The sequence below is a fragment of the Citricoccus zhacaiensis genome, assembly GCF_014645315.1.
GTDB lineage: Bacteria > Actinomycetota > Actinomycetes > Actinomycetales > Micrococcaceae > Citricoccus > Citricoccus zhacaiensis.
Genome location: NZ_BMLQ01000001.1, coordinates 461364 through 692049, shown reverse-complemented (window position 1 = coordinate 692049; position 230686 = coordinate 461364). Strand labels below are relative to the sequence as shown.

General features: G+C 69.4%; 187 protein-coding genes, 2 tRNA genes and 4 pseudogenes (2 of these 193 only partly in view). 117 read left to right on the top strand and 76 right to left on the bottom strand.

Annotated elements, in window-relative coordinates; translation table 11 throughout:
• A protein-coding gene (gene hrpB / locus IEX49_RS03010) for an ATP-dependent helicase HrpB (protein ID WP_188803958.1) crosses the window boundary here: on the top strand, nucleotides 1–683 show its final stretch. Its footprint begins 2062 nt before the window's first position; the window shows 683 of its 2745 coding nt (coding positions 2063–2745); its start codon lies beyond the left edge, outside the window; the stop codon is at nucleotides 681–683.
• 259 nt (nucleotides 684–942) lie between these two features.
• Here hrpB and IEX49_RS03005 read toward each other — a convergent pair.
• Nucleotides 943–1476, bottom strand: a pseudogene (locus IEX49_RS03005) (DUF2332 family protein); the annotation flags it as partial.
• Nucleotides 1477–1580: 104 nt separating this feature from the next.
• On the opposite strand from IEX49_RS03005, the gene IEX49_RS03000 reads away from it, so the two are divergent.
• From IEX49_RS03000 to IEX49_RS02990, 3 genes are read left to right on the top strand one after another with little or no spacing between them, the layout of a single operon-like run.
• On the top strand, nucleotides 1581–1847 hold the full coding sequence (locus tag IEX49_RS03000; RefSeq protein ID WP_188803956.1) for a hypothetical protein: 267 nt from the start codon (nucleotides 1581–1583) through the stop codon (nucleotides 1845–1847).
• On the top strand, nucleotides 1844–2311 hold the full coding sequence (locus tag IEX49_RS02995; protein ID WP_188803954.1) for a hypothetical protein: 468 nt from the start codon (nucleotides 1844–1846) through the stop codon (nucleotides 2309–2311). Before IEX49_RS03000 ends, IEX49_RS02995 begins: the two co-directional genes overlap by 4 nt.
• A complete protein-coding gene (locus IEX49_RS02990; RefSeq protein WP_188803952.1) occupies nucleotides 2308–2607 on the top strand; it encodes a winged helix-turn-helix domain-containing protein in 300 nt (99 codons plus the stop codon). The genes IEX49_RS02995 and IEX49_RS02990 overlap by 4 nt, the downstream gene beginning before the upstream one ends.
• Before the next feature lie 28 nt (nucleotides 2608–2635).
• On the opposite strand, the gene IEX49_RS02985 is transcribed toward IEX49_RS02990, so the two are convergent.
• A complete protein-coding gene (locus IEX49_RS02985) occupies nucleotides 2636–4138 on the bottom strand; it encodes a glutamate-cysteine ligase family protein (RefSeq protein WP_188803950.1) in 1503 nt (500 codons plus the stop codon).
• 185 nt (nucleotides 4139–4323) lie between these two features.
• On the opposite strand from IEX49_RS02985, the gene IEX49_RS02980 reads away from it, so the two are divergent.
• The 4 genes from IEX49_RS02980 to IEX49_RS02965 all read left to right on the top strand — a co-directional run bounded on the left by IEX49_RS02980 (nucleotide 4324) and on the right by IEX49_RS02965 (nucleotide 8995).
• Nucleotides 4324–5634, top strand: coding sequence for an extracellular solute-binding protein (locus IEX49_RS02980; protein WP_188803948.1), 1311 nt, complete (start codon nucleotides 4324–4326; stop codon nucleotides 5632–5634).
• Nucleotides 5631–6641, top strand: coding sequence for a carbohydrate ABC transporter permease (locus tag IEX49_RS02975; RefSeq protein ID WP_373286661.1), 1011 nt, complete (start codon nucleotides 5631–5633; stop codon nucleotides 6639–6641). Before IEX49_RS02980 ends, IEX49_RS02975 begins: the two co-directional genes overlap by 4 nt.
• Nucleotides 6638–7567, top strand: a complete 930-nt coding sequence (locus IEX49_RS02970) for a carbohydrate ABC transporter permease (RefSeq protein ID WP_229672112.1) — start codon at nucleotides 6638–6640, stop codon at nucleotides 7565–7567. The genes IEX49_RS02975 and IEX49_RS02970 overlap by 4 nt, the downstream gene beginning before the upstream one ends.
• Before the next feature lie 63 nt (nucleotides 7568–7630).
• Nucleotides 7631–8995 (top strand): ABC transporter ATP-binding protein, encoded by a 1365-nt coding sequence (locus IEX49_RS02965; protein ID WP_188803946.1) that lies wholly within the window; start codon nucleotides 7631–7633, stop codon nucleotides 8993–8995.
• A 6-nt stretch (nucleotides 8996–9001) separates the two neighbouring features.
• On the opposite strand, the gene IEX49_RS02960 is transcribed toward IEX49_RS02965, so the two are convergent.
• Complete coding sequence (locus IEX49_RS02960; protein WP_188803944.1) at nucleotides 9002–9523, bottom strand: gamma carbonic anhydrase family protein; 522 nt, start codon at nucleotides 9521–9523, stop codon at nucleotides 9002–9004.
• 37 nt (nucleotides 9524–9560) lie between these two features.
• Nucleotides 9561–10409: a formyltetrahydrofolate deformylase gene (gene purU / locus IEX49_RS02955; RefSeq protein ID WP_229672178.1), complete on the bottom strand. Its 849-nt coding sequence runs from the start codon at nucleotides 10407–10409 to the stop codon at nucleotides 9561–9563.
• Between the two features lie 258 nt (nucleotides 10410–10667).
• Between purU and IEX49_RS02950 the strand changes: the two genes are divergently transcribed.
• Nucleotides 10668–11120 (top strand): hypothetical protein, encoded by a 453-nt coding sequence (locus IEX49_RS02950; RefSeq protein WP_188803940.1) that lies wholly within the window; start codon nucleotides 10668–10670, stop codon nucleotides 11118–11120.
• A gap of 31 nt (nucleotides 11121–11151) precedes the next feature.
• Here IEX49_RS02950 and IEX49_RS02945 read toward each other — a convergent pair whose 3' ends face one another.
• From IEX49_RS02945 to IEX49_RS02935, 3 genes are read right to left on the bottom strand one after another with little or no spacing between them, the layout of a single operon-like run.
• Nucleotides 11152–12654: a catalase gene (locus IEX49_RS02945; RefSeq protein ID WP_188803938.1), complete on the bottom strand. Its 1503-nt coding sequence runs from the start codon at nucleotides 12652–12654 to the stop codon at nucleotides 11152–11154.
• Nucleotides 12655–12702: 48 nt separating this feature from the next.
• Nucleotides 12703–13251: a Fur family transcriptional regulator gene (locus IEX49_RS02940; RefSeq protein ID WP_308421902.1), complete on the bottom strand. Its 549-nt coding sequence runs from the start codon at nucleotides 13249–13251 to the stop codon at nucleotides 12703–12705.
• Between the two features lie 34 nt (nucleotides 13252–13285).
• Nucleotides 13286–14584, bottom strand: coding sequence for a flavin-containing monooxygenase (locus IEX49_RS02935; protein ID WP_229672111.1), 1299 nt, complete (start codon nucleotides 14582–14584; stop codon nucleotides 13286–13288).
• Between the two features lie 297 nt (nucleotides 14585–14881).
• Here IEX49_RS02935 and glyA point away from each other — a divergent pair, with 297 nt between their 5' ends.
• The 4 genes from glyA (at nucleotide 14882) to IEX49_RS02915 (ending at nucleotide 20214) form a co-directional block, all read left to right on the top strand.
• Nucleotides 14882–16156 carry a serine hydroxymethyltransferase gene (gene glyA / locus IEX49_RS02930; protein WP_308421906.1) on the top strand — a complete coding sequence of 425 codons (1275 nt, stop codon included), beginning with the start codon at nucleotides 14882–14884 and terminating at the stop codon, nucleotides 16154–16156.
• Nucleotides 16157–16294: 138 nt separating this feature from the next.
• Complete coding sequence (locus tag IEX49_RS02925) at nucleotides 16295–17182, top strand: bifunctional methylenetetrahydrofolate dehydrogenase/methenyltetrahydrofolate cyclohydrolase (protein WP_188803936.1); 888 nt, start codon at nucleotides 16295–16297, stop codon at nucleotides 17180–17182.
• Nucleotides 17183–17369: 187 nt separating this feature from the next.
• Entirely contained in the window at nucleotides 17370–18344 is a 975-nt protein-coding gene (locus IEX49_RS02920) for an ABC transporter ATP-binding protein (protein ID WP_373286670.1), read from the top strand.
• Nucleotides 18337–20214: an ABC transporter permease gene (locus IEX49_RS02915; protein WP_229672110.1), complete on the top strand. Its 1878-nt coding sequence runs from the start codon at nucleotides 18337–18339 to the stop codon at nucleotides 20212–20214. The genes IEX49_RS02920 and IEX49_RS02915 overlap by 8 nt, the downstream gene beginning before the upstream one ends.
• Before the next feature lie 15 nt (nucleotides 20215–20229).
• Here IEX49_RS02915 and IEX49_RS02910 read toward each other — a convergent pair whose 3' ends face one another.
• Entirely contained in the window at nucleotides 20230–21762 is a 1533-nt protein-coding gene (locus tag IEX49_RS02910; protein WP_188803934.1) for an MFS transporter, read from the bottom strand.
• Nucleotides 21759–23090, bottom strand: a complete 1332-nt coding sequence (locus tag IEX49_RS02905) for an MFS transporter (RefSeq protein ID WP_188803932.1) — start codon at nucleotides 23088–23090, stop codon at nucleotides 21759–21761. The genes IEX49_RS02910 and IEX49_RS02905 overlap by 4 nt, the downstream gene beginning before the upstream one ends.
• A gap of 77 nt (nucleotides 23091–23167) precedes the next feature.
• Here IEX49_RS02905 and IEX49_RS02900 point away from each other — a divergent pair, with 77 nt between their 5' ends.
• The 6 genes from IEX49_RS02900 to IEX49_RS02875 all read left to right on the top strand — a co-directional run bounded on the left by IEX49_RS02900 (nucleotide 23168) and on the right by IEX49_RS02875 (nucleotide 28882).
• Nucleotides 23168–23785, top strand: coding sequence for a hypothetical protein (locus IEX49_RS02900; RefSeq protein ID WP_188803930.1), 618 nt, complete (start codon nucleotides 23168–23170; stop codon nucleotides 23783–23785).
• Between the two features lie 154 nt (nucleotides 23786–23939).
• Nucleotides 23940–24788, top strand: coding sequence for an exodeoxyribonuclease III (locus tag IEX49_RS02895; protein ID WP_229672176.1), 849 nt, complete (start codon nucleotides 23940–23942; stop codon nucleotides 24786–24788).
• A 10-nt stretch (nucleotides 24789–24798) separates the two neighbouring features.
• Nucleotides 24799–25878, top strand: coding sequence for a tryptophan--tRNA ligase (gene trpS, locus IEX49_RS02890; RefSeq protein ID WP_188803927.1), 1080 nt, complete (start codon nucleotides 24799–24801; stop codon nucleotides 25876–25878).
• 157 nt (nucleotides 25879–26035) lie between these two features.
• A complete protein-coding gene (locus tag IEX49_RS02885) occupies nucleotides 26036–26887 on the top strand; it encodes an ABC transporter ATP-binding protein (RefSeq protein WP_188803925.1) in 852 nt (283 codons plus the stop codon).
• A complete protein-coding gene (locus tag IEX49_RS02880; protein ID WP_188803924.1) occupies nucleotides 26884–28167 on the top strand; it encodes an ABC transporter permease in 1284 nt (427 codons plus the stop codon). Before IEX49_RS02885 ends, IEX49_RS02880 begins: the two co-directional genes overlap by 4 nt.
• A gap of 43 nt (nucleotides 28168–28210) precedes the next feature.
• Complete coding sequence (locus IEX49_RS02875; protein ID WP_188803922.1) at nucleotides 28211–28882, top strand: hypothetical protein; 672 nt, start codon at nucleotides 28211–28213, stop codon at nucleotides 28880–28882.
• 259 nt (nucleotides 28883–29141) lie between these two features.
• On the opposite strand, the gene IEX49_RS02870 is transcribed toward IEX49_RS02875, so the two are convergent.
• The 4 genes from IEX49_RS02870 to sdhC form a co-directional block, all read right to left on the bottom strand.
• Nucleotides 29142–29933: a succinate dehydrogenase iron-sulfur subunit gene (locus IEX49_RS02870; protein ID WP_188803920.1), complete on the bottom strand. Its 792-nt coding sequence runs from the start codon at nucleotides 29931–29933 to the stop codon at nucleotides 29142–29144.
• Entirely contained in the window at nucleotides 29933–31720 is a 1788-nt protein-coding gene (sdhA, locus tag IEX49_RS02865; RefSeq protein WP_188803918.1) for a succinate dehydrogenase flavoprotein subunit, read from the bottom strand. Before sdhA ends, IEX49_RS02870 begins: the two co-directional genes overlap by 1 nt.
• 66 nt (nucleotides 31721–31786) lie before the next feature.
• Entirely contained in the window at nucleotides 31787–32272 is a 486-nt protein-coding gene (locus tag IEX49_RS02860) for a succinate dehydrogenase hydrophobic membrane anchor subunit (protein ID WP_188803917.1), read from the bottom strand.
• A 3-nt stretch (nucleotides 32273–32275) separates the two neighbouring features.
• Entirely contained in the window at nucleotides 32276–32683 is a 408-nt protein-coding gene (gene sdhC, locus IEX49_RS02855; protein ID WP_188803915.1) for a succinate dehydrogenase, cytochrome b556 subunit, read from the bottom strand.
• A 209-nt stretch (nucleotides 32684–32892) separates the two neighbouring features.
• Between sdhC and IEX49_RS02850 the strand changes: the two genes are divergently transcribed.
• The 21 genes from IEX49_RS02850 (at nucleotide 32893) to ilvA (ending at nucleotide 58846) form a co-directional block, all read left to right on the top strand.
• Nucleotides 32893–34050, top strand: coding sequence for a mannose-1-phosphate guanylyltransferase (locus IEX49_RS02850; protein ID WP_373286660.1), 1158 nt, complete (start codon nucleotides 32893–32895; stop codon nucleotides 34048–34050).
• A 30-nt stretch (nucleotides 34051–34080) separates the two neighbouring features.
• Nucleotides 34081–35355 (top strand): amidohydrolase, encoded by a 1275-nt coding sequence (locus IEX49_RS02845; protein ID WP_188803914.1) that lies wholly within the window; start codon nucleotides 34081–34083, stop codon nucleotides 35353–35355.
• Between the two features lie 219 nt (nucleotides 35356–35574).
• Nucleotides 35575–36705, top strand: coding sequence for a BMP family lipoprotein (locus IEX49_RS02840; protein WP_188803912.1), 1131 nt, complete (start codon nucleotides 35575–35577; stop codon nucleotides 36703–36705).
• A 185-nt stretch (nucleotides 36706–36890) separates the two neighbouring features.
• A complete protein-coding gene (locus IEX49_RS02835) occupies nucleotides 36891–38438 on the top strand; it encodes an ABC transporter ATP-binding protein (RefSeq protein WP_188803910.1) in 1548 nt (515 codons plus the stop codon).
• Nucleotides 38435–39835 (top strand): ABC transporter permease, encoded by a 1401-nt coding sequence (locus tag IEX49_RS02830; RefSeq protein ID WP_188803908.1) that lies wholly within the window; start codon nucleotides 38435–38437, stop codon nucleotides 39833–39835. The genes IEX49_RS02835 and IEX49_RS02830 overlap by 4 nt, the downstream gene beginning before the upstream one ends.
• Nucleotides 39832–41151: an ABC transporter permease gene (locus IEX49_RS02825; RefSeq protein WP_188803906.1), complete on the top strand. Its 1320-nt coding sequence runs from the start codon at nucleotides 39832–39834 to the stop codon at nucleotides 41149–41151. Before IEX49_RS02830 ends, IEX49_RS02825 begins: the two co-directional genes overlap by 4 nt.
• A gap of 202 nt (nucleotides 41152–41353) precedes the next feature.
• A complete protein-coding gene (locus IEX49_RS02820; RefSeq protein ID WP_229672172.1) occupies nucleotides 41354–41743 on the top strand; it encodes a cytidine deaminase in 390 nt (129 codons plus the stop codon).
• On the top strand, nucleotides 41740–43140 hold the full coding sequence (locus IEX49_RS02815) for a thymidine phosphorylase (RefSeq protein WP_188803904.1): 1401 nt from the start codon (nucleotides 41740–41742) through the stop codon (nucleotides 43138–43140). The genes IEX49_RS02820 and IEX49_RS02815 overlap by 4 nt, the downstream gene beginning before the upstream one ends.
• A 119-nt stretch (nucleotides 43141–43259) precedes the next feature.
• Nucleotides 43260–43916: a DedA family protein gene (locus IEX49_RS02810; protein WP_229672171.1), complete on the top strand. Its 657-nt coding sequence runs from the start codon at nucleotides 43260–43262 to the stop codon at nucleotides 43914–43916.
• On the top strand, nucleotides 43909–45138 hold the full coding sequence (locus IEX49_RS02805) for an adenosine deaminase (protein ID WP_188803900.1): 1230 nt from the start codon (nucleotides 43909–43911) through the stop codon (nucleotides 45136–45138). The genes IEX49_RS02810 and IEX49_RS02805 overlap by 8 nt, the downstream gene beginning before the upstream one ends.
• Nucleotides 45135–45866 carry a MazG nucleotide pyrophosphohydrolase domain-containing protein gene (locus IEX49_RS02800; RefSeq protein ID WP_188803898.1) on the top strand — a complete coding sequence of 244 codons (732 nt, stop codon included), beginning with the start codon at nucleotides 45135–45137 and terminating at the stop codon, nucleotides 45864–45866. The genes IEX49_RS02805 and IEX49_RS02800 overlap by 4 nt, the downstream gene beginning before the upstream one ends.
• 116 nt (nucleotides 45867–45982) lie before the next feature.
• On the top strand, nucleotides 45983–47269 hold the full coding sequence (eno, locus tag IEX49_RS02795) for a phosphopyruvate hydratase (RefSeq protein ID WP_188803896.1): 1287 nt from the start codon (nucleotides 45983–45985) through the stop codon (nucleotides 47267–47269).
• A 225-nt stretch (nucleotides 47270–47494) separates the two neighbouring features.
• Nucleotides 47495–48529, top strand: a complete 1035-nt coding sequence (locus IEX49_RS16720) for a septum formation initiator family protein (RefSeq protein ID WP_229672109.1) — start codon at nucleotides 47495–47497, stop codon at nucleotides 48527–48529.
• Between the two features lie 53 nt (nucleotides 48530–48582).
• Nucleotides 48583–50214 (top strand): DUF501 domain-containing protein, encoded by a 1632-nt coding sequence (locus IEX49_RS16995; RefSeq protein ID WP_188803894.1) that lies wholly within the window; start codon nucleotides 48583–48585, stop codon nucleotides 50212–50214.
• Nucleotides 50215–50291: 77 nt separating this feature from the next.
• Entirely contained in the window at nucleotides 50292–51770 is a 1479-nt protein-coding gene (locus tag IEX49_RS02780; protein WP_229672108.1) for a S8 family peptidase, read from the top strand.
• A 112-nt stretch (nucleotides 51771–51882) separates the two neighbouring features.
• A complete protein-coding gene (locus IEX49_RS02775; RefSeq protein ID WP_188803890.1) occupies nucleotides 51883–53298 on the top strand; it encodes an NAD(P)/FAD-dependent oxidoreductase in 1416 nt (471 codons plus the stop codon).
• 108 nt (nucleotides 53299–53406) lie between these two features.
• Nucleotides 53407–53480, top strand: a tRNA-Leu gene (locus tag IEX49_RS02770).
• A 191-nt stretch (nucleotides 53481–53671) separates the two neighbouring features.
• Nucleotides 53672–54577, top strand: coding sequence for a Bax inhibitor-1/YccA family protein (locus IEX49_RS02765; protein WP_229672107.1), 906 nt, complete (start codon nucleotides 53672–53674; stop codon nucleotides 54575–54577).
• Nucleotides 54578–54666: 89 nt separating this feature from the next.
• On the top strand, nucleotides 54667–55785 hold the full coding sequence (locus IEX49_RS02760; protein WP_188803888.1) for an aldose epimerase family protein: 1119 nt from the start codon (nucleotides 54667–54669) through the stop codon (nucleotides 55783–55785).
• Nucleotides 55786–55865: 80 nt separating this feature from the next.
• Nucleotides 55866–57545: an AI-2E family transporter gene (locus IEX49_RS02755; RefSeq protein WP_229672106.1), complete on the top strand. Its 1680-nt coding sequence runs from the start codon at nucleotides 55866–55868 to the stop codon at nucleotides 57543–57545.
• A gap of 80 nt (nucleotides 57546–57625) precedes the next feature.
• Nucleotides 57626–58846, top strand: coding sequence for a threonine ammonia-lyase (ilvA, locus tag IEX49_RS02750; protein WP_229672168.1), 1221 nt, complete (start codon nucleotides 57626–57628; stop codon nucleotides 58844–58846).
• Nucleotides 58847–58894: 48 nt separating this feature from the next.
• Here the strand turns inward: ilvA and IEX49_RS02745 are convergent, their stop codons facing one another.
• From IEX49_RS02745 to IEX49_RS02730, 4 genes are all read right to left on the bottom strand, one after another.
• Nucleotides 58895–60406, bottom strand: a complete 1512-nt coding sequence (locus IEX49_RS02745) for an HNH endonuclease (protein WP_188803884.1) — start codon at nucleotides 60404–60406, stop codon at nucleotides 58895–58897.
• 880 nt (nucleotides 60407–61286) lie between these two features.
• Nucleotides 61287–61931, bottom strand: a complete 645-nt coding sequence (locus IEX49_RS02740; protein WP_188803882.1) for a GOLPH3/VPS74 family protein — start codon at nucleotides 61929–61931, stop codon at nucleotides 61287–61289.
• A 175-nt stretch (nucleotides 61932–62106) separates the two neighbouring features.
• Nucleotides 62107–62598 carry a transcription elongation factor GreA gene (gene greA, locus IEX49_RS02735; RefSeq protein WP_188803879.1) on the bottom strand — a complete coding sequence of 164 codons (492 nt, stop codon included), beginning with the start codon at nucleotides 62596–62598 and terminating at the stop codon, nucleotides 62107–62109.
• Between the two features lie 244 nt (nucleotides 62599–62842).
• Entirely contained in the window at nucleotides 62843–63310 is a 468-nt protein-coding gene (locus tag IEX49_RS02730; protein WP_188803878.1) for a DUF4307 domain-containing protein, read from the bottom strand.
• 306 nt (nucleotides 63311–63616) lie between these two features.
• On the opposite strand from IEX49_RS02730, the gene mca reads away from it, so the two are divergent.
• Together mca and IEX49_RS02720 are read left to right on the top strand one after the other, a co-directional pair.
• Nucleotides 63617–64537: a mycothiol conjugate amidase Mca gene (gene mca, locus IEX49_RS02725; RefSeq protein ID WP_188804252.1), complete on the top strand. Its 921-nt coding sequence runs from the start codon at nucleotides 63617–63619 to the stop codon at nucleotides 64535–64537.
• A gap of 141 nt (nucleotides 64538–64678) precedes the next feature.
• On the top strand, nucleotides 64679–65119 hold the full coding sequence (locus IEX49_RS02720) for a hypothetical protein (protein ID WP_229672105.1): 441 nt from the start codon (nucleotides 64679–64681) through the stop codon (nucleotides 65117–65119).
• Nucleotides 65120–65150: 31 nt separating this feature from the next.
• Here IEX49_RS02720 and IEX49_RS02715 read toward each other — a convergent pair whose 3' ends face one another.
• From IEX49_RS02715 to trhA, 3 genes are all read right to left on the bottom strand, one after another.
• Nucleotides 65151–65816 (bottom strand): NADPH-dependent F420 reductase, encoded by a 666-nt coding sequence (locus tag IEX49_RS02715; protein WP_188803874.1) that lies wholly within the window; start codon nucleotides 65814–65816, stop codon nucleotides 65151–65153.
• A 211-nt stretch (nucleotides 65817–66027) separates the two neighbouring features.
• A complete protein-coding gene (locus IEX49_RS02710) occupies nucleotides 66028–66780 on the bottom strand; it encodes an MOSC domain-containing protein (RefSeq protein WP_188803872.1) in 753 nt (250 codons plus the stop codon).
• Between the two features lie 56 nt (nucleotides 66781–66836).
• On the bottom strand, nucleotides 66837–67583 hold the full coding sequence (trhA, locus tag IEX49_RS02705; RefSeq protein ID WP_188803869.1) for a PAQR family membrane homeostasis protein TrhA: 747 nt from the start codon (nucleotides 67581–67583) through the stop codon (nucleotides 66837–66839).
• A 193-nt stretch (nucleotides 67584–67776) separates the two neighbouring features.
• Here trhA and IEX49_RS02700 point away from each other — a divergent pair, with 193 nt between their 5' ends.
• Both IEX49_RS02700 and phoH2 read left to right on the top strand, forming a co-directional pair.
• Nucleotides 67777–68550, top strand: a complete 774-nt coding sequence (locus tag IEX49_RS02700) for an isoprenyl transferase (protein WP_188803868.1) — start codon at nucleotides 67777–67779, stop codon at nucleotides 68548–68550.
• Between the two features lie 362 nt (nucleotides 68551–68912).
• Nucleotides 68913–70211 (top strand): RNA 5'-3' helicase PhoH2, encoded by a 1299-nt coding sequence (phoH2, locus tag IEX49_RS02695; protein WP_229672166.1) that lies wholly within the window; start codon nucleotides 68913–68915, stop codon nucleotides 70209–70211.
• 371 nt (nucleotides 70212–70582) lie between these two features.
• On the opposite strand, the gene IEX49_RS02690 is transcribed toward phoH2, so the two are convergent.
• On the bottom strand, nucleotides 70583–71230 hold the full coding sequence (locus IEX49_RS02690; RefSeq protein WP_188803866.1) for a rhomboid family intramembrane serine protease: 648 nt from the start codon (nucleotides 71228–71230) through the stop codon (nucleotides 70583–70585).
• 58 nt (nucleotides 71231–71288) lie between these two features.
• Here IEX49_RS02690 and IEX49_RS02685 point away from each other — a divergent pair, with 58 nt between their 5' ends.
• Entirely contained in the window at nucleotides 71289–71795 is a 507-nt protein-coding gene (locus tag IEX49_RS02685; RefSeq protein WP_188803864.1) for a prepilin peptidase, read from the top strand.
• A gap of 164 nt (nucleotides 71796–71959) precedes the next feature.
• On the opposite strand, the gene IEX49_RS02680 is transcribed toward IEX49_RS02685, so the two are convergent.
• From IEX49_RS02680 to IEX49_RS02670, 3 genes are read right to left on the bottom strand one after another with little or no spacing between them, the layout of a single operon-like run.
• Nucleotides 71960–73396 (bottom strand): class II fumarate hydratase, encoded by a 1437-nt coding sequence (locus IEX49_RS02680; protein WP_188803862.1) that lies wholly within the window; start codon nucleotides 73394–73396, stop codon nucleotides 71960–71962.
• Nucleotides 73397–73407: 11 nt separating this feature from the next.
• Nucleotides 73408–74088, bottom strand: coding sequence for an ABC transporter ATP-binding protein (locus tag IEX49_RS02675; protein WP_188803860.1), 681 nt, complete (start codon nucleotides 74086–74088; stop codon nucleotides 73408–73410).
• A gap of 46 nt (nucleotides 74089–74134) precedes the next feature.
• Nucleotides 74135–75301 (bottom strand): ABC transporter permease, encoded by a 1167-nt coding sequence (locus IEX49_RS02670; RefSeq protein WP_188803859.1) that lies wholly within the window; start codon nucleotides 75299–75301, stop codon nucleotides 74135–74137.
• A gap of 166 nt (nucleotides 75302–75467) precedes the next feature.
• Here IEX49_RS02670 and IEX49_RS02665 point away from each other — a divergent pair, with 166 nt between their 5' ends.
• Both IEX49_RS02665 and IEX49_RS02660 read left to right on the top strand, forming a co-directional pair.
• Entirely contained in the window at nucleotides 75468–76874 is a 1407-nt protein-coding gene (locus tag IEX49_RS02665; RefSeq protein ID WP_188803857.1) for a sensor histidine kinase, read from the top strand.
• Between the two features lie 5 nt (nucleotides 76875–76879).
• The gene (locus tag IEX49_RS02660) at nucleotides 76880–77566 is read left to right on the top strand and encodes a response regulator transcription factor (protein WP_229672104.1); all 687 of its coding nucleotides are present in this window, start codon (nucleotides 76880–76882) and stop codon (nucleotides 77564–77566) included.
• A 58-nt stretch (nucleotides 77567–77624) separates the two neighbouring features.
• On the opposite strand, the gene IEX49_RS02655 is transcribed toward IEX49_RS02660, so the two are convergent.
• The gene (locus IEX49_RS02655; RefSeq protein ID WP_188803855.1) at nucleotides 77625–78296 is read right to left on the bottom strand and encodes a carbonic anhydrase; all 672 of its coding nucleotides are present in this window, start codon (nucleotides 78294–78296) and stop codon (nucleotides 77625–77627) included.
• Between the two features lie 30 nt (nucleotides 78297–78326).
• A complete protein-coding gene (locus IEX49_RS02650) occupies nucleotides 78327–78953 on the bottom strand; it encodes a DUF4245 domain-containing protein (protein WP_188803853.1) in 627 nt (208 codons plus the stop codon).
• A gap of 212 nt (nucleotides 78954–79165) precedes the next feature.
• Between IEX49_RS02650 and glpX the strand changes: the two genes are divergently transcribed.
• Nucleotides 79166–80131, top strand: a complete 966-nt coding sequence (gene glpX, locus IEX49_RS02645) for a class II fructose-bisphosphatase (protein WP_229672164.1) — start codon at nucleotides 79166–79168, stop codon at nucleotides 80129–80131.
• A 98-nt stretch (nucleotides 80132–80229) separates the two neighbouring features.
• On the opposite strand, the gene manA is transcribed toward glpX, so the two are convergent.
• The 4 genes from manA to IEX49_RS02625 all read right to left on the bottom strand — a co-directional run bounded on the left by manA (nucleotide 80230) and on the right by IEX49_RS02625 (nucleotide 85138).
• Nucleotides 80230–81573 (bottom strand): mannose-6-phosphate isomerase, class I, encoded by a 1344-nt coding sequence (manA, locus tag IEX49_RS02640; RefSeq protein WP_188803851.1) that lies wholly within the window; start codon nucleotides 81571–81573, stop codon nucleotides 80230–80232.
• A 117-nt stretch (nucleotides 81574–81690) separates the two neighbouring features.
• Entirely contained in the window at nucleotides 81691–83325 is a 1635-nt protein-coding gene (locus IEX49_RS02635) for an LCP family protein (RefSeq protein WP_188804244.1), read from the bottom strand.
• Entirely contained in the window at nucleotides 83325–83828 is a 504-nt protein-coding gene (purE, locus tag IEX49_RS02630) for a 5-(carboxyamino)imidazole ribonucleotide mutase (protein WP_373286669.1), read from the bottom strand. The genes IEX49_RS02635 and purE overlap by 1 nt, the downstream gene beginning before the upstream one ends.
• Before the next feature lie 80 nt (nucleotides 83829–83908).
• The gene (locus IEX49_RS02625) at nucleotides 83909–85138 is read right to left on the bottom strand and encodes a 5-(carboxyamino)imidazole ribonucleotide synthase (protein WP_188803847.1); all 1230 of its coding nucleotides are present in this window, start codon (nucleotides 85136–85138) and stop codon (nucleotides 83909–83911) included.
• Between the two features lie 157 nt (nucleotides 85139–85295).
• Between IEX49_RS02625 and IEX49_RS02620 the strand changes: the two genes are divergently transcribed.
• Nucleotides 85296–85934, top strand: coding sequence for a GtrA family protein (locus IEX49_RS02620; RefSeq protein ID WP_188803845.1), 639 nt, complete (start codon nucleotides 85296–85298; stop codon nucleotides 85932–85934).
• 4 nt (nucleotides 85935–85938) lie between these two features.
• Here IEX49_RS02620 and IEX49_RS02615 read toward each other — a convergent pair whose 3' ends face one another.
• A complete protein-coding gene (locus IEX49_RS02615; RefSeq protein WP_188803843.1) occupies nucleotides 85939–86790 on the bottom strand; it encodes a TIGR03089 family protein in 852 nt (283 codons plus the stop codon).
• 340 nt (nucleotides 86791–87130) lie between these two features.
• Here IEX49_RS02615 and IEX49_RS16705 point away from each other — a divergent pair, with 340 nt between their 5' ends.
• From IEX49_RS16705 to IEX49_RS02600, 3 genes are all read left to right on the top strand, one after another.
• A complete protein-coding gene (locus IEX49_RS16705; protein WP_229672103.1) occupies nucleotides 87131–87763 on the top strand; it encodes a WhiB family transcriptional regulator in 633 nt (210 codons plus the stop codon).
• A 71-nt stretch (nucleotides 87764–87834) separates the two neighbouring features.
• Nucleotides 87835–91281 (top strand): glycosyltransferase, encoded by a 3447-nt coding sequence (locus tag IEX49_RS02605; RefSeq protein ID WP_188803841.1) that lies wholly within the window; start codon nucleotides 87835–87837, stop codon nucleotides 91279–91281.
• Nucleotides 91278–93098, top strand: coding sequence for a DUF5719 family protein (locus IEX49_RS02600; protein WP_188803839.1), 1821 nt, complete (start codon nucleotides 91278–91280; stop codon nucleotides 93096–93098). The genes IEX49_RS02605 and IEX49_RS02600 overlap by 4 nt, the downstream gene beginning before the upstream one ends.
• A 62-nt stretch (nucleotides 93099–93160) precedes the next feature.
• Here IEX49_RS02600 and IEX49_RS02595 read toward each other — a convergent pair whose 3' ends face one another.
• Nucleotides 93161–93715, bottom strand: a complete 555-nt coding sequence (locus IEX49_RS02595) for a metallopeptidase family protein (RefSeq protein ID WP_188803837.1) — start codon at nucleotides 93713–93715, stop codon at nucleotides 93161–93163.
• 153 nt (nucleotides 93716–93868) lie between these two features.
• Here IEX49_RS02595 and IEX49_RS02590 point away from each other — a divergent pair, with 153 nt between their 5' ends.
• Together IEX49_RS02590 and ahcY are read left to right on the top strand one after the other, a co-directional pair.
• On the top strand, nucleotides 93869–94300 hold the full coding sequence (locus IEX49_RS02590; protein ID WP_373286668.1) for a DUF3499 domain-containing protein: 432 nt from the start codon (nucleotides 93869–93871) through the stop codon (nucleotides 94298–94300).
• Nucleotides 94301–94385: 85 nt separating this feature from the next.
• Entirely contained in the window at nucleotides 94386–95939 is a 1554-nt protein-coding gene (ahcY, locus tag IEX49_RS02585; RefSeq protein WP_188803833.1) for an adenosylhomocysteinase, read from the top strand.
• A gap of 3 nt (nucleotides 95940–95942) precedes the next feature.
• Here ahcY and IEX49_RS02580 read toward each other — a convergent pair whose 3' ends face one another.
• Nucleotides 95943–96791 (bottom strand): RDD family protein, encoded by an 849-nt coding sequence (locus IEX49_RS02580; RefSeq protein ID WP_229672102.1) that lies wholly within the window; start codon nucleotides 96789–96791, stop codon nucleotides 95943–95945.
• 49 nt (nucleotides 96792–96840) lie between these two features.
• Between IEX49_RS02580 and IEX49_RS02575 the strand changes: the two genes are divergently transcribed.
• Nucleotides 96841–97833 carry a stage II sporulation protein M gene (locus IEX49_RS02575; RefSeq protein ID WP_159549397.1) on the top strand — a complete coding sequence of 331 codons (993 nt, stop codon included), beginning with the start codon at nucleotides 96841–96843 and terminating at the stop codon, nucleotides 97831–97833.
• A 111-nt stretch (nucleotides 97834–97944) separates the two neighbouring features.
• Entirely contained in the window at nucleotides 97945–99375 is a 1431-nt protein-coding gene (locus tag IEX49_RS16700) for a TIGR01906 family membrane protein (RefSeq protein ID WP_229672101.1), read from the top strand.
• 89 nt (nucleotides 99376–99464) lie between these two features.
• Here the strand turns inward: IEX49_RS16700 and IEX49_RS02565 are convergent, their stop codons facing one another.
• Together IEX49_RS02565 and IEX49_RS02560 are read right to left on the bottom strand one after the other, a co-directional pair.
• Nucleotides 99465–101279 (bottom strand): AMP-dependent synthetase/ligase, encoded by a 1815-nt coding sequence (locus IEX49_RS02565; protein WP_188804236.1) that lies wholly within the window; start codon nucleotides 101277–101279, stop codon nucleotides 99465–99467.
• 32 nt (nucleotides 101280–101311) lie between these two features.
• Nucleotides 101312–102892: a dolichyl-phosphate-mannose--protein mannosyltransferase gene (locus IEX49_RS02560; protein WP_229672100.1), complete on the bottom strand. Its 1581-nt coding sequence runs from the start codon at nucleotides 102890–102892 to the stop codon at nucleotides 101312–101314.
• Between the two features lie 361 nt (nucleotides 102893–103253).
• Here IEX49_RS02560 and IEX49_RS02555 point away from each other — a divergent pair, with 361 nt between their 5' ends.
• The 8 genes from IEX49_RS02555 to IEX49_RS02520 all read left to right on the top strand — a co-directional run bounded on the left by IEX49_RS02555 (nucleotide 103254) and on the right by IEX49_RS02520 (nucleotide 110568).
• Nucleotides 103254–104600 (top strand): hemolysin family protein, encoded by a 1347-nt coding sequence (locus IEX49_RS02555; RefSeq protein WP_188803831.1) that lies wholly within the window; start codon nucleotides 103254–103256, stop codon nucleotides 104598–104600.
• Nucleotides 104600–105637, top strand: a complete 1038-nt coding sequence (locus IEX49_RS02550; RefSeq protein WP_188803829.1) for a hemolysin family protein — start codon at nucleotides 104600–104602, stop codon at nucleotides 105635–105637. Before IEX49_RS02555 ends, IEX49_RS02550 begins: the two co-directional genes overlap by 1 nt.
• A 108-nt stretch (nucleotides 105638–105745) precedes the next feature.
• On the top strand, nucleotides 105746–106141 hold the full coding sequence (locus IEX49_RS02545) for a hypothetical protein (RefSeq protein WP_188803827.1): 396 nt from the start codon (nucleotides 105746–105748) through the stop codon (nucleotides 106139–106141).
• Between the two features lie 85 nt (nucleotides 106142–106226).
• A complete protein-coding gene (locus tag IEX49_RS02540) occupies nucleotides 106227–107387 on the top strand; it encodes a GTP-binding protein (RefSeq protein ID WP_188803825.1) in 1161 nt (386 codons plus the stop codon).
• On the top strand, nucleotides 107384–107506 hold the full coding sequence (ykgO, locus tag IEX49_RS02535) for a type B 50S ribosomal protein L36 (protein ID WP_026544400.1): 123 nt from the start codon (nucleotides 107384–107386) through the stop codon (nucleotides 107504–107506). The genes IEX49_RS02540 and ykgO overlap by 4 nt, the downstream gene beginning before the upstream one ends.
• 55 nt (nucleotides 107507–107561) lie before the next feature.
• Nucleotides 107562–108437, top strand: coding sequence for a 16S rRNA (cytidine(1402)-2'-O)-methyltransferase (rsmI, locus tag IEX49_RS02530; protein ID WP_188803823.1), 876 nt, complete (start codon nucleotides 107562–107564; stop codon nucleotides 108435–108437).
• Nucleotides 108438–108477: 40 nt separating this feature from the next.
• Nucleotides 108478–108879 (top strand): VOC family protein, encoded by a 402-nt coding sequence (locus IEX49_RS02525; protein ID WP_188803821.1) that lies wholly within the window; start codon nucleotides 108478–108480, stop codon nucleotides 108877–108879.
• A 195-nt stretch (nucleotides 108880–109074) separates the two neighbouring features.
• Entirely contained in the window at nucleotides 109075–110568 is a 1494-nt protein-coding gene (locus IEX49_RS02520; protein ID WP_188803819.1) for an NAD-dependent succinate-semialdehyde dehydrogenase, read from the top strand.
• A 146-nt stretch (nucleotides 110569–110714) separates the two neighbouring features.
• On the opposite strand, the gene IEX49_RS02515 is transcribed toward IEX49_RS02520, so the two are convergent.
• Genes IEX49_RS02515 through IEX49_RS02505 form a run of 3 tightly spaced genes read right to left on the bottom strand, consistent with a single transcriptional unit; the run spans nucleotide 110715 to nucleotide 115499 of the window.
• Nucleotides 110715–113357, bottom strand: a complete 2643-nt coding sequence (locus tag IEX49_RS02515; protein ID WP_188803817.1) for a transglutaminase-like domain-containing protein — start codon at nucleotides 113355–113357, stop codon at nucleotides 110715–110717.
• Entirely contained in the window at nucleotides 113354–114520 is a 1167-nt protein-coding gene (locus IEX49_RS02510) for a DUF58 domain-containing protein (protein WP_188803815.1), read from the bottom strand. Before IEX49_RS02510 ends, IEX49_RS02515 begins: the two co-directional genes overlap by 4 nt.
• A gap of 34 nt (nucleotides 114521–114554) precedes the next feature.
• A complete protein-coding gene (locus IEX49_RS02505; protein WP_229672162.1) occupies nucleotides 114555–115499 on the bottom strand; it encodes an AAA family ATPase in 945 nt (314 codons plus the stop codon).
• Between the two features lie 301 nt (nucleotides 115500–115800).
• On the opposite strand from IEX49_RS02505, the gene IEX49_RS02500 reads away from it, so the two are divergent.
• Entirely contained in the window at nucleotides 115801–116406 is a 606-nt protein-coding gene (locus tag IEX49_RS02500; RefSeq protein ID WP_188803814.1) for a 50S ribosomal protein L25/general stress protein Ctc, read from the top strand.
• Nucleotides 116407–116486: 80 nt separating this feature from the next.
• Nucleotides 116487–117059 carry an aminoacyl-tRNA hydrolase gene (pth, locus tag IEX49_RS02495; RefSeq protein ID WP_229672160.1) on the top strand — a complete coding sequence of 191 codons (573 nt, stop codon included), beginning with the start codon at nucleotides 116487–116489 and terminating at the stop codon, nucleotides 117057–117059.
• Between the two features lie 13 nt (nucleotides 117060–117072).
• Here pth and IEX49_RS02490 read toward each other — a convergent pair whose 3' ends face one another.
• Nucleotides 117073–117690 (bottom strand): arsenate-mycothiol transferase ArsC, encoded by a 618-nt coding sequence (locus IEX49_RS02490; protein WP_188803810.1) that lies wholly within the window; start codon nucleotides 117688–117690, stop codon nucleotides 117073–117075.
• A 315-nt stretch (nucleotides 117691–118005) separates the two neighbouring features.
• Between IEX49_RS02490 and IEX49_RS02485 the strand changes: the two are divergent.
• Nucleotides 118006–119237 (top strand): annotated as a pseudogene (locus IEX49_RS02485) (IS256 family transposase).
• A gap of 32 nt (nucleotides 119238–119269) precedes the next feature.
• On the opposite strand, the gene IEX49_RS02480 reads toward IEX49_RS02485, so the two are convergent.
• Complete coding sequence (locus tag IEX49_RS02480) at nucleotides 119270–119851, bottom strand: hypothetical protein (RefSeq protein ID WP_188803808.1); 582 nt, start codon at nucleotides 119849–119851, stop codon at nucleotides 119270–119272.
• A 55-nt stretch (nucleotides 119852–119906) separates the two neighbouring features.
• Between IEX49_RS02480 and IEX49_RS02475 the strand changes: the two genes are divergently transcribed.
• The 3 genes from IEX49_RS02475 to IEX49_RS17050 all read left to right on the top strand — a co-directional run bounded on the left by IEX49_RS02475 (nucleotide 119907) and on the right by IEX49_RS17050 (nucleotide 122803).
• Nucleotides 119907–120569, top strand: a complete 663-nt coding sequence (locus IEX49_RS02475) for a TetR/AcrR family transcriptional regulator (RefSeq protein ID WP_188803806.1) — start codon at nucleotides 119907–119909, stop codon at nucleotides 120567–120569.
• A 50-nt stretch (nucleotides 120570–120619) separates the two neighbouring features.
• Entirely contained in the window at nucleotides 120620–121627 is a 1008-nt protein-coding gene (locus IEX49_RS02470) for a TatD family hydrolase (protein ID WP_188803803.1), read from the top strand.
• 195 nt (nucleotides 121628–121822) lie between these two features.
• Nucleotides 121823–122803: a resuscitation-promoting factor gene (locus tag IEX49_RS17050; protein WP_308421900.1), complete on the top strand. Its 981-nt coding sequence runs from the start codon at nucleotides 121823–121825 to the stop codon at nucleotides 122801–122803.
• Between the two features lie 13 nt (nucleotides 122804–122816).
• On the opposite strand, the gene IEX49_RS02460 is transcribed toward IEX49_RS17050, so the two are convergent.
• The 3 genes and pseudogenes from IEX49_RS02460 to IEX49_RS02450 all read right to left on the bottom strand — a co-directional run bounded on the left by IEX49_RS02460 (nucleotide 122817) and on the right by IEX49_RS02450 (nucleotide 125713).
• The gene (locus tag IEX49_RS02460; RefSeq protein WP_188803802.1) at nucleotides 122817–123776 is read right to left on the bottom strand and encodes an IS481 family transposase; all 960 of its coding nucleotides are present in this window, start codon (nucleotides 123774–123776) and stop codon (nucleotides 122817–122819) included.
• A gap of 60 nt (nucleotides 123777–123836) precedes the next feature.
• The gene (locus tag IEX49_RS02455) at nucleotides 123837–124139 is read right to left on the bottom strand and encodes a hypothetical protein (protein WP_188803800.1); all 303 of its coding nucleotides are present in this window, start codon (nucleotides 124137–124139) and stop codon (nucleotides 123837–123839) included.
• A gap of 253 nt (nucleotides 124140–124392) precedes the next feature.
• A pseudogene (locus IEX49_RS02450) lies at nucleotides 124393–125713 on the bottom strand (IS1380 family transposase).
• Nucleotides 125714–125940: 227 nt separating this feature from the next.
• On the opposite strand from IEX49_RS02450, the gene IEX49_RS02445 reads away from it, so the two are divergent.
• The 4 genes from IEX49_RS02445 to IEX49_RS02430 all read left to right on the top strand — a co-directional run bounded on the left by IEX49_RS02445 (nucleotide 125941) and on the right by IEX49_RS02430 (nucleotide 129250).
• Complete coding sequence (locus IEX49_RS02445; RefSeq protein WP_188803798.1) at nucleotides 125941–127107, top strand: glutathione-independent formaldehyde dehydrogenase; 1167 nt, start codon at nucleotides 125941–125943, stop codon at nucleotides 127105–127107.
• Between the two features lies 1 nt (nucleotide 127108).
• The gene (locus IEX49_RS02440) at nucleotides 127109–127678 is read left to right on the top strand and encodes a type 1 glutamine amidotransferase domain-containing protein (RefSeq protein WP_075871118.1); all 570 of its coding nucleotides are present in this window, start codon (nucleotides 127109–127111) and stop codon (nucleotides 127676–127678) included.
• On the top strand, nucleotides 127675–127977 hold the full coding sequence (locus IEX49_RS02435; protein WP_188803796.1) for a putative quinol monooxygenase: 303 nt from the start codon (nucleotides 127675–127677) through the stop codon (nucleotides 127975–127977). The genes IEX49_RS02440 and IEX49_RS02435 overlap by 4 nt, the downstream gene beginning before the upstream one ends.
• Before the next feature lie 142 nt (nucleotides 127978–128119).
• Nucleotides 128120–129250, top strand: a complete 1131-nt coding sequence (locus tag IEX49_RS02430) for an NAD(P)/FAD-dependent oxidoreductase (RefSeq protein WP_188803794.1) — start codon at nucleotides 128120–128122, stop codon at nucleotides 129248–129250.
• Here IEX49_RS02430 and IEX49_RS02425 read toward each other — a convergent pair.
• Nucleotides 129213–130229 (bottom strand): annotated as a pseudogene (locus tag IEX49_RS02425) (IS481 family transposase). The gene IEX49_RS02430 and the pseudogene IEX49_RS02425 sit on opposite strands and share 38 nt — an antisense overlap.
• 223 nt (nucleotides 130230–130452) lie before the next feature.
• Between IEX49_RS02425 and rsmA the strand changes: the two are divergent.
• The 3 genes from rsmA to IEX49_RS02410 are packed head-to-tail and all read left to right on the top strand — an operon-like array spanning nucleotide 130453 to nucleotide 134219.
• Nucleotides 130453–131382, top strand: a complete 930-nt coding sequence (gene rsmA / locus IEX49_RS02420; RefSeq protein WP_188803792.1) for a 16S rRNA (adenine(1518)-N(6)/adenine(1519)-N(6))-dimethyltransferase RsmA — start codon at nucleotides 130453–130455, stop codon at nucleotides 131380–131382.
• Complete coding sequence (locus IEX49_RS02415) at nucleotides 131379–132347, top strand: 4-(cytidine 5'-diphospho)-2-C-methyl-D-erythritol kinase (protein ID WP_188803790.1); 969 nt, start codon at nucleotides 131379–131381, stop codon at nucleotides 132345–132347. The genes rsmA and IEX49_RS02415 overlap by 4 nt, the downstream gene beginning before the upstream one ends.
• The gene (locus IEX49_RS02410; protein ID WP_188803789.1) at nucleotides 132348–134219 is read left to right on the top strand and encodes an ABC-F family ATP-binding cassette domain-containing protein; all 1872 of its coding nucleotides are present in this window, start codon (nucleotides 132348–132350) and stop codon (nucleotides 134217–134219) included.
• A 4-nt stretch (nucleotides 134220–134223) separates the two neighbouring features.
• Here IEX49_RS02410 and IEX49_RS02405 read toward each other — a convergent pair whose 3' ends face one another.
• From IEX49_RS02405 to IEX49_RS02365, 9 genes are all read right to left on the bottom strand, one after another.
• Nucleotides 134224–135825, bottom strand: a complete 1602-nt coding sequence (locus IEX49_RS02405; protein ID WP_188803787.1) for an ABC transporter substrate-binding protein — start codon at nucleotides 135823–135825, stop codon at nucleotides 134224–134226.
• Between the two features lie 78 nt (nucleotides 135826–135903).
• A complete protein-coding gene (locus IEX49_RS02400) occupies nucleotides 135904–136680 on the bottom strand; it encodes an ATP-binding cassette domain-containing protein (protein WP_188803785.1) in 777 nt (258 codons plus the stop codon).
• Entirely contained in the window at nucleotides 136670–137587 is a 918-nt protein-coding gene (locus tag IEX49_RS02395) for an ABC transporter ATP-binding protein (protein WP_188803783.1), read from the bottom strand. Before IEX49_RS02395 ends, IEX49_RS02400 begins: the two co-directional genes overlap by 11 nt.
• A complete protein-coding gene (locus IEX49_RS02390; protein ID WP_188803781.1) occupies nucleotides 137584–138609 on the bottom strand; it encodes an ABC transporter permease in 1026 nt (341 codons plus the stop codon). Before IEX49_RS02390 ends, IEX49_RS02395 begins: the two co-directional genes overlap by 4 nt.
• Nucleotides 138606–139628, bottom strand: coding sequence for an ABC transporter permease (locus IEX49_RS02385; protein WP_188803779.1), 1023 nt, complete (start codon nucleotides 139626–139628; stop codon nucleotides 138606–138608). The genes IEX49_RS02390 and IEX49_RS02385 overlap by 4 nt, the downstream gene beginning before the upstream one ends.
• Nucleotides 139629–139836: 208 nt before the next feature.
• The gene (locus tag IEX49_RS02380) at nucleotides 139837–140697 is read right to left on the bottom strand and encodes an IclR family transcriptional regulator (protein WP_188803778.1); all 861 of its coding nucleotides are present in this window, start codon (nucleotides 140695–140697) and stop codon (nucleotides 139837–139839) included.
• Nucleotides 140698–140973: 276 nt separating this feature from the next.
• Nucleotides 140974–141861: an SDR family NAD(P)-dependent oxidoreductase gene (locus IEX49_RS02375; protein ID WP_188803776.1), complete on the bottom strand. Its 888-nt coding sequence runs from the start codon at nucleotides 141859–141861 to the stop codon at nucleotides 140974–140976.
• Nucleotides 141862–141964: 103 nt separating this feature from the next.
• Complete coding sequence (locus IEX49_RS02370; RefSeq protein ID WP_229672096.1) at nucleotides 141965–143038, bottom strand: hypothetical protein; 1074 nt, start codon at nucleotides 143036–143038, stop codon at nucleotides 141965–141967.
• Entirely contained in the window at nucleotides 143035–143598 is a 564-nt protein-coding gene (locus IEX49_RS02365; RefSeq protein ID WP_188803774.1) for a UGSC family (seleno)protein, read from the bottom strand. Before IEX49_RS02365 ends, IEX49_RS02370 begins: the two co-directional genes overlap by 4 nt.
• Before the next feature lie 183 nt (nucleotides 143599–143781).
• On the opposite strand from IEX49_RS02365, the gene IEX49_RS02360 reads away from it, so the two are divergent.
• The 18 genes from IEX49_RS02360 to IEX49_RS02275 all read left to right on the top strand — a co-directional run bounded on the left by IEX49_RS02360 (nucleotide 143782) and on the right by IEX49_RS02275 (nucleotide 167746).
• Nucleotides 143782–143856, top strand: a tRNA-Gln gene (locus IEX49_RS02360).
• Between the two features lie 279 nt (nucleotides 143857–144135).
• Nucleotides 144136–146850 (top strand): helix-turn-helix transcriptional regulator, encoded by a 2715-nt coding sequence (locus IEX49_RS02355; protein WP_188803772.1) that lies wholly within the window; start codon nucleotides 144136–144138, stop codon nucleotides 146848–146850.
• On the top strand, nucleotides 146847–149507 hold the full coding sequence (locus IEX49_RS16990) for a helix-turn-helix transcriptional regulator (RefSeq protein WP_188803770.1): 2661 nt from the start codon (nucleotides 146847–146849) through the stop codon (nucleotides 149505–149507). The genes IEX49_RS02355 and IEX49_RS16990 overlap by 4 nt, the downstream gene beginning before the upstream one ends.
• A 375-nt stretch (nucleotides 149508–149882) precedes the next feature.
• Nucleotides 149883–151514, top strand: coding sequence for a sugar transferase (locus IEX49_RS02345; protein ID WP_188803768.1), 1632 nt, complete (start codon nucleotides 149883–149885; stop codon nucleotides 151512–151514).
• Nucleotides 151514–152632, top strand: a complete 1119-nt coding sequence (locus IEX49_RS02340) for a Gfo/Idh/MocA family protein (RefSeq protein ID WP_188803767.1) — start codon at nucleotides 151514–151516, stop codon at nucleotides 152630–152632. Before IEX49_RS02345 ends, IEX49_RS02340 begins: the two co-directional genes overlap by 1 nt.
• Nucleotides 152629–153681, top strand: coding sequence for a dTDP-glucose 4,6-dehydratase (locus IEX49_RS02335; protein WP_188803765.1), 1053 nt, complete (start codon nucleotides 152629–152631; stop codon nucleotides 153679–153681). The genes IEX49_RS02340 and IEX49_RS02335 overlap by 4 nt, the downstream gene beginning before the upstream one ends.
• A gap of 17 nt (nucleotides 153682–153698) precedes the next feature.
• Complete coding sequence (locus tag IEX49_RS02330; RefSeq protein ID WP_188804226.1) at nucleotides 153699–154862, top strand: DegT/DnrJ/EryC1/StrS family aminotransferase; 1164 nt, start codon at nucleotides 153699–153701, stop codon at nucleotides 154860–154862.
• Nucleotides 154863–154864: 2 nt separating this feature from the next.
• A complete protein-coding gene (locus tag IEX49_RS02325) occupies nucleotides 154865–155569 on the top strand; it encodes an acetyltransferase (protein ID WP_188803763.1) in 705 nt (234 codons plus the stop codon).
• Nucleotides 155566–156762, top strand: a complete 1197-nt coding sequence (locus IEX49_RS02320) for a glycosyltransferase family protein (protein ID WP_188803761.1) — start codon at nucleotides 155566–155568, stop codon at nucleotides 156760–156762. The genes IEX49_RS02325 and IEX49_RS02320 overlap by 4 nt, the downstream gene beginning before the upstream one ends.
• Complete coding sequence (locus IEX49_RS02315) at nucleotides 156759–158003, top strand: DegT/DnrJ/EryC1/StrS family aminotransferase (RefSeq protein ID WP_188803759.1); 1245 nt, start codon at nucleotides 156759–156761, stop codon at nucleotides 158001–158003. The genes IEX49_RS02320 and IEX49_RS02315 overlap by 4 nt, the downstream gene beginning before the upstream one ends.
• Nucleotides 158000–159169 (top strand): glycosyltransferase, encoded by a 1170-nt coding sequence (locus IEX49_RS02310; RefSeq protein WP_188803757.1) that lies wholly within the window; start codon nucleotides 158000–158002, stop codon nucleotides 159167–159169. The genes IEX49_RS02315 and IEX49_RS02310 overlap by 4 nt, the downstream gene beginning before the upstream one ends.
• A complete protein-coding gene (locus IEX49_RS02305; protein ID WP_188803754.1) occupies nucleotides 159166–160815 on the top strand; it encodes a lipopolysaccharide biosynthesis protein in 1650 nt (549 codons plus the stop codon). Before IEX49_RS02310 ends, IEX49_RS02305 begins: the two co-directional genes overlap by 4 nt.
• On the top strand, nucleotides 160812–161966 hold the full coding sequence (locus tag IEX49_RS02300; protein ID WP_268237691.1) for a glycosyltransferase family 2 protein: 1155 nt from the start codon (nucleotides 160812–160814) through the stop codon (nucleotides 161964–161966). The genes IEX49_RS02305 and IEX49_RS02300 overlap by 4 nt, the downstream gene beginning before the upstream one ends.
• A complete protein-coding gene (locus IEX49_RS02295) occupies nucleotides 161963–163273 on the top strand; it encodes a CgeB family protein (RefSeq protein WP_188803752.1) in 1311 nt (436 codons plus the stop codon). The genes IEX49_RS02300 and IEX49_RS02295 overlap by 4 nt, the downstream gene beginning before the upstream one ends.
• A complete protein-coding gene (locus IEX49_RS02290; RefSeq protein ID WP_188803750.1) occupies nucleotides 163270–164190 on the top strand; it encodes a DUF6492 family protein in 921 nt (306 codons plus the stop codon). Before IEX49_RS02295 ends, IEX49_RS02290 begins: the two co-directional genes overlap by 4 nt.
• Nucleotides 164187–165587, top strand: a complete 1401-nt coding sequence (locus tag IEX49_RS02285; protein ID WP_188803748.1) for an O-antigen ligase family protein — start codon at nucleotides 164187–164189, stop codon at nucleotides 165585–165587. Before IEX49_RS02290 ends, IEX49_RS02285 begins: the two co-directional genes overlap by 4 nt.
• Entirely contained in the window at nucleotides 165575–166360 is a 786-nt protein-coding gene (locus IEX49_RS02280) for a YveK family protein (protein WP_188803746.1), read from the top strand. The genes IEX49_RS02285 and IEX49_RS02280 overlap by 13 nt, the downstream gene beginning before the upstream one ends.
• 63 nt (nucleotides 166361–166423) lie before the next feature.
• Nucleotides 166424–167746 carry a hypothetical protein gene (locus tag IEX49_RS02275; RefSeq protein WP_229672095.1) on the top strand — a complete coding sequence of 441 codons (1323 nt, stop codon included), beginning with the start codon at nucleotides 166424–166426 and terminating at the stop codon, nucleotides 167744–167746.
• A 22-nt stretch (nucleotides 167747–167768) separates the two neighbouring features.
• Here the strand turns inward: IEX49_RS02275 and IEX49_RS02270 are convergent, their stop codons facing one another.
• From IEX49_RS02270 to IEX49_RS02260, 3 genes are read right to left on the bottom strand one after another with little or no spacing between them, the layout of a single operon-like run.
• A complete protein-coding gene (locus IEX49_RS02270; protein WP_188803744.1) occupies nucleotides 167769–170618 on the bottom strand; it encodes a WecB/TagA/CpsF family glycosyltransferase in 2850 nt (949 codons plus the stop codon).
• On the bottom strand, nucleotides 170615–171172 hold the full coding sequence (locus tag IEX49_RS02265) for a VanZ family protein (RefSeq protein ID WP_188803742.1): 558 nt from the start codon (nucleotides 171170–171172) through the stop codon (nucleotides 170615–170617). Before IEX49_RS02265 ends, IEX49_RS02270 begins: the two co-directional genes overlap by 4 nt.
• A complete protein-coding gene (locus tag IEX49_RS02260) occupies nucleotides 171169–171840 on the bottom strand; it encodes an acyltransferase (protein WP_188803740.1) in 672 nt (223 codons plus the stop codon). The genes IEX49_RS02265 and IEX49_RS02260 overlap by 4 nt, the downstream gene beginning before the upstream one ends.
• 405 nt (nucleotides 171841–172245) lie before the next feature.
• On the opposite strand from IEX49_RS02260, the gene IEX49_RS02255 reads away from it, so the two are divergent.
• A complete protein-coding gene (locus tag IEX49_RS02255; RefSeq protein WP_188803738.1) occupies nucleotides 172246–173655 on the top strand; it encodes an MFS transporter in 1410 nt (469 codons plus the stop codon).
• The gene (locus IEX49_RS02250) at nucleotides 173652–174731 is read left to right on the top strand and encodes a TolB-like translocation protein (RefSeq protein WP_229672094.1); all 1080 of its coding nucleotides are present in this window, start codon (nucleotides 173652–173654) and stop codon (nucleotides 174729–174731) included. The genes IEX49_RS02255 and IEX49_RS02250 overlap by 4 nt, the downstream gene beginning before the upstream one ends.
• Before the next feature lie 51 nt (nucleotides 174732–174782).
• Here the strand turns inward: IEX49_RS02250 and IEX49_RS02245 are convergent, their stop codons facing one another.
• From IEX49_RS02245 to IEX49_RS02225, 5 genes are all read right to left on the bottom strand, one after another.
• Complete coding sequence (locus tag IEX49_RS02245; protein WP_188803736.1) at nucleotides 174783–175073, bottom strand: type II toxin-antitoxin system RelE/ParE family toxin; 291 nt, start codon at nucleotides 175071–175073, stop codon at nucleotides 174783–174785.
• On the bottom strand, nucleotides 175070–175303 hold the full coding sequence (locus IEX49_RS02240; RefSeq protein ID WP_188803734.1) for a type II toxin-antitoxin system ParD family antitoxin: 234 nt from the start codon (nucleotides 175301–175303) through the stop codon (nucleotides 175070–175072). The genes IEX49_RS02245 and IEX49_RS02240 overlap by 4 nt, the downstream gene beginning before the upstream one ends.
• Nucleotides 175304–175522: 219 nt before the next feature.
• Entirely contained in the window at nucleotides 175523–175687 is a 165-nt protein-coding gene (locus IEX49_RS02235) for a hypothetical protein (protein ID WP_188803732.1), read from the bottom strand.
• A gap of 28 nt (nucleotides 175688–175715) precedes the next feature.
• Nucleotides 175716–176186 carry a hypothetical protein gene (locus tag IEX49_RS02230; RefSeq protein WP_188803730.1) on the bottom strand — a complete coding sequence of 157 codons (471 nt, stop codon included), beginning with the start codon at nucleotides 176184–176186 and terminating at the stop codon, nucleotides 175716–175718.
• A gap of 32 nt (nucleotides 176187–176218) precedes the next feature.
• Complete coding sequence (locus IEX49_RS02225; RefSeq protein WP_188803728.1) at nucleotides 176219–176773, bottom strand: TetR/AcrR family transcriptional regulator; 555 nt, start codon at nucleotides 176771–176773, stop codon at nucleotides 176219–176221.
• 191 nt (nucleotides 176774–176964) lie between these two features.
• On the opposite strand from IEX49_RS02225, the gene IEX49_RS02220 reads away from it, so the two are divergent.
• Together IEX49_RS02220 and IEX49_RS02215 are read left to right on the top strand one after the other, a co-directional pair.
• Complete coding sequence (locus tag IEX49_RS02220) at nucleotides 176965–178425, top strand: MDR family MFS transporter (RefSeq protein WP_188803726.1); 1461 nt, start codon at nucleotides 176965–176967, stop codon at nucleotides 178423–178425.
• A gap of 340 nt (nucleotides 178426–178765) precedes the next feature.
• The gene (locus IEX49_RS02215) at nucleotides 178766–179500 is read left to right on the top strand and encodes a hypothetical protein (RefSeq protein ID WP_188803724.1); all 735 of its coding nucleotides are present in this window, start codon (nucleotides 178766–178768) and stop codon (nucleotides 179498–179500) included.
• Nucleotides 179501–180245: 745 nt separating this feature from the next.
• Here the strand turns inward: IEX49_RS02215 and IEX49_RS16675 are convergent.
• Both IEX49_RS16675 and IEX49_RS16670 read right to left on the bottom strand, forming a co-directional pair.
• Entirely contained in the window at nucleotides 180246–182171 is a 1926-nt protein-coding gene (locus IEX49_RS16675; protein ID WP_229672093.1) for a DUF4082 domain-containing protein, read from the bottom strand.
• Nucleotides 182138–184195, bottom strand: a complete 2058-nt coding sequence (locus IEX49_RS16670) for a N,N-dimethylformamidase beta subunit family domain-containing protein (protein ID WP_229672092.1) — start codon at nucleotides 184193–184195, stop codon at nucleotides 182138–182140. The genes IEX49_RS16675 and IEX49_RS16670 overlap by 34 nt, the downstream gene beginning before the upstream one ends.
• Before the next feature lie 216 nt (nucleotides 184196–184411).
• Here IEX49_RS16670 and glmU point away from each other — a divergent pair, with 216 nt between their 5' ends.
• Both glmU and IEX49_RS02195 read left to right on the top strand, forming a co-directional pair.
• Nucleotides 184412–185920 (top strand): bifunctional UDP-N-acetylglucosamine diphosphorylase/glucosamine-1-phosphate N-acetyltransferase GlmU, encoded by a 1509-nt coding sequence (gene glmU, locus IEX49_RS02200; protein ID WP_268237690.1) that lies wholly within the window; start codon nucleotides 184412–184414, stop codon nucleotides 185918–185920.
• Nucleotides 185921–185977: 57 nt separating this feature from the next.
• On the top strand, nucleotides 185978–186958 hold the full coding sequence (locus IEX49_RS02195) for a ribose-phosphate diphosphokinase (RefSeq protein WP_188803722.1): 981 nt from the start codon (nucleotides 185978–185980) through the stop codon (nucleotides 186956–186958).
• Between the two features lie 80 nt (nucleotides 186959–187038).
• On the opposite strand, the gene IEX49_RS02190 is transcribed toward IEX49_RS02195, so the two are convergent.
• Nucleotides 187039–187545 (bottom strand): DUF2505 domain-containing protein, encoded by a 507-nt coding sequence (locus IEX49_RS02190; protein ID WP_188803720.1) that lies wholly within the window; start codon nucleotides 187543–187545, stop codon nucleotides 187039–187041.
• Between the two features lie 92 nt (nucleotides 187546–187637).
• Here IEX49_RS02190 and mfd point away from each other — a divergent pair, with 92 nt between their 5' ends.
• On the top strand, nucleotides 187638–191369 hold the full coding sequence (gene mfd / locus IEX49_RS02185) for a transcription-repair coupling factor (protein ID WP_188803718.1): 3732 nt from the start codon (nucleotides 187638–187640) through the stop codon (nucleotides 191367–191369).
• On the opposite strand, the gene IEX49_RS02180 is transcribed toward mfd, so the two are convergent.
• The 5 genes from IEX49_RS02180 to IEX49_RS02160 all read right to left on the bottom strand — a co-directional run bounded on the left by IEX49_RS02180 (nucleotide 191332) and on the right by IEX49_RS02160 (nucleotide 196260).
• Nucleotides 191332–192315 carry an acyltransferase family protein gene (locus tag IEX49_RS02180; protein WP_188803716.1) on the bottom strand — a complete coding sequence of 328 codons (984 nt, stop codon included), beginning with the start codon at nucleotides 192313–192315 and terminating at the stop codon, nucleotides 191332–191334. The genes mfd and IEX49_RS02180 overlap by 38 nt on opposite strands.
• Before the next feature lie 76 nt (nucleotides 192316–192391).
• Nucleotides 192392–192664 (bottom strand): hypothetical protein, encoded by a 273-nt coding sequence (locus IEX49_RS02175; RefSeq protein WP_188803714.1) that lies wholly within the window; start codon nucleotides 192662–192664, stop codon nucleotides 192392–192394.
• A 61-nt stretch (nucleotides 192665–192725) separates the two neighbouring features.
• On the bottom strand, nucleotides 192726–193433 hold the full coding sequence (gene deoC / locus IEX49_RS02170; RefSeq protein ID WP_188803712.1) for a deoxyribose-phosphate aldolase: 708 nt from the start codon (nucleotides 193431–193433) through the stop codon (nucleotides 192726–192728).
• Nucleotides 193434–193462: 29 nt separating this feature from the next.
• The gene (locus IEX49_RS02165; RefSeq protein WP_188803710.1) at nucleotides 193463–195265 is read right to left on the bottom strand and encodes a phospho-sugar mutase; all 1803 of its coding nucleotides are present in this window, start codon (nucleotides 195263–195265) and stop codon (nucleotides 193463–193465) included.
• A 92-nt stretch (nucleotides 195266–195357) separates the two neighbouring features.
• Nucleotides 195358–196260 carry a purine-nucleoside phosphorylase gene (locus tag IEX49_RS02160; RefSeq protein ID WP_373286658.1) on the bottom strand — a complete coding sequence of 301 codons (903 nt, stop codon included), beginning with the start codon at nucleotides 196258–196260 and terminating at the stop codon, nucleotides 195358–195360.
• Nucleotides 196261–196344: 84 nt separating this feature from the next.
• Here IEX49_RS02160 and IEX49_RS02155 point away from each other — a divergent pair, with 84 nt between their 5' ends.
• Nucleotides 196345–197757, top strand: a complete 1413-nt coding sequence (locus IEX49_RS02155; RefSeq protein WP_188803708.1) for an NAD(P)H-quinone dehydrogenase — start codon at nucleotides 196345–196347, stop codon at nucleotides 197755–197757.
• A 134-nt stretch (nucleotides 197758–197891) separates the two neighbouring features.
• Here IEX49_RS02155 and IEX49_RS02150 read toward each other — a convergent pair whose 3' ends face one another.
• The 5 genes from IEX49_RS02150 to IEX49_RS02130 all read right to left on the bottom strand — a co-directional run bounded on the left by IEX49_RS02150 (nucleotide 197892) and on the right by IEX49_RS02130 (nucleotide 205464).
• Complete coding sequence (locus IEX49_RS02150) at nucleotides 197892–199331, bottom strand: MFS transporter (protein WP_188803706.1); 1440 nt, start codon at nucleotides 199329–199331, stop codon at nucleotides 197892–197894.
• A gap of 232 nt (nucleotides 199332–199563) precedes the next feature.
• Nucleotides 199564–201387, bottom strand: coding sequence for an acetyl/propionyl/methylcrotonyl-CoA carboxylase subunit alpha (locus IEX49_RS02145; RefSeq protein WP_188803704.1), 1824 nt, complete (start codon nucleotides 201385–201387; stop codon nucleotides 199564–199566).
• A gap of 181 nt (nucleotides 201388–201568) precedes the next feature.
• Entirely contained in the window at nucleotides 201569–202864 is a 1296-nt protein-coding gene (locus tag IEX49_RS02140) for an MFS transporter (RefSeq protein WP_188803702.1), read from the bottom strand.
• 168 nt (nucleotides 202865–203032) lie between these two features.
• Nucleotides 203033–203773 carry a Maf family protein gene (locus IEX49_RS02135; RefSeq protein ID WP_188803700.1) on the bottom strand — a complete coding sequence of 247 codons (741 nt, stop codon included), beginning with the start codon at nucleotides 203771–203773 and terminating at the stop codon, nucleotides 203033–203035.
• Nucleotides 203770–205464 (bottom strand): DUF885 domain-containing protein, encoded by a 1695-nt coding sequence (locus IEX49_RS02130; RefSeq protein WP_188803698.1) that lies wholly within the window; start codon nucleotides 205462–205464, stop codon nucleotides 203770–203772. Before IEX49_RS02130 ends, IEX49_RS02135 begins: the two co-directional genes overlap by 4 nt.
• A 280-nt stretch (nucleotides 205465–205744) precedes the next feature.
• Here IEX49_RS02130 and IEX49_RS02125 point away from each other — a divergent pair, with 280 nt between their 5' ends.
• Genes IEX49_RS02125 through IEX49_RS02115 form a run of 3 tightly spaced genes read left to right on the top strand, consistent with a single transcriptional unit; the run spans nucleotide 205745 to nucleotide 208895 of the window.
• Nucleotides 205745–206962, top strand: coding sequence for a heparan-alpha-glucosaminide N-acetyltransferase domain-containing protein (locus IEX49_RS02125; protein ID WP_188803696.1), 1218 nt, complete (start codon nucleotides 205745–205747; stop codon nucleotides 206960–206962).
• A gap of 11 nt (nucleotides 206963–206973) precedes the next feature.
• A complete protein-coding gene (locus IEX49_RS02120; protein ID WP_188803694.1) occupies nucleotides 206974–207699 on the top strand; it encodes a response regulator transcription factor in 726 nt (241 codons plus the stop codon).
• Nucleotides 207696–208895: a sensor histidine kinase gene (locus IEX49_RS02115; protein WP_229672091.1), complete on the top strand. Its 1200-nt coding sequence runs from the start codon at nucleotides 207696–207698 to the stop codon at nucleotides 208893–208895. The genes IEX49_RS02120 and IEX49_RS02115 overlap by 4 nt, the downstream gene beginning before the upstream one ends.
• 65 nt (nucleotides 208896–208960) lie before the next feature.
• Here the strand turns inward: IEX49_RS02115 and IEX49_RS02110 are convergent, their stop codons facing one another.
• Entirely contained in the window at nucleotides 208961–209215 is a 255-nt protein-coding gene (locus IEX49_RS02110) for an acyl-CoA carboxylase epsilon subunit (protein WP_229672090.1), read from the bottom strand.
• Nucleotides 209216–209286: 71 nt separating this feature from the next.
• The gene (locus IEX49_RS02105) at nucleotides 209287–210900 is read right to left on the bottom strand and encodes an acyl-CoA carboxylase subunit beta (RefSeq protein ID WP_188803690.1); all 1614 of its coding nucleotides are present in this window, start codon (nucleotides 210898–210900) and stop codon (nucleotides 209287–209289) included.
• Nucleotides 210901–211068: 168 nt separating this feature from the next.
• Here IEX49_RS02105 and IEX49_RS02100 point away from each other — a divergent pair, with 168 nt between their 5' ends.
• The 11 genes from IEX49_RS02100 to IEX49_RS02050 all read left to right on the top strand — a co-directional run.
• Nucleotides 211069–211875, top strand: a complete 807-nt coding sequence (locus IEX49_RS02100; RefSeq protein ID WP_188803688.1) for a biotin--[acetyl-CoA-carboxylase] ligase — start codon at nucleotides 211069–211071, stop codon at nucleotides 211873–211875.
• Nucleotides 211876–211975: 100 nt separating this feature from the next.
• Nucleotides 211976–212563, top strand: a complete 588-nt coding sequence (locus IEX49_RS02095; RefSeq protein ID WP_188803686.1) for a PH domain-containing protein — start codon at nucleotides 211976–211978, stop codon at nucleotides 212561–212563.
• Between the two features lie 175 nt (nucleotides 212564–212738).
• Nucleotides 212739–213881 (top strand): adenylate/guanylate cyclase domain-containing protein, encoded by a 1143-nt coding sequence (locus tag IEX49_RS02090; RefSeq protein ID WP_188804211.1) that lies wholly within the window; start codon nucleotides 212739–212741, stop codon nucleotides 213879–213881.
• 196 nt (nucleotides 213882–214077) lie between these two features.
• Nucleotides 214078–220239: an Ig-like domain-containing protein gene (locus IEX49_RS02085; RefSeq protein ID WP_229672088.1), complete on the top strand. Its 6162-nt coding sequence runs from the start codon at nucleotides 214078–214080 to the stop codon at nucleotides 220237–220239.
• Nucleotides 220240–220332: 93 nt separating this feature from the next.
• Nucleotides 220333–221409, top strand: coding sequence for an AAA family ATPase (locus tag IEX49_RS02080; RefSeq protein WP_188803684.1), 1077 nt, complete (start codon nucleotides 220333–220335; stop codon nucleotides 221407–221409).
• A gap of 16 nt (nucleotides 221410–221425) precedes the next feature.
• A complete protein-coding gene (locus IEX49_RS02075; RefSeq protein WP_229672087.1) occupies nucleotides 221426–222862 on the top strand; it encodes a DUF58 domain-containing protein in 1437 nt (478 codons plus the stop codon).
• 23 nt (nucleotides 222863–222885) lie between these two features.
• Nucleotides 222886–225420 carry a transglutaminase domain-containing protein gene (locus IEX49_RS02070; protein ID WP_188803682.1) on the top strand — a complete coding sequence of 845 codons (2535 nt, stop codon included), beginning with the start codon at nucleotides 222886–222888 and terminating at the stop codon, nucleotides 225418–225420.
• Nucleotides 225421–225428: 8 nt separating this feature from the next.
• Nucleotides 225429–226745, top strand: a complete 1317-nt coding sequence (locus IEX49_RS02065; protein ID WP_188803680.1) for an RDD family protein — start codon at nucleotides 225429–225431, stop codon at nucleotides 226743–226745.
• Nucleotides 226742–227641, top strand: a complete 900-nt coding sequence (locus tag IEX49_RS02060; RefSeq protein ID WP_188803679.1) for a PP2C family protein-serine/threonine phosphatase — start codon at nucleotides 226742–226744, stop codon at nucleotides 227639–227641. The genes IEX49_RS02065 and IEX49_RS02060 overlap by 4 nt, the downstream gene beginning before the upstream one ends.
• A gap of 2 nt (nucleotides 227642–227643) precedes the next feature.
• Complete coding sequence (locus IEX49_RS02055) at nucleotides 227644–229674, top strand: FHA domain-containing protein (protein WP_188803677.1); 2031 nt, start codon at nucleotides 227644–227646, stop codon at nucleotides 229672–229674.
• Nucleotides 229671–230686: the 5' portion of a serine/threonine protein kinase gene (locus tag IEX49_RS02050; RefSeq protein ID WP_188803675.1), read on the top strand. Its footprint extends 670 nt past the window's final position; 1016 of the gene's 1686 nt are visible here — the first part of the coding sequence; its start codon is at nucleotides 229671–229673; its stop codon lies off the right edge, out of view. The genes IEX49_RS02055 and IEX49_RS02050 overlap by 4 nt, the downstream gene beginning before the upstream one ends.

Genomic DNA, 230686 nt, shown 5'->3' with positions numbered 1-230686 from the left:
GGTTGCTGGCCGAGCAGGGACCCGAGGCGATCGGCCTGACCCCCGACTCCAGCCCCGGGGCCGACGCACTGCGCCGCCGGCTGGACCTGCTGCACCGGACGCTGGGGGAACCGTGGCCAGCCATGTCCTCGGCGGCGCTCGCGGCCGGCTGGGAGGACTGGCTCGCGCCCGAGGTGGAGAAGTTGGCTGGCGGAGTCAAGAGGGGTTCCCTGGATCTGGCCTCGGCCCTGCGCCGGCTGCTGCCGTGGCCGGAGGCGGTGCGGTTGGACGAGCTGGTCCCCGAACGCCTGCCGGTGCCCAGCGGCCGCACCGCGCGAATCGACTACCCGGCCGTGGATTCGGCGGCCACCACTGCCCCTGGTGCCGCTGGTCCCGGCGCTGCTGATCTCGACGATTCGCGTCCCGACGCCGGAACGCCGGTGGTGGCGGTCAAGCTCCAGGAGTGCTTCGGACTGGCCGAGACCCCGCGACTGGTGGACGGCCGGGTGCCGGTCGTCTTTCACCTGCTCTCCCCGGCGGGCCGGCCACTGGCCGTCACCGGTGACCTGGCCTCGTTCTGGTCCGGACCGTACGCCCAGGTCCGCGCGGAGATGCGGGGACGCTACCCCAAGCACCCATGGCCCGAGGACCCCTGGACCGCGCCGGCCACGGCGAGGACGAAGAGGACTCAGCACCGGACGTAGCGGGGGCGCCGGCGGTGAGGGCAGGCTTCCAACTCACCCGCAGTGCTCCACCCCCGTGACCGAGCGGCCGTGTGGATCGGCCGTGGCCCGGGGAATGCCATCGACGGCGATCACGAACTCGCCCGGGGCAACAGACTGTGGAAGCGGGCGGAGTCGCGGGAGGACACCGGGCCCCTCGTTGCTGATCCAGTGACCCCGTCTCCAGCCACGTGCAGTCCTCGGCGTTCTCGACGTCCACGGGGGAGAGGTCGATCCCCGCCCGCCACACGACCTTCGGCAGGGCCCGCGGAGGGGCGGCCCCCGGGCCGAGGCGGCAGTCGATGACCACCTCGGACGGTCCGTCGGCGGGGTCGAGGCGTGTGCCGTCGCTGTACCGGTAGGAGTAGTGGTCCGGCAGGAGGCAGAGCCCGGCGGAGGAGCCCACCTCGATCAGGGCCACGGGCTGCGGCAGTTCGGCCAGGAACGGCAGCAGCACCGCACAGCGGGCGGCCTCGTTCGTCTGGGTGGACCGCGCCAGGACCGTCTCCCGGATGGTGCCCCAGCGCTCCACCAGGGTGGCGCGGAACGAAGCGTACGTCCCGGCGGCGCCGTGGAGCCGGGCCGCAGCGAACACGAGGTTGGGCTGGCGCTTCGGGCGGGGCAGTCCTGCCACCAGGTCGAGCACCTCCGGGTCCTCGGCGACGTTCCCGGCCCAGTCCTCATAGACCGCGGAGCTGCCGTGCGCCTCGATCCGGGCGAAACGACCGTAGACCTCTGACGGGGGAAGTTCCCCGCGGTGGATGGCGGTGTCCATGCGGCCATCCTGCCGCATCAATCCAAGAAAGTACTTTCCATCTCGGAAAGTATATGCAAGGCTGGTGATCCAGCTACCGCATCGACGACACCCTGGAGTGCGCCATGACCATCACTGCCTCATCCTCATCCTCATCGCCTTCCGCCTCGACCGCAGGCGCGGCGGCGGCAACCGCGGCCCATCGAGGCCGTTATGCCCGCATCATCCTCGCCGTCTCCATGGTGGCGGTTGCCCTGATCGGCATCACGATGGTCACCATCGGGCTGGTGACCGGGCAACCCGGATTGACCGTCGTTGCGGCGGCGTCGATGGCCGCGGCCGGAGCCGCCCTGGCCACGTCCTATGCCACCCTGCGCAGGGCTGCCCGATGACGGAGTCGAGTTCAGAACATGGCGTCGAGGCTGCTCCACCGGGGAGGCCGCTGACTCCGGCCGAGCAGCTCGCCCTGCTCGAAGGATCCCACGCCAAGCTGGCGGCCGTCCGAACACGGGCCCACCGACGCCTGGCCTGGTTCGCCACGGTGCTGGGCCTCCTGATCGGTGCCGCCCACGTGGTCCCCTCGGTCTTCCGGCCCGATGAATCATTGCCGGCGTTCCTGACCGCCATGGGCGTCTACGTGGTCGCCGTCCTGGTCGTCACGGTCTGGTACCTGCGCACGCGGACGGCCACCACACTCGGTGGCGGGCGCCGTTACCTGCTCGGCCTGGCGATCACGATGGTCCTGTATGCCGGAGCCCTGACCCTGCTGGGGCGGGAGACGTGGCCGGTGGCACTGGTGGTCGGACTGGTCATCGCCGCTCCGCTGGTGATCGCCGGGTGGTGGCGGCGAGCATGAGCACCCATCCGCGCCTCGGCCTCAACGACCACTTCACGAACCCCGTCCGGCTCTCGCTGATGGCGGCCCTCGCCGGTGTGGACGAGATCGACTTCAAGAGCCTGAGGGAGGCCCTGGACATCAGCGACTCCGCCCTGTCCAAGCACTCCGGATCGCTGGAGCAGGCGGGCTACGTCACCATCCGCAAGGGTTTCGTCGGCAAGCGCCCCCGAACCTGGCTGTCCATCTCGGCGGACGGCAAGGCGGCCTTCACCGCTCACGTGGCCTCGCTGCGGGAGCTGACCGCAGGACTCTGACGCCGAACAGCCCCGGGCTGCCCGATCGTCACGGCAGCGGCCACGTGTGCACGGGATTCCCACCGCGCATGTGCTTGCCATACTCCGCCACCATGCTCGCCAGTGCCTGGCTGCGCGCCTGGCCGGATTCCTCGTACCGGCCCAGGGCCCGCGTCATCCAGGTGGCCCCGTTCTGGCCGGTCCGGGTGCGGCCGGTGAGCACCGCGAGGTAGTGATCCGCCACGTCGTCCTCCACCTCGAGCAGCTCGAGTCCGTGACGGGCGGCCGGCAGCAGGTGCCGGTCCAGCAGCTCCGTGACGGGGACGTCCCCGTAGCCGGGCCAGTACACCGAGGCGTTCAGTCCGTGCCGGGCGCACTCGTAGAAGTTAGTCCTCGCCACGGCGAAGGACATCCGCTGCCACGGGTTCTCCTCCGTGGACACCAGGTACTTGACCAGGCCGAAGAAGAAGGCGGCGTTGGCGACCATGTCCGCGACCGTGGGGCCGGCCGGGAGCAACCGGTTCTCCACGCGGAGGTTCGCTGGAAGCGCCGGCGAGGTGCCGGCGTCGTCCGTCTTCTCGTCCTTGCCGGGATCATAGATGGGCCGGTTCCAGCGGTAGACCGTGCCATTGTGCAGCAGCAGTTCATCCAGTCTCGGGGCCCCGGCCACCGTGGTGCCCGGCTCTCCGGACATCTCCGGCAGCAGCGCCGGGAAGAACGCGATGTTCTCCTCGAACAGATCCTCGATGCCTTCGATCCAGCGTTCGCCGAACCAGACACGGGGCCGCACCCCCTGCCGGGCCAGCTCCGGCCCCCGGGTGTCCGCGGCCTGCTGGAACACGGGGATGCGGGACTCGGCCCACAGCAGGCTGCCCAGGAACAGCGGGGAATTCGCGGCCAGGGCCACCTGTGGTCCAGCGATCGCCTGCGCCGCGTTCCACACCGGACCGAACTGCTCGCGGGACACCTCGAGGTGCAGTTGCATGGAGGTGCAGGTGGACTCCGGCGCGATGTCCCGGGCGTAGTAGGACAGGTGCTCGGGCCCATCGATGTCGATGAGGATGTCCTCGCCGCGGGCCTCCAGGATCGCCGCGTTCAGGGCCGAGTAGCGGTTGCCCTCGCTGATCCAACCCTCACCGGCCAGGTCCTCCCCGTCCAGGGTGGGGAGGATTCCGATCGCATACAGGTGCGCCCCGGCGCGGATGGCCCGCTCGTCCGCCCGGTTCAGTTCTGCCTTCAGGGACTCCTCGAGATCGCGCAGTCCGCGCTCGCGAATGGTCAGGGACGGGTGGTTGAGCTCGATGTTGTACCGGCCCAGTTCCGTCTGGAACGCCGGATCGTCGATCGCGTCCAAGACCTCGCGATTCAGGGGCGCCGGCTGGGACGACTCGTCCACCAGGTTCAGTTCCAGCTCCAGCCCGATCCGCCCCGCGCCGGAGAAGTCGCTGCCGGCGAGGTAGTCCTTCAACTCCTGCAGTGAATCTTCCAGCCGCTCGCGGTATCGCGTCCGCTCGGAACGGGAATAGGTGCTTGATTCGACCTCGGTGCCCATGGGGTGAAGCGTAAGGCACCGGAACCCTTGGGAAACACCCGCTGCGGGCATATGCTCACGTCACAGTGACCTACTTCACAGGTGCGAGGCGAGTCCTCCGTCCGGGACGCAGGTCACGGTGGACACGGATCATCGGCCCTGGCCGCAGCACCGTGGTACGGAACCTGACCGGAGGTACGCGACTGATGAGGCAATCCCGACCGAGTGGCAGGCACACCCGCCGGCTGGCGAGCGCCGCAGTGGTGGCCACGGCAGCCCTGGTGCTGTCGGGCTGCGGGCCCGCGGAGGATACCCCGGTCCTCACCTGGTACACCAACCCGGACGACGGCGGCCAGGCCACCATCGCGCAGCAGTGCACCGAGGCTGCCGACGGGGCCTACCGGATCGAGACGTCCATCCTCCCCAACGATGCCGCCTCCCAGCGCGAGCAGCTCACCCGGCGGCTGGCCGCCGGGGACACCTCGATGGACATCATGTCCCTGGACCCGCCCTTCATCCCCGAGCTGGCCGAGCCCGGATTCCTCGCGCCGGTCCCCGAGGACGTGGCCTCCTCGACGACCGAGGACACCCTCGAGGGGGCGCTGGCCGGTGCGACCTGGAAGGACAATCTCGTCACCGTTCCGTTCTGGGCCAACACCCAGCTGCTCTGGTACCGCGAATCCGTGGCCGAGGAGGCCGGGCTGAACATGGACGAACCGGTCACCTGGGATCAGCTGATCGAGGTCGCCCGGGACCAGGAGAAGGAGCTCGGAGTCCAGGGGGCCCGGGCCGAGTCCATGACCGTGTGGCTCAACGCGCTGGTCGAGTCCGCCGGCGGGCACATCCTCGAGAACCCGGAGGCCTCAGCCGCGGACGTCCAGACAGGACTCGACACGGAGGCCGGCCGGCAGGCGGCGCAGATCATCTCGACCATCGGTCAGGAGGACCTCGGCGGGCCCGGCCTGGCCACCCAGCAGGAGAACGAGGCCATGCTGCTCTTCCAGGGGGACAACGGCTCCTTCATGGTGAATTGGCCGTTCGTCTGGCCCGCCACCAACGCTGCCGTGGAGGAGGGCGCGCTGCCGGAGGAGCTGCCGGAGGACATCGGCTGGACCCTGTACCCCCGGGTGGTGGAGGGCCAGGAACCGGCCCCGCCGCTGGGCGGCATCAACCTGGGAGTGGGGGCTGAATCCGAGCACCCGGAGCTGGCCTGGCAGGCGATCGAGTGCATCGTCACCCCGGAACACCAGACCGAGTACTTCATCACCAACGGCAACCCGCCCTCCAGCGCGAGCGCGTTCGACGACCCCGCCGTGGAGGAGGCGTTCCCCATGGCTCCGACCATCCGTGAATCGCTGTCCCTGGCGGCGCCCCGCCCGCAGACGCCCTATTACAACGAGGTCTCCACGGCCATCCAGCAGCGGTTCACCCCGCCACGGGCCGTCGACCCCGAATCCACCCCGGCCGAGACCGGCCAGTTCATCATGGAAGTCCTGCGAGGGGAGTCCCTGCTGTGAGTGCCGTTCCCACGAATGTCCCCGCGGTCGACCCGGTGGATCCGGCGGATCCCCACCGAGGCTCCGCGCCGCCGGGCGGTTCCCGCGGCCGTCGCAAGGCGCCGACCTCCGAACGCGCGAAGGCCGAGGCCCGCCTGGGCTGGTGGCTCGCCGGGCCCGCCTTTGTCATCATGGTGGCCGTCATCTTCTATCCCGTGGCGCAGGCCGTCTGGGACTCGCTGTTCAGCTATCGCCTGACGGCCCCGGCAGACCGGGAGTTCATCGGCCTGAGGAACTACGCGACGATCCTCACGGACGGAGTGTTCTGGAGCGCTCTGGGGGTCACGGCCCTGATCACCGTGGTCACGGTCTTCGTGGAGCTCATCCTCGGATTCATCCTCGCAATGATCATGCACAAGGCCATCAAGTCCACCCGCGGGCTGGTCCGGACGGTGATCCTGGTGCCCTACGGCATCATCACCGTGGTCTCGGCCTACTCCTGGTACTACATGTTCAGCATCGATTCCGGGTACGTGAACAACTGGCTCAGCTGGCTGCCCGGGTTCAGCGACGAGCTCAACTGGTTCGCGCAGGGCGGCACGTCGCTCGTGGTGATCATGTTCTCGGAGATCTGGAAGACCACGCCCTTCATCTCCCTGCTCCTCCTGGCCGGGCTGGCGCAGGTCCCGGACGACCTCTCCGAGGCCGCCGCCGTGGACGGTGCCAACTGGTGGCAGCGGCTGAGCCGGGTGGTGCTGCCGAACATGAAGGCGGCCATCATGGTGGCCGTGCTGTTCCGGGCCCTGGACGCGTTCCGGGTGTTCGACTCGATCTTCATCATGACCAACGGCGCGTACGGCACCGAGGTGCTCTCCCTGCTGGCCTATCGCACCTCGATCGGCCGCCTCGAGATCGGGCTCGGCTCGGCCATCTCCGTGGTGCTGTTCCTGTGCGTGGCCCTGATCGCCTTCGTCGCCATCAAGGTCTTCAATGTTGATCTGGCCGGATCCAAGGGAGGCCGCAAATGAGCGTCGAAGCAACCCGAGTCCCGGCTGGCCGCGCCGCCCGCGAGCCGGACCCGACCGCGGAGGAGCTGGAGGGTCAGAAGACGGCCCGCCGTGCCAAGCGGAACACGACCATCGGCTGGTGGGTGCTCACCGTGATCGTGGCCGTGTGGTGCCTGTTCCCCGTGGCCTCCATCCTGGCCACGAGCTTCAAGGTCCCCGGGGACCTGTCCAACGGACAGTTCCTGCCGACCACACCCTCCACGGTGAACTACGAGGAAATCCTGGTGGGCGACTCCCGCCAACTGTTCCTCACCGCCCTGTGGAACTCGATCGGCATCTCCGTGATCGCCACGGCCATTGCCGTGGTGCTGGCGACCCTGTGCGCCTACGCGATCGCCCGCTTGGACTTCCCGGGCAAGAAGGTGGTGCTGACCGTCTCCCTGATGGTCTCCATGTTCCCGGTGATCTCCCTGGTCACGCCGCTGTTCAACATGTGGCGGACGCTCGGCCTGTATGACACCTGGCCCGGTTTGATCATCCCGTACCTGTCCCTGACGCTGCCGATCTCCATCTGGACGCTCACCGCGTTCTTCCAGCAGATCCCGTGGGAGCTCGAACAGGCCGCCCAGGTGGACGGCGCCACCCCGCTGCAGGCGTTCCGCAAGGCGATCGTCCCGCTGGCCCTGCCCGGGGTCTTCACCACCGCCATCATCGCCTTCTTCATCGCCTGGAACGACTTCGTGTACGGCATCTCGCTGACGTCCACCGAGGCGGCCAGACCCGTGCCGGCCGCCCTGGCGTTCTTCACCGGCGCCTCCCAGTTCGAATCGCCCACCGGCGCCATCTCCGCGGCGGCGATCATCGTCACCATCCCGGTGGTGCTGCTGGTCATGCTCTTCCAGAAGCAGATCGTCGCCGGCCTGACCTCAGGCGCGGTGAAGGGCTGAGCCGCGAACACAGGCACGCAAAGCACACCAAGCACGTAAGACCAGCAGAGAAAGGGAGCGTCGATGGCCTCCATCACCCTGAACAACATCGTCAAGAAGTACGACGACGGCTTCCCGGCCGTGAACAATGTGTCCCTGGACATCGCCGACGGTGAGTTCGTCATCCTGGTGGGCCCGTCGGGTTGTGGCAAGTCCACCCTGTTGCGGATGATCGTGGGGCTGGAGGACATCACGTCCGGGGAGCTGCAGATCGACGGGACGCGGATGAACGAGGCCGCGCCGAAGGACCGGAACCTGGCCATGGTGTTCCAGAACTACGCCCTCTACCCGCACCTGACGGTGTACGAGAACATTGCCTTCCCGCTGCGTCTGGCCAAATCAAAGTCCGGTGACTCCACCGGGGGAGCGAACGGCGGATCCAACGGGGGATCCCGCGGAAGAAGCCTCGGCGGGGCCGGCGGCGGATCGGTGGACGACCGGGTGCGCAAGGCGGCCGAGATGCTCGAACTGACCGAGCATCTGGAGCGCAAGCCCGCGAACCTCTCCGGCGGTCAGCGGCAACGTGTGGCGATGGGGCGGGCGATCGTCCGCCAGGCGGATGCGTTCCTGTTCGACGAGCCGCTCTCCAACCTGGACGCCAAGCTGCGGGGGCAGATGCGCTCCGAGATCGCCCAGCTGCAGCGCCGGCTCGGCGTCACCAGTGTGTACGTCACACACGACCAGACCGAGGCGATGACCCTGGGGGACCGGGTGGCGGTGCTGAAGAAGGGTGAACTCCAGCAGGTGGCCAGCCCCCGCGAACTCTACGAGCAGCCCGTGAACCTGTTCGTGGCCGGCTTCATCGGCTCCCCGTCCATGAACTTCCTGCCCGCCACTCTCAAGGCGAGCGCCGAGGGCACTGGGGGCGCCGGCGGAGCAGGGGGATCGGGTGGCGCCGTCCTCTCCTCGCCGATCGGTGACATCCCCATCTCCGCGGAGAAGGCCGCCGTGGCGAAGGGCCATGAACTGCTCATGATCGGTCTGCGGCCGGAGTTCTTCGAGGACGCGCAACTCGTGGACGAGGCCAAGAAGGGCAAGGGCGCGGTCTTCACGGCGGAACTGTCCCACCTGGAATGGCTGGGGCACGAGCAGTACGGCTACATCGAGTTCGAACCGGACGAGAAGGTCCGGCGCCTGCTGGCCGACCTCGCCGCGGAGATGGACGCGGACGAGCTGCGCCCGCAGGTGGTCACCACCCTGTCCGCGGAGTCACGGGTGCGCCCCGGTCAGCCTACGGACCTCTGGGTGGACACGTCCCGCATCCACATCTTCGACCCGGAAACCGGGGAGAACCTGACCCGGGACGCGGAGGCTGGCGCCGAACTGACACGGATGGCCGCCGAAGAGCGCGAGCGCGAGATCGAGGTGGCCGCCGCCAAGGACGGCTAGCAGGGACTACTCGGAGGTGGCTGACCGGTGCGCCGCGGCCAAGCGCACGTAGGTGGCCGAGTTCCTGCCGAGGGAGGCGAGCTCCTCCTCGGTGAGTTCGCGGCGGACCTTGGCAGGGACGCCGGCCACGAGGGACCGCGGCGGGACCACGGTGCCCTCGAGGACCAGGGCGCCGGCGGCCACGAGGGACTGGGCCCCGATCACGGCCCCGTTCATCACCGTGGCGGACATGCCGATCAGGCAGCCGTCCTCCACGGTGGCGCCGTGGACCACGGCGGCGTGGCCCACCGAGATGTCGTGGCCCAGGGTGCAAGGGAAGCCCGCGTCCGCGTGGAGGACCACGTTGTCCTGCAGGTTCGTGCGCTCGCCGACCCGGATGGGTGCGCTGTCCCCGCGCGCCGAGACGCCATAGAAGGCAGAGGACTCGGCGGCGAGGGCCACGTCACCGGACAGGGTGGCAGTGGGGGCGAGGAAGCAGGACTCGTGGGCGACCGGCGTCGAACCGGAAACGGTGATCAGGTGTGCCATGGCAACAGCGTACGTGCCATGGCTCCCCTGATCACCGTCAGTCGAAGACGACGGTGCGTTTGCCGTCGAGGAGGACCCGGTGCTCTGCGTGCCACTTGACGGCGCGGGAGAGGGTGGATCCTTCGACCTCGCGGCCGCGGATGACGAATTCGCGGGCGGACTGGGCGTGGGTGACGCGTTGGACCTGCTGTTCGATGATCGGGCCCTCGTCGAGGTCGGCGGTCACGTAGTGGGCGGTGGCCCCGATGAGCTTGACGCCGCGGTCGTGGGCCTGGTGGTAGGGGCGGGCGCCCTTGAAGGAGGGCAGGAAGGAATGGTGGATGTTGATGGCCTTGCCCTCGAGCTTGCGGCAGAGGTCGTCCGAGAGGATCTGCATGTAGCGGGCCAGGACCACGAGCTCGATGTCGTATTCGGCGACCAGGTCCAGGAGCTTGGCCTCGGCCTCGGCCTTGTTGGAGTTGCCTTCGGCGTCCTTGGCCACGGGGATGTGGATGAAGGGAATGCCATAGAAGAAGGCCATGGGCTGGAGTTCGAGGTGGTTGGAGACGATGACCGGGATCTCGACGGAGAGGGTGCCGGCACGTTGCTGGAAGAGCAGGTCGTTGAGGGTGCGGCCGTCCTTGGAACACATCACCAGGGTGCGGGTCTTGCGGGAGGCTTCCCACAGGCCGAGGTCCATGGCGAACTCCTCGCGGACCGGTTCCAGGGCTGCCTCGACCGCCTCGCGGCTCTCGGGGGTGGTGAACTCCACGCGCATGAAGAAGGTGCCGGTGTCCGGGGAGTCGAACTGCTTGGAGTCGGTGATGTCACCCTGGACCGAGAGGAGGGCGCCGGAGACGGCATGCACGATGCCGCGGCTGTTCTTGCAGGACAGGGACAACACCATGGGGTGGCCCGTGATCTCGGCCGAACCGGCCAGGGTGGCGTGGGACGCGGTGGCAGGGGTAGATGCGTTCATGGGGAAAGCATACCTATCTCCATAGTGATTTGGGTCACCGGGCATGAAATTGTTGTCGGGGAAGCACGGTTCCTCACGAGGCTTCTGGATGGTGCTTCTGGGTGGCTTGGGGGCCCAGGCCTCGGCCCTCAGGCCACCCTATGGCACAGTGGGCGGCACACCGTCAGCTACAGCAAAGGACAGGTCATGGACAGCCAGCAGATCCTGTGGTTGGTCATCGGCGTGGTGGTGGCCCTCATCATCATCGCCGTGGCCATCGTGTGGGCGAAGCGGAGTCGGGAACGGCGACGGGAGGCGGCCCACCGGGCGGCCGAAGACCTCCGCGGTGATGCAGCTCGGCAGCAGGGCCGCACTCTCGCCGAGGAGAAACGGGCCTCCGCCGTCCGCCAGGATGCCGATGCTGCGGAGGACGAGGCCCAGCAATTGCGGGCTGAGGCCGAAGAGCGCGAGCGCAACGCGGGATCCTCACGCAGTGCATTGGATGCCCAGATGCGGGAGGCGGACCGGCTGGACCCGGAGGTGCGGACTGATCGGGAGGGTCGGCGGATCGACGGTGCCGAACCAGTCGGCGAGTCCGGGTCCGGGAAGCACGCCGCAGACGCTCCCCTCGACGGCGACGCGCAAGGGCCCCGCTCCTGAAGCAGGAGCGGGGCCCAAGGGCTGGTGGACCTTAGCTGTCGCTGTCGACGCCCATGCCCGGGACGGTCGTGCCGTCCAGATTGGCGCGCACGGCGTCCTCGATCCGCTGGCCGATGGTGGCGTCCACGTTCTTCCAGTACTGGAAGGCGTTGGACAGCACCGGCTCCTGTACACCGTCCAGGGCGCCGGAGACGGTCTGCACGAACTGGTCGCGCTGGGCGTCCGAGAACACCTCGCGCAGCAGGGTGCCGGGCTGGCCGAAGTCGTCGTCCTCGGCGTGCAGGTTGTAGGAGCTGCGGACCAGTTCGCCATCGGCCTCCCAGCCGTTGTCCACCGGACCGGTCTCGTCCGACCAGGAGTCACCGAACGAGTTCGGGGCGTACACGGAGCGGGCACCGGAGTGCTCGTACCACATGTTGCCCTCGAAGTTGTAGGTGTGCACCGGGTTGATCGGCTTGTTGACCGGCAGCTGCTGGAAGTTGGTGCCGATGCGGTAGCGCTGGGCGTCCGCGTAGGCGAAGTTGCGGCCCAGCAGCATCTTGTCCGGGGAGTTGCCGGTGCCCGGGACCATGTTGGCCGGCGAGAAGGCGGACTGCTCGATCTCGCCGAAGAAGTTCTCCGGGTTGCGGTTCAAGGTCATGGTGCCGACCTTGATGCGCGGGTAGTCCTTCTTCGGCCAGACCTTGGTCAGGTCGAAGGGGTTGAAGCGGTAGGTCTTGGCGTCCTCGTAGGGCATGATCTGCACGTACAGGTCCCAGGACGGGAACTCGCCGCGCTTGACGGCCTCGAACAGGTCCTGGCGGTGGATGTCTGCGTTCGCGCCGGCCAGCCGCTCGGCCTCCTCGTTGCTCAGGTTCTCCACGCCCTGCTTGGACTCGAAGGCCCACTTGGTCCAGAAGCGCTCGCCCTGGGCGTTGACGAAGGAGTAGGTGTGCGAGGAGTAGCCGTTCATATGGCGCCACGTCTTGGGCAGGCCGCGCTCGCCCATGAGGTAGGTGACCTGGTGGGCGGACTCGGGGTTCTGGGTCCAGAAGTCCCACTGCATGGTGCCGTCACGCAGGCCGGAGTCCGGCATGCGCTTCTGGGAGCGGATGAAGTGCGGGAACTTCATCGGGTCGCGCACGAAGAAGACCGGCGTGTTGTTGCCGACCATGTCGAAGTTGCCCTCTTCGGTGTAGAACTTCAGGGCGAAGCCGCGCACGTCACGCCAGGTGTCCGGGGACCCGAGCTCGCCGGCCACGGTGGAGAAGCGGGCCAGCAGCTCGGTCTTCTTGCCCGGCTGGAGGAAATCGGCCTTGGTGTACTGGGAGATGTCCTCGGTGACTTCGAAGGTGCCGAAGGCGCCGGCGCCCTTGGCGTGCGGACGGCGCTCGGGGACGTTCATCCGGTTGAAGTGCTGCAGGGTCTCCACCAGGTGGTGGTCGTGCAGGACGATGGGGCCGTTGGCGCCCACGGTCAGCGAGTTGCGGTCGCTGACGGCGGGGATGCCGGCCTGAGTGGTGGAACCGGTGCCGTGCGGGGTCGTTTCCGTCATCAGTACTCCTTCAAGGGGTGGTGTCGGGGTGGGTGGATGGGATACCGGTCAGCCCTGGCGGGCTTCCCGGGGATTGGTGGGGATCTCGAGGTTCCCGGTGGGCCGCGCGGGTTGCGCCGGCTGGGCGGATGCGCAGTCCGCGCACAGGCCCTGATAGACGACGTCGGCGATCCGGATGGTCATGCCGTGCGTCTCGGAGGGCTGCAGGCAGGGGGCATGGCCGACGGCGCAGGCGACGTCCTCGATTCGCCCGCACTCGGTGCAGACGGCGTGATGGTGATTGTCCGCCACGCGGGTCTCGTACCGTGCCGGCGAGTTGGCCAGGTCCAGCTGGCGGAGCAGGCCGGCGCCGGTCAGGGAGTGCAGCACGGTGTAGATGGACTGCACCGTGATCTCCGGCAGGCTCTGGCGCACATGGTCCAAGACCGTGTCCGCCGTGGCGTGTGGGGAGGTGTGCAGGGCGTCCAGGACCGCGAGCCGCTGCTTGGTGACCCGCAGCCCCGCCGACCGCATGCGGGCGGCCCAGGCCAGGGGGGCGGCTCCGGTGACGGCTCGCCCTTCCCGGTCAGGGGTCTCGGCGGGGGTGCTCTGGGTCATGGCTCCAGTATTGCATATTCTGAGTTACTCATAATTACTTCACGGCCCTGACTGCCTCCACAGCGGCCCGTCGCCCCGCCCGGGTGGCGCCGATCGTCGAGGCGGAGGCGCCGTAGCCCACTAGGAAGAGTCCGGGGCTCTTCACCACGGACACCCCGTCCGCCGCCATCACCACCCCGCCGCCGCGCTCGCGGATGTGCACGGGGGACAAGTGGTCCAGGGAGGCGCGGAACCCGGTCGCCCAGAGGATGATGTCCACCGGGGTCTCCCAGGTGGTCAGTGGGTCCTCGGTCGTCAGGGTGGTGCAGGCGCGGCCCGGCAGGGCGGGCACGTGACGCAGCCCGCCGGCTGCTGCGCCGCCGGAGGCGAGCAGTCGATCGGCGACGGGCCCCTGGGAGGGGGCCGGGCCGCCGTCGGGCCCCGGGCCGTCCAGGACCACCCCGGTGGGGGTGATCCGGCGCAGCGGGCCCCGGCTGATGAGCACCCCGGAGGCGAGGCCGGCGAGGTACTGGTCCGTGACGGGCAGGCCCGTGGCGGCCACCACGGACAGCGGCGGCAGGCCCATGGTGGTGCGGGCCGAGACGGAGGTCTCCACGTTCACGCCCCAGGAAGAGTCGAAGAAGCGGTCCGTCCAGTCCGGTGCGCGGCGGGTGCTCCACACGGTGTGGGCCCCGGCCGCGTCCAATTGGAGGAGGAACTGCAGGGCGGAGGTGCCGCCTCCGACCACGAGGACCCGTTGTCCCGTGAAGTCCTCGGCCGCGGTGAATCCCCGGGTGTGCAGCTGACGGCCGGTGAACTCGGCGATCCCCGGATAGTAGGGGATGTACGGGCTGTCCCAGGTGCCGGTCGCGTTGATGACCGTGCGGGCCCGCCAGGTGCGCCCGTCCGAGGCGGTGACGGTGAAGGTGCCGTGTTCACTCGGAGCCGCGTTGGGAGCCGCCTTCGGGGTGGATTCCGGGATCGGGGTGTCCTGCTCCACGTGGTGCACCACCGACTCGACCTTGGCGGGGCGGAGCACCGGCAGGCCGAGGTCTTGCTCGTAGGTGCCGTAGTAGCGGGACACCACCCGGCTGGCCGGCTCGGCCGGGTCCGGGGTCCCCAGCGGCAGGCCGGGCAGGTCGTGGATCCCGTGCGCGGCGTCGAAGGTCAGGGAGTCCCAGCGGTGGCGCCAGGCCCCGCCAGGACCGTCGTTGGCATCGAGGACCACGAAGTCCACCCAGGGCTCCAGGCCCTTGCGCAGGAGTTGACCGGCGGCGCTCAGCCCCGCCTGCCCGGCCCCGATCACGACGACGGCCAGCAGCTCGGGCGCGGAGGAACTCTGAGAGGTGCTCACCTCCAATGCAGCGCCACGGCAGCTGTGCGTATTCCGATGGAGTGTCCCGCCACGGTGCCGACACGTGCAGATGCCCGCGCTACGATGGGGACGCAGGCCGCGACTGGCGAAGGTGGACCACCACCGGGAAGCGGCGAACACGGACACCGGCGGTCGTCAGACGCGGCCGGACCGTGCAGGCCTCCGGACCGCCCGCCTGGGTCCGGCGGCGGCCAACGAACGTGACTACGCCAGCAGGAGCCCTCCGTGACAGAGCCGAACACCGCGCCCTCCCAGTCCGCCACCACTACCACCACCATCGGTGCCGGGCTGAACACCCAGCCCTTGGCCGAGGTCGATCCTGAGATCGCCGCCGTCCTGGGCCAGGAACTCGGCCGCCAGCGGGACACTCTGGAGATGATCGCCTCCGAGAACTTCGTCCCGCGGGCGATCCTCGAGACCCAGGGGTCGGTCCTGACCAACAAGTACGCCGAGGGCTACCCCGGCCGCCGCTACTACGGTGGTTGTGAGTACGTGGACGTGGCGGAGAACCTGGCGATCGATCGGGCCAAGTCCCTGTTCGGCGCGGAGCACGTCAACGTCCAGCCGCATGCCGGCGCGCAGGCCAACGTGGCCCTGATGACCGCCCTGATGCAGCCCGGTGACACCCTCATGGGCCTGTCCCTGGCGCACGGCGGTCACCTGACCCACGGCATGAAGCTCAACTTCTCCGGCAAGACCTATGACATCGCCGCCTACGAGGTGGATCCGGACACCTACCGGATCGACATGGACAAGGTGCGCGAGAAGGCGCTGGAAGCCAAGCCGACCATGATCGTGGCCGGCTGGTCCGCCTACCCCCGCCAGCTCGACTTCGAGGCCTTCCGCTCCATCGCCGATGAGGTCGGAGCCAAGCTCTGGGTGGACATGGCCCACTTCGCCGGCCTGGTGGCCGCAGGGCTGCACCCGAACCCGGTGCCGCACGCCGACGTCGTGACCTCCACCGCGCACAAGACGCTGGCCGGTCCGCGCTCGGGGTTCATCCTCTCCAAGGAGGAGTACAAGAAGAAGATCGACTCCGCCGTCTTCCCGGGCCAGCAGGGCGGGCCGTTGATGCACGCGATCGCCGGCAAGGCCGTGGCCTTCAAGATCGCGGCCTCCGAAGAGTTCGCCGAGCGCCAGCGCCGCACCATCGAGGGTGCCCAGATCCTCGCCGAGCGCCTGACCGCCGCCGACGTGACCGAGCATGGCGTCTCCATCCTGACCGGGGGCACTGATGTGCACCTGATCCTCGTGGACCTGCGCCACGCCGAACTGGACGGTCGTCAGGCCGAGGATCTGCTGCACGAGGTCGGCATCACCGTGAACCGCAACTCGGTCCCGTTCGATCCGCGCCCGCCGATGACCACCTCCGGGCTGCGCATCGGCACGCCGGCGCTGGCCACCCGCGGCTTCGGCGCCACGGAGTTCACCGAGGTCGCGGACATCATCGCCCAGACCCTCAAGCCGTCCCCGGACGTGCCGGCCCTGCGCGCCCGCGTGCAGAAGCTGGCCGAGGACTTCCCGCTGTACGAGGGCCTCGAAGGCTGGTGATCGCCTCGGCTCCCCAGCCGGAGCCGTAGCACCCCACAGTGAATCGGAGTGGCGCCGTCCTGGTGACAGGCGCCACTCCAATCACTATGGTGATAGGTATTCATTCTGGTCGACCCCCGCAAGGAAGCGTGAACCGCCGTGACCGCACAGAAGCTCGATGGCCGTGCCACTGCCGCCGCCATCAAGAAGGATCTCACCGAACGAGTCGAGGTACTCCGTGGCCAGGGTGTGGTGCCCGGGTTGGGGACCGTCCTGGTGGGGGCGGATCCCGGTTCGCAGTCCTACGTGGCCGGCAAGCACCGTGACTGCGCCGAGGTGGGGATCACCTCCATCCGCCGTGACCTGCCCGATTCCACCACGGAAGAAGAACTCCTCGCGGTGGTGGAGGAGCTGAATGCCAATGACGAGTGCACCGGGTACATCGTGCAGCTTCCGCTGCCGAAGCACATCGACACGGACCGGATCCTGGAGGCCATCGACCCGGACAAGGATGCCGATGGCCTGCACCCGATGAACCTGGGCCGGCTGGTCGCGTCCGTGGGCGGCGAGCTGACATCTCCGCTGCCGTGCACGCCGAAGGGCTGTGTGGAGTTGTTGAAGCACTATGGGATCGAGTTGGCCGGCAAGCTCGTGCTGGTCATCGGCCGTGGCGTGACGATCGGCCGTCCGGCCGGCCTGGTGCTGACCCGCCGGGACGTCAACGCCACCGTGGTCCTGGCCCACACCGGGACGAAGGACCTCCAGGCCGAGCTGGCCCGGGCGGATGTCATCATCGCGGCTGCGGGCGTGGCCCACATGGTCAAGCCCGAGGACGTCAAGGAGGGCGTGATCGTGCTGGACGTGGGCGTCTCCCGCGTGGAGGGTGAGGACGGCAAGGCCAGGATCACCGGGGACGTGGACCCGGCCGTGGCCGAGAAGGCCTCCTGGATGGCGCCCAACCCCGGCGGCGTGGGACCGATGACCCGCGTGGAGCTGCTGGCGAACGTGGTGGAGGCGGCCGAGCGGGCCGTCGCCGCACGGACCTGACCGGAACGGATTTTCTGCTCCGCGGGGCATTTCACCCCGTATGACTCCCTGAAATGTCCGTGTGGTGATGAAAACCCGGCCGTGCCCCGGAAATCCAACGCAGTGACACTGCCGGGATGCTCGAGGCCCGACTACACTCGCCCAGGTGAGACCTGAAAGAAGTGATGCGGATCTCAGTGATCCCGCTGTGTCGGCCGCGACCGCCGTGCCTGCCCCGGACGCGGCGCCTGGACCGCCGGTCATCGAGGCCCGCACCCTGACGAAGCGCTACGGCGCCGTCACGGCCGTGGATGGGATCGACTTCGCCGTGAGGCCGGGGGAGTCCTTCGGACTGCTCGGCCCCAACGGGGCGGGCAAGTCCACCACCATGCGCATGATCGGCGGGGTCTCCCAGCGCACGGACGGCAGCCTGACCATCATGGGGTTGGACCCGGAGCGTCACGGCCCGGAGGTCCGCGCCCACCTCGGGGTGGTCCCGCAGCAGGACAACCTGGACGAGGAGCTCACCGTCCGGGACAACCTCATCGTCTACGGCCGGTACTTTGGCCTGCCCTACTCCTACCTGCGGCCCAAGGCCGCCGAACTGCTGGAGTTCGCCCAGCTCACCGAGAAGGCGGACGTGCGGGTGGACGACCTCTCCGGGGGCATGAAGCGCCGACTGGTGATCGCCCGCGGGCTCGTCAACGAACCGCGGATCCTGCTGCTGGACGAGCCCACCACCGGGCTGGACCCCCAGGCCCGGCACATCCTGTGGGACCGGCTGTTCCGGCTCAAGGAAACCGGCACCACGCTCGTGCTGACCACCCACTACATGGATGAGGCCGAGCAGCTGTGCGACCGGCTGATCGTGGTGGACCACGGCCGCATCATGGCCGAAGGCTCCCCGGCCGCCCTGATCAGGGAGCACTCCAGTCGCGAGGTCCTGGAGGTGCGGTTCGGTGCCGCCCGCAATGCCGAGGTGGCCGCGCAGCTTCAGCGGGAGCTACCCCGCGTGGACCGGATCGAGTCCCTGCCGGACCGGGTGCTGGTCTACGCCCACGACGGCGAGTCCGCGCTGGAGGCGGTGACGGGCCTGGGCCTGGAACCGGTCACCTCGCTCGTGCGCCGGTCCTCGCTGGAGGACGTGTTCCTCACCCTGACCGGGCGGAGCCTCATTGACTGAGTCCCCGCCCGCCCCGCCCGCGCCGCTGGCCCCGCCCGCGCCGCTGGCCCCGCCCGCGCCGCTGGGCCCGGCCGCCTCCGCCGCCAGGGTCCGCCGGTTCGGTGCCTGGTACTACGCCGAGCACTACCTGAAGACCATGCGCAGCTACGGCGGGGTCATCCTCGTCTCCGCCATCGGGGAGCCGCTGGTCTACCTGCTGGCCATGGGCATGGGGCTGGCGAGCCTGATCGGTGGTGACGTCTCCGCCTCCATCGACGTCGGCAGCGCGGGCGGGGACGGCGGCGTCGGATACCTGGCGTTCATCGCCCCGGCCCTGCTGGCCGCCGGCACCCTGATGGCGGCCGCCACGGAGTTCACCTATCCCGTGATGGACGGGTTCAAGTGGCATCGGCTCTACTTCGGACCGCAGGCCAGCCCGATTGCCCCGCACCAGATCGCCGCCGGCCACGTCACCGCCGTGCTGCTGCGGTACCTGGTCCAGTCCACGCTGTTCTTCCTCATCATGCTCGCCTTCGGGGCGGTCTCCAGCCCCTGGGGATGGCTGCAGGTGCTCTCCGCCTGCCTCGGCGGACTGGCGGTGGGGCTGCCGCTCATGGCCTACGCCGCCTCGCTGCGGCGCGACGCCGGCCAATTCTCCCTGGTGCAGCGCTTCGTCATCATGCCGCTGTTCCTGTTCTCCGCCACCTTCTACCCATTGGAGGTCCTTCCGCTCGGCCTGCGATGGATCGGCTGGATCTCCCCGCAGTGGCACGCCGCCCAGCTCGGCCGGATCGCGTCCTACGGGATGGAGAACCCGGGTTGGCTGACCGCCGTGCACGTGGGGTACCTGCTGGTGCTCGCCGCCCTCGGCTGGGTCCTCGTCCGGCGGATCTACACCCGCCGGCTGGGCTGGCTCCCCGGGTCGGCGGACCGGGACGCGGTGGTGCGCCGGGTCAGGGCACCGGCCACGGCACGACGCCGGCCCGCGCCCGCCGCGACCACCGCACCCGGCGCGGTGGGCGCCGGAAGCCGACCGGCCGACGTCGTGCCCTCGGTGCCGGTGCCCCCGGAGCCGGTGCCCCCGGTGCCGCAACCGACCGTGCGGACCGGTCCGGGGGCCGGAATGTACGCGGGGCGCGTGCGGGTGGTGGTGGAGCGCGGACTGCGGGCCCTGAGGACCTCGAACTGGGCGATCTTCGTCTCCGGGTTCGTGGAACCGGTGCTGTACCTGCTGAGCCTGGGGATCGGGCTGGGGGCGCTCGTGGGGGACGTCGAGGGCCCGGCGGGACCGGTGAGCTACGGGGAGTACATCGCCCCGGCGCTGCTGGCGGTATCCGCCATGAACGGTGCCATCTACGACTCCACCTGGAACGTGTTCTTCAAGATGAAGATGTCCAGGCTCTACGAGACCATGCTCAACACCTCGCTGGGGCCGGTGGACATCGCGCTGGGGGAGATCACGCTGGCTCTGATGCGCGGCGGCCTGTACTCGGTGGCGTTCCTGGTGGTGATGTCCGCGCTGGGACTCGTGACCAGCTGGTGGGCCCTGCTGCTGGTGCCCGCGGCCCTGGTGATCGCGTTCGCCTTCGCCGCCGTGGGGATGGCCGTGACCAGCTACATGACGAAGTTCCAGCAGATGGACTGGATCATGGTGGTGCTGATGCCGATGTTCCTGTTCTCCGCCACGTTCTTCCCGCTGTCCGTGTATCCGGAGCACATCCAGTGGCTCATCCAGGCGCTGCCACTGTGGCACGGCGTCGAGCTGCTGCGCCAGCTGGGGGCCGGTGTCTTCACCGTCTGGACGGGCGTGCACGTGCTGTACTTCGCGGTGATGATCTGCGGAGGGCTGGTCTTCACCTCTCACCGGCTCAAGGCGCTGTTCCTGCGCTAGCGGTGCGCCAGTGCCTCAGTCCTCCAGGACCAGGGTGCCGCCGCGGTACCGGCGGATGTAGTCGAGCACTCCTGCGACCAGGGTCACCGCGAGGAGCCCCATGACCACCAGCAGAGCCGTGTCAGCGGCGTCCCCATAGGAGACGGCCACGGCGGCTGCATCGGCGGCCGCACCGCCAGCACCCCCCGTGGCGTCACCGGTGCGGCCCCCGGTGCCGGACGCGGCCAGGGACGCATAGAACGCGCCCGTGACAGCGGCCAGCCCGGTGGCGGTCAACACGCGTTGGGCCGTCTGCGAGACGCCGCCGGCGGCCCCGGCGGCACGGGGCGGGACCTCGTGCATGGTCAGGACCTGGGAGCTGGTCATCAGCAGCGCCTGGGCCGGCCCGAAGGGGAAGAGGCAGAGCGCGAGGGTCCAGAAGGGCCAGTCCCCGAGGGCGATCTGGTGGAACGCGACCATGCCCAGGGCCACCGCGCCCAGGGCCAGCACGGCGCCCGCCACCACGAACTGGGGCCCTCGGCGGTGGACATGGCTGCCGATCCACGGTGAGAGGACCATGACCGCCAGCGCCGTGGGCAGTGAGGTCATCCCAGCGGCCAGGGCCGAGTATCCGAGCCCCTGCTGCGTCACGATGGCCTGGACGGCCCACAGCCCGGGCATGGCCCCCAGCAGGAAGGCCGTGGCCACCGTGCTGTAGCTGAAGGACGGGATGCGGAACAGGGCCGGGTCCACCATGGGCGCGCGTCCGGTGGCCGGGAACCGCGCCTTCATGCGCTGTTCCCACCACCACCAGGCCGCGAGCAGCACCGCGGCCGCGGCCAGGAGGAGCCACGTGCCGGGCAGGATGAACGGGACCATCAGGCAGACGACGGCGGCAGCCAGGAGCACAGCTCCGACCGGGTCCAGGGCTCCCAGGCTGCGCCGGGCCTCCTCGGAACGGACGCGTGCCGGTGGGCGGAGCCAGGCAGCGGCCAGGACGGCGGAGAGCACGCCGAAGGGAACATTGATCAGGAAGGTGGTGCGCCATCCCCACTCGGGTCCGAGGGCGCCGAGGATCACTCCGCCCAGGGTCGGCCCGATGGCCACGCCCAACCCCACCACGGTGCCGAACAGTCCGTAGGCGCGGCCGCGGGCCCGGCCGTGGAAGACGTTCTGGATGATGCCGATGATCTGGGGATTGAGCAGTCCGGACCCCAGGCCCGTCACCACGCGGGACAGGTTGAGCATGAGGGGGTCCACGGCCAGGCCGGAGGCCAGTGATCCCACGGTGAACAGCAGGATGCCGGCAATGAAGATCGGCTTGCGCCCCCAGAGGTCGCCGGCTCGGCCCGCCGCCACGAGGACCACGCCGAAGGACAGGGCGTAGCCGGCCAGGACCCATTGGAGATCGGCGGAGCTGGCATTCAGGCCGCCCTCGATCGCCGGCAGGGCCACGTTGACCACGCTGACGCTCATGAGGGACATGAACAGGGGCACCAGGAGCACCACGAGGATCTTGTTCCCGCCGGAGGGCTGGGCCGGGCGCGGCGCGGGGTGCTGTGCCGTCATGACCGCCCCCGTTGAAGGTGGCGTCCCTGGACCAGCCAGTAGACCGGGACCAGAGCCACCAGGAACCCGGCCAGGACCCAGTACAGGCCGACGGTGCCCCACCACTGGACCAACGCCCCGGCGAGCAGCGGGCCCAGGCCCATGCCGGCGTCGATCCCCAGGAAGTACGTGGAGGCGCCCATACCGGCCCGCTCGCGGGGCACCTGGGTCACGCAGATGACCTGTCCAGCGGACTGCAGCTGACCGTAGCCGAGGCCCACCAGGACCGCCGCGGCCATGAGGGCCACCACGGTGCCGGCCACGGCGATGGTCGCCAACCCGGCCGCGAAGAGCAGGAACGCCGGCAGCATCACGATGTTGGCGCCCTTGCGGTCCATCAGTCGCCCCGTGAAGAGCCTGGAGACCAGGACGGTGACGGCGTAGACCGCGAAGAACAGGCTCGCCACGGTGCCGAAGTCGCGTTCCGAGACCAAGGTGGCCAGGAAGGTCACGATGCCCGCGTAACCCAGCGAGTACAGGGCCCCGATGGCGGCGGTCGGGACCGCGCCGGGCTCCACGTAGCGGGCCCACCACGGTCGGGCGGTCTCGGGAGGAGCGCTGGCTGACTCGGCGGCCTCCTCAGTCACCACCGCGGCGGCACCATCGGCCTCCACCACCGCCGGAACCCCGGGAGCCTCGGGCGCCTGGAGGGCAGGCTCCGACTCCCGGGGGCGCACGTCCATGAACAGGGCGATGACGAGACCGGCCAGGGAGACGGCCGAGGCGATGACGGCCACGGTGCCGAAGCCCGTGCCGCCCAGGGCCAGGCCCACCATCGGTCCGGCGGCCACGCCGATCAGCGTGGAGGACGAGTAGTGGCTGGTGCCCTCGGACATCCGGGTCCCGGGAACCCGGTTCACGGCGGCCGCGGCGATGACGGAGGAGGAGAACCCGAAGGTCAGCCCGTGCACGGCGCGCACGAGCAACAGCGCCCAGACCGCACCGGAGGCCCAGTAGAGCAGGGGAGCCACGATGAAGGCGATGAATCCCACCAGCAACAGGGGGCGGGAGCCGAAGCGCTCGATCAGGGGGCCGGCCAGCAGCCGGGAGATGAGGGTGCCCACGATGAAGACGGACGCCACGGCACCCCCGACGGAGTCGCCCACCGCGAATCGGGCCACCGTGTAGGCCGCCACGGTGGACAGCAGGAAGTGCACGTTGAAGAACATCATGATGTTCGCCAGGCAGGCGAGGACGAAGCCCCGGTTCCAGAGCCCGCCAGGGATGGAGGGCCCGCCCCGAGACGAGGGAGGGCCCCCGTTGGCGAGGCGGCGCGGCGACTGGGACATGAGATCCAGAGTAAGCCGGTGGCGATCAGAAGCCCGCCGGGACACCACGCGCCGTCACATGCGGGATAATCGACCCCATGGATGCAGTGGAGAGTGGAACCGACCGTCAGCCCGGCCGTCCCGGTGCCGCCAAGGGCAGGGGCTGGGGATCGAAGGGCAGTGGCATCACGTTCGCCGTCATGGTGGTCGTGCTGCTCGTGGCGCTGCTCTTCGCCGCCAATCAGAATGACGTGATCGGATGGCTGCTGGTGGTCATCTCCGCCGGCTGGCTCGCGCTGGCCGCCCTGGTGGTCCTCGGCGTGCGCCGCGGTGCGCGATCGGTGGACCGCCGGATGAAGGACCTCTCCGCCTCCCTCGCTCCGCGCGTCGGGGCGGTGGACACCCCGCCCGCCCCCACCTCCGGCCCAGCCCGAGCCTCTGACGGCGGCGCGTCCGACCCGATGCGGGACACCAAGCTGGACCACTCCTTCAAGATCGTCCAGGTGCAGACCCGCGTGGTCACCGAGGAGTTGTCCAAGGGTGCCGAGTCGGACACGGACATGATCGCGCGCGCCCTGGAGACGATCTATATCACCTCCGCCAACGCCCGGGAGATGATCAAGGAGTCCTCCGCGCCTTCGGGCGATGAAGGCAAGCCTGGGACAGCGAAGGCAGCGGGGACCGAGGGGCCGATCACCGGGGAAGTCATCAACTGATCTCCCCCTGACTCGTCCAACGCGTCCTGCCTGCAGCAGAAGCTGCTCTGCCGCAGAAACCCCTGCGGGGCGGATCGGCGATAGGCTGGAACGCGTGACTTCTGCCGATACCGCACCCCAGCCCGACCGTCAGACCGAGAACCAGCCCGCACCCGTGGTCCACGCGAACGCGAACGCCCCCAAGGCGGAGGGCGCCCTGCGACTGGCGACCGTGAACGTCAACGGCATCCGCGCCGCCCACCGCAAGGGCATGGGCGTCTGGTTCGCCGGACGCGGCATCGACATCCTGACCCTGCAGGAGGTCCGCGCGCCGAAGGAGATCGTGGAGAACCTCCTCGAGGAGATCACCGGTCAGGACTGGCACGTGGTGGAGACTGCCGCCGCCGCCAAGGGCCGGGCCGGCGTCGCGATCGCCACCCTGCTGGAACCGCAGGAGGCCCGGGTGGGCATCGGGGACCCGTACTTCGATGACTCCGGTCGGTGGATCGAGACCGACCTGGTGGCTCCGGACGGCAAGATCCTCACCGTGGTCTCCGCCTACGTCCACTCCGGGGTCGTCGACACCCCCAAGCAGGTGGACAAGTACCGGTTCCTTGACGAGATGATCCGGTACCTGCCCGAGCTCAAGGCCACCAAGGACTATGCCGTGGTCACCGGAGACCTCAACGTGGGTCACACCACCCGGGACATCAAGAACTGGAAGGGCAACACCAAGAAGGCCGGCTTCCTGCCGGAGGAGCGTGCCTATTTCGACCGGTTCTTCGGTGAGGAGATCGGCTTCGTGGACGTGCACCGTGAGCTGGCGGGAGACGTGGACGGACCGTACACGTGGTGGTCCCAGCGCGGCCAGGCCTTCGACAATGACACGGGCTGGCGGATCGACTACCAGGCCGCCACCCCGGAGCTGGCCGCCAAGGCCACGGCCGCCGTGGTGGACCGTGCCCCGAGCTACGACACCCGCTTCTCCGACCATGCGCCCCTCGTGGTCGACTACCAGTTCTGAGGATCACCCGATGACCGCAATATCCACGCCGGCTGATGTCCTGGCCCAGGACACCGCGAAGACGGCCCACCTGCCCGGCGCCGGCACCCGCCACCGCGTGCTGTCCGGCATGCAGCCCTCCGCGGACTCGCTGCACCTGGGCAACTACCTCGGGGCGCTCGTCAACTGGGTCACGGTCCAGGACGACTTCGACGCCTACTTCTTCATCCCGGACCTGCACGCCATCACGGTGCCCCAGGACCCGGAGGCCATGGTGAAGCGCACCCGCGTGGCGGCCGCCCAATTCATCGCCGGGGGCATCGACCCGGAGCGCTCCACCCTGTTCGTGCAGTCCCAGGTGCCCGAGCACGCCCAGCTCGCGTGGGTCCTGATGTGCATGACCGGGATGGGCGAGGCCCAGCGGATGACGCAATTCAAGGACAAGGCGGCGCGGCAGGGCGCGGAGGCGGCCGGCGTCGGGCTCCTGGCCTATCCCATGCTGATGGCCGCGGACATCCTGCTGTACCAGCCGCATGGCGTGCCCGTGGGCGATGACCAGCGCCAGCACGTGGAGCTGACCCGGGACCTCGCCCAGCGGTTCAACGCCCGCTTTGGCGAGACCTTCGTGGTGCCCACCGGGTTCTACCCGGAGAACGGGGCCCGCATCTACGATCTGCAGAACCCGACGTCCAAGATGTCCAAGTCGGCCGAGTCCCCGAACGGACTGATCAACCTCCTCGACGATCCCAAGGTCATCGCCAAGCGCATCAAGTCCGCCGTGACGGACGACGGCACCGAGGTCCGTTTCGACCGCGAGGCCAAGCCCGGGGTCTCCAACCTGCTCTCGATCTTCGCCGCCTTCAGCGAGCGGACGATCCCGGAGCTCGAGGAGGCCTATGTCGGCAAGATGTACGGGCACCTCAAGGTGGACCTGGCCGAGGTCGTCGTCGAGCGGCTGGCACCGATCCGAACCCGCGCCCTCGAGCTGCTGGACGATCCGGCCGAGCTGGATCGACTGCTGTCCCAGGGAGCCCTCAAGGCCCGCGAAGTGGCGGGGCCGGTGCTGGCCGACGTGTACGCGAAGATGGGCTTCCAGCCGCCCAGTCGCTGAAGACGCGTGCCGGTCGCGTGCTGAGACGTGTCACGGGCACCCGTGACACGTGTCATCAGTTCGGTCGAGCGCCCGTTGCGGCACCGCCCGGGCGGGAAGGACCTGACATACTGGCGTGGAAACCCACCGCGACGACAGTCATCACGAAAGGTCCCCCATGTCAGCACCCGTTCTCGAGACTGAGAACCTGGTCAAGGTCTACGGTCGGGGCCAATCGCGCTTCGACGCCCTCAAAGGCCTGACCTTCGAAATCCACGAGGGCGAATCGGTGGCGATCGTCGGTAAGTCGGGCTCCGGCAAGTCCACCCTGATGCACCTGCTGGCGCTGCTCGATGAGCCGACCTCCGGTGTGGTCGCCATGGACGGCCGCCCCGTCAGCCAACTGAAGCCGGCCCAGGTCTCCGCCCTGCGCAATGACACCTTCGGCTTCGTGTTCCAGCAGTTCTTCCTCAACGCCAACCAGACGGTGCTGGAGAACGTCATCCTGCCGCTGAAAATCGCCGGAGTCTCTGCCTCCGAGCGCAAGCGCCGCGGCATGGAGGTCCTGGAGCAGCTGGAGATGGCGGACAAGGCCAAGAACAAGGCCAATGACCTCTCGGGTGGACAGAAGCAGCGCGTCTGCATCGCCCGCGCCCTCATCAATCAGCCGACCGTGCTGTTCGCCGATGAGCCGACCGGCAACCTGGACACCGCGACCGGCGAGGTCGTGGAGGACATCCTCTTCGGGCTGCACCGCGACCGCGGCATCACCTTGGTCGTCGTCACGCACGACGACGACCTGGCCTCCCGCTGCGATCGCCGCCTGCTGATGCAGGACGGTCTCATCGTCGTCGACGACCGGGGCGAGACGGCCAAGGCCGCCGGGGCCGGCGTCGGGCAGGCCTCCCGTGAGGGCTCCCGCCAGGTGGGCGGACACGGCAAGCACGCCGCGCCCGCGCCGCTGGACGGGCAGCCGGCCACCGGTCGGGACGCCGGGACCGGCACCGAGACCGGGGAGGGCCAGGCATGAGGAACGTAGACGTCGTCCGGACCGCGCTGGGCAACACCATGCGGTCCAAGACCAGGACCTTCCTGACGGTCATCGCGATCGTCATCGGTGCCTTCACCCTGACCCTCACCTCGGGCCTGGGCGCCGGCATCAACAAGTACGTCGACTCCATGGTCGCCGGATTCGGCCAGACCAACCAGATCTATGTCATGCCGGGGATGGACCCGTCCCAGCAGATGCCGACCAACGGCGAACCCCAGGAGTACGACCCCGAGGAGGCCGCTGCCACCGGCGAGTTCGGCATGCAGATGCTGACCGAGGATGACATCGCCACGATCGAGGGCATCGACGGCATCACCGACGTGGAACCCATCGTCTTCGTCACCGCCGACTACCTGGGGACGGCGGACGGGGACCAGTTCGTGCTGCAGTCCCTGGGCTTCCCCTCGGACGCCGCCGGCATGGAGATGGAAGCCGGGACCACACCAGACCCACAGGCCATGGAGCTCACGGTTCCCGAGACCTGGCTCTCGGCCTTCGGCACCGAGGACCCGAACGAGGTCCTCGGCGAGACCGTCACAATCGGGCTCAAGGACATGGCCCAGCAGGAGCAGACGGTCGAGGCTGAGATCGTCGGTGTCTCCCAGCAGGCCATCTCCGGAGTCGGCGGCAGCCCCATGCCGTCCAGCGCCCTGAACGAGGAGCTGAACGACGTGCAGACCTCCGGGCTGGACGTGGAGCAGCCGAAGAACTACGTGCAGGCCGTGGCCACCGTGGAGAACCTCGAGGCCAATGAGACGGCCATCAAGCAGGCCCTGAGCGACGAGGGTCTGATGGGCCTGACGCTGGAGGACCAGCTGGGCGTCCTCACCGGGATCATTGACACGGTCACCTGGGTCCTCAACGGCTTCGCGCTGATCGCCCTGCTGGCCGCCAGCTTCGGCATCGTGAACACCCTGCTGATGTCCGTCCAGGAGCGGACGCGGGAGATCGGCCTGATGAAGGCCCTGGGCATGGGCCGCGGGAAGGTCTTCGGGCTCTTCTCCACCGAGGCCGTCATGCTCGGCGTGATGGGTTCCGTGATCGGCGTGGGGCTCGGCGTGCTCGTCGGTGTGATCGGGAACGCCGCGCTGGTCAACGGCCCGCTGAGCGGTGTGGCCGGGCTGAGCCTGTACGCCGTGGACCCGGTGTCCATCCTGCTGATCGTCGCGTTGATCCTGGCGATCGCCTTCCTGGCCGGCACCATGCCGGCTGCCCGTGCCGCGAAGAAGGACCCGATCGAGGCCCTGCGGTACGAGTAATCGACTGATCCCAGCACAGACCACCACAAGGAGAGGGAATCACATGACCGACAACCCGCAACAACCTCAGGGCAACCCAGCCTCCCAGCAACCCGGCCAGCAGCCGCCGGCCGCGCCGGGCCCGCTGCCCTATGGGACCCCGGCCCAGCAGCCCTACGCCGCTCCCGATCAGCAGGGTTCCAAGTACGGCACCGGCGCCTACAACCCCGGTGAGGTCGGCCAGCCCATGGGTGAGCCCAAGAGCTGGGGCCGGCTGAAGATGCTGACCCTGCTGTCCCTGGCAATCTACGTCGTCTCCTCCATCGTCAGCTTCCTCACCGCCGGGAACGAGGCCATTCTCGAAGAGCAGCTGGACGCCCAGGCGGGCATGGGCATCCCGCGGGATGAACTCGAGGACATCGTCGAGATGAGCATGGGATTCGTCATGGTCACCGCCGTGGTTGCCCTGGTCATCGCCGTCGTCGTCTACCTGTTGGTGTACTTCGGCTTGCGCAAGGGCAAGAACTGGGCCCGCATCCTCGGCACGGTCTTCGCCGCCCTGGGCACCCTGTTCACGCTCTACGGCCTGACCGGCATCGGGACCATGATGTCCGCGGCCCCGGGCCTGGGCATCGTCACCCTGGTGATCACCGTGGTGTTCCTGCTCGTGAACATCTGGTGGCTGGTCACCGCGTTCTCCAAGGACAGCAACGCCTACGTGAACTCCCGCCGCTGACCCACGGTTCCACGCGCTCTGCGGGCCATCCCCCTCAGTGGGGATGGCCCGCACCGTCGTTTAAGGGCTGAGGTCGGTCAACGGCGCACCCGAAAGCGCAGGTGCAGCACCCGGTCGCCCTGGATCACCACGTCGGGATCCTCCAACATCGAACGAAGGGCCACTCCGGCGGGTACGCGAAAGCCCCCCGGGAATCATCCCGGAGGGCTTTCGCGTGGGTGGGGGAGTGGTTATCCCCGGTGCGGCGCGACTGGCAGGATCAGAAGGATCCGGCCAGCACGGCCTGCTTGACCTCGGCGATGGCCTTGGTCACCTGGATGCCGCGCGGGCAGGCCTCGCTACAGTTGAAGGTGGTGCGGCAGCGCCACACACCTTCCTTGTCATTGAGGATCTCCAGACGCATGTCACCGGCATCGTCGCGCGAGTCGAAGATGAAGCGGTGGGCGTTGACGATCGCGGCCGGACCGAAGTACTGGCCATCGGTCCAGAACACCGGGCAGGACGAGGTGCAGGCGGCGCAGAGGATGCACTTGGTGGTGTCATCGAACCGCTCGCGCTCCTCGGCGGACTGCAGGCGCTCCTTGGTGGGCTCCGGGCCCTTGTTGATCAGGAACGGCATGATCTCCCGGTAGGACTGGAAGAACGGATCCATGTCCACGATCAGGTCCTTCTCCACCGGCAGGCCCTTGATGGGCTCCACCAGGATGGGCTTGGACAGGTCGAGGTCCTTCAGCAGGGTCTTGCAGGCCAGGCGGTTGCGGCCGTTGATGCGCATGGCATCGGAGCCGCACACGCCGTGGGCGCAGGACCGGCGGAAGGACAGGGTGCCGTCGATGTCCCACTTGACCTTGTGCAGGGCGTCCAGCACGCGGTCGGTGCCGTACATGGTGACGGTCCATTCGTCCCAGTAGGCGTCCTCAGACGTCTCCGGCAGGTAGCGGCGGACCTTGAGGGTGACGTCGAAGCTCGGGATCTCACCGGTTCCGCCGCCCTGGGCGCCGAGATCGACCTTCGAGGGTCCTTCTGCGGGTTCGGTTGCAGTGGTGCTCATCAGTACTTACGCTCCATCGGCTGGTAACGGGTGACGACGACCGGCTTGGTCTCGGAACGGATGCCCTTGACGCCCTCCATCTCGGAGTCGGGGTCGCGGTAGAGCATGGAATGCGCCATCCAGTTCGCGTCGTCACGGTCGGGGTAGTCTTCGCGGTAGTGGCCGCCGCGGGATTCCTTGCGGTGCAGGGCGGCCACGGTCATGGCCTCGGCCATGTCCAGCAGGTAGCCCAGCTCCAGGCCCTCCAGGAGGTCCAGGTTGAACCGCTTGCCCTTGTCCTGCACGGAGACGTTCTCGTAGCGCTCGCGCAGGGACTCGATCTCGGCTAGGGCGCGGCGGATGGACTCGTCGGTGCGGAAGACCTGCATGTCCGCGTCCATGACGTCCTGCAGGCGGGCCCGCAGCTCGGCCACGCGCTCGGTGCCGGTGGCGGAGCGCAGGTTCTCGATGTGCTCGACCGTCGGTGCCTCGCCGTTCTCCGGCAGATCGACGAAGTCCGCGGTGGCGGCGTACTCCGCGGCGTAGATGCCCGCACGGCGGCCGAAGACGTTGATGTCCAGCAGCGAGTTGGTACCGAGGCGGTTGGAGCCGTGCACAGAGACACAAGCGACCTCGCCGGCGGCGTACAGGCCCGGGACCACGGTGTCGTTGTCCTGCAGCACCTCGGCCTTGATGTTGGTCGGGATGCCGCCCATCACGTAGTGGCAGGTCGGGAAGACCGGGACCGGCTCGGTGTACGGCTCCACACCGAGGTAGGTGCGCGCGAACTCGGTGATGTCCGGGAGCTTGGCGTCGATGTGGGCCGGTTCCAGGTGCGTCAGGTCGAGCAGGACGTAGTCCTTGTTCGGACCGCAGCCGCGGCCCTGGCGGACCTCCTCGGCCATGGACCGGGCCACGATGTCACGCGGTGCGAGGTCCTTGATCGTGGGGGCGTAGCGCTCCATGAAGCGCTCACCGTCCGCGTTGCGCAGGATGCCGCCCTCGCCGCGGGCCGCCTCGGACAGCAGGATGCCCAGACCGGCCAGGCCGGTCGGGTGGAACTGGATGAACTCCATGTCCTCCAGCGGCAGGCCATTGCGGTAGGCGATCGCCATGCCGTCACCGGTCAGGGTGTGGGCGTTGGAGGTGGTCTTGAAGACCTTGCCCGCGCCGCCGGTGGCGAAGACCACGGACTTGGCCTGGAAGACGTGCAGTTCGCCGGTGGCCAGCTCGTAGGAGACGACGCCGGCCACGCGCTTCTGTGTGAAGGGCGTCCCGTCCGGGCGGGTGCCCGGCTCGTCCACCATCAGCAGGTCGAGCACGTAGAACTCGTTGTAGAACTCGACGTCGTGCTTGACGCAGTTCTGGTAGAGCGTCTGGAGGATCATGTGGCCGGTGCGGTCGGCTGCATAGCAGGCGCGGCGGACCGGGGCCTTGCCGTGGTCGCGCGTGTGGCCGCCGAAGCGACGCTGGTCGATCCGTCCCTCCGGGGTGCGGTTGAAGGGCAGGCCCATCTTCTCCAGGTCGAGCACCGCGTCGATGGCCTCCTTGGCCATGACCTCGGCGGCATCCTGGTCCACCAGGTAGTCGCCGCCCTTGACGGTGTCAAAGGTGTGCCACTCCCAGTTGTCCTCTTCGACATTGGCCAGGGCGGCACACATGCCGCCCTGGGCCGCGCCCGTGTGCGAACGGGTGGGGTAGAGCTTGGTCAGCACCGCTGTGCGGGCGCGCTGACCGGATTCGATCGCCGCGCGCATGCCGGCGCCGCCGGCACCGACAATCACGACGTCGTACTTGTGTACCTGCATTCGTTGAGTTCCTTCTGCTCGAGTACTCGAGAAAATTCAGTGGTTCAGTGGGGGTGCGTCAGTGCGTCAGAGGGTCTCGCAGAACGCGGGAGTGGACTCCAGCAGCATTCCGTCGGCGCCGACGAGGCACGGTTCGAAGGTGAAGATCACCAGGGTGCCGAGCACGATGATGACGGTGGTGGCCGCATAGAGGACCATCTTCAACCAGAAGCGCACGCCGTCACGCTCGGCGTAGTCGTTGATGATGGTCCGGACGCCGTTGGTGCCGTGCAGCATGGACAGCCACAGCAGGGCCAGGTCCCAGAACTGCCAGAACGGATCGGCCCACTTGCCGGCGACGAAGCCGAAGTCCAGGCCGTTGATGCCGTCCCCGACCATGAGGTTGGAGAACAGGTGGACGAAGATCAGGACCACCAGGGCCACACCGGACAGACGCATGAACAGCCAGGCCAGCATCTCGAAGTTGCCGCTCTTGGTCTTGTCCCGGGTGTACTTCGGGTCGATACGCCCCGTGCGGGGGGCTGCGATCGTGGATTCAACGGTGGCGCTCATGGCTCAGTGACCTCCGAGGGCAAGCATCAGGTGGCGGATGGCAAAGGCGCCAACGGTGACGACGGAAAGGGCCACCACGGCCCACAGCATCTTCTTGTGGTGCTTGGTCCCGCCCTTCCAGAAGTCGACGAGGATGATCCGCAGGCCGTTGAAGGCGTGGTACACGATGGCGGCCACGAGGCCGACCTCTCCGACGGCCATCAGCGGGTTCTTGTAGGTGCCGAGCACCGCGTTGTACGCCTCCGGCGAGACCCTCACCAGCGAGGTGTCCAGCACGTGGACCAGCAGGAAGAAGAAGATGGCGACGCCGGTGATCCGGTGGATGACCCACGACCACTGACCTTCGTTGCCGCGATAGAGGGTCCCACGGCCGGACTTCGCCGGGGCCTGCGCTGATGTCGCAGTAGACACTGTTTTACCTCCCAGGGATTGCAAGGGCGCCTGTGCCACGTCCGATGGGCACAAAGGGAACGCCGGTGCGAGTGCATTCCTCCACGACAGACTAGTCCTTCTTGACGTTATGTTCCCTATTGTTGACCCACCTGGTTCCCGGTGTGGCACGGGTCACGGAGGTGGGGCGGACCCGGGCCGCGGCACTGCCGTCACCTATGCTGTCCGGTGTGACGACTGACCCTGAACTGGATGGCCTCGCCGCCGTGGACCTCTCTGATACCCCGGGACTCGACCGCTTCTACGGAGTGATTCCCGCCGGGGGCGTGGGGACAAGGCTGTGGCCGCTCTCGCGGGCCGCCGCGCCGAAGTTCCTGCATGATCTGACCGGCTCGGGGCAGACCCTGATCCGGGCGACCTATGATCGCCTGGCCGTGCTGGCCGGGGACCGGGTGATGGTGGTCACCGGTGAGGCCCACGAAGGCGCCGTGCGGGAGCAGTTGCCGGATCTGGCATCCGAGGACACCGTGCTCGAGCCGGAGCCGAAGGACTCGGCGGCGGCGATCGGGCTGGCCGCGGCCATCCTGTTCGAGCGGGATCCGGAGACCATCATGGGTTCCTTCGCCGCGGACCAGGTGATCGGTCCGGTGGAGGAGTTTCAGGAGGCTGTGGCGGAGGCGGTCGCGACCGCGACCACGGGCAAGATTGTGACCATCGGCATCAAGCCGACGCATCCGGCCACCGGATTCGGGTACATCCGGCAGGGCGAGGCCCTGGCCGTGAAGGGCGCACCTCACGCCAAGGGCGTGGCCGCGTTCGTGGAGAAGCCGGCCGAGGCCGTGGCGCAGGAGTACGTCGCCTCGGGGGAGTACCTGTGGAATGCGGGCATGTTCGTGGCCCCGGTGTCCTTGATGCTGCATCACCTGGCGGCCAACGAGCCGGAGCTGCATGCCGGCGTCGTGCAGATCGCGAAGGCCTGGGGCACGGACGCCCAGGCGGAGACGATGGCCCGGGTCTGGCCCGGGCTGAAGAAGACCGCGGTGGACTACGCGGTGGCTGAGCCCGCTGCTGCGGCGGGGGACGTGGCGGTGATCCCGGGTGGGTTCACGTGGGACGATGTGGGCGATTTCGCCGCGATCGCCCGGCTGAACCCGGCCAAGCGGGCCTCCGGGATCACCGTGATCGGTGAGACGCCGCGCGTGTACTCGTCCAAGGCCTCCGGTGTGGTGGTCACGGACACGGCGCGGGTGATCGCCCTGATCGGTGTCGAGGACATCGTGGTCGTGGACACCCCGGATGCCCTGCTGGTCACGACGACGGAGCACGCCCAGTCCGTCAAGCAGGCCGTCGAGTCCCTCAAGGCCCACGGCGACGACGACGTCCTCTGAGCCCTTCAGGGCCCCGGTAGCATCACTGGGATGAGTGACAGCCAGCGTTCCACCGGCGACCGTCCCGTCCTCGACGATCCCGGCCTGCCGCGGGTGACCCCGCTGGTCCAGCGGCTCGAGCCCTCGGTCGTGGAGTTCCGCCGGGACATCCACGCGCATCCGGAACTGTCCTATGACGAACACCGGACCACGGAACGGATCCTGCAGACCCTGAGCGACGCCGGGCTCTCGCCGGTCAAGCTCGACGACACCGGGGCCTACGTGGACATCGGCGAGGGACCGATCGTGCTGGGCCTGCGTGCGGACATCGATGCCCTTCCCCTCTCCGAACTGACCGGGCTGGACTACGCTTCCCGGAACCCGGGCGTGGCGCATGCGTGCGGCCATGACGTCCACACGTCCGTCATGGTCGGCACCGCGCTCGCCCTGCACCGGGTGGTCACGCGCACGGCCGGTGAACTCGGCCAGCCGGAGCTCGACTCCCTGGGGGGTCGCCAGGGCCTGAACGGCCGCATCCGCGTGATCTTCCAGCCCGCCGAGGAGCGGTTACCCGGTGGCTCCCTCTCCGTGATCCGGCAGGGCACCCTGGAGGGGATCCCCCGGATCCTGGCGGCACACTGCGAGCCCCGGTTCGACGTCGGCACGATCGGCACGCGGATCGGCGCCATCACCTCGGCGGCCGACACCATCAAGATCAGCCTGTCCGGCCGCGGCGGGCACACCTCCCGGCCGCACCTGACGGAGGACCTCGTCTACGCGTTGTCCACGATCGCCGTCCAGGTCCCGGCGGTGCTGAACCGGCGGATCGACGTCCGCTCGGCCGTCTCCGTGGTGTGGGGCCAGATCAACGCGGGGGCGGCGCCCAACGCCATCCCCGGGTCCGGGTACCTCGCCGGAACCATGCGCTGCCTGGATGCCGAGGTGTGGGAATCGGCCGGGGACCTGCTGGACGAGGTGGTCCAGCAGATCGCCCAGCCCTTCGGGGTGAAGGTCCACCTGGAACACATCCGCGGGGTGCCGCCGGTGGTCAACACGGAGGCCGAGACCGACCTCATCGAGGACGCGGCCCGCTATGAGCTCGGGTCCCGGGCCATCCAGCTGACGCCCCAGTCCATGGGCGGGGAGGACTTCGCCTGGATGACCCAGCTGGTCCCCGGGGCCATGCTGCGCTTGGGGACCCGGACTCCGGGCGGTCCGGTCTATGACCTGCACATGGGCGACTACGCGCCGGACGAGCGCGCCATCGGCGTCGGCATGCGCATCTTCACGGCCGCGGCACTGCGGGCCCTGTCCGGCGTTCAGTAGGGCCCGACGGCACAGGCGGTGCAGACGTTGCAGAAACGTAGCGCACTTCTGAAGCGGTTCTTGCCAACTTTGGGTAAACTCCCGGGTAACTGTCCGTCTGAAGGGCGCGGACATCCGTGGAACGGATCGACCCCGACCCGTCCGGACCTGGGCCGACAGCACCGGCTCGCGGCCGGATCTCCACGCTCCAGCCCCACACCCTCGCACCTAAGGATCACCATGGGCATTGCATCCCCCCTGTCTCGTAAGGCACTCCTGCCGGTCGCCATGCTCGGCATGTCCGGCCTGCTGCTGGCCGGCTGTGGCGCCGCACCCGAGGAGGCCGCCGACGGAACCGCCTCGGCGTCCGACGCCCCGGCCGTGGGCACCGACAACTCCGACTACACCGGTTGCATCGTTTCCGACCAGGGCGGCTTCGACGACCGCTCCTTCAACCAGTCCTCCCACGACGGCCTGATGGCCGCCGAGGAGGAGTTCGGCATCTCCACCAACGAGGCGGAGTCCACCTCCCCGTCCGACTTCACCCCGAACATCACGTCGATGCTGCAGGCCAACTGCGACATGATCATCGGCGTCGGGTTCCTGCTCGGCGACACGATGAAGCCGATCGCCAACGACAACCCCGAGACCCACTTCATGGGCGTGGACGTCACCGATCCTGAGTTCCCGGACAACGTCAAGCGTCTGATCTATGACACGGCGCAGGGCTCCTTCATGGCCGGCTACCTCGCCGCCGGCACGTCCGAGACCGGTAAGGTCGCCACCTACGGCGGCGCGGAGATCCCGACCGTGACCATCTTCATGGACGGCTTCGCCGCCGGCGTCGAGTACTACAACGAGCAGAAGGACGCCGAGGTCGAGGTGCTGGGCTGGAACCGCGAGGCCAAGACCGGCTCCTTCACCGGCGACTTCGAGAACCAGGCCGCCGGCAAGACCAACACCACCAACTTCATCAACGAGGGCGCGGACATCATCATGCCCGTGGCCGGGCCGGTGGGCCTGGGCACCCTCGATGCTGTGACCGAGGCGAATGCCGGCGGCAAGGAGGCCAAGGTCATCTGGGTCGACTCCGACGGCTACGAGACCACCGACCAGGGCGAGGTCATCCTCACCTCCGTGGTGAAGCTGATGGGCCAGGCCGTGCAGGACGTCATCGAGGCCGACCTGGCCGACGAGTTCGACGGTGAACCCTACGTGGGCACGCTGGAGAACGGCGGCGTGGCCCTGGCTCCGTTCCATGACTTCGACGCCGAGGTCTCCGATGAGATGAAGGCCGAGCTCGAGGAGATCAAGGCCGGCATCATCGACGGCTCCATCGAGGTCAACTCGGACTACTCGCCCGAGGTCTGATCACCACGGTGGCCCATGATGGTGGGGCGGCCTGCGGGCCGCCCCACCGTCATGTCCGCCGGGAATACCCTGAGATGAAGACCCTGAGATGATGTCCTCGAGATCCCGTTGGGACCGAGCATCATGGATGGAACGACAACGATCCGAAGCAATGGCCTGTCAGGGGCCAGAATGGCTGGAGCACGGTGAAACTCGAATTACGCGGCATCACCAAGAAATTCGGGGCCTTCACGGCCAATGACTCGATCGACCTGACGGTGGAGTCCGGCCAGGTCCATTCCCTGCTGGGGGAGAACGGTGCGGGCAAGTCCACCCTGATGAACGTCCTGTTCGGTCTCTACGAGCCGACCGCCGGCGAGATCCTGGTGGACGGCCGGCCCGTGCGGTTCAGTGGCCCCGGTGAGGCCATGCGGGCCGGCATCGGCATGGTGCACCAGCACTTCATGCTGATCCCCGTGTTCACGGTGGCGGAGAACGTGGCGCTGGGCGATGAGCACACGCGTGCCGCCGGCATCCTGGACCTCGAGTCCACCCGGCGGAAGATCCGCGAGATCTCCGATGAGTACGGCTTCCACGTGGACCCGGACGCCCTCGTCGAGGACCTACCCGTGGGCGTCCAGCAGCGCGTGGAGATCATCAAGGCGCTCGTGCGCGAGGCCCGCGTGCTGATCCTGGACGAGCCCACCGCCGTGCTCACGCCCCAGGAGACCGACGAGTTGCTGGACATCATCCGCCGGCTGCGGGACAACGGCACCGCCGTGGTGTTCATCTCCCACAAACTGCGCGAGGTCAAGGCGATCTCCACCGTGATCAGCGTGCTGCGCCGCGGCAGGATGGTCGGCACCGCGGACCCGGACGCGGACCAGTCCGAACTGGCCGCCCTCATGGTGGGCCGCGCCGTGGGGCTGAACACCACGAAGTCCGCCCCGCAGCTGGGGGAGGAGACCTTCTCGGTGTCCGACCTGACCGTGCTGAGCCCGGAGGGCGTCCGGCTGGTGGACCGTGTCTCCTTCGGTATCCGCCAGGGCGAGATCCTGGCCGTGGCCGGTGTCCAGGGCAATGGGCAGACGGAGCTCACCGAGGCCATCATGGGCCTGCAGAAAGCCCAGGGGTCCATCCGCCTGGATGGCGAGGAGATCCTCGGCCGCACCACCAGGCAGGTCATCCGGGCCGGCGTCGGGTATGTGCCGGAGGACCGTTCCACCGACGGTCTGGTGGGGTCCTTCTCCGTGGCCGAGAACCTCGTCCTGAACCGCTTCGACCGGGCCCCCGTCGGCAACCGCTTCCAGCTGAGCCCGGCGGCCATCCGGTCCCTGGCGGAGCAGCGCGTCACCGAATTCGATGTCCGCACGCAGGGCGTGGACCTGCCCGTCGGCACCCTGTCCGGCGGCAACCAGCAGAAGGTCGTCATGGCCCGGGAACTGGTGGACGACCTCAAGCTCTTCATCGCCTCCCAGCCCACCCGAGGGGTCGACGTCGGCTCCATCGAGTTCCTGCACGACCGCATCATCCGCGAACGGGACTCGGGCACCCCGGTGATGATCGTCTCCACCGAACTCGACGAGGTCCTCGACCTGGCCGACCGCATCGCGGTGATGTACCACGGCCGGATCATCGGGATCGTGCCGGGGGACACCTCGCGTGACGACCTGGGTCTCATGATGGCCGGCATCACCCCGGGTACCGAACCGGACACCACCCCGGACACCACCCCGAAGGGAGCAACGGCATGAGCGCCGTGACCAGCGAGAGCACCCCGGCGTCCACGCCCGGCCCCCAGGGCGGAGGAGCCGGCGGATCGGGCCGGAAGGGCGGTGCCCCGAACGGGTTCTCATTCCGGGACGTCCTGTCCGGCAACGGCACCGTCACCGTCCTGGCGATCCTCCTGTCCCTGGTCATCAGTGCCGTGCTGATCATCCTGACGGACGAGGATGTCCTCGAGGCGGCCGGATACTTCTTCAGCCGCCCCATGGACACCCTGGCCGCCGCCTGGTCGGCCGTGGCCGCCGCCTACGCCGCCCTGTTCCGCGGCGCGATCTTCAACTACCGCGGGGACACCTTCAGCGAGGGCATCTACCCGCTGATGGAATCGCTGACCGTGGCCACGCCGCTGATCATCATCTCGCTCGGCATCGCCATCTCGTTCCGCTCCGGACTGTTCAACATCGGCGGCCAGGGCCAGATGATCTTCGGGGCCATGTTCGCCACCTGGTTCGGTGTCCACCTGCAGCTGCCCGCAGGCTTGCACCTGTTGCTGGTCCTGATCATGGGCATCCTCGGCGGTGCCCTGTGGGGGGCCGTGGTCGGCTTCCTGAAGGCGCTCACCGGTGCCCACGAGGTCATCCTGACCATCATGCTCAACTACGTGGCCATCCATCTCGTCACGTACTTCCTGTACACCCCCGTCCTCCAGCGAGAGGGCTCCACCAACCCGGTCTCCGACTTCCTGCCGTCGACGGCGGTCTTCCCCCTCCTGTTCGGTGACAGCTTCCGCCTGAACTGGGGCTTCGTCGTGGCCCTGGTGGCCACCGTGTTCGCCTGGTGGCTCATGAAGCGTTCGTCCGTCGGCTTCCAGCTGCGTGCCGTGGGTGCCAATCCCGACGCCGCCCGGACCGCTGGCGTGTCCGTGAAGCGCATGTACGTGGTCGCCATGGCGATCTCCGGCGGCCTGGCCGGCCTGGCCGGTATGAGCCAGGTGTCCGGCACGGAGAAGATGCTCAACACGGACGTCGCCGGGTCCTTCGGCTTCGACGCCATCACCGTGGCCCTGCTCGGCCGCTCCAGCCCCTGGGGAGTGTTCGCGGCCGGACTGCTGTTCGGCGCGCTGCGCGCCGGTGGCGTGACGATGCAGACCGAGACCGGGGTGCCGATCGACATCGTGCTCATCATCCAGTCGCTGATCGTGCTGTTCATCGCCGCACCGCCGCTGGTGCGGATGATCTTCCGCCTGCCGGCACCGGGCTCCCTGCAGGCCCGCGCGACGGCAGATCCAGTCACCCAGCCGACCCTCGCCGGAGCCGTCGCGGCGACCACCGCGTCCGCCGACGGCCACGTCGCCCCGGCCGACTCCGCCACCATCGGCGACGCAGACTCCAGTACCACCACCCCGGCGGAAGGCGACCAGCGATGAGCACCACCGCGACCGTTCCCCACGGCCCTGCCGGCCCCGCTCCAGCCGCCCCGACGACGGAGAGGCCCACCACGGACATCGTCCGGCACTGGACCACGCCGATCGCGCTCGCGGTGCTGGCGGCGGTCTCCCTGGCCGTCTTCGCCCTGACCGCCTCGGGCAAGTCGGCCACGTTCCGCATCTCCACCGATGCCGATGCCATCCACATCCCGGACATCGTGGTCCCCACCATTGCCGCCGGCTGGACGATCACCCTCCTGCTCGCCGCCCTCGCCGTGTGGGGCTTCCTGCAGGTCCGCCGCTCCGGCACGGTCAGCGGTTGGGTCTCCGCCGTCTTCGCCGCCCTGTTCGTGGCGGGGTTCCTGGTGTGGGTGGTCGGCGCGGCCAACACCACCACGGTGTTCCTCACCGGCCTCATCGCCGGCTCCGTGACCCTGGCGATCCCGCTGATCTTCGGCTCCATGGCCGGTGTGCTCTCCGAACGGGCCGGCGTCGTGAACATCGCCATCGAGGGTCAGCTGCTGGCGGGCGCCTTCACGGCAGCCGTCACCGGCTCGGTGACCGGTTCGGTCTGGGCGGGCCTCGTGGCCGCCGTCGTGGCCGGTGTGCTGGTGTCCGTGCTGCTGGCGGTGTTCGCCATCCGCTACCTGGTCAACCAGATCATCGTCGGCGTGGTGCTCAATGTCCTGGTGGCCGGGCTGACCAGCTTCCTGTTCAGCACCGTGCTGTCCTCGAACTCCTCGGCGTTGAACTCCCCGCCGCACTTCCCGAGCATCCGGATCCCGTTCCTGGCGGACATCCCGATCATCGGCCCCATCCTCTTCGACCAGACGATCCTGGGCTACGGCATGTACCTGATCGTCATCGCCCTGTACATCGGCCTGTTCCACACCAAGTGGGGCCTGCGCGTGCGGGCCGTCGGCGAGCACCCCAAGGCCGCGGACACCGTGGGCATCAACGTGATCCGCACCCGGTACATCAACGTGCTGCTCGGCGGCGCCGTGGCCGGCATGGGCGGTGCCTTCTTCACGCTCGTGTCCTCGTCCTCCTTCTCGAAGGAGATGACCGCCGGCCAGGGGTTCATCGCCCTCGCCGCCGTGATCTTCGGCCGCTGGAACCCGATCGGAGCCTTCTTCGCGGCGCTCCTGTTCGGGTTCACCACCAACATGCAGTACGTCCTGGCCATCCTGGGCACCCCGGTCCCCAGCCAGTTCATGGCGATGCTGCCCTACCTCGTCACCGTCCTGGTGGTGGCCGGCCTGGTCGGCAGGTCCCGGGGCCCGGCCGCCGCCGGGTCACCCTATGTGAAGGAGTGAAGGAGTGAAGGAGTGAAGGACCAGCCTGGAACAGCCAAGGAAGAATGAAGGAGTGAGCGTGGAACACCACGACTACGGGTCCAGCGGTGCGTTCAGCGACCCGTTCGAGGACGACATCCCGCTGACGGCATCCCTGCCGCGCATCACCGGCACCGGATCGGGCATCGACTGGCAGCGTCTGGAATCCACCGCCCGCGCCGCGATGACCCGCGCCTACGTGCCGTACTCCCGGTTCCCGGTGGGCGCCGCCGCCCTGGTGGACGATGGCCGCGTGGTGGCCGGCTGCAACATCGAGAACGCCTCGCTGGGCCTCACGCTCTGCGCTGAGTGCTCCCTGGTGTCCAGCCTGCAGATGAGCGGGGGCGGCAGGATCGTGGCGTTCTACTGCGTCGACGGCAACGGTGACGTCCTCATGCCGTGCGGCCGCTGCCGCCAGCTGCTCTACGAATTCCACGCCCCCGGCATGCGCCTCATGGGCCCGGACGGCGAACTGACCATGGACGAGGTCCTGCCACAGGCCTTCGGCCCGGCTGACATGACGCACCTGAGTGACCGTGCGGCCTCGACCGACAACCCGGGAGGGACCCGATGACCCCGCAGCCCACCTCTACTTCTGCCTCTACCTCCACCTCCACCGCCCCCTCGACCTCCGCACCCCGGGCCGGCCACCGCGCCGAGCCGTTCGACGCGATCGAGGTGATCCGGGCCAAGCGGGATCGCCAGCAGCTCTCCGACGGGCAGATCGACTGGGTCGTGGAGGCCTACACCCGCGGTGTGGTGGCGGACGAGCAGATGTCCGCGCTGGCCATGGCCATCCTGCTCAACGGCATGGACCGGCCGGAGATCGCCCGCTGGACGAACGCGATGATCGCCTCGGGTGAACGGATGGACTTCTCGCAGTTGCGCGGGCCCGACGGCGGCGTCAAGCCGACCGCGGACAAGCACAGCACCGGTGGCGTGGGGGACAAGATCACGCTTCCGCTGGCACCGCTCGTGGCGGTGTACGGCGTGGCCGTACCCCAGTTGTCCGGCCGCGGCCTCGGCCACACCGGCGGCACCCTGGACAAGCTCGAGGCCATTCCCGGCTGGCAGGCCAACCTGTCCAACGAGGCCATGATGGACCAGCTCTCATCCCTGGGCGCCGTCATCTGCGCCGCCGGTTCGGGACTGGCTCCGGCGGACAAGAAGCTCTACGCGTTGCGGGACGTCACCGGCACCGTGGAGGCGATCCCGCTGATCGCCTCCTCCATCATGTCCAAGAAGATCGCCGAGGGCACGGGCACCTTGGTGCTGGACGTCAAGTGCGGCTCCGGCGCCTTCATGAAGACCGAGTCCGACGCCCTCGAACTCGCCCGGACCATGGTGGACCTGGGCCGGGACGCCGGCGTGAACACCTCCGCCCTGCTGACGGACATGGACACCCCGCTGGGCCTGACCGCCGGCAACGCCATCGAGGTCGCCGAATCGGTGGAGGTCCTCGCCGGCGGGGGACCGGCCGACGTCGTGGAACTGACCGTGGAGCTGGCCCGCCGCATGCTGGCCGGGGCCGGGATCACCGGGGTGGACCCGGCCGAGGCCCTGGCCGACGGGCGAGCCATGGACGTGTGGCGCCGGATGATCGCCGCCCAGGGCGGGGACCCCGATGCCCCGATGGCGACCGCACGGGAGTCCCATGTGGTCACCGCCGGCGAGTCCGGCGTGTTGACCCGCCTGGACGCCATGGCCGTGGGCCTGGCCGCGTGGCGTCTCGGCGCCGGCCGGGCCCGCAAGGAGGACCCGGTCCAGGACGCGGCCGGGGTGCGCCTGCACGCCAAGCCGGGGGACACCGTGCAGGCCGGACAACCGCTGCTCACCCTGTTGACGGACACCCCGGAGCAGTTCGACCGTGCATTGTCCGCGCTGGAGGGCGGCTATTCCATCGCCCCGGCGGGATCGGCGGAGGCCGGAACGTTCGTGCGGCGCCCGCTCATCATCGACCGGATCGACTGACCGCGCCGGCCCCGGCCCGACCTGAAGACGACCCTGAGCAGACCCTGAGAAGGCCCGGAACCGTCGAGAAAAGTGCGGTCCCGGGCCTTCCGTTCGCCTAGGCTGAACGGGTGCTCCAGATGATCGAAGACGTGGTCCTCCATGCCGCCGGGCAGTGGTGGATCCTGCTCGCGGTCTACCTGCTGTGCACGATCGACGGGTTCTTCCCCGTGGTGCCCTCGGAGTCCGTGCTGGTGGCACTGGCCTCCATCTCCGGCACCCAGGACACCGTCTCCCTGTGGTGGGTCTGGCTGATCGGCGCCCTCGGGGCGATCACCGGGGACCAGATCGCCTATGCCCTCGGCCGGGGGATCGGCATCACCCGGTTCCGTTGGATGCGCAGCCGCAGCGTCGTCCGGGCCGTCGCCACCGCCCGCACCGCCCTGGACGGACACGGCGCGCTGGTGATCTGCACGGCCCGGTACATCCCAGGCGGACGGGTGGCGGTGAACTACACCGCCGGGGCCACCGGGTACCCGCGGCTGAGGTTCACCCTGCTGGACATCTTCGCCGCGTTCCTCTGGTCGGCCTACTCGATCGGGATCGCCCGGGCCACCGCCGGCTGGCTGGACAACACGCTGCTGCAGATCATCGTGGCGCTGGTGGCCGCCGCCGTCGTCGGCTGGGTGGTGGACCTCATCCTGAAGAGGATCCTGCTCCGGCTGGCGGAACGGAAACGGGCGGCCGGCGGGGGACTGCGGGCCGAGGCCGCTACCGTAGACTCGCCACGTGACTGACGCGATCGAATTCTCCGCCCCCTCGCCCCTCGACGTCGATCTGGCAGCGTTGCCCAAGATCAGCCTCCACGACCACCTTGATGGGGGCCTGCGACCGGCCACCATCCTCGACCTGGCCGGCCAGATCGGCCACGATCTGCCCGCTGACACCGCCGACGCGCTGGCGGAGTGGTTCGCCGAGTCCGCGAACTCCGGCACCCTCGAGCGCTACCTCGAGACCTTCGACCACACGATCGCGGTCATGCAGACGGCCGAGGGGCTGCAGCGGGTGGCCCGTGAGTTCGTGGAGGACCTCGTGGAAGACGGCATCGTCTATGCCGAGGTCCGCTGGGCCCCCGAACAGCACACCGCCGGCGGGCTGACCCTGGACCAGGCCGTCGAGGCGGTCCGGGCCGGACTCGACGAGGGCGTGGAGAACGCCGAGACCGGGGGAACCCCGATCCGCGTCGGCCAGCTCATCACGGCCATGCGCCAGAACGACCGTTCGCAGGAGATCGCCGAGCTGGCCGTGCGCCACCGTGGCGCCGGTGGCTCCGCTGGCTCCACAGCGGTCGGATTCGACATTGCGGGGCCGGAGACCGGATTCCCGCCCTCGCGCTTCACCGAGGCCTTCACCTGGTTGGCCGGCCAGCATTTCCCGGCCACCGTCCACGCCGGTGAGTCGGACGGCCTCGAGTCCATCAATGACGCCCTCGTCAACGGCCGCGCCCTGCGTCTCGGCCACGGTGTGCGGATCGCCGACGACATCACGGTGGAGTTCAACGCCGTGGACGAGAACGGTGAGCAGGTCGGCGAGGACAACGCCCTCGTGGACCTCGGTGCCACTGCCGCCTGGGTCCGTGACCGCGGCATCGCCCTGGAGATCTGCCCGTCCTCGAACCTGCAGACCGGCGCCGTGGCGGCCTACGGCGGCACGGTCTCCACCCACCCGATCGACATGCTGGCCCAGCTGGGCTTCCGCGTGACCATCAATCCGGACAACCGCCTGATGAGCGGGGTCTCCCTCACCGACGAGCTGTACCTGATCGCGGAGGTCTTCAGCTACTCGCTCGAGGAGCTGCTGGACTTCCAGCTCAACGCCGCCGAGGCCGCCTTCCTGCCCCTCGAGGACCGCGAGGCCCTGGCCGAACTGCTCGTCGAGGCCTGGGGTGAGGTCATCTCCAGCGGCGGGACCGGGGACGGCCCGGTGCGTCTGGAGGCCCTCGACGACGAGGACGCGTGAGCGTCGCCGTCGACCGGCTCGTCTGGGTGGTCGCCCAGCTGCGGGAACACTGCCCGTGGACGCGGCGGCTCACCCATGCCGTGCTGACCGAGTACCTGATCGAGGAGGCGTACGAGGCCGTCGAGGTGATCGAGTCCGCGCCACCGGCCAGTTGGCCTGAAGGGGCACTGGCCGACGGCACGTATGAGGAGCTGCGGCTCGAGATGGGGGACGTGCTCTTCCAGGTCGTCCTGCACGCGGCGATCGCGCAGGGGGCCGGTGGCTTCACCTTCGACGGCACGGCCCAGGCCATCACGGACAAGATGATCCGCCGGAACCCCCACGTCTTCCATGCCGACGGGTCCCTGCGCGAGCCGCAGGACCTGGCGGCCGCGAGACTGGAGGACCTCGAGAAGAATTGGGAGCGCATCAAGAAGACGGAGCGCGCAGCCGGGGCAGCTGAGGCGGAATCCGCCTTCACCGAGGTCCCCGCCCACCTGCCCGCCCTGGCGGCCGCCGCGAAGGTGGTGGACCGGGCCGCCCGGCAGCCGGTGGACCCGCTGCCGGATCCAGGCCCGCCGCCGTCGGGCCTGGATCCGCTGGTGCTGCAGGACGAGGGGGAGCTGGGCGCCGAGCTGTTCCGGCTGGTCCAGCGCTCCCGAGCCGCGGGACTCGACCCGGAGCGTGCGCTGCGGCAACACCTGGCCGCGCTCCGTCACGACCTCTCGGGGACGGATCCGACGGGCTAGGCTGAACCCGCATCGCCCCCGCGGTACCGCAACCTGCGCCACGGCGCCCACCCGGACCGTCAAGCCACACCGGCCCTGACGCCCTACCCACTGACAGTCTTCAAAGGAGACCTCACATGGCCCTGATCGACGCCATCCATGCCCGTGAAATCCTCGATTCCCGCGGTAACCCCACCGTTGAGGTGGAGGTGCTGCTGACCGATGGCTCGCTCGGTCGCGCCGCTGTGCCCTCCGGTGCCTCCACGGGAGAGTTCGAGGCCGTCGAGCGCCGCGATGGTGACCAGGGCCGTTACCTCGGCAAGGGTGTGCTGGGTGCCGTCAACGCCGTCATCGAGAACATCGCGGATGAGCTGGAGGGGGAGGACGCCACGGACCAGCGTCTCATCGACACCCTGATGATCGACCTGGACGGAACGGAGAACAAGGGCACCCTGGGCGCCAACGCCATCCTCGGCGTCTCGCTGGCCGTGGCCAACGCGGCGGCCGCCTCCTCGGATCTCTCCCTGTTCAAGTACCTGGGCGGCCCGAACGCCCACGTGCTGCCCGTGCCGATGATGAACATCCTCAACGGCGGCGCCCACGCCGACTCCAACGTGGACATCCAGGAGTTCATGATCGCCCCGATCGGTGCTCCGAGCTTCTCGGAGGCCCTGCGCTGGGGCGCCGAGGTCTACCACACGCTCAAGAAGGTCCTGCAGGAGCGCGGGCTCGGCACCGGCCTGGGAGACGAGGGCGGCTTCGCCCCGTCCCTGCCGTCCAACCGCGCCGCCCTGGACCTCATCACCGAGGCCATCACGCAGGCCGGCTACACGCCGGGCGAGGACATCGCCCTGGCCCTGGACGTGGCCTCCTCCGAGTTCTGCTCGAACGCCACCTACACCTTCGAGGGCGAGCAGAAGAGTGCTGCGGACATGATCGCGTACTACGAGGAGCTGGCCGCGAACTACCCGCTGATCTCCATCGAGGACCCGCTGGACGAGAACGACTGGGCGGGCTGGCAGCAGCTCACCACCTCCCTGGGGGCCTCGGTCCAGCTCGTGGGCGACGACCTGTTCGTCACCAACCCGGAGCGCCTGCAGCGGGGCATCGACGAGCAGTCGGGCAACGCCCTGCTGGTCAAGGTCAACCAGATCGGCTCCCTGACCGAGACCTTCGACGCGATCTCCCTGGCCCAGCGCCACCAGTTCCACTGCATGATCTCCCACCGCTCCGGCGAGACCGAGGACACCTTCATCGCCGACCTGTCCGTGGCCACCAACGCCGGCCAGATCAAGACCGGTGCCCCAGCCCGCTCGGACCGGGTGGCCAAGTACAACCAGCTGCTGCGCATCGAGGAGGAGCTGGGCGACTCCGCGATCTACGCGGGTGCCTCGGCATTCCCGCGGTTCACCGCCCGCGCCTGACCGCCGGCGCCGGACCGGTTGCCCCGCAATCCCGTCACCGCGACTCCGCCACCGCACCCCATTCCCGGGTCTTCGGGGGCGGGGTTGCGGTGGTTAACGGCGAAAGCCCCGGGAAACCGCTCGGCGCGCTGTCCCGACGCCGGGCTGCTCAGCCGTTATCGTCAGAGGGACCGGGTAGATGGCCCGGTCTCACAAGTCTCGTTCAGGAAGGGCACGGAGGTACTGGTGGCAACTCGTCGTCCGCGCGTCCCCAAAACCTCCCAGCGTCAGCTGGCCGAGGTGGGGGCCGGCGCCGCCCAGCGCACGGGCACCGCCGGGCCCGGCTCGACGCCGCACCTGGTGGGCGGCCACTCCGCCAAGGTCATCCCCCTCGACGCGGCACCGTCGCGCCAATCCGCCGAATCCATCGAATCTCCCGCACCCCCTGAGTCAGTGGACCGGGCGTCCGCCGGCGGGCAGTCCATCGACGGGCGGCCCGCCGGACGGGCGCTGGGCGGCTCTCCGGCATCTGCTGACGCGGAGGCCGCGGACGGACCCGAAGCCGTCCTGGACGACGCGACAGATCCGGACGACACCCCGGCCGGCCCGTCACCGGAACCGACTCCCGGGCAGCGCCGTGCCGACGAACGCCGCAATCTGTTGCGCCGGTCCGTGCCCCGTGCCCGTGCGGGGAGCTCCGCCAGAACTCCGTCCAGAACTCCGGCCCAGACCCCAGGCCGTGCTCCGGGCCGCGCCTCCAGCGGGGCCGCGACGGCGCCGTCGTCGACACGGTCCTCGGGCGCCTCGTCAAGTACTGCTTCCTCTGCGTCCGCAGCAACGTCTGCGTCGGCAGCAACGTCGACGCCGGGCCCGGCCCTGGTCCCGATCGAACCCGTTCCGGCCCGCAACCTCACCGGCCGCTCCGTGGCCTTCCTGGTGGTGCTCTTTGTGGCCGCGGTGCTGTTGGCCCCGACCCTGCGGGTGTTCCTGGACCAGCAGGCCGAGCTCCGCGCCGTCCAGGAGGAGATCGCAGCCGAGCAACAGTTGCAGCAGGATCTCACGAGCGAGATCGCCCGCTGGGAGGACCCGGCCTACATCCAGCAGCAGGCGCGCGAACGCTTCAACCTCGTCATGCCCGGTGAGCAGACCTACATGGTCATCGGCGGCGATGAGGCCGTGGAGGACCCTGTGCCACCGCCGGCCAGTCCGAGCGAGGTCAACCAGGACATGCCGTGGGCGGATGCCCTGCTGGACTCCGTGGTGCGTGCCGGGACCGACTAGGCTGGAGCACTTGTCACCGGCATCAACGCACCGACTGAGGCAAGATCATCACCATGACGCAGAACCTGGACCGCACCCCCACGCAGCAGGACCTGGACACCATCAGCCTGCAACTGAACCGGCCGGCCCGTGATGTGGTCGAGATCGGGGCCCGGTGCGTGTGCGGCAATCCGCTGGTGGCCACCACCGCTCCACGGCTGTCCAACGGCATCCCCTTTCCCACCACGTTCTACCTGACCCACCCCGTGTTGACGGCCGCCGTCTCCCGGCTGGAGGCGTCCGGTGTGATGGCCGAGATGTCCGAACGGCTGCAGCAGGATGACGAGCTGTCCGCTCGCTACCGGAGCGCGCACGAGGCCTACCTGGCCGAGCGTGACCGGGTGGGCCGGGTGGCCGGCACCGACGAGGTCCCTGAGATCTCCGGCATCTCCGCCGGCGGCATGCCCGAACGGGTCAAGTGCCTGCACGTCCTGGTGGGTCACTCACTGGCCGCTGGGTCCGGCGTGAACCCCCTCGGGGACGAGGCGCTCGGACGCATGCGGGAGGACTGGACCGCCGAGACCTGCTGGTGCGCCGGCGCCTGGGACCCCGGGGCACCCGTGCCGAGCAAGGACCTCAGCCGCCACGTCAAGCGGCTCGCGGGGGAGCAGAACCCCGTGCAGGGTGCGGTGCCACGCCAGCCGGGCAGGACCGTCGCGGCGATCGACTGCGGGACCAACTCCATCAGACTGCTCGTGGCACGCCTCGAAGCTCCGACAGATCAGCCGACAGATCAGCCCGGAACCGGCAGCACGGCTTCCCCGCGACTCGTGGACCTGCACCGTGAGATGCGCGTGGTCCGGCTGGGCGAAGGAGTGGACGCCACCGGACGGTTGTCCGAGGCTGCCATGCAGCGCACCTTCGCCGCCACGGAGGACTACGCCGCGATCATCCGCGACCTCGGGGCCACCTCTGTCCGGTTCGTCGCCACCTCTGCCAGCCGTGACGCCGCCAACGCGGCCGACTTCACCGCTGGGATCCGCGAACGCCTGGGCGTGGAACCCGAGATCATCACGGGGGACGAGGAGGCGGCCCTGTCCTTTGCCGGCGCGGCCTCCAGCCATGCGGCCGCCGGGCCGGTGCTGGTCGTGGACCTGGGCGGCGGATCCACCGAATTCGTCCTCGGAACACTGGCCGGCCCCGGAGGTACAGGGCCGCAGGTCACCCACGCCCTCAGTGTCAAGATGGGCTGCGTCCGATTCACCGAGCGCCATCTGCGGACCGATCCACCGACCGATGCCGAGATCCAGGGTGCCGTGCAGGACATCGAGGCCGTCCTGGACGAGGTCGAGGAGAGCATCCCACTGGGGGAGGTGGCCGCCGTCGTCGGTGTGGCCGGGACCGTGACCACCGTGACCGCCGCCGCGCTGGGCCTGACCGCCTACGATCCCGAGGCCATCCACGCCACGGAGCTGGACGTGGACGTCATCGGTGACACCGCCGGGCGACTGCTGGCCGCGACGCGGGAGGAGCGGGCCGCCCTGCCCTACATGCACCCGGGCCGCGTCGATGTCATCGGGGCAGGGGCCCTCATCTGGTCGATGATCCTGCGCCGGGTGGCGCAGGCCGGACATGGCGCGGTCACCACGGCCACCACGTCCGAGCACGACATCCTGGACGGGATCGCCCTGTCCCAAAAGGCATGAGCGGCCACCGGGCCGGCTTGCGAGGGAGGACTCGGAGTCACGGGATCCGCCCGTCTCGCCCCACCCGCCTGACCGCTGTGCCCCTGGCCACCGTGCTGACCGTCCCCGTGCTCACCGCGGTCCTCGTCGCCGGGCCGGTGCTGTTGCCGCCTCCGGGCGGAAGCTGGACCGAGTCCGGCGCGTCCGGTGCGCCCGGTGCGGCAAGCTGGTCCGCACTGCCCGCCGCCTCCGCGGATGAATGGCGGGACCGGCAGTACTGGTTGGACGAGTACGGATTCCGTGACGCGTGGGGGACCAGCCAGGGCGAGGGCGTCACGGTCGCGGTGATCGACACCGGCATCGACGCGGATCACCCCGACCTGAGGGGCCAGGTGGTCGGCGGCATCGACGTCTCCGGTGCGGGCAACGACTCCGGCACCGAACCGGTCGGGGAGATGGCCGAACACGGCACCCTGGTGGCCTCGGTCCTGGCCGGCCGCGGGAACAACGATGCCGCGTTGCGCCGGGCCGAGGAGGAACGCCGCTCCGCGAAGGCCACGCCGACGCCCTCAACGCTGCCGTCCGGTGAGACCACACCCAGCCCGAGCCCCTCCGTCACCTCCAGCACGCCGACTCCGGACGAGGCCACCGGTGCCTGGCCGGACGGGATCGTGGGGGTCGCTCCCCGGGCCGAACTGCTGTCCATCTCGGTCCATCTCGGTGCCAGCAACCCCGGCGGCCCGTCCCCGGAGGACCAGATCGCCGAGGCCGTCACCTGGGCCGTGGACCACGGAGCCGACGTCATCAACATGTCCCTCGGCTCCACCCGTCAGGACTGGCCGGAGAGCTGGGACCGGGCCTTCCTGCACGCCGAGCAGAACGACGTGGTGGTGGTGGCCGCTGCCGGCAACCGCGCCTCCGGAACCCTGACCGCGGGGGCCCCGGCGACCATTCCCGGTGTGCTGACCGTGGCGGGTCTCAACCCGGATGGCACGGCCAGCTGGGACTCCTCCACGGAGGGAATCTCCATCGGGGTGGCCGCGCCGGCCGACCCACTGGTCGGCGCCGTGCCGGGCGGTGACCGGAAGGAGTGGGCGGGCACCTCGGGTGCCGCCCCGCTCGTGGCGGGCCTGGCCGCCCTGATCCGGTCTGAATACCCGGAGATGCCCGCCCATCAGGTCATTCACCGCATCCTGGCCACGGCCGAGGATGCCGGGGTGCCCGGTGAGGACCCGGTCTACGGTCACGGCATCATCGACGCCGCCGCGGCCGTGTCGGCGGACGTCGGCGCCGTGGACCGCAATCCCATGGACACCATCGCCGATTGGATCCGCGTGCACCGTCGTGCTGAGCCCTCCGGTGCCCCCACGCCCACCGCGAGCCCGAGCGGGGAACCGGCCGAGCCGACGTCGGCCCCGGATCCGCTGTCCACAGAGTTGCCGCAGGCGACCACCCCGGCCGATCCTGCCCCGGGACTCCAGCCGGCGCTCGTGATCGGCACGGGACTCGTGGTCGCCGGGCTGGCGGGCACCGCCGTGGTCCTGTACCTGCGTCAGCGCAGATCACCGGAGCGTTGAGCCACGTCAGCGGCTCACGCCAGCTCACTCCGGCACGCCCTTCGGTGGGCGAGACTTTGTGACTTTGTGAAAAATTTCACGAAGTGTGGTGAGCGGGTCTAGGCTGGGTGTCATGGCAATCACTCCGCAGCTGTCCCCGAAGCCCCGTGTCCTCATCGTCGGCGGCGGTTACGCCGGCCTGTACGTCGCCAAGAACCTGGAGAAGAAGGTCAAGGAGCGTGGCGGCGTCGTCACCCTCGTGGACCCGAACCCGTACATGACGTACCAGCCGTTCCTGCCTGAGGTCGTCGGCGGGAACATCGAGCCCCGGCACATCGTGGTGGACCACCGCACCCACCTGAAGAACTCCGAGATCGTCCAGGGCAAGGTCATCAAGGTCGAGCACGCCCGCAAGACCGCCACCGTCCAGACCCAGGACGGCTCCGAGTTCGAGATCCCCTACCAGGACGTCGTCATGACCGCCGGGGCCACCACCCGCGTGTTCCCGATCCCGGGCCTGGGCGAGGCCGGCATCGGCATGAAGACCGTACAGGAGGCCGTCCAGCTGCGGAACCAGATCCTGGACCGCCTCGAGGCCGCCTCCACCATGACCGACGCCGCGGCCCGCAGCCGCGCCCTGACCTTCGCCGTCGTCGGCGGCGGCTTCAACGGCGTCGAGACCATCTCCGAGATGGAGGACCTGATCCGGTCCGTCATCAAGAAGAACCCGCGCCTGGCCCAGTCCGATGCGCGCATCGTCCTGATCGAGGCCATGGGCAAGATCATGCCGGAGGTCGGCGAGGACCAGGCCGTCGAGGTCGTCGAGCACCTGAAGTCCCGCGGCATCGAGGTCCTGCTCAACACCTCGCTCGCCGGCGCCGAGGGCGGAGTCCTCAAACTCATCAACATGCAGGACAAGTCCGACGCCGGCTCCTTCGAGACCGACACCCTCGTCTGGACCGCCGGCGTGGCCGCCAACGCCGTGGCCAAGCAGACCGATTTCCCGGTGGAACAGCGTGGCCGGATCGAGGTCACCCCGACCCTGCAGATCTCCGACGGAGACGGCGGGGTCCTCGAGGGCGCCTGGGGCGCCGGCGACGTGTGCGCCGTGCCGGACCTGACCGGCGACGGCCCCGGAGGCCACTGCGTTCCCAACGCCCAGCACGCCGTGCGCCAGGCCAAGCGCCTCGCCGCCAACCTGCTGGCCGTGCGCTTCGGCGAGGGTGCCGTGGAGGAATACGTCCACAAGTCCCTCGGTGCCGTGGCCGGCCTCGGCTTCGGCAAGGGCGTCGGCAACCCGATGGGCCTCAAGCTCAGCGGCGTCCCCGCATGGCTGGCCCACCGCGGCTACCACGGCCTGGCCATGCCCACGTTCGAGCGCAAGGCCCGCGTGGTCTCCGACTGGGTCCTGGGTGTCGTGTTCGGCCGCGACACCACGCCGATCGAGGGCCTCGAGAACCCGCACAACCCCTTCCTCGAGGCAGCCGGCGGCGAGCTCAAGCCGGGTCGCTTCGACAACCCGAAGGTGCTGGAGTCCGCGGGGAAGTGACGTCTTAAACGAGCTGGGTCCCCAGACCCCACACCACGACGCCGGCCCGGTACCCTTGAGAGGTGCCGGGCCGGCGTCGTGTGTGGTTCAGCGTGCTGGGTCCGTTGCGCCCCCATAGCCCAATTGGCAGAGGCGGGAGACTTAAAATCTCTGTGTTGTGGGTTCGAGTCCCACTGGGGGTACTGCCGGCGGTACCGCCGGCCCCTGCTACGGATTCAGCCGAGCGCGGATCGTCGGGGCCGGGTGACCGTTCCGGGTTGATTCTCAGCCAGGCCCGATAGACTATCCCCAGCCCCCACTGCAGGTCCAGGCCGGATTTCCGGGCAGGACCGACGCGAAGTGGACTGCACGCCACCAACAGAGGAGATGGCCCGTGGCCAACCCCGTCTTCAACAGCAAGAACTTCCAGGAACAGATGCACTCCGGTGACGGCCGGGGTGGCGCTGCCACGCAGCAGGCGCCGGGCTGGTACCAGGGCGGTTCCCGGGGCCAGGCTCCGCAGGACCAGACCCAGCAGCCGCAGTTCGGCCAGCGGGTGACGCAGGACCAGCCGAGCCAGCAGTACACCCCGGAGCAGCTGGAGCAGATGTACGCCCAGCCCGCCGCGGGTCCGGCTGACACGGGCCGGATGAGCTACAACGATGTCATCGCCAAGACCGTCATCACCCTGCTGCTCGTCGTGGCCGGTGCCGCCGTCGGGTGGAACATGCCGGCCCTCATGCTGCCCGGTGCGATCGTCGGCCTGGTCCTGGGACTCGTCAACGCATTCAAGCGTGAGCCCTCGCCCGTGCTCATCCTGATCTACGCCGCCGCGCAGGGACTGTTCCTCGGTGGCATCTCCGGTGTCTTCGAGCAGATGTGGCCGGGCATCGCGGTCCAGGCCGTGCTGGCCACGCTCTGCGTGTTCGCCGTGACCCTGGCGCTCTTCGCCTCCGGCAAATGGCGCGTCTCGAAGAAGTCTGTGAAGATCTTCATGGTCGCGATGATCGGCTACGCGCTGTTCTCCGTGGTCAACCTCTTCCTGATGCTCTTCGGTGTCACCGACGCCATGTTCGGCCTGCGCGGCGAGTTCCCGCTGCTGGGCCTGGGCATCGGCCTCCTCGCCGTGTTCCTGGCCGCGTTCTCGCTCATCATGGACTTCACCGCCATCACCCAGGGCGTTCAGGCCGGGGCCCCGCAGAAGTACTCCTGGTCCGCAGCCTTCGGCCTCACCGTGACGTTGATCTGGCTCTACGTCGAGATCCTGCGCATCCTGGCGATCCTGCGCGGCAACGACTGACCACGCACTGAACCGTCCACAGCCGTCGGCTGGCCCCGTCCGGGAGGAACAATCCGGACGGGGCCAGCCGATTCTGGGTTAATGGAGCCATGAACGAGTCCGAGAACCGTCCCGCCGGCCTGTCTTCCGGTGAGCCGTCCCACCAGCCCTCCGGTGAGCCGTCCCACCAGCCCTCTGGTGAGCGCTCCGACCGGGCTGTCGAGCAGCCTGCCGACCAGCCTGCCGGGGTGGGGTTCGGAGGGCCTGCCGCGACGGGCACCCAGTATGTGCTCCGCCACGGGGGTGCCGAGGCCACCGTCACCTCTCTGGCCGGTGCCCTGCGGCGTTATGAGGTGGACGGAACGGCGTTGGTGGAGACCTACGGCGCGGACGAGATCCCGCCCTCGGCCTGTGGCATCCAGCTGTCCCCGTGGCCCAACCGCGTGCGGGACGGTCGCTGGACGCTGGACGGCGCGACCCAGCAGCTCGACCTCTCGGAACCATCCCGCTCCAACGCCAGTCACGGACTGCTGCGCAACACCGCCTTCGTCCCGGCGGAGCAGACGGCCCGCCGGGTGGTCCTGCTTGGTGAGATCCACCCCCAGCACGGCTACCCGTTCCGCCTCACCCACCAGGTCACCTACACCCTGGACGACGACGGCGCCCTCACCGTCCACCAGCAGCTCACCAACCATTCCGGCCGGCCGGCCCCGGTCGCCTTCGGCGCCCACCCCTTCCTGCGGATCGGAGACGTTCCCAGCGAACAGCTGGTCCTGACGCTGCGGGCGGCAACCCGGGTGCTGTCCGACGATCGGCTCATCCCCACCGGGACGGTCGCGGTCCAGGAAACGCCCGAGGACTTTCGTGAGGGCCGGCAGGTGGGTACCGGCCTGCTCGATGCCGCCTTCACCGATCTGGATCCCGGTGAAGACAGCCGCCACCACCACACGCTGTCCGCGCCGGATGGGCGTAGCGTGGAACTCTGGGCTGACCCGGCCTTCGGCTATGTCCACGTCTTCTTCACGGACCAATTTCCCGGCCGTCGCCGGGCGGTGGCGGTGGAACCGATGACGGCTCCGGCCAACGCCCTGAACAGCGGCGACGGACTGGTGTGGATCGGTCCGGGGGAGCACCTGAGCGCCGCATGGGGCATCACTCATCACCATCCGCCGAACCGTTCCTCTCACCAAGCACACGATCGTCCACACGCTGAGGAGGCAGTCCGTTGAGCACTCGCCCAGAGCCCGGGGCTCCGGACGCTCCGGTTTCCGGTGTGCCCGCAGTCCCGGGTCCCCAGCCTGAGACCCGGGTGCCGGACCCCCTTCTGACCGCGCCCGACCAGGCCAACCGGGTGGCCGCCGACGTCCCCTACGGGCTGACGGTGGCCGCCGCCTGGTCCTGGCGGATACTGCTGGTGCTGGCGATGGCCGGAGCCGGCATCTGGCTGCTGAGCCATGTCTCCCTCCTGGTCATCCCGCTGATCGTGGCGGCCCTGCTGTCCACCCTCCTCGCGCCGGTCCACCAGCGGTTCGTGGGGTGGGGGCTCCCGCGGGGACTGTCCGTGACCGGTGTCATCCTCGGATTCATCGTCGTCGTCCTGGGCCTGCTCACCCTCGTCGGCCAGCAACTCGCCGTGGGATTCACGGACATGCGGGACCAGATCGTGGTGGGCGTCCAGGGCATCGTCGCCTGGCTGGAGACCTTCGGCGTCACCACCGCTCAGTGGAACGACATCCTCTCGGACCTCGGCGAGGCGGTCCGGGCCAACAGCCAGACCATCCTCTCGGGTGCCCTGGGCTTCGGCTCCACCGCCGGCAACATCGCCGCCGGCACGGTGCTGGCCGTCTTCGCACTGATCTTCTTCCTCTATGACGGCAGGAGGATCTGGCGGTTCTGCCTGAACTTCGTTCCCGCCCGCCATCGGATCGCCATCGACGGCGCCGGAGATGTGGGCTGGACCTCCCTCGGCAGCTACGTCCGGGTCCAGATCTTCGTGGCGTTCGTGGATGCCCTGGGCATCGGACTGGGCGCCTTGCTCCTCGGCGTGCCGCTGGCACTGCCCCTCGGTGTGCTGGTGTTCTTCGGCTCGTTCATCCCACTCGTGGGTGCCTTCCTGACCGGCGCGGTGGCCGTGTTGCTGGCGCTCGTGGCCAACGGTTGGGTGAACGCCCTGTTCATGCTCGGCGTGGTGCTCCTGGTCCAGCAGATCGAAGGCAACGTTCTGCAGCCGTTGGTCATGGGGCGTGCGGTCAGTCTGCACCCGTTGGCCGTGTTCCTGGCCGTAGCCGGGGGCACCGCGGTGATGGGCCTGGTCGGCGCGATCTTCGCCGTCCCGCTGATGGCCTTCCTGAACGCCACCATCAAGTACCTCCACGCCAAGCCGTGGCTCGAGGACGAACCTGAACCCGCGGCGGCCTCTGACTACCGCGATACCCGGCTCAAGGACCGGGCCGCTGAGCTCAAGGACCGGGCCGCCGGACTGGAGGGGCCGTGGGGCCGGGCCTATGTGACCATCGACGGCGTGGTCCGCCGGGCCACGGGCGGCACAAGCAGCACGAGCGGCACAGGCGCCACTGCCAGATCCGGCGGCGCCGGCGACGGCGGCGCACCTGGCGGCGCACCCGGTGCCGCTGAAGGCGTTCCCAGCACTGCCGAACGTACCCTGTCAGCCAAGCAGCGGCGTCAGGCCCGCCGGCAGCTCGCGCGGTCACAGTCCCGCTCGCGCTTCCTGCCCCGACGCTTCCGGAAGGACCGTGCCGCAGGTGCCCGCACCGACCCTGATGCCGGCCACGATGCGGGCCACTATGCCGGCCCCGAAGCCAGTCTCGATGCTGGACTCGGTGTTGGCCCAGAGCCCGATAGCGGCGCCCATGCCGACCCCGGAACCGGCACCCCGGGCAATCTTCGCGGCACAGGGTCCGCGGGGGAGGACAATACGGGGATGGACCACTCCGGCCGCCGGCCGGACCGAAACGGAGGACCACAGTGACCACCACCCCCCAGAGCAGTGCAGATACCGCGACGGGTACGGCCGCCGACCGCGCGGTACTCCCGGACCTTCCCGTCACCCTGGCGGATATCGAGGAGGCCCGGCGACTGCTGGACGGGGTCATCGTCCCCACGCCGCTGGACCACTCGCGGGCCCTGGGCCGGCTCACCGGCTCCGTGGTTCACCTCAAGTGCGAGAACCTGCAGCGTGCCGGCTCCTTCAAGGTGCGCGGCGCCTACGTCCGGATGGCCAAGCTCTCCGCGGACGAGCGGGCCCGCGGGGTCGTGGCGGCCTCCGCCGGCAACCACGCCCAAGGGGTGGCCCTGGCAGCCTCCAAGCTGGGGATCAAGGCAACCATCTTCATGCCCCGCGGCGTCGCGCTGCCGAAGTTGCAGGCCACGAAGGACCACGGTGCCGAGGTGATGCTGCACGGCAACAACGTGGACGAGGCCCTGTCCGAGGCGCAGCGGTATGCGGACGAGTCCGGTTCCGTCTTCATCCACCCCTTCGACAATGCCGACGTGGTGGCCGGCCAGGGCACGATCGGCCTGGAGATCCTCGAACAGGATCCGGAGGTGGACACGCTGGTCATGGGCATCGGTGGCGGCGGTCTGCTCGCCGGCGTGGCCGTGGCCGTCAAGGAGATGGCCCGCCGTCAGGGCCGGCATATCAACATCATCGGCGTCCAGGCGGAGAACGCCGCGGCCTACCCGCCATCCCTGGCCGCAGACGCCGTGGTGCCGCTCTCCCACGTCTCGACCATCGCCGACGGGATCGCCGTGGGCAAGCCCGGCCAGATTCCCTTCCAGATCATCAAGGAACTCGTGGACGGAGTGGTCACCGTGTCCGAGGACGCGATCGCCAACGCCCTGGTGTTCTTGCTGGAGCGGTCCAAGATGGTCGTCGAGCCCGCCGGTGTGGTGGGCGTGGCCGCACTGCTGGAGGGCAAGCTGGCCGAGCTCGGGATCGAGTCCAAGCACACCGTGGCCCTGCTTTCCGGCGGCAACGTGGACCCGATGCTGATGCTCAAGGTCATCCAGTCCGGCCTGGCCGCGGGCGGCCGCTACCTGACCGTCAAGATCTCCCTGCGGGACCGTCCCGGCGAGCTGTCCAACATCTCCCGGATCATCTCCGAGACCGACGCCAACGTCACCCGCGTGGACCACAGCCGCATCGGTGGCTCACTCAGCATGGGGGACGTGACGATCACGATCGACATGGAGACCCGCGGGCACGAACACTCCGAGCAGGTCCTGGGCCGGTTGCGGTCCTCTGGTTACCAACCGATCGTGCAGCATTAGCCGGGATCTCTTGAGGGGCTCTGGCAACCTGATCCCTGGATACCTCACCTAAGCCGCCAGACCAGGGCGCCAATAGAAGTTGCGTCGAGGCCGCCGTTGGGGGTCGAGGTACCGGGCCGGGATGAACCAGGGGATGCCCTGACGGACGGAGATCTTCCAGGCCCCGGCGTGTACGGCGTGGTGGTGGTGTGAGCACAGCAGTGCCCCGTTCTCCACCGACGTCGGCCCGCCGTCCTCCCAGTGGCGGATGTGGTGGGCCTCGCACCACGGTGCCGGAATCGAGCAACCGGGTGCCGTGCAACCGCCGTCCCGGGCGGTGATGGCGCGCCTGAGCTGAGGCGTGAACAACCGCTTGGAGCGGCCCACGTCCAGGATCTCGCCGCTGCCGCCCAGTACGACCGGGATCAGATCGGCCTCGCACGCGAGTTGTCGGATCGTCTGTGGATTGATGTCTCCCACGTAGGACGTGGTCGAGACCATCTGATTCTGGCGTCCAGCTGATCCGCCTGAACCGATTGGTCCGGCTGATCCAACTGGACCGGCTGATCCAACTGGACCGGCTGATCCAACTGGTCCGGGCGAATTGGGCGGCCCGGATGCATTGGGCGGACCGGGTAGTCCGAATGATCCGGTGGGGCCGCTTCGCGGCGGCCGTTCTCCGGAGTGCCCGTCATCCGCAGCGCCGAATCGGGCGAACAGGGTTTCGTAATCGATGACCGCCATGATCTGGGGGCGGGCCCGGCCCCTGGGCCCAGGCTGTGCATTGCCGGTCGGGTTGGTGTTCTCGATGTTGCGGCCGTCTGCGCCCATGCCCGTCTCAGGTTTGAAGCCGACCAGGGCCAGCGCGCCCGTCAACGCGCTGACGAGACCGTCGAGTTCTCGCTGGGCCCGGCTGCGTCCGTCGAGGGCTTCACTCGCGGCCAGTTCGGTTGCACGGTCTGCATCGTCGGTATCGGTATCGGTATCGGTGTCGGTGTTGGTGCCCGTGCCAGTGCCGGTGCGATCATGGTTCCGACCCTTCGGGCCCATCCCGCCGTCTGAGCGAGTCGTCCGGGGACTGGACGCAGCGGAGACCACCGTCTTGAGGACTTCATGCTGGACGTCGTTGGCCAGCAGTGTCCACTGATGCAGCCCCTTGCCTGGACCGCGGTAGAACAGGCCCTGCATGGCCTTGAGCTGGGCGTCGGTCGGTTCTGAACCGTCTGGATTGACCACGGCTTCGAAACGCTGCCGCCAGTGCGCGCAGACCTTTCTCAGCGTGTCCGGATTCAGGTCCCGGGCCTGGGCGACGAGCAGCCGTTCACCGTCCGCGAGAAGGCCGTCTACCGTTCCGGGTGCCGTATTCGCCAGGACGGCCTCGCGTTGGGCAGAGGCGATCGTTCCCACGATCATGTCCACCGCTGCTTCACCCAACTCGGCTGCCTGCACCGCCTCGGCCAGGACCGGCATGTCGGCGGGTATCACGGTGGTTCGGTCCAGTGTCAGCGACGCCATGGTGTGGGCGGCCCGGGCCAGTCGGGACTTCGCCTCGCGGCGGTCGATGCGCAAGAGGTCGCGCAAGTATTCTGCGCCGTTCCTGAAGGCACACTTTCCGGGCGGGATGCCCAACACTTCCTCCCGAAGTTGGTGAGCCTCGAAAATCCGGTCAGTGTGCCCGGCCAAGGCTGTCCGGGCGGAGTCGATGGCGCGGGCCAGTGCCTCCACACCCACATGCAACTCCGGCAAGGACCCGGCCACGTTTTCGCTGCGGTCGGAGTCCGCATCATCATGATTGCCCGATTCATGGTCGATGACCGATGCGTCCTTGGAGCCTGAACCTCTTCCCAGGGGCATGTCCCCGCCACTCGACCAGGTTCTGCCGGAACCATCCGAGTCTCCGAAGCCGTCAACCCCAGGAGCGGGGCGGTCCGCATGGGCGTAGAGGCCCCAGTCATCGCTACGGTCCTCTCCGTGTCCTGACGGAGGCGGGGCAATCGGTCCGCCAGCCTTGGGTCAGCTAAGCGGGAGGAGAGTTCGGCAGCCAAGGCGCGGGATTGCGCCAATAGCTCAGGCAGGGGCAGCTCAGCCAGCTCATCACTATCTGCCATGGACCCTCCCGTCCTGTGCCCTTGAACCGATTTCCACCATTCGCGATGGACTAGTACTGGTATTCGAACACGAGTGGCGGACGAGTTAAGCGCTGAGGGCCCGAGATGTGGTCGGCGCGCCTCAAGCTGGGCGGTGTGGAGGAAGGAGTGGAGGATGGAGCCAACCAAGGGATGCGTACTCGGTTGCTCAGGAAGAGGGCGATGGCTGGGCCCAGGACTGTAAGAGGGCTGGGGTCAGTACTGGGGCGAGGTTGGGGTCAGGGCTGAATGAGGGCTGGGTTCAGGACTGGGGCGAGGCCTGAGGTCTGGACTGAATGAGGACCGAGGCAGGCTGTGCTCGGGCCCGTGGATTCTCAGCCAGCGTCAGTAACGACCGTGGCCATGGTGGACGCGGTGAAGGGGTCCACCCGGCGCTTGACGGCCTCCACGACCGGAATCCCGTGGGCGATCTCCTCGATGCGCCGGGACAACTCGCGCCGGTCCAGCTGGCCGCGGGCCGGGCCCAAAAGACCGTGGGCCACGTTGAGGGCCTTGAGGAGGCCGAGTTCCGTCGCCTCGGCGAGGGTGGCCTGACGGTCGCCGGTGAGCACCTGACCCAGCCGCTCACGCAGGGCGATCTCTGAGGCGGGACTGGTGGTCACGAAGTGAGGCCCGCCGAGGAGGCGGGACTCCTCGGTGACGATGCCCTGCCGAGCCAGGCTCCGACCCACGGCCGTGTCCGGGCTGAGCTGGGAACGGCCCACCAGGGTGGAGATCTTCTGCCCCGACATCGAGTCCAGGGCCGGCAGGACGGCATCCAGCGGGGCGTGGCCGGTCATGCCGGCCCGCACCACTGTGACCTGCGGGTCCTTGCCCTCCCGGGCGATCTCGATCATCCCGAGTTCGGCAAGGTCGGCGAGGGCGGCCGCCGCGAGCCCATAGCGGCGGTATCCCCGCGCTCGGCCGGCCGTGCCGTGGTCCTTGGTCAGCAGCAGGAACATCTCTTCGACGATGAGCATGCCACCAACCTAACAAGGTGCCGGGCTGGCCGTCGCCTCCCGCTGGCCGCCGCCTCACCCACGAGAACGGCGGCGCACCGGGGAACCGGTGCGCCGCCGTCGGGAAAGCGGTGTGCAGGGAACGAGTCCTGCCGAGCGTGCCGGGCTGTCAGCGCCGGGTCCGCCCGCGTGAGGATCAGGGCTTGTACGGTTTGGCGGAGACGATCTCCACCGTGATGTCCTTGCCGTTCGGGGCAGCATAGGTCAGCTTGTCGCCGACCTTGGACCCCTGGATGGCGGCACCCAGCGGGGAGCGCTCGGAGTAGACGGTGATGGAGTCCTTGTCATCGGCGATCTCTCGGTTGCCGAAGAGGAAGGCCTCCAGGTCGCCGGCGATCTTGGCCTCCACGACCATGCCGGGCTCCACCACGCCGTTGTCCTCCGGAGAAGCGCCCACCTGGGCGGTCTCGAGCAGTCGCTTGAGCTCGATGATGCGGCCCTCGTTCTTGGACTGCTCCTCGCGAGCGGCGTGGTAACCGCCGTTCTCCTTGAGGTCACCCTCTTCGCGTGCCTGCTCGATGCGGTCGATGATCTCCTGACGGCCGGGTCCGGAGATCTGATCCAGTTCCTGCTTCAGGCGGTCGTAAGCCTCCTGGGTCAGCCAGGGAGCGCTATCAGTGTTGCTCATGGACGCGTGTCTCCTTCGAATTGCTCGTCAGCGGCCATCCGGTATGCCGCTGAGGGACTGCCGGTGCTGCCGCGCGCATGATGCTGAGCCGCCGATTGCGGCCCGGGGGGCGATCATGCAAGAACCCCGCCGGCGGAGCCGCCCGACGTGATGCGGGAAGCCCCTGACAGGCGGGGTTGAAACGTACTGCACCTGATTCTAACGGATGTGTTTCAGAAACGTCATATTCGAGGTGATGTGCGTCTCACGAGTCCTCGGGGAGCCAGCATGCGTTCACGCCGCCATTGACGCCGAGCGCATCGGTGCGCAGATCGACGTCGTAGTACGTCGGGGTGCCCGCTGGTCTGGAGTCCTCGGACGCCGGCTCCGGACCGATGGTGACGGTACGCCAGCCGACCACGGCCTTCTCCTCCGAGAGCACCTGGATGGCGCACTGGACCGTGTCCTCGGGGTCCTTGGTGAGCTGGAACCGCACCGAGGCCTGCGTGGGGGACTCGATCGTGAAACCGACGTCCTTCCAACCCAACGTCTGGGCGCTGGCTGAGGCAGTGAACCAGACGGTGACCCCCACGGCCAGGGCGAGGGCCGCGGCGGCGATCCATTTTCCCCAGCGCTGAGCGAACGAGGGGCGGTTCCTTTGGGGGCGCCCATACCGGTTCGCTAGGCTGTCCATCGGAGCAGGCTCCGCCGAGGTCTGGGGTGTAGAAGTCATATCACTCCATGGTATCCCGGCGCGCCACCGTCCACCGCAGTTCATTCCCCGGACCGACCGGTCCCCGAACATGCCGTCCCGAGCCCCCGCAGACACCGGCGGCGACCCCCGGGATGGGAAAGCAGCCGAGGCCACGTGAGCAGTACGAACCCGACCAACCTGGATGACCTGGAACACCGGGACGGCACTGGTGCGCCGGAATTCGGGGTGTCCGTGGGGCAGACCTCGTACGGTTCGGTCGAGCCGGAAGAACACCATGCCGTCCCCGAGGCCGGGGGAGTGCCGGCGTCCCAGGGGCTGCGGCTGATGGCCGTCCACGCCCACCCGGATGACGAATCCTCCAAGGGCGCAGCCATGATGGCTGCCTATGAGGCCGCCGGAGCCGAGGTCATGGTCGTGACCTGTACCGGGGGAGAGCGGGGGGACCTGCTCAACCCGGGCTACGGGGACACGGTGCGCCTGGACCGGGACATCACCGGCGTGCGGCGGACCGAGATGCAGGAGGCCGGGGCCGCTCTCGGCATCGAGCACCGGTGGCTCGGCTTCATGGACTCCGGGCTGCCCGAGGGTGACCCGATGCCTCCGTTGCCCTTCGGCAGCTTCGGCACCCTTCCCCTGGAACAGGCGGCGGCCCCGTTGGTCAGGGTGATCCGTGAGTTCCGTCCGCACGTGTTGATCAGCTACGACGAGATCGGTGGCTACCCGCACCCGGACCACATCAAGTCCCACGAGGTCACGGTGGAGGCCTACCGGGCCGCCGGGGACCCGGAACGGTATCCCGGGACCGGGGAAGCCTGGACCCCCTCCAAGCTCTACTACGACCGTGCCTTCAACCCGGACAAGTACCGGGCCCTGCACGAGGCGTACCTGGAGGCCGGCGAGGAGTCTCCGTACACGGAGCGGCTCGAGTGGTTCCGCAAGCTCCTGGAGGAGCAGGAGCAGGCGGAGGCCCAGGCGGCCGAGCAGGACGTGCCGTCCGCCACCGCCCCAGCCCGATTCCGGCTGACGCGCCACCAGGTCACCACCCAGATCCATGTGGCCGACTACTTCGAGCAGCGGGACAACGCCCTGCGCGCCCACCGGACCCAGATCGATCCGCACGGGCAGTTCTTCGCCACGCCGAACGCACTGATGCGGCGGACCTGGCCGTGGGAGGACTACGTCCTGATCGATTCGCGCGTGGAGACCACGCTGCCGGAGACGGACCTCTTCACCGGACTGCGCTGACCCGACGCCGGCCGCGCGCCATGATCGTTCCGGTCGCGTGCCGCGCGCGTGCTGGCCGCACGGTCGACGAACGGTTGCCGCAGGGCAGCCGCCCGTTGCCGCGGGCCGGTCCGTCGTGTGGGGACGGTAGACTGGGTGACCGTGATCGCCTTCCTTCCCCTTGCCGTATCCCCTTCTGCCGCCCCCGCGTCCAGCAGTGGTGGCGAGGCCTCGGAACAGCCGGCGCCCGGGGTGCAGGAACCGACGTTGCGTCCGGGACTCGACCAGACCGAGGTCACGCCCGGCATTGAGGGATTCCTGTTCACGGCGCTGATGGTGGCCATGGCCATTGTGGTCATCCGCCTCATGGTCCGGTCGGTCCGGCGGGTGCAGTACCGGTCCTCGCAGGCCGAGGACATGCTCGTCGAGCGCTACCAGGGGCATCTGCCGGAAGATGTGCGCCACCCCCACGACGAGGTGGACCCGGACATGCGAGCGGCCTCCGACGTCGATCTCCAACGGGCCCGGCTCCAGAAGAAGTACCCGGGCTACCTCGACAGCCCCGCACCGGAGCCCAAGGCTCCGGACTCCGGCCGCGACTGATCGTGGACTGAAATCGGGCTGGACGTGTCGGTCAGACGCGGGCGCCCGCGCAGGCCTCGGCCAGCAGGCCACGCAACTGCACCGCGGAATGGCTGCCGTTGAAGATCTCCGTTCCCGGCTGGAAGACACGGCCGGCGGCGAGCGGGCCGGCGTCGACGGCATCGAAGCCGATCCGGTCGATGAAGGCGGCCACCAGGGCGCGCGACTGCTCATGATCGCTGGCGACGGCCAGGGCACGTCGGTCCGCGGCGCCGGAGGTCCGATGGTCGGCCTCCAGATCGTGGTAGCCGATGTGGTTCAGTGACTTGACCAGCAGGGCGCCGGGCAGGTGATCCTGGATCACCTCGCTGGTGGAGCGGGCGTCCCGCTCGAAATCCGGCAGCTCGCCGTCCGTGGGGGCCCAGTAATTCATGACGTCGACGACGGTCCGCCCGGCGAAGTGCGCCGGGTCCAGGTCCCGGTACCTCCGCAAGGGGATCGCGATGACGGTCAGGTCCGTCTCCGCCAGCTCCGGCGCATCGACGGCGATGGCACCCGGCGTGACGATCTCGGCCAGCAGCGCGATCTCCTCGGCGGGTTTGGCGGTGGCGATGCGGACCTCGTATCCCGATTCGACCGCACGGCGGGCCACAGCTGCCCCGACTCTGCCTACGCCGAGGATGCCGATGCTGCCGGGGGTGACTGCCGTGGTCGTCATGGATTCCTTTGCCGTGGTGGATCTACTGCGGTGGCTCACGCCCGTGCCGGAGCGTGGCGCACGAGACCGTTGGTTCTCGAGTTGGGTCTCGAATCAGAGTTCACTGAGGAAACACAAGCTGGCGGCGCGGGTATTCCTGCCGTGGCTGACGTCACATCCGGCGGTTGTTGGGTTGTTGGGTCGTTCAGCCGTACGGGACACCGGGCGGCGATCATCCTCGCAACCGGTCTGCGTCCTCCTCGTCCGTGATCCGGCCCTCCGAGTCGCTCGTTCGTGCCTGGTGCACGTCCAGGCGCCGCTGCAGGGTGGACCGCCACCGCCCCGGCACGCCGGGGGAAGCCAGGATCCGCTCGATGGCGGAGGTATCGCCCTTGTCCACGTTCATCACGCGGGACAGTTCGGCCAGGTCCACCGCGCCCGGGTTGCGCTCGACCAGCCTCATCACCTGCCCGGCCTGCAGGGTCCCCGGTGTCAGCACCCGGAGGTACCATCCGGTGCGGCCGGTGGATTGCACGCGGCGGGCCAGGTCGGGGATGCCCCACCGGGACGACAGCTTCCAGCAGGGCCGCCGTGACTGCGTCACCTGCAGCCGGACTCCCTCCACATCCCAGACGTCCTCCAGGCAGACCTCGGATTCCGTCAGGCCGTCCACGGTGAGGTTCTCGAAGAGGGCGCCCTCCGGCAGGTCGAGCCCTTCGGCCCGCCAAGCGGCGTAGTGGGCCCGTCCGTAGCACATCAGGGCCTTCTCGGGGCCGCCGTGGTGGACCACATCGCCCTGTTCATCGCCCGCCAGGCCGGTGGGTCCCAGGGCCACCGGTCCCTCCACGGGTTCCTTGAAGGCGCCCGTGGGCACCGCCTCGTCACGCCACCGCACCGTGCGGACGCGGCCCACCCGCACGGCGGTGATCGTTCCACTGGGGGCGGCGGCTCCCGTGCCGGTGGGGGTGGTGGAGGTGGCGGGCATGCCCCCATCCAATCACCACCGTGCGTCTCGTGGTGGAACAAGCCGATGCGTGGACGTCAGACCTCCAGGACCGCCAGCACGATCGCGATGTAGTGACAGACGAAGCCGCCGATGGTGAAGGCGTGGAACAGTTCGTGGAAGCCGAACCACTCGCGGTGGAGGTTGGGCTTCTTGAGCGCGTAGAACACGGCGCCGATGATGTAGCAGGCGCCGCCCGCGCAGACCAGGACGGCGGCAGCGGCCTGGGCCGCGAAGAAGTCGCCGATGTACAGCAGAGCCGCCAGTCCCAGCAGGATGTAGACCGGGGTGTACAGCCAGCGCGGAGCCGAGGTCCAGAAGACACGGAACGCGACGCCGGCCAGCGCGCCGATCCAGACGCCGGCCAGCAGGAGCGTGGCCTTGTCCTCCGGAAGGAGGGCCAGGGCCAGGGGCGTGTAGGTGCCGGCGATGACCAGCATGATGTTCGTGTGGTCGATGCGCTTCAGCACGAGGGCGACCTGCGGTGACCACTGCACGAGGTGGTAGACGGCCGAGACGGAGAACAGCAGGAGGCCGGTCAGCGCATAGATCGCGCTGGCCCACTTCAGGCCCGCCGTGGGGGCCAGGACCACCAGGACGATCCCGGCGGCCAGGGTGAGCGGCGCCATGACGGCGTGGCTCATGCCTCGGAGCCGGGGCTTGAACTCGGGATGCCCGGGATCCGTGATCCGGTCCAGCCGCCACGTCCGTGCGGTTCTGGCGTGATGCTGGGGCGCGGCAGCCGCGAGGCCTGCGGACGGTTTGCCCGAGGGGGAGTGGACCATGGCTCCCAGAGTACTCCCGGAAACTGGGGGTTACCCGTGGGTAGATCTGGACGGTGCGCCGGGAGGACAGCGCCGGTGGTGCGCCGCAGGGCTGGCGGTTCGCTACCGTAGGAACGGACGAACCACCCACACCACGACGTTTCAGGTGCCGCTCGGATCCGCGGCACGTCCATCGGCCAGACAGGGGACGACCATGAACCTCCCGAACGTCCTCTACAGCTTCTATGAGCGCCGCCTGGCCTCCAGCCTCGACCGCGAGAAGCTGCCCCGGCACATCGGGGTGGTACTGGACGGCAATCGCCGCTGGGCCAAGGCCTCCGGGGCGACGACGGCGGACGGTCATCAGGCCGGCGCGGAGAAGATCCATGAGTTCCTCGGCTGGTGTGACGAGTTCGGCATCAAGGTCGTCACCCTGTACATGCTGTCCACAGACAACATGGGCCGCCCCCCGGAGGAGCTGTCCCAGCTGGTGGGGATCATCGGCAACACCCTGAAGCGACTCGGGGACGGGCTGGCCAACGGGCACCGGGTCCGCGTCCAGGCCGTCGGAGCCCCGGACCTGCTGCCGGCCGGACTGGCCGAGACCCTGGCCGATCTCCAGGCGCGGACCGCCGATGCCGAGGGCGTCCACGTGAACGTGGCCGTGGGTTATGGAGGGCGCCGGGAAATTGTCGATGCCGTCAAGGAGCTCCTGCTGGAGGCGGACGCCGCGGGGCGTTCCGCCTCCGAGGTGGCCGGAGAACTCAGCGACGAACAGATCTCCGGCCGCCTCTATACCCGCGGCCAACCGGATCCGGACCTCGTGATCCGCACCTCGGGGGAGCAACGGCTGTCCGGGTTCCTGATGTGGCAGTCCGCCTACTCCGAGTTCTACTTCTGCGAGGCGCTCTGGCCCGACTTCCGCCGCGTGGACTTCGTCCGCGCCCTGCGGGACTTCGCCTCCCGCCAGCGGCGCTTCGGTTCCTGACGCACGACGCCGGCCCGGCGGTCTCTGCAACGGTCTCTCCCGATTCATCCAGAGTTAATCCGCCACCCGAGAATCCTGACGACATTTCCGCGGCCGGAGGCCTACGGTGGTGGTATCAGTCACCGGCGGGAGCGAACGGGCCACTTGGTTCCACATCCGCATCCCGTGGATTGATCGGAAAGGCCAGGCCGTATGCCGTCACTCCAGACAGCACGCAGCGGGGGTCGTTCCGGCCCCGGGCCGGACCGTCCCATCCCACCCTCGATCATCGGGGCGTGTGCCCCGGTCTGGAGTCCACCGTGGAGAATCTGATCGCCGCCCCGGCCACCGTCACCCCGGCCACCACGCAGCCTGCCGAGCGGATGAGCGTGGGTGAGAAGTCCTATCTGCTGGACACGTCCGTGCTGTTGTCCGATCCGCGGGCGGTTCTGCGCTTCGCCGAACACGAGGTCATCCTGCCGATCGTGGTCATCTCCGAGCTGGAGAAGAAGAGGGACGATCCGGACCTGGGGTTCTACGCCCGGAAAGCACTGCGACTGCTGGACGAACTGCGGATCGAGCATGGCTCCCTGAACACGCCGATCCCCCTCGGCACGGAGGGCGGCTGCCTGCGGGTGGAACTCAACCACATCTCCGTGGACGTGCTGCCCCACGGTTTCCGGAGCGCGGACAACGATTCCCGGATCCTCGCCGTCGCCAAGAACTTTGCGGACGAGGGCCGGGACGTCACGGTGGTCTCCAAGGACCTGCCGATGCGCGTGAAGGCCTCCGCCATGGGCCTGCAGGCCGATGAGTACCGCAATGAACTCGTGAAGGACTCCGGCTGGTCCGGCACGGCGGAGGTCATGGCGACCGAGCAGGAGATCAGCGCCCTGTATGACCATGAGTCGGTGGCCCTGGCGGAGACCGAGGGCTTGCCCGTCAACACCGGCCTGGTAATCACCTCCCCGCGGGGGTCGGCGCTGGGGCGCGTGGACCGGCACGGCAAGACCCAGGTGGTACGCGGGGATCGGGACGTGTTCGGGCTGCACGGACGTTCGGCCGAGCAGCGGCTGGCCATCGACCTGTTGCTGGACCCCTCCGTCGGGATCGTCTCCCTCGGTGGAAGGGCCGGCACCGGCAAATCGGCTCTGGCCCTGTGCGCCGGGCTGGAGGCCGTGATGGAACGCCGGGAACACCGCAAGGTCGTGGTGTTCCGCCCACTGTATGCCGTCGGCGGCCAGGAACTCGGCTACCTGCCCGGCTCCGAGAACGAGAAGATGAACCCCTGGGGCCAGGCCGTGTATGACACCCTCGGCGCGCTGGTCTCCACGGAGGTCCTGGACGAGGTGGTGGACCGCGGCATGCTCGAGGTCCTGCCGCTGACCCACATCCGCGGCCGTTCCCTGCACGATTCCTGGGTGATCGTCGACGAGGCCCAGTCCCTGGAGAAGAACGTTTTGCTCACGGTGATGAGCCGTATGGGGCAGAACTCCAAAATCATCCTCACCCATGACGTCGCCCAGCGGGACAACCTCCGGGTCGGCCGTCATGATGGGATCGCCGCCGTGGTCGAGACCCTGAAGGGGCAGCCGCTGTTCGGACATGTCACGCTGAACCGCTCGGAGCGCTCGCCGATCGCCGCGCTCGTGACGGAGTTGCTGGAGGACGCCAGTATCTGAGCCTGAGAGACGTCTGAGTCAAAGACAGTCGAAGGCAGTTAAAGAAACAGGGGCCGCTGCACGGATGCAGCGGCCCCTGAGGGTGAATCCGTCCGGGTCCCCGCGGAGGGGGGGATGAGGGGACCGGGGATGATCCACCGCAGCCATGGCCCCTTGAAACGGGATGGAGGCCATGGAGTTTATAGCGCTTCCACAACGGTTCACGAGTGATGAGTCGGTGTCGCACGGATGGAAGCGGTTCCAGCATACCGAGGTTTGGCTTGGTTGCCTACCACTTTCGTTAAAGTCACACCATCGACTTCTGGCCAGTCTTGACCGGGACTATCGGACAGGTCCTTGACCCCTTGGGTTCCCGCTCGCCAGCGCTCTGTCTACCTCATCAGCTCCCCGTCGCGGCGCTCGCGCAGGTCACGGCGCGCCTGCCGGGTGTCGGCGAACGCCACCACCACACCGGCAGCAGCACCGGCGAGATGTCCTTGCCAGGAGACGCGCGGGTTGATCGGCAGGAAGCCCCAGACGATCCCTCCGTAGAGCAGCACCACCACGACGGCGGCCGCAATCGCTGTGAACCGCCGGGACAGGACCCCGTAGGTCACCAGGAAGGCCGCATAGCCGTAGACGATGACGGAGGCGCCGATGTGGTTGGTCCCCAGGCCGCCGATCAGCCACGTGCCGAAACCACCCAGGAGCCAGATGCCGGCCGTAAGCAACCACCACTTGCGGGTCAGCCAGGCGATCATGGCCCCCATCACCAGGAACGGCAGCGTGTTGGAGAGCAGGTGGCCGAAGCCAGAGTGCAGCAGCGGTGCGAACAGGATGCCGGGCAGTCCCGCAGGGTCGAGGGGCTGGATTCCGAACTGGTTGAGCCAGCCGCCGAGGAACAGGTCGACGATCTCCAGTGCCCACATGACCACCACGAGCCCGAGCACGGGCAGGGCACGCTGGATCCACACGGGATAGGACCGCAGCTGGTCGATGACCTGGCGGCGTGACGAGGGGCGCTTCACGGGTTCGGACATGTCCACAGCCTAGTGAGCCGAACGCCACGGTGGGCGTATGCCGTTCTAGTCTGGGAGGATGCCGACGATCCTGGCCGAGGCGGCCCATGACGGGAACTGGCTGCTGCTGGCAGCCGTCCTGGCGTCCCTGGCCGTCTTCAGCGTGTGCGCGGTCATCCTGACCGTCACCGATCTGCGCGAACATCGCCTGCCCAATCGGTGGACCGGGGCCTTGGCCGCCGGGGGCGCCGTCACGCTCGGGTTGGCCTGTCTCGTGAACGACGCCGGCTGGTCGCGTTTCTGGTCCATGCTCGGCGGAGGCGTGGCATACCTCGGGCTGATCCTGCTCCTGCACCTGATCAGCCGGACCGGCATGGGCCTGGGGGACGTCAAGCTGGCCGGCGGTCTGGGTCTGTATGCCGGGTGGCTCGGCTGGGACCATCTCTTCGGGGCCATCGTCCTGGGCTTCGTGGCCGGGGGAGTGGTGGCCCTGGCCCTGGTGCTGACCCGGCGGGCCACGGGCTCCACGCACCTGCCCTTCGGGCCGGCGATGCTGCTGGGCACGGCGGCTGCCCTGCTCTTCTGACCGCTTGGTCTCAACACCCGTCCTCAACGCACTGTGGGGGCAAAGACGACTCGTCGTCCTTGCCCCCACAATGGGCTGCGTCACCAGGCCGGTCCGGCGTCAGGACGCCGGCGGCGGAGGCCAGGGTGCCCCGGGTGCAGGGACCGGAGCCTTCTGGTCCAGGGTCAGGCGGGGTGGGTCATGGACATGGTGTCCAGGGCCGCGTCCAGCTGCTCCTCGGTGACCTCGCCGCGCTCCACGTAACCGAGGTCGACGACGGCCTCGCGGACGGTCATCTTCTGGACCACGGAGTGCTTGGCGATCTTGGCGGCCGCCTCGTAGCCGATGACCTTGTTCAGCGGGGTGACGATCGAGGGGGAGGCACCGGCGAGGAACGAGCAGCGCTCCACGTTGGCCTCGATGCCGTCGATCATCTTGTCCGCCATGACGCGCGCGGTGTTGGCCAGCAGACGGATGGACTCGAGCAGGTTCGCGGCCATCACCGGGATGCCCACGTTCAGCTCGAAGGCGCCGTTGGTGGAGGACAGCGAGATGGTGGTGTCGTTGCCGATCACCTGGGCGGAGACCATGATGGCGGCCTCGCAGATCACGGGGTTGACCTTGCCCGGCATGATCGAGGAGCCCGGCTGCAGGTCCGGGATGGCGATCTCGCCGAGTCCGGTGTTCGGGCCGGAGCCCATCCAGCGCAGGTCGTTGTTGATCTTCATGAACGAGTAGGCGATGTTGCGCAGCTGGCCGGAGGCCTCCACGAGACCGTCGCGGTTGGCCTGGGCCTCGAAGTGGTTGCGGGCTTCGGTCAGCGGCAGCCCGGTCTCCTCGGCGAGCAGCTCGATGACGCGGGCGGAGAAGCCCTTCGGGGTGTTGATGCCCGTGCCCACGGCGGTGCCGCCCAGGGGGACCTCGGCCACGCGCGGCAGGGACGCGTCGATGCGCTCGATGCCGTAGCGGACCTGTGCGGCGTAGCCGCCGAACTCCTGGCCCAGGGTCACCGGGGTGGCGTCCATGAGGTGGGTGCGGCCGGACTTGACGACGTTCTCGAAGGCCTTGGCCTTCTTCTCCAGGGACACGGCGAGGTGGTCCAGAGCCGGCTTCAGATCGTTGATCAGAGCGCCGGTCACGGCGACGTGCACGGAGGTCGGGAAGACGTCGTTGGAGGACTGCGAGGCGTTGACATGGTCGTTCGGGTGGACCTCGGCGTCCGAGCCGGCGGCCTTCAGGGCCTGGGTGGCCAGGTTGGCGAGGACCTCGTTGGTATTCATGTTCGAGGAGGTGCCGGAACCGGTCTGGAACACGTCGATCGGGTACTGGTCGTCATGCTGGCCGGAGATGACCTCGTCCGCGGCGGCGACGATCGCATCGCGGCGCTCCTCGTCGATCACGCCGAGCTCGGCATTGGCCTGGGCTGCGGCCTTCTTGACCTGGGCCAAGGCGTGGACGTGAGCCGGCTCCAGGGTCTTGCCGGAGATCGGGAAGTTCTCCACGGCACGCTGGGTCTGGGCGCGGTACAGGGCGTCAACCGGGACCTTGACCTCACCCATGGTGTCGTGCTCGATGCGGAACTGCTGTTCGGACAATTGCTGCGAAGAAGTCAGATCGGTCATGGTTCCCCACTTTAGACGGTCGCGTGCGCGGTCAATCGCCCATCACGCAGGGTGACCGCCCGGTCCGCCACCTCCACGAACTCCAGATCGTGGGTGACCACCACGGTGGCGGTGCCCCGGTCCCTCGTCAGGGTGGCGAGCAGCTCCATGACCTCAGCGGAACGGTGCTGGTCCAGGGCCGAGGTCGGCTCATCCACCAACAGCACCGAGGGCTCGCCCATGAGCGCCCGGGCGATGTTCACCCGCTGCCGCTGGCCGCCGGAGAGCTGGTGGGGCCGCCGTCGGGCTGCCGCGGACATCCCGACGGCGGCCAGAGACTCCAGCGCTGCGTCCTGGACCGCACGGGGCCGGTGACCGCGCAACACCCCGACCAGCTGCAGTTGCTCGACGGCCGTCAGCGAGGGCATCAATTGGGGCTGCTGGAAGATCAGGCCGATCTCGTTGAGCCGCATCCGGGCACGCTCGGCCTGGCTGGCCCCGGTGATCTCGGTCGAGCCGATGTGGACGGTGCCGGAGGTGGGGGAGACCAGCGCTCCGGCCACGGCCAGCAGGGACGACTTGCCGGAGCCGGAGGGGCCCACGAGGGCGAGCATCTGGCCGGCCGGGACGGTGAGGTCCACGGAGTCGAGCGCGTTGAGGGTGCCGTTCTCGCCATCGGGGTAGGTCAGGGTGACGTTGGACAGGTGCAGCATGGGAGGTTCCTTCGAAGTGGGCTTGGGTAGGGGTCTCGGGCGGTGCTCAGCTGCCGCCGAGGGCGACGAGTGGGTCCACCCGGCACGTGCGCCAGACGGCTGCCACGGAGGCCACCATCCCGAGCGCCACGGTGACCAGCACCGGGATGGCGACGGCGGCCGCATCCACCTGGACGGGGACCGCGCCGGAGGCCAGCGAGATCCCGCCCAGGCCCAGGGCGCCGCCGAGAACGGCCCCGGCCAGCAGCACGATCCCGGCTTGGGTAAGAGCGTCCATGACGACCCACCCGGTGGTGGCGCCCAACGCCTTGAGCACGGCGATGTCCCGGGTGCGCTGGAGGGTGAACACGGCCATGAAGGCGGCGATCACCAGGGCGGAGATGCCGTAAAGGAACGCCTGCATCATGACGAGCGAACCGTTCTCCGAGGAGAAGGCCGGCAGGGCGCCCAGGGCGCCGTCCACGTCCGTGGCCACGGTGGTGGTCTCGGCGGCCGCGGCCGGCTGGTGGCCGGCGTCGGGCTCCGTTCCGGCGACCAGCACCGAGGCGGTCCCCTCGGGGGCATGCGTCAGGTCCGCCCACGTCTCCAGGGGCAGATAGAGCACCGGGGTGTGGGAGTACCAGCTGTCCTCGATGGTCTGGGCGATCAGCACGGCCTGTCCGTTGATGGACACCTCGTCCCCGGCGGAGACGCCGAGCTGCTCGGCGGCGGTCCTGCTGATGAGGGCGCCGTCCTCCAGCGAACCGCTGGTGTTGCCGGTGCTGTTCGGGCTGGCGGTGCCGGTTGCGGCGCCCGAGGACCCCGGGACCAGACGGGAGCCGGGCTCCAGCCCCATCAGGGTCACGGCGGTCACGGCACTGCCGGAATCGGCACGGGCCTGGCCCACGCCCACCGGCTCGGCCCACTCGACCTGGGCGTCCTGGCGCCAGCCCTCGAGTTGACCGGTGGTGACGGAGGAGGCCGTGAAGTCCGTCTCCACATCGTCCTTGTCCGAGGCATGGGCAGCACCGAAGACCACCGTGACCTCGGTGGAATCGGTGGCGGCGTCATCCCACGCCGAGACGGCGGAGATGTTCTGGTGGGCCAGCCCGTTGGTCAGCGCGGTGAGGAAGACCAGCAACAGGCTGATCAGGCCCACCACGGCACCCATCAGGGTGAAGCGGCCGGCGGAGAAGCGGACGTCCCTCAGGGACAGGAACGTTGGAGAGGACACGGCGGGGGCTCCTTGGTGTGGAACGGTGGATGGATGGCCGGTGTGGCTGATATCCAGCCTTCCGTCCCGGGCCGCAGCGCACATCGACCACCCGGCCACCGATGGGTCAACCCTTCGGTTGATTCGGGGGCATCCGCCGCCGCCGGGACCGGGCTACCCTGCACCCATGGGTTCCGAGCGCATGACACCACCGGCCAGGACACGTGTCCGGCCCCTGTCGGGCTCCTCGGAGGAGACCCGCATCCCGGCCCTGCTCGGAGCCATGCGAGTCATCCTGCACGTCACCGTGGCGGGACTGCTGGTCATCGGCCTGGTCCGCTCACTGATTCCCTCGGTCCGTGCGGGTGAGCACGACCTGGTGTGGCAGATCGTCTCCCTCGCCGCGGTGTTCGCGCTCATCTACCTCGCCGGGACCGTGGTGGAGAAGCGGCGCAGTGACCGCAGCCCTCTGGGAGACCGCAGTGATCCGGCCGGGGGACGCGCCGGCGCGCAGGCCGGGGGACAGTCTGCACTGCGGGCGGAGGGACAGATCGTCGTGCGGGCCCAGCTGGCCTGGCTGACCGCCGTCACCCTCACCTGGCTGGGCCTGATGGCGGTGCACGTGGACTTCGCCTGGCTCGCGTTCCCGCTGTTCTTCCTGCACCTGCACGTGGTGGGGCCCAGGTCCGTACCGATGGCGATCGCCTTGGTGGTCCTGCTGACGGTGACGGTGATCCTGGGGTTCTGGTGGCATGAGGGCAGGCTCGGCATCGGGGCGGTGGTGGGGCCCGTCATCGGGGCCGTGGTGGCGGTGGCCATGTCCGCGGCCTACTCGCTGTTCTATGCCGAGGCCCGCACTCAGCGGCGCATCGCGGCCGAGCTGCAGGCCACCCGCGACCACCTGGCCCGTTCCGAACGCCATGCCGGGGCCCTGCGGGAACGGGAACGGTGGGCGCAAGACCTGCATGACACCCTGGCGCAGGGCCTGGCCTCCGTGGTGCTGCTGTCCCGCGCCGCCCAGGAGCAGCATCCCGCCGAACCCCTGGCCGGGCAACTACAGCAGATCGAACGCTCCGCCGTGGACAACCTGGCCCAGGCCCGTGCCCTCGTGGAGCAACGCGGCCCCGGCGCGGGCCTGACCGCCGAACTGGTGGCCGCCTGCCGGACCACCCAGGACACGGCGCGTTCGGCCGGCTCGGATCTTGCGGTCGAGTTCCATGGGCCCGACGCCGGCCGGGGCGGCGAGGTCGGCGAGGTCGGCGAGGCCGGCGATCCGCCCATGGGTGCCGAGGCGGCGACCGCCGTGCTGCGGGTGACCCAGTCCGCGCTGGCCAATGTGCTGCAGCATGCGCGGGCGAGTCGCTGCGTGGTCACCTTCGCGGTGCACCGGGACGAGGTGACCCTGGACGTGTTCGACGACGGCGCGGGTCGCGGCGATCGGCCCGAGGGCTTCGGGATCACCACCATGCGGCAGCGAGCGAACACGGCCGCGGGCACCTTGACGGTCGAAGACGCCTTCGAGCCCCGCAGCGGGGGCGGGGCCACCGGAACGGTGGTGGCCCTCAGTGTGCCGCGGTGGGGCGGAAGGGCGTGACAGGCATGACGGGCAAGACGGGCATGACAGGCCACGGAAGGCAGCGGGACGAACCGATCCGCATCCTGCTCGTGGACGACCACCCGGTGGTGAGGGCCGGATTGCGCGCCGTGCTGGAATCGGCGGACCACCTGAAGGTGATGGCGGAGGCGTCCACGGCCGCAGAGGCGCTGGCCGCCGTGGACCGGTTGAACTCCCACGACGACGGTCCGGATGTGGTGGTGATGGACATCGAGCTGGGAGAGGGGTCCACCGGGATCGAGGCCACCGAGAGCCTGGGACGCAGCCATCCGAAGCTTCCCGTGCTGATCGTCTCCACCTACGGCGCGGTCTCCGATGTCCAGGCCGCGCTGGCCGCCGGGGCGCTGGGCTACCTCCTGAAGGATGCCTCTCCCGATCAACTGCGCGACGCCGTGGTGAAGGCCGCCGCGGGGACCTGGATCCTCCCCGCGGACCTGGCCCGTCGTGCCCTGGGCAGCGGGGGCGGGCAGGAGCCGGCACTGAGCCCGCGGGAGATCGACATCCTCGAACAGCTGGCGCTCGGCCGGACCAACCAGCAGATCGCGGCGGGGCTGTTCATCTCCCAGGCCACCGTCAAGACCCACCTGAACCACATCTTCGGCAAGCTCGGGGTGGGCAATCGCACCGAGGCGGTCACGGCGGCCCGGGCCCGGCGCCTCATCCGCGGTTGATTCGCCAGGCTCTGCCGGACGCTGTTCCGGCCGCGGCCGGTCTCGTTCCAGGGCTCGGTCAGCCGACCTCGTCCGGATCCAGGTCCCCGATGATCTTGACCGGCTTGGCGGTGCCGTTGTCCAGGGAGTAGGTCACGCCGATGATGGCCGTGCGGCCCTCGTTGACGGCCTTGGACACGGACATCGAGGACTCCATCAGGCGGGAGCTGATCTGACGCACGTTCTCCGCCACCGTGCCGTTGACGTCCTTGACCCCGGCACGCCGGGCGGAGATCACGGAGGGGATGATGCGTTCCACGAGGGAGCGGATGAATCCGGGAGGCATCTCCCCGGAGACGTAGGAGTCCACGGCGGCGGTCACCGCACCGCAGCTGTCATGGCCGAGGACGACGATCAGCGGGATGTCGAGGACATCCACGGAGTACTCGAGGGAACCGAGGACGGCGTCGTCGATCACCTGACCGGCCGTGCGGACCACGAAGACGTCGCCCAACCCCACGTCGAAGATGATCTCTGCCGCGAGCCGGGAATCCGAGCAACCGAAGATCACGGCCACCGGATGCTGCTCGTGTGTCAGGGAGGCGCGGCGCGCGGCGTCCTGGTTGGGGTGGTTGGAGGTATCAGCCACGAAGCGTTCGTTGCCGGCTCGCAGCAAGTCCCACACGGCAGAGGGCGTCAGGGGGGCGGCGGACGGAGAGGTGGCGGTCTTCAAGTCGGCACTGTCGGTCATCGGCTCTGCTTCCTAGTGGTTGAACTGCTGTCAGTGGTCCTCGGCGGAATCGTGGATGGAGTCCTGGATGGCGGCCGCCAGGGTGTCCAGCGCGGCCAGGTCACCGGAGCCACTGATGAGGAGGGTGGTCCCGTCCAGTTCTGTCACCATATGCCGATCACCGTCGGCCGGCTCGTACAAGTCCCACGTGGTCCCGTCCACGGAGCGCGTCCCGGTCTGGGGCGCGTTGTCCATCTGCTGGGACAGCCACGTGGGATTGGCCTGGACGGTCTGCTTGAACCCGGCGAAGTCGTCCCCGGCGGTGACGTACCCGGCCTCCCAGAACTCCACCTGGTCCACGCCCGCGCCGTTCCACCGGGCGAAGTTGGCGTTCCAGTCCGCCGGGACGCGCGGGGCGACGGCGGAGAAGCCGGCGGTGGCCGAGGCCTGTTCGGCGGTGGCCGTCACGTCCACGGTGCGCTCGTAGGTCTCCTCGGTGCTGCTGGGATTCATCAGCACCACCAGCAGGGCGATGGCCAGGGTCGCCAGCACGGAGATGACCATGGCCTGCGCGGACTGTCCGGCCCGCTTGGCCTGCTTCTGCGTCAGTCGTGGCTTGGGGGCCGGGGTGGTGGCCGAGCTGGCGGCCGGATCGGCCTCGGGCTGAGGGGAAGTCACCGGTCCATTCTGCCACCAGCCGGGACACTAGGATGGATTCCGAGACGTTCCCCCACAGACGGAGTATTTCGGTGACCACTGACCAGCCCGAGAACAATGGCGTTCGGACCGACAAGGCACAGTCGCGCACCGCGGAGCCGCATCACACTGATCGCAGCATCCTCAGCCCGAGCCTGGCCGTGTCCGGGACCAAGCCGGACCGCAACCTGGCCATGGAGCTGGTCCGGGTGACCGAGGCCGCCGCCATCGCCGCAGGTCACTGGGTGGGCTACGGGGACAAGAACACTGCCGATGGCGCCGCCGTGGACGCGATGCGCGCCTTCATGGACACCGTGGCGATGAACGGTGTGGTGGTCATCGGCGAGGGCGAGAAGGACGAGGCGCCCATGCTCTACAACGGCGAAAACGTCGGAGACGGCACCGGCCCCGAGGTGGACGTCGCCGTGGATCCGATCGACGGCACCCGCCTGACCGCCATGGGCTACCCCAACGCACTGTCCGTGTTCGCCGTCGCCGAGCGCGGTGCCATGTTCGACCCCTCGGCGGTGTTCTACATGGACAAGCTCGTCGTGGGACCGGAGGCAGCTGACTTCGTCGATCTCCGCCTGCCCATCAAGCAGAACATCCACCTGGTCGCCAAGGCCCTGGGCAAGCCCATCAGCCAGCTGAACGTCTGCGTGCTGGACCGTCCGCGCCACGAGAAACTGGTCGCCGAGATCCGCGCCGCCGGTGCCCGCGTGAAGTTCATCATGGACGGTGACGTGGCCGGGGGCATCGCCGCAGCCCGCCATGACACCGATGTGGACATGCTGCTCGGGATCGGTGGCACGCCCGAGGGCATCATCACCGCCTGCGCCATCAAGGCGATCGGCGGTGTGATCCAGGGCCGTCTGGCCCCGATCGACGACGCCGAACGCCAGCGGGCCATCGACGCCGGCCATGACCTGGACGCGGTCCTCACCACCGACGACCTGGTCAAGACTGACAACGCCTACTTCGCCGCCACCGGCATCACCGACGGTGACCTGCTGCGCGGCGTGCGCTACTACAACGACCGCGTGACCACGCAGTCCATGGTCATGCGCTCCAAGTCCGGCACCGTGCGCGTCATCGAGGCCGAGCACCAGGCCCGCAAGTGGGAGCCCTGGATCGGTCCGGACGCCCTGCCGGTGCGCTGAGCTGCCACCACACCTTCGCAACTGGCGGTCGAGATCGCACCATCTACTGACGGGTAACCCGCCGGAATGGGGCGAGTTCGACCGCCAGTTCGAAGTTGTCAGGGGAGGGTGACCGAGAAGAGGGTGGCCGGATCCTCGCCGGCGCCGTGAACGATCGCGGCGGCATCGGCCGCCGTCAGGAACACCGACTCCCCGGCGGCGAGCACGGCAGCCTCGGCCCCGGCCTCGACCCGGACCCGTCCGGCGGTGCACACCGCCAGGACCGGCCCTCGGGCGGTCAGGGTGGTGCCGTCGGCGGCGGGTAGATCCAACCGGTCGACCTGGAACTCCTCGAACGGGGGACGGAACACCAGATGGCCTTCCCCCTCCGAGAGGGGGGCGCAGTACGGCACTGGCACGGACTCGAAGGCGACGACCCGGCGCAGCTCGGGGACGTCCACATGCTTGGGTGTCAGCCCGCCGCGCAGCACGTTGTCCGAGGCGGCCATGACCTCCACACCCAGTCCATGCAGGTAGGCGTGGACATTGCCGGCCGGCAGGTGGATCGCCTGGCCCGGGGCCAGGTCCACGCGGTGGAGCAGGATCGAGACCAGCACACCCGGATCGGCCGGATAGTGCTCGGCGATCCCCACCGCCGTGGCCAGGTTCAGATCCTCGTCCAGGGCCCGAGGAGCCTTCTTCAGAGCGGCGACGACGGCCGTCACCCAGGAGCCCGAGGACCAGTCCCCGGCGGGGTCGAGCAGGTCCGCGAAGACGCGCTCGAGCGCCGGGCCGCCGCCATCATCGTCGCCATCGCCGTCAGGTTCTCCTGCGCCATGCAGGAGGAGGTCGGCGTAGCCGGCCGCTGTCTGGGCCACGGATGCTTCGGATGTTGGCGCGTCGAACGCGGCGGGTGCGGCGTCGGCGAGACCGGCCGGGCCGGCGTCGTGATCCTCCATGTTCTCAGCCAGCACCTGGGCCAGCCGGGAGAACGAGGTGCCGGCATCCCGGGCCGAGCGGAATCCGCACAGGGCGGCGAATGGGGTCAGGGCCACGAGCATCTCCGGCTTGTGGTTGTCATCCCGGTAGTTGCGGTGGGGCGCCGAGTCCGGGACGCCTGCGGCCTCCTCGGCGGCGAACCCGGTGCGGGCCTGCTCGTGGGTCGGATGGGCCTGGATCGACAGCGGGCGCCCCGCGGCCAGCAGTTTCACGAGGAAGGGCAGGCGGCCGTAGCGCACGGCCTCGCCCAGCAACGCCTCCGGATCAGAGGCCAGCAGCTCATCGAGGGGCACCGGCGCCGACCCGGGATCGCTCGCCGGGACCGCTCCAGCGGGAGCGCTGGGGTGTGCGCCCATCCACATCTCCGCCTCCGGCCGGCCGGTGGGAGTCCGGTCCTGTAGCTCGGCCAGCAGGGTGGCGGAGCCCCACGCATAGTCACGGATGGGGGTGTGCAGCAGGTACATGCTCCCAGCCTATCGACCCGCCCGAGACAACCGTACACAGGGGGCGCTGCCGGCAAGGACGTGAGTCACCCGACCGGGAACCGGTCCCTGCGTCCTTGTCGGCCGCCCAGCGGTTGACTAGCCCGCCGCGCAGAGGTGGTTGGTGGATGCGGCGTCCTCCAGCAGGCCGGTCTGGCCAGTGTCCTCGAGGTGCTGCAGATACTCGTGCGTGATCTCGGATCCGTCCGGCTGGGTCGGCGGTGCCGGCCAGTCAGCGGGATCGTCGCTGGTGCCGGCCTCCTGCGAGGCGGAAGCCATCAGGGAGGCGGTGGCGTCCACGAAGAGCAGCGGGGCCGCGGACGTGCCGGCGGCGTTCGGGGTGCCGTCCTCGGCGAGCATGGCGTCCACCCGGGTGCGGATCTCGTCGAAGTCCGGGTAGGTGGTGAACCGGCCGTCCTCGCCCTCGAAGTCCGGGGGACCGATGGTCAGCCGCCCCATGCCCTGGGACTGCCCCTTCGCGGCCAGCGAGACGAACGTGCCCAGCTGCTGCCCCGGCAGATCGGTCTCCACGATCTGCTCGCCGGCATCCAGGATGCCCTGGAAGCGGGTCACCAGGGTCTGGGGATTGAACTGGGCCAGCATGGCGGACTGGATGCACTGCTGGCGGCGGATGCGCGAGTAGTCCGTGGAGAAGTGGCGGGAGCGGGCGAAGGCCAGGGCCTCTTCGCCGCTGAAGTCATAGGTTCCCGGGCCCCACCACGCGTTGCCCCATTCGCCGTCCGGGCGGGGTCCTCGGTAGGTCGTCCAACCGCCGGACGTGACCGTGACTCCGCCCATGGAGTCGATGAGCTGGGAGAACCCGCCCATGTCCACCATCGCGTAGGCCTGGATGTCCAGTCCGAGGATGCCGCCGGCAGCGTCCATCATGGCCTCAGCGCCGGGATCCTCGGCACCGGGATAGAGGTCCTGGTGGTTCTCCATGACGTCCACGTACAGGGCGTTGATGATGCACTCGTCGCCGCAGTTGAAGCCCTCCGGGTAGGCGCCCCACAGGGGGGAGTCCTCGGAGAACGGGGCGTTCTGGAAGTTGCGGGGGATCGAGAACAGGATCGTACTGCCGGTGTCGGCGTTCACGGAGGCCACATGGATGGAGTCCGGCCGCAGCCCGATCCGGCCCTCACCGGCGTCGCCACCCATGAGCAGGAAGTTGTAGCGGCCGGCCACCGGCTCGATGGCGGGGCCGGGCGCGAAGATCTCGTTCAGGGCGTTGCGCCCGGCGTTCACGGCGAAGGAGCCGTAGCCGAGCACGCCGGACGTGGCCACCAGCAGCAGCACCGTGGAGAAGGCCAGCAGCGGCTTCATCCCGGGGGCCACCAGCCTGAGCCGCAACAGCCGGAAGGTGTCGATCCAGAGCACCACCCACCCGATGGCCAGGGCTGCCAGGACCACGACGGCCGCCAGCTGGACCCACGTGTTGGCGAAGGCCTGGACCAGCAGGTCGCGATTGACCACCAGCAGCACGAGCGCGACGGCGACCAGGAGCCAGACCGTCAGGGTCACCCGCAGTGCGGCGCGGCCGAGGGCACGATTCCCGGCGACCACCTGGGCGCCGCCGGGGACGAAGAGGGTGAGCAGCAGCAGGATCCAGGCCCGCTTGGTGCGTTGGGGGGCCGCGGCGCTCTGCGGGTCGCGGACCGGGTCAGGCCCTCCTGCGCCCGCGGCCTGGGGGCCGTGCAGGAGGGACGGGTCTCTCTGGGGAACCTGGCCTGCCATCACGGGCGGAATCCGGGCCGTCCGGCCAGCGACTCCTGCAACCGTTCACCCTTGGCGCTGGCCGTGTTCCGCAGCTCGGCGGCGAACTCGACCATCTTCTCGCGCAGCTGCGACGCCTCCGGGTCGGTTCCCGCGGCGAGGATCCGCACGGCCAGCAGCCCGGCGTTGCGGGCGCCGCCGATGGACACGGTGGCCACCGGGACGCCGGCGGGCATCTGCACGATGGACAGCAGGGAGTCCATGCCGTCGAGGGTCTTCAGCGGCACGGGCACGCCGATGACCGGCAGGGGAGTGGTGGAGGCGATCATGCCCGGCAGGTGCGCGGCACCGCCGGCGCCGGCGATGATCACCCGGATCCCGCGTTCGTGCGCCTCGGTGCCGAAGGCCACCATCTCGTGCGGCATGCGGTGGGCGGACACGACCCCGGCCTCGTAGGGAATCCCGAATTCCTCCAGGGCCGCTGCGGCGGCCTCCATCACGGGCCAGTCCGAGTCGGAGCCCATGATCACGGCCACCCGGGCGGGGGCCGCGCCGGCCTGGTCAGTGGTCGCGGAGCCAGTGGTCGCGGGTGCTTCGCTGGGGGTCATGACTGCTCCTGCTGGTCGGCGTCCTGCGATCCGGTCTGTGTGTCGGTACCTGGACCGGAGTCGGGACCGGCGTGCAGTCCCTCGCTGATGATCGCGGCGGCTCCCTCGGCGGCCGCGCGGGCGGAGGCCAGGTCCTCGGGGGTGGCCGCGGTGACGTTGACGTGCCCGATCTTGCGGCCGGGGCGCACGGACTTGCCGTAGGCATGGATCTTGGCCTCGGGGAAGGCCGTCATGGCCGTGGGGAAGGCCGCGTAGAGGTCCTCGTTGGCTCCGCCGAGGTAGTTCTTCATCACGGTGTAGGCACCGAGGGGGGCCGTGGAACCCAGTGGCAGGTCGAGCACCGCGCGGACGTGCTGCTCGAACTGGCCGGTGACGGCGCCGTCCATGGACCAGTGGCCCGAGTTGTGAGGGCGCATGGCCAGTTCGTTGACCATGAAGCCGGGGCCGACGCCGGGGGTCTCGAACAGTTCCACGGCGAGCATGCCGGTCACGCCGAGTCCCTCGGCCAGGGCCACGGCGGCCTCCTCGGCCGCGCGCGCCGTCCCGGGGTCCAGGCCGGGCGCCGGGGCGGTGACCACGTCACACACCCCGTCCGTCTGGACAGATTCGGCCACCGGGTAGGAGGCGGTCGCCCCCGAGGGATTGCGGGCCACCTGAGAGGAGAGCTCCCGGGAGAAGTCCACCATCTCCTCAACCAGCAGCGCCTCGAATCCCAACTCGAACCAGTCGCCGCAGGATTCGGCGGCCTCGGGCGAGCGCAGGACCCGCACGCCCTTGCCGTCGTAGCCGCCGCGCGGGGTCTTGAGGACCACGGGCCAACCGGTCCGGTCGCCGAAGTCGAGCAGGTCAGCGACGGAGGTCACGGCGGCCCACGCCGGGTTCGGCAGTCCGAGGCGGTCACAGGCCTGGCGCATGAGCAGCTTGTCCTGGGCGTACTGCAGGGCATCCGGTCCGGGCTGCAGGTTCACGCCGGCCTCCTTCAGCGCCCGCAGGTGCTCCGGAGGCACGTGCTCATGGTCGAACGTCACCACGTCCACCCCGGCCACGAAGGCCTTCAGCGCCTCGAGGTCCCGGTAGTCTCCCACCGTGGAGGGGGCCGCCGTGGTGGCCGAGACGTCCGGGCCCTCGGCCAGGACTCTCAGCCGCACGCCCAGGGCCGTTGCTGCCGGGGCCATCATGCGCGCCAATTGGCCGCCGCCCACTACTCCGATCACAGGAAAACTCACGGACCTAGGGTAACCAGCGGATCAGTCCCAGCCCGGCAGAACCGCCCGGCGGCCTCCAGTTGTCAGGAAACGGGGAGGAACCCGGTCTAAGGTATGCTTAGACATTTTCCGGTTCTCGGCCCGTCTTCTGCACGCAACAAGGAGTCCACCCACCCCCATGTTCAGCAACCTGTGGCAACGTCTCGTGGCCCTGGTCGCCATGCTCTGGCGCGAGGTCGCCAAGTTCGGGGCGGTCGGGGCGGCAGCCTTCGTGGTGGACTCGGCGATCTTCCTGTGGCTCATGCACGGCCCGATGGAGGGCAGTAACGTCAAGTCCAAGATCGTGGCCAGCGTGGTCGCCACGATCTTCTCCTATGTGGCCAACCGCCTCTGGACCTTCCGCCACCGCCGGCAGAACAACCTCATGCGCGAGTTCGTGTTGTTCGCGGTGATGAACGTCATCGGCATGGGCATCCAGGCCGGTTGCGTGTTCGTGGCGCAGTACTGGCTGGGCGTCACCTCGACCGCCGGCATCTTCATCGCCGGAAGCGTGGTCGGGCTGGTCCTGGGCACCATCTTCCGCTTCTTCGCCTACCGGTTCTGGGTGTTCACCGAGGAACTGGACGCGGACCCCAAGTTCAAGGACGACCGCGAACGGCTCACCGGCGAACTGCCGGTCATTCGCACCGCCGACACCCCGCGCCGGCACCGCAGGGGCTCCACCTCGCCGGCTCCCGGCCCGGTGGCGCCACCGGCCCGCACTGCGCTGCAGGGCCCGTCCGCGCCGTCAGCCCGCACGCCCGCCGAGCCTCGGTAACCACTCACCGGGAGGCGCTGCCCAGCCGCTCGGCCTCCACGAGCCGGGCCGAGGCCCCGCCGAGGTCCGTGTCCCGTTCCGGCACCAGCACCACCGGGTGCCCCCGGTCCCAGGTCCCGACGACGGCGCGCGCGGTCCCGCGGTCCAGCCGCCCGCCCGCGGCCGCCACCACCAGCCCCCGCTCGCGGTGAGACCACCGGGACAGGGGTGCGCCGGCGTCGTACTCGGGGCCTGTGGCAGCCAGATCCTCCCAGGCTTCGACGAGCGACGGCAGGCTGGTCCCCGGCAGGGGGAGGTGGCACTGGTCCGCCTGCATCTGCACCTCGGCGGCATAGTCCAGGGCGTGGGACGGCACCTGCGCGTCCGGTGACGGCAACGCCTCCAACGGCTCCGAGGTCTCAGAGACCTCAGACGCCCCTGATGACCTCAGGGTCCCCTGGGACACCGACCAGAGATCGGCGGGATGTTCTGACCAGGCCCCGGGCGTCCCGGACACCACCAGGTCCACCGAACCGGCCCCGCCCGGGGCGGATGAGGAGACGGAGGCGAACCGCACCTCCACGCCGGCACGTGCGGCCCCCAGCAGCAGGGCCAGCGATTTCCATCCCAGGGGCAGGTCCATCAGGACCGTGGAACCAGGCCCGTGGCCCTCGATGTCCAACAGGTTGGCGGTCTTGGCAGCCCAGTTGGCCAGGACCCGGCCGGAGAGCTCGACGCGGTCGCCGTCGGCCGCGTGATCCACCACGGCCGGCCGGGGTGAGGCAGCGATGGCCTCGAACCAGGTCAGACGTCGGCCGGACGGATCGTTTCCGCCTCCTGCCGCTCCACCGGGTAGATTCGTTCCGAGCTTGACCATGGATGTCCTTTCGCCGTGGGGCAACACGCCCACATCCGCGCGTCGGTGCGGCGGCGTGTCGGTAGGCCAGGGGCCGTTCCCCTCCTCACATTGTGCCGCCTCCGCTTGACTAAAGCAGAGTTACACCGGTGTAATTCACCCTGGAACGGTCATGGTGACCACGGCGCTTCCCACCGCCCACCACTGGTTCCCCGCTGCCGTCGGTACAGACGGAATCGGTCCGGGCGCGCCCGGCGCCGCGGGGGACGTGGTCGGAAGGCGTGTCAGGAGCCCTGCCCGATCCGCAGACACCGGAACCTCCGGTGACGGGATGACCAGCGTGAGAACGGGGAGGAATCACATGGAGAACGCCCAGCGCCTCGACGAGATCCACGAGTCCGAAGCCAACCGGACCGGACTGTCCGGCCGACCCTTGACCGACGGCCCCTACCCGGGCCGTAGCGTACCCGCCGACTGGTTCCTCGACCCGGCCGACCCGGACGCAGCCCGCCGCCTCGAGACCGGCACCTCCCTGGGATCACTCGAGGACCAGGCCACCGCCTTCCTGGCGGATCACGACGTAGACGACGCCGAAGCCGATTCCCCGGCCGCTTCCGGCACCGACGTCACCGCCACCGTCACTGCCCTGCACCCCGGCACGGCTGCCCCGTTGGAGACCCCCGGCCAGGCGCCCGGCACGGGCTCCACCACCAGCGCCCAGCCTTCCGTGTGGCTGGGACTGCCCGGCTTGGCCGATCCCCTCGACGTGGACGGGGAGCTCGCCTGGCAGGTCGACGCCCTGTGCGCGCAGACGGACCCCGAGGCCTTCTTCCCCGAGAAGGGCGGGTCCACCCGCGACGCCAAGAAGGTCTGCTCCGCCTGCACCGTTCGCAGTGAATGCCTCGAGTACGCCCTCGGCAACGACGAGCGTTTCGGCATCTGGGGCGGCCTGTCCGAGCGTGAGCGGCGCCGCCTGCGGAAACGGTCAGTCTGATTTCAGCTCCGGCCACCCTGCCTGCGTCCGCCGTCACCGGCGATCCCACGGCCCAGCACGTCACCGCCGTCGTGGTCGTCGACCGGCGGCCCGACCTGACCGCTGACGCCGTCCAGGCAGTGCTCGATCAGCAGCGGCGCCCGGACCGCATCGTCGCCGTCTTCACGGGGGCCGCCGAGAACCCGGCGGACACCGGGACCGGCACAGCCGGGGAACTCCGGCAGCACCTCGCCGGCCTCGTGGACGACGCCGGCCTCACCTTCGGCTCCTTCGACTCGTTGAGCTCGTTCGAGGGCGGCGCCGATCCAGACGCCACCGGCGGCACGGGGGACGTGCGCTGGCTGTGGTGGATCCATGACGATTCGCGTCCCGCCCCGGATGCGCTTCAGCGGTTGATGACGGTCGTGGAGACCTCCCCCTCCGTGACCATCGCCGGTTGCAAGCAGATCGAGCTCGGCCGCCCCCGCCACCTGCTGGACGTGGGTCTGACCGTGACCGCCGCCGCCGAGCCCATCAGCCTCGTCGAGCCCGGCGAACTGGACCAGGGCCAGTACAACGCCCGTACGGACACCTTCGCCGTGTCCGCCCCCGGCATGCTCATCCGCCAGGATGTCTGGGCCGAGCTGGGCGGGTTCGACCCTTCCGGACCGCCCACGGCCGCCGTCGTGGATCTGTGCTGGCGCAACCGGCTGGCCGGGCATCGCGTCGTGGTGGTCCCCGAGGCTGTCATCGGCCACGACGGCCGCGGTGAGGGCCTGGACGCCGGTACCTCGGCGCTCCGCGAGGCCTCCCTCTGGCTGCGTCTCAAGCACGCCCGGCCGTGGGCGGTCCCCCTGCTGTGGATCTGGGGTCTGATCACGGGGCTGGGCGGATTCGCCGCCTCGCTGCTGGCCAAGGAACCCGGCCGCGGCGCCTCCCACCTGGCCGGCACCATGCGGACCCTCGTGCGGGTCGGACCCCTGGCCGCTGCCCGACGCCGAGCCCGCACGACCCGGCGGGCGCCCCGGTCGATCGTGGGCCCGCTCAAGGCCTCCCGCGCCGAGGTGCGCACCTACCGGCGCAGCGTCCTGGACCTCGAATCGCCGGAGGAGATCATCGGCGACGGCACCGGATCCACGATGATCTCCAGCGAGGCGACCGGCGGTCACGACGACTTCGCGGCCCTGGCCACCCCAGCACGCAACTGGGTGGGCACCGGCCTGGTGCTGGCCCTGCTGCTGCTCGGCGGGCTCTCCCTGGTGGGCCTGCGCGACCTGCTGGCTGCCCCGGCCCTGACCGGTGGTTCGCTGTTGCCGCTGTCCGCCTCGGCCGCCGAACTCTGGCACTACGCCACCGGCAGCTGGGCACCCGCCGGAGTCGGTGCCCCCGTCCAGCCCGGCCCCTTCGGGCTGGCGCTGACGGTCCTCGGCGTCACCGGCCAGGGATCGCTGGCGCTGGTGTGGCTGACCATCCTGGCCATGCCCCTGGCGTCCATCGGAGCCTGGATGGCGGCCGGCGCCGTGGCCCGCAGCCGAGGTGTGCGCCTGCTGGCGGCCCTGATCTGGGGGCTGTCCCCGGCGCTGCTGACCGCCGCCGGCGAGGGCCGTCCCGGAGCCCTCCTGGTACACCTCGGCCTGCCCTGGCTGGCCCTGGCCGTCATCCGCGCCACCGGCTCGGCCGCGTTGCGGCGGCCCGACCCCGAAGGCGTCACCGAGGACACCCTGGGCGCCCTGCAACGCCCGGGCCACCGCGGGGTGATCTCCTGGACCGCCTCGGGCTGGACCGCCCTGCTCCTCGCCGCCCTGGGGACCGCCGCGCCCCTGCTGCTGCCGTTCCTCGTGGTGGGCGTGCTGCTCCTCGCGGGGCTGATCGGCCAGCGCGGGCGCGCCCTGTGGTGGACGCCCCTGCCCGGCCTGGCCCTGTTCCTCCCCACCGTCCTGACGCATTGGACGGACCTGCGTGCGGTCCTCGGCGATCCCGGGGTGCCGCAGGCCTACGATCCGGCTCCGCTGTGGCAGCAGATCCTCGGCTTCCCGGAGGCCTTCGCCGCGGACTCGGGCCTGCTGGCCCTGCCGTGGCTGGACACGGCTGTGCCGGGTGGGGCCGGGTACCCCTGGGCCCTGGTCGCGGCGCTCGTCATCGGGCTCCCCGTCCTGGCAGCCGCCGCCGTGGGCGCCTTCATGACCGGGCGGATCGGCACGCAGGCCCGCATCGCCCTCGCGGCCACGGTGCTGGGACTGGCCGGCGCCGCCGTCGCGCCCCTGATCGCCACCTCGGTGGACGCCAACGGTGACCTGGTCACGGTGTTCACCGGCCCCTTCACCTCCACCGCGCTGCTGGGCGTGCTGATCGCCGCCGTCGCCGGGTTCAACGGGGTCCTCGGCCCGCGCCGGGTCCCCGGGGTGTCACGCCTGGGGCTGCGCGCCGGCATCGGCCCCGCGCGGCGGACCGCCGTGGTGGTGCTGGCGGTCCTGGCCAGCTGTTCCGTGGGCCTGACCGCGACCCTCTGGGTGATCCCGCGCACCGTCCCCGGTACGACCCTGGACCCCGCTGCCGGCGAGGCCCTGGCCGCCCGCACCGCGGACGGCGAGGCCGAGGCTGTGCTGTCCACGTTGGGCACCGGCAGCGTCATTGAGTCCAGCCCCGTCCGGCTGCTCCCGGCCACCGCGGCGGACCAGGGTGCCAGTGCCCTGGCGACCCGGACCGTGGTCCTGGAACGCCGTGCCGACGAGCTGCAGGTCAGCCTCGCCAGTGGTGCGGGCCCCGCCCTGGACCGGCTCAGCGCCGGATGGACCGCACGCTCCCTGACCGGCCCCCTGTCCAGCCCGACGGCGGCCGCCCCCGACCGTGCCGACGAACAATTGCGCAGCCTGGGCGCCCAGCTGGTCTCCGGGGCCAACGCGGACCCGCGGCCGGCCCTCGAGGACTTTGGGGCCGGATTCGTGGTGCTGCGGGATCCGAACGGGGGAGAGCTCGGCACCGCTGCCTCCATCGACGCAGTCCCGGGTCTTGCCCCCGTCGGCCTCACCGATTCGGGCTGGCTCTGGCGCGTGCTTCCCGAGGAGTCCGGGGGCATCCCCGTGGCCGGAACCCACGACCTCGAGGACCGGATGGGCTTCTCGACGGCCCGCGCCCGGATCGTCGACGGCACCGGCGAGACCACCCACCTGGTGTCCCGGCCCGGCACCACCGTGGACACCCCCATTCCGGCCGCCGAGGCCGAGGCGGAGGGCGAGAGCCGCCAGCTGGTCCTGGCCGAACGGGCCGACGCCGGCTGGCACGCCACCCTCGACGGCGAGCCGCTCGAGGCTCACACCGATGACGGCACCGGCTGGGCCCAGGCTTTCGAACTTCCCGATGACGGTGGTCAGCTCAGGGTCTGGCACTCATCCCCGGCTGCGGCCTGGGCCTGGTGGATCCCCGGACTCCTGCTCGTGCTCGCCGCCCTGCTGGCCATCCCCTCGCCCACCCGGCGCACGGACGGCCGGCCGCGGGCTGGCGACGCCGGTGAGGACAAAGCGCGGACGGAGCAACGATGAGCGGCCAGGACCACGACCAGCAGCCGGACGCCTCCAGCACCCCGGATGCCTCCAGTACCCCGGAAGCGCCCGGGACGCCGGGCCAGGACTCGCTGCAGGACCCGCCCGCCTCGCGGGGGCAGCTCAAGGGACAGCGGGCGGCAGCCGCCCGTGACCTCAAGCGTCAGGCCGCCCTCGAGGCGCACCAACGGGGCGTCGTCCGCAGGGCGCCCATGACCGCGGGCCTGGCGGGGGCCGGCGTCGTGGTCCTGGTGGCCGCCGCGGTCACCGCCGGGACGCTCGTCCCGCCCGCCACGCCGGAGGTGGACGGCCGTGCCGCGCCCGCCGCGCTGAATGCCGTGCCGGTGCGGTCCGTCTGCGCCGGACCGCCGCGACTGCCCGCCGGCGCCGAGGAGGGGACGGACACCCAGTTCAGCCCCGTCTCCACCTCCGCCGTCTCCCGGGTCACCTCGGTGCTGCTCTCCGATCTGGCCGGTCGTTTCCCCGGCAGCTCGATCAGCACCCTGCAGTCGGCCGAGAACGGCAACTCCGGCGAGGGGGCCGAACCGGTGGACCTGACCGAGTCCCAGCCTGAAGAGGTCCAGCAGGGGGACCCGGCCACGGCCGGAGCGGACGGTGTACCGGTCCGGGAGTCCGCTGTGGACCACGTGCAGTCCCCGGGTGGCGAAGCGGGCGAGGCCACGGCCGTCACGGTCGAGCCGATCGGCGGGCAGGCGATGCCCTCGGACGCCGTGTCCCTGTACTCCGCCACGGATGGAGACCTCGCCGGCACGGACGCCAGCTCCTGCCTCGCCCCGGCCCACGAACACTGGCTCACCGGCATGACCACCACGGTGGGCTCGACCTCGATCCTGGTGCTCTCGAACCCCTCGGCCTCAGCCAGCACCGTGGACCTGACCCTCTACGGGGCCGACGGGCCGGTCGAGGCACCGGGCACCGCCGGCATCGTCCTGGCGCCAGGACAGACCCGGTCCATCGTGCTGGGCGGCATGGCCCCGGACGAGGAGCACCTGGCCGTCCACGTCCGCGCTCAGGGCGGCGCGGTCGGTGCCACGGCCCAGCAGCACCGGCTCTTCGGCATCACGCCGGGCGGTGTGGAGATTATCCAGCCGACCTCGAACCCGTCCCTGAGAGCGGTCATGCCCGGGCTCGTGGTGCCGAACAGGGCGGTCACCGAGGAGATCACCGGCCAGGACGGATACGAGCAGGCCGGCCCGGCCCTCTCACTCGCGGCGCCGACCAGCGCGGCCACCGCCGAGATCACCGTGAGCGGCCCGGACGGCCCCGTGGAACTGCCGGAGGGCGGCCTGGTGGACATCGGCGCCGGTTCCACCGTGCGCTTCCCCCTCGACGGGTTGGACCATGGCGTCTACACCGTCACCGTGAGTGCTGATGCTCCCGTCGCGGCCAGCGCCCGGGGCCTGTCCGGCCAGGCCGGCGAACCGATCGACTTCTCCAGCGTGTCCGCGGTCGACCCGCTGGGCCTGGAACGGCTGGTCGCCCGGCCCGAGAACACCACCGCGAACCTGGTGCTGCATTCGGCCGACGGCGGGGCCGTGGAGATCACCCCCGTCTCGGAGGACGGCAGTCTGGGGGAGTCCCGGGTGCAGGAACTCGGCCCGGAATCCACCCGCGCGCTCTCCTTCGCGGACCTGGCCGGCGGAGAAGGCGCCGTCCCCAGTGGGGCTCTGCTGGAGACCGTGGAGGGGCAGGTGTACGCCGCCGTCGATGTGCGCGGCGAGCAGGGGATCTCCGCGTACCCGGTGGTGCCGCAGCAGCAACAGGTCTCCGGCGTCCCGGTGCGCGTGGGCTACTGAGCCAGCCGCAGGACGGTACGGGCCGGCAGTGGCCCGCACCGAGTACCGGCCATCGAGGCCGTCTACCAGTGGAAGTCCGGGTCCACGGCCTCGGGTGCCAGGCCGGTCAGCTCGGCCCACTGCTCCACGACCGCCCCGTAGACGAGGTCGGGCAGCAGGGCCGGAGCCGGGCAGCGGGCCTCGAGTGGGCGCCGGTGGATGGTGATGACAGCCGTGCCCTGGGCATCGCGGCGAGTGGAGCCGGTGGGATCGTCCACGAGTTCTGCACCCCAGACCCGCACCAACTCCAGGCGGTTCTCCAGGTCCTCGGGGACCATCGTCATGCGGAAGCGGGCCTGTTCCACGGCGGGGCCGCAGACCTCGGCCAGCCGGGACACCGCGGCAGCCAGATGGTCGGAGAAGGCCTCGTTGCGGCTGCGGGCGCCGGGCAGCCCCGGCGGCAACAGCGGTCCGCGCAGGCCCCGTCCACGGCGGTCCCGGCGGGGCGACCGGGAGACGGTTCCTGACGTGGTTCCTGACGTGGATCCTGACGAGCGGGGTGTGCGGGCTTCGCCCGAATCCTGCCCCATGCCCCGTGCCACGCCGTGTTCCACGGCAACGGGTTCGAAGGAAGTCATGACTCGATGCTAGACCCCGCAGGGGTGGGCCGGTACCGGACAGAGGCAGGCCTTAGGCCGTGGGCGAGCCGGGACGCCGCCGGACACGCGTCCCGGCCGTGCAGTGCACGGCTTCCGGGGCCCAGCGCGGTAGGGTGGTCTGCCGTGGGATCGATGCGACAGTGCTCCAAGACCAGCTGCCAATCTGCGGCTCTGGCAACGCTGACGTACAACTATGCCGATTCCACCGTGGTCCTGGGCCCCATGTCCCGGTTGGCCGAACCCCACACCTATGACCTGTGCGAGAAGCACGCCCGCAGCATGACCGCGCCGAAGGGCTGGGAGCTGCTGCGCATCCAGCCGCCCGAGGGTTCCGAACGCCCGGCTCCGGAGGAGCCGGACGACCTGTTGGCCCTGGCCCACGCGGTCCGTGAGCCGGCCGTCCGCAGCGAGCCGGCCCGTCCGGCGTCGTCCTCGGCGCCCTCGGTGGGACGCCGCGGCACCACTCCCGACGCCGGCCCCCGCCCGGAGATGACCGGTTCCGTCAACGGTGACGCCCCCGCCCGCCCGGGCCGGCCCACGTTGCGCCTGCTGCGCGATTCCTGATTTCCCTTCCGGCGAGCCCGGGAACAGCGCCATCCGGGGAAACCTCCGTGCTGGTGGGGACGTGGTCTGCCTTAGGCTGGGGTCCATGACTGAGAACCCTGCCGACAGCGCTCCAAGCCCTGCCACCGACCCGGGTTACGCCAATCGCGTCACCGTTCCCGGGGCCACCTTCGACTTCGCCGTCCGGGATCTCTCCCTGGCCGAGGCCGGCCGCCACCAGATCCGCCTGGCCGAGCACGAGATGCCCGGCCTGATGTCCCTGCGCCGGGAGTTCGGTGAGGCCCAGCCGCTCAAGGGTGCCCGGATCGCCGGCTCCCTCCACATGACGGTGCAGACCGCCGTTCTGATCGAGACGCTGGTGGCCCTCGGCGCTCAGGTTCGTTGGGCGTCCTGCAATATCTTCTCCACCCAGGACGAGGCGGCCGCCGCGATCGTGGTCGGCACTGGCACCCCGGAGAAGCCCCAGGGCGTCCCGGTCTTCGCCTGGAAGAACGAGACCCTCACCGACTACTGGTGGACCGCCTCCCAGATCCTCCTCTGGCCCGGAGCGGACCAGGATCCGGAGCTGGGCCCGAACATGATCCTCGACGACGGCGGGGATGCCACCCTGTTGCTCCACAAGGGCGTCGAGTTCGAGGCCGCTGGCGCCGTGCCGAGTCCCACGGCGGACGATCCCGAGGAGTACCAGGTCATCCTCGAGACCCTGAGGGCGTCGCTCGCCACGGACGGCCAGCGCTTCACGCGGATCGCCCAGGGCATCCGCGGTGTCACCGAGGAGACCACCACCGGGGTGCTCCGCCTCTACCAGCTGGCCGAGACGGGTCAGCTGATGTTCCCGGCCATCAACGTGAACGACTCGGTCACCAAGTCGAAGTTCGACAACAAGTACGGCATCCGCCACTCCCTGCCGGACGGCATCATGCGCGGCACGGACGTGCTGATCGGCGGCAAGACGGCGGTCGTCTGCGGCTACGGTGACGTCGGCAAGGGCGCCGCCGAGGCATTCCGCGGCCAGGGGGCCCGCGTGGTCGTCACCGAGGTGGACCCGATCAACGCCCTGCAGGCCGCCATGGACGGGTTCCAGGTGGTCCGCCTGGACGAGGTGGTCTCCTCCGGGGACATCTTCATCACGACCACGGGCGGCAAGGACATCATCATGGCCGAGGACATGGCCCGGATGAAGGACAAGGCGATCGTCGGCAACGTCGGCCACTTCGACAACGAACTGGACATGGCCGGCCTGGCCAAGACCCCCGGCATCACCAAGACCGAGATCAAGCCGCAGGTCCACGAGTGGACGTTCGACTCCGGCACCGCGGACGAGCGCTCGATCATCGTGCTGTCCGAGGGGCGCCTGCTGAACCTGGGGAACGCCACCGGCCATCCGTCCTTCGTGATGAGTGCCTCCTTCACCAACCAGGTGATGGCCCAGATGGAGCTCTTCGCCCGCCACGGGTCCATCACCGGCGTGGAGTACGAGAAGCAGGTGTACGTGCTGCCGAAGGTCCTGGACGAGAAGGTCGCCCGCCTCCACCTGGACGCCCTCGGCGCCCACCTGACCGAGCTGTCCAAGAGCCAGGCCGAGTACCTCGGGGTGGACGTGGCCGGCCCGTACAAGGCGGACCACTACCGCTACTGACGGTCAGGAGAACGGCAGGGAGTGCAGGCGCTCGGCGGCGGCGTCCGCCCTCTCCTGCTGGCGGCTCAGCATCCGGAAGTCGCGGTTGCGCCGCTCGGCCACCACGGCCAGCAGGAAGTCCTCCATGAGCACGCCGGCTGGCGGACCGGGGGCCACGAAAGGGGCCACCTGGGCCGCCAGGCGGCCTGCGGTCTGGTGACGGACCGCCGGCGGGACGGAGCGGGCATTGCGCAGGAACTGCGTCACGGAGGCGACCAGGGCGTCCGGGAGGCGGCCGACGTCGGCCACCTCGGCCCACGGCCGCATCGATTCGGGAACGCCGGGCAACGGCGGAGGGACGGCGCGCTGGCGCTCGACGACGACCTGGCTACCGGCGACCATGTCCGCCAGGCGCTTGCCGCGTTCGTTCAGCATGGACGCGATGAGCGCCACGGAACCGAACGTCATCCACAACTCCATGATCCCGACCAGGACGCGGACCAGACTGTGCCGCAGACGGATGGCGCCGCCGTCGTCCCGTACCACGCGGGTGCCGAAGACGAGCTTGCCCAGTGAACGGCCCCGGCTGAGGGCCTCGACGGCCAGCGGGACGCCCACGAGCATGCCGACGACGAGGGCCAGCACCGTGGCCTGGGCCGCGGCCGGGTCCAGTTCCTCGAGGATCGTCTGGGCCAGGACCCAGACCACCCCGAGGAAGACCAGCACGAGGGCGATGGCGTCGATGAGGGCGCCGGCGGCGCGGACCACGAAGGACGCGGGCCGCAATTGCAGCACCACCGCCTCGCCGGTGACCACCGTCGTGCTCATGAACAACCCCCTGATCCGGTCCCGCAACTGTGCCGAACGGGTCATGCGGCCCGTCGTGTGCCCCGCCCAGCGTAGCGGCCGGTAGCCTGAAGTCGTGGATCTGGACGCCTACACCTCGGTACATCGCCCCACGTGGGAGCGGTTGGACTCGTTGGCGCGCACCCGCCGCCTCGACGCCGGGCAGGCCGACGAGCTGCTCGAGCTCTACGGCCGGGCCTCCACCCACCTGTCCGTGGTGCAGGCCCATGACCCGGACGGACCGCAGGCCGCCGGGCTGTCCATGGTGCTGGCCCGGGCCCGCAACCGGATCACGGGGGCGCCCTCCAACGCCTCCGCCGGCTTCTCCCGCTTCTTCCTCGAACAGCTGCCCGCCGCGTTCTACCGGATCCGCTGGCTCACGGTGCTCCTGGGGGCGGCCTTCTGCCTCGTAGCGGTCTGGTTCGGATTCTGGGTGAACGGCGAACCCGAGGTGCTCGCCTCCCTGGGCACCGAGGAGCAGATGCGCGAGTACGCCGAGGAGCAGTTCACCGGCTACTACTCCGAGAACCCGGCCGCGTCCTTCGCCGGGCAGGTGTGGACCAACAACGCCTGGATCGCCGCGCAGGAGGTGGCCTTCGGCATCACCGGCTACTTCGTGCCCTACGTGCTCTTCGTCAATGCGCAGGGCGTCGGGATCTCCGGCGGGGTCATGGCCGCCCACGGCGAGCTGGACACGTTCTTCCTGTACATCCTCCCGCACGGGTTCATGGAGCTCACGGCGATCTTCATCGCGGGTGCCGCAGGGCTGCGGATCTTCTGGGCCTGGGTGGCTCCGGGGCAGCGGACCCGGCTCGATTCGCTGGCCTCGGAGGGCCGCTCGCTGTTCACGGTGGCCGCCGGGCTGGTCCTCGTGCTGGCCGTGTCCGGTGTGGTGGAGGGCTTCGTCACCCCGTCCGGGCTGCCGCATTGGCTGCGCCTGGGCATCGGCCTGCTCGTACTGGCCGGCTACTGGGCCTACACGCTGATCCTCGGCCGCCGGGCCGTCGCCGCCGGCGCCACCGGGGACCTCGAGGCGCACGACGCCGGCGCCCGCCAACTGACTGCGTGAGCCCGCCTGAGTGCGCCGAGGGCGCGCGGGCGTGGCCGAAACCGTCACGGGCCGCAGCGGCACTAGTCTCTGAAGGAAACGTCTCATCACGCGCGAACAGAAGGCAGGACGATGGCTGGCAAGGACAGGTCACAGGACGGCACGAACGCCTCCTCCGGCATGAACGGGGACCGGGACGGGCGTGCAGCGGAACACGCGGATAGCCATGAGTTCGAGAGCGGTCTGGACTACGCGGCGTTCATGGAGGACGACGACGTGGACACCTCTGATCCAACCGCCGAGGTGAGTCCTGAGACCGCACCGGTGACCTCGGACGCCCTGGACTCCGGAGACGGCGGCTCGCACCGTGCGTATCCGGGCGCCCAGGCGACCGAGGCCATCGACCGCGCCGAACACCGTGCGGATCCGGGAACCCAGTCGACACAGTCGATCGACCGGGCCGAGCTGGATGCCTGGGCCGCCGGTGACACCGCGGCGCGGGACCGCCCGGCCGCCCGAGCCCGTGGTGAGAGGGGCGGACTCCCGCCGGAGTCCGTGACCGCCACCGCCACGCCGGAGCCCGAAGCCGGCTCCGGCCGGGCCGGAACGGGCACCCTGTGGGACGATGGCGCCGTGGCCGGCTCGCCCGCCGCCGGCTCGTCCGCCGCTCGCACGGGAGCGGCCGCGGGGACGCCCGTCACGGCGGCCCAGTCCGCCCAAGACGACTACCGGGGCTTCGCCAGCGGAGCACACGCAGCGGACGCCGAGGACCGGCGTCGGGACCTGCGTGGTGCCGAGGCGCGTGCCGCGGCCCGGGACGAGGCGCTGGAAGGCCCCTCGACCGCACCCAAGGTGCTGCAGGTGCTGTTGGCGATCTTCTTCCCGATCGTCGTGCTGATCGCCGCCGTCCGCGCCGTGGCCTCCCCACTCTTCCTGTGGATCGAGTACCACCGTCCCGGCTTCCCGGCCGACGAGTTGGGCTTCACCACCGAGGACCGGTTGACCTACGGTTCCGCCGGCATGGACTTCCTCTTCAACGCCGCACCGCCCCGGTACCTGGGCGATCTGACACATCAAGGCAACCAGCTGTTCACGGACACCGAGGTCTCCCACATGGCGGACGTCAAGCTCGTCATGCTCATCAGCATGGCTGTCGGCGCCGTCCTGGGACTGCTGTGCATCGTCTTCATGATCGTTCTGGCCCGCACCGCCAAGGGGGGCATCCGCCGCTCGCTGTTCGCCGGATCCGTCTGGATGCTCGTGGTGCTGATCGCCCTGGCCGTGCTGGCAGTGCTTGGCTGGGAGCAGTTCTTCGCGACCTTCCACAGCCTGTTCTTCGCGGATGGCACCTGGACCTTCCAGGCCACGGACGCCCTGATCCGGCTCTATCCGAACCAGTTCTGGATGGACGCCGGGATCGGCATCGCCGCTCTGGTGTTGGTCACCCTCATCGTGACCCTGATCTGCACGTGGCCCACCCGCCGCCGCCGGCACGAGTCCCGCCTGGCGCAGATGGACCTGATCCAGCGCCGCAACGACTGGTACGACGCCCAGGAGGCCTGACCCCGAGAACACGAGAGCGGTAACTGTCGACTCCACCGGGGAGTCTCGACAGTTACCGCTCTCGTGATGGAGGGGATGAAGGCGAGGGGTTACTTGCGGTACAGCTCCTCGATGGCGCCCGCGTAGTCGGTGATGACCACGTTGCGCTGCAACTTCAGGGACGGGGTGAGGTGGCCGGACTCCTCGGTCAGCTCGGTGTCCAGGATGGTGAACTTCCGGATGGACTCGGCCTGGGAGACCGATTCGTTGGCCAAGTCCACGGCCTTCTGCACCTCGGCCCGCAGCCCCTCGTGGGCGCTGGCCTCGGCCAGGGAGAGGGGTGAAAGGCCTTGGGCCTTGGCCCACTGGGCCAGCCCGTCCGCGTCCAGGGTGACGAGGGCGCCCACGAAGGGACGGCCGTCGCCCACCACGACCACCTGGGAGACCACACCGGCAGAGCGGATGGTCTCCTCGAGAGGAGTCGGGTAGACGTTCTTGCCGCCGGCGGTGACGATGATCTCCTTCTTGCGGCCGGTGACATAGAGGTAGCCGTCCGCGTCCAGGCGGCCGATGTCCCCGGTCCGGAAGAAGCCGTCCTCATCCAGCGCCGCGGCGGACGCTTCGGGCTGACCGTGATAGCCGTCGAAGACGATGGTGCCCCGGATGAGGATCTCCTGGTCCTCGGCGATGCGGACGGTGGTCCCCGGCACCGGCAGTCCCACGGAGCCGATGCGCGTGTGGCCGGGGATGTTGAGGGTGGCGGGGGCGGTGGTCTCGGTCAGGCCGTACCCTTCCTGCATCCCCAGTCCGGCGCCGCGGAAGAAGTGGGCCAGCTCGGGGTTCAGGGCGCTCGCCCCGGAAACGGTGTACTTCGTCGAGCCGCCGAGGATCCGGCGGATCTTCGGGTAGACGAGCTTGTCGAACAGTGCGTGCCGGGCCCTCAGCAGGGCACCGGGCCCGTTGCCCTCACCCCGGGCCTCGGCGTCCTGGGCCTCCGAGTACTGGATCGCGGTGGCGCGGGCGGCCGCGAAGATCTTCGCGGTGCCGCCCTCGTGTGCGGCGGCGGCAGCGCCGGCGTCGAGCTTCTCGAACACGCGCGGCACGGCCAGCAGCCACGTGGGGTGGAAGGAGGAGAGGTCCGTGGTCAGGGTCTTCAGGTCCGAGGCGTGGGCGATCTGGATCCCGCCGACCAGGCAGATGTACTGCACGGCATGGGCCAGCACGTGCGCCAGCGGCAGGAACATCAGGGTGCGCTGCTCGCCGCCGCCCACGATCCCCTGGGCGAAGGGGAGGATGTTGGCGGCCCCCACAGCGAAGTTCGCGTGCGTGATCCGGGCGCCCTTGGGCTTGCCGGTGGTGCCGGAGGTGTAGACGAGGGAGGCGATGTCGGCCAGGCAGTTCGCGGACCGGGCCGCCTCGAGCGCCTCGTCCGTCACGTCCCGGCCCGCGCGGCCCAGCTCGGCCAGCCCGGCGGCGTCGAGTGGGACCACGGAGACCTCGAAGCCGCCCTGTGCCGCGGCGCGCTCCACGGCGGTGCGGTGCCGGGCGGCGGCGGTGAAGACCAGCCGGGCCCCGGAGTCGGCGAGAATGTGCTGCACCTGCATCGGTGAGGACGTCTCGTAGACGGGGACGGACACGGCACCGGCGAACCAGATCGCCTGGTCGATCACGGCCCACTCATAGGAGGTGGGCGCCATGATGCCCACCATGGATTTCGGCTCCACGCCGAGGGCGATGAGGCCCTTGGCGGCAGCCCTCACCTGGTCGAGGAAGGAGGCGTATGAGACGTCCAGCCATCCGCCGGCCCCATTGCGCACGGCGTAGGCCGGGGCGTGGGGTCGTTCGGCCGCCACGGCCAGGAACCGGTCCGTCACGTTGGTCTCGGCGGGGAGGTCGGCGACCTGGTCCGTCTGGGCTTCCTGCATCATGGGACTCAGCCTATCCGTTGAGGTCGGACTCAGATCCAGCTGCTCATCCACATCCGCAGCCGCCACTGCTCATAGGGGATCATCTCGCCGGTCCAGACCGGCATGAAGAATGCGCTGGCGGCCACGGCCACCGCCACGAACGCCAGGACCAGCACCGTGTTCCGGCGGCGGTTGGCGTGGCCGCCGAAGCGCATCAGGGCCCCGAGGCACAGGGTGAGCGCGAGGATGAGGAAGGGCGTGTAGGCGATCGTGTAGAAGAAGAACATGGTCCTCTCCGGCCAGAGGAACCAGACGAGCTGGCCGGCCGCGTAGACCCCGAGGAAGGCTCCGGCCCGCCAGTCGCGGCGGCCCAGCCACAGGAACACCAGGGCCAGCACGGCCAGGGTTCCCGCCCACCAGATGACGGGGTTCGCCAGATCGGTGATGGCAGCGGAACAGGTGTCCACCGGGCAGCCGTTCGCGCCGTCGTCGTAGCCCTCGTAGTAGAAGGAGGTGGGACGGCCCATGAACGGCCACGTCCAAGGGTTAGAGGCGTAGTCATGTCCGGAGGACAGGCCCCCGTGGAACTGGGTGGACTGCCGGTGGTAGTCGCCCAGCGAGCGCAGCGGGCCGGGGACGAGATGCTCCCACCAGGACTGCGGGGGATGGGTGGTGTGCCATTGCCGGTTGTAGCCGTTGCCGGTCACGAGCCAGCCGGTCCAGGTGGCCAGATAGGTCGCCGCGCCCACGCCGACGACGGCGACGAAGGCGTAGAGCCCGTCATGCGTGACGCCGGCGCGGACCCAGTGGCGGATGCCCGCCACGCGCCGGGCGTTCATGTCCCACAGCACGGTCATCAGCCCGAAGACGGCCATGAAGGCCAGGCCGGAGAGCTTCACCCCGCAGGCCGCACCCAGGAGGACCCCGGCCACCAGGCGCCACGGGCGCCATCCCAGCCACGGCCCGTACTTCAACAGGGACGACGGCGGCGCCCCACCCTGGCGTGCAGCCGCGGCCGCGAGCCGCTCGGCCAGACGGCGCCTGCCGTCCGCGCGGTCCAGCAGCAGCGCGCCGAAGGCGGCCAGGACGAAGAAGGAGAGGAAGATGTCCAGCAGCCCGGTGCGGGACATCACGAGGTGGTGTCCCTCCACGGCCAGCAGCAGGCCGGCGATGCCGCCGAGGAAGACCGAACGGAAGAGCCGTTGGGCGATCAGGGCGGTCAGCAGCACGGACAGGGTGCCGGCCACCGCCGCGGAGAAGCGCCAGCCGGTGCCGTTGTCCGCACCGAACACGGCCATGCCGAGGGCGATCAGCCACTTGCCCAGCGGGGGGTGCACCACGTACTCGGGAGTGTTCTCCGGTTGCGGGTTTCCGGCTGCGAACTGCTCGTTGTGGTCCTCCGGCCAGTTCATCTCCACGCCGGACTGCAGCAGGGTGAAGGCGTCCTTGACGTAGTAGGTCTCGTCGAAGATCAGCTGGTGGGGATGGTCCAAGCGGATCAGGCGCAGGACGCCGGCCAGGACGGTGACGGCCAGCGGGACGATCCAGCCCCAGTGGCCCGGGTGGAAGCGCTCGCCGAGCAGCCGAAGCCGCAGGGCGGCGTCCGTGTAGGCGTCCGCGGGGGTGCTCAACCATCGGGGTGAGGACGTGGCAGGCGCTGGAGGCGCCGGCTGCACCGACTGCGCTGTGGGGGTGGACTGAAGCACCCTGCCATCGTACGTGCAGGCGGGGGCGGTGTCGGGGGCCTTCGGGGTCCGATCCGCCGGCCCCTGAAGGTCGCTCTTATGGGCCGCTCCTGTCCGCCGCCTCGTCCATTTGCGCTGGAACCGCCACGCTGACATGATTTTGTCATTCCGCGGCCGACGGCCGTGGATTTTTCTGACTTCTTGAGAGGAAACTGATGTCTACTCCCGGTGACAGTCCGGGGCACAGTCCTTGCCTCCCGCTGACACGAGCGCATGCGCTCACAACGTGCGGTGGGGGGTGTAGTCATTGGAAATAGTCTCGATCCTGATCGGCCTCGTGCTGATCATCGCCTGCGGCCTCTTCGTGGCTGCGGAGTTCGCCCTGATCACGGTCAACAAGAACGACGTCCGTGAAGCCGTCGCCCGAGGGGATCAGAAGGCCGCGGGTGTGCTGAAGGGCATGAACACCCTGTCCACGCAGCTCTCCGGAGCTCAGTTGGGCATCACCCTGACCAACCTGGGCATCGGGTTCCTGGCCGAACCGGCCATCGCCGCCCTGGTGGTCGGCCCCCTGACGGACGCCGGCCTGGCCGAACCACTGGCACGCTCGGTCTCCGTGGCCCTCGCCCTGGTCCTGGCCACCGTCCTGACCATGGTGTTCGGCGAGCTGGTGCCCAAGAACCTGGCCATCGCCCGTCCGCTGGCGACCGCACGGGCCGTCGTCGGCTTCCAGCGGGGTTTCAGTACCGTCACCAAGCCCCTGCTGACGTTCTTCAACGGCACAGCCAACCGGATCGTGCGACTGCTCGGCATCGAGCCCCAGGAGGAACTCGCCTCGGCCCGTTCTCCGGAGGAACTCACGGTGCTGGTGCGGCACTCGGCCCGGCAGGGCGTACTTCCGGCGGACACCGCCGAGCTCATCCAGCGGTCCTTCGCCTTCGGCACCCGCCGCGCCCACGACTCGATGACCCCGAGCACCCGGATGACCACCCTGGCACCGGGCAGCAGTGTCCAGGACCTGCTGCAGGTGGCTGCCACGACCGGCCACTCGCGGTTCCCCGTGATGGAGCCGGGCTCATCGGCCGTCGAGGGCCTGGTCCACATTCGCCGTGGTCTGGCTGTTCCCTTCGCGGACCGGGCCTCCACGCCGGTCTCGGACGTGATGGAGACGCCCACCCTGATGCCGGACACGATCGAGCTGGACAACCTGATGGACACCCTGCGTGCCGGTGGCCTGCAGATGGCCGTCCTGATGGACGAGACCGGGGACGTGGCCGGCCTGATCACCCTCGAGGACCTCGTGGAGGAACTCGTGGGGGAGGTGGTCGATGAACACGATCCTGACGACCTCACCAGTGTGCGGCTGCCACATGGTGCCTGGGCGCTCGACGGCGCACTGCGCCCGGACGAGGTCAGCGAACTGCTGGGACACCTCATCGCAGAGGACGCCGAGTATGACACCATCGCCGGCCTGCTCACCCTGCACCTCGGCCGCATCGCCACCGTGGGAGACAGCGTCGAGCTGGAAACCGAGTCCGCCCACGGCTATCCGGCCGCCCGGGTGACCTTCTCGGTGGAGGCCATGGACGGGGCGCGCATCGCCCGCATCCAGGCCACCGCAACGCCCCTCGAGTCCCAGGAGGATGATCGCTAGTGGATACCGTCGGAATTGCCCTGACCGTCGTGCTGCTCGCCGCGAACTTCTTCTTCGTGGGTGCCGAGTTCTCCCTCATCGCGGCGCGCCGCAGCATCGTGGAGCCGAAGGCCGAGGAGGGCGGACGCGGAGCCAAGATGACCCTGTGGGCCATCGAGAACGTCTCGCTGATGATGGCCGGGGCACAGTTGGGGATCACGGTGTGCTCCCTGGCCCTGGGCTACGTCACCAAGCCCATGATCGTCTACGCCCTGCAGGGGCCCTTTGAGGCCTGGGGGATACCGGCGACGATGATCGACACCATCGCGTACATCATCGCGTACGCCCTGGTGACCTACCTCCACGTGGTGCTCGGCGAGATGGTGCCCAAGAACATCGCCCTGGCCGGGCCCGAGCGCATGGCCTTCATCCTGGGCCCGGCGCTGGTCGTCGTCGTGCGTGCTCTGCAGCCGCTGCTGTGGACCATGAACGCGATGGGCAACGGCATCCTGCGCCTGTTCAAGGTGGAGCCCAAGAACGAGGTCGCGAGCACCTTCACCCGGGACGAGGTGGCCGGGTTGGTGGGCGAGTCCCGCGAGGGCGGGCTGCTGGACCACCAGGACGAGCGGCTGCTGCTCGGTGCCCTCACCTTCGAGGAACGCTCGGTTCAGAGCATCGTGATTCCGTTGCACGAGGTCGTCACCCTGCCAGCCGGGTGCACGCCGGAGCAGATCGAGAAGGTCGCGGCGAACGGCTACTCACGGTTCCCCGTCCAGGCGGAGGACGGGAGCCTGAACGGGTACATCCACGTCAAGGACCTGCTGGGACTGGACCCGGCGGCGCGTACCGTGCCGGTGCCGGACCGTCTGGTGCGGCAGCTGCCGCGTCTGCACGTGGAGGACCACCTGCAATCGTCCCTGCGCCGCATGCAGCGCGACGGGGCGCACCTCGCCCTGGCCGTGGACGAGTCCGGGCACCCTTACGGCGTCGTGACCCTCGAGGACATGCTGGAGGAACTCGTCGGTCAGATCCGTGATGACAGCCGTGCCACCCGGTAGATCCCGGGTGGCCAGACCCGTCGGCGCGGACTCCTGGTTGCGCTGTGCCACGACCCGTGCGGACCGCTCCTTCCAGAGTGGTCCGCGCGGGCGGGCAGGAACCGCTCCGTGAACGGTCTCGAAGGAGCCGGGGTGGCGGGGGACCTGATCTCCTGGATCGGGCTGATCCTCGGACTGCCCGTCCTGCTCGTGGGAATGCTGCTGCGCGCGGGTGAGAAGGGCCTGGTCCCCACCGAGGTCGTCCTCGTGGCGGACGGCGGAACGCGGTGGGCGCGCTGGTTCTCCGCCGGCGAGTTCCATGAGCGTCCCCTGAGCGGCGCAGAACGCGCGCGCCTGGCCGGCCAGGACGTGTGCCGGGGCTATGTGGGCCGCCGTGACCCCTCCGCGATGCGGTTCGAGCGCCGCACAGCGTCGACCAGCGTGTGCCTGGCCCTGGGCTCCACCTTCGTGGTGCTGGGTGTGTGCGGGTTCGCGCTGTCCCTTCTGCTGATGGTGTTCGACTGAGTACCGAGGGCGGTGAGTGCAGGACTGGAAGAGGAAGATGAACCCGCACTGATGTTGAGAATGATTCTCATGTAGCCTGTTGGTCATGCACCTCACCGTCGTCAGCTCCCTCGATGCCCTATGCCGTCAACAGGCCTGCGACATGTTGGCCGCTGCCTATCCCGAAGCCGTGCTGATGCTGCATGACCTCTTGGAGGACGGCCTCCTGGTGCGCCGAACCATCCGGCCCGGGGCGCCCCCACAGCGGGGAGAGACTCGACTGGAACATCCCTGCCCCAGCTGCGCCATCCGGTTGGACATCGAGCCCTCCGTGCGGCGCTCGAAGGTAGCCGGCGTGGAGCACCTCATTCTCGGTCTGCCTCCCGCGCTGCCGGCGGCCGCCGTGGTGCGGGCACTGAACAGCGGCGTGCGCCGGTCACTGGTGCTCAACGCCGTGGTGCTGGCCTGCTCGCCGGGTGCGGTCGAGGACCAGATCTGGGACCGCCATACGCTCTTCGAGTCCGGCTACCTCGCCCTGCCTGACGATGAGAGAACCCCCGGTGAGTTCCTCATGGCGGAACTGGCCTCTGTTGACTCTGTGCTGCTGGCGGACCCCGACGTGGTCCCGGCCGACCCGCCTGCCAGTGCTCGCGGCCTGCAGCTGCTCCGGGAGCTGGCCCCGCATGCGCGGATCACCGAACGGGCAACCGACATCAGTCCTGCCCACTCAGGCGGTCCTGTCCACCCAGGAGTGACTGCGTCGGAACGGAGCACCGATGTGAGTGGGCCGCCATCCTGCGCCGGGATCGCGACGGATTCTCCGTTCACCACCGTCGTCCACCGGTTCCACCGCCCGTTGCACCCAGAGCGCTTCCATCACGCACTGCGATCTCTCGCCCAGGGATGCTGCCGTCTGCATGGCCAACTCTGGATGGCGCCGGCACCGGAGTGCCGGATCCTGCTGCGGGGAGCCGGTCCCCGCGTATGGCTGGAGAATGCGGGCCCCTGGCCCGCCTATCTGCACGGTCACCCGCAGGATCCATCAGGCCTTGAAGACCCGGTCACCACCGTCCGCGCCGGGGCGGAGGCAGGCCACCCCAGCACCGTGATCTCCGCAACCGGGGAAGGCCTCGACGCTGCCGAGATCATCCGACTTCTCACCGACTGTCAGCTGACAGAGGCCGAGATGAAGGGCGGTTTCACCGCATTGGCCGACCCGTTCGGCCTGGACACCACCCATGACATCGATTCCCGGAGGACATCATGAAAGTACGGAATTCACTGCGGGCACTGAAGAAGGTCCCCGGCGCACAGGTGGTCCGCCGGCGCGGGCGCACGTTCGTCATCAACAAGAAGAACCCTCGGATGAAGGCCCGTCAGGGCTGAGGCGAGTCAGCCCTGACGGGGACTCAGTCCTCGGGCAGACCTCTAGCATGAGGGGATGGCGCCTACACAGACCCCCGAGGACCGGCTCGGCGACACCACCGGTCAGATCGTGCTGGCAGCCACGCCGATCGGGAACCTGGCTGACGCATCCCAGCGGCTCAAGGATCTGCTGGCGACCGCGGACATCGTGGCTGCCGAGGACACCCGCCGGGCCCATCACCTGGCCCAGGGGCTGGGCGTGCGGATCACCGGGAAGGTGGTCAGCCACCACGAGCACAACGAACGGGAATCCACCCCGGAACTGTTGGCGGCCGCCCGGGGAGGTGCCGTCGTCGCCGTCGTCACCGATGCGGGGATGCCGTTGGTGTCCGATCCCGGTTACCGGCTGGTGTCCACCGCCGCGGCCGAGGGCGTGGACGTCACCTGTGCTCCGGGGCCCAGCGCCGTCACCACGGCGCTCGCGCTGTCCGGGCTGCCGACGGACCGCTTCGCCTTCGAAGGGTTTCTGCCTCGCAAGGAGGGGGAGCGGGCCCGCCTGCTGACCGAACTGGCGAGGGACGCCCGCACCCTGGTGTTCTTCGAGTCACCGCATCGGCTGGCCGCCTCCCTGGCCTCACTGCGGGACGCCTTCGGCGCCGACCGGCCCGCCTGCGTGGCCCGGGAGCTGAGCAAGCTCCATGAGGAGGTGGCCCGGGGATCGCTGGACCACCTCGTGCAGTGGGCGAACTCCAAGGAGATCCGCGGTGAGATCGTCATCGTCACCGGCGGGACCGAGGCAGAACCGGACACGGACACGGCCGGCCAGGTGGCCGACGTCGAGGTCCTGGTGGCCTCCGGAACACGGTTGAAGGAGGCGGTGAACACCGTTGCCGCCGCCCGCGGCGTCCCGAAGCGGGACCTCTACGAGGCAGTGCTGGCCGCCCGCGCCTGAGGCCTCGGCCTGCCGATTCCGGCGGAGTACGGTGGCGCCCATGGCTATTGCACGCTTTCCCACGTTCGTGATCGACTGTCCGGATCCAGCGGCCCTGGCCGGGTTCTATGGCACCCTGCTCGGCTGGGAGGTCCAGGACCAGGCCGACGGTGACGACCACTGGCTCGACCTCCGTCCCGCCGACGGCAGCAACTGCATCTCCTTCCAGCGGGCCCAGGACTACCGCGCACCGGACTGGCCGGGGCAGGACTCCCCACAGCAGATGCACCTCGACGTGATGGTGGAGGACCTCGACGCCGGGGAGAAAGCCGTCCTCGAGCTGGGGGCCACCAAGACGGAACACCAGCCGGGCGAGAGCTTCCGCGTCTTCCTCGACCCGGCGGGGCACCCGTTCTGTCTGTGCCGAGCCGAGGAGTCGGCCCGGCTCCCCATGGGCGGTTGACACCACGGCTGACACGGCGGCTGACACGGCAGTGATATCCCGGGCAGCATCCGCGGCCGCACCGGCGCAGTCGTAAAGTGACCTGCTCGCGTCACGGGGCTTCATCGCCCAGTAGGGTGGGATCGAAGGTACCCAGCTGCGCGGTCTCACCGGCGCTGGTCCGACCGAGCCGACTGACCGGAAAAGAGGTTCCCCATGACTGTCACCACTGTCACTGCCGAACGCGAGCAGGAACTGCTGCAGTCCGTCCCCACCGGCGTGCTGATCGACGGGGCGTGGCGTGACGCCAGCTCCGGCAAGACCCTGGATGTCCATGACCCGGCCACGGGCAAGGTCCTGCTGTCCATCCAGGACGGCAACTCCGATGACGCCCTGGCCGCCCTGGACGCTGCTGCGGCCGCCCAGCACGACTGGGCACTGACCGCCCCGCGCGAGCGCGCCGAGATCCTGCGCCGCGCCTTCGACCTCGTCACCGAGCGGGCCGAGGACTTCGCCCTGCTGATGACCCTGGAGATGGGCAAGCCGCTGGCCGAGGCCCGCGGTGAGGTCGCCTACGGCGCCGAGTTCCTGCGCTGGTTCTCCGAGGAGACGGTGCGCCACTACGGCCGTTACTTCACCTCGCCCGAGGGTAAGAACAAGATGATCGTGACCCACAAGCCGGTGGGTCCGTCCCTGCTGATCACCCCGTGGAACTTCCCGCTGGCGATGGCCACCCGCAAGGTGGCTCCCGCCGTGGCCGCCGGTTGCACCATGGTGCTCAAGCCCGCCAAGCTCACCCCGCTGACCTCCATGCTGTTCGCAGAGGTCATGCAGGAGGCCGGACTGCCGAAGGGCGTGCTGAACGTGGTGGCCGGCTCCTCGGCCTCCGCCATCTCCGGCCCGCTGATGAAGGACTCGCGCCTGCGCAAGGTCTCCTTCACCGGCTCCACCCCGGTGGGCGTGAAGCTGATGCAGGACGCCGCCAACAACGTGCTGCGCACCTCCATGGAACTCGGCGGCAACGCCCCGTTCCTGGTGTTCGCGGACGCGGACCTGGATGCCGCCGTCGAAGGTGCCATGGCCGCCAAGATGCGCAACATGGGCGAGGCCTGCACCGCGGCCAACCGCTTCCTGGTCCACGAGGACGTGGCCGTGGAGTTCAAGGCGAAGTTCGCCGCCGCGCTCAAGGCCCTGAACCCGGCCCGTGGCACCGAGCCGGAATCCACCGTGGGCCCGATCATCGACGGCGGCGCCCGCGATGACATCCACCAGCTGGTCACGGACTCCGTGGCTGCCGGCGGCGAGGTCGTCACCGGCGGACAGCCGAAGGACGGCGACGGTTACTTCTACCTCCCGACCCTGCTCTCCGTGGGCAATGACAACCCGATCCTCTCCGAGGAGATCTTCGGCCCAGTGGCCCCCGTGACCACCTTCGCCACCGAGGAGGAGGCCATCGAGCTGGCGAACGCCTCGCAGTACGGGTTGGCCTCGTACATCTACACGAAGGATGTCAACACGATGTTCCGGGTCTCGGAGCAGATCGAGTTCGGCCTGGTCGGCTTCAACGCCGGTGTCATCTCCAACGCCTCCGCCCCGTTCGGCGGCGTGAAGCAGTCCGGCCTGGGGCGCGAGGGCGGCGCCGAGGGCATCGAGGAGTACACGACGGTGCAGTACATCGGCATGGCCGACCCGTACGCGGCCAAGAGGTAGTCCCTGACGTAGCCCATCCGGTCACAGCCTCGCGCTCGTGACCCACCTTTGACCCACTGATCGTGACGATTCCCCGTGATTATCACCGGGAATCGTCACGATCGGTGGGTTTTGTGACCTGGTAGTCCGTCACCGGTCGCGTTGGATCAGCGGCGGAGGGACTCTGGCACCAGCGACCGCGGGAACCACCGGGCACGACGCCGGCCGGCCGGATCCGCGGCGTGCTCCAGTCCCGCGATGATCATCCGGGCGGCGGCAGCCACGTCCTCGGCCCCTGCCGGGGGCGGCGTTCCCTCCGGGGCGTAGCGGTGCCAGGTGATCGCCTCGACCAGGGTGTCTGCGGCGGCCTCAAGACACGGCGGACCCTCGGCCACCCCGGCGGCATCGAGGTCCGGCGGACCCTCGGCCACCCCGGCGGCTTCGAGGTCCGGTGGATCCCCGGCCACTCCGGCCATCCCAGCCATCCCAGCCATCACAGCCACCGCGGACGCACCGCTCAGCTCAGCCACCGCTGTCACTCTCGCGATGAACGCCTGCTCGGACTCATGCGGCTTCCGGCCCAGGTCGAGGTCCACGGCGGTGTCCTCCACCTCCGCCCAGGCCTGGGGCGCCGATCCGGCGGACAGTCGTGTCTGCCGCCGACGCTGCCGCAGCCCGCGGGGGAGGACCAGCAGCAGCGTTACCGCGAAAATTGTCCCGGCCAGGGCGAGCAGCACCCCGACCGAAACTCCGGGGGCACCGGGGGTACCGGGCCCGTCCGCGGCGTCCGGGCCGGCGTCGTCACCGGGGGACTCCGGCTCCTCGGAGGCGGACGGGGACGGGGAGGCTCCCTGACCCTCCACTGAGGGATCGGGCGAGGCGGTGGGCTCCGCGGTGTCCTCGGACTGGGCGTAGGACGGCACGCGGCCGACGCTCTGGGTGGGTTCGAAGGGCACCCAGCCGACCTGGTCGATATAGAGCTCCGGCCAGGCGTGGGCACGGTCCGCTGTCACCCGGTGGCGCCCGTCCACCGCGCCGACCGGGGCGTACCCCACCACCACCCGGGCCGGGATGTCCACGGACTGAGCCATCATCACCATGGCCGAGGCGAAGTGGATGCAGTATCCGGCGCCGGCCTCCAGGAACTGCTCCGTCAACTCGAGGCCAGACCCGTCATAGCCCTGCTCCACCGGAGCCGTCTCCGAATAGGTGAACTCGTCGGAGAGCAGATGGTCCTGGAGTGCCACGGCCTGTTCCACCGGATTGTCCGTGCCCGCGGTGAGGTCCTCGGCGAGTTCCTGGACGGCGGAGCCCTCCAGTGCCGGGTCCGCACCCCACCGGTTGTACACGCCCTGCGGAGCGATCGCGCCGGCCCGGTCGGCCAGCTCCTCGAACGTCAGGTCCAGGGGCAGCACGGCCGTCTGATAGGAGATGTCCACCGGGCTCGCCTCCTGGCGGTAGGCGCTGAAGGTGGTGGGGTCGACCTGCCAGCCCCACTCGCCGACGGTCGGCTCGATCGCCACGGTCTGGTCCGGCAGCGGGGCCCAGTTCCCGGCCCACCCGTCGAGGGTCAGGGACACCAGGTCCCAGCTCGGCGGGGCACTGCCCTCCCCGGTGTCCGCGGTGCCTTCGGTGCCGTCGGTGCCGGCAGCGTCGCCGGCATTGACACCATCGCTGACATCGCTGACATCGCTGACATCGTTGACATCGCTTGCATCGCCACCGTCGCCGCCCTCGATCTCAGCGAGGTGGGCCGCGGCCGGGTAGAACGAGGTGTTGGTCGGATCGCCGGCGTACTGCGGTGGGTTCGCATCCCAGGGGGAGGCCATCACGTCGTCCACCACGGCGGTGCGCAGATAGACGCCCAGACCGTCGTCCGTCTCATAGGTGATACCCGCGTACCCCTGACCGCTGCGCAGCTCCTGGCTCAGGTCCGCCGCCGGGTTCACCGGTCCGGTGCCCTGCCCGAGGATGAAGCGCTGACCTTCGGGTGCCAGCCCAGCGGACAGGAAGGGCAGCGTCAGCTGCGCCACGATCAGCGCCCCCACCGCGACGCCGGCCGCGGCCACCGTGCCCCAGCCCGCCGCCCAGCGCCCTCCCGCCGTCCAGCCCCAACCCGCCGCGCGACGGCCTCCCGCCGTCCGACGCCCTTCCGCGTCCGCCGTCCCTCCAGTGCTCGCCGACTCAACCCCGACCGCGCCGGCCGACGGACTGCTCGCACGCGAACCGGTATCCGCCGCCAGAAGCCCCAGCCAGGCCGCGGCGGCGAGCGCCAGGGCCGGCCACGGGGTGGACCCCGCCGTGATCGCGGCCGCCCCGGCGATCAGGGCCAACGGGGGTAGGCCGGCGATGGCGGGGCAGCGCAGGCCCACGGCGATGGCATCGGTCACGAGGGCTGTCAGGGCCAGGACGGCGCCGACGCCGGCCAGCAGCGGCGCGCTGGTCTCCACCGGGATGGTGCCCGTCCAGATAGTCTCCCGCAGCTCGGCGGTGGAGGTGGCGATCGAGGCGAGGGTCTCCGGTTGTGGCACCAGCCCGACCATCAGGGTCTCGGGCCACCACTGCCGGGACCAGAACCACCCGGCGGCCAGCAGCCCCGCCAGCAGCGGGCGCAGCATCCGAGGGCCCAGGCTGCGCACCACGGCCGCCGCGCCCAGCCCCACCACGGCAGGTCCGGCGGCCGGCCCCAGCCACGCGGCCACCGGTGCCCGGAAGGCGGCATCCACGGCCACTGCGGCGGACAACACCAGCACCGCGACCAGCACCGCCGGCAGCCACACGGTCCTGAGCAACTGACGAGCCGCGGTCATGAGCCGCCCTCCGCCACGAGCCAGCCGCCGGCCTCCAACCGCTCGGCGGCATCCCGGCGGCCCTCCGTCCCGAACAGCACGGCCACCCGCTGCAGGTGGTGCGGCACGGTGGCCAGCACGGGGAGGTCCTGCCCCACAGCGGTCCCGAGCAGGGCGACGACGGCGGCTGCCTCGCCCGGCAGTGCGGCCGGCCACGTGGCCTCCCGGAAGGACGGTTCGAGGACGGCCGGTGCCAGGGACGGGTCCAGGGCGTGGCCGTCCTGGTCCATCAGCAGCACCTGGTGGCCGGCGTCCTGCAGCCGCAGGATGAGGGCTGCCGCTGCCTGCAGGGCCCGCTCGAACCCGGGGGAACTCTGCCAGTGGCGGCCGGCACCGCCGTCCACATCGAACCGCTCGGCGGCGAAGGAGACCGCGCGGCAGTCCAGGACCACCACCGCCCAGGGGTCGTGAGCCCACTCCTCCTGACGCACCATGAGCCGGCCGGTCCGGGCGGTCGCGCCCCAGTGGACGCGGGTCAGCGCGTCTCCGTCCCGGTGCTCGCGCACCAGCAGGTCGTCCGGGGCGGCCTGGCTGCCCAGCAGGTCGGCGGCGTCGTGCTCACCGACGCCGGCCCGCAGGACCCGGTCGAGCTCGTCGTCCTCCAGTGGCAGGGGCTCCACCTGGACCCTGCTGGTCCCGGCGACCTGGGCTCGGGCCGACCACAGGCCGAAGGGGCCGGACAGGCGGGCCAGGGCCGGGCCGACGTCGTACACCCCGCGCTCGCGGGCCCGCCACCGGTAGCCGCCCTGCGGGACGGGAACCGGCCGGCCGCCGGGGAGCGCATCCGCCAGGCCGGGCACCGTGCCGTCGAAGGTGATCTGCGTGCTGCCGCCCACTGTCAGCGCGCCGGGTACCACGGACCGCGTCAGCCGGATGCGCCGGGCCAGCACGGTCCGCACGGCCAGCACCGCACAGGACACCGCGACGACGACGGCCAGGAAGAGTCCCAGCGCGACGGCCTCACGCCGGCCCAGGGCGAGCCCCACCACCACGAGCAGGGCCGCCGCCACGGTCAGGGCCAGCCCGCGTGGCGTCGGCCGGGGTGCGGTCGGGGAGGAGGCGCCCGCGGCGGATCGACGGGTGGTACGGGCGGAGGTGCGCCGGGAGGGGGGAGCGGAGGCCATGGCGGAGGGGATCGTCTCGGAGCGGCTCAGGACATCACGGGCCGGCCGGCACCGGGACCGAGTGCAGGATCCGCTGCGTGGTCGCGTCGGCCTGTGCGGCCTCCTGCGTGGAGCGACGCCGGAGCATCAGCCGGTGCGGGAACACCACGGGCACGACGCCGGCCACGTCCTGGGGCGTGGTGAAGGACCGGCCGCTGATCGCGGCCTCGGCCTTGGCCGCCCGGAGCAGCTGCAGCAAAGACCGGGGGCTCGCGCCGACGAGGACATCCGGGTGCTCACGGCTGGCACGGCCCAGATCGATCACGTACCGGGCGACGGCCTCGGAGACGTGCACGCGGGACACCGCCTCGATCATCTGCAGGACCTCCTGCGTGGTGGTCACGGGGGCCAAGCGGTTCACGGGGGCGGAGGAGGGCAGCGGTTCCTGGTGCGTGCGGAGCATCTGCAGCTCGGCCTCTGGGTCCGGATAGCCCATGGTGATGCGGGCCATGAACCGGTCCCGCTGAGCCTCTGGCAGGGGATAGGTCCCCTCGGACTCCACCGGATTCTGGGTGGCCACCACCATGAACGGTTCCTCGAGCCGGTGGGTGGTCCCGTCCACGGTGACCTGGTGCTCCTCCATGCACTCGAGCAGGGCGGACTGGGTCTTGGCCGAGGCGCGGTTGATCTCGTCCCCGATGACGATGTTGGCGAACACCGCTCCCGGGCGGAACTCGAAGGTGTGGCGGTCCTGGTTGAACACCGAGACGCCGGTGACGTCCCCGGGCAGCAGGTCCGGGGTGAACTGGATGCGATTGACCTTCCCGCCCACGGTCCGGGCCAGGGCCCGGGCCAGCAGGGTCTTGCCCACGCCCGGGACGTCCTCTACGAGCAGGTGGCCACCGGCCAGCAGGACCAGCAGGGCGGTGCGGACCGCCTGATGCTTGCCGTCCACCACGGAGTCCATGGCGTGCAGCATCGCCGCCGTGGCGGCCGTCAGCCGCTCACCGCCTGCCGCCCACGAGTCGCCCTGCCGCGAGCCGCTTCCGGGACCGTCCTCGTGCCGTTGGCCGGCTCCGTCCTCGTGCTCCTGCCTGGCGGTTGACACGTCCACGGATCCTCCTGCGCTGGTGCGGGTCCCTCGGGAACCCAGCCTACTGGTAGGATGGTCGGCGTTGCCCAGGCGAGGGAGCTTTCCGCTCCGTGATCGACGAGGCTGCCGTACTGCACGGCTGTTTTCCTGCCTGGAAGGCCCGCCGCCACCACCGTGGCCGCGGATGAAGAAGTACAGGAGGAACACCATGAGCGACAACACCAAGATCCAGGTCACCCTGCGCGAGGACTTCGGCAAGGGCGCATCCCGCCAGGCCCGCCGCGACGGGCTGATCCCCGCCGTGGTCTACGGCCACGGCGGCGACCCCGTGCACCTGCTGATGCCGGCCCAGCAGACCTCCCTGGCCGTCCGTAACCCCAACGCCCTGCTGACCGTGGTCCGCGACGGCGAGGAGCACCTGGTGCTGCCGAAGGCCATCCAGCGCAACTTCATCAAGCAGACCATCGATCACCTGGACCTCATCGTCGTCCAGCGCGGCGAGAAGGTCGTCGTGGACGTGTGGGTGCACGTCGAGGGTGAAGCCGCTCCGGGCACCACCTTCAACCTCGAAGAGGCCTCCGTGCCGGTGCTGGCCGATGCCACGCAGCTGCCGGAGAGCGTCACCATCAACATCGAGGGCCGCACCGCGGGCGAGCACGTCTTCGGTGCCGACGTCCAGCTGCCCGCCGGCACCACACTGGAGCTGGCCGACGACTACGTCATCGCCACCATCTCCGAGCTCACCGTCCAGGACCTGGGCGAGACCGAGGGTGAAGGCGAAGAGACCGCGGCCGCCGAGTCCACCGAGGGCTGATTCCTCTCGTGACAACGCAGGATACGGCGCGGGGGGCCGGTGCTCCGGCCTCCCCGTCAGCCTCAGGTGCCTCCACCTGGCTGGTGGTCGGGCTCGGCAACCCCGGGCCCGACTACGCCCGTACCCGGCACAACGTCGGCCAGATGGTCATCGACGAACTGGCCGACCGCTTCGGGACGCGCCTGACCGCACACAAGGCGGGCGCCGCCGTCGGGACCGCCCATGTCCGTCCCGGCGGACCCAAGCTGCTGCTGGCCAAACCGGCCAGCTACATGAACGTGTCAGGGCGCCCCGTGGGCGCCCTGGCGCGGTTCTACTCCGTGGCCCCGGCGAACATCATCGTGGTGCATGACGAGCTCGACATCCCCTTCGACGCGCTGAAGCTGAAGATCGGCGGCAGCGAGGGCGGCCACAACGGGCTGAAGTCTATCTCCCAGGTGCTCGGCACCAAGGACTACCTCCGCGTCCGCGTCGGCGTCGGCCGACCGCCGGGACGCCAGCCCGCCGCCGACTTCGTCCTGCGGCCCTTCAGCGCCGCCGAACGCGAGCTGCTGCCCCTCCACCTGGACCGCGCCGCCGACGCCGTGGTCGAACTGGCCACCGCGTCCCTGGAGCAGGCCCAGCAGAAGTTCCACCCCGCGCCGACGCGCTGAGCCGGCTCGACCGTCAGCGGGCGAGGTCCGCCAGCAATTGAGCCATGTGCCCGACCGCCGGCTCCAGCACCTCGGCCATGGCCGGGTAGGCGGCATCCTCACGGCCATAGGGATCCGGCAGGTCGATCGAGTCCAGCGAGCCGCGGACCACCGGGCGGTGCCGGGCCAGGTGGCGCGCCAGGGAGCGGACCCGCTCGGGCAGGGATTCGAAAGATCCAGTGCTCGACGACGGCCCGCCCCAGGCCGGCAGAGTCCCGTTCTGCAGGGCCTCGGCGGCCGCACCGAACTCGGTCATGGTGAAGGTCCGGTTCAGCGCGCCCGGAGTGTCCCGCAGGACCCGGGCGATGTGGTCCTCGGTGGCCGCGAGGATGAGGTCCGCCTGCTGCACCGTGCGCGGATTGAGCGCTGTGGGAGAGTGGGTGCCCAGCGTCTGCAGGCCGGCGGCGCCCGGAAGCCCGTGGATCTGCTGCGGGACCGTGAGGTGTGGATTGACCTGGGTGCCCGCGGAGACGACCCGGAAGCGGCCCGGGGCCTCCTGCTCCAGGCGCTGGGCGAGCAGGTGATGCCCGTAGGCGGAGCGGCAGATGTTGCCCGTGCACACGAAGAGCACCGTGGCTTGCTGGTCGGTCATTCTGAGGAGGGCCTTTCGCAGGGGGAGGGGCGCCGTGGAGGGTCGGGCTCCGACTGTCCATGGTAGTGAATCGGGTAGCGACCGCTCGCGCGCAGCTGTCCGGCGGTCTGAAGCCCGAGGTCCATCTCATCAGCCGATGGTGATACCGCTGCGGCGGGGAGTTCGGTCAGGGCGTCTGGTTGAGAATGAAGAGCATGACAGGAGGGTGTTTCATTAGCTGTGTAAGGGTCCGGTCTCGAACCGAGGTGTGACCTGCGGGTTTCACCTCTTGGAAGGACCGATCGTATGACCGAAATAGCTGATGCCCAGAACCCCTTGGCCGCGGTGCTGAGCGCCGACCAGATCGACGCGCTGGTGACCGCCGCCGAAGACCTCGGACAGGGCCGCCACAGGGTCGAGGAGCTGCTCTCGCAGATGACCAAGGCCGTACTGGAGCGGGCCATGGAGACCGAGCTCAGTGACCACCTCGGATACGAGGCCGGAGACCCCGCCGGCCACGGGACCGGCAACTCCCGCAACGGCAAGACCACCAAATCCGTCCAGACCCTGCAGGGTCCCGTCCAGATCACCGTCCCTCGGGATCGGAACGGCTCCTTCGAGCCGGTCATCGTCCCGAAACGCGCCCGCCGGCTGGGCAAGGTCGAGGACATGATCCTCTCGCTCTACGCCCGAGGGATGACCACCAGGGACATCGGCTCCCACCTTCAGGAAATCTACGGGTCCAAGGTCTCGGCGGCGACGATCTCGCGGGTCACGGACGTGGTGGCCGATGAGGTCGCCCAATGGCAGTCCCGGCCCCTGGAATCGGTGTATCCGATCGTCTACATCGACGCGATCTGGCTCAAGATCAGGGACGGCGGGGTCGTGGCCAACAAGGCCTGCCACGTGGCCGTCGGCGTGGACCTGGAGGGCCGCAAGCAGGTGCTGGGCCTGTGGCTGGGAGCCACGGAGGGTGCTAAGTTCTGGGCCAACGTGCTGACCGAGATCCGCAACCGTGGCGTGCGGGACATCTTGATCCTGTGTTGCGACGGACTGACCGGGCTGCCGGCCGCGGTCAACAGCATCTACCCCGAGACCGTGGTGCAGACCTGCGTGGTGCACCTGCTGCGATCAGCGATGAAGTACGCCTCCTACAGCGACCGCAAGACGATGGCCAAGGACATGCGTCCGATCTACACGGCGGCCACCGTGCAGGCCGCTGAGCTGGCGATGGAGGCCTTCTCCGAGACCTGGAACGCGAAGGCCCCGGGGGCGGTGTTGGCGTGGCGGAATGCATGGGAGGACTTCACCCCGTTCCTGGCGTTCACCCCGGAGATCCGCAAGGTCATCTACACGACGAATCAGATCGAATCGATCAACTACCAGCTCCGGAAGATCACCAAGACCCGGGGCTCATTTCCCTCGGATGAGGCGGCGATCAAGCTGGTCTACTTGGGCATCCGGAACATCGAGACCACCGCGGTGGTGAGCTCGGTACCGGCACCCAGGGATGGCACCAAGCCCTGAACGCGTTCGCCGTGCAATTCCCCAACCGACTCCCGCTCTGACCACCCGGCAGAGCGGATAACCGACCGGATCCTTACACAGAAAACTTGACACCCCCCATGACAGCGCCGAACACCACAGATCCCATGACCAACCCATACACCCGGGAGTCCGTGTCGTTGTCACCCATCGTGACGTAGGGAAGCCGGAAGATCACCTCCTCCGTGAACGCGTTCATCGCCGCGAAGGGGATGACCAGCGCGATGTAGGCCCAGTGGAAGGTGAACCCACCCGAAAAGAACTGGAAGAAGGTCACCATCCCGACGACCATGACCATGATGAGACCCAGATACCACCCGTCGGACTCCCACCTCCCGCCCCCGGGCTGTGCGAAGTAGGGGCGAAGCGCACCCCTGCGCTTCAGATTGAGGTAACTGAGCCGAAACCTCCCGGCGAACCCGAACGTCAGCGACAAGGCCAGACCGGCCACGAGCACGGCACTGAGCTGGTAGTTCAGCACACCGTTCACCACGGGGCTTTCGAATGGACTGAGCTGAAACAGGGGCGTGTCCGCGACCAACCACAGCAGTCCGGTGGTGAACACCATGGCCACCGAGAACGCGCTCAGCTTCACGGCTCGCATACCCCGGCGGTCGACATCCCGGGTTCCGCCCACGTCGTCCTCCCGACGCGCACCGCATCATCTAGTCCGATCGTACTGAAATCGATACATGCGGACGAATGGTGAGGCGGCAGGCGAGAGGCGAGGCACCGTCGGTGGTCGTGCCCGGCGTGAGCAGATTGAGCGTGCCGCTGCCGAGGTACTGGCTGATGTCGGCTACGCGGCCGCGTCCGTCGCTCGCATCGCGCTACAGGCTGGGGTCAGCAAAGGGGTCATCACCTATCACTTCAGGAGTAAGGATGAGATTCTGCGTCGGGTCGCACTACGGCTTTTCCGGGAATGCGCGGACCACATCGTCGCCCAGACCTCTGCTGCGGCAGGTCCTGCCGCACGTCTACGCGCAGGCATCAGCGCGGAGCTGGACTTCTTCTCTTCGGGCCGCCTCGAGTTCCGTGCAATGGCTGAAGTCATGGCCAACCACCGCGACGCCAGCTTCACCCGGGCGTTCGATGATGTCGCCGGTGTGGAAGCCGTGGCGCTTGCGGAGCTGCTGAGACAGGGGCAGGCTCTGGGCCAGTTCCGGGCATTCGATGCAGACGAAGTCGCCCACTTGATCGGTGCCGCCAAGAATGGGGTCCTTGACCGATGGGCGTCCGACGAGGCGCTCGATCTTGCATCAGCGTCAGCGACCTTGCTCGACTTCGTCGAGTCCGCAGTATCCGTCCGCTCGGCGATGCGGATATCGGACCCGTTCGACGAGCTCGGCCGGTGACCGGCACCCCGCGGGGTATCGGCCGCGTCGGATGTGCCAGCATGGGGGACATGGCCTCTGAAGCATCCGCATCGACCGCCGCTCCCGAGCCTGTCGTCCCCGAGGCCTACCGGCCGGTGCCCGCCGTCGAGCAGCCCGCCGACCCGGCCACCGCTGCGGGCGGGCCGGACGGCCCGGGGGGTGCCCGTCGTCGGGAACCGACGGAGGAGAAGTCCCAGCGCAAGCGGCGCCTGGAGTACCCGCCGGCCCCCGAGCCGCTGGGCGTGCCCGTGGTGGACAACCACACGCACCTGGACTTCCGGGACGGACTGGTGGCGGTCAATGTGCACCAGGCCATGGACGCCGCCGCTGCGGTGGGCGTGGCCGGCGCCATCCAGGTGGGCTGCGACGTGGAGTCGGCCCGGTTCACCATCGAGGCGATCGAGGCCGAGCCCCGGCTGCTGGGCGCCGTGGCCATCCACCCCAACGACGCCGCCCGGCTGGCCGAGCGCGGACACCTGGATGCCGCGCTGGCCGAGATCGAGACCCTGGCCGCGCATCCGCGCGTGCGCGCCGTGGGCGAGACGGGCCTGGACTACTACCGGACCGGGCCCGAGGGGGTGGACGACCAGCAGGAGGCCTTCCGCTGGCACCTCCAGCTGGCCCACCGGCTCGGCAAGGCCGTGCAGATCCATGACCGCGACGCCCACGAGGACGTGGTGCGCATCCTGCTCGACACCCCGGGCCTGCCGGACCGCGTGGTCTTCCACTGCTTCTCCGGGGACGCCGCCCTGGCCCGGATCTGTAACGAGCACGGCTGGTACATGTCCTTCGCCGGCCCCGTGACGTTCAAGGCGAACGAGGCGCTGCGCGGCGCACTGGCGGAGGCCCGCGAGGAGCTGCTCCTGGTGGAGACCGACGCCCCGTTCCTCACCCCGCATCCCTGGCGCGGCCGGCCCAACGCCCCCTACCTGGTGCCGCTGACCCTGCGCGGCATGGCCGAGACCCGCAGGGTGGAGGCCGACGCCCTTGCCGCCGCTGTGGCGAACAACACGCGCCGGGTCTACGGCGACTTCTGACCAGCGCGTTCTCTCCGGAGGGAAAGTCTGGTTGCGGGAATCCGACGCGCCGAACCGTGATCAATTTGAGATCTTCGTTATCCAGCCGTTACAGTTGACCCTCAACTGGCCGGATCGGGCCACTCAGTGCGCCTGTGCCATCGGCCCTGAACCCCCGTGCCCGGAGATGACGACGTCTGGAACACCATGGCACGAGTGAAGAAGAACCGTCTGGCCCGGGGGATCGCCCAGGTCCTGGCGCTGGCCCTCGTCCTCGGCGGGCTGGTGGCCTTCGTGGTCACCCAGCGCGGGGCCGAGGCCACCGCCTCCGCACAGCGAGCCGGCGACGTCGCCACCGGCGAGACCGCCGGTCCGGGCTCCGACCTCGAGAGCTCCGTCCTCCAGCTGGAGCGGGCCTCCCGGGTGACCGTGGACCTGCCGAAGGTCGTCACCGTGACCTCCGGTCCGTACACCCGGTCCTTCGCCACCCAGGCCGTGAACATCGAGCAGGCGCTGCGCGAGGGCGGGGTGCAGTTCGACGACGACGACACGATCACCCCGGCCCGCGACACCCCGATCACCGAGGACGTGGACGTGACCGTCCAGCGCGTGGACACCACCACCGAGACCACCACGGAGTCCCTGCCGTTCGAGACCGTCGAGGTGGAGGACGAGGACCTGGCCGAGGGCAGGACCACCGTCCTGGCCGAGGGCCGGGCCGGCGAGCAGGTCACCACCTGGACCGTCACCACCGTGGACGGCGAGGAGACCGATCGCGAGGCCACCGCCACCGAGACCGTACGCGAGCCGGTGCAGCGCCGCCTCGCCGTGGGCACCCAGGAGCCCGAGCCGGCCCCGGCGCCCGCGCCGAGCCGCAGCACCACCGAGTCCAGCTCGGAGTCCTCCTCCTCTGCGTCGGCCTCCCCCGCATCCCAGGCGACCGCCCCCACCTCCGGCGCGTGGCAGGCCCTGGCGCAGTGCGAGTCCGGCGGGAACTGGTCCATCAACACCGGCAACGGCTACTACGGCGGCCTGCAGTTCTCGGCCTCCTCCTGGGCCGGCGCCGGCGGCACCCAATACGCGCCGCTGCCGCACCAGGCCACCCCGGCCGAGCAGATCGCCACCGCCGAGGTGCTGCGCGCCAACGGCGGCTGGGGCCACTGGCCCGCCTGCTCCGCGCAACTCGGCCTGCGCTAGGTGTACTCAGCCATTACGTTGGTGACAGTCGGTTGGTCGGTGGGTGTCCGCCGAGTGCGCTGTGGCTGCGTTCAGTGTTGTAGTACTTGAGCCAGGGGGCAAGGGCGGCTTGGCGTTCGTCGTTGGAGGTGTAGACCTGGCGGTAGGCCCATTCGGTGGCCAGGGTGCGGTTGAAGCGCTCGACCTTGCCGTTCTGCCAGGGGCAGTGTGCCTTGATGAACTTCTGCACTGCGCCGAGTTTCACGCAGGCCTGGTGGAACGCCGTTGATTTTCGGTAGGCGAACGCGTTGTCGGTGATCACTCGCTCGATCCGGGTGATGCCCTGGTCCGCGAAGTAGGCCGCGGCCCGGATGAGAAACCCGGCGCAGGTGCCACCTTGCTCGTCGGGCAGGACCTCCGAATAGGCCAGCCGTGAGTGGTCGTCGACCATCGAGTGGACGTAGTCGTAGCCGATGCCCCGGCCCCGGACTTGTTCGCTTCGCCCGTGGGCCCGCCAGCCCCCTCCGTCCGGAATCTTGCCGAGCTTCTTGACGTCCACGTGCACCAGTTCCCCGGGGCGGGCCCGTTCATAGCGCACGGCGGTGACCTTCGAGGAGCGGATCACGTCTCCGGTCAGCGGGTCGCACCGGTCCAGGGGCGGGATCTGGTGGCGGGTGAGGATCCGGGAGATCGTCCGGGCTGGTACCCCGGTCAGCGGGGCCAGCACGGCTGGGCCGGCTCGGTGCTGTCTGCGAGCGGCCACGACCCGTTCTTCGGCCCAGGCGGTGGTCTTGGTCGGCATCGTGTGCGGGCGCGATGACCGGTCGGCCAGCCCGGTCTCGCCCTCGGCGGCGTATCGGCCGATCCACTTGTAGACACACTGGCGGGAGACTCCCATCGCCGCGGCGATATGCGGGGGTCTCATCCTGTCCTGGTGGCGCTGGACGATCAATCGGCGGCCATGAACGGTCAGCCGGGCATTACGGTGGGACACGGGAGCCTCCTGTGTGTTGGTGCAGCCTTCGACAAGCCACACCTCACCGGGAGGCTCCCCTCACGTCAACCCCGAACTGTCACCAACCTCATGGCCGGGTACACCTAGCCCCTGCTTCTTGATCACTTTCGTCGTGATGAGGTAGTCCGCGATGTCGTCGTCGCTGAGATCGGGTGGCAGGGTGTGCATGCCGAAGTCTTCCAGGGTCTCGACCGTCTCTCGGAGCTGATGTCCGGGTACGCCGCGGATGAGCGCGGCCTCCACGGCGGTGCGAGTGGGAAGCACGACGAGTTGTTCGACCATTCCTGCAAGGACTCCGACTGCTGGATCTTCGTGTCCTGGCTTGTCATTGTCGACGATCACTCGGACGTGGAATCCGAGTTCAAGGGCGATCTCGGCAATGGCTGGGAGCCGGGTAACTCCTCCGTCTGACCCTGGCGGGGCGACCACGCGGATGCCGTTAGCCCCGGTCTTTCATGACGGCTGTCGGGATCGTGTCGGAGCCGTGTGGTCGAGTGCGCCCGTGTGCGGAGTGACTGCGGGTACGACGACGGGCCGGCTGGCGCTGCCGGGCTGCGGTTCTCCGGGTGGTGATGTCGGGGGCGGACGGGCCAGGTCAGGCCGGTTGCGGGATGGCGGCGATGTTCCCGAAGACCGCGACGATCGCGGCTGCCCAGGGCCACGACTCCGGGATCTTGAGGCGACGTCGGCGTGCGCTGTGAGCGAGTCGGGCGGGCACGTGGAGGAATCGGTAGCGCAGCGCCTTCGGCTCGCAGGTTGCCAACGTGGCGGCGTCGCCGATGCAGCCGAGCAGGCGGGTCCACGCGGTCAGGTCGGCCGCGATCTGGGTGATCATCAGCCAGGTCTGGTTGATATTGAACTCCCGCGACGGAAACCGTCCCAGGCCGCTGTCCTTGGCGTGGCGGATGCGGTCCTCGACCCGTGCATGGGCCCGGTGCCGGGCCTCGAGAAAGGCGAGCTGGCCGGCCGTGGTGTTGGTGACGAAGGCTTCGTAGCGCCAGCCGTCGCGTTCCTCGAACAGAGACAGTTGCGCGCCGGGGTGGGGGCATTCACGGCGCACGATCACCCGCATCCCGGCTGGCCACTTGGCGAGAACCTTCGGGTCGATGAGGCCGGTCAGCTCGGCGACGTCGCCGCCCTCACGAACGCCGCCGTCGGCATCGAGTGCTGGGGTCCAGATCTTCTTCGGGACCAGATCGATGACATCGCGGAGCTTCCCGGTGATCGCGAATCCCACGCTGTACTCGACGCTGCGGCCGCGGACCGTGCCCTGTTCGGTGAGCCAGTCCAGTAGCCCGTGGGACGAACCGGCGCCGTCGGAGCGGATGAGCAGCTTCTTGCGGTGGGTGCCGGGGACCTGGGCGATCGCCTCGGTCAGCACTTCGATGTGGTCGACAGTGGTGTTCGAGCCGGCGTTGCCTGCCCGCAGCTTGGCGGCGAGGAACTCACTGGTGTTGTCGCACCAAACCCCGATCGGGCGGTAGCCGAAGGACCGCTTGAACGTGGCGGCCGCGTTCTCCTTCTCGCTGTGCGCGATCACGATCGTGGCGTCGATGTCTAGCACGATGACGTCGGCGAGGTCGGTTCCGGCGACCTTGGACGCCGGGATGCCGCCGGGCAGTTGGGCCCACACGTGGCGCCGGACCCGAGCACGGGCGGCCGCGATCTTATTCCGTCGACCAGGCGTCATCGACTTCAGCGTGCGCCACACCGTCGGGGCCGATGCGACCGGGCCCAGGACACCGGCCTGGTGGCGCAGCAGGGACGAAGTTGCGGCGGGTCATCGCCTTGGACAGCTCGTCGGCCAGGCCGGTCCGGCCGGCCAGGAGCCTGGTCATGATGCTGCCCGTGTGAGCCACCACGCCGACACCGTTGACCGTCACGGACAGACCCGTCGACCACGAAGTACGCTTCACCTACGGAGTGCATTCCAACTCGGAGAACTTGGGACATCGCAATCACAAGTTTCCCCTGCTGTGCAGGCGCTTCCGTGCCTCTACGCGCCGATCACTCCGCGGCGTCGTGAACGATCCGGGTTAGCCCCCGGGTTCGGCCTGCCTTACCTACGACCCCCTCCCCTCGTTGTTGGTGGCGGTGTAGGGTCTGGAAAGTCAGATCACCACACAACGATTGGAGTTTCACCATGAAGGCTGTGGTCTATCAGGGACCGCGCGATGTCGCAGTCACGGATGTTCCGGACGCGAAGATTGAGCGGCCCACCGATGTGCTGGTCAGGATCACGACGACCAACATCTGCGGCTCGGACCTGCACATGTACGAGGGGCGGACCTCCTTCGAGAAGGGCCGGACGTTCGGTCACGAAAACATGGGTGAGGTGGTGGAGATCGGCAAGGGAGTAGAGAAGGTCAAGGTGGGCGACCGGGTCGTGATGCCCTTCAACATCTCGTGCGGGTTCTGCAAGAACTGCGAGCGCGGGCTCACGAACTACTGCCTGACGACGCAACCTGACCCGTCGGCCGCCGGTGCGGCCTACGGCTTCGCCGAAATGGGCCCGTACGGCGGCGGGCAGGCAGAACTGCTCCGGGTGCCGTTCGGCGACCACAACGCGCTGCGCCTGGGTGAAGATGCGCAGGACAAGGAGAACGACTACGTCATGCTCTCCGACATCTTCCCCACCGGCTACCACGCCACCGAGATGGCCGGCGTGATCCCGGGCGACAGCGTCGTGATCGCCGGGGCCGGCCCCGTGGGACTGATGGCCGCCCTGTCCGCGACGATCAAGGGCGCCGCAAAGGTGATGGTGGTCGATCGTCATCCCGACCGGCTCGCACTGGCCGAGCAGATCGGAGCGATCGCCATCGACGACTCCAAGGTCGACCCCGTGCAGGCTGTGCTGGACGAGACGATGGGGCTCGGAGCCGACCGCGGCTGCGAGTGCGTCGGATACCAGGCCCACGATCCTGAGGGCAACGAAGATCCGGCTGCCACCTTGAACATGCTCATCAACTCGGTCCGGTTCACCGGCGGGATCGGCACCGTCGGCGTGTTCGTGCCCCAGGACCCGGGGGCCAAGGACGAATTGGCCAAGCAGGGCAAGGTGGCCATCGACTACGGCACCCACTGGTTCAAGGGACAGACCATGGGTAACGGTCAGGCCCCGGTCAAGCGGTACAACCGTCGGCTGCGAGACCTCATCGCGGCTGACAAGGCGAAGCCGTCCTGGATCGTCTCCCACGAGATCTCGCTGGATCAGGCTGCCGACGCCTACAGGAACTTCGACTCCAGGTCCGAGGGTTGGACGAAGGTTCTCATCAAGCCCGGCATGTCCGAAGGAAAGGCGGCAAGCTGAGATGGCAGCAGATCTTCAGGGCAAGAGGGTCGCAATCCTCGCCGCCGACGGAGTCGAACGCGTTGAGCTCGAGCAACCCCGCGAAGCACTGGACCGCGCGGGCGCTCAGACCGAGGTCCTCTCGATCCACGACGGCGAGATCAAGGCCCGTAAGAACGACCTGGATGAAGCGGGCACGTTCACCGTCGACGGGCTGGTCGCCGACGCCTCGGTGGGCGACTACGACGCCCTGCTGCTCCCCGGCGGCACGGTGAACCCCGACCAGCTCCGGGTCGACAAGGACGCCGTTTCCTTCGTCCGCGACTTCGTCGAGAGCGGCAAGCCAGTGGCGGCGATCTGTCACGGGCCGTGGACGTTGATCGAGGCTGGCGTGGCCGCCGGTCGCACCCTGACGTCGTTCCCGAGCATTCGCACCGACCTGCGCAACGCCGGCGCCGACGTCGTCGACCAGGACGTGGTGGTCGACAAGAATCTCATCACCAGCCGGTCGCCGGAGGACCTGCCGGCGTTCTCCGAGGCGATAGTGTCCCAACTCGCGGGCACCCCGACAAAAGAAGAGGAGAAGTCATGAGTGTGACCAAGGGATTGCTGGTCAGGTTTGACGCGTTGCCCGGCAAGGAGGACGACGTGAAGGAGTTCCTTGACAGCGGCCGTGCGCTTGTTGAGGACGAGCAGGCGACCACCGCGTGGTTCGCGATCCGCCTCGGGCCGACCTCGTTCGGGATCTTCGACGTGTTCCCCGATGACGCCGGACGTGACGCCCACCTGTCCGGCCCTGTTGCGGTGGCTCTCGGCGAGCAGACCGGCGCGTTGTTCTCCGAACCGACGATCGAGAAGCTCGACGTACTGGGCTCCAAACTCCCCGCCTGACACCACAGACCGGGAGTCCTGGCCCAGAGAGGAGGGGGTCGCTGCGCGCGGTGACTTCGGGCTTACACAGCCCGCTGACGTCGTGGCAGCGGCCCCTTCTCTTGCGGCCTATCGCTCATCACCAACAGATCGAGGAACCGCGATGACAGGTACTGACGACGGCGTTGCCACGACGCGTTCACCCGAGGTAGCAGTGATCGGGGGCGGGATCGTCGGTCTGTCGACAGCGTACGCGCTGCGGGAGCAGGGCGTGCCGGTGCGCTTGTACGAGGCTGGTCTGCCCGGGACGGGTCAGTCCGCAGGCGAGGCGCGGATCTTCCGGCATGCCCACGACGACCCGCGACTCGTCGCTTTTGCGCGCGAAAGCCGGGGCGTATGGGATGAGTGGGCCGAACACTTCGACGTCGAGCTGGTCTCATCAGACGGTGTCCTGGCGATCGGAGACAGCGCCCTGGCGCGGCTGCGGGTGCTCGACCAGGTCGGCGGCGTGGAAGCGCGCGAGATCGACGCGGCCGAGGTCGCCCAACGGATGCCGCTGCTCGCTGGGTACTCGGGGCCAGCGGTGCTCGACGAGTCGGGCGGCGCGATCCGCACTCGCGCCGCGATCACGGCACTCACGGGTGCCCTCGCAGATGCGGTCACCACCGGTGAGGTCATCTCCATCGATCCCCGCGCCGACGGGACGGTCGAGGTGCGCAGCGTCACCGACCGGGCTGTCTACTCCAAGGTGGTGGTGTGCGCCGGCCGCGAAACCGCCCGCCTGGCACGCAGCGTCGGCCTGTCGCTGCCGGTTCGCCTTGCCGCACACGTCCGGCTGACCTTCGACGTGAAAGCCGCCGCCCCGGCACGAGTTGCGTGCTTGCAGGACAGCAGCGGCGTCTTCGGCGAAGTCGGCGTCTACGCGACGCCGCTACCGGGCAACAGCAGCTATTCGGTCGGACTCAGCGACACCGTCGGCGTCCGCGAGGACGGAACTTTCATCGACCCGGCAGCGATTCGATCGCTGGACGAACGCGCACGCGAATACGTGACACGGGCGCTGCCCGGTCTCCACCCAGAGCCGCGCGACTTCCTTCACTGCTGGGTGACCGACCTCCCGTGGAGTGAGGACGGCGTGGCCGTGTGGGAGGCAGACTCTGTCTTTTTTGTGGCCGGTCACAATTTGTTCAAGCAGGCACCTGCGCTGGGTCGCGCTCTTGCCCGGGCTGCGACCGGCGGCGGTCTCCGCGCCGAGCTCACGCCCGAAGCGCGCCTCGGCGAGGCCCAGGGCTAGGGCTAGGTGTACTCAGCCATTTCGTTGGTGACAGTCGGTTGGTCGGTGGGTGTCCGCCGAGTGCGCTGTGGCTGCGTTCAGTGTTGTAGTACTTGAGCCAGGGGGCAAGGGCGGCTTGGCGTTCGTTGTTGTTGGTGAAGACCTGGCGGTAGGCCCATTCGGTGGCCAGGGTGCGGTTGAAGCGCTCGACCTTGCCGTTCTGCCAGGGGCAGTGTGGCTTGATGAACTTCTGCACTGCGCCGAGTTTCACGCAGGCCTGGTGGAACGCCGTTGATTTCCGGTAGGCGAACGCGTTGTCGGTGATCACTCGCTCGATGCGGGTGATGCCCTGGTCCGCGAAGTAGGCCGCGGCCCGGATGAGAAACCCGGCGCAGGTGCTACCTTGCTCGTTGGGCAGGACCTCCGAATAGGCCAGCCGTGAGTGGTCGTCGACCATCGAGTGGACGTAGTCGTAGCCGATGCCTCGGCCCCGGACTTGTTCGCTTCGCCTGTGGGCCCGCCAGCCCCCTCCGTCCGGGATCTTGCCGAGCTTCTTGACGTCGACGTGCACCAGTTCCCCGGGGCGGGCCCGTTCATAGCGCACGGCGGTGACCTTCGAGGAGCGGATCACGTCTCCGGTCAGCGGGTCGCACCGGTCCAGGGGCGGGATCTGGTGGCGGGTGAGGATCCGGGAGATCGTCCGGGCTGGTACCCCGGTCAGCGGGGCCAGCACGGCTGGGCCGGCTCGGTGCTGTCTGCGAGCGGCCACGACCCGTTCTTCGGCCCAGGCGGTGGTCTTGGTCGGCATCGTGTGCGGGCGCGATGACCGGTCGGCCAGCCCGGTCTCGCCCTCGGCGGCGTATCGGCCGATCCACTTGTAGACACACTGGCGGGAGACTCCCATCGCCGCGGCGATATGCGGGGGTCTCATCCTGTCCTGGTGGCGCTAGACGATCAATCGGCGGCCATGAACGGTCAGCCGGGTATTGCGGTGGGACACGGGAGCCTCCTGTGTGTTGGTGCAGCCTTCGACAAGCCACACCTCACCGGGAGGCTCTCCTCACGTCAACCCCGAACTGTCACCAACCTCATGGCCGGGTACACCTAGGCCCCGCCCCCAGGCTTGACGCCGGGAGCACGCCGCCGGCACGCAGGACGGAACCGCAGCGCTTATCCCCAAGGGCCTGCCTTGGCGGGCCCTTGGCATCTCTTCCCCACGTAGGATGGAATGCGTGACCGCACCCGACGCCCCCCTGCTTTCCGCCGCCGACATCCGGCGCCTGGCCTCGGAACTGGACTTGCGGCCCACCAAGACCCTGGGGCAGAACTTCGTGATCGACCCCAACACCATCCGGCGGATCACGGCCGTCTCCGGCACGGGCGCCGGCGAGCATGCCCTCGAGGTCGGCCCCGGCCTGGGATCGCTGACCCTCGGGCTGCTGGACGCCGCCGAGGCCGTCACCGCCGTGGAGATCGACCCGGTACCCGCCGGCCGGCTGGCCCGCACCGCCGAGGAATTCCGGCCCGGGGCCGGTCAACGCCTGGCCGTGGTGCTGGCCGACGCCATGCACGTCTCCGCCGCGGAGCTCGAGGCAGCCCGCCCCGCCGCGGCCTCCGGCTCGCCCACCGCCCTGGTCGCCAACCTGCCGTACAACGTGGCCGTGCCCGTGCTGCTGCATCTGTTGGCCGAGTTGCCCTCGCTGGAGCACGGACTGGTCATGGTCCAGGAGGAGGTCGCGGACCGGCTCGCCGCCGGACCGGGGTCCAAGACGTACGGGGTGCCGTCCGCCAAGGCCGCCTGGTATGCCTCTGTCCGCAAGGCCGGCACCATCGGGAAGAACGTGTTCTGGCCGGCCCCCAAGATCCAGTCCGGGCTCGTGGCCTTCACCCGGCGCCAGCCGCCCGAGACCACGGCCAGCCGCCAGGAGGTCTTCGCCGTGGTGGACGCCGCCTTCGCCCAGCGCCGCAAGACCCTGCGGGCTGCCCTGTCCGGCTGGGCAGGTTCGCCCACCGCGGCCGAGGCCACCCTGCGGGCCGCGGAAGTCGACCCCCGGGCCCGCGGTGAGGTGCTCGGCATCGAGGACTTCGCCCGCATCGCCGCCCACCGGGTGGACGGCGCCGCCGAGACCCCCACTGAAGGAGCCGGCCTGTGAGCCTTCCTGCCCCCTCGACCACCCGGCTCTTCAGCCACGCGACGGCGCAGGCCCCCGGCAAGGTCAACCTCTCCCTGCGCGTGGGCACCCCCCGCGCGGACGGCTACCACCCGGTGGCGAGCGTCTACCTCGCGGTCTCGATGCTGGAGGAGGTGACGGCCACCCCGCGCCAGGACGGCGAGATCACGGTGACCCTCTCCGAGCAGTCCAGTGCCTTCGTGGACCCGGATGCCATCCCCGTGGACTCCACGAACCTGGTCGCCCGGGCCGCGCTGCGCCTGCGGGAGCACCTGGGCCGGGATCCGCAGACCCACGGCGTGCACCTGGAGATCACCAAGCAGGTCCCGGTGGCCGGGGGCATGGGCGGTGGATCCGCGGACGCCGCCGCCGCCCTGCTGGCCTGCGCCGCCCTGTGGGATGCCGGCCTGTCCCGGCAGGTCCTGGCCGAGATCGCCGCGCCGTTGGGCGCGGACGTGCCCTTCGCCGTGATGGGCGGGGCCGCCGTCGGGCTCGGGGTGGGCGACGAGCTCACGCCCCTGCTGGCCCGCCACCCGGTGTACCTGGTCCTGGTGCCCGCCACCACCGGACTCTCCACCCCGCAGGTCTACGGACTGCTGGATCAGCTGCGCGAGGAGGGCGGCCTGCCGATGCCGGAGGCGGAGCCCGAGGTGGACCCTGAGCTCGTCCAGGCGCTGACCTCCGGTGACGCCGAGGAACTGGCCCTGCTGCTGGCCAACGACCTGCAGGTCCCCGCCGCCACCCTGGTGCCCGAGCTCTCCGAGATGCTGGACGTCGGCCTCGAGGAGGGGGCCCTGGCCGGCCAGGTCTCCGGCTCGGGGCCGACCGTGATGTTCCTGGCCCGCAGCGCCGAGGAGAGCTTCCAGCTGGCCGCCCGCATCGAAGACCGCACCGGGGTGGCTGCCGTGGCCGTCCACGGGCCGGTCCACGGGGCTAGAGTGCTGTAAATGGCTCATCTGCTCGGCGCCGAGAACATCGGCATCTCCTTTGGCACGCGTACCGTCCTCGACTCCGTCTCGATCGGTGTGGACGAGGGGGACCGGATCGGCCTCGTCGGCCGCAACGGTGACGGCAAGTCCACCCTGATGCGGATCCTGGCGGGACAGCAGACGCCCGACGACGGCCGCGTCACCCGCCGCGGCGGCACCACCCTGGGCGTGCTGGACCAGCGGGACGACCTGGACCCCGAGGACACCGTCCAGCGGGCCGTGGTCGGGGACGCGGAGGACCATGAATGGGCCTCGGACCCCAAGATCCGCGACGTCATGGGCGGCCTGCTCGGCGGACTGGACTGGGGCCGCACCGTCGGCACGCTCTCCGGCGGCCAGCGCCGCCGTACCGCCCTGGCCCGGCTGCTGGCCGGCAGCGACGACCTGATCTTCCTGGACGAGCCCACCAACCACCTGGACGTGGAGGGCGTGGCCTGGCTGGCCGAACACCTCAAGACCCGCTGGCGCGCCACGGACGGCGGCCTGCTCGTGGTCACCCACGACCGCTGGTTCCTCGACGAGGTCTGCACGCGCACGTGGGAGGTCCATGACGCCACGGTGGAGCCCTTCGACGGCGGCTACGCGGCCTGGATGCTCGCCCGCGCCGAGCGGGACCGCGCCGCCGCCGTGATCGAGAACAAGCGCCAGCAGCTGGTCAAGAAGGAGCTGGCCTGGCTGCGCCGCGGTGCCCCGGCCCGGACCTCCAAGCCCAAGTTCCGCATCGAGGCGGCCAACGCCGTCATCGCGGACGTCCCCGAACCCCGGGACTCCGTCTCCCTCTCCAAGATGGCCACCGCCCGGTTGGGCAAGGACGTGTTGGATCTGGAGGACGTCACCTACTCCGTCCCGGTGCCCGACGGCGGCGGGAGCCGCACGCTGTTCGACGACGTCACGCTGCGGCTGGCCCCCGGCGAGCGGGTGGGGATCGTGGGCGTCAACGGCGCCGGCAAGTCCACCCTCATGCGCCTGCTCGACGGCCAGCTCACCCCGGACTCCGGCCGGATCCGCCGCGGCAAGACCGTGCAGACGGCCATCCTCACCCAGGACGTCACGGAACTCGACGAGGTGCGGCACCTCCGGGTGGCCGAGGTCATGGCCCAGGAGGGCAACTCCTTCCAGGTGGGCGGCAAGGACCTGTCCCCGGGGCAGCTGCTGGAGCAGCTCGGCTTCGGCACCTCCCGCCAGTGGACGCCGGTGGCCGATCTCTCCGGCGGCGAGCGCCGCCGGCTGCAGCTGCTGCGCCTGATGGTCGGCTCCCCGAACGTGCTCATGCTGGACGAGCCGACCAACGACCTGGACACGGACACCCTGGCCGCGGTGGAGGACATGCTGGACGGCTGGCCCGGCACCCTGGTGGTGGTGTCCCACGACCGCTATCTGCTCGAACGCGTCACCGACCACCAACTGGCCCTGCTCGGCGACGGGCGGATCCGTGACCTGCCCGGGGGCGTCGACCAGTACCTGCAGCTACGCGCGGCCCAGGAGGCCGGCGGGACCGGTTTCGGTGGGACCGGCACGGGCACGGGCGGTACAGGCGCTGGCGGGGCCGGCGTCGGGAAGTCCGGGGTGGCCGGGGAAGGAACCGCCGGGCAGGGTGGCGTCAGCGAGGCCGAGAAGCGGGCCGCTCGCAAGGAGGCCGCCAAGCTGGAGAAGCAGCTGGCCAGGATGACCCAGGAGGAGGCCGCTCTGCACGAGCGGATGGCGGCCCTGTCCGCGGCCGGCGACTTCGGCGCCCTGGCCGAGGCCAATGCCCAGCTGCAGGACCTGCACGAGCGCAAGGACGAGGCCGAGATGGCCTGGCTCGAGGCCGGCGAGGTCGCCGAGGGCTAGGCGCCTACCCCTCCATCGTCATGGTGGTCCACGGCATCCGGTTGGTCATCGGCGTGGGTTCGTCCTGACCCTGCCAGCGCGTGGTGTTGATGGTGGGGAAAGCGCCGTTGAACCAGGCCAGCGGAGCGTAGTACATCATCTCGGCGGCGCGGTCCTGCAGGGCCGTCAACGCCACACCTCGGTCGGCCTGGACGGAGGTCGCCAGGGCCTCGGCGGCGGCGGCGTCGATCTCGGGATCACACAGGCCGGAGGGGTTGGCGGCGGCCGCCTTCTGGTCGTTGCACTCGTACCAGCGCACGATCCCGATGCTGGGGTCCGCCCCGACGGTCGAGCGCAGGAACGCCAGGTCGAACTCACTCTCCGTGTAGACCTTCTCGGTGAACACCGCACCCGAGGTGCCCTGCATCTCGATGCCGATGCCGACCTCCTCCAGCATGGACTGGGCCATCTCCACGGTGGCGGCCACGTCCGAGAGTTCGTTGATGTACCGGACGTTCAGGGTGAACCGCATCCCATCCGCCCCGCGCTCGAAGCCGGCCTCGTCCAGGGCCTCGTTGATGGCGTCCACGTCCCGGGGGAAGTCCTGCGAGAAATCGACGTTCGGGCTCACGGCCCACTCCAGGGCTTCAGGGAAGAAGCCGTTGGCCGGCGTGCCGATGCCGCTCAGGGCGGTGTCCACGATCGCCTCCCGGTCCAGCGCGGCGAAGACGGCGGCCCGCACTGCCGGATCCTCCAGGTACTCGCTCTGCGCGTTGAACATGACGGTCACGAGCTGCGGGAAGTTGCTCTCCTCCAACAGCAGCGTGTTGGGGTCATCAGACACTCGGTCCTGCTGGGAGACGTCCACAGAGGCCTGGTCCACCTCACCGGCGAACAGGGCCTCGGCCCGGGCATTCGGGTCCGTCATGATCGGGTAGACGGCCCGGTCCACCTGGACCTCGCCGCCCCAGTAGTCCGGGTTGGCGGCCAGGGTCACCTGTTCCCCAGAACTGTAGGAGTCGAACACCATGGGCCCGGTGCCGATCGGCTCCATGTTCGCCTGGTTCGTCACGTAGTCCGTGCCCTCGTAGATGTGCTTCGGGACCATGAACTGGGAGGCCACGGTCTCCAGGAGGGGACCGAACGGCTCGGTCAGGTGCAGGACCACGGTGTGCTCGTCCACCACCTCCGCCGAGTCCAGCCGCTCGCCGATCTGGGCGCCGAAGGACTGCAGGGGCACGATCTCCTCGAAGTTGAAGGCCACGTCCTCTGCGGTGAAGGGCTCGCCGTCATGCCAGGTGACGCCCTCGCGCAGGACCAGGGTCAGGTCGAGGCCGTCGTCGCTGAGCTCCCAGGACTCGGCCAGTCCGGGCGTCATCTCGTAGTCCTGGGAGAGGAAGATCAGCGGGTCCAGGATCTGGGCGCTGAACATGGAGGGGGTGGCACCGCTGATCAGCTGGGCGTTCAGGCCCATCGGATCGTCGGCGATGGCCTGGACGTAGACGCGTTCCCCGCCCTCGGCCCCGTTGCCGCCGCCGGCGGTGCCTCCGGTGCAGGCGGTCAGGGCCAGGGCCCCGGCGGCGAGCACGGCCAGCAGGCCGGTGGTTCGCTTCTGTGGTGTGCGCATGTGTGGTGCCTTTCAACGGTGATGTACAGGGTTGGGTGCAGGTACGGGTACAGGTGCAGGTTCGATGGAGGCCGAGCCTCAGGGCAGGGCCGGAGCCGCCGCGAGCAGTTCGCGGGTGTAGGGGTGGGAGGGGTCCGCGAAGATCGCGTCCTTCGGGCCGTGCTCCAGGATGCGGCCGTGGCGCATGACGTACACGTGGTCGGCGACCTTCTGCACCACCGGCAGGTCGTGGGTGATGAACACGTAGCCGACCCCGAGCCGGTCCTTGAGGTCCGCCATCACGGCCAGCACGCCGGCCTTCACGGAGGCGTCGAGGGCGGACACGGCCTCGTCGGCCACGATGATGCGGGGATCCAAGGCGATGGCGCGCGCGATCAGCACGCGTTGCCGCTGACCGCCCGAGAGCTCGTGGGGGAAGCGGTCCATGAAGGCCGCCGCCGGCTCCATGCCCACGAGCTCGAGGACCTCGGTGACCCGTTGACGGATCTCGGCAGGCCCCCGGGCCATCCCGTGGAGCCGGATGACCTCGCCGATCGCCTGCACCACCCGCTTGCGGGGGTTCAGGGACCCGGCGGGGTCCTGCAGCACCGCCTGGACGCTGCGGCGGTACGCCCGGCGCTCGGTGCGGTCCATGGAGCCGACCTCGCGTCCGTCCAGCCGGATCGAGCCCTCGGTGGGATCGAGCAGGTCCAGCAGGAGACGGGCCAGGGTGGACTTGCCGGAGCCGGACTCACCCACGATCGCCACGAACTCGCCCGGCCTGGCCTGCAGGGTGGCGTTCTGCACCGCATGGACCGGCGCCGATGAGCGCCGGGAACGGAACGTCTTGGAGACGTCGATGGCCTCAAGCAACATGGGTCGGCTCCTCCGCGAACCGCTGGCGCAGGGCCAGGGGAATGGAATACAGGTCGGTGTCCCGGTCGGTGAGGCTGCGGACACTGCGCAGCAGGGCCTGGGTGTACTCGTGGCGGGGCTCGGCGAGCACCCGGGCGGTGGGACCTTCCTCCACGATCCGACCCGCGTACATGACGTAGACCCGGTCGGTCATCCCCGCCACCACCGCGAGATCGTGGGAGATGAGCATGAGGGAGGTCCCCAGCTCGGTCACGGTCTCGTCCAGGGTGCGCAGCACGTGTTGCTGCACGGTGGCGTCCAGGGCCGTGGTCGGCTCATCGGCCAGGACCAGGGACGGCTCCTTGGCGATGGCGATGGCAATCAGCACCCGCTGGCGCATGCCGCCGGAGAGCTCGTGGGGGAAGGACGCGGCGACCTGCTCGGCGTCCGGCAACCCGGCCTGCCGCAGGAATCGGAACACGGCCCGGTCCCTCGCCGTGCGGTCGCCGCCCGCCCCGGAGCGCACTGGCCGCCGGTCGGGAATCGACTCGGCCACCTGCCGCCCCACCCGCATTGTCGGGTTCAGGAACGTCAGTGGGTCCTGGAAGATCATGCCCACGGTCTTGCGCCGGACGTCATCCCAGGTCCGGGCCGGGGCGCCGACCATCTCCTGGCCACGGATGCGGATGGAGCCGCTCACGCGCACCCGGGGGGAGGTGGGCAGCAGGCCTGCGATGGACCGGCCGGTGACGGACTTGCCGGAGCCGGACTCGCCGACCAGGCCGACGCGTTCGCCGTCGTGGACCACCAGGTCCACCGACTTCACCGCCTCCACCTCGCTGCGTTCCCCGGTCGGCAGCACCACGTTCAGGCCGGTGAGCTCGATCAGCGGGGCGCCCGCGGCCGGTTGGTTCTCTGCGATGGTCATTTCACCCTCCCGACCGTGGGGTTGTAGGCGTCGTTGAGGGCGTCGCCGAGCATGTTGACGGCGAGCACCACCAGGAAGATGCACAGGCCCGGTGCCACGGCCAGCCACCAGCCGTCCCGCATATAGGCCTGGGCGGAGTTCAGCAGGGCACCCCACGAGGGGTGGGACGGGTCGCCGATGCCCAGGTAGGCCAGGCCCGACTCGATGAGGATGGCCCGGCCCACCGTCATGGACGTGGCCACCAGCACGGGCGGCAGGGCGTTGGGCAGCACATCGGACCAGATGATGCGCCCGGACCGGAATCCGGCGGCGCGGGCGGACTCCACATAGCCCAGTTGGGAGATGCGCATGGCCTCGGCCCGCACGATCCTGGCCACCGCCGGCCACATGGTGATGGAGAGGATGGCCACGATGATGAAGACGTTGGCCCCCAACAGGGCCGCCGCCACCAGGGCCAGCACGATCCCTGGCAGCACCTGGAAGAACTCCGCCAGCTTGACCATCAGGGTGTCCATCCAGCCGCCGTGGTAACCGGCGAGTCCGCCGACGACCAGGCCGATGGTCATGCAGAGCACCGCCACCGTGAAGCCCACCAGGAGGGATATCTGGCCGCCGTTGACCACCCGGGCCAGGTAGTCCCGTCCCAGGTGGTCGGTGCCCAGCGGGTGGGCGGCGCTGGGCGCGAGCAGTTCGGCGTTCCCGGTCGCGGAGGGATCGCCCACCAGGAGCGGACCGAGGGCCGCGATGAGGACGAACAGCCCCAGCAGCGGCAGGAACACCATGGTGCTGGGCTTGCGCAGGAACACGCGCCAGGGGGACCGTTCGGTGCCCGGGGGACGACGCCGGCCGGCGGCTCCGGCGGGGGTGTCCGGCTGTGCCGGTGGCGGGGTACCGGCACCGTCGGGGGGCGCCGTGGTGCCGGCTGCGCCGGCGAGGCCGGGGCGGTTGGCCGCCTCCGTGACGGCGTTCGCCGTCGGGCCGGTCTCCGGTGGGGGGACCATGTGGGTTTCCTGCTGGGTCATGCCGCTACCTCGTCACTCTGCCGGTCCTGCCGGCCCTCGGGCGGCAGGGTGCGTTGGGGGGAGAACTGGGCTCGCAACCGTGGATCGACCAGCCCGTACACCACGTCCGTGAGGATGTTGACGAGGATGATCACGACGGTCAGGACGATCACCACGCCCAGGATGACCATGTTGTTCTGGCGGTTGATGGCGTCGATGAACAGCAGGCCCATCCCGGGCCAACCGAACACCCGCTCCACCAGCACGGACCCGGCCAGGATGTAACCGAGGCTGTAACCGGAGACCGTGACCATGGGCAACAGGGCGTTGGGCAGGGCATGGCGCCAGAGCACGTGGGAGGAGGAGAGACCCTTGGAGCGGGCCGTGTCCACGAAGTCCTGGCCCAGGGACTCGATCATGGACGAGCGCATGATGCGGGTCTTGTACGCCAGCTCGCTGGTGGCCATGGTGATCACGGGCAGGACCAGGTACTCGAGCCCGATGCCCGGCTGCCCGTAGGGGCTCTTGCCCTGGGTGGGGAACCATCCCAGCCAGATCGAGAACACCATGATCAGCAGCATGCCGAACCAGAAGTTGGGGACCGAGAAGAGGGCCACGGCGCCGCCGGAGATACCGCCGTCCAGCCACCGCCTGCGGGTCCGGGCCGCGATCGAACCGAGGATGATGCCGCCGATGGTGGAGATCAGGAAGGCGGGGACTGCCAGGGCCAGGGTGTTCCCGGCCCGGCTGAGGATCAGGTCCAGCACCGGTTCATTGTTCGTGCCGAAGGAGAACCCGAGGTTTCCGGTGAAGACGTTGCCGAGGTAGAGCACATACCGCTCCCAGACCGGCTTGTCCAAGCCATATGCGGCGGTGATCTGCGCCCGGAAGGCTTCGGAGAGGGGAACGTCCCCGACCAGTGTCTGGATGGGATCCCCCGGGGCCAACTCCAGCAGGAAGAACAGCACCGTGATCACGGCGATGAACAGGATGAGGGACGACAACAACAATCTGCCGTAGTGAATCAATCGGGCCTTCACCGGCACCTCCTCGGCGGTGGGGGATCCGGCCTGGGAGGCGGGTGCGAGTGCACCGGGGTCCGTTGCCCCGGCGGCGAGGCCGGGGAGGTGGACCGGGACCGTCCGGACCGGGTTTCCCCACAGTCTGCGGTGGCTGTGATATGGGCCACAGGCGGCCTTCCACGCGTTGGAAGGCGCGCCGGAAAGTGGAGCGACTCGGCCGGCGTCGTCAGCCCAGGCCGGCCTGGCTCCGGTTGAAGGCGATGGTGCGGGGGTCCAGGACGGGACGCTCGGAGCGTGCCCGGGCGATCCGGCGGGCGGTGGCGAGGACCAGGTCCGGTAACCCGTGGGGTTCCGGGTTCCGGTGTGCGTAGATGGCGCCCACGGCCACATCGACCTGACCCAGGGCATCGGGCACCGGCGCCGCGATGGAACCGGCCCCGGCGGCCACGGCGCCGTCCAGCCGGAGGATGCCCTCGCGCCGGGTGTTGTCCATGGTCTCGTGCAACTCGTCGGGCCGGGTCTTGGTGAACCGGGTGTACCGCTTGAGGGGGGTGGCCAGATACTCCTCCTGGTCCTGCCGGCTGGAGAACGCCAGCAGGACCAGTCCGGTGGCCGTGACGTGGAGGGGGAGCCGGCCGCCCATGCGATTCTGACCCGTGTAATTGGGATGGGCGCGCAGGGCCTCCAAGTACATGACGTCATCGCCCTCGCGCACGGAGAGGTTGACGGTGATTCCGGTCCGGCGATGCAGGTCCACCAGGTGCGGCAGGGCCAGCTCGCGGATTCGCAGCTCCTCCGTGGAGGCGCTCGCCAATTCCAGGATCTTGCGGCTGAGGCAGTACCGGCCCTCATCGTCCAGGTCCAGGCCACCCCATTCCCGCACCTCGTGGGCGAGGCGGTGGGTGGTGGTCAGGCTCAGGTCGGCGCGGCGGGCGATCTCGGAGAGCGTCAGCGGTTCACCCCGGTGGGCGAACGCGTCCAACAGGGACAGGACGCGGGCGGCGGCCGTGCGCTTCGGGTGTCCGGGAGCGGTGTCGCGGAGCCGGTCGCGCACGCTCTGGATATCGACGGGTTGCTTCTGATTCATCGCGGTCAGTCCTCCGGTGCCCACCCGGTTGCGGTGCGCCGTGGACGGGAACGGATCGGCGGATGCCGGAAGATCGCAGTGGCGACCGCGAGGCAGCGCTCGCGAGGCGCGGGGCGCACCGGTGGTGGGTGTGGCCCAGGTTAGGGGCCGGCGCAGAGCCTACCGGCCGGTTTCCGCCGGGTGAAAGCCAGAAGCCAGAGAGGTTCAGAGAGGCAGGAGCGGGCCGGTGCAGACCGGTGCCAACCGGTGCGGACCGGTGCCGACCGGCAGGGACGCTCAGGATGTGGAGCCGGCCTGGCCCGCGCTCGGGGCCACCGTCCCGCCACCGTCCACGGGGAGGACCTGGCCGGTGATCCACCGGGCGGCGGGGGTGCACAGGAAATGCGCGGCGGAGGCGATGTCCCAGACGGTGCCCTCGGTGCCCAGGGCCACGCTGCGGGCCCTCAGCTCGCGGCGCTCCTGGGTCATGCCGCGCGCGGCGAAGGCGCCCCAGATCATGCCCACCCGGATGCAGTTCACGCGGATGCCCCGCGGGGCCAGGGTGGCGGCCGCGCCGACGCACAGTTTCTCGAGGGCCGTCTTGGCCAGGGTGTAGGGCAGCCCGGGGCCACGGCCCTCCACCGCCCCGGAGGACACGTGGATGATGGCCCCGCCGGCGGCCATGTGGGGCTGCACGGCGCGCATCAGCAGCAGCGCGGTGCCCAGATTGACGTCGAAGGCGCGCTGGTAGTCCTCCAGGGAGGTCTCGAAGATGCCGGTGATGCCGCCGCCGCCCACAGAATTGCCCACCACGTCGATGGGTCCGTACTCGGCCAGCACCCGGTCCACGGTGGCCAAGACGTCCGCCTCATCGGTGAGGTCCACGGCGAAGCGGCTGGCCTGGCCGCCGGCCTCCCGGATGGCGTCCACGGTCCGCTGTGCCGCCTCCTGGTCCCGGTCCAGCACCGCGATGCGGGCGCCGGCCCGAGAGAAGAGCCAGGCCATGGCGAAACCCACGCCACCCTCGGGCCCGCTCAGGCCGCCGCCGGCGACGACGGCGGTCTTGCCGGCGAGCCAGGGGGTGTGCTCCGCCTGGGCGATCTCGTCCTGGACGGCTGCGGACCAGACGTCCGCTTGGGTGCCGGTGCTGGTGCTGCTGGTGGTGCTGGGGGCGGTGGTGGACACGGTGTGGCGCTCCTGGGTTCGGGGTGAGTGGGGCGAATGGGGTGAACGGGCTGCGAGCGAGATGACGGGGATGGGAGATCTGCGGGTGCGTGGGGTCTGTGGTTCAGTGCACCGGGAAGGACTGTCCCGACCAGGTGCTGAACACCCGGACGACCATGGAGATCGCCGCGTTGGGGGAGCCGGCCACCAGGATCGGCAGGGAGGCCGGGGTGGCGTCGGTGATGGCCGGGTGAAAGTGGTCCGGGGCGAAGGGCCCGAAGGGTCGGTCACTCAGGCCCTTGCCCGCGGCGGCCAGATCTGCCTCGGTGTGACCGGCCTGCTCGACGAGCCACCGGCGGACGTCCTGCTTCGACAGGCCCTCGTCGTCGAGGGCCTGGGCATGGGCCGGGTTCAGGACGAGGACGGCCGAACTGCTGCGGAAGATCCAGGGGCCCATCCTCTGCAGGGTGTCCGCGACGTCCCGCAGGAACTCCCCGGCGCTGTGGAAGGACCGGTTGTCGATGAACTCGCTAGTCCGGGTCAGGACCACGCTGACGGCATCCTGCCCGGCCGGCACCCCGGTCTCGGCGCTGTGCGGGGCCCAGGGGCTGGATTCCTCATCCTCACCCACGCAGTGGAACCAGCGGCCCGGGACCCCCTGGGTCGCCTGTTCCAATTGCTGCGGGACCACGCCGAAGCCATTGCGCACGGTCAGGCCCAGGGCACGTGGGATGGTCATGTTCGCCCGGAACCCCGGACCGAACACCCCTCCGGTGGAGTTGACACCCAGCCGGTGGCGGATCGGGCCGTTGACGATCACGAGGGGAGCCGGTCCGCTGGTGGACTGCCAGCCGCCACCTCGGGCGGCCCGTTCATGGGACAGGGCCTCCCAGGCAGTCAGCACAACGGGCAGGTACTCCGGACGGCACCCGGCCATGGCGGCGTGCAGGGCGATGTCCCGGACGGTGGCGTGGCGGTCCAGCTGGGGCAGTCCGGCCAGGATCTCGTCCGGGTCCCGGTCGGTGTGGAGCAGGAACTCCTCGACCACCTCCTGCGTGGCCGGCAGCACGGGCAGGCCGTCCGACCACCCGCGGTCGAACAGGTACTCGGCCATGGCACGGGAGGCGGTCGGATCCAGCCGGGACTCCGAGACGGTGGTGCCCGCCTGAGCGGCCTGCTCCTCCAGGTCCGGGCTCATGCGGCCGGGCCGAGGAAGTGGCTGCGCACCCGGGACGCCAACGTCTGGCCGCGTTCGGCCAGATCCCGGGCCGTCAGATTGGCGATCGGATGCGGCATGAGGAGCACCGGGAAGTCCGGCCGCCCCTTGAGTCCGGCCATGGCACGTGAGGTGACCTCGAAGGCCTCGGTGCACAGGACCGCTACGGGCACTCCCCGCTGCTCCAATGCGATGCCGTCAGCGACCGCGGCGGCGCTGCAGGACCCGCAGTCACCGACGCCGATCACCACCACATCGCAGTCACGGATGATCCCGTCCACCACGTCCTCGGTCAGAGGCATGGCGAAATCCTGCTTCGTCATCCGGACCAGGTCGACGTGGTCCGTGTTCGTCAGCACGGCGCCCAGGGCATCCAGGAGGGCAGCGGCGTTGCGTTTCGTGTTCTCCAGCAGGCCCACGCGTCTGCCCCGAAGGGTACCCAGCTGAGGCGCCGCGACCGACTGCGTGGTGGGGACCGGGCCGCCGGGCCTGTCTCTCCTGCTGGTACTGCTGATGGTGGGGTCAAGGATCCCGGCCGTCATGGTTTCCTCCATCCTCGCGGCAGCTGCCGCAGTCTCGTCTGGCCACTATGACCGGGGTGGAGGCTCTCGGCGGGGTGGATTCCAAGCGATGGAAGACCCGCGTGTGCGATCGTCGTCTGCGCAGGTCCGGACTCTGTGGAAGAATAGGTTGCCGGTCCGCGACGACCGTTCGACGCCGACCCTTCCGCCCTGGTGTAACGGCAGCACGCCAGCCTTTGGAGCTGTGCAGTATAGGTTCGAATCCTATGGGCGGAACCACGCGGCGCCGTGCCCCCCGGCGCGGACGCCCGCCTCTTCGTCAGCGGGAGAAGCCTCGGAAGACTGGCCGATGCATCGTTCCGGCTCGATGTCAAGGGTTAAGTTTGAGGGTTGAATTCACCTCGGCAGACCGGATTCCCGTGGTCGAACCTTCCGCTCCATTCCGGTGCTCCATAGTATGTGGTGGCTAGAGGCATCCCCGCCCCTGGACCACCGTTCACCCGGCGGTCAGTCCGGATCCCCCTCCGGATGGACTGTTCTGAACCGGAAGCTCACAGCATGCAACCGTCTCCAACCCCGTCCCCGTCCATCGCGCCCGAACGGCTCGTCACCGAACCCCCTTCAGACGAGCAAGACCAGCCCCGACGTCCCGGCCCCACCCCGGGAATCAACCTCACCGGACGGTCGGCGTCCGTTGCCGCGGCCATCCCCGACCTGGCACCGCTCGACCTCTCCTGGCTCGACCCGGGAGCAGACGGCCGCTGGATGGAGTCCCCGGACGAGGCGGCCTTGGCCCTCGGCAGGATCCTGACCGGCCACGGTGCCGGTGGGGCGATCGTGACCGGCGAACTCGGTGATCGCCGCGAGACCATCGAATCGGCGCTTTCGGGGGTCAGCCCGGACCGGGCGGTCTTCCGGCTCCATGGCAGCCCCTTCGCGGCGACCACCCCGTACGGAGCCCTGGCCATCCTGCTCTCGGGATTGAACGAGGCACCCCCGGCCCAGATCCACGGCATGGTCCGGGCGCTGGCCGAGTACCTGCGCTCGCCCGGAGAGCAGCCGGCCATCGTGATCGTGTCCCAGGCGGATCAGATCGACCCGGACACCATCACCGTCCTGGCCCAGCTGTCCCAGATCAACCGCATCACCCTGATCGTGCACTGTGACCGGCCGACGGAGGTCCCCGTTGACCTGGCGGCCCTGCGCCGCTTGGGGGCCCTGACCGGGATCACGGTCTGGCCGCTGACCCCTACGGCCAGCCACGGTCTGCTCGAAGAGGTACTCGGGGGAACCGTGTCCCGCTTCGCCTCGACGGTGCTGTGGCAACACAGCTCGGGATCCGTCCATCGATTGCGGCAGCTGGCCCGGGACTGCGTGGTCTCCGGGAAGCTGCGGCGTATCGACTCCAGCTGGGTCCTCGCCCCGGGACCGCTGCCCCGCTCCACCTCCGGAGGGGCATCGACCGCGGTGCTGCGTGACCTGCCGGTGCGCCACCGAGCTCTGCTGGAGATGCTCGCGATCTGCGGGCCCATGCGTGTCGCTGACCTCGTCCACACGGGTTTCGCCGCCGAATTGGACGACCTCGAGGACGACGGGGTGCTCGAGATCAGGAATGACCACAGCGGTCGGTTGGCCCTGGTGACCTCCGTCCAGGCGGCTGAGATCCTGGCAGCCATCGAGCCGGACCGTCACCGCGAACTGTCCAGCACGCTCGAGGCCCTCGACCCCGGGTACCTCAGCGTGCTCCGTGCGGCCCAGGACCTGGTGGCCATCGGTGACGCCGAGGGTGCCATCTCGCTCTTCTCCGAAGTCGGCCGAGCCTCGGACAGCCGCCCGCGGGCCTCCTTGGCGACGGGCAGAATCCACCTGGCCTGGGCAGAGTCACAGGCACGGGCCGTGGTGGGAGACCTGGACGGCGCCGAAGCCGTGATCCGCCGATCCCCGGAACAGTCCTCCGCCGTGCTCGGTGTCCAGGCCGCGGCACTGTCCGTGGCCCGCGGAGACCTCCGTGAGGCCTTGTCCCGCTTGGAGACGATCTCCGCCGACCACCGTCCGGAGCTGCTCGACGCCGGCGGGGCGTACTTCACGGGCGAGGCCGTCCACTTCCGCGCCAGGTCCGTGCGTGCCGAAGCGCTGGCCATGGCAGACGACCAGGCAGGTGCCCTCGACCTGGTGGTCTCGCTGGACCGGGAACTCACCGCATTCCGGACTCTCGGGATCATCAATGACGTGCTCAGCCCCTACGACCGGGCAGTGGTGGCGGACTCCATGCTGACCGTGCTGTTGACCTGCGACCAGACCCAGCGGTGCCGGGAACTGGCCGAGGCCATCCTGGCCGGCAGGCATGGAAACCCCCATGCGGTGTTGTATGCCGACCTCGTCATCGCCGCCCTGGATGCCATGACCGGTTTCCGTGATCGAGCCGCACTGGGGGCCTCACACGCCGCGGCCCAACTGGAGGTGACCGGCCGACCCCAGGACCTCCAGTTGGCGCTGGCGATCCAGGCCTACTGCGCCTCGGACCGGAACGACCCGTCCGGAGTGGACGCCTCGCGGCTGCTGGACGCCCGGGCGGAGGGGCATCCTCGTGCGGCGGCAGCCTCATCCTTGGGACGGCTCGGTTGGTTGGCCGAACTGTTCCTGGCCTGGTCTACGGGCGAGATCCACTCCACCCGGGCGCGGACAGCGAGGATCCTGGCACTGGCGGACCGCGCCGCCGCGGACGGGCTCTACGCCGTGGAGTTCTACGCGGTGGCCAGCGCCTTCCAGTTCGGCGAGACCTGGCTGGCACCGCGGCTCGCCGAGACGGCTGCCAGCACCCAGACGAGGACCTCCGGGTCGAGTCTGCTGATGGCCGGCTCGGTACTCGAGGACGATCAGGACCTGCTGTACCGGTCCCTGGAGCAGCTGGCGGCGGCGGGGTACGCGGCGCACCTCGAACGAATCAGCTCGCCCTTGCTGAAGGACCTGCCGCAGGCCCAGATGCGGCGGCTGGCTGAGACCGCGGCCGCCGCAGGGCGCAGGGGCGGCGCGGAGACTGAGGACCCGGAGGGAGAGCCGGACTGGATGGTCGAGCTGACCCGCCGGGAGAAGGAGATCTCGCGGCTCGTGGTGGCAGGCAAGAGCAATGCCATGATCGCCCGGATCAGCGGTATCTCCATCCGGACGGTGGAAGGACACCTGTACCAGATCTACGCCAAGCTCCAGCTCAAAGGCCGGGCCGAACTGACCCGCCTGGCTGCCGCGCACGCGCCGCAGCGGAACGCATCATGACGGCAGCGGCGCCGGGGCGGCGGGTCCCTCCGCGGACGCTGCCGCGCAGGACGCGGGAAGTCGAGATCCTGGTGGACATCCTGCAGGGCGACCGCTTCGCCGGTGCCGTGATCCTCGGCGGGCCCGGCATGGGCAAGTCGTCCCTCGTCCAGACCGCACTGGAGATCAGCGGACGCACGGCGGACGTGCAGACCGTCCAATGCAGTCCCAACCTGCGCGAGGTGCCGTACGGCGCCCTGACACCGCTGCTCGCCGCGCTGCCAGAGCTCACCACGCCCGTGGAGGTGCTGCGCGCCCTGCAGCAGTTCGGGCAGGACCCCGTCATCGTGGTGGTGGACGTCCAGCACCTCGACGCTGCCAGTGCCTTCGTGCTGGCGCAGCTGGTGCAGAACCGGGCCGCAACGCTGCTGACGATCGGGACCGGATCGCTGAGCCGCGAATCAGGCATCGCCGCCTTGGCAGACACCGGCGTGCTGAGCACCATCCACCTGGAACCCGCAGATCTGAACCAGGTCCGGCGGCAGTGCACGGGCGTGCTTGACGGGCCCCTGACCGAGGCCGCCGTGCGGACCATCCACGGGATGACCGGTGGCAACCCCCGGCTGATCAACGCCTACCTGGCCTCCGCCCATGACCAGGGGATTCTCGTGCGGACTCCGAAGGGGGCAGCGCTCCCGGGGAGGCAAGCACCGTGGATGCTGCTGCGGGCGGCACCGGATCCGGACGGACGGCTCATCGACACGGTGGAGGCCATGCACGATTCCCTGCTGCCGGGCGAACGCGAGACCCTCGATCTGGTGGCCCTGGCCGGATGGGCGCCGAGGTCCCTCCTGCGGACGGTCGCGGGGGAGCACGTCCACGACCTGCTCGACGCCGGCTTCCTCCGCGAGGGAGATTCCCCGAACACGGTGGGCCCGGCCGCGGCCATCCATGCCGAGGTGCTGCGGACCCGCATCCCGCCGGGACGCAGTTACGAGTTGTACAAGAGGTGGCAGGCCGCGGGCGGCAATGCAGCAGAGCACCGGACCGCCCGCAGCGTCCTCTGGGCGCTGGAATGCGGACAGCCCGTGCCGCTCAGCGAGATCATGGACGCCGGCTACCGCGCCCTGCAGGCCCAGGACTGGCCCACCGCCCGCGCCATGGCCCCCCTCCTGTCCGAGTCACAGGATCCACGGGCGGCCCTGCTCGTGTCCGAGCTCATGCTCGTGGGCGGACGGACCTGGGCGGCCAGCACGGAGCTCGAGGAACTGACGGTCCGGACCACGGATCCGAACCTCAGGTTGGAGGCTCTCAGCCTGATGGCCCTGAACCGGGTGCGGACCGGGGATGCGGCCAACCCCTGGGCTGCCCTGCCGGCTTTGATGACCGAGCTCAGGGAGCGGTTGCCGCAGCACACCGCCACCCCGCCGTCACTGGCCACGCTGGTGGACATGCTGGTCCATGACGCCGTCCACCTGCACCGGCCCGAACTGCTGGAGCAGGCCCAGCGCCTGGTGGACGACCCGCAGACCACGGACTTCACCCGGGCCATCATGCTGCTCATGCAGGCCGATGCCCTCGCCATGGCCGGAAAGCCGGATGCGGCCATCCCGGCCGCGGAGCGGGCCTTCGAGCTGGCGGCCACGGTCCCGGTCTTCTCAGCCCGGTTCGGACTGGACGCCCTGGTGTACCTGGTGCTCGCCTACACTGCGGCCGGATACACAGACCGGGCCAGGGCCGTCCTGCAGGGCCAGCGGGGCCTGGAACCACGCCAGTGGCATGAGCGGTCCGGCACCGTCCTGATCCTGCACCACCTGGTCGAGACCGGCGACGGGGTGCCGGTGCAGGCCTCCGCGTGGCTGGAGGACGCCGTGGTTGAGCTGCGCCATCACGATCCCGTCCAGATGCTCCCGCTCGCCGAGGCCCTGCTGGCACCGCAGCGGGCCGCCGTGACCGTGGGCCTGCCCAGTCCCACCGCCGAGGAGCGTGCGGCGGGAACGCCCTGCGGCCCGGAGAGCCGGTGGCTGATGTCCCTGGCCCTGTTCAGCATCGCTGAGGACCGCAATCCCGATGCCGCGGACGAGGGACCACCGCTGTGGCGCCGGATCCTCGATGACCCGCGGCTGAAGCAGGACCCTGTCATCCGGCAGGAGATCCTGTTCAGCCTCATCCTGCTGCGGGACCCCGTGGACCTGGACGAGGCCCTGCTCGAGGAATTGCACGGCATCGCCACGGTCACGCAGGGACCGCGTTCAACGGGGATCGCCCGGGCTCTGGACCCCTCCCTGGCGCGGGACCCGCGTGGACTGGCTGAGGCCGCTGAGGAGACGGCTGCCTCCGGGGAGGTCCTGCCGGCCGCCCTCTGCTGGTCCCGGCTGATCCTGCTCCACCACCGGGCCGGCGACCTGCGCCGCCGGGGGGAGGCACTCCGGCGGCTCAAGCATCTGCAGGTCCGGTCCGGCCTCGACTTCCCCCCATACATCGCCGGGGCCCTGGCTCTGGGCGAGCTGACCACACGCGAACAGGAGATCGTGGACCTGGCCGCCCAGGGACTGAGCAACGCCGCCGTGGCAGAGAAGCTCTTCGTCTCCCAACGGACCGTGGAAGGACACCTGTACCGGGTGTTCACCAAGCTGGGCATCGCCGACCGATCCGAGCTGCGGGACCTCCAGTTCTGAATCGCAGCACGAGCATGTCCGGATTCCGGACCACCTGAGGCACCCGCCCCCACCTGAGGGGAGGGTGCCTCTCGCGTTGACGGCCGGACCAGTGTGGCCGGCGTCTTTCCACGTGGGGGCCGGGTACTCGTAGGGAGCGGGCAGGTGTCCCGCACGCGGTCCACGGAAGCGAATCGAGTAGGCCGCTACGGGTGTGGGACAGGGGTCCCCGAACCTACGCTCAAGGTGTCCGAACGGCAGGCCATCCCCCCGACCCGCCAGAACGGTCACTGTCCGTCGCCACGCTCATGGGTGGCTCCCGCACCAACCCCCGGTGGGAGATCCGATGCAGTACTTCGTTGCCGCCGCGCGCCGGCATGGGTTTGGGATGTGATCATGTCCCACGCCACCGAACGCGTGATCACACCGCACCACCTCGCCGCCGGCACGGCACCGGGGTCCTCTCGGCGCTCATCCCTGCGGAACGCCGTTCGCGCCATCCGCCCCTTCCGCACGCTCTGGGGAATCGGGACTGCCGGCAGACACAGCATCGCCGCCCCCGGCGGCACCGTGAACGGACCGGCCACGCTCCAACTGACCGGCACCGTCCCGGCGACCTACTGGCGGGACCGCTACCGGCGCAGTGTGCTCGTGACCGACGTGGTCCTGGTCGTCCTGGCCACGGCTGTGGGCGGTCATGTCTCCGCACTGTCCTTCACGGACCCGGACCGGCCCGCCGTGGTGGTGGCCGGCCTCGTGGCACTGCTGTGGGTGGGCATGCTGCAACTGTTCCGGACACGCTCGGCACGGAGCATGGCCGTGGGGGCGACCGAGTACAAGCGGGTCCTCGACGCCACTGCGGCGACCGCTGGCCTCTACGCGATCCTGGCCCTGCTGGTGGGCGGAACTGGCGGTCGGTACTTCCTGCTCATCGCCTTCCCGGCCGGGCTGGCCGGACTGCTGACGGGGCGGTGGCTCTGGCGTGTGTGGCTGCATCGGCGGCGCATCCACGGCTGCGCGCTGTCCGACGTCGTGGTGGTCGGCCAACCGGCCGACGTGCAGTACGTGCTGCGTCAGATCGAGCGGAAGTCCGGTGGCGCCTACCGCGTGGTCGGGGTGGTCCTGGACGGAGAGGCCACGTCGGAGGACGAGGAGGCGACCTCCCTCGCCTCCCGCCACGCCCCCAGTTTCCTCGGCGTCCACCACGTCACCTCCGCCGTGGCACGCCTGCAGGCCGACGCCGTGATCGTGGCCGGGGCGCTGACCGGTGGGAACCAGGCCATCCGTGATCTCGGCTGGTCCCTGGAGGAATCCCGGGCCGAGCTGATCCTGGTGTCCTCCCTGACCAACGTGGCCGGCCCACGGATCAGCGTCCGCCCCGTGGAGGGACTGCCGCTGATGCACGTGGCGCAACCCACCTTCGACGGGGGGCGCCACCTGGTCAAGCGCACCATGGACATCACTGTCTCCGCCGTGGCGCTGCTGCTGATGCTGCCCCTCTTCGGGGCCCTCGCGTTGATGATCCACCGGGACTCTCCCGGAGGGGTGCTCTTCGCCCAGACCCGCACCGGACGCCGCGGAATGCCGTTTCGGATGTACAAGTTCCGCACCATGAGGGCGGACGCCGAGCAGCAGAAGGCCGCGCTCGTCCTCGCCAATGAGGGAGCCGGACCGCTGTTCAAGCTGAAGGACGACCCCCGGGTCACCCGGATCGGCACCCGGCTCCGGCACCATTCGCTGGACGAGCTGCCGCAGTTCTGGAATGTGCTCAAGGGGGACATGTCACTCGTCGGCCCCCGGCCCCCGCTGCCGGACGAGGTGGCTGCGTATGCCGGCCACGAGGGCCGCCGGCTGTTCATCAAGCCCGGACTCACCGGTCTGTGGCAGATCAACGGCCGTTCCAACCTGGGGTGGGACGAAAGCGTCCGCCTCGATCTCTACTACGTCGAGAACTGGTCCGTCACGGGCGATCTTCAGATCATGTGGCGCACCTTCAAGGTCATGATCCAACCCGAAGGAGCGTACTGATGAGTATCGCCGCCGATTCCACCGTCAACCCCGCCCTCCGCGTCGCCGTCGTCGGCGCCGGCTACTGGGGCCCCAACCTGGCCCGGAACTTCGCCATGAGCTCGGACTGGGAACTGGTCGCCATCTGTGACATGGACCGCGAGCGGGCCGAGGAGCTGGCCCGGAAGACCGGCGAGCCGGCCGTGGTCACCTCCGTGGACGAGCTGCTCGCCGAGCACGAGGTGGACGCCGTGGCCATCGCGACGCCGGCCCGCACCCATCACGCGATCGCCATGCAGGCGATCGCCGCCGGCAAGCACGTGGTGGTGGAGAAGCCCCTGGCGGACACCACCAAGCGCGGCCGCGAGATGGTGGAGGCCGCCCGTGCCGCCGGGACCGTATTGATGGCCGACCACACCTACTGCTACACCCCGGCCGTGCTCAAGATCCGTGAGCTCATCGCCGCCGGCGAGCTGGGTGAGATCCTCTACGTGGACTCCGTCCGCATCAACCTGGGCCTGGTCCAGCCGGACGTGGACGTCTTCTGGGACCTGGCCCCGCATGACCTCTCCATCCTGGACTTCATCCTCCCGGGCGGCCTGGAACCGGTGTCCGTCTCGGCCCAGGGGGCTGACCCGCTGCGCTCCGGGAAGTCCTGCGTGGGCTACCTGACCCTGCCGCTGGCCAACGGTGCCCTGGCCCACGTCCACGTCAATTGGCTGTCCCCGACCAAGATCCGGCAGATGGTGATCGGCGGGAGCAAGAAGACCCTGGTCTGGGACGACCTGAACCCGCAGCAGCGGCTGAGCGTCTTCGACCGCGGCGTGGACCTGGGCCGCCAGGAACAGGTCTTCGGGGACGCGGCCTCGCGCAAGGGCGCGGCCATCTCCTACCGCCTGGGGGACACCTGGTCCCCGGCACTGTCCGAGTTCGAGCCCCTGGGCCTGATGGTCACCTCCTTCGCCGAGGCCATCCGCAAGGACCAGCCGGCGCCCACTGACGGCAGTTCCGCGTTGCGGGTGCTCTCCGTGCTGGAGGCCGCCAGCGCCTCCCTGGCCGCTGGCGGGGCGAAGACCCTGATGGGCGGGGGCATCTCCTCTGGTGCCGCCAAGAACACATCGATGGAGTCTGCACTGTGAAAACTGTCCCGTCCACTGACAGCAGCACCCTTGACGGTGCCCGGATTGTCGTCACCGGCGGAGCCGGCTTCATCGGAAGCCACCTCGTGGATGCGCTCCTGAGAGACCGGACTCCGGCCGCCGTCACGGTGGTTGACAATCTCGCCAACGGTTCAGAGGACAACGTGCAGCACTGGCATGGCGATGAGAGATTCGCGCTGAAGGTTGCCGATGTCCGGGACAGAGAGGCGATGGATGCGGTCTGTACTGATGCCGACGTCATCTTCCACCTCGCCTGCCTGGGCGTTCGGCACAGTCTCCATTCCCCTGAGGAGAACCATGCAGTCAACGCTGAGGGGTCCCTGACCGTCGGCTTGGCTGCCCGTGACGCCGGGGTTCGACTCCTCGTTCACGTCAGCAGCAGTGAGGTCTTCGGCACAGCCCAGTACGCGCCCATGGATGAACGCCATCCGACCTGGCCGGAGACCGTCTACGGGGCAGGCAAGCTCGCCGGTGAGGCGAATTCCCGGGCGATGTACCGAACATACGGTGTACCGACCATCGTGGCCCGCCCCTTCAACACCTATGGGCCACGCAGCCACCACGAGGGTGACAGTGGCGAGATCATCCCACGCACGATCGTCCGGCTCCTGGGAGGAACGGCTCCGGTGCTGTTCGGCAACGGGGAGCAGACCCGGGATTTCATGCATGTACTCGATACAGCTGCCGGTCTGATGGCCTTGGCCGAGTGCGGAAATGCGGTGGGCGAGACCGTGAATCTCGGCACGGGGCAGGAGGTCAGTATGCGATCCCTGTGCGAGCTCATCTCGGAGGCCGTGGGACGCTCCGATCTGGTGCCCGAGGTGCTGCCGGATCGCCCTGGTGATGTTCGGCGGCTCATCGTGGACAACCGACGGATGACCGAGTTGACCGGATGGCGCCCCACCCAGGACTTCTCGGCTGGGATCAGCGATCTGGTCGAGTGGTTCCGCACCTGCGGCAAGAGTCCGGACGAGCTGCTGGACCAAGTCTCCGCAACGAACTGGTCTGGGGAGTCGGTGCCGACGTGAGCAACCGGATTGATGTGATGAAGCCCTGGCTGGGCCCGGAGGAGACCGAAGCCGTCTCCCGGGTCATCGCCTCGGGCTGGGTCGCCCAGGGGCCCCGGACCGTCGAGTTCGAACGGGCCTTCAGCACGGCCCACGGGGTGTCCCACGGCGTGGCCACGTCCTCCTGCACCACCGCACTGCACCTGGCCCTGCTCGTGGCGGGGGTGCAGCCCGGCGACGATGTCATCGTCCCCTCCTTCTCCTTCATCGCCACGGCCAATGCGGTGACCTACGTGGGAGCCCGTCCCGTGTTCGCGGACGTGGACCTGATGACGGGCAACGTGACCGCCGAGACCCTGGACGCCGTGCTGACCCCCCGGACCACTGCTGTGATCGCCGTGGACCAGGGCGGCGTCCCCGTGGACCTGGACCCGATCCGGACCCTGTGCGACCGGCATTCCCTGGCGCTGGTCGAGGACGCAGCCTGCGGTGCGGGCTCCACCTACCGCGGATACCCCGTGGGTGTGGGGGCCGATGTGACCGCCTGGTCCTTCCACCCGCGCAAGCTGCTCACCACTGGCGAGGGCGGCATGCTCACCACGGACAATCCCGAGTGGGCCGCCCGCGCACGGCGGCTGCGGGAGCACTCCATGGACGTGTCCGCGGCCGAGCGGCACACCTCCGTGCTGCCCGTCCAGGAGGGCTACCCCGAAGTGGGGTTCAACTTCCGGATGACGGACCTGCAGGCTGCCATGGGCCTGGTCCAGCTGGGCAAGCTCCCGGAGATGGTCCGCCGGCGCCGTGCCCTGGCAGATGACTACCGGGCCGTGCTGTCCACCGTGGCCGGGCTGCGTTACGTGACGGACCCGGAGTACGGCACCTCCAATTTCCAGTCCTTCTGGATCGAGGTCATGCCCGACTTCCCGCTGAACCGCGAGGAACTGCTCGAGTGGCTGGCGGCGGACGGGATCTCCGCCCGGCGGGGGATCATGGCGGCCCACCGCCAAGGCGCCTATGCCGGACACTCGGGCCTGGTCATACCCCTGCCCATGACCGAGAGGCTCACCGACAACACGCTGATCCTGCCGGTGTTCCACTCCATGACCGAGGACGAGCACCGCCGGGTGACCTCGAGCCTCAGGGCCGCCGCGGAATCGCCGCGCAACAACCGCCACCGCTCCACCAGCACGGGGAGTCGATAGCCATGACACGCATCCTGCTCGTGGCCGCCAGTGGCCTGGCGCGCGAGACGCTGGCGTCCATCCGGTCCTCGGGCCGGGACACAGTGGTCGGCTTCCTCGATGACGACGAGGCACTGCACGGCACCGTCCTGGACGGTGTCCCCGTGCTTGGGGGCCTGGACGCGGCGGTCGGAGGCCGGGAGAAGCTGCTGCTGTGCGCCGGCCAGGGCCGCAGTCGCGCCGCCATCGAGACCCGGTTGACCGGGCTCGGCGTGGAGGTGGGGCGCTATGCCACCCATGTGCACCCCTCGGTGGTGATCGGCGGTGGCAGCCGGATCGGAGCGGGGTCCATCCTCCTGGCCGGTTGCGTGCTGACCAGTGATGTCACCCTGGGCCGCCACACGGTGCTGATGCCGCGCACCGTGCTCACGCATGATGACGTCCTCGGCCACCACGTCACCTGTGCGGCCGGCACCACGCTGGCCGGCCGGGTGCACGTGGGTTCCCGCGCCTATCTCGGCATGCAGGCCTCCGTCCGGCAGGACGTCCGGGTGGGGGAGGACGCCGTCATCGGGATGGGGGCCGTGGTGCTGCAGGACGTGCCGGACGCCCAGACCTGGGCCGGAAACCCGGCCGAACCGCTCCGCAGAACGGAACCGGCCGGCGTCGTGGGCCAGGGCCCGGGCGCCCACGCCAGTCTCCGCACCCTGAAGGGAACCGCGTCATGAGGATTCTCATCTGCCCCCACCAGCTCGGCATGGGCGGAAGCCAGCTGCATGCGATCGAGATGGCCTCGGCCATGCGGCACTACGGCTACGAGCCGATGATCTACTCAGCTCCCGGAGTTCTCACGGAGCTGCTGCGGGACAGTGGCCTCGAGTGGGCCGAGGCCCCCGGCCCGGACGTTCCGGGACTGGGATGGTCCCGGCGGTTGGAGGAGATCGTCCGGGAGCACCGCATCGGGCTGATCCACGCCTACGAGTGGCGGCCCTGCCTGCAGGCGGCCTTCGGCGCGGGGCGGCAACTTCCCCTGCTGATGTCCGTCATGTCCATGGACGTGCCCCGGTTCCTGCCCACCCACGTGCCCCTCGTCGTCGGGACCCCGGAACTCCACCAGCGGATGCTGGACCAGGGCCGCCGGGCGCACCTGCTGGAACCGCCAGTGGACATGGACCGGTACCGGACCACGGACATCGCCGCCGCCCGCGCCCGGTTCGGCATCCCGGAGGGCGCCCTGGTGATCTCGATCGTCTCGATGCTCACCACGGCCCTGGAGAAACTCCAAGGCGTGCTGGAGGCCATCCGCGTGGTGGACCGGATGGCGGCAACGCGTCCGGTGCGCCTCCTCATCGCCGGGGACGGAGAGGGCCTGCAGGCCGTTCAGCGGCGGGCGGCCGCCGTCAACGCCCACCACGGCTGGACCGTGGTTCAACCGGTGGGCTTCCAGCTGGACGCCTCCCCGGCCTACGAGGCAGCGGACATCGTGCTGGGCATGGGATCCTCCGCCATCAAGGGACTGGCCCACGCCAAGCCGCTCGTGGTCCACGGCGAGGCCGGATTCTGGCGGACCCTGGACGAGACCACCGCGGCAGGCTTCCTGCACAGCGGCTGGTACGGCCGGGGCGGGGCCGGCATCCGCGACCTGGCCGGGGCGTTGGATCCCCTGGCGGAGTCGTCCGCGCGGCGCCGGCAGCTGGGCGCCTTCGGCAGAGACCTCGTGGCCACGCGCTATGACTTCGACCGGGCCGCCGAGCACCTGGCCGCCCTGTACGTGGACACGGCCCTGGGCCGGCCGCCCCGAGCGGCTGTGGCCCGGTCCCTCGCACGTTCCGCGGCCACCAGCGCCCGGTACTTCACCTCCATGCGCTTCGGGTCCGTGGTGGACCGCGAACAGTGGGCCCGGGAAGGAGCCATCGCATGACCACCCTCACACCGCCGACGTCGGCCGCCCAGTCGGCCCCCCAGTCCGCCCAGTCCGCCCAGGCCGACCAGACAGACCGGTTGGAGGCCGACGCCCCCGAACCGGTCCCCTTCGTGGACCTCGGCGCCCAGCAGCGCGAGATCGACGCCGAGGTCCAGGCCGGCCTGCGCCGCGTCTTCGACACGACGGCCTTCATCGGCGGGCCGGATGTCCAGGCGTTCGAGAGGGAATACGCCGCCTTCATCGAGGTCTCCGACTGCGTGGGCGTCGGCAACGGCACGGACGCCCTCGAGCTGGCACTGCGGGCCGCCGGGGTGGAGCCCGGGGGAGAGGTCATCCTCCCGGCGAACACCTTCATCGCCACCGCCGAGGCCGTCAGCCGGATCGGCGCCGTGCCCGTGCTGGTGGACGTGGACCCGCAGTTCCTGCTGATCGATCCCGAAGCGGCGCTCGCCGCCCTGACGGCGCGCACGCAGGCCATCATGCCGGTCCACCTCTACGGCCAGACGGCGTTCGTCGAGCGGATCCGTCCGCAGGCCGAGCGGGCCGGCGTCGCGGTCATCGAGGACGCGGCGCAGTCTCAGGGGGCATTCCGGCACGGTCGGATGGCCGGCAGCCTGGGGCTGGCGGCCGGCACCAGCTTCTATCCGGGGAAGAACCTCGGAGCCGCCGGGGACGCCGGCGCCGTGATGACCAACGACCCCGAGCTCGCGGCCCGTGTGCGGGTGCTGGGCGAGCATGGGAGCCCGTCCAAGTACCAGCACAGCACGGTCGGCATGAACTCGCGGCTGGACACGGTCCAGGCCGTGGTGCTGCGGGCCAAACTGGCCCGGCTGGAACGGTGGAACGAGGGCCGCCGGGCCGCTGCGGACCGGTACGCGGAGTTGCTGCGGCCCCTGGCCGATTCCGGTGACGTGTGGCTGCCCGCTGCCGCCCAGGGCAACTATCACGTGTGGCACCTCTACACCGTGCAGCTCGAGAACCGGGACGCCGTGCTGGAGGCCCTGCGCGCGGCGGGGATCGGGGCCGGGGTGCACTACCCCGTTCCGGTGCACCTCACCGGCGCCTACGAGCACCTGGGCCTGACTCGGGGAGCGTTTCCCGTCACGGAGGCCGCGGCGGACCGGCTGCTCTCCCTGCCGATCTTCCCCCACATCACGGCGGAGCAGCAGGAGCGCGCCGTGGTGGCCCTGGACCGGGCCATCGGCCGAAGCCGATCGAGGTCCGTGGCGACACCATGAGGATCATCGTCTGCCCGCATGACATGGGCATGGGGGGCAGTCAGCTCAATGCCCTTGACCTGGCGGCAGCGGTCCGGGACCGCGGCCACCACGTCATGCTGTACGCCGCACCCGGGCCCCTGATGGACCGGGCACACGTCCTGGGCCTGGATCTGACCCTGTCCAACACCGGTTTGCGCCTTTCAGCGGGCTGGGCGGCCGGGCTGGTGCGGCTGGCGCGCTCGTGGCGGGCAGACGTGGTGCACACCTATGAGTGGGCTCCGTCCATCGGGGCATCCTTCGGGGCTCACGGCCTCTTCGGCGTCCCGCAGGTCATGACGGTGCTGTCCATGGAGGTGCCGCGGTTCCTGCCGCGGCACCTGGACCTGGTCGTCGGGACGCGGCAACTGTGGTCTGCCGCCGCGGAGCACCCCCACCGGCACCTGATGGAACCGCCCATCGACACGGTCGCCAATACGCCCTCGGACCCGTGGCCCGCCCGGCAGCTCTTCGGGATCTCTCCGGAGGACCTGGTGATCTCCCTCGTCGGGCGGATGACCTCCGATCTGGACAAGTCCGGTGGCGTCATCGCGGCCATCGCCGCCGTGGATCGCCTGGCGGCACGGGAGCCCGCTGTCCTGCTGCTCGCCGGCGACGGGCCGGAGCTGCCACGCATCCGGGCCGTGGCCAACCGGGTCAACACCCGGCACGGCCGCCGCGTGGTCCTGGCCCCGGGCAGCCTCGCCGACCCGGTCCCGGCCTATGCCGCGGCGGACATCGTGCTCGGCATGGGCAGCTCGGTCCTGCGCGGCATGGCCTTCGCGAAGCCGGCGATCGTGCTCGGGGCCGACGGCTTCTGCGAGCCGGTCACAGCTCAGACACTGAGCGCCTTCGACTGGCAGGGCTTCTACGGCATCGGCGACGGAGGGGAGTACCCACTGTTGGCGCCCCTGACCGAGCTCGCCCGTGATGCCGCCGAGCGTCGCCGCCGCGGCGAGTGGTCCCGCTCTGTGGTGGAGGACCATCACAGCCTGCGCCGGGCCGCACTGCTCCTCGAGAACATCTACGGCAACGCCCGGGAACGCCGCAGCGGTGTGGCCGGACGGACGGCCTCGCTGGCCCGCTCGGCCGCCGGGCTCGGATCCTTCCTGGCCGGTCGGATCCTGGACGGGAGCGCCGCGGCATGAGCATCCGGACCGTGCGGGCCACCGGTAGGCGGGGGCACCTCGCCACGACGGAGGTCCACACCACCGTCAGTGCCGGCATCCGGCGCGGCCTCGCCTGGAGCACCGTCAGCAGCATGGTGCTCCGCCTGGGGACATTCTCCGTGGGCATCTTCCTGGCCCGGATGTTCACCCCGGAGCAATTCGGGCTGTACGCCGTGGTGCTGACGGTGCAGACGGTGATGATGACGCTGGCGGACTTCGGGTTGAGCTCGGACCTGATCCGCTCCGCCAACCACCGCGCCAAGGCACCCACCGTGGCCACCATGGGCCTGCTCATCTCGGCGGTCCTTACCGGGGCCATGGCCGCCGGGTCGGGTTGGCTGGCGGACGTGCTGGGCGCGCCCGGAACGGGGCCGGTCCTGGCGGTGATGTCACTGACCCTGTTGATCGCCGGCATCGGTGTGGTTCCCTACGCCACCCTGCAGAGGACCTTCCGGCAGAAGCAGGTCTTCGTCATCGCGGTGGTCGACTTCGTGGTCGGCACCGTCCTGTTGGTGGCCCTGGTGCTCGGCGGCTGGGGAGTCATGGCCCTCGCCGTGTCCCGCGTGATCGCCCAACTCGTGGCCGTCATCCTGCAGTTCGTCCTCTCGGGGGAACGTCCCCGCTACGGCTTCAACCGCTCCCTCGCCAAGGGCGTCTGGCTCTTCGGGCTGCCGGTGGCCGGGGCCAACCTGTTGTCCTGGGTGCTGCTCGGGGCGGACAAGGTCCTCGTCTCCTCCCTGGCCGGTGCCTCCGTACTCGGGTTCTACTTCCTGGCGTTCAACATCTCCAACTGGCCGATGAGCGTGCTCGGGCAGGTGGTCCGCTCGGTCTCCCTGCCGGCCTTCTCACGCGTTGCCACCGGTCCGAAGGACCGCTCACTGGCCACAGCGCTGGCCCCCGTGTGGGCCGTCTCGGTACTGGTGGGAGGCATGCTGGTGTTCCTGGCGGGGCCGGTCATCGAGTTGGTCTACGGCGGCCGCTGGTTGGCCGCCGCACCCCTGTTGATGGTGCTGGCCGCCTTCGGGGCACTGCGCACCGTCCTGGACCTGTCCACCTCCTACCTGCTGGCACGCGGTGAGTCCGGCCGGGTGCTGCGATTGCAGCTCGCCTGGATGGTGGTGCTGCTGCCCCTGCTGGTGGCCGGCACCCTCACCGGCAGTGGCCTCGGTGCCGCCGTGGGCCATGTGGTGTCCAGCATCGTCCTGCTCGCGCTGTACGCGCGCTCCCTGGCCGTGGTCGGGGCAGACATCGCCGCCGTCTGGGCCGTGTTCTGGCCGCCGCTGCTCGCGGTCATCCCAGCCGCCCTCGCCACCTGGCTCGTCACGCTGGCCGGCCCGAATCCCCTCGTGGACCTGATGGGTGGAGGTGCCGCCGGCACCGCCGTCTACGGGATGGTCCTGTATCGGTGGATGCGCCAACGGCTCTCCGAAGCACGGGTTCTGGGAGCGGACGAGGTCCTCGAGGAGGAGCCTGACACCGCCGTCCCCACCGCCCGGCCAGTCACCGTGAAGACCACCGACCCTGATATCCAGCACCCTGCCGTCCAGCACCCTTCAGTCCACCATCCTGCCGTCCAGCACCCTTCAGTCCACCATCCTGCAACCACATCGGAGGCCACCACTTGAGCACTGAGACCGCCGTGATCTACCACCGCACGCTCTCCCTGCCCACCCACCGGAACGCGGCCGCGCTTCCCGGCACCGAGCGCCCCCTCGCCGCCCCTGCGGAGACCACCGAAGTCATCGGCACGGTCACCGTGGTGATCCCGTGCTTCAACTACGCCCGATTCCTGCACGGTGCCGTCACCAGCGTGCTGTCCCAGGACGAGGTCGAGGTGGACGTGGTGGTCGTGGATGACTGCTCCACGGATGACAGCGTCCAGGTCGCCGAAGGCCTCGCTGCGGCCGACGATCGTGTCCGGGTGGTGCGCCATGCGAGGAACCTGGGCGCCGTGCAGACCTTCAATGACGGCTTGGCAGAGGCGAGGGGCGAATTCCTCGTGCGGCTGGACGCTGACGACCTGCTGACCCCGGGTTCGCTGGCCCGGGCCGTCCGCCTGGCCCGCCGTTTTCCCTCCGTGGGCCTGGTGTATGGCCACCCGGTGCACTTCATGGACGGGCAGCAGCTGCCCCCGGCCCGGGACAGAGCAACCTCCTGGACCGTGTGGCCCGGGGCCAGCTGGGTGCAGGAGCGTTGTGCGGACGGTCGCAATGTCATCACCTCGGCCGAGGTGCTGATGCGCCGCTCGGTGGTGGACCGTGTGGGAGGCCAACGGGATCTGGCGCACACCCATGACATGGAAATGTGGCTTCGGCTGGCCTCGTTCAGCGACGTCGGGTACGTCCACGGGGCGGACCAGGCGTGGCATCGGGACCACCCGGCCAGTCTTTCCGCCCGTGAGGTGGACATCGCCGTGGACCTGGCAGAACGCCGGCTGGCCTTCAGCACGCTGTTCGCTGGGGCAGTCGGCAGCCTCCCCTGGGCCGCGGAGGCGTGCCGGACGGTGAGGGACCGGTTGGACCGGGAAACACTGGAATCGCTCTCACACGAGGTGGACGCCAACGGCGGGAGCTCTCCGGTGTTCGCCCGTCTGCTCGAACTGGAACTGACACCCACCCGGCGGAACCTGACCTCGCGTGATCGCATCCTGCGCCGCGCCGCACGCTCCCGCGGTCCAGCCGACCGGGCAATGTCCCTGAGCCGGCGGGCCGTCGCCCGGTTCCGGCGGGAACGGGAGTTCCGCAACTGGCACCAGAACGGGGTGTACTCCAGATGAGCACGAGCACGGTCATCAGGACCCTGGGCGAACGGATCCAGCGTGACGGCTGGGCCAGCGCAGCACGGTCTGCCTCCCGGAAGGCCGGCGAACTCGCCGGCCGTCGTCTGGCCTGGGACGAGCCCTCGCTGCCCTTGGCAGCGGAGGACATCTACGACGCCGGCCCGGTCCCCGCCCAGCCGGGACGCACGGTGGACCGCCTGCGCGTGGGAATCGTCTGTTTCCCTCCCAGCGCCGGTTCGGGAGGGCATACGACTCTGTTCCGGATGGTCCGCGCCCTCGAGGAACGAGGACATCACTGCACCCTGGTGTTCTACGATCCCCTCGCGGGGGGCGTGGGCCGTCACGAGCCGGTGATCCGCCGTGCCTGGCCGGACCTGGAAGCGGACATCGCCAGCGTGGACGACGGCTTCGGCAGCTACGACGCCGTGGTGGCCAGCTCGTGGGAGACCGCCCACGTGGTCGCCAGCAGGAACCGGACCGCGATCGGCTTCTACTTCATCCAGGACTATGAGCCCTTCTTCTTCCCCCATGGGTATGTGTACGACCTGGCGGAGTCCAGTTACACCCTCGGCCTGCAGAACATCGCACTGGGCGGCATGGTGGCCACCGAGATGCGCCGCCAGCGGGACCTGGAACCGGCCCTGTTGGTGCCGTTCGGCTGCGACACCGCCACCTATCGATTACTGGAGTCCCCAGAACCCCGGCGCGGCATCGTCTACTACGCCAAGAGGACCGTGGACCGGCGGGGCTATCTGTTGGCCAAGGAGACCTTGGAGCGTTTCCATCAGCTGTGCCCGGACCAGCCGATCCATATCGTCGGGGACGTGGTGCGCGGCTGGGACATCCCCGTGGAGCAGCACGGATCCGTTCCTCCCGCTGAACTGAACCAGTTGTACAACCGCACGATCGCCTCTCTGGCCATGTCCTTCACCAACGTGTCGCTGGTTCCCGGCGAACTGCTGGCCGCGGGCAACGTCCCGGTCCTCAATGACCTGCCCGGGCCCCGCCTTGATCTGGACTCGCCGGACGCCGTGTGGGTCCCGGGACGTCCGGACGCCCTGGCCTCAGCGCTCGCCGAGGTGGTGCGATCAGACGCTGCGAGCATCGCCAGTCGCGCTCGGCGCCTGGCCCTGTGTCCGCGGCCGTCCTGGGCGGTGGCCCAGTCGATGACCGCGGATTTCATCGAGGACACAGTACGGCGCGGCACCGTCCCGCAGCCCGGCGAGTACCGCCCGCCACCAGAGCCGGCCCGGAGCTCAAGCGATCGGGCAGGATTCCGCACCCCCGGAAGGGACATCTCATGACCACCATGGCCGTCATCACTCCCTCATACCGTCCGGACCTGGCCGGATTCCGCAGACTGCACGCCTCGGTCCGTCGCCATACGGACGCTGACGTGAAGCACCATGTGATCGTGCCCGGACGGGACGCACCCCTGTACCGGGGCATCGGGAGCGATCGTCTCGTGGTCTGGACCTATCAGGACGTGCTCCCCGCCGGTCTCACCCCCACCGACCGGCTCGCCGCGGCGACGAGGAGGGTCCCCGGCCTGCCGGCGTCGTTCAACTGTGCCGCCATCAATTGGCGACGGCCCTGGAAGCCGGTGCGGGGCTGGGTGCTGCAGCAGATCGTCAAGATGTGCCTGGTCGATCACGTGGAGGGCGACGTCTTCGTCAACATCGACTCGGATGTCGTCCTGGTCCGGCGCCTCGGCCCGGAGCATGTGGTCCACGGCGGTACTGTCCGCCTCTATACCCGGGAGGAATCCATCGGCCCGGGCATGCGGCACTACCAGTGGGCCGAGACCGCCCACGAGTTACTGGGGCTGCCGTTTGAACAGGAGGACAGCTACCCGGACCACATCGCCGGCCTGGTGTCCTGGGACCCTCGCCTGTTGCGGGCCTGCCTGGACCGTGTCAAAGAGGTGTCCGGGATGCCATGGGGCCCAGCGATCGCGGAGCGACTGCGCTTCAGCGAGGACATCCTCTACGGCACTTTCGTACGCGCCTTCGGATCCGAGCAGGACCTGCGCTTCCAGCGGGACACGACCCTATGCCACAGCTACTGGGAGACGGAGGCCATGGCCGCTGACCAGGTGGAATGCTTCGTCGCCGAGTTCAAGGACGAGGACTGCGCCGTCCACATCCAGTCCAACACGGATACGGATGATCGGGTCTTCAGCGCCGTCGTCGAGCGTCTGAGCGGAGCATCACCACGATGACCGCCCTCAGCACAGCCCCCGCGAAGACCGTCCAGCGGCCTGGCCGCCCGGTGGGCGGTCCCTTGGTGCTGCGCTGGACGATGTTCCTGGCGGTGGGATTCCCGGCCTATCTGGTCTGGGAGCCGGCCGGGGCATCGGGCGGAGTGGCCCAGCTTCTCGCCCTCGCCCTGCTCGGACTCTGGCTGGCATCGGCGGTGTTCGGACGGTTCTCCGTCTGGGAGTTCCGGCATCCGGCCCGCGTGGGCATGATGGTCTGGCTCCTGGTCTCGCTGCTGAGCTACGCCGCGCTGATGGCGGGAATGAGCGGAACCTCGACGGTGGCGGAACGGGCGGCTGCTGACCGATGGCTGCTGCTGTTGATGGCCGGGATCGGACTGACCCTGTCCATCACCCAGTGCCTGCTGACCCGCGAGGACGTCCGGCGGGCAGTGGGCTGGATGCTGGCCGGGGCCAGCGTGTCCGGCCTGGTGGCGGCGTTGCAGTTCACGACCCTGACGAATCCCGTCGACTGGCTTGCCACGTTGCTGCCGGGTTTCCAGGACAACGGGTCCGGCACGCCGTTCCAGCCGCGCGGGTCTTTCACCCGGGTGGCCGGCATGACCATGCACCCCATCGAACTCGGTGTGGTGAGCAGCATGCTGCTGCCACTGTCGATCTGGTGGGGGCTGTTCTCCACCTGGTCCAAGGCCTGGCGGCGGTGGGTCCCGGCCGTCATGTTGGCGATCTGCTGCGTCGCCACCGTCTCCCGATCAGCCATGCTGGGCCTGTTCGTCAGCGCTGCGGTGATGATCCCGTACCTTCCCAGGACCGCGCGACGGTGGGCCCTGGTGGCTGGCCCGGCGTTCCTGATCGTGCTGTTCGTGGCCATCCCGGGGATGGTGTCCACACTGTTCGGCACCGCCACCGCGGGCAGCTCAGACCCGTCCATCACGGCCAGGACCGATGACTACCCACTGGCGTGGACGCTCTTGGTCCAGCTGCCGGTCTTCGGCCACGGGCCCGGAACCTGGATGCCCGTCAACGCCATGGACATCTTTGACAACGAATACCTCTTCACGGCCGTCACCATGGGCGTCGTGGGACTCGCTGGACTGGTGATCTACCTGCTGGTGCCCGCGCTGTCGTCGATGCTGGCGGCCCGCCACGCCCCGGACCCCGAACTGCGGCTGCTGGCGGGGAGCGTAGCCGCTGCCATGTTCGTGGCCCTCGCCTCCTCGGCTGCGTTCGATTCGATGTCCTTCAAGTCCTTTGCCCTCCTGGTGCCGATCTTCGTCGGCCTGGCGGGCACCGTCTGGCTTCTCGTCCTGCAACAGCTCAATCAGACCCCGGGGATCGAACGATCCACTGGAAACCACGCAACCCGCAAGAAATACGGAGGTCGACCATGGATCCGCTGACAGTTCTCAAGACCATGTGGACGCACAAATGGGTCACCATCCCCCTGGTGCTGCTCACGGTTCTGGCCTGTGCCTACGGAATGCTGTGGGCTCCACGGAGTTATGAATCCAAGGCCACCTTCGCGCTGGCCATGCCGTCAGTGCCCAGCGAGGAACAATTGCAGGCCGATCCGGAGCTCGCCGCCAAGAACGCGGACAATCCGTACCTGCGGTGGCGGGACACCTCCCTGCTGGCCCAGGTGGTGATCGCCCGGGTGAACTCCAACGAGGTGGTTGAAAAGCTTGACGAACGGGGCTTGGCCTCCGATTTCGAGTTGATGCCTCCGGACGGTACCTCCTCGGGCCTGATGAACCTGACTGTGGAGGGGGCATCGCCGGAAGTGGCCACGGAGACCGTGACATTCCTGAGCGAGGAGTTCACCCGGATCATGCGTGAGGTGCAGAAGGTCAACGGGGCCGATGACCTGTATCTGATCGAGGCGCTGCCCATCAGCGGCGCGGCACCGGCGCAGGAGGTCTTCTCCAGCCGGCTTCGCTTCACGGCGGTCCTGGGCGTTGCCGGGATGGTGCTCCTGTTCGGGGCGGTCTCGCTGGCGGAGTCGATTGCGGCGAGCCGCCGCCGGACTCGGTCTGCCCCTGCAGACTCGGCTGCGGACCGTCATGATTTCCTGCCTGACGGCCCGATCATCGATGCCGTCCCGGGCTATCGATCGCCTCGGGAGGACCGAGTCCTGGCGGACGCCATCTCGGGTCCGCACATTGTCAGCCGCTAGGCGAGCGGGGCTCCACGGAGCGTGGTCGTGACCGTGAGGCACGCTGGGAGACGGATGAGGGCCATGGCCACGGCGATGGCCCTCATCATCGTGGTCACGGCGTGCCTTCCCACTGGATCTGAACCGGGTGCCGGGTCCGGTACCACCGGCGGTCCGCACCTTCCGGAGGGTGTCTCGCTGGAGGAGCCCGATGGCGGTACCGACTTCTTCACGGCGTTTGAGAACGGGCTGCCGTCCGGGCCGGAGTACATCCCGATCGGCTTGTGGCTCGGATCCGTGACCTCCTCCGAGGAGGCGCTCGAAGAACGGCGGCTTGGACTGAACCTGTACGTGGACCTGTCCGTGGATTCCGGACTGGGATTCCTGGGTGAGGGCCAATACGCGCTGACCTCGTGGCCCGATCCGGCGGCCCGGGGGACCGTTCTGGGGGACGAAGTGGACATGTGGGCGGGCCCCGGCCACGGGGCGTGGACGGGAAACTTCCCCGGCCAGGGCGAGATATGCGCCGTTCCGGGAACAGACTGCGGATACTCGGTGCAGGACGACCTGGCGGCGAACGTTCCCCCACACACCATGACCTACTCCAATCTTGGCAAGGGCGTGACGTTCTGGCAGACGGATGCGGAGGCTGCCGGGTTCGTCAACGGCGCCCATGATGTGGTGTCCGCGGACAATTACTGGTTCACGGACCCGAACATCTGTGGTGCCCAGGAAGGGGGGACCATGCTGGCGGAGCCCCGGGACCTGTCTGATGCGCAGTGCCGCCTGCCAGCCAACTACGGGTGGACGGTGGAGCGGGTCCGCTCCCTCGTGGATCCACACGGTTCGAAGCCGGTCTGGGCGTTCGTGGAGGTGGGGCAGCCCTGGGATCTCGGCACACTGGACCCGCCTGAGGCGGCGCAGATCCGGGCAGCGGTCTGGTCCAGCCTGATCCATGGAGCCCGGGGCATCGTGTACTTCGGCCACAGCTTCGGTGGGCCGTGCCCGAGCTTCCACGTGTTGCGTGACTGCGGGGACGAGCTCGCCGACGGGATCGCGGAGATCAACGCCGAAGTGAAGGATCTGGCCCCGGTGCTCAACTCTCCCTCCCTGCGGGGCGCACTCACCGTGGAGGGTGCTGCTGACGCCGTGGTGAAGTTGCACGAGGGTGACCTCTATGTCCTGGCCACCGCGGCCTCGCCGGCGCCGGGGGAGGTGTCCTTCCGCCTGGACTGTGTCCGGGCCTCGGACGGGGAGGATGGTGGCGCGGCACCCGAGCCTGAAGGGGCCGCCGTGGTGGGGGAGGGCCGTACCGTTCCCGTGCACGCGGGCCGTTTCACCGATACCTTCGCCGATGCCAACGCAGTCCACCTCTACCGGTTCACTGGCAACGACTGCGGACTGTGAGGGCCCTCAGTATGGCTGTCCTTCAGCGTGGCAGTCCTTCCGGACGGCGGCTGCTGTCGTCGCGTTCCCAGGCGATGGGCGCGGAAGGGGTTCCTGCGCCCGCTTGGCGGAGCCGGGCCAACCGTGGTGTGGCGGCCAAGCCGGAGTACGAGAGGGCATCGACGGCGCTGCGGGGGCCTCTGATGGACCTGAACAGTTCCCAGGCCGTTGACGAGGCGGAGGAGACGGCGGCATCAGCCGGCGTATCAGCGGTGCGCCCGACTGCCGTCTGCCGTGGAGCGGGTCCGGCGGCATCCGAGTGGAACGGCGGTCCCTGGGGCGTGGCGTCCGCCGGTGCCGGCGCAGAACGCTGTTCCGCCGGGCCCCTGATGTTGCGCGTCAGGACGTTGAGCAGCGACCTGGTCTCACGGGGGGTCTGGACGGGGACCGGCGGCGTGGGGACGACGGTCTTCTCCTCGTCAGAGAAGAGCCGGTCCACGAAATAGTCGTCGGCGGTGACGTCCGGGAAGGAGCCGAGGCGCTCGTGCCCCTCGCGGGACAGGGCGAAGACGCCGGCACCCCACAGGGCCTGCTGGGTGCTCGCCAGGCGGCGCCGGGCGCGGTAGTAAGCCCGCACCGGCCAGGTGGCCCCCGAGTCGTCGTAGCGGAACGCCGGGCGTGCGGCCAGCACCGGTGACTCGGACAGGGTCTCCAGCACGCGGCGCAGGGCGGTGGGGCTGAGGACGGTGTCGGCGTCCAGGTAGACCCGAGGCCATTGGGTGGCCACCCTGTCCCCGGCATTCAGGGCGGCCGTCTTCGAGGCCACCGGCGCCTCGATCACCTGGACCCCCGGCACGGCGGCCGCCAGCGCAGCCGTATTGTCCGTGCATCCGTTGCACACCACGATCACCTCCACCCGGCCGGTCCGCAGCACAGGTTCAAGGGAGTCGAGGGTCCGTCCGATGACGGCCGCCTCATTGTGGGCCGGGATGATGACGGATCCGGCGGGGAACCCACCGAGGACCTTGGCCGGGTACCGGGTGGCTGACGGCCCGGGCAGGGCGTCCCACCGGGCCTCGTCCGCCACGATGGCCAGGGTCCTGCGGTGGTCTCGGTTGAAGGAGCGCAGCAGCTCGTGCAGGACCACGCCGCAGCGGAATACCTCGGCCGTGACGTCGGTGTGGTGTTTCCGGATATAGCGGACCCGGTTGACGGCCATCAGGGCCTGCAACTGCACGGAGGAGCCGGAGCCGTTCTCGGCATGGGCCACGGTGGCCGCTGGTTCGTACCAGATCCGGGCACCGGACTCTCGGGCGCGACGGAAGTAGTCCGTCTCCTCGGAGTAGAGGAAGAAGCGTTCATCCCATGCGCCGATCCGGCGGTCCACGTCTGCGCTCGTCATGACGGCTGCCCCGGTGGCCCAATCGACCTCATGGCCGTACTGATAGCTCTCGGGCGCGGAGTCCTGTTCGGCCAGCACCGCGGGACGCTGCGGCCAGTGGCCACCGAAGAGGGCATCGCCGAAGACCGTGCCCAGGCTTGGCTCACGGCGGAGGGACGGAGTGAGGTTCCCATCCCCGTCCACGATGCGGGGGACCACGACGTCGGCCTCACCCGAGTGCAGCACCGCCAGCATCGCCGAGATGGCACCGGGGAGGACCTCGAGGTCTGGATTCAGCACCAGGATCGCCTCGGTCTCTCCAGCCTTTCGCCGGGCGGCGTTGACTCCCGCCGCATAACCGAGATTGCCGCCGGTCTGGACCTGCAGGATATCCGGGTGCCTGTTGAGTTCAGTGAGGGTGCCGTCCGTGGAATCGTTGTCCGCTATCACCACCCGGATCCGGAGTGCATGGGCCTCTTGACGGAGGCTGGCGATGAGGGCTCCCAGATGGTCCTCGTTGTTGTAGGTCACCACCAGGACGGCTACGTCCACCGGACGGCCCAGTGCGGCAAATTGTCCGGATCTCCCGTGGTGGGGCACGGCGGCCAGTGCTGGATCATGGCCGGTCCCGCTGGATGGATGCGACCGGCGCGGGGGACCGATCGTACGGCCAACGGCAGGCGGTGGCGAGACAGCGGCGTCCGCTGACAACAGACTGCTGTGGCGCCTGAGCTGGACCAGTCCAGGCGGATCGTCCAGGAGGTATCGCTTGGCCAGCCGGCGTGGTTCCCGGGCCAGGCGCCAAGCCCATTCCAGACCGTGGTCGCTCGCCACAGCCGGAGCCCGTTGGATCGCGTCGGCCAGGAAATCGACCACAGCACCGAAGGCCAACAGGACTGTTGCCCCGGTGGCGGGTCCATACTTGGAGATCCAGAGTTCCTGGCGGGGCTTGCCCAGCCCGACGATCAGCAGTTCGGGAGCGGCCGCGGCGATGTCCTCGGCCAGCTTCAGGGAGGACTGCTCGTCCGCCAGTTCACTGCGGTCCGGTGACCACATCCCGGCGATCACCAGCCCTGGCCGGGTCGCGATGAGCCGACGGGACAGGAGGCGCTGGATCAGATAGGACCCACCCAGAAAACCCACTGACAGGCCCGCCTTCTCAGCCGCGTCCAGCAACGGACCCACGAGGTCACTGCCGGCCAAGCGGGGCCAGGAAGCACCCGTGAGCCGGTCAGCCTGGGCTACCAGGGGTGCACCGTCCAGCAGGGTCAGCCACTCCAGGGGGCGGGACTGGCCATCGGCGTCGGTGTGGGTCGGGTGCAGGGAATCGCCCAGGGTGCGGCGCCAGCGGCCACCGTGCCCGAATTGGACGATGTGGTCCAGATTGGCCGAGATGACGGCCAGCGGGTTGCCATCGGTCGGCCGATTGACGAGGGCATCGATGGCTGCCCGCTCGTCCATCAGGTCGACGACGATTCCGGCCAGGTCTACGCGGGGATGCGGGGGGATCATGGTGTGTTCCTTCGGGAGGCCCGGCTACGGGCCATCTGGACGAGTCGGAAGGCCAGGACTCCGGCGAGGGCACCGGTGGCATTGCAGAGGAGGTCACGGAAGGTGCCCGAGCGTTCCGCGAGGAGGAACATCTGGGCCAGCTCGATCCCCGCTGACAGGAGGACGGCCAGGAACCACACCACGACATCCGGCAGACCCGATCGAGGGATCCTCAGGGCTCGAGTGCGCGTGCGAGTGCGGCGGCCCCAGAGCCCGGCGAACAGGAAGCCGATGGGAACGAAGAGCAGGACGTTGGCTGCCGCCTCGAGATGGCCGAACCGGATCTCGGAGAACCAGCGGGTCTCACTGAACCACTGCAAGAGCGAATCGGCGGCCGGGGGAATGCCCTGGTCGCCGAGGCGTGCCGAGAGGACGAGAGCTGACACCGGAACCAGATAGGCAAGCAGACTCCACCCGGCCCACCGTCGGTGCTCCGAGCGCGGTGGTGCGGATACCTGCTCGTTCTCCGGGGTGATGTCGCGGCGTGAGACAGGGCTGCCCTGGAGGGCCGTCATGAGCGAGCCTCCAGTTTCTCCAGGCGGGCCTCGGTCTCCCGGTAGAGCTGCCCCGTGGCAGGGCAGCGCCAGAGGCTGCCCGGTGCGGTGGCACCGGTGGACGCCTGGGGGCCGTCCAGCTCCACGGCTTCGAGACGGCGGCCGGCTTCCCCGACCCAGCCCAGGTGCCGTGCGGGAACGCCGGCGACCACCGCATAGTCCGGAACGTCACGCGTGACCACGGCACCGGCGGCGATCATGGCCCAGGCGCCGATCACCAGAGGGGCCACGCAGACGGCTCGGGCGCCGATGGCGGCCCCGGTCCCGACAGTGACTCCGACCTGGAACCAGTCATCATTCCGCTTCAGGACTCCGTCCGGGGTCACCGCACGGGGAAACTCGTCATTGGTCAGCACTGCTGCCGGGCCGACGAAGACACCGTCAGCCAGGCGTGCCGGCTCGTAGACCAGGGCGTGGTTCTGCAGCTTGCAGTTCCGGCCCATCACCACCCCGGGGCCGATGTAGGCGCCGCGCCCGATCTGGCACCCGTCACCGACGACCGCTTCCTCGCGAATCTGGGCCAGGTGCCAGACCCGGACACCCTGGCCGATCCGGGCACCCGGGTCCACGTCCGCCGACTTCTGGAAGCAGGGGTCCACCGCAGGCGACTCTTCATTCAGTACTGTCATCACTTGCTCCCGGACGGTACGCATGCCCCAACCGCGATTCGGGTGGGATACGTCCATGGCCTCCAGCCGGAGGGTGGGCCGGATGCCGGACGTTGGCGTTCAGCGTAGGAAGCCAGCCAGCGGTGGACAACGTCACCACGGGAGGCCGGGGACGAATCGAGAAGGGAACGAGTAGCCGGTGCCAGCTCCCACGTGGAGGGCCGGAACCATGCGTGCGTAGACCACCCGATCGCCGCCGACCTCGCCCCCGGATACAGGCATGCATCTCGCTGTAAGGCCAGGGCGGACGGCCATAGTCTGGCTCTGAGAATCCACACCGGCCTCTGCGACCGGTCGCCTGGACCGCGGATTCGGCCAGGACCGACTCAGCATCACGGCGTCAGACCAGCACTCCGAAGGATCCCCATGTACATCTCCCTGGCCGGCTTCCGCGGCCCCGATCATGCCAGCCCTGACCAAGCCGGCCCTGATCATGCCAGCCCAGACCGCGCGGACTCCGCTCCCGGTCCCGACCATGCCACCCCTCACCCCGGTCCGCGCTCCGGCCGGACCGTCGCCTTCCGGGTGGCCCCGACCGTCGTCGCGCTCGGGATGGTCAGCCTGCTGACGGATGTCTCCTCCGAATCCGTCGCGGCGGTCCTGCCGCTCTACGTCACCGGCGCGCTCGGGCTGTCCATGGTGGCCTACGGATTCCTCGAGGGACTCCACCAGGGCGTGAGCGCCGTGGTGAGGATCGCCGCCGGCTACGCCGCGGACCGGACCGACCGGCCCAAGGCCATCGCGGTGGCCGGCTACGGCCTGTCCATGCTCACACGTGCAGGGTTGCTCATCGTGCAGGGATTCGTGGGCATCGCCGTGCTGGTGGGGATCGACCGGGTCGGCAAGGGCATCCGCACCGCCCCGCGGGACGCCATGATCCAGGAGGTCTCCCAACCCCAGCACCTCGCCCGCTCCTTCGGGGTCCACCGCATGCTGGACACCATCGGCGCCACCATCGGCCCGCTGCTGGCCTTCGTGGTGCTGCTGCTGGTCCCCGAGGGCTACCGCGTGGTCTTCGCCGTCTCCCTCGCCGCCGCACTGATCGGCGTGGCGGCCCTCATCCTCTTCGTCCCCAACGTCCGGTTCAGCAGAGCCACCACCCCCACCTCCACCACGACGCCGGCCGCACCGGTCCCGGAGGCCGCCGAGACGTCGCCGGCGGTCCGGCCCCGCACGCTCCGGTCCCGCGCATCCCGGTCCGGTTCACCCCGGCGCCAGCGTTGGCGCACGCTGGACGGTCCCCTCAAGCGGCTCCTGGTAGCCGCGGGCGTCCTCGGCCTGCTCACCGTGGGGGACGGGTTCATCTACCTGGCCATCATGTCCCACGGACACCTCGATCCACTGTGGTTCCCCCTGCTCTTCGTCGGCACCAACGGCGTCTTCCTGCTGCTCGCCATCCCCGTGGGCCGCATCGCCGACCGGACCTCGCGCGCCGCGGTCCTGATCGGCGGGCACCTATTCCTGGCCGGGGCCTACCTGGCCGCGGCGATGGGCGGGAGCTGGATCGCGCTCGGGCTGGCGCTGCTGATGCTGGGCATCTTCTATGCCGCCACGGACGGCGTCCTCGCCGCGCTCGCCGGTCAGTTGTCCCCACAGGGCCGGACGGCCACGGGCATCGGGGCCGCCCAGACCGTCGTCGCGGTCACCCGGCTCGTGGCCTCCACCGGTTTCGGGGCGCTGTGGGTGCTGTTCGGTGCCGTGCCCACCATGGTGGGCGCCGCCGTCGTGCTGGTGTTGGTGTTGCCGCTGGCGTGGTGGCTGGTGGTCCGCCGGTGAAGCCGGTGCAGGAGCGGGGAGGAGTACGGGGAGGGCTGTCCCGGCGCGCGCGGTGGTGGGCGCTGGGGGGCGTGGCCGCCATGTCCATCGGTGCCGTGGGCGTCTACGGTGTCCAGGCCCTGCAGGACCACCAGGAGCGAACCACGGGCGCCTCGGCCGCAGAACTCGCTGCCTCCCTCCCGGACGGCCCGCACATCACGTTCCGGAACACCGCCTCCGGCGAGGGGTACGGCATGGTGTCCTCGGTTTCCCTGGCAGATCCGGGCGGGGCCCGGCAGGTCAGTGGCCAGGCCTGTGACCGGGTGGACGTGGCGGGGGAGTACCTGTCCTGCCTGCGGACCCTGCGCGGGATCCCCACCACGTTCGAGACGCAGGTCTACGACTATGGCCAGGACCTCGGCATTAGCCCGGTCACCACGTGGCCGCTGGCCGGGATCCCCAGCCGGACCCGGGTGTCCGACGACGGACTGGTCGCCACCACCGCGTTCGTCACCGGGCACTCCTACGCCGCGGACTCCTTCTCCACCGAGACGACCGTGAAGGGGGCCGGAGATCCGGATGGCCGGGACTACGGCAACCTGCAGGACTTCGAGATCACCGTGGACGGTGAACCGCTGACCGCGATCGACCGCAACGTGTGGGGCGTGAGCTTCGCCGGCGGTGACCGCTTCTTCGCCACGGTGGCCTCGGGCGGGACGACCTGGCTCATGGAGGGAGATCTTGCGGCGCGGACCATGGCCTCCGTGGCGACCGAGGCTGAATGCCCCTCGGTGTCCCCGGACGGCAGCCGGGTGGCGTTCAAGGTCCGCCGGGACTCCGGCGGGGACATGGTCGGCGGATCGGGCGTGCACTGGGACGTTGCCGTACTGGACCTGGCCTCGGGGGAGCGGACCGTGATCGAGCTCGAGCGCGGCATCGACGATCAGCTGGAATGGCTGGATGAGGACACCCTGCTCTACGGGCTGCCCCGCGAGGAGGCCGGCTGGGACGCCGACGTGTTCGCACTTGAGGCCGAGGCGGAGGCCGAACCCGAGCTGTTCATCGAGCACGCCTGGTCGCCCTCGGTGGTCCGGTAGTCGTTGCCTGCTGGAGCGGGACCGGCTCGGTCCGCGCTGTTCTGAGTGCACTCAGAGGTGCCGCGTCGGGTCCATCCGCTGGTGCAGGATCCGCACCACGTCGACACCCTCGGCGCTCTCGACGTAGAAGAGCAGGTGGCTGGCGATGCCGTACTGGCGATACCCGTCGCGGATCTCGTCGCAGGCGCGGCCGCGGCGGGGATCGTCGGCCACTCGCTCGACTGCGGCCCTGATCTCGGCGATGTAGATCTCGGCCTGATTGACGTCCCAGCGCTCCTCGGTGAAGTCCCAGATCGACGAGAGATCGCGCTGCGCGGCCGGGGTGAGCCTGTACCGGCTCACGCCTTCTTCGCCGCGACGAAGGCGTCGAAGTCGAAGGGCACCGGCGGGCCGCTGTCCTCACCCTCGACGAGTGCGACCCGCAGCGCGGCCAGCTGCGTCTCCTGGTCCTCCAGAAGCCGGAGGCCGGCGCGGATGACCTCGCTGGCGGACCGGTAGCGGCCCGAGGAGACTTCCCGGGCGAGGAAGTCCGAGAAGTGGTCGTCCAGGCTAATCGAAGTGTTCTGAGCCATATTGCAAGAATACCGAGGAGTGGTAAAAGTGCCGAGCAGAGCGGTCGAGCGTCTCGGTCCGCACTCTAACCATGCCCTCCTGCCTTCGGCTCCTCGATTGACGCCAGCGAACGACGCCGGTGACGCGGTCAACTCCACGAAAAGTGGTCAACGGGTACCTCGGACACCGAAAAGGGCCCCAGAAGACCGTCACGAGGTCTCCGGGGCCCTTCCGTGGACTCAGTAGTTGGCTGGCGGGTCAGAGGCGGGGAACGATTCCTCGACCTGTTCGTCCAACTCCTGCTCCGTGTCCGGGCCGTTCGTGGACCGGGCGTCCTCGGTGGATCGGGTCTCGTCGCGGCGTTCCTCTTCGGCAGCAGCCGGGTTGAGGGGATCAGTGCTCATCGTGTCCTCCTGAGAATTGGTCGGAGCTTCAGTCTGCACTAGTCGGAAGGGCCTCGTGGTGAGGGCGGCCGTCCGAGCGGCGGCTTTCCTTCATCTCCGCCTCGAACAGATGGCGCTTACCACCGGCCAACTCATCCCTGGCCTGCCGTTCCAGATCTTTGAAGGCCGAGTAGTAGTGATCGTCGTAGTCTTCCACGATCTGGAACGTCCACCGGCCGTGGATGACGTTGCGGCCGATGATCTCCTGCTCGACTCGCTCGGCGAGGTCCGCATGGCCGGCGCTGCGGAGCAGGCTTACGGCGTCGTCGAGGGCCAGGTCCGCGGTCCCCGTCAGCCGGTGGAACCCGTAGAGCAGGCCGCGGGCGTGCTCCACGACCTCCAGCGCTTCGGACAGCTTGCCGAGGGCTTCGACTGTCGCGTCGCTGACTCCTGGGGGCCGCCGGTGCGCCGCGTCGGGGCCGGCTTGTGAAGGACGATGATCTCCAACGTGTTCGGACATGACGCCATCATGGCAAGGATTGCCCCGGGATTTCACGTGCTGGGAAACAACTGGCCCAGCTCACGCACGGTTTGGTCGAAGAGAGACACCGGGTCGGAGTCCATCCCGTCGACCTCGTACCGGGCGAAGGACTGCCAGGCGACCCGCCAGCACGCCGTGACGATCTCCGCAATCAGGAGTGACTGGAGGGTCCCCAGGACGCCGCGGTGGACCAGCGCTGAGCTGAGCGCCTCGACCAGGCTTCGCTCCTGCCGAGTGACGACCCGCAGCATTTCCGGCTCCTGGACCAGTAGGCGGGAGATCCTACGGAAATCGCGCTGTTCGACCTCGTGGGAAAAGAGCTCGCGACACACGGCCAAGAGGTCTTCCAGGATTCCGGAGGGAGTGTGGTGCGCGCTCTCACTGGACACCAGGGCGTCAATCAGCCCCTGCTGGCCGGGCATGAGCGCGTGCTCCTTGGAGGGGTAGTAGCGGAAGACCGTGCGCTCGGAGACGCCCACGCGAGCGGCGATGTCTCCCACCGTCGTGGCCTCCAGGCCCTGCTCCTCCACCAGGTCCAGCGCGGCACGTTGGATGTCCTGCAGCATGCGGACGCGGTGTTCTTCACGGATACCCAATGCTCAGCTCGTTTCGGGGAGTGGAAGAGAGGGAGGCCCGGCCAGCCGTGAGGCTCACCGGCACTATCTATTGTGTCAGAGTCTGACGGTTTTGGCCGCCAAATGATGTCAGGCCATGACATGATTCATCAGTTCGAATCTTACAGAAGAGGTAAACCCCGATGGTCAACGCCGCCGAAGACACGATTTCTCCACCGGCCGCCCCCGCTCACCAGGCACCACCAGTCCTGTCGAGGAAACAACTGACCGGCATCATCGGCGCACTGGCCCTCGGTGCCTTCGTGATGATCCTCAACGAAACTGTGCTCACCGTGGCACTGCCGTCGATCATGGCCGACTACGGGGTCTCCGCAGCAGCGGGCCAGTGGCTCACCACCGGATTTCTGCTCACGATGGCCGTGGTCATCCCTCTGACGGGCTACCTGCTGCAGCGGTATACCTTGCGCGGACTGTTCGTCTTCGCGCTGTGCAGCTTCTTGGTCGGCACCGTCCTGGCCATCATCGCGCCGTCCTTCAGTGTCCTGCTGGCCGCCCGCGTCATCCAAGCCGTCGGCACCGCCATCGTGATGCCGCTGCTCATGAACACCACCCTGACGCTCGTGCCGTCCCAGCACCGAGGGATGGTCATGGGCCTGAACTCGATCGTGATCTCGGTCGGCCCGGCCATCGGACCCACCGTGTCCGGGATCATCGTCAACTCGCTGTCCTGGCACTGGATCTTCGGCCTCATGACTCCGCTCGTCGTCCTCATCCTGGTGCTGGGCATCCTCTTCATCAAGGTGCCCTCGGTCACACGCAGGCTACCGGTCGATGTTCTCTCCGTGATCCTCTCGGCTCTGGCCTTCGGCGGTCTGGTCTACGCACTGTCCACGATCGGCGGCGCACTGGAGAACCCCACCCTTCCCCTCGTCAGCGGCGTGATCGGCGTGGCCGCGCTGGCCCTGTTCTTCACCCGCCAGGTTCGCCTGACCCGCACCGATCGCGAACTGCTGAACCTGCGGCCTTTCAAGAACCGCACCTTCTCGCTCAGCATCGTCATGATCATGATCGCCATGGGCACGCTGCTGGGCACCGTGGTGATCCTGCCGATCTTCCTGCAGAACGGCAGTGGTCTGAGCACCATGACCATCGGCATGATGCTGCTGCCCGGTGGGCTGGTGCAGATCGCCGTGGGCCCGATCTTCGGCCGCGTCTTCGACCGCCATGGCCCCCGACCGGTGTTGATCCCCGGCGCACTGATGCTGGCGCTGGGCCAGTGGTTGTTCACCACCATCCACCCGGGCACCGAGCTCGGCCTGATCGTCGCCTTCCACACGATCTTCTGCATCGGCCTGGCCATGTTGATGACCGGGCTGCTCTCCGCAGCACTGAGTGGTGTCCCACAACAGCTCTACGGTCACGGCTCGGCCATCTTCAACACCGGCCAGCAGCTCGGTGGCGCCATTGGAACCACGATCTTCGTGACTGTCATGAGCGCCGTGGCGGCCGCCGAGACCGGTGCCGGCTCGGCCCTGGTCGACGGGTTGTTCCACGGCGCCCACTTCGCATTCATCGTCGGAGGGATCCTCGCGACGATCGCCGTCCTCTGTGCCCCGTTCATCAAGGGGCCGCAGCGCGCTTGACTACCCGTTTTCTCCGGATCGGCTCCGAATGTCAGTTCAGGGTGGTCACGTCGCGGACGAAGGCAACGGGGAGTGCCCACGAATACGGTGATCCGCGCAGAGAACGAGTACCGCTGCACACCGTATGCGGGGGGCCCGAGTAGGGCGTTGTGCGGATCACGTGATGGCCGGTCAGTTCCTGGGCCAAAGCAAGGGTGGCTCACTCTGGGAGGGCCTGGCGGACCGCTCTAGTCTGGCGTCAGAGCAGGATCCCCAGGTCCTCCGAGCCTCCGTCCGGTGACAGTACCCAACGGTGGGAGGACACTGCTTGACCGTCCGTCTCAACCGTCCAGGAGTCCCCATGACCGTCCGCCGATGGGCCACCGGCGCCGCCGTCCTGGTCGTCCTGGCCATGCTGGCCGTCCTGATTGTCCATTTCGCTACTGCATCCCAACCGGTGGCGGCTGACGACTACAAGGGGCATGCGGCATCGCCGACGCCGACCACGCAGACCCCGACGGCTGCCTCCGGAACCGACGGCGCCGCAGATAGCACCGGCACTGGAGCCTCCTCCACTGCCTCCCCGGATGCAGCTGCCGAGGACCCTGCCGCTTCTGGTGACCGCCCCACGTGGAACCCTGCGGCCGACGCCCCGGACGGCGCCGACCAGGAACCCAAGGTGCCCAACGGTCTTGGGGTCGAGCCCTACCGGCTGCCCGACTCCCCAGAACGGCAACCGGCCCTGACCGAGGTCCCCGATGCCGCGGCGGCCAAGCACGAACTCACGGCGGGATTCCCCGAGCATGTGGTTCCGGTCCCCGACGACGCCGACATCCAGTCCTCCTCCGTGGCCACCCAAGGCCAGCGTGTCTTCGTCGGCGTGAATGCCCTCAGCAACGCCAACCCGGACGCACTCCTCGACTACTACGTCCGGCATTGCGAATCACTTGCGTGGCCAGCCAATCGTCTTACGTTGGACGACGGAACACCGCAGGTCCAGTGTGGCTTCGGCCCGGATGAGCTGACCGTCACCGCATCGTTGTCGCCTGCCGGCAAGGTGGACCTGTCGGTATCCGGATCCTTCGAAGTCCGGTAGTCGGTCGCCTCCACCGCCACCGTCGCGGCGGGACGGACACGAACACCTACGCCGCGGCACCCAGGCCGGACCTCCGGAGGTCCCAGACCCTGGACATCCACGACGGGATCGGCACTCTGAGGTGATGGTGACGAACGTGGACACACCACCGCGTTCGTCACCGGGCACTCCTACGCGACCGCGCACGGTGGCCTTCAAGGTCCGCCGTGAAAACGACGGGGGCATGGTCGGTTCCCAGCAGCGTGCACTGGGACGTCGCCTCCATGGACGAGGCCAGTGGCGAGCGGACCGTCATCGAGCTTGCCTGGTCGCCGTCCCCCGTGGGTGACTGAGCCGGCGGTCGTTGCCCATCCACCAGGCAACTTCCCGGAGACGTGAGAGACCCCCAGGTAAGAAAAGTCTGGACAAAGGTCCACTACCAGACGCTGCCGAGCGCACCTTAAGCTCAAAGGGCCCCATGAGACGGTGCACACGGATCGGACGGTGGAACTAGCCCGGGGGGATACGGGCCCACCAATCCAATATCCGCTGAGAGGCGGTGGCTATGCCACCGCCTCTCAGGTGTTTAACGGACAAGGCCTCCCTGCGGGCTGCCATGCCGCAGGACGCGGCGGCCATGCCGGCGTTGTGTGGGGACGCGGACATGGTCCGTGCACAGCTCAGAACAACAACGGAACCGCCCCGGTCCCCGTGGGATTCCACGGGGACCGGGGCGGTTGCCTTCCTACTGTGACGTGCTATCCGTTCAATCGACGGTCAGGTCGTAGCGGTGCAGGAGCGCGGCCACCTCACCACGGCTGATGGGCCGGCCGGGCCGGAAGGTCTGGTCCTCGTAGCCGATGGAGATCTCCTCGGACGCCATCCAGGAGATGGCCTTGTAGTGGGCGCTGGACTTCTTCACGTCCGAGAACGTCGCCGTCCCTTCCTGGGTGGGTTTGACGGCCCGGTAGAGGAATGAGGCGAATTCGCCACGGGTCACTTCCCTGCCCGGCTTGAACGATTTGTCGGCGTACCCCGTCGTGACCCCGCTCTCCACGGCCCAGGAAATCGGGGCGAAGTGCGTGTGGCTCTTCGGAACGTCAGGGAACGCCTGAGCGGTTCCGGCGGAGGACTCATCCAAGTACCGGTAGATGAAGGCCACGGACTCGCCACGGGAGATGGCCTTGTTCTTGCCGTAGTAATTGTTCGCGTAGCCGTTCGTGATGGCCTCACACTGCAGCCAGCGGACGTGTTCGTAGAGTCGCGACCCGAAGGCGTTGTCCGTGAAATCGGGGGCGTCACATGTCGCCGATCCGGGAGTGGGCGTTGGCGTCGGCCCGGTAGTAGGCGTCGGAGTCGGCGTCGGCTCAGGGGTCGGCGTCGGCGTCGGGGTGGGGCTCGGTTCGGGTGTGGGGGTGGGCGTCGGGGTTGGGCTCGGTTCGGGGGTCGGAGTCGGGGTCGGAGTCGGCTCAACCGAATCCGGGGTGAAACGGACGTCCACGAGGTAGTTGGTGGAGGTCGCCGTGTCCGGGAACGTGCCGCCGTAGATGTACCGGCCCGCGTCGGCCGGGGTCCGCAGCGGTCCCGAGATGGTCGGCTCCGCCCATTGGCCCAGCTCGGCGGAGTACTGAGTGGTCCGGTAGGACACCACATACTCCTTGCCCGTCTCGAGCTTCACCGGAGTGTTCAGGGCAGCGTACTGCCACCCCGAGGCGGATCCCGTGCCGAAGGTGACCTCGCCCAGCAGGGTGCCGTCCGAGGCATGGAGGGCGCCGACGTGCGGACCGGGGTTCCCGGCGGCCTTGTAGAACTCGAGCCCGGTGACCGTGCCCGGCTCCGTGGTGGAGAAGGCCGTGCCCAGGGTCACGGGCTCGCCGTCGTCCACCAGGGACGTCGTGGGGACCACGGTTTCGGCGAGCAACCCGAAGGGGCCGCTTTCCGATACGGCGGACACCGTTCTGAAGCTCCAGGTGTTGCCTCGGCTGACCACCTCACCGGCCGCATCGCGGGCGGCCAGCGTCACGGTGTAGGGGGTTCCGTTCGCCAGGGCCTTCGCCGGGGTGAAGGTCGCCGTCCGCGTGGCCGCGTCGTAGGCCGTGGTACCCGCCACCGCCGTCCCGGCGGCGGGGGCGCCGGGATCGCGGTCACCCGCCCCGGCCTTGACGGTGATGGAGACGCTGGAGGGGACCACGTCCCGGGACAGCACCGCGCTGACGGCTGTGTCCACCGGCACGGAGTTGGCCGTGTGGGCTGGCCGGGGGGTCCCTGCCGACAACGCTGCCTCGTCACCGGCTTCGAACACCGCATCCACGTAGTAGTTCGTGCTGTTGTAGCTCGAGGCGGGGAAGCCGCCGTTGGTGTCGTAGACACCGCCTTGGGAGACTCCGAAGCCGCCGGCGACGGTCAGCGGAGCAGCCGCGATGCCACGGTAGGAGAAGTAGTACGGGTCGGCGGCGTAGTGGCCGTTCGGCGCGGAGTAGGACACCACGTAGGTGCTGCCGGCCTCCACCGCCACAGGCTCATTGAACTCCGTGGTCTGCCAGCCGTCGGACCCGCCGCTGGGGAAGCTGGCCGTGGCCAGACGGGTGCCGTCCGAGGACCACAGGGATCCGGTGTGCGGGCCGGAGTTGGCGCCGCCGAGATAGAACCGGGCGCCGGTCACCAGGCCGTCGGTGGTGGGGGTGAACCGCAATCCCAATTCGACTGGCTCCGGGTCCCGGCGTCGGCCGTCTCCGGCGTATTGGTGCCGAAGACGCTGTAGGGACCCGTCACATCCACGGTGATGGGCGTACCGGAGGCGGGGTAGTTGGCGCTGTCGTCAATGCCCCGGACCAGCACGGTGTTCTGCCCCATGCCCTGTTGGACGTAGGTGAAGGACCAGCTCGTGGTGCCCTCGGCCAGGCTCCAGGTCGCACCGGCATCGAGCGAGTACTCGACCCCGGCCACCTTGCCGGCAGTGGAACCGGAACCGTCCGAGGCGGTGCCCTTGATGGTCACCTTCTGGCCGTGGGCCACCGCAGCGGAGGGCTTGGAGGTGACCGCCACGGTGGGCGGGGTGGAGTCCTGGGACGCCTGAGCGGCCACCAGGCCTGGCTGGAGCGTGCCGGGTTGTACGCCCATGTCAGCGAAGAGGTTGACCTGGGCCTGTTGCATGCGCGGGTCCGGGGCTGCGCCGTCACCGTCGTGCCAGTCGTCGAGGCCCCACGTCCACTGGATGCTGCCCGCGGAGAACACGAGCGCGCCACTGGCGGCCTTGTACAGGGTGAGGTGGTGGGTCGTCTCGCCCGGTGCCACCACGTTTCCGAAGTCCTGCAGGTATTCGGGCACCTGTCCCGTGGTGGTGGACAGGTGGATCAGGCCCGCGGGGCGGAAGCCGTTGTCCAGGTCCTCATTCGACTCGTAACCGACCGTGTGCGGGGCCAGTGGCTCCTCGGCTCCGGCGGCCAGGTTGGTGAGGTTGGTGCCGCGCCAGAGCCTCAGGTCGCCCTCACGGTCGTTGACCGTCACCGGAAGGTCGCCGAAGTTCACCACATAGGCGGTTCCGGACAACGCGTTCTCCGGCTTGCCGCCGCCGTTGGCCGGGGAGGCGAAGCGCGGGTCACGCCACGTGCCCGTCCATTCGGCGGCCGGGTCGATCTTCCGGTCGGACCACGTCTCCTTGTAGCTCACCAGGGTGCGGTAGTCGTTGCCGGCGGGGTCCGCCGGGGACTTCTCGTAGCGGACCCGCCAGTAGGCCTCGTTGCCGGTGAGAAACTGGAGGTTCACGCCGGCGTCGCGCGCCTTCTCCACGTTCTCGCGCTGCTGGCCGGACCAGTACTCGTCGTGGCCCACGGAGAGGAACGTCTTGTGGTTGGTCAACTGGTCACCGTGGCGGTGGGTGTCGACGTTGGAGAAGTAGGTGACGTCATAGCCGTTGCGCTCCATGAAGCGCACCATCGGGTACTCGGCACCGAAGTAGAAGTCCCGGGCCTCGATCCCGCCGCGGGTGGCGAACGGACGGTTGTAGCTGATCTTGTACGCGCGGGTATTGGCCCCGCCTTGGTAGAAGTTCGAGCCGCCGTAGTTGTTGTAGGCGTGCCATGTGGTGTCGGAAGTCTGGAACAGGACGTCGGACTTCACGCCGTCGTTGCGCACCACGAAGGTGATGTGGCTGGCGCCGCCGGTGTCCTTGCGGGTCAGCTTGGCCAGATAGACGCCTGAGACGGCGTCGGCCGGTACGTCCCAGCCGGCGGACACGGCCCAGTTACCGCAGTCGGTCAGTTCCGTGGAGGCGTCCCAGAGGCACTCGGGCTGCTTCTGCGGCAGGGCGGCACCGGGATCCACGGAGCCCACCTGGCGTGCACCCAGCCCCCCGTAGTACCCGGTCCGGTAGATGTCGATGTCGTAGTCGGCGGCATCGGTGTCGACCTTGAAATCGATCCGGTTCCCCGCGTTGACGCTGATGTCCGTGGCGAAGCCCTGGATGGACTCGTCGCCCGCGCCCTCGATCTCCCATTCGGTATAGGGCGAACCCGGCTTGGAGTTCTCACACACGATGCGGTTGGCGCCCGGCCCGCAGTTCTCCGCGGCGGACACGAGAGGCGCCCATCCGAAGGGCAGGATGAGGGACACGGTGGCGACGAACACGATGGCAAGGGACGGCCACCAACGGCGCAGGCGCGCGTGGTGGCGGTGGACAGTGACCGGTGGCGGGGATGCGGGCGAGACTGGGTGCATTGGGCCAGATTAGAAACCTCTTGCCCCTCAGGACATGGGAACCGGCCCGTCCACGCGGTGAACGGGTAGGCCAACGCGGGCTCCGGATCCCTGGATCATCGAATCCGAGTAGCGGCCGGAACTTGCCCGCTCGGTTCGGAGCCCTCGCACGCGACGGTCTAGACTGGCCGGCGGCAGTCAACCAGCACTGGACCATCGAAGCAGGAGTGCAGATCCTTGACCGAATCCACCGTGGCGCCCGCAACGCCGGCAGCCGTCATCGTCCTCGCCGCAGGGGCGGGAACCCGGATGAAGTCCAAAACCCCCAAGATCCTGCACCCGATCGGGGGCCGGTCCATGATCGGTCACGCCCTCACCGCCGCAGCGGGGTTGAACCCGCGTGAGCTGGTCGCCGTGGTCCGCCACCAGCGTGACCTGGTGGCCGATCACATCCTGGCCCTGGCGGAGATTCTCGGCACCGTCCCGGTCATCGCGGATCAGGACGAGGTCCCGGGCACCGGCCGCGCCGTCCAGTGCGGCCTCGAGGCTCTCACGGCCGCCGCGCCCGACGCCGGCCAGGCCGGTGCCAGCGGCATCTCCGGAACCGTCGTGGTCACCTACGGTGACGTCCCGCTGCTGACCACGGAACTCCTCGGCGAACTCGTGGCCACCCATGAATCCGAGTCCAACGCGGTCACCGTGCTGACCGCCCTGCTCGAGGACCCCACCGGCTACGGCCGCATCCTGCGGGATACCGACGGCTCGGTGGCGGGGATCGTGGAGCACAAGGACGCCACGGACGCCCAGAGGCAGATCAACGAGGTCAACTCCGGCATCTACGCCTTCGAAGGCGCCGTGCTGGACACCGCTCTGTCTCAGGTCACCACGGACAACGCCCAGGGCGAGATGTACCTGACCGATGTCCTGCAGATCGCCCGCGCCGCCGGCGGCCGCGTGGCGGCGGTGACCACCACGGATCAGTGGCAGGTGGAGGGCGCCAATGACCGCGTGCAGTTGCAGGCCCTCGGCGCGGAGATGAACCGCCGCACCCTCCAGCGGCACATGCGCGCCGGAACCTCCATTCAGGACCCGTCCACCACGTGGATCGACTCCACCGTGACGCTGGAACCGGACACCACCATCCTGCCGAACACCCATCTGCAGGGCACCACGCACCTCTCCGAGGACGCCGTGGTCGGCCCGGACACCACGCTCGTGGACACCACCGTGGGCATCGGGGCCACCGTGACCCGTACCCAGGCGAGCGGTGCGGTGATCGGTGACCGCGCCGCCGTCGGGCCCTTCACGTATCTCCGCCCAGGCACGGTGCTCGGTGAGCAGGGCAAGATCGGAGCGTTCTACGAGACCAAGAACGCGGTGATCGGCCGCGGCTCCAAGCTCTCCCACCTCGGCTATGCGGGGGACGCGGAGATCGGGGAGTACACGAACATCGGCTGTGGCAACATCACCGCCAACTATGACGGCGTGAACAAGCACCGCACCGTGATCGGCAACCATGTGCGGACCTCGTCCAACACCGTGTTCATCGCCCCCGTGACCGTGGGCGATGGCGCCTACACCGGTGCCGGCGCCGTGGTCCGCAAGGACGTCCCGGCCGGCGCGCTCGCCCTGACGGTTGCCCCGCAGCGCAACAGCGAGGGCTGGGTCGAGGACCGCCGCCCCGGCTCGCCGGCTGCGGAGGCCGCAGCTGAGGCGCGGACGCGTCCGGCGCAGCCCACCGACTAGACCACCCCACATACCACCGGCCGGCCACCCCCAGTCAGAATCAGGAAGTACACAGCGATGAACGAGATTACCCAGCACAGCGAGAAGAAGCTGGTTCTGGCAGCAGGCCGGGCCCACCCCGAGCTGGCGGCACAGGTGGCCGAGGAGCTCGGCACCGAACTGCTGCCGATGAGCGCCTACGACTTCGCGAACGGGGAGATCTACGTCCGCTCGGGTGAATCCGTGCGCGGCAAGGACATCTTCGTGATGCAGTCACACCCGGCGCCGCTGAACAACCACCTCATGGAACAGCTGCTCATGCTGGACTCGTTCAAGCGCGCCTCCGCCAAGCGCATCACCGCCATCTCGCCGTTCTACCCCTACGCGCGGCAGGACAAGAAGGGCCGCGGCCGCGAGCCCATCTCCGCCCGACTGGTCGCGGATATGTACCGCACCGCCGGCGCTGACCGCATCATGAGTGTGGACCTGCACACGGCCCAGATCCAGGGCTTCTTCGACGGCCCGGTGGACCACCTGTTCGCGGTGCCGCTGCTGAGCGACTACATCCGCACCAAGACCGAGGGGGAGGACCTCACCGTGGTCTCCCCGGACACCGGCCGCGTGCGGGTGGCCGAGCAGTGGGCCGAGCGCCTCGGCGGAGCCCCGCTGGCCTTCGTGCACAAGTCCCGTGACCTCACCGTCCCGAACCAGGCCGTGTCCAAGCAGGTCGTCGGCCAGGTCGAGGGACGCACCTGCGTGCTGATCGACGACATGATCGATACCGGCGGCACCATCGCCGGCGCCGTGCGCGTGCTCAAGGAGGCCGGCGCCAAGGACGTCATCATCGCCGCAACCCATGCCGTGTTCTCGGACCCGGCCGCGCAGCGCCTGGCCGAGTCCGGCGCCCGGGAGGTCGTGGTGACCAACACCCTGCCGATCCCGGAGGAGAAGCAGTTCGCCTCTCTGACCGTGCTGTCCATCGCCCCGCTGCTGGCCCGTGCCATCCGCGAGGTATTCGAGGACGGCTCGGTGACCAGCCTGTTCGACGGCAACGCCTGAGCGAGATGACATTGCCCCGGTGGGATCCATCGGGGCAATGTCATCTCGTGGTCGCTAGCCCGTCTGGCCGGCCTGAACGGTTACCGCTTCAACCAGGTGGCCACCTCGCGGGCCTGACGTCCCAGCACCTGCCCGACCCGGGGCTCGGCGGCCTGGCCGATCTTCTTTCCCAGCAGCGGGATCCTGCACTCCAGGGTCCCCGTGACGCGCACCTCGGTCCCGTCATCCGTGGGCAGCAGCAGCTGCTCGGCGGTCGCCGTGGTCTTGGCGGCGCCCACGGTGACGACCAGCTGTCCGGTGCGGGAGCCGTCGGCGGCCGGGGCGGACCAGGTCTCCTGCTGCTCCACGCTCAGCTTGTCTCCGAGGAACTTCCCGGCGACCTTCTGCACGGCGTCCGGCAGCTTGTTGACGGGCACGGAGCGCACCATGGTGACGCTCACCGGCCCGGTGAGCTCGCCCTGACGCTCAAAGGCGACGAGCGCTCCGCCGAGGCCTTCGGTGACCTTGCGGTTGAAGTCCTCGTCGACCAGGGCCGCGAACACGTCGGCCGGCGGGTGGGCAATGGTGGTTGATTCCTTGAACGCCATGAGGTCCTCCTGGGGGTTCGGTCTGTTCCGGTGTCTCCGCCTGCGGCGGACACCACGCGAAGAGCCTATATCGACCAACTATGCTGGGATGAATGACCACTCCCCACCCTCTGGCAGGGATGTTCCCCGCCCTGCTGCAGGACGAGGCCATCGCCGCGGCCTCCATCTCCGCTGCCCGCACCGGTACCGACCGCACTGAGGACCTGGAGATCAGCCTTCCCGACGGCGCCCGGCCACCCCTGGTGGCCCTGCTCGCCGGCGCTGCGGCTGAGGTCGCCGGAGCCGAGGCCTCCGGCCTGTCCCGCCCCGCCACCGTCCTGCTCGTCACCGCCACCTCCCGGGAGTCCGAGGACCTCGCCGCCGACCTGGCCGGCTGGATGGACCCGGACACCGTGGCCCACTTCCCGTCCTGGGAGACCCTGCCGCACGAGCGGCTGTCCCCGCGCTCGGACACGGTCGGCACACGGCTGGCGGTGCTGCGCCGGCTGGCCCACCCCGGGGAGGACGGCCGGGCTCCACTGGCCGTGGTCACCGCTCCGATCCGTTCAGTGCTGCAGCCCATGGTCACCGGCCTGGGCGACCTGGAGCCGGTGCGGATCTCCGTGGGGGAGGACCACGACTTCGACGGCGTGGTCCAGGCTCTCGCGGACGCCGCCTACTCCCGGGTGGACATGGTCTCCCGCCGCGGCGAGTACGCGGTCCGCGGCGGCCTGCTGGACGTGTTCCCGCCCACCGAGTCCCATCCGCTGCGCATCGAGTTCTTCGGGGACGAGGTGGAGCAGCTGCGCTACTTCTCCGTGGCGGACCAGCGCTCCCTGGAGGACACCAGCGGGGACGGCACCGGCCACCCCACCACCCTGTATGCCCCACCCTGCCGCGAGCTGCTGCTGACGGACGCGGTCCGGCGCCGGGCCAAGGAGCTCATGCCGCAGCTTCCCGGCGCCGTGGACATGCTCGAGAGGATCTCCGAGGGCATGGCCGTGGAGGGCATGGAGTCCCTCGCGCCGATCCTGGCCGAGGGAATGGTCCCACTGGTGGACCTGCTGCCCGAGGGCTCCCTGACCGTGCTCGTGGAGCCGGAGAAGATCCGCCACCGCGCCGATGACCTGCTGAGCACCAACGAGGAGTTCCTGCAGGCCGCCTGGGCCACCGCCGCGATGGGCGGAGTCGCTCCCGTGGACATCGGCTCCGGGGCGCCCGGCCCCGGACCGGGCTCCGGGCCGGGGGGCCAGGCGGACGCCGGCGGCTTCGCCACCCTCGCCGAGACCCGCACCGCAGCCCTGGACCGGTTCCAGGGCTGGTGGCAACTCACCAGCCTCGGCACGGACGTCGAGCTGCTGCCGGACGCCGCCGCCCTGCGCACCTCCCTGGCCGAGCCGCAGGGCTTCGCCGGGGACGTGGAGGCCATGACCCGGCACGTGGCCGAGCGCTGCAGGGACGGCTGGCAGGCCGTCGTCGCCACGGACGGTCCGGGTCCGGCCCGCCGCCTGGCGGAACTGTTCGGGGAGGCCGGCCTGGCCGCCGTCGTGGTGGATGCCGTGCCCTCCGAGCCGCAACCGGGGCAGGTGACCATCACCACCGCCGTCGCCGGTTCCGGTTTCGCCGTGCCCGTGGCCAAGGTGGCGCTGCTGACCGAGCAGGACCTGTTCGGCCGCAACCGGGCGGCCGGGGCCCGGGGCGGCACCAAGACGCTGGCGCGCAAGCGCCGCAACGCCGTGGACCCGCTGACCCTGACCGAGGGCGACTATGTGGTTCACACCCAGCACGGCATCGCCCGGTTCGTGGAGCTGCAGCGCCGCAAGGTCGCCTCCGGGACGGTGGGCGCCGGTGGTGCGGGTGCCGGTGCCAGCGCCGGCGGGAGTGCCGACTCGTACCGCGAGTACCTGGTGTTGGAGTATGCGCCGTCCAAGCGCGGGGCGCCGGGGGACCGGCTGTTCGTCCCGACGGACCAGCTCGACCAGGTCAGCCGCTACGTGGGCGGGGAGGCACCGAGCCTGTCCAAGATGGGCGGCTCCGACTGGGCGTCCACGAAATCCAAGGCGAAGAAGGCGACGAAGCAGATCGCCGGCGAGCTGATCCGCCTGTACTCGGCCCGCATGGCCTCCCGGGGCCACACGTTCGCCCCGGACAGTCCCTGGCAACGCGAGCTGGAGGAATCCTTCCCGTTCATTGAGACCCCGGACCAGCTGACCACCATCAACGAGGTCAAGAAGGACATGGAATCGACCGTGCCCATGGACCGGTTGATCTCCGGCGACGTCGGCTTCGGCAAGACCGAGGTCGCTGTCCGGGCCGCCTTCAAGGCCGTCCAGGACGGCAAGCAGGTGGCCGTGCTGGTGCCGACCACGCTGCTGGCGCGCCAGCACCACGAGACCTTCACCGAGCGCTTCGCGGGGTTCCCCGTGAAGGTCAAGCCGCTGTCCCGGTTCCAGAACGTCAAGGAGTCCAAGGAGACGCTGGATGGGATGGCGGAGGGCACCGTGGACGTGGTCATCGGCACCCACCGGCTGCTGTCCAAGGAAGTCCAGTTCAAGGACCTCGGCCTGGTGATCGTGGACGAGGAGCAGCGCTTCGGCGTGGAGCACAAGGAGGTGCTCAAGACCATGCGCACCAACGTGGATGTGCTCTCCATGTCCGCCACCCCCATCCCGCGCACCCTGGAGATGTCCCTGACCGGCATCCGTGAGACCTCCACCCTGGCCACGGCCCCGGAGGAACGCCACCCGGTGCTGACCTACGTGGGCCCGAAGACCAACCAGCAGATCACCGCCGCCATCCGCCGCGAACTGATGCGTGAGGGCCAGGTCTTCTTCGTGCACAACCGGGTGTCCTCGATCGACAAGGTGGCCGGGGAGATCCGTGAGCTCATCCCGGAGGCCCGCGTGGTGGTGGCCCACGGCAAGATGGGCGAGGCCCGGCTGGAGCGGGTCATGGAGGACTTCTGGGAGCGGAAGTTCGACGTGCTCGTGTCCACCACCATCATCGAGACCGGCCTGGACATCGCCAACGCGAACACCCTGATCATCGACCGGGCCGACGCCTACGGGCTGTCCCAGCTGCACCAGCTGCGTGGGCGCGTGGGCCGCGGCCGGGACCGCGCCTACGCGTACTTCCTGTACGACCCGGAGAAGTCGCTCAACGAGACGGCCCTGGAACGGCTCAAGGCGGTGGCCGCGCACAACGAGCTCGGCTCCGGCATGCAGCTGGCCATGAAGGACCTCGAGATCCGTGGCGCCGGCAACCTGCTCGGCGGGGAGCAGTCTGGGCACATCGCCGGAGTCGGCTTCGACCTCTACCTGCGGATGGTGGGCGAGGCCGTGGCAGACTTCAAGGGCGGCGAGGACACCACCCCGGCCGAGGTCAAGGTGGAGTTGCCCATCAACGCGCACCTGCCGCACGACTACGTGCCGGGGGAGCGGCTGCGCCTGGAGGCCTACCGCAATCTGGCCCAGGCCAACGACGACGCCGCTGTGGACGCCGTGGTGGAGGAACTGAAAGACCGCTACGGGGACCTGCCGGACGCCGCCGAGAACCTGGTGGCGGTGGCCCGCTTCCGCAACGCCGCCCGTGCCGCCGGCGTCACCGAGGTCATGCTGATGGGCCAGAACGTGAAGTTCGGCCCGGCGGACCTGCCCGAGTCCCGCGAGATGCGGCTCAAGCGCATGTACAAGGGTGCTGCCGTCAAGCCGGCGCTCAACGCCGTCATGATCCCGCGCCCCAAGACGGCGCCGGTGGGCGGCAAGGACCTCACGGACCTGCCCCTGCTGGACTGGGCGGCCCAGGTGCTCAAGGCGATCTTTCTCCCCGACGCCCCTGCCACCTGACCCACCAGTCCGGCATCGGCACCCCGGCCAGCCAGGGGGACAGCGGTGTCGCGTTGATGACCAGGCCCACGGCCCAGCTGATGAGCACGGTCAGGACGAACTTGGCGCCGTCGTCCAGGATGCCCACGTCCACGAGGGTCTGCAGCAGCCAGCCGTGGAAGAGCACCACCACCGTGCCGGTCCGCACGAGGGCGTTGACCGGCCGGGCGGCGCCCTGCACCAGTCGGTTCACCACGGTGCCGAAGACCAGCACGAAGCCGGCTGCCGTGATCGCCCCCACCACGGGGGTGATCAGGAACTGGCCGAAGCCGGAGAACTTGATGTTGAGGGGTTCCACGCCCAGCGTCACGGCGAGGAGCCCGGCGGCGATGAGCACCGCCCCGGTCAACGCGCGGTTCCGCTTGATCCGGGGTTGGATCTCGTAGCGGAACAGTTCCCCGGCCAGCACGAAGAACAGGCAGGGCAGCGCCAGGCCGAGACCCAGCGGAGTGCGGCCGAGCAGGCTGTCCGGCAGCATGGACAGGGCCAGGCCGAGCACGGCGACCCCCCACGCCACGAGCACGGGAAACCGTTCGAGGATGCGCCGCAGCAGGGTCACGAAGAACAGCACGGAGATGAACCAGAAGGCCCACCACGGCGGGGTCTGATCGGAGCCCCCGTACCAGCCGTTGGCCATCAGCGGCCAGAACTCGCCAGGGGTGTCCCGGGTCCAGGCCCAGGCGGCCAGGCTCATGATGACCGCCCAGATCAGATACGGTACTGCCAGGGTCCGCCACCGGGCCTGGAGCTCGTACACGAAGGGCCGGCCACGGGTCCAGAAGTAGCCGGTGAGGAAGAAGAACAGCGGCATCCGCCAGATCTCCAGGTATTCGCCTCCGACCAGGCGGGGCCCGTAGGAATGGCCCGCCACCACGGCGACGATGGAGACGATACGCAGAACGTCCACGCCGGTGTTCCGGCGTGGACGTTGAGTCGGCAGCGGTGCTGCGGGGGTCTGCGCTAGAGGGATACGGCCCTCCGGGTCAGTGGCTCGCGTGGTGGGCGTTCGGGTCCTCCACGTGGATGGACTCGTGGTCCACCGAGTCGCTGCGGCCGAGCAGCTGCTGCGGGATGAGGTAGGCCAGCACGGCCAGGACCATGGCGATGCCGCCCGGAATCCAGACGTCCTCGAGCGACCACCAGCCCATGGCGTAGACGCAGCCAGCGAAGATCAGGAAGCACACCACGGTCATCAGCAGGTTGCCCCAGAAATGGCCCTGCCCCGAGTGGTCCTTCGGCTTGCCGTTAACGATCACAATGTCTCCTCATGCGGTGGCGTGGACCGGCGGCGTCGCCGGGTGCCGATGGTGCGAAAAACTAGCGTGCCTTCAGGATAGCAAGGGCGGAGCTGGCTCCGATCCGGGTTGCGCCGGCCTCGATCATGGCCAGGGCGTCCTCGCGGCTGCGGACCCCGCCGGAGGCCTTGACCCCGAGCTCCGGGCCGACCACGCGGCGCATCAGGGCCACGTCCTCGACGGTGGCGCCGCCGGTGGAGAATCCGGTGGAGGTCTTGACGAAGTCCGCGCCGGCCTCAACGGAGGCGCTGCAGACCAGCTCCTTGGCGGCATCGTCCAGCAGGCATGTCTCGATGATGACCTTGAGGATCGCCCCGCCGTCATGGGCGGCACGGGCCACGGCACCGATGTCCGCAACCAGCGCTGCGCGGTCGCCGGCGAGGGCGGACGCGATGTCGATGACCATGTCCACCTCGTCCGCGCCGTGGGCCACCGCATCGGCGGTCTCGCCGACCTTGGCGGCGGTGGTGGTGGCCCCCAGCGGGAAGCCGATCACCGTGCAGGTCAGCACTCCGGACCCGGCCAGCGCCTCGGTGACAGTGGGGACCCACACGGGGTTGACGCACACGCTCTTCACCTGCGCCGCGGACGCCTCGGCGCAGACCGCCAGGATGTCCTCCCGGGACGCCTGCGGCTTGAGCAGGGTGTGGTCGATGAACTGGGCGAGCTCCGCGGTGGTGAGCTCGGCGGAGGTACCGGTGGACGCGGTGGAGTCGGGGCCGTTCTGCATGCGAGCCAGCCTACCGTGGCCGTGCGGGGCTACTGCCCGAGGGCCGCGCCGATGGAGGCGGAGAGCTCGGCCAGGGCGGCGGACGCCTCGGCCCGTGCCCCGGGCAGCTGCGTGGCCGCCTCCACGGGGCGGACCACCTCCAGGTAGCACTTGAGCTTGGGCTCGGTACCGGAAGGGCGCACCACCACGCGGGAATCGTCCGCGGTGGTGTACATCAGGGCGTCGGTGCCCGGCAGGTCCCGGTAGCCCTGAGTGAGGTCCACGGTCTCGACGACGTCCTGGCCGGCGAGGGTGGCCGGCGGCGCCAGGCGCAACCGGGTCATCATGGCGTCCAGCAGGGCCAGGTCCGCCACGCGCACCGAGAGCTGGCCGGTGGCGACGACCCCGAAGTGCAGGGCGATCTCATCCAGCGCATCCAGCAGGGTCCTGCCCTGGTCCGCGAGTTCAGCGGCGAGCTCGGCCGCCACCAGGGCGGCCGTCATGCCGTCCTTGTCCCGCACCATCTCCGGCGCCACGCAGTAGCCGAGCGCCTCCTCGTAGCCGAAGCCCAGGCCGGGCACCCGCGCGATCCACTTGAATCCGGTCAGGGTGGTCTCGTGCGGCACGCCCCGGTCCGCGGCCACACGGGACAGCAGGCGAGAGGACACCACGGAATTTCCGACGACGGCGCCCGCCGGCCGCAGCCCGGCCATCAGGTGGCTGCCCAGCAACACCCCGACCTCGTCCCCGGTGAGCATGCGCCAGCCAGCGGCCGGGTCCGGCACCGCGAGAGCCAACCGGTCGGCGTCGGGGTCATTGGCGATGACCAGGTCCGCGCCGCGGTCCCGGGCCGCGGCCAGGGCGAGGTCCATGGCGCCGGGCTCCTCCGGATTGGGGAACGCCACGGTGGGGAAGGAGGGGTCCGGCTCCGCCTGCTCCGGGACCGTGTACGGCCGCTCGAAGCCGGCGTCCTCGAACAGGTCCGGCAGCACGGCCCCGCCGACCCCGTGCAGGGGTGTGTAGACCACGTTGAGCCGGCGGTGGCCGGTGCGCTCGGGGTCCAGGACCCGGCAGGCCGCCAGTCGGTAGGACGCCGCGATGCCACGGTCCGCCACCGTCCAGCCGTCGGCGGCCAGCGGGATGGAGTCCACCGGGGCGTCGTGGTCGATGCAGCCGGCGATGTCCCGGTCGCTGGGGGCGGTGATCTGGGCGCCGCGGCCGGCCTCGTCCGTCATCCGTCCGCCCAGGTACACCTTGTAACCGTTGTCGGCGGGCGGGTTGTGGCTGGCCGTGACCATCACACCGGCATCGGCGTCCAGATGCCGCACAGCGAAGGCCAGCACCGGCGTCGGGAGCTCGGAGGGCAGCAGGATCGTCTCCAGTCCGGCCGCGGCGAACACGGCGGCGGAGTCCAGGGCGAACGTCTTCGAGCCGCGGCGGGCGTCATACCCCACCACGACGCGCGGGGGGCGGGATTCCTGACCGGCCGCGGTATTCGCTGGGGCATCTACAGCAGAATCCGCTGAGGCACCAGCCGGGGCATCCGCAGACTCCCCGGGGGCCATAGCCGCGAGGCGCTGGAGCAGGTAGGTCGCGAGTCCGGCCGCCGTCCGGCGCACCACCACCCGGTTCATGCGTCCCGGGCCTGGGCCCTCCTCGGCACGCAGCCCGGCGGTGCCGAACTCCAGCGGGCCGGCGAAGCGTGAGGCGAGGGACGCCACCGCCGCGCCGTCCCCGGCCTGCGCCGCGGCGATCTCGGCCTCGAGGACCGCACGGTCGCCGTCGTCGGGGTCCTGGCGGGCCCATTCCACGGCGGCGGCGATCAGTGCGGGATCGATGTCAACAGCGGTCACGGGAAATTCCTCGGGTTTCTGATCAGTAGCCAGGTGTGTCAGGTGCGTCAGGTGGATCGACTGGAGCCGGCGGGCCAGGTGGCCTCGACGCCTCAGAGGCGGTCGATGATGCCGGCCAGCAGGGCGGAGATGCGCGGTCCGGCGGCCTGGCCGGCCTCCACGACCTCGGCGTGGCTGAGGGGCTCACCACTGAAGCCGGCCGCGGCGTTGGTGACCAAGGACATGCCGAACACCTCGAGGCCGGCGTGGCGGGCGGCGATCGCGTCCAGGGCGGTGGACATGCCCACCAGGTCCCCGCCGATCGCCTTGGCGTAGCGCACCTCGGCCGGGGTCTCGTACTGGGGTCCGGAGAACTGCACGTAGACGCCCTCGGGCAGGGACGAGTCCACCTCGCGGGCGATCTCGCGGATCCGGGGGGAGTAGAGGTCGGTGAGGTCCACGAAGTTGGCCCCGACCAGCGGGGTGGCACCCGTGAGGTTGATGTGGTCGGCCACCAGCACCGGGGTGCCCGGGGCCCACTCGGGCACGAGGGAGCCGCAGCCGTTGGTCAGGACCACGATCTCGGCCCCGGCGGCGGCCGCGGTGCGCACGGTGTGGGCCACGGTGCCGGCGTCGCGGTGTTCGTAGTAGTGCGTGCGGGAGCCGAAGATCAGGGCGTGCCCGGCGCCGGAACTGTCCTCGCCCCCGCCGCCGTTCAGACGCACGGAGCGCACGGTCGGGTTGTGGCCCGGCACCGAGGGGGCGGCGAAGCCGGGCAGCTCGGCGGTGGGGATGGTGTGGGTGGTCTCGCCGATCAGCTCGGCGGCACCGCCCCAGCCGGACCCCAGTACGACCGCGATGCGGTGCCGGGCCACGCCCGTCACCTGGGCGAGCGCGGCGGCGGCACGCCGGGCCTCGGAGAACCCAGGGTGGTCGCCCTGCAGCGGCGAGTGGCCGGACGGGTCGTCGAAGCTGGGGGCGGGGGAGGAGCCGGTGGAGGCGGTTGCGTCAGTCACGACCGTCAGCCTAGTGGGAAGCGGCGGAATCAGCCTGCGGTGCGGCCGGTCGGCATTCGGCGTGATGCCGCGGGGTGGGACACAATGGTGTCTGTGACTTCCACCCCCATGTACTCGCGTCCCCGTCCCTCCCTTACCATCATCGGCGGCGGCCCCGGCGGCTATGAGGCGGCCATGGTGGCCGCCAAGCTCGGGGCGCAGGTGACCGTCGTCGAGTCCAAGGGCATGGGCGGATCCGCCGTGCTGACGGACGTGGTCCCCTCCAAGACCCTCATCGCCACGGCCGACTCCATGCGCCGGGCCGGCCGGGCCCCCGGGCTGGGCGTGGCCCTGGGTGAGGAGCCGGCGAGGGCGGACATGACCGTGGTTAACCGGCGGTTGCTGAACCTGGCCTCCGAGCAATCCCGGGACATCCGCCGGGCCCTGGAGCGCTCTGGCGTGCGCATCGTCATCGGCAGGGGGCGGCTGACCGGGCCCACCACGGTGGAGGTGGCCACCGAGGACGGCACCGAGACGGTCGAGTCCGAGAACATCCTCCTGGCCACCGGGGCCAGTCCGCGCGAACTGCCGACCGCTATGCCGGATGGGGAGCGGATCTTCAACTGGACCCAGGTCTACTCGTTGACGGAGGTGCCCGAGCACCTGATCGTGGTGGGCTCCGGCGTCACCGGCGCGGAGTTCGCCTCGGCCTACAACCAGCTCGGTGCCAAGGTCTCCCTGGTGTCCTCGCGGGACCGTGTCCTGCCGGGGGAGGACCCGGACGCCGCCGCCGTGCTGGAGGATGCCTTCGTGGAGGACGGCGTCAACGTGGTCGGCAAGACCCGCGCTGAGTCCGTGGAGCGCACCGCCACCGGAGTGCTCGTGCACCTCTCCGGTGGCCGCGTGCTGGAGGGCAGCCACTGCCTCCTGGCCGTCGGCGGGATCCCCAACACGGCCGATCTCGGGCTGGAGGCGGCCGGCGTCAGGCTGACCGACTCCGGCCACATCGCCGTGGACGGGGTCTCCCGCACCACGGTGCCCGGCATCTATGCCGCCGGCGACTGCACCGGGGTCTTCGCCCTCGCCTCCGTGGCCGCCATGCAGGGGCGCGTCGCCGTGGCGCACCTGATGGGGGACGCGGTCAAACCGTTCCAGCCGCACCTGGTGTCCTCGAACATCTTCACCTCCCCGGAGATCGCCACGGTCGGCGTGACGGAGGAGCAGGTGGCCTCCGGCAAGTACCAGGCGGACATCCTCAAGCTCGATCTGAGCACCAATCCCCGGGCCAAGATGCAAAACGTGACCCACGGCTTCGTGAAGATCTTCGCCCGCAAGGGTTCCGGCACCGTGATCGGCGGCGTGGTGGTGGCTCCGCGCGCCTCCGAGCTGATCTACCCGATCGCGCTGGCGGTGAGCCACAAGCTGCACGTGGACGATCTGGCCAACACCTACACGGTCTACCCCTCGATCTCCGGGTCGATCTCCGAGGCTGCCCGCCGCCTCCACGTCCACCTCTGATCGCTCACCCTCACAGCGGAGACCAGGAGCCGGAACGACGCCGGCCCGGCACCCCGGTGCGAGTCCTCGCGGGGGTGCCGGGCCGGCGTCGTACGTTCCGACCGGCGTGGCCGGTCAGTTCAGGTCAGCGAACGTCAGGGCAGCGTGACCGTCTCTGCTTCGGTGTCCAGGGACTTCGTCTTGGTCTCGGGCGCGATGATCAGGGCGATCAGCGTGAGCACGGAGGCGAAGGACAGGTAGTAGCCGACGTGGGCCACGGAGAAGTTCAACACGAGCCACTGGGCCACGAATGGGGTCAGGGCGGCGCCGAGGATCGAGGACACGTTGTAGGCGATGCCCGAGCCGGTGTACCGCGTGTTCGTGGGGAACAGCTCGGGCAGCACCGCGGACATCGGGCCGAAGGTCAGGCCCATGAGCGCCATGCCGACCATCAGGAAGATCATCATCTGCGTGGTGTTCAGCTCGTTGCCCTGGCCGATCGAGCCGGCACTGAGCCACCAACCGAAGGTCAGGCCGAAGAGGACCAGCAGGGTGGTGATCACGATCAGGGTGGGCTTGCGGCCGAACTTGTCCGCCAGCCAGCCGGCCACGGGCACGAAGGCGGCGAAGAACACGATGCCGATCAGCTGCAGCACCAGGAAGTCCGCGTAGGGCACGCCCAGGCCGCTGGCCTCGGGGGAGCTGATGGAGTAGGAGAGGATCCACGTGGTCATCAGGTAGAAGAGCACATAGGTGGCCAGCATGATGAAGGTGCCCAGGATGAGCTCCTTCCAGTTCTTCCGGAAGACCTCGCCCAGGGGAGCCTTGACGCGCTCGTCATTGTCCACCGCGCGCTGGAAGACCGGGGTCTCCTGCAGGCGGAGGCGGACGTAGAGACCCACGGCCACCATGACCAGGGACAGCAGGAACGGCAGCCGCCACACCCAGGTGAGGAAGGCCCCGTCCATGTCCGGGTTCGTGGAGTCGTGGTTGAAGCTCAGGGTCAGGATCAGGAAGAGGCCGTTGGCCAGCAGGAAGCCGATGGGGGCGCCGAGCTGGGGCCACATCGCCGCCCAGGCGCGCTTGCCCTTGGCCGCGGTCTCGGTGGCCAGCAGGGCCGCGCCGGACCACTCGCCGCCGAGCCCGAGGCCTTGGCAGAAGCGCATGATGGTCAGCAGGGCCGGAGCCCACAGGCCGATCTGGTAGTACGTCGGCAGCAGGCCGATGAGGAACGTGGCGATGCCCATGGTGAGCAGGGAGCCGATCAGGGTGGCCTTGCGGCCGATGCGGTCACCGAAGTGGCCGAACACCACCGAGCCGATGGGCCGGGCCACGAAGGCCGCACCGAAGGTGGCCATGGAGGCCAGCAGGGCCGCGCCCTCGTCACCGGCCGCGAAGAAGATCAGCGGGAAGACCGAGACCGCCGCCGTGGCGTAGACGTAGAAGTCGTAGAACTCGATCGTGGTGCCCATCAGGGACGCGAGCACCACGCGGGACCGGGGGACGCCCAGTTCCTTGGTGCCATCGTCCTTGACATCGACCGCGCCGGCCCCGGGATCCGGGGTTGAGCTGCCGTGGGACAGGTCAGTGGACATGGTTGCTCCTCATGCAATGCAATGCAAGATCAATGGTGTGCCGGCTCCTGGCCGGCGCGAAATGCGACCCGACGACTCTACGCGCGGGCGCCACCATGCGGACAACAGGTCCAGATAGTGAGACGGCCTTGCCACGCAGCGGTTATCAGGCTGTGGCCGTGCCGCCTGCCACGCCACGGGAGGAGCGAGCCCCCGGGAGGCGAGCCCAGCGTGGACGTGGCCCTGGGTGGTCCTAGTCCGCGATGGTGGCGATCGCCGCACCGGCGGTGACCGTGGCGCCCACCTCGGCGCTCAGCTCGGTGATGGTCCCGGACTGGTGCGCGGTCAGCGGCTGCTCCATCTTCATCGCCTCGAGCACCACGATCAGGTCGCCTTCAGCCACGGTGTCCCCGACGCTGGCCGCGACCTTGACGATCGTGCCCTGCATCGGCGAGGTCAGGGTATCCCCGTTGGCCCCGGTGGCGGTGGCGCCCCGGGTGCCGCGCGACTTCCGGCGGCGGGAGCCGGCCTTGGCGCCGGTGGCCACGGTGGAGATGGCGCCCAGGATGGCGGGCAGGGTGACCTCGACCCGCTTGCCATTGACCTCCACGGTCACGGAGCGGCGGTCCTCGTGCTCCTCCTCGGCGTCCCCGGCGGCCGCCGGGATCCCGGCGAACGGGGCGATGGTGTTTTCGAAGCCGGTCTCGATCCACCGGGTGTGCACGGTGAACGGCGCTCCGTCTTCCGGCGCGAAGGCCGGGTCGGCGACCACGGCGCGGTGGAACGGCAGGACGGTGGGCATGCCGGCGACCTGCATCTCGGCCAGGGCGCGGCGGGAGCGCTGCAGGGCCTGCTCGCGGGTGGCGCCGGTGACGATCAGCTTGGCCACCATGGAGTCGAAGGCGCCGGTGATGGTCTCGCCCTCCTCCACGCCGGTGTCCACGCGGACGCCCGGGCCGGAGGGCAGGCGGAAGCGGGTCAGGGTGCCGGGGGATGGCATGAAGTTCTTGCCGGCGTCCTCGCCGTTGATGCGGAACTCGAAGGAGTGGCCGCGCACTGCGGGATCGCCGTAGCCCAGCTCCTCACCGCGGGCGATGCGGAACTGTTCGCGCACCAGGTCCAAGCCGGTGACCTCCTCCGAGACCGGGTGCTCCACCTGCAGGCGGGTGTTGACCTCGAGGAAGGAGATGGTGCCGTCCGTGCCCACGAGGAACTCGCAGGTGCCCGCCCCCACGTAGCCGGCCTCCACCAGCAGGGCCTTGGAGGATTCGTACAGCCGCTGCTGCTGCTCGGTTGTCAGGAAGGGAGCCGGGGCCTCCTCGACGAGCTTCTGATTGCGGCGCTGCAGGGAGCAGTCGCGAGTGGACACCACCACCACGTTCCCCGCGGCATCGGCCAGGCACTGGGTCTCCACGTGGCGCGGGGCGTCCAGGAAGCGCTCCACGAAGCACTCTCCACGGCCGAAGGCGGCGGTGGCCTCACGGACCGCGGAGTCGAACATCTCGGGGATGTCCTCGCGGTTGCGGACCACCTTGATGCCGCGGCCGCCGCCACCGTGGGCAGCCTTGATGGCCAGGGGGAGACCGTGGGTGTCGGCGAAGGCGAGGACCTCGTCCGCGTTCGCCACCGGGTCTGCGGTGCCGGGCACCAGTGGCGCGCCGACCTTCTGGGCCAGGTGGCGCGCGGAGACTTTGTCCCCCAGCTGCTCGATGGCCCCGGCCGGAGGGCCGATCCACACCAGGCCGGCCGCCTCGACCGCACGGGCGAAGTCCGCGTTCTCGGACAGGAAGCCGTAGCCGGGGTGGACGGCATCGGCGCCGGAGGCCTGGGCGGCCGCGAGGATCTTGTCCACCACCAGGTAGGAGTCGGCCGCCGAGGCCCCGCCCAAGGCGATGGCGTCATCCGCCATGCGTACGTGCAGGGATTCACGGTCCGGTTCCGCATAGACGGCCACTGCGGTGAGTCCCTCGTCATGTGCCGCGCGGATGATGCGGACGGCAATCTCCCCGCGATTGGCCACGAGCACCCGCGAGAACGGACGGGCTGCGGTGGTGGCGGTCGGCGTCGGCTGGGACATCGGGGCGGGACTCCTTCATAAGCGTCGGCGCAGGCGATCTGCGAAGGGGGCCGGACCCGACCTGATGCCGGAGCGGCCCACCTGCCGAGCCTAGACGCGGCCGTGGGTTTCCTACAGGATCCGGCGCGTTTTCCCCGCGTCGCGCGGGAACGATTGTAGGTATCCCACAAACGAGCTCGTGTTAGCTCCCAGGTGACGGTGCGGTCCCCGTGCGAGCGCGCCGGTGCGTCACCACCGCCAGGACCATGACGGCCAGTCCCACCACGGTCAGTCCGGTGCCGAGCAATGCCGGCGACCGGTACCCGAGCCCGGCGTCCACCACGACGGCGCCGAGGAAGGCGCCCAAGGCGTTGGCGAAGTTGAACGCAGCGTGGTTCATGGCCGCGCTGACGGAGGGGGCATCGCCGCTCTCACGTAGCAGGCGCACCTGCAGTGCAGTCGTGAAGAGGGACCCGGCGATTCCCAGCAGCAGCACACAGGCGATCGCCACGGCGGGGACGTGGGCCAGGGCGGCGAACGCCAAGAGGACCAGCCCCAGGCTGGTGACGCCGAGCAGGGCGGACCTCTCGATCGAGCGGTCCACGAGTGGGCCGGCGATGAGCGAGCCGAGGGTCATGCCGACTCCGTAGCAGACCAGCACCCAGGGGACGGCCGACTCGGGCAGCCCGGTGAGGTCGGTCATCGTCGGTGAGATGAAGGTGTAGACGGCGAACATCCCGCCGAAGCCGATGGAGCCGGCCACGAGGGTGAGGATGACCTGGGGACGTTTGAGGGTGCGGAGCTCTCCGCGGATGGACGGGGCCAGGGCGGGCTTGCTGCGCGGGACGAGGGCGAACACGGCCACGAGCGTGAGCAACCCGATCAGGGCGACCATGCCGTAGGCGGTCCGCCAGCCGAACTGGGCTCCCAGGGCCGCCGCCGCGGGCACACCCACGATGTTGGCCACGGTCAGCCCGAGCATGACCCTCGCCATGGCCGTGGCCCGGCGGTGTGGGGCGACCAGGGTGGACGCGACCACGGCACCGATGCCCAGGAACGCCCCGTGGGGCAACCCGGTGATGAAGCGTGACACCAGCATCCACGGCAGCGACGGTGCCAGGGTGGAACCGATACTGCCGATGACGAACAGGGCCGCCAGCCCCAGCAGCAGGCGCCGGCGTTCCATCCGGGCGGTCAGTGCGGCGATGAGGGGTGCCCCGACCACCACCCCGATCGCGTAGAGCGACACCGCGTGGCTCGCCTCGGTGATCGTGGCGCCGAAGCCCTCGGCGATGTACGGCAGCAGGCCCATGGTGGCGAACTCGGCCGTGCCGATGCCGAATGCGCCGATCGCCAGGGCGAAGATGGCCAGCCGCGCGGTCCTCGCGGGAACCGGTGGCTGCCCGTGGTGACGGGGGTGGCCGGGGTGACCGGGGCGCTCGGGCGCCGCCAGGCCGGACGCCGTGAGGGTCGCCTCGGTGGTCTGGGTGGGGGCCATGGGCGTTCTCCTGGTGGACGGTGGCGGATCACTCCGCACGGGCCTCTCCACGTTAACGCCGCGGCCTCGGCCGCCTCACCCGAAAAGTGCCTGCGGCCGTGTGAGAACAGGCACACCGCCAGCGTGCACAGTTATGGCAGGCATACCGCCGGCTCCGGCAATCCCTGCTCAGGCGCCGTCGGCCTCCCACAGGGACGCCAGAGAGATCCCGAACTCTGCCAGCAGGCCGCGCAGCGTGGAGACGGACAGGCCGATCACGGCGTTCGGGTCTCCCTCCACCGCGGTGACGAAGGCTGCTCCGCGACCGTCGATCGTGAAGGCCCCCGCGCACTGCAGGGGCTCGCCCGTGGCCACGTACGCGGCGATCTCCTCCTCGTCGACGTCGGCGAAACTCACCCTGGCGCTCGACAGCGCGCCGGTGGCCGGCCGCGTGAGCGGCGTCTCGACGTCACGGCTGGCGGGGTCACGGTTGTCCACGACCCAGTGGCCGGTGTGCAGCTCGCCTGTACGGCCGGACTGCGCCCGCCAGCGCTCCAGGGCGACCTCAGGTTCCCAGGGCTTGCCGTAGGCTACGCCGTCCAGCTCGAACACCGAGTCGCAGCCGATCACCAGGGCGCCCGACGCCTCGGGGTGCCCCGCGACGTCCTCGGCCTTGGCCCGGGCGAGCAGCTGAGCCGTCTCGGCCGGACTGGCCAGCGGATGGGCAGCGGCGATCGCGTCCTCGTCCACGTCCGAGACCACCACGGTGAAGGGGAGGCCGGCGGCCTCGAGGATCCGGGCCCGGGCCGGCGAGGCCGAGGCCAGCACCAGCCGCGATACCGGTGCGCCGCCGTCGTGGTCCTGACGTTCGGTGGCCTGCGGTCCGGCGGCCAGCGCGGCGCTCAGCTCAGCGCCCGAATCGCCGCTCATGCCATCGCCTGGCGGAGGGTGTCCAGCCCCATGGAACCCAGGCGCAGGGCCCGGGTGTGGAAGGACTTGAGGTCGAACTCGCGGCCCTGAGCCGCAGCACGGTCGGCCTGTTCGGCACGGATCTGCTCCCAGATGCGCTGGCCGACCTTGTAGGAGGGTGCCTGCCCCGGCCAGCCGAGGTACCGGATGAATTCGAACCGGATCTGTCCGGGGGAGTCGTTGAGGTGCTTCGTCAGGAACGCGAACCCCTGCTCGGGGGTCCACACGCCGCCACCCTCGGATGCCGGGGCCTCGAAGCCGCAGTGCACGCCGATGTCGAACACCACTCGGGCCGCACGCATCCGTTGAGCGTCCAGCATGCCGAGGTGGTCGCCCGGATCCGTCAGGAAGCCGAACTCGTCCATCAGCTTCTCGGCGTACAGGGCCCAGCCCTCGCCGTGCCCCGAGGTCCACAGCCCATTGCGCCGCCAATCGTTCAGCTCGTCCTGGGCCAGCATGGCGGTGCCGATCTGCAGGTGATGGCCCGGGACGCCCTCGTGGTAGACGGTGGTGGTCTCCTGCCAGGTGGTGAAGGAGTCCTCCCCGGCCGGCACGGACCACCACATGCGGCCGGGCCGCGAGAAGTCGTCCGAGGGGCCCGTGTAGTAGACGCCGCCCTCCTGCGTGGGGGCGATCATGCACTCGACCCGGTCCATCGGGGCGGGGATCTCGAAGTAGCGGGTCATCTCCTGTAGTGCGGTGTCGGTGACGCCCTGCATCCAGTCCCGCAGCGCCGCGGTGCCCTGCAGTCGGCGGGCCGAGTCCGCGTTCAGGATCGCGCGGGCCTCGTCGATGGTGGCGCCCGGCTGGATCCTCTCGGCGTCGGCCTGTTGGGCCTCGACGATCCGCGCGAGCTCCTCCTGTCCCCACGCGTACGTCTCCTCCAGGTCGATCTGCGCGCCGAGGAACTCCTGTGAGTACAGCTGGTAGAGGTCCCGCCCGACGGCGTCCCGTTCCGGGGCGCTGCCCCGCACCTCCTCCTTCAGGAAGTCCGCCAGCCCCTGGTAGGCGGTGCCGGCCTTGCTCGCCTGGGCCTCCAGCTCGGTGAGCAGGGCGGAGGGCACGACGCCGGCCGCGGACGCGCGCTCGACCAGTCCCGGGAAGAAACCCCCGGGGGCGGAGTGGGCCTCGGCCTGCTCGATGACGATGTCCACCTGACGCTGGGCGGCGACCTGGCCGGTGTCGCGCGATGCCCGCAGGGACTCGGCGTATCCCGCCAGGGCACTGGGCAGGTTGGCCAGCCGGCCGGCGATCTGGGCCCAGTCCTGCTCGGTCTCCATGGGCATCAGGTCCAGGATGTTGCGGATCTCCTGGGCCGGGGAGGCCAGGTTGTTCAGCTCGGTGCGGCCGGTGGCATGGATCCGGCGTTCCAGCCCCACCCGTTCCTGCAGCGCGGCGGCGGTGACGCGGTCCACGTCGTCGGCGGGAGTGAGGCGGTCGAGGTCCTCCAGCAGGGCCCGGTTCAGCTCGTCCTGGGCGGCCGATCCGGCGGGGGAGTAGTCCGAGTACTCGGTCTCGTGGCCGGGGTGGCCGAGCGCGGTGGCCTCCTCGGGGTGCAGGGCGAGGGTGTCAGCGAAGTAGCGGTTGGCGAGCGCGTCGATGTCACTGGGCTGGCGTGGCTGCTGGGCGGCGATTGAGGGCACATTGGTCATGGCAAGACCCTAGACGGTATACCGTGACCCGCTGAGGCGTTGGACCTCTTCGATGCGGCGAACAGGGGTGGCACGCTCTGCGTGCTGGCGGCGACCGTTCCTTGGGCGCAGGTATCTTCATGAAATCTTCAAGAGACCGAAGGCATTGCTCAAGGTCCTTCCGCCAGTCTGAATCCACACCAGGTCACCGGTGACGGGCCTCAGCACGCGTTGCATCGGCGCCGAAAGCGGCGACGGCACGGCATGGGCAGGTGGTCGAGACAGAAGGACTCCAGGACGCATGGACTCAGACAAGATTCCCCAGGACACCGCGAATATCCCGGCAGCGGGTTCTGCCACGGTGGTGAAAAGCCCGCCCCGGAAGCGGTTGATTGGCATCGATGCGGCGCGTGGCTTTGCCCTGATCGGGCTGATGGCCATCCACATGCTGCCCAACTATGACGAGGAGACCGGCGAACCGACCCTGGTGTGGCAACTGTTCTCCGGCGATTCGGCAGCACTGTTCGCGTTGCTGGCCGGCGTCGGACTGGCCCTGTCCTCCGGGGGCCAGCAGCTGCACCGGGGACACAGGCTCAGGGCGGACCGGGCCGGTCTGGCGGTCAGGGCCGTCATGATCGCCGTGATCGCCCTGGTGATCGCGTCGGTGATGCCGCAAGAGGGCCCGCCCGCGTACGGCATCATGTTGTACTACGCCGCCTTCTTCCTGCTGGCCATCCCGTTCCTGCATCTCGGGCCCAAGGCACTCTTCATCAGCGCAGCGGCCTTCGGCGTCATCACCCCGATCCTCATGCAGGCCATGATCCCGGTGCTGCCGGATTGGACCTCGTACAACCCCACGCTGGGACACCTGCTGTCCGAGCCGGCCTCCGTGGTCTCCCAATTGCTGCTTACCGGCACCTACCCGGCCCTGCCGTACATGACATTCATCCTGGCTGGCATGGGCCTCGGCCGTCTCAACCTGCGCAGCACCCAGGTGCAGGGCATCATCGCCGGGATCGGCGCGGCTCTGGCCATCCTGGCATCGGTGGTTTCCTCTGTCCTGTTGTACATGGCTGGGGGCTACGAGGCGCTGCTGGCGACGGGGTTGAGCGAGGCCGCCCTGGACGAGGCCATCGTCTACGGTCCCGACTACCTTCCGAACACCTCTGCCTGGTGGTTGGCCATCGCCACTCCCCACACCAACACTCCCCTGGCCCTGGCCACCAGTCTCGGCATGAGCCTTCTGGCCGTGGGGCTGTTTCAGCTCATCGCCCACCGCGCCGGCCGATGGCTGACTCCGCTGGCCGCCGCGGGCACCATGACCCTGACCCTGTACTCCGCCCACCTGATCGCCCTGGCCCTGGAGATCCACTACAGCGAACCGGTCCTGTGGTTCGTGGTGCATCTGGCGGCGGCCTTCGGATTCGCTTGGTTCTGGAATCGCATGGTGGGCCAAGGACCCCTGGAGAAGCTCGTCGCACTCCCCGTCAAGGCCACCCAGCGCGCGGTCACCGGCTAAACTTCAGGACCATGGCCGATTCCACGTCAGGGCGGGTTCTCGTCGTCGAGGACGAGCCCGATCTCGCCCGGTTGGTGGGCGACTACCTGCGGAACGCCAACTTCGGAGTCGAGGTGGTCTCCGATGGTCTCGAAGCCGTGGAAGCTGTCCGGGAGCACTCGCCCGACGTCCTGGTGTTGGACATCGGCCTGCCGGGCATTGACGGGTTTGAGGTCTTGCGGCAGGTACGGGTCTTCTCCGAGTGTCACGTTCTTGTGCTCACCGCCCGGGACGATGAGGTGGACAAGATCGTCGGTCTGTCCTTGGGTGCGGATGACTACGTGACCAAGCCGTTCAGCCCGCGCGAACTGGTCGCCCGGGTGCAGTCGATGATGCGGCGTGCGCGGTCCTCCTCGGCTGCGGCTGTGCAAGCCTCCGAGGAATCCGGCCTCGGCAGGTACGCCATCGGCGAGCTGGAGGTGGATGAGTCTGCGCGGGAGGTTCGGATTGCTGGGTTACCGGTCTTGCTGACGAAAACCGAGTTCGACCTGCTGGCCAGTTTGGCAGCCCACCCCAATCAGGCCCTCAGCCGGCGCCAGTTGATCGAGATGGTGTGGGGTGGCGGGGTCATGAGCGACGAGCACCTCGTGGACGTCCATCTGGCGAGGGTGCGGCGGAAGCTGGGCGAGGACGCCGCCAACCCGACGTACATCCACACGGTGCGTGGCATCGGGTACCGCATGGTGGGGCCGGCTTGACCGGCGGCCCGGCAGACCCCCACCACCGCATGGCGAAGTTCCGGGGCGATGACGTGTGGGAATGGGGTCCCGAGGCCGCCGACGCCGATGAGTCGGAACCACGCAGCATGTCCCTGACTGCCCGGCTGCTCTTCGTGCAGGCCATCGTCCTGGTGGTCGCACTGGCGGTCGTCGCAGCGACGTCCCTGCTCCTCGGGCCGACGATGTACATCAATGAACTCTTCCGGCAGGGACATGGCAGGGCAGCGCGGGCCATCTTTCAACTGGATGACGTCTTCCGTGACGTGAGCCTGCTTTCCGTGACGATTGGCGGGTTGACGGCCATGGTCATCGCCACGTCCGTGAGTTTTCTCATCACGCGCCGGATCCGCCACTCGATCTCTGAAGTGGGACGGGCGGCTACCCGGGTGGCCTCCGGCGAATACGACGTCCGCCTCGAACCCAGCCAGCTCGGTTCGGAATTCGACGACCTGACCGAGTCCTTCAATGACATGGCGGCGAAGCTCAACGCGATCGACCAGACCAGGCGCCAGATGCTGGCCGACCTGGCCCATGAGATGAGGACGCCGCTGGCCAACCTGAAGGGCCACCTGGAGGGCATCGAGGACGGGATCGTCAACCTGGATGATCGGACCTCGGGAATCCTGGCGGGCCAGATCAGCCGCCTGGAACATCTGGCCCAGGACATGAGGTCGCTGACCCAGGCAGAGGAGGGGATGGTCCACCTGCGCCCCGACAAGCAGAACCCCGCCGACGTCGTGGTGGACGTGGTCGCCGCGGCGCAGCAGCTGGCGACATCTCGGAACGTGGAGCTCGCGGCCACCATGCCCTCGGCCTTCTTGGCGCCGGTGCTGATGGATCGGGCCCGGATGGAGCAGGTCCTGAGCAACTTGGTGGACAACGCCCTGCGCCACACACCGGCCGGTGGCCGGGTCACCGTGGGCCTGGCCGAGAGTGAGGGAGACGTGGTCTTCACGGTGACGGACACCGGGGATGGCATACCACCCGAGGACCTCGGCCGCATCTTCATGCGCTTCTACAGAGTCGGCGAGGGGCGGGAGGCCCGGCCTGCCGGATCCGGGCTGGGTCTGGCCATCAGCAAGGCCCTGGTCCAGGCCCAGGGCGGGACGTTGACGGCCGCCAGTTCGGGGCCCGGCCAAGGTTCGGAGTTCACGGTCCGGCTGGCCCGCAGATGACCACAACGTCTCCGGGCCGGGAACCACAACCCCGTGTCATCGCCGATGTTGACCAGGAGCATGCCTCAGCGTTGTCCGGCGGCGTGCTTCCAGGAGCCGGAGCCGGGTCGGGCCCACAGCCCGAGGCGGCGCCGCCGGTCGAGGGTGCGGTCCCGGTCGGTGCGTCCAGCACCCTCACGCCGGTGCTGTTCGGCCTGAGCGGCCACGGCATGGATGACCGCGGTCAGGGCGGCCGTCTCCTCGGCATCGAGGTTGCCCTTGACGAGCAGGGCCGGCTCCGCTGCCTGATTGGTCTCAGGGGTGGGGTGCTGCGTGTCCATCATGGCCTCCCGGGTTGTCTCAGTCGCAGTGGTGTTGGGGTTCTCAGTGTGGTCGAGGCTGTCCCGACGACTCACAGCGGGATGTTCCCGTGCTTCTTGGCGGGCCGCGATTCGCGCTTGTGGAACGTGGCCCGCAGGCCGCGCACAATCTGGGTCCGAGTCTCGGCCGGCGTGATGACGGCATCCACGTAACCGCGGTCGGCCGCCTGGTAGGGGTTGAGCAGTTCCGCCTCGTAGCCTTCGATGATCTCCTGGCGCTTGGCCTCCACGTCGCCCCCGGACTCCTCGACGGCCTTGAGGTCCCGGCGGTAGAGGATGTTGACCGCTCCCTGGGCTCCCATCACGCCGATCTGGGCGGTGGGCCAGGCCAGGTTGAGGTCCGCGCCGAGCTTCTTGGACCCCATGACGATGTAGGCGCCGCCGTAGGCCTTGCGGGTGATCACGGTCAGCTTCGGCACAGTGGCCTCGGCGTAGGCGTAGATGAGCTTGGCACCGCGGCGGATGATCCCGGAGAACTCCTGGTCCGTGCCGGGCAGGAACCCGGGGACGTCCACGAACGTGATGACCGGGATGTTGAAGGCATCGCAGAACCGGACGAAGCGGGCGGCCTTCTCCGAGGCGTTGATGTCCAGGGTGCCGGCGAACTGCATCGGCTGGTTGGCCACGATCCCCACGGAATGCCCCTCGACCCGGCCGAGTCCGCAGATCACGTTGGGCGCGTAGAGCTCCTGGACCTGCAGGAAGTGGGCGTCGTCCACCACGTGCTCGATCACGGTGAGCATGTCATAGGGCTGGTTCGCCGAATCGGGGATCAATGTGTCCAGCTCGAGGTCCTCCGCGGTGACCTCCAACTCCTCCTCGAAGGGCTCCACCGGCCCCTCCGCCAGGTTGTTGGAGGGAAGGAACTCGAGCAGCTCGCGCACGTACTCGAGGGCGTCCTCCTCGTTGGCGGCCAGGTAGGCGGCGGTGCCCGTGGAGGCGTTGTGCTGGCGGGCGCCGCCGAGCGTCTCCATGTCCACGTCCTCGCCCGTGACGGTCTTGATCACGTCCGGGCCGGTGATGAACATGTGGGAGGTCTTGTCCACCATGATGATGAAGTCGGTCAGGGCGGGGGAGTAGGCGGCGCCGCCGGCCGAGGGGCCCATGATGAGGGTGATCTGCGGGATGACACCGGAGGACATGACGTTGTTGCGGAAGATGTCCGCGAACATCGCCAGGGAGGCAACGCCCTCCTGGATCCGCGCCCCGCCGCCGTCGTTGATCCCGATGACCGGGCAGCCGTTCCGGGCGGCGAACTCCTGGACCTTGACGATCTTCTCGCCGTTGACCTGGCTCAGGGAGCCGCCGTAGACCGTGAAGTCCTGGGAGTACACGGCCACCATGCGGCCGTCGATGGTGCCGTAGCCGGACACCAGCCCGTCCCCGATCGGCTTCTTCTTCTCCATGCCGAAGGCGGTGGTGCGGTGCACCGCGAGGGCGTCGAACTCGATGAACGATCCCGGATCCAGCAACAGCTCGACGCGCTCGCGGGCGGTGTGCTTGCCCCGGTCGTGCTGCTTGTCCACGGCGGCCTGGCCGGACGGCAGGGCCGCTTCGGCCCGGCGGCGCTCCAGGTCCTGCAGCTTGCCGGCCGTGGTGGTCAGATCCGGTTCGGTCACAGGTCCTCCGTCGGTTGGAACTTTCATACAAGCGGTGCGGCGGTGGTTTCGGGGCACGCCCCGTGAACATCACGGCCAGGGCCCAGTCTAATGATGCCCGGGGCTCGACCTCTTGTAGGAACCGCACAAGATTGGTGCCAGTGGCCCCCGGATTGGTCCAGCGAATGACCAGTACCACCCGCTATACCTAGAAGCATGACCATCAGCTGGCTGGAGCAGGCCGACTCGACGCAGGAACAACTCATCGTCCAGGCTGCGGCCCAACCCGGGCGGTGGCCGCACCTGTCCGCCCTGGCCACCCTGGACCAGCGGTCCGGCCGGGGCCGCAGGGGGCGCGGCTGGACCACCGCTCCCGGGACGGCCCTGTCCGTCTCCGTGGTGCTGCGTCCGGAACTGCCCGTGGAGCACTTCAGCTGGGTCACGCTGGTGGCGGCTGCCGCCACCAGTGCCAAGCTGCGGAGTCTCGGAGTCCCGGCCCAGGTGAAATGGCCCAACGACCTGCTGGCAGAGGACGGCCGCAAGCTCTGCGGCATCCTCGCCTCGGTGCTGCCGGACCAGTCCGGGATCGTGCTGGGACTCGGCCTCAACCTGGACTTTGGTCCCGGCGGGGCACCGGTCCCCACGGCGACGTCGGTCGCCGAGTGGGTGCCCGAGGGTGCCGTGCCCTCGGCACCGGACCTGCTGGATGCCGTGCTGGGCGCGCTGTCGGCGCGCCTGGACGACTTCACCCGCGCGGTCCGCGAGCACCCCGGAGAGGTGGACGGGGCACACCCGGCCGCGGCCGGCGTCGTGGGCCAGCTGGCGACCCTGGGCACCGAGGTGACCGTGCACCTGCCGGACGGTTCCCGGCTGGCGGGGACCGCGAGAGCGCTGGGCCCCGGCGGAACCCTCCTCGTGGCGCCGGCCGACCGTGGGAAGATGGACACAGCGGTGCCCGGCACCACTCGACGCGGTGACCTGCTGGAGGTTTCCGCCGCTGACGTGGTGCACCTGCGCCGCTGACGGACTGCAGCCGGACCGCAGCCGTCCGAGGCAACCCGACGATTCCTGGAAAGAAAGGCCCGACGTGGGACTGAGGCTGGCACCCGGTGAGCAGGTACGCGTGCGCACCCGCTCGCACCCGCGTGCGCTGACCATGCCCGTCCTGCGCCTGATGCTGATCGCCCTGGCCACCGGCTACGTGCAGGGCTTCCTCGCACGGCCGGACCTGGCGGACTTTCTGGTGGAATCCCGCAGCTGGCTGGTGGTCGTGGCCTGGATCCTGGCCGCAGTGGCTTTGCTCTTCGGTTGCCTGCGCCCCGCCTCGCGTTGGTTCAACCGCCGCACCCTGCTGACCACGCGCCGCATCCTGCAACGGGCGCGAATCGGCACGTCCAGGGAGCGTTCCCTGCACCTGCTCTCCGTCTATGACGTGCGCCTGCGCCAGCGCCGCGGGCAGAAGATGACTCGTTCCGGGGACCTTCTGGTGGACCACGGGGCCGGCGGCTCGTGGGTGCTCGCGAACATGCCCGAGGCGGCGCGCTTCCGGGAACTGATCCTCCGGGAGGTCGGCGCCCTGCGCCAGGAGATCTCCGCCCACGCCGGGACGGCCGGTCCACCGGCGGCACCAGGACCGGAATTACGACCGGCACCAGGACCGGCACCAGGATCAGCACGAGGACCAATGATGAGGGGTGGCTACCGTGGCTGAGTACACCGGTCCGATGGACGACTGGGACGACCTGCCCGAAACGACGTCCCTGGATGACCACGGCGATCTGGGCCTGCTGACCGAGGGCGTCCAGCCCGCGGCCGGTCAGCCCTCCGGTCCTGCCTCGGCATCCGGGGACGGGCTCGCCGATGCTCCGCTGCGGCGGACCGCGCAGATGGAGCAGGTCCCCGCCGAGAGTGTGGAGCGCCAGGGCCGGCCGCAGGCGGCCCCGGACACCACCGCCACGTCCGCGTTGGCCTTGGAGGACGAGCAGGAGGTCACCACCTGGACCCAGGCGATCTCGGCCTTGGAGAAGGACTTGCTGGGTGGTCCCCGATCGATGACTCGGCGGGACATGGCCGGTGAACTCGGCGTCTCCCTGATCTCGGCCCGCAAGCTCTGGCGCGCCCTCGGCTTCCCCAACGTCAAGGACGAGGACCGGGCGTTCACGCAGCAGGACACCGACGCGATCGGCACCATGATCGACCTGGTCCGGCGCGGGATCCTCAACGAGGAGACGGCCATCTCGCTGACCCGCTCCATCGGCCAGATGACGGACCGCATGGTCGTGTGGCAGATCGAGGCCCTCGTGGAGAACAAGATCAGCGAGGGCATGACGGACCCGCTCGCCCGCCGCGAGGTGGTCCGCATGCTGCCGGAGATCATCGAGCCGCTCGAAGAGGTCATGGCCTACTCCTACCGAAGGCAGCTCAACTCGGCGCTGCAGCGGCTCACCGTCCGGGTGGAGGCGGGGTTGGCTGCCAGTGCCGTGGGCCGGGACGGCTCTGAAGACGATGCCCCGCTGCCGCTCGCCCGCGCGGTGGGTTTCGCGGACATGGTTTCCTACACGTCCCTGTCCCGGCAGATGAACGAGCGCACGCTGGCCCAGATGGTGCAGCGTTTCGAGAACAAGTGCGCCGAGATCATCTCGATCGGCGGCGGCCGGCTGGTCAAGACCGTCGGTGACGAGGTCCTGTTCAACGCCGAGACGCCGGAGGCCGGCGCCCAGATCGGCCTCGCGCTGGCGCAGGCCATGGCCGACGACCCCGTGCTGCCCTCGTCCCGTGTCTCCGTGGTGTGGGGCCGCGTACTCTCCCGGCTGGGGGACATCTACGGCCCGACCGTGAACCTCGCCTCCCGGTTGACCGCGCTCGCGGATCCCGGCACTGTCCTGGTGGACGCGATGACGGCCATGGCACTGGAGGCGGACGATCGGTTCGTCCTGGTCCCGCAGCCCCCGCGGATGGTCCGGGGGTTCGGCGAGATCCGGCCGTCCATCCTCATGCCCGGCTCCGGAAACGGCCTCGTCGTCGACTGAGGTCCGCCCACCGCAACCGGCGTGCATGGGGAGAACTACCCATCCCCTCAGGCCAATTTCAGGTTTGCGCCTTCGGCTGAACCGGTAGACTTCCACCCGAGTGGCCGCTGTGCCGTTGGCGCGCAGGAGGGCCCGTGATTTCACCATCGGGGGATTAGACGTGGGGACAGGTTTCGGCGCCGGGCGCCAAGGTGCTTTGAAGGCGACCGCATTCGTCGGCGTCTCTGCGGTGGCCGTGACCGGCGCGATCCTCTACCCGGGATTCCAGACCGCGGACGTCGATCTCAACGACGGCGGCGTGTGGGTGGTCAACACGGCGGAGAACAAGGTCGCCCACCTCAACTACCAGTCGCAGACCCTCGACGGCGGCGTGGCCACCACCATGACCGAGTTCGACCTGGCGCAGCATGCGGACCAGGTCTACCTCCGGGACCTCGAGATGGGCGCGGCCACGACCGTGGACCCGGCCGCCTTCGTCCTCTCCGACGAGACGATGCTCCCGGCCAACTCCTCCTTCTCCTACGGCGAGAACATCGTGGCCGTCTCGGACACGGATCAGGGCCGGGTCTACGCTGCCACCACCCAGACCCTCGGGTCCATCGCCTCCGAATCGGCCGAACCCTTCTATGAAGCCGAGGGCAGGGTGCTCTCGGCCGTGGGCCGCGATGACACGGTCTGGGTGGCCGATCTGGACGCCAACCTCATCAAGGGCTTCCGCCCATTGACCGACGAGGAGCTGCGCGAGCAGTCCGAGTCCTCGACCGAGGCCGTCGGGGACGGCGAGACCGCCGAGGACGCAGCGGATGAGTCCGGCACCCCCGAGGACGACGACGGCGCGGACGGCGACCCGGCCGGGTTCCGGGAGGTCTCCTCCACCGAGATCGACGGGCTCGCCGGGATGGCCGAGCCCCAGATCTCGGCCGTCGGGGAGACGGGCGTCGTCTTCGATGCGTCCTCCGGCACCCTGGTGACCTCCGAGGGCGAGGCCGCCACCGTCGTCGACCCCGCCGGGGGAAAGCTCCAAGCGCCGGGACCGGAGGCGGCCGGGGCCGTCGTCGCGCTCGCCAACAAGACCGCGACCGTTCCGCTGGGTGGCGGGGAGCCGCAGTACACCACCGTGGAGGCCACTGGTAGCCCGATCCAACCGGTGCGCGTGGGGACCTGCACGCACGCGGCCTGGCAGGGTTCCGGCCTGTACCAGCGTGACTGCGACGATGATTCCCAGGACACTACTGAGCAGATCCCCGAGATGCCGGCCGAGGCCCAGATGGTGTTCCGGGTCAACCGGGACGTGGTGGTGCTCAACGACATCTCGCAGGGCAACACCTGGCTCGTGGCGGACGGCATGAAGATCGTCAACAACTGGGCGGACCTGGAACCGCCGAAGGGTGAGGGCGAGCAGGAGGAAGAGGAGTCGGACGAGATCACCGACTCCATCGAACTGCCGGACCGCCAGGAGGAGAACCAGAAACCGGTCGCCGAGGACGACACCTTCGGCGTCCGCGCCGGGCGCACGACCGCGCTGCCGGTGCTGTTCAATGACGTGGACCCGGACGGTGACCTGCTGACCGCGGAACTGGCCGGGGACCAACCCGAGACGGGCACCCTGCAGGAGATCTACGACGGCACGGGATTCCAGATGGTGGTCCCCGAGGACGCGAGCGGATCATCCTCCTTCACCTACACCGCGGACGACGGGCGTGGGGGAACCGACCAGGCCCAGGCCACCGTGCGCGTGGTCCCGGAGGACGAGAACAGCAAGCCCGTCCAGGAGCGTGTGACCACCCTGCGGGTCCAGGCCGGCACCGAGGTCTCGCAGAACATCCTGACGGACTGGAAGGACCCGGACGGGGATGACCTTCAGTTGATGGGGGCCGTCTCCGAGGACGGCGACGTGGTCCGGGTGCGCCCGGACGGCGTGCTGACCTTCGAGGACGTCGGCAAGACCGACGGCACCAAGGAACTGGAGATCACCGTCTCCGATCGCCGCGAGTCGGAGACCGGCCGCGTGGTCATCGAGGTGCTGCCCAAGGGCGCGGCCCCGCCGATCACCGCCACGGACCACGTGACCGTCAACGTGGGGGAGGAGGCCACCTTCTCGCCCCTGGAGAACGACTTCGACCCGACCGGCACCGAGCTGCGCCTGGCCCATGTGGACCCGATCTCCGGTGCGGACGTGGACATGAACAGTGACACGGGCACCGTGTCCTTCCGCTCGGACCAGGAGAAGACCTTCTACCTGAAGTACGTCGCCACCAACGGGCCGGCCTCCGCCCCGGGGCTGATCCGGGTGGACGTGAGGGACCCGGACAAGAACACCGGTGCGCCGGTGGCCGTGCGTGACGTGGCGTTGCTGCCCGCCAACGGCGAGGTGCTGGTCAACATCCTCGGCAACGACTCCGATCCCGAGGGCGGCGTGCTGGTGGCCCAGCAGGTGGACGTGCCGGAGGATGCCCCCTTCAACGTGTCCGTGGAGCGCAACGCCGTCCTGCGCGTCACCGACCAGCAGGGACTCACCGAGCCGGTGACGTTCACCTATACCGTCACGAACGGCACGGCCGCCTCGAAGGGCGAGGTCACCGTCATCCCGATCCCGGCCCCCGAGTCCATGGAGCCGCCGCGGCCCAACCCGGACACCGCCGTGGTGCGGGCCGGAGACGTGGTCACCGTGCCGGTCCTGGACAATGACGTCCATCCCAACGGCGCCGAACTCACCCTCGAGCCCGAGCTGGCCGAGGGCGTCGACGAGGCAGACGGCCTGGTGTCCGTCTCGGACAACAAGATCCGGTTCCGCGCCGGCGAGGAGGCCAAGACGGTCTCCGCCGTCTACACCGTCTCCGGACCGGACGGACAGCAGGCCTCGGCCCGGGTGACGTTCCACATCAACGCGCTGGACCTGGAGAACAACTCACCGCCGTCCCCGGAGACGGTGGAGGGCCGCGTGTTCTCCGGCGAGACCGTGGCCATCCCGATCCCGCTGGACGGGATCGACCCGGACGGGGACTCGGTGTCCCTGGTGCAGCTGGAGAATCCCCCCACCAAGGGGTCCGCGAAGGTCACAGCCAACTCGATCGAGTACACGGCCACGGCCGGCTCCACCGGAACGGACGTGTTCACCTACGTGGTCGAGGACCGCCTCGGGGCCCGCTCCACCGGGACGATCATGGTCGGCATCGCCCCCGTGGCGCAGGAGAACACTCCTCCTGTGGCGGTCAACGATTCGATCAAGGTGCGCCCGGACCGGCCGGTGGCCGTGGACGTGTTGTCCAATGACACGGACGCGGACGGTGACGAGTTGAAGTTCGTGGACGCACTGGAGGCCACCGAGGGCTCGGACGCCGCCCTGGTGGACGGCCGGATCCTGCTGACCTCACCGCCCGAGGCCGGCTTCACGTCAGTCCGCTACACGATCACGGACGGCCGTGGTGGTCAGGACACCGGAACGCTGACGGTCGAGTCGGACCCGAACGCGCCGTTGCGTGCGCCGATCGCCCGGGACGACCGGGTCTCCTTCCGCGAGACCGTGGACCAGGACCAGGTCACGGTGGACATCCTCAAGAACGATGAGGACCCGGATGGCACCCCGGACGACCTGGTGGTGGACCTGCCCGAGAACCCGGAGGGCGTGACCCTCACGGAGGACAACCAGCTGGTGGTCCCCGTGCAATCCAACCCGCAGGTGATCACCTACCGGCTCACGGATGCCGATGACCTGTCCGCCTACGCCTTCGTGATCGTTCCCGGAGCCGGTGAGGCCCGCCCGACGCTGCGCTCGGACGCGCCGATCGAGGTGACGGCCGGAGAGGAACTGCCTCTGAACCTGGACGATCTCGTAGTGGTCCGGGACGGCAAGTCGCCGCGGCTCACCGAGGAGTCCAAGGTGTCCTCGACGCCGGAGTCCGAGGGTGGCCTGGTCCGCTCCGCCACCGACCTGGTCTTCACCGCACCCGCGGACTTCACCGGTGCCGCCTCCGTGACCTTCGAGGTGACGGACGGCTCCGGACCGGATGATGCCGAGGGCCTGAAGGCGGTCCTGACCCAGCCGGTCCGCGTGCTGCCGCGTCCGGATGAGAACATCCCTCCGCTGTTCCAGTCCAACACCATGGAGGTTGCCGCCGGTGGCGATCCGGCGAGTCTCGACCTGGCCCAGGCCGCGTCCGATCCGGACCCGGACGATGCCGAGAACCTCACCTTCGCGCTGGGCGAGTCGTCCATCGAGGGCGTGGACGTCAACCTCGACGGATCCGTGCTCACCGCCAGCGCTGGGGCCGATACCCCGAAGGGAACCCGCGGCACCGTCCAGGTGACCGTGACGGACGGCAAGTCCGATCCCGTGCCGGCGCAGGTGACCCTCACGGTCAACGCCTCGGACCGCCCGCTGACGGTGGCGAATCCGGACACCGTGCCGGACGCCCACCAGGGCCGGGCTGAGACCGTTCCCGTCCTCGCGAACGACGTGAATCCGTTCGAGGGGGAGGGTGACTTGACGATCATCAGCACGGAGGGAGATCCCTCCCAGGGCTCGGCAGTGGTGTCCGGCGACAACGTGGTGGTCACCCCGGCCGACGACCTCGTGGGCCAGATGACCGTGCAGTACACCGTGCAGGACATGACGGAGGACCCGGACCGTCAGGTCCAGGGCACCATCACGCTGAACGTGAAGGGCGTCCCCGAGGCTCCCAGCGTGCCCCGGGTGGATTCCGTGGGCGACTCTGAGGTGGTGTTGACGTGGGACGCCCCGGCCAACAACGGAGCAGCCATTACCGGCTACACCGTGACCGCGGACGGCGTGAACCAAGAGTGCGCGGCCACCACGTGCACCATCTCCGGGCTGACGAACAACCAGGAGTACACCTTCACTGTGACCGCCACGAACGAGGTCGGCGAGTCGGATCCCTCCGTGGCCTCCGCTCCGGCCCGTCCGGACGTGGAGCCGGAGCAACCGGCCACGCCGAAGGGCACCGATGGGGACCAGAAGATCGATCTGACGTGGACCGCCCCGGTTAATCGTGGTTCGCCCATCACCTCCTACACGGTGGAGATCTCCCCGGCGCCGGCCAACGGCGTGACGCAGAAGTCGGTCTCCGGCACCTCCACCACGTGGGAGGGTCTGACGAACGGCACGGCCTACCAGTTCCGGATCCAAGCGGTGAACGACGCAGACCGGCCCAGCGAGTTCTCCGGCTGGTCGTCCTCGATCACCCCGGCCGGGGTGCCCATGCAGCCTTTGGCACCCTCGGCCTCCCGTGCCGAGTCCGCCGTCAACGGTGGTGTGGCCAACGTGCGGTGGAGCGCGCCCAACAACAACGGCGCGTCCATCTCGAAGTACCACCTGCACGTCTACGAGGGCGGCACGCTGGTCAGGACGCTCAAAGACATCTCTGGTACCTCGCAGCAGGTCACCGATCTGAAGACCACCTCGGCCTACTCCTTCGCCGTGGAGGCCGAGAACAGGGTCGGGGCGTCCGAAGCCTCGCCGCGTTCCACCGCGGTCACCCCCTACGGCCGGCCGAAGTCCCCGTCCACACCCACGATCGATGCGACCGGCAAGAACAACACCATCAAGGTCGACTTCAGCGCCGGCTCCGCCAATGGTTCGCCGATCACCGGGTACCAATACCAGGTGAGTGGCGGTGGCTGGAATTCCCTCAGCGGGCCCGGCAGCACCATCAACGTGGGCAGCAACGGCAAGAACGTGACCGTCAAAGTGCGGGCTCTCAACGCCGCCGGCGCGGGCGACGCCTCGAGCGCCTCCAACCAGGAGAGCGCCTACGGGCCGGTCAGGAACGCCTCGAACATCAAGGCCACCGGTGGGGAGAAGAAGGTCAACTTCAGCTGGGGTTCCAACGCCTCGGCCTACGCGAACGGGCGCCCGGTCACCGTCACGGTGTCCATCTCCGGCTCGGGCGGTACCCCCAACGACGGTTCCCAGAGCGTGAACACCGGGTACTCGGAGAAGCGCACCATCACCGTGACCGCCACCCCGACCGAGGGTAGGGCCGAGTCCTGGTCGGCCAGCGCGACCTCAGACGCGGCCCCGCCGCCACCGCCGAATCCCTCTGCGACTGTGCGTCGAGGTGCCCCGGTCAGCAATGACGAATGCAATATCAGCTGCTACAAGCTGAACGTAGAGCTGAAGGACATCAATCCGGCGACGTACACCGTGCATTGCTGGTCAGACCAGGGCGGCGATCACCGTTTCGGTACGTACGACCATACGATCACGGTTGGATCGAGTCGGACCGCGCGGCAGGACGTTGGTTGTTATCACGGGAGGGTATCCGGAGTAAAGGTATGGGCGAGGGTATACCACAATGGAAACCACGTTGTTGATTCCGGGCGAATCAATGCCTGGTGACACAGCGCCCGGCAAACATCTGACCCTCAGTATCTAATCCGCCCCTGTTATACGTCTCCAGCCTCCACCGCACCACGAAAGCGAGCAACACCCATGACCATGACCACCGAACAGGCCGAGTGGTTCGCCGGGACGTTCGAGAAGATCTCGGACAACATCGGCCAGGCCATCCTGGGCAAGGAAGACGTCATCTCGCTGGTCCTCACGGCCATGCTCACGGATGGCCACGTCCTGCTCGAGGATGCACCGGGCACCGGCAAGACCATGCTCGCCCGCTCGCTGGCCGCCACGGTCAAGGGGACCCACTCCCGCATCCAGTTCACGCCGGACCTGCTGCCCTCGGACGTCACGGGCGTGACGATCTACGACCAGAAGTCCCAGGAGTTCGAGTTCCACCAGGGGCCGATCTTCGCGAACATCGTGCTGGCCGATGAGATCAACCGCGCCTCGCCGAAGACGCAGTCGGCCCTCCTGGAGGTCATGGAGGAGGCGCGGGTGACCGTGGACGGCGTCACCTACACCAACGAGCGCCCCTTCATGGTCATCGCCACCCAGAACCCCATCGAGCAGGCCGGTACCTACAAGCTCCCCGAGGCCCAACTGGACCGCTTCCTGATCAAGACCTCGATCGGCTACCCGGACCGCCAGTCCACCGTGGAGCTGCTCTCCGGCGCCGCCACGAAGGACCGCTCCGGTGCCCTGGCCCCGATCATCACCACCCAGGCCATCCGGGACATGACCGAGCTGGCCACCACGGTGCACGTGGACGGGGCCGTACTGAACTACATCGCCGAGTTGACCGAGGAGACCCGCCTGGCGGACGAGACCCGGCTGGGCGTCTCCGTGCGTGGGGCCATGGCCATGGTGCGTGCGGCCAAGGTGCGTGCCGCCTCCTACGGCCGCAACTACGTGCTGCCGGACGACGTCAAGGACCTCGCCCCGCACGTATGGACCCACCGGCTCGTGCTGGACCCGGAGGCCGAGTTCGCCGGGGCCACGCCCCAGGCCGTTCTGACGCACGTTCTGGCCACCGTCGGCGCCCCGCAGCACCGGTCCGAGGCCCCCGCGCCGGCCGCCGCCATGGCGTCCGGTCCGGCTGCCGGTTCTGCCGCCGACGAGGCGAACGGGGACACCGTGTACCGCGGTGGTTCGTCCGCCACGGGTGCTTGAGGGGCCCCCGCACCACATGAGCACGCAGTCATCACCCGAAACGCGACGTTCGCGTCGAAGCCAGACAAGCCCTGCAGAGCAGGGCAGTCCAGCAGCCCGGCGCTCCGCCACGGCCCCAAGCCGCCGCGGATCGGCACCCACGGCCATCCCGCGGCAGAAGGGCCCCTCGAAGTCCTCCGAACGGGCCAGCAAGGCGGCGGTCCAGCTGCAGGACCGCTGGCGGCGCCTGCGGGAGACGACGGCGGTCACCACCGAGCCGGCCCGCGAGGCCGCGACCGGGTGGTGGGGCAAGAATGTCCAGCCGGTCCTGGAGGTCATCTCCCCGTTGGGCTGGCTCGTGCTGGTCATCACCGTCGGGTCCTGGATCGTCGGACTCGTCTTCGGCTGGGCCGAGGCCATCGTGGCCGGGCTGGTCGGCGTGTTCCTGCTGCTGCTCGCCATCGGGTTCATCCTGGGCCGGTCCTCGTACAAGGTGGATCTGGACCTGGCGCGGTCCCGCGTGGCCGTGGGTGACCGTGCCGTGGGCGCCATCGAGGTGACCAACACGGCGGACAGGGCCTTGATGCCGGCCGCCATGGAACTGCCCGTGGGGCGGGCCACGGCTGTCTTCCAGCTGCCGCGTATGCGCCCGGGTGCCGTGCACGAGGACCTCTTCACCATCCCCACGCATCGCCGCGCGGTCATCACGGTCGGTCCCGTGCGCTCCGTGCGCCAGGATCCGCTGGCCCTGCTGCGCCGCCAGTTGAAGTGGACCGAGCCGGAGGAACTGTATGTCCACCCGAGGACGGTGGCACTGCAGGGCTCCTCGGCCGGGTTCATCCGCGATCTCGAAGGCTTGCCCACCCGTGATCTGTCCAGTGCTGATGTCTCCTTCCACGCGCTGCGTGACTATGTCCCCGGGGATGATCGCCGCCACATCCACTGGAAGACGGTGGCCCGCACCAACAAGCTCATGGTGCGCCAGTTCGAGGAGACCCGGCGCGCACACCTGGCCATCGCCCTGTCCACGAGTACGTCTGAGTACGCCACGGAGAACGATTTCGAGCTCGCGATCTCGGTCGCGTCCTCCATCGGGCTCGAGGCCTTCAAGGAGCAGCGCAACCTGTCCATCCGCACCCATGCCGGCCCGGTCCACACGGAGACGGGGCGCAACATGCTGGATGACATGACCCGGATCGAGGGCAAGCCCCTGCGCAAGACCAGTGTGGACGTGGCCCGGGAGACCGCTGACCACGTTCCCAATGCCTCCGTGTTCTTCCTCATCACCGGGGACCAGCCGACCGCCGGAGACCTCCGCAAGGCCACCAACCACGTGCCGCCGGGCGTGCGTGCGTTCGCCATCCGCTGCGCCCACGGCCTGGAGACCCAGCGCGCCAACATCGGTGACCTCACCGTGGTCTCGATCGGCGACCTGCAGGACCTCGGGCTGGCCCTGCGCAAGGCGGCGGCATGATGGCCCGCGGCACGAGGAAGTCCATGCCCACCCTGCCGAAGCAGCCCCGGCAGAAGGGGGTCAGGTTCGGCTGCTCCTGGGCCCAGATCGCGATCGACGCTGCGGTGCTGATCGTGCTGCTCGGCCTCGGCCTGCTGGGCTTCCAGGACACCTTCGCCGGAGACTGGCACTACCTGGTGGCCGGATTCGGCGGCATCGCGCTGGGCCTCGGCGTCGCCCTGGCCAGCGCCTACCTGCGCTGGAATGTCTGGATGACCGCCGGTGTGGCCGTCCTCGGCTACCTCGTCTTCGGGTTCGCGCTGGCAGCCCCCTCTGAGGCCGCCGCCGGTTTCCTTCCGAGCCTGGATGCCCTCCTCGTGTTGGTGACCGGGCCGGTCACCGCCTGGAAGGACATCCTCACCGTGGCGGCCCCGGTCGGCGTCAATGGCGGCATGCTCGTGGCCCCCTACCTGTCCGGGATGCTCACGGCACTCGTGGCCGGGCTCCTGGCCTGGCGGGTCCGTCTGCCCTACTGGACCGTCATCCCCGTGCTGGTGATGACCGTCGTCGGGATCATGTTCGGCACCAAGGACGCGCCCATGGCCGTGGTGCGCGGCATGCTGCTGATCATGGGCGCCGTCGCCTGGCTCGCCTGGCGTCACCACCGGATGCGCGTGCAGGGCACCCAGACCGGCGCTGACGCGGCAGGCACAACCGATACCACAACTGTGTCCAACCCGGCGACCGCACGCAAGATGGTCTGGCGCCGCGTCGGCATGGGAGCCGCCGTGCTCGCCGTCGCCGGTCTGCTGACCGCCTCCGCCTCACCGCTGCTGCTGCAGGACCAGGACCGCAAGGTGCTGCGCGACGTCGTCGATCCGCCGATCGAGCTGTTCGACTACCCGAGCCCGCTGATGAAGTTCCGCCAGTACGTCAAGGACCAGCACGAGGAGGTCCTGTTCACGGTCGAGGGCCTGCCGGAGGGGCAGCGGGTCCGCCTGGCCGCGCTGGATGCCTATGACGGCATGGTCTACAACGTGAACCCGCAGTCCGGAGGCAACTTCTCGCCAGTCGGAGATGCCTCCCGGCTCTCGGGCACCGCCGAGACCGAGATCCCGAACCGGGCCACCGGCACCCTGGACATCAGCATCGAGGCCTACAACGGGGTCTGGCTGCCCGGCGGCGGCAAGCTCAACGGCGCCGTGCTGCAGGGACCGCGGGCGGACCAGCTCTCGACATCGCTCTACTACAACGACGGCAATGAGACCGCCCTGTCCACCATCCCGCTGCAGGAGGGCGACTCCTACACCGCGGACGTGGTCTTCCCGGTGCAGGTGGCGTCCGAGGATCTCGAGGGGCAGGACTTCGGCGAGATCGTCATGCCGGAGCTCACCGGGGTGCCGCAGGTCGTCCCGGAGAAGGCGGCTGAACTGACGGGCAACCAGGACCAGCCCTTCGGCATCGTCAGCGGCCTGGCGTCCACCCTCCACGAGTCCGGCGCCTTCTCCAACGGCCGTGAGGGCGAGGTCACCTCCCTCTCCGGTCACTATGCCGGCCGCATCACCCAGTTGCTGGACGCCGAGCAGTGGATCGGTGATGACGAGCAGTATGCCGTGGGCATGGCCCTGATGGCCCGGTCCCTGGACATCCCGGCCCGTGTGGTCATGGGCTTCTATCCGGAGAGCTATCCGGCGGACGGTGGCGCGATCCAGATCAAGGGCAAGGATGTCCACGCCTGGGTAGAGGTCAACTTCGCGAACGTCGGCTGGATCGCCCTGGACCCGACCCCGGACAAGGACAACGTTCCCACGCCGCCGCAGCAGGAGCCCAAGTCCACGCCCAAGCCGCAGGTGCTCCAGCCCCCGCCGCCGCCGCAGGAGCAGGCCGACCTGCCCCCGGACACGGCACCGGAGCCCCAGGACGCCGAGCAGGAGGAACGGTCCTGGTGGGACCAGTGGGGCCACATCGTCATGATCGTGGTCTATTCGCTGATCCCGCTGCTGATCCTGATGATCCCGTTGCTGATCATCGCGATCCTCAAGGGCCGCCGCCGCAAGAGGCGGCGTGAGGCGCAGACTCCCGCCGAGCAGGTCTCGGGCGGCTGGTCCGAGGTGTTGAGCCTCGCCACGGACCTCGGCTCCGAACCCCAGCGTTCCGGCACCCGGCGGGAGCACGCCACGGAGCTGGCCGGGACCTTCCCGACGGCGGCCGCAGGCACCACGCTGCTGGCCCGCCGCGCGGACCAGGCCGTCTTCGGCCCGGGGGAACCGAACGAGGCCCAGGTCGCCGACTACTGGGCGCGGGTCGACGAGAACATCGCCGGCATGCGTGGCTCGGTGAGCGGCTGGCAGCGGTTCCGGGCGAAGTACACGCCGCGTTCGCTCATGCTCGAGGCCCGGGCTCGCCGCCGGCAGCGACGTCAGCTGAAGAAACAGCAGCGCCAGGCGGATCGTGCCCGGATGGCCGAAAGGCGCGGAGGCGACCGGATCGCCGAACTCCAGGCCCGTACCGCCCGGCGTGGCGGCCGGAGCCGAGCAGTCCGTACAGTGGACCAGCAAGCTAGCGAGAAACAGGAATAAGGTACCCCGTGCAGAAAACCCTGAACCTGGTCAACGCACCGGCCGGCAAGCGCTTGGCGGCCTGGGTGATCGACCAGATCATTCCGGCGCTGGCCGTGGGCATCGCCACCGGTGCCACGTTCCCCGCGGTGCTGGATTCCGCCGGCGTGGCCCAACAGGAGGCATTGGCCACCTTCACCATGGCACTGCTCATCGCCTCGGTGGTGTCCTTGGCCTACACGGTGTGGCTGTGGGGTTGGCAGGCGTCCGCGGGCAAGACTCCCGGGAACCTGGTTCTGGGTCTGCGCGTCACCTCCGAGGAGGGCACTCCCGCCGGTTGGGGCCCGATCTTCCTGCGTTGGGTCATCATCTCCGTCAGCGGTGTCGTCCCGGTGATCGGCCCCATCCTGATGCTGCTGTCCAATATCTGGGACACCAACCACCAGCGCCAGGGCTGGCATGACAAGGTGGCCCGCACGCTCGTGGTGGACGTCAACACCGGCCGCAACCCGCTGACCAGCGGTGGCCTCTATGGCCCGTCCACCTTCGCGCCAGGCGCCCTGCAGCCCGGGGATCCCGGTCATCCGGAGACCGGTGTGTCCGTGCCGCCGGCCTCCCGCTGGCCGGCGTTCAACCCTGCCGTCGCCGCCGGGCCCATCACCTCCGTGCCCGGTGCGGGTCACGCCGCCGTCCCCGGGGCACCCCAGCCGGGCGCACCGCAGCAGCCGGCCCAGCCGCCGTCGGGCTCCATGCCCGGACCCGCGACCGGCGCACCCGCAGCCCGGCCGGCGCCCGCCGTCCAGCCGGCGCCCAACGCGCCGACCGCCGCCGGAGCACCAGCCCCGGCGCCCGCGGGGGCTCCAGCCCCGGCCACGTCCGGTGCGGGGCAGTCCTCCGCGGGCTACAACGAGAATCAAGTCGTCCTGGTCGGGGGCGCTGCCGAGACGGCAAACCCGGGTGACCCGGACCAGGAGATGGGATCCACCCAGTTGCGCAGCCAGGTGAGCGCGGGACCCGCTGCCGTCAGGCTCCGGTTCGACGACGGCCAGAGCCACGAACTCGCCGGCTCGGCCCTGGTGGGCCGCAACCCGGCTGCCGCCGCGGGGGAGACCGTCGACCTGCTCATCCCATTCGCTGACATGGGCCGTTCCGTGTCCAAGACGCACCTGCACTTGACCGTCGACTCGACCGGCGTGTGGGTGACCGACCGCAATTCCACCAACGGCTCGGGCGTGACCCCGCGCGGGGGCGAACGTCAGCGCCTCGATCCGGGTCAGCCCGTCTTGGCGGCGGTCGGGGCCACGGTGCATTTTGGTGACCGTTCCTTCACGGTGTCGGCTGCATGACCTTGGATGCCAGTGTGGACGTGCCCCAAAGACCTTTCCGCCTGAACTACGGCTTCGGTTCCCATCGGGGCCTGCGGCGGCAACTGAACGAGGACTCGCTGGTGGTGACCGGCAACCTCTTCGCCGTTGCCGATGGCATGGGCGGCCACGAGGCCGGCGAGGTCGCCAGCCGGATCTGCGTGGAGACGCTGGCCGCGGGGGTCAAGGAGGTCCGCAACGATCTCACCGCTGACGAGCTGCAGCAGCTCATGGTCACGGCAGACCAGGCCATTCGCCGGGTCGGGGGATCCCGTGCGGGGACCACGCTGGCCGGGGTGGCCATCGTCCGGGAACTGCAGGGGCTGTACTGGATGGTCTTCAACGTGGGGGACTCCCGCACCTACCGGCTCTCCGAGGGCGAGTTCGAGCAGGTCAGCGTGGACCACTCGGAGGTCCAGGAGATGGTGGACGGGGGGTACCTGACGGATGAGGAGGCCCGGCACCACCCGCGCCGGCATGTCATCACCCGGGCCCTGGGCACCGGTGAGGCGTCCGAGTCCGACTTCTGGATGCTCTCCGTCCATGACGGCGACCGGCTCATGGTCTGCTCGGACGGACTGACCTCAGAGGTCCCGGACGAGGAGATCCGCCGCGAACTGGCAGAGAACCACTCACCGCAGGATGCCGTGGACTCGTTGATCCGGCGGGCCCTGGACGGTGGCGGCCGGGACAACATCACGGTGATCGTGGTGGATGTGGAGGACACTGAGGCTGAGAGCGATCGCGGGTCCACATCGCCGCGGCCCGGCGAGGGAGACGAGCAACAGACCACTCGTCCCCGGTTCGACGGGGGCAGCGGCGGACGGATGATCAACGGGGAACGCGTGTTCGGCATGGATGAGGGTGAAGGGCAATGACGATGAGCCAGACGGCGAAGGTCCGCTACAGCGCGGGCCCATGGTTGGGCCTCGTGCGCGGACGGTGCCTGGTGGCGCTGCCCGCAGACGCCAGCGAGGAGACCGCCGCCGTGGCCTGGGACCTGCTCGCCGGGACGCCCGGTGTCGAACGGCTGCTGGCCACCGTGTTGTCCGGCCGCCTGGACCTGACGGGATTGCCCTCCTTCGCCATCGTGTCCTTCCGTGACGGCACCACGCTGCACGCCATCCTGCGGGGTGACGTGGCCCTGCGGATGAACTGCACCGACGGAAGCCACACCGAACTGATCGGTACCGGCGTGGCCACCTGGAATGAGCGGGTCGTCCACGGCGTCGAGTCCTTCGAGCTGCTCGTGGACGACGCCGTCGCCGACGTGGAGAACCTGCCCCTGGAGTCTGGGGCTGTGCGGCTGGCCTCCGTGCGCGCGGATCTGGTGCTGCGGTCCGAGTCGAGTTCGGACGAGGCAGAAGCGGAAGCGGAGGCAGATAAGCCAGGCGAGGCCGATGAGGCGGTCGCTGACGATCACGCCGTGCCTGCCGTCGGCCGGGCCGACGACGCCGAGGAGTCCTCGACCGACGCCGTCGAGGACGAGGAGACGTCCGGGATGGACGAGGACGTGGACGCCGATGCCAGCCCCGCGCCGGCTGAGGACATCGACGACGACGCAGCAACGTTCGAGGTCGACGCCGCGACATCCGACGTTGAGGGCGGGGAGTCAGCGGACGAAGACCGTGATGCCGACGATGCCGACGAAGCCGGCCCCGAGAACGAGTCGGAACCAGAGCTCGAACCGGACATCAACGCCACGATTGCGCCGGGCCCCCGCTCGGAGCTGTCCGATGCCGAACCCGAGCAGGCTACGGCTACCACGGGTGAGACCACCCGGGTTCAGCCGAGCACGGAGACGACTGACGCCGAGGACCCGGACGAGAACGCTGATGAGAGCGGCGATGTGAACGGCGAGAAGGAGCAGACCTACGACGGGGCCGGCACGGGCACCGACGAGGTCGATGACCGGACCATCGCCGGGCCCCCTGCCTCGCCGAGCGCAGTGGAGGCCGCGAGCGAAGGGCAGTCTCGGCCGAGCGGCGCCGTTCCCGGCCCCCAGGAGCTGATCGACTCGGTGCCGTGGCTGGCCGCAGCCCGCAGGACCGTCCCAGCACAGCCTCCGGAGCCGGCGGCCAGTGAGATGGTCGAGGTCCCGGCTGATCTGGGGATGACGGTTGCCCCGGAGCAGTCGCCGGACGACCACTCGGACGACCACCCGCACGACCATCCGGAGTCCCGTTCCGATGCCGCCGTCGGAACCCGGACCAACGCGCAGGATGCGGATGACGCTGACACGGTCATGTCACCGTCTGCTCCTGGCCTGACGCCCATCCCGGCACCCATCCCGGCCCCACCTGCACCCCCGGCCGGGCCGGCGTCGGGCCCTGCGGGGACCGCGGCCATGGAGGAGGACCATGACGGTGAGACCGTGATGAAGTCGGACCTCGATCTCCAGGATCTACCGCCCAACGCGCCCGCCCCCGCTCCGGTCCCGCCGCCGGCGACGGGACCGGTGGTCTTGGCCCGCCAGTGCTCCCAGGGCCACGCCAACCCGCCGACCAGCGCCACCTGTGGCATCTGCGGCCAGTCCCTCTCGGGGGAGGCGCAACAGCTGCGCCGTCCGTCCCTGGGCCGCATCCGCATGTCCACGGGGGAGGTCGTGGAGCTGGACCGTCCCGCCGTGATCGGGCGCCAGCCGCAGGCCCACCGGGTCGGCTCCGGCACCATGCCGCGCATGCTCCAGGTCCGCAGCCCCAACGGTGACATCTCCCGCTCGCATTGCGAGGTGGTGCTGGAGGGGTGGCATGTGCAGTTGCGGGACCTCAAGGCCACGAACGGCACGGTGCTGATCCGCGAGGGGCAGGCGCCGCGGCGGCTGGGTCAGGGCGAGTCCCTCATGGTGCTGGACGGTGACATCGCCGATCTGGGCGATGGCGTCTCGCTGCGCTTCGAGGGACTGCTGTGAGCGGTAAACGGCCACCGGCCCCGCCGCCGCACATCGATGGGTTCCGGTACGTCAGCCTGCTGGGCTCCGGCGGCTTCTCAGACGTCTACCTCTACGAGCAGGACCGGCCTCGCCGCAAGGTGGCCGTCAAGGTGCTGCTCTCCGGCCTCAAGACCGAACGGGCGCGCAAGTCCTTCGAATCCGAGGCCAACCTCATGGCCCAGCTGTCCTCGCACCCGTACATCGTCACGATCTACGAGGCGGACATCACCGAGGACGGCCACTCCTACCTGGCCATGGAGTACTGCTCCCGGCCCTCCCTGGACCTGCGCTACCGCCGCTCCCGGTTGGGCGTGGACGAGGTCCTGGCCGTCGGGATCCAGGTGTCCTCCGCCGTGGAGTCCGCGCACCGGGCCGGCATCGTGCACCGGGACATCAAGCCGGCCAACATCCTCACCACGGACTACAACCGCCCCGCCCTGACAGACTTCGGCATCTCCGGCACCACGGACATGCTCGACGACGATGCCGGCATGTCCATCCCGTGGTCCGCGCCGGAGGCCTTCACCGGGGGGAGCCCGGACGGGTTCGCCATGGACGTGTGGTCCCTCGGCGCCACGCTCTACACCCTGCTCGCCGGGCGGTCCCCGTTCGTGCGGCCGGGAGCGGACAACTCGCAGAAGGAATTGATCTCCAGGATCGCCAAGGCACCGCTGCCGCCCTTGAACCGGGCGGACATGCCGGCCTCGCTGGAGTTGGTGCTGTCCACGGCGATGGCCAAGAACCCCGGCTCCCGCTTCCCTTCGGCGCACTCGTTCGCGCTGGCGCTGCAACGGGTCCAGACCGAGTTGGGCCTGTCTGTCACGCCATTCGAGGTCATGGACGAGTCGGGGTCGCTGGAAGCGGAGGACGACGAGGTCGAGGAGGGCGGGGACGCCACCCGCGTGCGGCAGATCGTCTCGATCGATCCTGATCGCGGTTCCACGAACACGTCCCGCCACTTCCCGCCGATGCCCCCTCCCTCCGCGCCGGG

Bases quoted from the DNA above. Each gene is read 5' to 3' on its own strand.
- IEX49_RS03000 (WP_188803956.1), top strand. From the start codon at position 1,581: ATGACCATCACTGCCTCATCCTCATCCTCATCGCCTTCCGCCTCGACC.
- IEX49_RS02995 (WP_188803954.1), top strand. From the start codon at position 1,844: ATGACGGAGTCGAGTTCAGAACATGGCGTCGAGGCTGCTCCACCGGGG.
- IEX49_RS02990 (WP_188803952.1), top strand. From the start codon at position 2,308: ATGAGCACCCATCCGCGCCTCGGCCTCAACGACCACTTCACGAACCCC.
- IEX49_RS02985 (WP_188803950.1), bottom strand. From the start codon at position 4,138: ATGGGCACCGAGGTCGAATCAAGCACCTATTCCCGTTCCGAGCGGACG.
- IEX49_RS02980 (WP_188803948.1), top strand. From the start codon at position 4,324: ATGAGGCAATCCCGACCGAGTGGCAGGCACACCCGCCGGCTGGCGAGC.
- IEX49_RS02970 (WP_229672112.1), top strand. From the start codon at position 6,638: ATGAGCGTCGAAGCAACCCGAGTCCCGGCTGGCCGCGCCGCCCGCGAG.
- IEX49_RS02965 (WP_188803946.1), top strand. From the start codon at position 7,631: ATGGCCTCCATCACCCTGAACAACATCGTCAAGAAGTACGACGACGGC.
- IEX49_RS02960 (WP_188803944.1), bottom strand. From the start codon at position 9,523: ATGGCACACCTGATCACCGTTTCCGGTTCGACGCCGGTCGCCCACGAG.
- purU (WP_229672178.1), bottom strand. From the start codon at position 10,409: ATGGTGTTGTCCCTGTCCTGCAAGAACAGCCGCGGCATCGTGCATGCC.
- IEX49_RS02950 (WP_188803940.1), top strand. From the start codon at position 10,668: ATGGACAGCCAGCAGATCCTGTGGTTGGTCATCGGCGTGGTGGTGGCC.
- IEX49_RS02945 (WP_188803938.1), bottom strand. From the start codon at position 12,654: ATGACGGAAACGACCCCGCACGGCACCGGTTCCACCACTCAGGCCGGC.
- IEX49_RS02940 (WP_308421902.1), bottom strand. From the start codon at position 13,251: ATGACCCAGAGCACCCCCGCCGAGACCCCTGACCGGGAAGGGCGAGCC.
- IEX49_RS02910 (WP_188803934.1), bottom strand. From the start codon at position 21,762: ATGACGGCACAGCACCCCGCGCCGCGCCCGGCCCAGCCCTCCGGCGGG.
- IEX49_RS02905 (WP_188803932.1), bottom strand. From the start codon at position 23,090: ATGTCCCAGTCGCCGCGCCGCCTCGCCAACGGGGGCCCTCCCTCGTCT.
- IEX49_RS02900 (WP_188803930.1), top strand. From the start codon at position 23,168: ATGGATGCAGTGGAGAGTGGAACCGACCGTCAGCCCGGCCGTCCCGGT.
- trpS (WP_188803927.1), top strand. From the start codon at position 24,799: ATGACCGCAATATCCACGCCGGCTGATGTCCTGGCCCAGGACACCGCG.
- IEX49_RS02885 (WP_188803925.1), top strand. From the start codon at position 26,036: ATGTCAGCACCCGTTCTCGAGACTGAGAACCTGGTCAAGGTCTACGGT.
- IEX49_RS02880 (WP_188803924.1), top strand. From the start codon at position 26,884: ATGAGGAACGTAGACGTCGTCCGGACCGCGCTGGGCAACACCATGCGG.
- IEX49_RS02875 (WP_188803922.1), top strand. From the start codon at position 28,211: ATGACCGACAACCCGCAACAACCTCAGGGCAACCCAGCCTCCCAGCAA.
- IEX49_RS02870 (WP_188803920.1), bottom strand. From the start codon at position 29,933: ATGAGCACCACTGCAACCGAACCCGCAGAAGGACCCTCGAAGGTCGAT.
- sdhA (WP_188803918.1), bottom strand. From the start codon at position 31,720: ATGCAGGTACACAAGTACGACGTCGTGATTGTCGGTGCCGGCGGCGCC.
- IEX49_RS02860 (WP_188803917.1), bottom strand. From the start codon at position 32,272: ATGAGCGCCACCGTTGAATCCACGATCGCAGCCCCCCGCACGGGGCGT.
- IEX49_RS02845 (WP_188803914.1), top strand. From the start codon at position 34,081: ATGAGTGACAGCCAGCGTTCCACCGGCGACCGTCCCGTCCTCGACGAT.
- IEX49_RS02840 (WP_188803912.1), top strand. From the start codon at position 35,575: ATGGGCATTGCATCCCCCCTGTCTCGTAAGGCACTCCTGCCGGTCGCC.
- IEX49_RS02830 (WP_188803908.1), top strand. From the start codon at position 38,435: ATGAGCGCCGTGACCAGCGAGAGCACCCCGGCGTCCACGCCCGGCCCC.
- IEX49_RS02825 (WP_188803906.1), top strand. From the start codon at position 39,832: ATGAGCACCACCGCGACCGTTCCCCACGGCCCTGCCGGCCCCGCTCCA.
- IEX49_RS02820 (WP_229672172.1), top strand. From the start codon at position 41,354: ATGACCCGCGCCTACGTGCCGTACTCCCGGTTCCCGGTGGGCGCCGCC.
- IEX49_RS02815 (WP_188803904.1), top strand. From the start codon at position 41,740: ATGACCCCGCAGCCCACCTCTACTTCTGCCTCTACCTCCACCTCCACC.
- IEX49_RS02810 (WP_229672171.1), top strand. From the start codon at position 43,260: ATGATCGAAGACGTGGTCCTCCATGCCGCCGGGCAGTGGTGGATCCTG.
- eno (WP_188803896.1), top strand. From the start codon at position 45,983: ATGGCCCTGATCGACGCCATCCATGCCCGTGAAATCCTCGATTCCCGC.
- IEX49_RS16995 (WP_188803894.1), top strand. From the start codon at position 48,583: ATGACGCAGAACCTGGACCGCACCCCCACGCAGCAGGACCTGGACACC.
- IEX49_RS02775 (WP_188803890.1), top strand. From the start codon at position 51,883: ATGGCAATCACTCCGCAGCTGTCCCCGAAGCCCCGTGTCCTCATCGTC.
- IEX49_RS02760 (WP_188803888.1), top strand. From the start codon at position 54,667: ATGAACGAGTCCGAGAACCGTCCCGCCGGCCTGTCTTCCGGTGAGCCG.
- IEX49_RS02740 (WP_188803882.1), bottom strand. From the start codon at position 61,931: ATGCTCATCGTCGAAGAGATGTTCCTGCTGCTGACCAAGGACCACGGC.
- greA (WP_188803879.1), bottom strand. From the start codon at position 62,598: ATGAGCAACACTGATAGCGCTCCCTGGCTGACCCAGGAGGCTTACGAC.
- IEX49_RS02730 (WP_188803878.1), bottom strand. From the start codon at position 63,310: ATGACTTCTACACCCCAGACCTCGGCGGAGCCTGCTCCGATGGACAGC.
- mca (WP_188804252.1), top strand. From the start codon at position 63,617: ATGGCCGTCCACGCCCACCCGGATGACGAATCCTCCAAGGGCGCAGCC.
- IEX49_RS02715 (WP_188803874.1), bottom strand. From the start codon at position 65,816: ATGACGACCACGGCAGTCACCCCCGGCAGCATCGGCATCCTCGGCGTA.
- IEX49_RS02710 (WP_188803872.1), bottom strand. From the start codon at position 66,780: ATGCCCGCCACCTCCACCACCCCCACCGGCACGGGAGCCGCCGCCCCC.
- trhA (WP_188803869.1), bottom strand. From the start codon at position 67,583: ATGGTCCACTCCCCCTCGGGCAAACCGTCCGCAGGCCTCGCGGCTGCC.
- IEX49_RS02700 (WP_188803868.1), top strand. From the start codon at position 67,777: ATGAACCTCCCGAACGTCCTCTACAGCTTCTATGAGCGCCGCCTGGCC.
- phoH2 (WP_229672166.1), top strand. From the start codon at position 68,913: ATGAGCGTGGGTGAGAAGTCCTATCTGCTGGACACGTCCGTGCTGTTG.
- IEX49_RS02690 (WP_188803866.1), bottom strand. From the start codon at position 71,230: ATGTCCGAACCCGTGAAGCGCCCCTCGTCACGCCGCCAGGTCATCGAC.
- IEX49_RS02685 (WP_188803864.1), top strand. From the start codon at position 71,289: ATGCCGACGATCCTGGCCGAGGCGGCCCATGACGGGAACTGGCTGCTG.
- IEX49_RS02680 (WP_188803862.1), bottom strand. From the start codon at position 73,396: ATGACCGATCTGACTTCTTCGCAGCAATTGTCCGAACAGCAGTTCCGC.
- IEX49_RS02675 (WP_188803860.1), bottom strand. From the start codon at position 74,088: ATGCTGCACCTGTCCAACGTCACCCTGACCTACCCCGATGGCGAGAAC.
- IEX49_RS02665 (WP_188803857.1), top strand. From the start codon at position 75,468: ATGGGTTCCGAGCGCATGACACCACCGGCCAGGACACGTGTCCGGCCC.
- IEX49_RS02660 (WP_229672104.1), top strand. From the start codon at position 76,880: ATGACGGGCAAGACGGGCATGACAGGCCACGGAAGGCAGCGGGACGAA.
- IEX49_RS02655 (WP_188803855.1), bottom strand. From the start codon at position 78,296: ATGACCGACAGTGCCGACTTGAAGACCGCCACCTCTCCGTCCGCCGCC.
- glpX (WP_229672164.1), top strand. From the start codon at position 79,166: ATGGAGCTGGTCCGGGTGACCGAGGCCGCCGCCATCGCCGCAGGTCAC.
- manA (WP_188803851.1), bottom strand. From the start codon at position 81,573: ATGTACCTGCTGCACACCCCCATCCGTGACTATGCGTGGGGCTCCGCC.
- IEX49_RS02635 (WP_188804244.1), bottom strand. From the start codon at position 83,325: ATGGCAGGCCAGGTTCCCCAGAGAGACCCGTCCCTCCTGCACGGCCCC.
- purE (WP_373286669.1), bottom strand. From the start codon at position 83,828: ATGGGCTCCGACTCGGACTGGCCCGTGATGGAGGCCGCCGCAGCGGCC.
- IEX49_RS02620 (WP_188803845.1), top strand. From the start codon at position 85,296: ATGTTCAGCAACCTGTGGCAACGTCTCGTGGCCCTGGTCGCCATGCTC.
- IEX49_RS02615 (WP_188803843.1), bottom strand. From the start codon at position 86,790: ATGGTCAAGCTCGGAACGAATCTACCCGGTGGAGCGGCAGGAGGCGGA.
- IEX49_RS16705 (WP_229672103.1), top strand. From the start codon at position 87,131: ATGGAGAACGCCCAGCGCCTCGACGAGATCCACGAGTCCGAAGCCAAC.
- IEX49_RS02600 (WP_188803839.1), top strand. From the start codon at position 91,278: ATGAGCGGCCAGGACCACGACCAGCAGCCGGACGCCTCCAGCACCCCG.
- IEX49_RS02595 (WP_188803837.1), bottom strand. From the start codon at position 93,715: ATGACTTCCTTCGAACCCGTTGCCGTGGAACACGGCGTGGCACGGGGC.
- IEX49_RS02590 (WP_373286668.1), top strand. From the start codon at position 93,869: ATGCGACAGTGCTCCAAGACCAGCTGCCAATCTGCGGCTCTGGCAACG.
- ahcY (WP_188803833.1), top strand. From the start codon at position 94,386: ATGACTGAGAACCCTGCCGACAGCGCTCCAAGCCCTGCCACCGACCCG.
- IEX49_RS02580 (WP_229672102.1), bottom strand. From the start codon at position 96,791: ATGACCCGTTCGGCACAGTTGCGGGACCGGATCAGGGGGTTGTTCATG.
- IEX49_RS16700 (WP_229672101.1), top strand. From the start codon at position 97,945: ATGGCTGGCAAGGACAGGTCACAGGACGGCACGAACGCCTCCTCCGGC.
- IEX49_RS02565 (WP_188804236.1), bottom strand. From the start codon at position 101,279: ATGCAGGAAGCCCAGACGGACCAGGTCGCCGACCTCCCCGCCGAGACC.
- IEX49_RS02540 (WP_188803825.1), top strand. From the start codon at position 106,227: ATGCACCTCACCGTCGTCAGCTCCCTCGATGCCCTATGCCGTCAACAG.
- ykgO (WP_026544400.1), top strand. From the start codon at position 107,384: ATGAAAGTACGGAATTCACTGCGGGCACTGAAGAAGGTCCCCGGCGCA.
- rsmI (WP_188803823.1), top strand. From the start codon at position 107,562: ATGGCGCCTACACAGACCCCCGAGGACCGGCTCGGCGACACCACCGGT.
- IEX49_RS02525 (WP_188803821.1), top strand. From the start codon at position 108,478: ATGGCTATTGCACGCTTTCCCACGTTCGTGATCGACTGTCCGGATCCA.
- IEX49_RS02520 (WP_188803819.1), top strand. From the start codon at position 109,075: ATGACTGTCACCACTGTCACTGCCGAACGCGAGCAGGAACTGCTGCAG.
- IEX49_RS02515 (WP_188803817.1), bottom strand. From the start codon at position 113,357: ATGACCGCGGCTCGTCAGTTGCTCAGGACCGTGTGGCTGCCGGCGGTG.
- IEX49_RS02510 (WP_188803815.1), bottom strand. From the start codon at position 114,520: ATGGCCTCCGCTCCCCCCTCCCGGCGCACCTCCGCCCGTACCACCCGT.
- IEX49_RS02500 (WP_188803814.1), top strand. From the start codon at position 115,801: ATGAGCGACAACACCAAGATCCAGGTCACCCTGCGCGAGGACTTCGGC.
- IEX49_RS02490 (WP_188803810.1), bottom strand. From the start codon at position 117,690: ATGACCGACCAGCAAGCCACGGTGCTCTTCGTGTGCACGGGCAACATC.
- IEX49_RS02475 (WP_188803806.1), top strand. From the start codon at position 119,907: ATGCGGACGAATGGTGAGGCGGCAGGCGAGAGGCGAGGCACCGTCGGT.
- IEX49_RS02470 (WP_188803803.1), top strand. From the start codon at position 120,620: ATGGCCTCTGAAGCATCCGCATCGACCGCCGCTCCCGAGCCTGTCGTC.
- IEX49_RS02445 (WP_188803798.1), top strand. From the start codon at position 125,941: ATGAAGGCTGTGGTCTATCAGGGACCGCGCGATGTCGCAGTCACGGAT.
- IEX49_RS02440 (WP_075871118.1), top strand. From the start codon at position 127,109: ATGGCAGCAGATCTTCAGGGCAAGAGGGTCGCAATCCTCGCCGCCGAC.
- IEX49_RS02435 (WP_188803796.1), top strand. From the start codon at position 127,675: ATGAGTGTGACCAAGGGATTGCTGGTCAGGTTTGACGCGTTGCCCGGC.
- IEX49_RS02430 (WP_188803794.1), top strand. From the start codon at position 128,120: ATGACAGGTACTGACGACGGCGTTGCCACGACGCGTTCACCCGAGGTA.
- rsmA (WP_188803792.1), top strand. From the start codon at position 130,453: ATGGAATGCGTGACCGCACCCGACGCCCCCCTGCTTTCCGCCGCCGAC.
- IEX49_RS02410 (WP_188803789.1), top strand. From the start codon at position 132,348: ATGGCTCATCTGCTCGGCGCCGAGAACATCGGCATCTCCTTTGGCACG.
- IEX49_RS02405 (WP_188803787.1), bottom strand. From the start codon at position 135,825: ATGCGCACACCACAGAAGCGAACCACCGGCCTGCTGGCCGTGCTCGCC.
- IEX49_RS02400 (WP_188803785.1), bottom strand. From the start codon at position 136,680: ATGTTGCTTGAGGCCATCGACGTCTCCAAGACGTTCCGTTCCCGGCGC.
- IEX49_RS02395 (WP_188803783.1), bottom strand. From the start codon at position 137,587: ATGACCATCGCAGAGAACCAACCGGCCGCGGGCGCCCCGCTGATCGAG.
- IEX49_RS02390 (WP_188803781.1), bottom strand. From the start codon at position 138,609: ATGACCCAGCAGGAAACCCACATGGTCCCCCCACCGGAGACCGGCCCG.
- IEX49_RS02380 (WP_188803778.1), bottom strand. From the start codon at position 140,697: ATGAATCAGAAGCAACCCGTCGATATCCAGAGCGTGCGCGACCGGCTC.
- IEX49_RS02370 (WP_229672096.1), bottom strand. From the start codon at position 143,038: ATGAGCCCGGACCTGGAGGAGCAGGCCGCTCAGGCGGGCACCACCGTC.
- IEX49_RS02365 (WP_188803774.1), bottom strand. From the start codon at position 143,598: ATGACGGCCGGGATCCTTGACCCCACCATCAGCAGTACCAGCAGGAGA.
- IEX49_RS02355 (WP_188803772.1), top strand. From the start codon at position 144,136: ATGCAACCGTCTCCAACCCCGTCCCCGTCCATCGCGCCCGAACGGCTC.
- IEX49_RS16990 (WP_188803770.1), top strand. From the start codon at position 146,847: ATGACGGCAGCGGCGCCGGGGCGGCGGGTCCCTCCGCGGACGCTGCCG.
- IEX49_RS02345 (WP_188803768.1), top strand. From the start codon at position 149,883: ATGTCCCACGCCACCGAACGCGTGATCACACCGCACCACCTCGCCGCC.
- IEX49_RS02340 (WP_188803767.1), top strand. From the start codon at position 151,514: ATGAGTATCGCCGCCGATTCCACCGTCAACCCCGCCCTCCGCGTCGCC.
- IEX49_RS02330 (WP_188804226.1), top strand. From the start codon at position 153,699: ATGAAGCCCTGGCTGGGCCCGGAGGAGACCGAAGCCGTCTCCCGGGTC.
- IEX49_RS02325 (WP_188803763.1), top strand. From the start codon at position 154,865: ATGACACGCATCCTGCTCGTGGCCGCCAGTGGCCTGGCGCGCGAGACG.
- IEX49_RS02320 (WP_188803761.1), top strand. From the start codon at position 155,566: ATGAGGATTCTCATCTGCCCCCACCAGCTCGGCATGGGCGGAAGCCAG.
- IEX49_RS02315 (WP_188803759.1), top strand. From the start codon at position 156,759: ATGACCACCCTCACACCGCCGACGTCGGCCGCCCAGTCGGCCCCCCAG.
- IEX49_RS02310 (WP_188803757.1), top strand. From the start codon at position 158,000: ATGAGGATCATCGTCTGCCCGCATGACATGGGCATGGGGGGCAGTCAG.
- IEX49_RS02305 (WP_188803754.1), top strand. From the start codon at position 159,166: ATGAGCATCCGGACCGTGCGGGCCACCGGTAGGCGGGGGCACCTCGCC.
- IEX49_RS02295 (WP_188803752.1), top strand. From the start codon at position 161,963: ATGAGCACGAGCACGGTCATCAGGACCCTGGGCGAACGGATCCAGCGT.
- IEX49_RS02290 (WP_188803750.1), top strand. From the start codon at position 163,270: ATGACCACCATGGCCGTCATCACTCCCTCATACCGTCCGGACCTGGCC.
- IEX49_RS02285 (WP_188803748.1), top strand. From the start codon at position 164,187: ATGACCGCCCTCAGCACAGCCCCCGCGAAGACCGTCCAGCGGCCTGGC.
- IEX49_RS02280 (WP_188803746.1), top strand. From the start codon at position 165,575: ATGGATCCGCTGACAGTTCTCAAGACCATGTGGACGCACAAATGGGTC.
- IEX49_RS02275 (WP_229672095.1), top strand. From the start codon at position 166,424: ATGGCCACGGCGATGGCCCTCATCATCGTGGTCACGGCGTGCCTTCCC.
- IEX49_RS02270 (WP_188803744.1), bottom strand. From the start codon at position 170,618: ATGATCCCCCCGCATCCCCGCGTAGACCTGGCCGGAATCGTCGTCGAC.
- IEX49_RS02265 (WP_188803742.1), bottom strand. From the start codon at position 171,172: ATGACGGCCCTCCAGGGCAGCCCTGTCTCACGCCGCGACATCACCCCG.
- IEX49_RS02260 (WP_188803740.1), bottom strand. From the start codon at position 171,840: ATGACAGTACTGAATGAAGAGTCGCCTGCGGTGGACCCCTGCTTCCAG.
- IEX49_RS02255 (WP_188803738.1), top strand. From the start codon at position 172,246: ATGTACATCTCCCTGGCCGGCTTCCGCGGCCCCGATCATGCCAGCCCT.
- IEX49_RS02240 (WP_188803734.1), bottom strand. From the start codon at position 175,303: ATGGCTCAGAACACTTCGATTAGCCTGGACGACCACTTCTCGGACTTC.
- IEX49_RS02235 (WP_188803732.1), bottom strand. From the start codon at position 175,687: ATGAGCACTGATCCCCTCAACCCGGCTGCTGCCGAAGAGGAACGCCGC.
- IEX49_RS02230 (WP_188803730.1), bottom strand. From the start codon at position 176,186: ATGTCCGAACACGTTGGAGATCATCGTCCTTCACAAGCCGGCCCCGAC.
- IEX49_RS02225 (WP_188803728.1), bottom strand. From the start codon at position 176,773: ATGCTGCAGGACATCCAACGTGCCGCGCTGGACCTGGTGGAGGAGCAG.
- IEX49_RS02220 (WP_188803726.1), top strand. From the start codon at position 176,965: ATGGTCAACGCCGCCGAAGACACGATTTCTCCACCGGCCGCCCCCGCT.
- IEX49_RS02215 (WP_188803724.1), top strand. From the start codon at position 178,766: ATGACCGTCCGCCGATGGGCCACCGGCGCCGCCGTCCTGGTCGTCCTG.
- IEX49_RS16670 (WP_229672092.1), bottom strand. From the start codon at position 184,195: ATGCACCCAGTCTCGCCCGCATCCCCGCCACCGGTCACTGTCCACCGC.
- IEX49_RS02195 (WP_188803722.1), top strand. From the start codon at position 185,978: ATGAACGAGATTACCCAGCACAGCGAGAAGAAGCTGGTTCTGGCAGCA.
- IEX49_RS02190 (WP_188803720.1), bottom strand. From the start codon at position 187,545: ATGGCGTTCAAGGAATCAACCACCATTGCCCACCCGCCGGCCGACGTG.
- mfd (WP_188803718.1), top strand. From the start codon at position 187,638: ATGACCACTCCCCACCCTCTGGCAGGGATGTTCCCCGCCCTGCTGCAG.
- deoC (WP_188803712.1), bottom strand. From the start codon at position 193,433: ATGCAGAACGGCCCCGACTCCACCGCGTCCACCGGTACCTCCGCCGAG.
- IEX49_RS02155 (WP_188803708.1), top strand. From the start codon at position 196,345: ATGGTGTCTGTGACTTCCACCCCCATGTACTCGCGTCCCCGTCCCTCC.
- IEX49_RS02150 (WP_188803706.1), bottom strand. From the start codon at position 199,331: ATGTCCACTGACCTGTCCCACGGCAGCTCAACCCCGGATCCCGGGGCC.
- IEX49_RS02145 (WP_188803704.1), bottom strand. From the start codon at position 201,387: ATGTCCCAGCCGACGCCGACCGCCACCACCGCAGCCCGTCCGTTCTCG.
- IEX49_RS02140 (WP_188803702.1), bottom strand. From the start codon at position 202,864: ATGGCCCCCACCCAGACCACCGAGGCGACCCTCACGGCGTCCGGCCTG.
- IEX49_RS02135 (WP_188803700.1), bottom strand. From the start codon at position 203,773: ATGAGCGGCGATTCGGGCGCTGAGCTGAGCGCCGCGCTGGCCGCCGGA.
- IEX49_RS02130 (WP_188803698.1), bottom strand. From the start codon at position 205,464: ATGACCAATGTGCCCTCAATCGCCGCCCAGCAGCCACGCCAGCCCAGT.
- IEX49_RS02125 (WP_188803696.1), top strand. From the start codon at position 205,745: ATGGACTCAGACAAGATTCCCCAGGACACCGCGAATATCCCGGCAGCG.
- IEX49_RS02120 (WP_188803694.1), top strand. From the start codon at position 206,974: ATGGCCGATTCCACGTCAGGGCGGGTTCTCGTCGTCGAGGACGAGCCC.
- IEX49_RS02110 (WP_229672090.1), bottom strand. From the start codon at position 209,215: ATGGACACGCAGCACCCCACCCCTGAGACCAATCAGGCAGCGGAGCCG.
- IEX49_RS02105 (WP_188803690.1), bottom strand. From the start codon at position 210,900: ATGAAAGTTCCAACCGACGGAGGACCTGTGACCGAACCGGATCTGACC.
- IEX49_RS02100 (WP_188803688.1), top strand. From the start codon at position 211,069: ATGACCATCAGCTGGCTGGAGCAGGCCGACTCGACGCAGGAACAACTC.
- IEX49_RS02090 (WP_188804211.1), top strand. From the start codon at position 212,739: ATGGAGCAGGTCCCCGCCGAGAGTGTGGAGCGCCAGGGCCGGCCGCAG.
- IEX49_RS02080 (WP_188803684.1), top strand. From the start codon at position 220,333: ATGACCATGACCACCGAACAGGCCGAGTGGTTCGCCGGGACGTTCGAG.
- IEX49_RS02075 (WP_229672087.1), top strand. From the start codon at position 221,426: ATGAGCACGCAGTCATCACCCGAAACGCGACGTTCGCGTCGAAGCCAG.
- IEX49_RS02070 (WP_188803682.1), top strand. From the start codon at position 222,886: ATGCCCACCCTGCCGAAGCAGCCCCGGCAGAAGGGGGTCAGGTTCGGC.
- IEX49_RS02060 (WP_188803679.1), top strand. From the start codon at position 226,742: ATGACCTTGGATGCCAGTGTGGACGTGCCCCAAAGACCTTTCCGCCTG.
- IEX49_RS02055 (WP_188803677.1), top strand. From the start codon at position 227,644: ATGAGCCAGACGGCGAAGGTCCGCTACAGCGCGGGCCCATGGTTGGGC.